Source organism: Rhizobium binae, from assembly GCF_017357225.1.
GTDB classification, from domain to species: Bacteria; Pseudomonadota; Alphaproteobacteria; order Rhizobiales; family Rhizobiaceae; genus Rhizobium; species Rhizobium binae.
Genome location: NZ_CP071604.1, coordinates 3,796,874 through 4,027,559 on the forward strand (window position 1 = coordinate 3,796,874; position 230,686 = coordinate 4,027,559).

The 230,686-nt window shown below is 61.9% G+C and carries 206 protein-coding genes, 1 tRNA gene and 5 pseudogenes (1 of these 212 only partly in view); 107 read left to right on the forward strand and 105 right to left on the reverse strand.

Annotated elements, in window-relative coordinates; all coding sequences use genetic code 11:
* Positions 1-85 precede the first annotated feature (85 nt).
* The 4 genes from J2J99_RS18595 (at position 86) to J2J99_RS18610 (ending at position 3,271) form a co-directional block, all read left to right on the forward strand.
* Positions 86-1,078 carry a Bug family tripartite tricarboxylate transporter substrate binding protein gene (locus J2J99_RS18595; RefSeq protein ID WP_168296070.1) on the forward strand — a complete coding sequence of 331 codons (993 nt, stop codon included), beginning with the start codon at positions 86-88 and terminating at the stop codon, positions 1,076-1,078.
* Positions 1,079-1,236: 158 nt separating this feature from the next.
* Entirely contained in the window at positions 1,237-1,425 is a 189-nt protein-coding gene (locus J2J99_RS18600) for a YegP family protein (protein ID WP_064694384.1), read from the forward strand.
* Between the two features lie 249 nt (positions 1,426-1,674).
* Positions 1,675-2,013: a YciI family protein gene (locus J2J99_RS18605; protein WP_168296069.1), complete on the forward strand. Its 339-nt coding sequence runs from the start codon at positions 1,675-1,677 to the stop codon at positions 2,011-2,013.
* A 7-nt stretch (positions 2,014-2,020) separates the two neighbouring features.
* The gene (locus J2J99_RS18610) at positions 2,021-3,271 is read left to right on the forward strand and encodes an RNA polymerase sigma factor (protein WP_168296068.1); all 1,251 of its coding nucleotides are present in this window, start codon (positions 2,021-2,023) and stop codon (positions 3,269-3,271) included.
* Here J2J99_RS18610 and J2J99_RS18615 read toward each other — a convergent pair whose 3' ends face one another.
* The 12 genes from J2J99_RS18615 to J2J99_RS18670 all read right to left on the reverse strand — a co-directional run bounded on the left by J2J99_RS18615 (position 3,272) and on the right by J2J99_RS18670 (position 16,274).
* Positions 3,272-4,303 carry a peptidoglycan -binding protein gene (locus J2J99_RS18615; RefSeq protein ID WP_168296067.1) on the reverse strand — a complete coding sequence of 344 codons (1,032 nt, stop codon included), beginning with the start codon at positions 4,301-4,303 and terminating at the stop codon, positions 3,272-3,274.
* A 3-nt stretch (positions 4,304-4,306) separates the two neighbouring features.
* Positions 4,307-5,410 (reverse strand): MotA/TolQ/ExbB proton channel family protein, encoded by a 1,104-nt coding sequence (locus tag J2J99_RS18620; RefSeq protein ID WP_168296066.1) that lies wholly within the window; start codon positions 5,408-5,410, stop codon positions 4,307-4,309.
* 112 nt (positions 5,411-5,522) lie between these two features.
* Complete coding sequence (locus J2J99_RS18625) at positions 5,523-6,323, reverse strand: inositol monophosphatase family protein (protein ID WP_012485142.1); 801 nt, start codon at positions 6,321-6,323, stop codon at positions 5,523-5,525.
* A 201-nt stretch (positions 6,324-6,524) separates the two neighbouring features.
* Positions 6,525-7,622 carry a protein-glutamate methylesterase/protein-glutamine glutaminase gene (locus J2J99_RS18630; protein ID WP_168296065.1) on the reverse strand — a complete coding sequence of 366 codons (1,098 nt, stop codon included), beginning with the start codon at positions 7,620-7,622 and terminating at the stop codon, positions 6,525-6,527.
* Positions 7,623-7,755: 133 nt separating this feature from the next.
* Positions 7,756-8,613, reverse strand: a complete 858-nt coding sequence (locus tag J2J99_RS18635; protein WP_168296064.1) for a CheR family methyltransferase — start codon at positions 8,611-8,613, stop codon at positions 7,756-7,758.
* Positions 8,614-8,642: 29 nt separating this feature from the next.
* On the reverse strand, positions 8,643-9,119 hold the full coding sequence (locus J2J99_RS18640; RefSeq protein ID WP_168296063.1) for a chemotaxis protein CheW: 477 nt from the start codon (positions 9,117-9,119) through the stop codon (positions 8,643-8,645).
* 2 nt (positions 9,120-9,121) lie between these two features.
* Positions 9,122-11,044 (reverse strand): HAMP domain-containing methyl-accepting chemotaxis protein, encoded by a 1,923-nt coding sequence (locus tag J2J99_RS18645; protein ID WP_168296062.1) that lies wholly within the window; start codon positions 11,042-11,044, stop codon positions 9,122-9,124.
* 266 nt (positions 11,045-11,310) lie between these two features.
* A complete protein-coding gene (locus J2J99_RS18650) occupies positions 11,311-13,017 on the reverse strand; it encodes a methyl-accepting chemotaxis protein (RefSeq protein ID WP_168296061.1) in 1,707 nt (568 codons plus the stop codon).
* Between the two features lie 32 nt (positions 13,018-13,049).
* Entirely contained in the window at positions 13,050-13,562 is a 513-nt protein-coding gene (locus J2J99_RS18655) for a chemotaxis protein CheW (RefSeq protein ID WP_168296060.1), read from the reverse strand.
* Positions 13,559-15,583: a chemotaxis protein CheA gene (locus J2J99_RS18660; protein WP_168296059.1), complete on the reverse strand. Its 2,025-nt coding sequence runs from the start codon at positions 15,581-15,583 to the stop codon at positions 13,559-13,561. The genes J2J99_RS18655 and J2J99_RS18660 overlap by 4 nt, the downstream gene beginning before the upstream one ends.
* Complete coding sequence (locus tag J2J99_RS18665) at positions 15,580-15,948, reverse strand: response regulator (protein ID WP_168296058.1); 369 nt, start codon at positions 15,946-15,948, stop codon at positions 15,580-15,582. The genes J2J99_RS18660 and J2J99_RS18665 overlap by 4 nt, the downstream gene beginning before the upstream one ends.
* On the reverse strand, positions 15,945-16,274 hold the full coding sequence (locus J2J99_RS18670) for an STAS domain-containing protein (protein WP_168296057.1): 330 nt from the start codon (positions 16,272-16,274) through the stop codon (positions 15,945-15,947). The genes J2J99_RS18665 and J2J99_RS18670 overlap by 4 nt, the downstream gene beginning before the upstream one ends.
* A 343-nt stretch (positions 16,275-16,617) precedes the next feature.
* Between J2J99_RS18670 and J2J99_RS18675 the strand changes: the two genes are divergently transcribed.
* Positions 16,618-18,366: a chemotaxis protein gene (locus J2J99_RS18675; protein WP_205918751.1), complete on the forward strand. Its 1,749-nt coding sequence runs from the start codon at positions 16,618-16,620 to the stop codon at positions 18,364-18,366.
* Positions 18,367-18,400: 34 nt separating this feature from the next.
* Here J2J99_RS18675 and J2J99_RS18680 read toward each other — a convergent pair whose 3' ends face one another.
* Positions 18,401-19,486: a tetratricopeptide repeat protein gene (locus J2J99_RS18680; protein WP_168296055.1), complete on the reverse strand. Its 1,086-nt coding sequence runs from the start codon at positions 19,484-19,486 to the stop codon at positions 18,401-18,403.
* Between the two features lie 10 nt (positions 19,487-19,496).
* Positions 19,497-20,150, reverse strand: a complete 654-nt coding sequence (locus J2J99_RS18685; RefSeq protein WP_168296054.1) for a thiamine phosphate synthase — start codon at positions 20,148-20,150, stop codon at positions 19,497-19,499.
* Positions 20,151-20,258: 108 nt separating this feature from the next.
* Here J2J99_RS18685 and J2J99_RS18690 point away from each other — a divergent pair, with 108 nt between their 5' ends.
* Positions 20,259-21,023: a sulfite exporter TauE/SafE family protein gene (locus tag J2J99_RS18690; protein ID WP_168296053.1), complete on the forward strand. Its 765-nt coding sequence runs from the start codon at positions 20,259-20,261 to the stop codon at positions 21,021-21,023.
* Between the two features lie 164 nt (positions 21,024-21,187).
* Complete coding sequence (locus J2J99_RS18695) at positions 21,188-21,448, forward strand: ArsR/SmtB family transcription factor (protein ID WP_003552646.1); 261 nt, start codon at positions 21,188-21,190, stop codon at positions 21,446-21,448.
* Positions 21,449-21,739: 291 nt separating this feature from the next.
* Here the strand turns inward: J2J99_RS18695 and J2J99_RS18700 are convergent, their stop codons facing one another.
* On the reverse strand, positions 21,740-21,913 hold the full coding sequence (locus J2J99_RS18700) for a YdcH family protein (protein WP_008533139.1): 174 nt from the start codon (positions 21,911-21,913) through the stop codon (positions 21,740-21,742).
* Between the two features lie 228 nt (positions 21,914-22,141).
* Here J2J99_RS18700 and J2J99_RS18705 point away from each other — a divergent pair, with 228 nt between their 5' ends.
* The 6 genes from J2J99_RS18705 (at position 22,142) to J2J99_RS18730 (ending at position 26,132) form a co-directional block, all read left to right on the forward strand.
* Positions 22,142-22,345: a YdcH family protein gene (locus tag J2J99_RS18705; RefSeq protein WP_010028538.1), complete on the forward strand. Its 204-nt coding sequence runs from the start codon at positions 22,142-22,144 to the stop codon at positions 22,343-22,345.
* Positions 22,346-22,375: 30 nt separating this feature from the next.
* Complete coding sequence (gene purE, locus J2J99_RS18710; RefSeq protein WP_004679370.1) at positions 22,376-22,870, forward strand: 5-(carboxyamino)imidazole ribonucleotide mutase; 495 nt, start codon at positions 22,376-22,378, stop codon at positions 22,868-22,870.
* Complete coding sequence (locus J2J99_RS18715; protein WP_168296052.1) at positions 22,867-23,943, forward strand: 5-(carboxyamino)imidazole ribonucleotide synthase; 1,077 nt, start codon at positions 22,867-22,869, stop codon at positions 23,941-23,943. The genes purE and J2J99_RS18715 overlap by 4 nt, the downstream gene beginning before the upstream one ends.
* Positions 23,944-24,107: 164 nt before the next feature.
* Complete coding sequence (gene ykgO / locus J2J99_RS18720; protein ID WP_003582204.1) at positions 24,108-24,233, forward strand: type B 50S ribosomal protein L36; 126 nt, start codon at positions 24,108-24,110, stop codon at positions 24,231-24,233.
* Positions 24,234-24,342: 109 nt separating this feature from the next.
* Positions 24,343-24,957 (forward strand): tetratricopeptide repeat protein, encoded by a 615-nt coding sequence (locus J2J99_RS18725; RefSeq protein ID WP_168296051.1) that lies wholly within the window; start codon positions 24,343-24,345, stop codon positions 24,955-24,957.
* A gap of 119 nt (positions 24,958-25,076) precedes the next feature.
* The gene (locus tag J2J99_RS18730) at positions 25,077-26,132 is read left to right on the forward strand and encodes an alpha/beta fold hydrolase (protein WP_168296050.1); all 1,056 of its coding nucleotides are present in this window, start codon (positions 25,077-25,079) and stop codon (positions 26,130-26,132) included.
* 55 nt (positions 26,133-26,187) lie between these two features.
* On the opposite strand, the gene J2J99_RS18735 is transcribed toward J2J99_RS18730, so the two are convergent.
* The gene (locus J2J99_RS18735; protein WP_168296049.1) at positions 26,188-26,904 is read right to left on the reverse strand and encodes an SDR family oxidoreductase; all 717 of its coding nucleotides are present in this window, start codon (positions 26,902-26,904) and stop codon (positions 26,188-26,190) included.
* A gap of 115 nt (positions 26,905-27,019) precedes the next feature.
* Here J2J99_RS18735 and J2J99_RS18740 point away from each other — a divergent pair, with 115 nt between their 5' ends.
* From J2J99_RS18740 to J2J99_RS18750, 3 genes are all read left to right on the forward strand, one after another.
* Positions 27,020-27,874: a helix-turn-helix transcriptional regulator gene (locus tag J2J99_RS18740; protein ID WP_205918750.1), complete on the forward strand. Its 855-nt coding sequence runs from the start codon at positions 27,020-27,022 to the stop codon at positions 27,872-27,874.
* Positions 27,875-27,948: 74 nt separating this feature from the next.
* A complete protein-coding gene (gene ggt / locus J2J99_RS18745) occupies positions 27,949-29,685 on the forward strand; it encodes a gamma-glutamyltransferase (RefSeq protein ID WP_168296047.1) in 1,737 nt (578 codons plus the stop codon).
* A gap of 120 nt (positions 29,686-29,805) precedes the next feature.
* The gene (locus J2J99_RS18750; protein ID WP_168296046.1) at positions 29,806-30,780 is read left to right on the forward strand and encodes a threonine ammonia-lyase; all 975 of its coding nucleotides are present in this window, start codon (positions 29,806-29,808) and stop codon (positions 30,778-30,780) included.
* Positions 30,781-30,785: 5 nt separating this feature from the next.
* Here J2J99_RS18750 and J2J99_RS18755 read toward each other — a convergent pair whose 3' ends face one another.
* Complete coding sequence (locus tag J2J99_RS18755) at positions 30,786-31,679, reverse strand: LysR substrate-binding domain-containing protein (RefSeq protein WP_168296045.1); 894 nt, start codon at positions 31,677-31,679, stop codon at positions 30,786-30,788.
* A gap of 117 nt (positions 31,680-31,796) precedes the next feature.
* Between J2J99_RS18755 and J2J99_RS18760 the strand changes: the two genes are divergently transcribed.
* The 3 genes from J2J99_RS18760 to J2J99_RS18770 are packed head-to-tail and all read left to right on the forward strand — an operon-like array spanning position 31,797 to position 33,165.
* Positions 31,797-32,216 (forward strand): tautomerase family protein, encoded by a 420-nt coding sequence (locus tag J2J99_RS18760; RefSeq protein WP_168296044.1) that lies wholly within the window; start codon positions 31,797-31,799, stop codon positions 32,214-32,216.
* On the forward strand, positions 32,213-32,617 hold the full coding sequence (locus J2J99_RS18765; protein WP_168296043.1) for a cupin domain-containing protein: 405 nt from the start codon (positions 32,213-32,215) through the stop codon (positions 32,615-32,617). Before J2J99_RS18760 ends, J2J99_RS18765 begins: the two co-directional genes overlap by 4 nt.
* The gene (locus J2J99_RS18770) at positions 32,614-33,165 is read left to right on the forward strand and encodes a DUF4865 family protein (protein ID WP_168296042.1); all 552 of its coding nucleotides are present in this window, start codon (positions 32,614-32,616) and stop codon (positions 33,163-33,165) included. Before J2J99_RS18765 ends, J2J99_RS18770 begins: the two co-directional genes overlap by 4 nt.
* Positions 33,166-33,172: 7 nt before the next feature.
* Here J2J99_RS18770 and J2J99_RS18775 read toward each other — a convergent pair whose 3' ends face one another.
* From J2J99_RS18775 to J2J99_RS18785, 3 genes are all read right to left on the reverse strand, one after another.
* Entirely contained in the window at positions 33,173-33,808 is a 636-nt protein-coding gene (locus tag J2J99_RS18775) for a LysE family translocator (protein ID WP_168296041.1), read from the reverse strand.
* Between the two features lie 124 nt (positions 33,809-33,932).
* The gene (pyk, locus tag J2J99_RS18780; RefSeq protein ID WP_168296040.1) at positions 33,933-35,372 is read right to left on the reverse strand and encodes a pyruvate kinase; all 1,440 of its coding nucleotides are present in this window, start codon (positions 35,370-35,372) and stop codon (positions 33,933-33,935) included.
* The gene (locus tag J2J99_RS18785; RefSeq protein WP_168296039.1) at positions 35,372-35,857 is read right to left on the reverse strand and encodes a DUF1036 domain-containing protein; all 486 of its coding nucleotides are present in this window, start codon (positions 35,855-35,857) and stop codon (positions 35,372-35,374) included. The genes pyk and J2J99_RS18785 overlap by 1 nt, the downstream gene beginning before the upstream one ends.
* A 200-nt stretch (positions 35,858-36,057) precedes the next feature.
* Here J2J99_RS18785 and J2J99_RS18790 point away from each other — a divergent pair, with 200 nt between their 5' ends.
* The 3 genes from J2J99_RS18790 to J2J99_RS18800 all read left to right on the forward strand — a co-directional run bounded on the left by J2J99_RS18790 (position 36,058) and on the right by J2J99_RS18800 (position 37,519).
* Positions 36,058-36,846: an N-formylglutamate amidohydrolase gene (locus tag J2J99_RS18790; RefSeq protein ID WP_168296038.1), complete on the forward strand. Its 789-nt coding sequence runs from the start codon at positions 36,058-36,060 to the stop codon at positions 36,844-36,846.
* Between the two features lie 15 nt (positions 36,847-36,861).
* On the forward strand, positions 36,862-37,167 hold the full coding sequence (locus J2J99_RS18795; RefSeq protein WP_010030106.1) for a DUF1244 domain-containing protein: 306 nt from the start codon (positions 36,862-36,864) through the stop codon (positions 37,165-37,167).
* A gap of 88 nt (positions 37,168-37,255) precedes the next feature.
* Positions 37,256-37,519, forward strand: a complete 264-nt coding sequence (locus J2J99_RS18800; RefSeq protein ID WP_003585771.1) for a DUF2312 domain-containing protein — start codon at positions 37,256-37,258, stop codon at positions 37,517-37,519.
* A 163-nt stretch (positions 37,520-37,682) separates the two neighbouring features.
* Here J2J99_RS18800 and J2J99_RS18805 read toward each other — a convergent pair whose 3' ends face one another.
* Both J2J99_RS18805 and J2J99_RS18810 read right to left on the reverse strand, forming a co-directional pair.
* Positions 37,683-39,527: a peptidoglycan L,D-endopeptidase MepK gene (locus tag J2J99_RS18805; protein WP_168296037.1), complete on the reverse strand. Its 1,845-nt coding sequence runs from the start codon at positions 39,525-39,527 to the stop codon at positions 37,683-37,685.
* Between the two features lie 178 nt (positions 39,528-39,705).
* Positions 39,706-41,253 carry a sigma-54-dependent transcriptional regulator gene (locus J2J99_RS18810; protein WP_168296036.1) on the reverse strand — a complete coding sequence of 516 codons (1,548 nt, stop codon included), beginning with the start codon at positions 41,251-41,253 and terminating at the stop codon, positions 39,706-39,708.
* A gap of 207 nt (positions 41,254-41,460) precedes the next feature.
* Between J2J99_RS18810 and J2J99_RS18815 the strand changes: the two genes are divergently transcribed.
* From J2J99_RS18815 to J2J99_RS18865, 12 genes and pseudogenes are all read left to right on the forward strand, one after another.
* Positions 41,461-43,314 (forward strand): M3 family oligoendopeptidase, encoded by a 1,854-nt coding sequence (locus J2J99_RS18815; protein WP_168296035.1) that lies wholly within the window; start codon positions 41,461-41,463, stop codon positions 43,312-43,314.
* 264 nt (positions 43,315-43,578) lie between these two features.
* Positions 43,579-44,685 (forward strand): aminodeoxychorismate synthase component I, encoded by a 1,107-nt coding sequence (locus J2J99_RS18820; RefSeq protein WP_205918748.1) that lies wholly within the window; start codon positions 43,579-43,581, stop codon positions 44,683-44,685.
* On the forward strand, positions 44,682-45,311 hold the full coding sequence (locus tag J2J99_RS18825) for an aminotransferase class IV family protein (RefSeq protein ID WP_168296033.1): 630 nt from the start codon (positions 44,682-44,684) through the stop codon (positions 45,309-45,311). The genes J2J99_RS18820 and J2J99_RS18825 overlap by 4 nt, the downstream gene beginning before the upstream one ends.
* A gap of 2 nt (positions 45,312-45,313) precedes the next feature.
* Complete coding sequence (locus J2J99_RS18830) at positions 45,314-45,598, forward strand: YciI family protein (RefSeq protein ID WP_168296032.1); 285 nt, start codon at positions 45,314-45,316, stop codon at positions 45,596-45,598.
* Between the two features lie 190 nt (positions 45,599-45,788).
* Entirely contained in the window at positions 45,789-47,240 is a 1,452-nt protein-coding gene (locus tag J2J99_RS18835; protein WP_168296031.1) for a homospermidine synthase, read from the forward strand.
* A 97-nt stretch (positions 47,241-47,337) separates the two neighbouring features.
* Positions 47,338-48,708 (forward strand): IS1182 family transposase, encoded by a 1,371-nt coding sequence (locus J2J99_RS18840; protein WP_168302470.1) that lies wholly within the window; start codon positions 47,338-47,340, stop codon positions 48,706-48,708.
* 254 nt (positions 48,709-48,962) lie between these two features.
* Positions 48,963-49,334 carry an outer membrane lipoprotein Omp10 gene (gene omp10 / locus J2J99_RS18845; protein WP_168302444.1) on the forward strand — a complete coding sequence of 124 codons (372 nt, stop codon included), beginning with the start codon at positions 48,963-48,965 and terminating at the stop codon, positions 49,332-49,334.
* Between the two features lie 34 nt (positions 49,335-49,368).
* A pseudogene (locus J2J99_RS34060) lies at positions 49,369-49,663 on the forward strand (hypothetical protein).
* A gap of 166 nt (positions 49,664-49,829) precedes the next feature.
* Complete coding sequence (locus tag J2J99_RS18850; RefSeq protein ID WP_207600934.1) at positions 49,830-51,779, forward strand: bifunctional metallophosphatase/5'-nucleotidase; 1,950 nt, start codon at positions 49,830-49,832, stop codon at positions 51,777-51,779.
* Positions 51,780-51,902: 123 nt separating this feature from the next.
* Positions 51,903-52,937: a ferrochelatase gene (gene hemH / locus J2J99_RS18855; RefSeq protein ID WP_168298126.1), complete on the forward strand. Its 1,035-nt coding sequence runs from the start codon at positions 51,903-51,905 to the stop codon at positions 52,935-52,937.
* 175 nt (positions 52,938-53,112) lie between these two features.
* The gene (locus J2J99_RS18860; RefSeq protein WP_168298128.1) at positions 53,113-54,141 is read left to right on the forward strand and encodes an SPFH domain-containing protein; all 1,029 of its coding nucleotides are present in this window, start codon (positions 53,113-53,115) and stop codon (positions 54,139-54,141) included.
* Between the two features lie 3 nt (positions 54,142-54,144).
* Positions 54,145-54,600: an NfeD family protein gene (locus J2J99_RS18865; protein WP_168298130.1), complete on the forward strand. Its 456-nt coding sequence runs from the start codon at positions 54,145-54,147 to the stop codon at positions 54,598-54,600.
* 14 nt (positions 54,601-54,614) lie between these two features.
* On the opposite strand, the gene J2J99_RS18870 is transcribed toward J2J99_RS18865, so the two are convergent.
* On the reverse strand, positions 54,615-55,610 hold the full coding sequence (locus J2J99_RS18870; protein WP_168298132.1) for a KpsF/GutQ family sugar-phosphate isomerase: 996 nt from the start codon (positions 55,608-55,610) through the stop codon (positions 54,615-54,617).
* A 142-nt stretch (positions 55,611-55,752) separates the two neighbouring features.
* Between J2J99_RS18870 and J2J99_RS18875 the strand changes: the two genes are divergently transcribed.
* Positions 55,753-57,273, forward strand: coding sequence for an outer membrane beta-barrel protein (locus J2J99_RS18875; protein ID WP_168298134.1), 1,521 nt, complete (start codon positions 55,753-55,755; stop codon positions 57,271-57,273).
* 56 nt (positions 57,274-57,329) lie between these two features.
* Here the strand turns inward: J2J99_RS18875 and galU are convergent, their stop codons facing one another.
* The gene (gene galU, locus J2J99_RS18880) at positions 57,330-58,217 is read right to left on the reverse strand and encodes a UTP--glucose-1-phosphate uridylyltransferase GalU (protein WP_168298136.1); all 888 of its coding nucleotides are present in this window, start codon (positions 58,215-58,217) and stop codon (positions 57,330-57,332) included.
* Between the two features lie 201 nt (positions 58,218-58,418).
* Between galU and J2J99_RS18885 the strand changes: the two genes are divergently transcribed.
* Complete coding sequence (locus tag J2J99_RS18885; protein ID WP_168298138.1) at positions 58,419-59,642, forward strand: lytic murein transglycosylase; 1,224 nt, start codon at positions 58,419-58,421, stop codon at positions 59,640-59,642.
* A 91-nt stretch (positions 59,643-59,733) separates the two neighbouring features.
* Complete coding sequence (locus J2J99_RS18890) at positions 59,734-60,972, forward strand: SGNH/GDSL hydrolase family protein (RefSeq protein WP_168298140.1); 1,239 nt, start codon at positions 59,734-59,736, stop codon at positions 60,970-60,972.
* Between the two features lie 85 nt (positions 60,973-61,057).
* Here J2J99_RS18890 and J2J99_RS18895 read toward each other — a convergent pair whose 3' ends face one another.
* The 3 genes from J2J99_RS18895 to gltB form a co-directional block, all read right to left on the reverse strand.
* Positions 61,058-61,690, reverse strand: coding sequence for a hypothetical protein (locus J2J99_RS18895; protein WP_168298142.1), 633 nt, complete (start codon positions 61,688-61,690; stop codon positions 61,058-61,060).
* Between the two features lie 337 nt (positions 61,691-62,027).
* The gene (locus J2J99_RS18900; protein WP_168298296.1) at positions 62,028-63,482 is read right to left on the reverse strand and encodes a glutamate synthase subunit beta; all 1,455 of its coding nucleotides are present in this window, start codon (positions 63,480-63,482) and stop codon (positions 62,028-62,030) included.
* A 226-nt stretch (positions 63,483-63,708) separates the two neighbouring features.
* Positions 63,709-68,433 (reverse strand): glutamate synthase large subunit, encoded by a 4,725-nt coding sequence (gene gltB, locus J2J99_RS18905; protein ID WP_205918993.1) that lies wholly within the window; start codon positions 68,431-68,433, stop codon positions 63,709-63,711.
* A 538-nt stretch (positions 68,434-68,971) separates the two neighbouring features.
* Here gltB and J2J99_RS18910 point away from each other — a divergent pair.
* Positions 68,972-70,024, forward strand: coding sequence for a threonine aldolase family protein (locus tag J2J99_RS18910; RefSeq protein WP_168298144.1), 1,053 nt, complete (start codon positions 68,972-68,974; stop codon positions 70,022-70,024).
* A 46-nt stretch (positions 70,025-70,070) separates the two neighbouring features.
* On the opposite strand, the pseudogene J2J99_RS18915 reads toward J2J99_RS18910, so the two are convergent.
* Positions 70,071-70,926: pseudogene (locus J2J99_RS18915) on the reverse strand (LysR substrate-binding domain-containing protein).
* Between the two features lie 94 nt (positions 70,927-71,020).
* Here J2J99_RS18915 and J2J99_RS18920 point away from each other — a divergent pair.
* Positions 71,021-72,025 (forward strand): bile acid:sodium symporter family protein, encoded by a 1,005-nt coding sequence (locus J2J99_RS18920; RefSeq protein WP_168298146.1) that lies wholly within the window; start codon positions 71,021-71,023, stop codon positions 72,023-72,025.
* A 76-nt stretch (positions 72,026-72,101) separates the two neighbouring features.
* Here the strand turns inward: J2J99_RS18920 and J2J99_RS18925 are convergent, their stop codons facing one another.
* Positions 72,102-72,572 carry an Hsp20 family protein gene (locus J2J99_RS18925; protein WP_168298148.1) on the reverse strand — a complete coding sequence of 157 codons (471 nt, stop codon included), beginning with the start codon at positions 72,570-72,572 and terminating at the stop codon, positions 72,102-72,104.
* Positions 72,573-72,995: 423 nt separating this feature from the next.
* Between J2J99_RS18925 and J2J99_RS18930 the strand changes: the two genes are divergently transcribed.
* Complete coding sequence (locus J2J99_RS18930; protein WP_168298150.1) at positions 72,996-73,970, forward strand: alpha/beta fold hydrolase; 975 nt, start codon at positions 72,996-72,998, stop codon at positions 73,968-73,970.
* A gap of 70 nt (positions 73,971-74,040) precedes the next feature.
* Here J2J99_RS18930 and hisN read toward each other — a convergent pair whose 3' ends face one another.
* Positions 74,041-74,814: a histidinol-phosphatase gene (gene hisN / locus J2J99_RS18935; protein ID WP_168298152.1), complete on the reverse strand. Its 774-nt coding sequence runs from the start codon at positions 74,812-74,814 to the stop codon at positions 74,041-74,043.
* 284 nt (positions 74,815-75,098) lie between these two features.
* The gene (locus J2J99_RS18940) at positions 75,099-75,980 is read right to left on the reverse strand and encodes an N-formylglutamate amidohydrolase (RefSeq protein ID WP_168298153.1); all 882 of its coding nucleotides are present in this window, start codon (positions 75,978-75,980) and stop codon (positions 75,099-75,101) included.
* 188 nt (positions 75,981-76,168) lie between these two features.
* Here J2J99_RS18940 and cpdR1 point away from each other — a divergent pair, with 188 nt between their 5' ends.
* The 5 genes from cpdR1 (at position 76,169) to J2J99_RS18965 (ending at position 77,943) form a co-directional block, all read left to right on the forward strand.
* The gene (cpdR1, locus tag J2J99_RS18945) at positions 76,169-76,531 is read left to right on the forward strand and encodes a response regulator CpdR1 (RefSeq protein WP_003542883.1); all 363 of its coding nucleotides are present in this window, start codon (positions 76,169-76,171) and stop codon (positions 76,529-76,531) included.
* Between the two features lie 84 nt (positions 76,532-76,615).
* Positions 76,616-76,690: transfer RNA gene (locus J2J99_RS18950), tRNA-Val, on the forward strand.
* Between the two features lie 100 nt (positions 76,691-76,790).
* Positions 76,791-77,072, forward strand: a complete 282-nt coding sequence (locus J2J99_RS18955; protein WP_205919000.1) for a hypothetical protein — start codon at positions 76,791-76,793, stop codon at positions 77,070-77,072.
* A 4-nt stretch (positions 77,073-77,076) separates the two neighbouring features.
* Positions 77,077-77,319 carry a hypothetical protein gene (locus J2J99_RS18960; RefSeq protein ID WP_168298156.1) on the forward strand — a complete coding sequence of 81 codons (243 nt, stop codon included), beginning with the start codon at positions 77,077-77,079 and terminating at the stop codon, positions 77,317-77,319.
* Positions 77,320-77,448: 129 nt separating this feature from the next.
* The gene (locus J2J99_RS18965; protein WP_205919001.1) at positions 77,449-77,943 is read left to right on the forward strand and encodes a hypothetical protein; all 495 of its coding nucleotides are present in this window, start codon (positions 77,449-77,451) and stop codon (positions 77,941-77,943) included.
* 6 nt (positions 77,944-77,949) lie between these two features.
* Here the strand turns inward: J2J99_RS18965 and J2J99_RS18970 are convergent, their stop codons facing one another.
* From J2J99_RS18970 to J2J99_RS18985, 4 genes are all read right to left on the reverse strand, one after another.
* Positions 77,950-78,666, reverse strand: a complete 717-nt coding sequence (locus J2J99_RS18970) for a hypothetical protein (protein ID WP_168298160.1) — start codon at positions 78,664-78,666, stop codon at positions 77,950-77,952.
* 25 nt (positions 78,667-78,691) lie between these two features.
* Positions 78,692-78,934, reverse strand: a complete 243-nt coding sequence (locus J2J99_RS18975; RefSeq protein WP_168298162.1) for a hypothetical protein — start codon at positions 78,932-78,934, stop codon at positions 78,692-78,694.
* Between the two features lie 37 nt (positions 78,935-78,971).
* Positions 78,972-79,151: a hypothetical protein gene (locus tag J2J99_RS18980; RefSeq protein ID WP_168298164.1), complete on the reverse strand. Its 180-nt coding sequence runs from the start codon at positions 79,149-79,151 to the stop codon at positions 78,972-78,974.
* A gap of 62 nt (positions 79,152-79,213) precedes the next feature.
* Positions 79,214-79,444 (reverse strand): hypothetical protein, encoded by a 231-nt coding sequence (locus tag J2J99_RS18985; RefSeq protein WP_205919002.1) that lies wholly within the window; start codon positions 79,442-79,444, stop codon positions 79,214-79,216.
* Positions 79,445-79,790: 346 nt separating this feature from the next.
* Between J2J99_RS18985 and J2J99_RS18990 the strand changes: the two genes are divergently transcribed.
* The gene (locus tag J2J99_RS18990; protein WP_168298166.1) at positions 79,791-80,879 is read left to right on the forward strand and encodes a DUF475 domain-containing protein; all 1,089 of its coding nucleotides are present in this window, start codon (positions 79,791-79,793) and stop codon (positions 80,877-80,879) included.
* A gap of 68 nt (positions 80,880-80,947) precedes the next feature.
* Here the strand turns inward: J2J99_RS18990 and J2J99_RS18995 are convergent, their stop codons facing one another.
* The 5 genes from J2J99_RS18995 to J2J99_RS19015 form a co-directional block, all read right to left on the reverse strand.
* Entirely contained in the window at positions 80,948-81,118 is a 171-nt protein-coding gene (locus J2J99_RS18995) for a hypothetical protein (protein ID WP_168298168.1), read from the reverse strand.
* 151 nt (positions 81,119-81,269) lie between these two features.
* Positions 81,270-82,787 (reverse strand): tripartite tricarboxylate transporter permease, encoded by a 1,518-nt coding sequence (locus J2J99_RS19000; RefSeq protein WP_168298170.1) that lies wholly within the window; start codon positions 82,785-82,787, stop codon positions 81,270-81,272.
* An 86-nt stretch (positions 82,788-82,873) separates the two neighbouring features.
* Complete coding sequence (locus J2J99_RS19005) at positions 82,874-83,365, reverse strand: tripartite tricarboxylate transporter TctB family protein (RefSeq protein ID WP_168298172.1); 492 nt, start codon at positions 83,363-83,365, stop codon at positions 82,874-82,876.
* On the reverse strand, positions 83,362-84,306 hold the full coding sequence (locus tag J2J99_RS19010) for a Bug family tripartite tricarboxylate transporter substrate binding protein (protein WP_168298174.1): 945 nt from the start codon (positions 84,304-84,306) through the stop codon (positions 83,362-83,364). Before J2J99_RS19010 ends, J2J99_RS19005 begins: the two co-directional genes overlap by 4 nt.
* 285 nt (positions 84,307-84,591) lie before the next feature.
* Positions 84,592-85,638 carry an ABC transporter substrate-binding protein gene (locus J2J99_RS19015; protein ID WP_168298176.1) on the reverse strand — a complete coding sequence of 349 codons (1,047 nt, stop codon included), beginning with the start codon at positions 85,636-85,638 and terminating at the stop codon, positions 84,592-84,594.
* A gap of 369 nt (positions 85,639-86,007) precedes the next feature.
* Here J2J99_RS19015 and J2J99_RS19020 point away from each other — a divergent pair, with 369 nt between their 5' ends.
* The 14 genes from J2J99_RS19020 to J2J99_RS19085 all read left to right on the forward strand — a co-directional run bounded on the left by J2J99_RS19020 (position 86,008) and on the right by J2J99_RS19085 (position 109,887).
* Positions 86,008-87,876, forward strand: a complete 1,869-nt coding sequence (locus J2J99_RS19020; protein WP_168298178.1) for an adenylate/guanylate cyclase domain-containing protein — start codon at positions 86,008-86,010, stop codon at positions 87,874-87,876.
* A gap of 95 nt (positions 87,877-87,971) precedes the next feature.
* The gene (locus J2J99_RS19025) at positions 87,972-88,649 is read left to right on the forward strand and encodes a response regulator (RefSeq protein WP_168298180.1); all 678 of its coding nucleotides are present in this window, start codon (positions 87,972-87,974) and stop codon (positions 88,647-88,649) included.
* Positions 88,646-90,028, forward strand: a complete 1,383-nt coding sequence (locus J2J99_RS19030) for a sensor histidine kinase (protein ID WP_168298182.1) — start codon at positions 88,646-88,648, stop codon at positions 90,026-90,028. Before J2J99_RS19025 ends, J2J99_RS19030 begins: the two co-directional genes overlap by 4 nt.
* Positions 90,029-90,139: 111 nt before the next feature.
* Positions 90,140-93,466, forward strand: a complete 3,327-nt coding sequence (locus J2J99_RS19035) for a transglutaminase family protein (protein WP_168298184.1) — start codon at positions 90,140-90,142, stop codon at positions 93,464-93,466.
* Between the two features lie 47 nt (positions 93,467-93,513).
* Positions 93,514-95,931 carry a circularly permuted type 2 ATP-grasp protein gene (locus J2J99_RS19040; RefSeq protein ID WP_168298186.1) on the forward strand — a complete coding sequence of 806 codons (2,418 nt, stop codon included), beginning with the start codon at positions 93,514-93,516 and terminating at the stop codon, positions 95,929-95,931.
* Entirely contained in the window at positions 95,928-96,815 is an 888-nt protein-coding gene (locus tag J2J99_RS19045; protein ID WP_168298188.1) for a transglutaminase family protein, read from the forward strand. The genes J2J99_RS19040 and J2J99_RS19045 overlap by 4 nt, the downstream gene beginning before the upstream one ends.
* A gap of 119 nt (positions 96,816-96,934) precedes the next feature.
* Positions 96,935-98,167 (forward strand): TadE/TadG family type IV pilus assembly protein, encoded by a 1,233-nt coding sequence (locus J2J99_RS19050; RefSeq protein ID WP_168298303.1) that lies wholly within the window; start codon positions 96,935-96,937, stop codon positions 98,165-98,167.
* Positions 98,168-98,437: 270 nt separating this feature from the next.
* Complete coding sequence (locus J2J99_RS19055) at positions 98,438-100,900, forward strand: glycogen/starch/alpha-glucan phosphorylase (protein WP_168298190.1); 2,463 nt, start codon at positions 98,438-98,440, stop codon at positions 100,898-100,900.
* A complete protein-coding gene (gene glgB, locus J2J99_RS19060) occupies positions 100,897-103,095 on the forward strand; it encodes a 1,4-alpha-glucan branching protein GlgB (RefSeq protein WP_425526054.1) in 2,199 nt (732 codons plus the stop codon). The genes J2J99_RS19055 and glgB overlap by 4 nt, the downstream gene beginning before the upstream one ends.
* Positions 103,007-104,230 carry a glucose-1-phosphate adenylyltransferase gene (glgC, locus tag J2J99_RS19065; RefSeq protein ID WP_425526055.1) on the forward strand — a complete coding sequence of 408 codons (1,224 nt, stop codon included), beginning with the start codon at positions 103,007-103,009 and terminating at the stop codon, positions 104,228-104,230. Before glgB ends, glgC begins: the two co-directional genes overlap by 89 nt.
* Before the next feature lie 3 nt (positions 104,231-104,233).
* Positions 104,234-105,676: a glycogen synthase GlgA gene (glgA, locus tag J2J99_RS19070; RefSeq protein ID WP_168298193.1), complete on the forward strand. Its 1,443-nt coding sequence runs from the start codon at positions 104,234-104,236 to the stop codon at positions 105,674-105,676.
* Positions 105,677-105,682: 6 nt separating this feature from the next.
* Entirely contained in the window at positions 105,683-107,314 is a 1,632-nt protein-coding gene (locus J2J99_RS19075; RefSeq protein ID WP_168298195.1) for an alpha-D-glucose phosphate-specific phosphoglucomutase, read from the forward strand.
* Between the two features lie 12 nt (positions 107,315-107,326).
* Positions 107,327-109,306 carry a glycogen debranching protein GlgX gene (gene glgX, locus J2J99_RS19080; protein ID WP_168298197.1) on the forward strand — a complete coding sequence of 660 codons (1,980 nt, stop codon included), beginning with the start codon at positions 107,327-107,329 and terminating at the stop codon, positions 109,304-109,306.
* A gap of 92 nt (positions 109,307-109,398) precedes the next feature.
* The gene (locus J2J99_RS19085; RefSeq protein ID WP_168298199.1) at positions 109,399-109,887 is read left to right on the forward strand and encodes a MaoC family dehydratase; all 489 of its coding nucleotides are present in this window, start codon (positions 109,399-109,401) and stop codon (positions 109,885-109,887) included.
* 11 nt (positions 109,888-109,898) lie between these two features.
* Here the strand turns inward: J2J99_RS19085 and J2J99_RS19090 are convergent.
* The 5 genes and pseudogenes from J2J99_RS19090 to J2J99_RS19110 all read right to left on the reverse strand — a co-directional run bounded on the left by J2J99_RS19090 (position 109,899) and on the right by J2J99_RS19110 (position 115,575).
* Positions 109,899-110,290, reverse strand: a pseudogene (locus J2J99_RS19090) (VOC family protein).
* A gap of 49 nt (positions 110,291-110,339) precedes the next feature.
* The gene (locus tag J2J99_RS19095) at positions 110,340-110,888 is read right to left on the reverse strand and encodes a sarcosine oxidase subunit gamma (RefSeq protein ID WP_168298202.1); all 549 of its coding nucleotides are present in this window, start codon (positions 110,886-110,888) and stop codon (positions 110,340-110,342) included.
* Positions 110,881-113,874 carry a sarcosine oxidase subunit alpha gene (locus J2J99_RS19100; RefSeq protein WP_168298204.1) on the reverse strand — a complete coding sequence of 998 codons (2,994 nt, stop codon included), beginning with the start codon at positions 113,872-113,874 and terminating at the stop codon, positions 110,881-110,883. The genes J2J99_RS19095 and J2J99_RS19100 overlap by 8 nt, the downstream gene beginning before the upstream one ends.
* Positions 113,871-114,212 (reverse strand): sarcosine oxidase subunit delta, encoded by a 342-nt coding sequence (locus tag J2J99_RS19105; protein ID WP_168298206.1) that lies wholly within the window; start codon positions 114,210-114,212, stop codon positions 113,871-113,873. The genes J2J99_RS19100 and J2J99_RS19105 overlap by 4 nt, the downstream gene beginning before the upstream one ends.
* A 109-nt stretch (positions 114,213-114,321) precedes the next feature.
* Positions 114,322-115,575 (reverse strand): sarcosine oxidase subunit beta family protein, encoded by a 1,254-nt coding sequence (locus J2J99_RS19110; RefSeq protein ID WP_004668351.1) that lies wholly within the window; start codon positions 115,573-115,575, stop codon positions 114,322-114,324.
* A 292-nt stretch (positions 115,576-115,867) separates the two neighbouring features.
* On the opposite strand from J2J99_RS19110, the gene J2J99_RS19115 reads away from it, so the two are divergent.
* On the forward strand, positions 115,868-116,881 hold the full coding sequence (locus J2J99_RS19115) for a FecR family protein (protein WP_168298306.1): 1,014 nt from the start codon (positions 115,868-115,870) through the stop codon (positions 116,879-116,881).
* 6 nt (positions 116,882-116,887) lie between these two features.
* Here J2J99_RS19115 and J2J99_RS19120 read toward each other — a convergent pair whose 3' ends face one another.
* Positions 116,888-119,059, reverse strand: coding sequence for a CHASE2 domain-containing protein (locus J2J99_RS19120; RefSeq protein WP_168298207.1), 2,172 nt, complete (start codon positions 119,057-119,059; stop codon positions 116,888-116,890).
* 316 nt (positions 119,060-119,375) lie between these two features.
* Here J2J99_RS19120 and J2J99_RS19125 point away from each other — a divergent pair, with 316 nt between their 5' ends.
* The 5 genes from J2J99_RS19125 (at position 119,376) to J2J99_RS19145 (ending at position 124,965) form a co-directional block, all read left to right on the forward strand.
* Complete coding sequence (locus J2J99_RS19125) at positions 119,376-120,905, forward strand: adenylate/guanylate cyclase domain-containing protein (RefSeq protein ID WP_246735393.1); 1,530 nt, start codon at positions 119,376-119,378, stop codon at positions 120,903-120,905.
* A 175-nt stretch (positions 120,906-121,080) separates the two neighbouring features.
* On the forward strand, positions 121,081-121,293 hold the full coding sequence (gene rpsU / locus J2J99_RS19130) for a 30S ribosomal protein S21 (RefSeq protein WP_003585885.1): 213 nt from the start codon (positions 121,081-121,083) through the stop codon (positions 121,291-121,293).
* 134 nt (positions 121,294-121,427) lie between these two features.
* Positions 121,428-122,294, forward strand: coding sequence for a tetratricopeptide repeat protein (locus J2J99_RS19135; RefSeq protein WP_168298210.1), 867 nt, complete (start codon positions 121,428-121,430; stop codon positions 122,292-122,294).
* A gap of 385 nt (positions 122,295-122,679) precedes the next feature.
* The gene (locus tag J2J99_RS19140) at positions 122,680-124,332 is read left to right on the forward strand and encodes a sensor histidine kinase (protein ID WP_168298212.1); all 1,653 of its coding nucleotides are present in this window, start codon (positions 122,680-122,682) and stop codon (positions 124,330-124,332) included.
* Positions 124,333-124,482: 150 nt separating this feature from the next.
* Positions 124,483-124,965, forward strand: coding sequence for a DUF992 domain-containing protein (locus tag J2J99_RS19145; RefSeq protein WP_168298214.1), 483 nt, complete (start codon positions 124,483-124,485; stop codon positions 124,963-124,965).
* 94 nt (positions 124,966-125,059) lie between these two features.
* Here J2J99_RS19145 and J2J99_RS19150 read toward each other — a convergent pair whose 3' ends face one another.
* From J2J99_RS19150 to J2J99_RS19175, 6 genes are all read right to left on the reverse strand, one after another.
* Positions 125,060-126,454, reverse strand: coding sequence for an NAD(P)(+) transhydrogenase (Re/Si-specific) subunit beta (locus tag J2J99_RS19150; RefSeq protein ID WP_168298216.1), 1,395 nt, complete (start codon positions 126,452-126,454; stop codon positions 125,060-125,062).
* A gap of 7 nt (positions 126,455-126,461) precedes the next feature.
* Positions 126,462-126,860 carry a proton-translocating transhydrogenase family protein gene (locus J2J99_RS19155; protein ID WP_004668336.1) on the reverse strand — a complete coding sequence of 133 codons (399 nt, stop codon included), beginning with the start codon at positions 126,858-126,860 and terminating at the stop codon, positions 126,462-126,464.
* Positions 126,850-128,007, reverse strand: a complete 1,158-nt coding sequence (locus J2J99_RS19160) for a Re/Si-specific NAD(P)(+) transhydrogenase subunit alpha (protein ID WP_168298218.1) — start codon at positions 128,005-128,007, stop codon at positions 126,850-126,852. Before J2J99_RS19160 ends, J2J99_RS19155 begins: the two co-directional genes overlap by 11 nt.
* Positions 128,008-128,208: 201 nt before the next feature.
* Entirely contained in the window at positions 128,209-128,433 is a 225-nt protein-coding gene (locus tag J2J99_RS19165; RefSeq protein ID WP_168298220.1) for an aa3-type cytochrome c oxidase subunit IV, read from the reverse strand.
* Between the two features lie 330 nt (positions 128,434-128,763).
* The gene (locus tag J2J99_RS19170; protein ID WP_168298222.1) at positions 128,764-129,516 is read right to left on the reverse strand and encodes an N-acyl amino acid synthase FeeM domain-containing protein; all 753 of its coding nucleotides are present in this window, start codon (positions 129,514-129,516) and stop codon (positions 128,764-128,766) included.
* Between the two features lie 144 nt (positions 129,517-129,660).
* The gene (locus J2J99_RS19175; RefSeq protein WP_168298224.1) at positions 129,661-131,964 is read right to left on the reverse strand and encodes a putative bifunctional diguanylate cyclase/phosphodiesterase; all 2,304 of its coding nucleotides are present in this window, start codon (positions 131,962-131,964) and stop codon (positions 129,661-129,663) included.
* A gap of 399 nt (positions 131,965-132,363) precedes the next feature.
* On the opposite strand from J2J99_RS19175, the gene J2J99_RS19180 reads away from it, so the two are divergent.
* Together J2J99_RS19180 and J2J99_RS19185 are read left to right on the forward strand one after the other, a co-directional pair.
* Positions 132,364-132,903 (forward strand): TRAP transporter small permease subunit, encoded by a 540-nt coding sequence (locus J2J99_RS19180; RefSeq protein ID WP_168298226.1) that lies wholly within the window; start codon positions 132,364-132,366, stop codon positions 132,901-132,903.
* Between the two features lie 21 nt (positions 132,904-132,924).
* Positions 132,925-134,415 carry a TRAP transporter large permease gene (locus tag J2J99_RS19185; protein ID WP_168298228.1) on the forward strand — a complete coding sequence of 497 codons (1,491 nt, stop codon included), beginning with the start codon at positions 132,925-132,927 and terminating at the stop codon, positions 134,413-134,415.
* 70 nt (positions 134,416-134,485) lie between these two features.
* On the opposite strand, the gene J2J99_RS19190 is transcribed toward J2J99_RS19185, so the two are convergent.
* Both J2J99_RS19190 and J2J99_RS19195 read right to left on the reverse strand, forming a co-directional pair.
* Positions 134,486-135,592, reverse strand: a complete 1,107-nt coding sequence (locus J2J99_RS19190) for a TRAP transporter substrate-binding protein (protein WP_168298230.1) — start codon at positions 135,590-135,592, stop codon at positions 134,486-134,488.
* Between the two features lie 104 nt (positions 135,593-135,696).
* Complete coding sequence (locus tag J2J99_RS19195; protein WP_168298232.1) at positions 135,697-135,906, reverse strand: hypothetical protein; 210 nt, start codon at positions 135,904-135,906, stop codon at positions 135,697-135,699.
* On the opposite strand from J2J99_RS19195, the gene J2J99_RS19200 reads away from it, so the two are divergent.
* On the forward strand, positions 135,884-136,663 hold the full coding sequence (locus J2J99_RS19200; RefSeq protein WP_168298234.1) for a gamma-glutamyl-gamma-aminobutyrate hydrolase family protein: 780 nt from the start codon (positions 135,884-135,886) through the stop codon (positions 136,661-136,663). The two genes, J2J99_RS19195 and J2J99_RS19200, sit on opposite strands and share 23 nt — an antisense overlap.
* 116 nt (positions 136,664-136,779) lie before the next feature.
* Here J2J99_RS19200 and J2J99_RS19205 read toward each other — a convergent pair whose 3' ends face one another.
* The 3 genes from J2J99_RS19205 to J2J99_RS19215 form a co-directional block, all read right to left on the reverse strand.
* Entirely contained in the window at positions 136,780-137,745 is a 966-nt protein-coding gene (locus tag J2J99_RS19205; protein ID WP_168298236.1) for a 2-hydroxyacid dehydrogenase, read from the reverse strand.
* A gap of 28 nt (positions 137,746-137,773) precedes the next feature.
* On the reverse strand, positions 137,774-138,796 hold the full coding sequence (locus J2J99_RS19210) for a LacI family DNA-binding transcriptional regulator (protein ID WP_029532233.1): 1,023 nt from the start codon (positions 138,794-138,796) through the stop codon (positions 137,774-137,776).
* 120 nt (positions 138,797-138,916) lie between these two features.
* Positions 138,917-139,429: a MarR family winged helix-turn-helix transcriptional regulator gene (locus tag J2J99_RS19215; protein ID WP_168298238.1), complete on the reverse strand. Its 513-nt coding sequence runs from the start codon at positions 139,427-139,429 to the stop codon at positions 138,917-138,919.
* Between the two features lie 85 nt (positions 139,430-139,514).
* Between J2J99_RS19215 and J2J99_RS19220 the strand changes: the two genes are divergently transcribed.
* From J2J99_RS19220 to cysE, 5 genes are all read left to right on the forward strand, one after another.
* Positions 139,515-140,291, forward strand: a complete 777-nt coding sequence (locus J2J99_RS19220; RefSeq protein ID WP_168298240.1) for a creatininase family protein — start codon at positions 139,515-139,517, stop codon at positions 140,289-140,291.
* A 147-nt stretch (positions 140,292-140,438) separates the two neighbouring features.
* Positions 140,439-141,512, forward strand: a complete 1,074-nt coding sequence (locus J2J99_RS19225) for a CobW family GTP-binding protein (protein ID WP_168298242.1) — start codon at positions 140,439-140,441, stop codon at positions 141,510-141,512.
* Positions 141,512-142,501 (forward strand): WD40 repeat domain-containing protein, encoded by a 990-nt coding sequence (locus J2J99_RS19230; RefSeq protein ID WP_168298244.1) that lies wholly within the window; start codon positions 141,512-141,514, stop codon positions 142,499-142,501. Before J2J99_RS19225 ends, J2J99_RS19230 begins: the two co-directional genes overlap by 1 nt.
* A gap of 16 nt (positions 142,502-142,517) precedes the next feature.
* On the forward strand, positions 142,518-143,018 hold the full coding sequence (locus J2J99_RS19235; protein WP_168298308.1) for a GNAT family N-acetyltransferase: 501 nt from the start codon (positions 142,518-142,520) through the stop codon (positions 143,016-143,018).
* An 87-nt stretch (positions 143,019-143,105) separates the two neighbouring features.
* Positions 143,106-143,924, forward strand: a complete 819-nt coding sequence (cysE, locus tag J2J99_RS19240) for a serine O-acetyltransferase (protein WP_168298310.1) — start codon at positions 143,106-143,108, stop codon at positions 143,922-143,924.
* A 135-nt stretch (positions 143,925-144,059) separates the two neighbouring features.
* Here cysE and J2J99_RS19245 read toward each other — a convergent pair whose 3' ends face one another.
* On the reverse strand, positions 144,060-144,650 hold the full coding sequence (locus tag J2J99_RS19245; RefSeq protein ID WP_168298246.1) for a GNAT family N-acetyltransferase: 591 nt from the start codon (positions 144,648-144,650) through the stop codon (positions 144,060-144,062).
* A gap of 94 nt (positions 144,651-144,744) precedes the next feature.
* Positions 144,745-145,878 carry an ornithine/lysine decarboxylase gene (gene odc2, locus J2J99_RS19250; RefSeq protein ID WP_168298248.1) on the reverse strand — a complete coding sequence of 378 codons (1,134 nt, stop codon included), beginning with the start codon at positions 145,876-145,878 and terminating at the stop codon, positions 144,745-144,747.
* A gap of 528 nt (positions 145,879-146,406) precedes the next feature.
* Between odc2 and J2J99_RS19255 the strand changes: the two genes are divergently transcribed.
* From J2J99_RS19255 to J2J99_RS19265, 3 genes are all read left to right on the forward strand, one after another.
* Positions 146,407-147,300, forward strand: a complete 894-nt coding sequence (locus J2J99_RS19255) for a LysR family transcriptional regulator (RefSeq protein WP_168298250.1) — start codon at positions 146,407-146,409, stop codon at positions 147,298-147,300.
* 128 nt (positions 147,301-147,428) lie between these two features.
* A complete protein-coding gene (locus J2J99_RS19260) occupies positions 147,429-148,070 on the forward strand; it encodes a DUF1007 family protein (RefSeq protein ID WP_168298252.1) in 642 nt (213 codons plus the stop codon).
* Positions 148,064-149,137: a nickel/cobalt transporter gene (locus tag J2J99_RS19265; RefSeq protein ID WP_168298254.1), complete on the forward strand. Its 1,074-nt coding sequence runs from the start codon at positions 148,064-148,066 to the stop codon at positions 149,135-149,137. The genes J2J99_RS19260 and J2J99_RS19265 overlap by 7 nt, the downstream gene beginning before the upstream one ends.
* Position 149,138: 1 nt before the next feature.
* On the opposite strand, the gene J2J99_RS19270 is transcribed toward J2J99_RS19265, so the two are convergent.
* The 4 genes from J2J99_RS19270 to J2J99_RS19285 all read right to left on the reverse strand — a co-directional run bounded on the left by J2J99_RS19270 (position 149,139) and on the right by J2J99_RS19285 (position 151,575).
* Positions 149,139-149,345, reverse strand: coding sequence for a hypothetical protein (locus J2J99_RS19270; RefSeq protein ID WP_168298256.1), 207 nt, complete (start codon positions 149,343-149,345; stop codon positions 149,139-149,141).
* Complete coding sequence (locus tag J2J99_RS19275) at positions 149,342-150,037, reverse strand: GNAT family N-acetyltransferase (protein ID WP_168298258.1); 696 nt, start codon at positions 150,035-150,037, stop codon at positions 149,342-149,344. Before J2J99_RS19275 ends, J2J99_RS19270 begins: the two co-directional genes overlap by 4 nt.
* Positions 150,038-150,105: 68 nt before the next feature.
* Entirely contained in the window at positions 150,106-150,825 is a 720-nt protein-coding gene (locus J2J99_RS19280) for a tellurite resistance TerB family protein (RefSeq protein WP_168298261.1), read from the reverse strand.
* A gap of 111 nt (positions 150,826-150,936) precedes the next feature.
* A complete protein-coding gene (locus J2J99_RS19285) occupies positions 150,937-151,575 on the reverse strand; it encodes a 2-dehydro-3-deoxy-phosphogluconate aldolase (RefSeq protein ID WP_168298263.1) in 639 nt (212 codons plus the stop codon).
* Between the two features lie 154 nt (positions 151,576-151,729).
* On the opposite strand from J2J99_RS19285, the gene J2J99_RS19290 reads away from it, so the two are divergent.
* From J2J99_RS19290 to trhO, 3 genes are all read left to right on the forward strand, one after another.
* Positions 151,730-152,218, forward strand: a complete 489-nt coding sequence (locus J2J99_RS19290) for a CYTH domain-containing protein (protein ID WP_168298265.1) — start codon at positions 151,730-151,732, stop codon at positions 152,216-152,218.
* Positions 152,196-153,104, forward strand: coding sequence for a CHAD domain-containing protein (locus tag J2J99_RS19295; RefSeq protein WP_168298312.1), 909 nt, complete (start codon positions 152,196-152,198; stop codon positions 153,102-153,104). Before J2J99_RS19290 ends, J2J99_RS19295 begins: the two co-directional genes overlap by 23 nt.
* Positions 153,105-153,165: 61 nt before the next feature.
* A complete protein-coding gene (gene trhO / locus J2J99_RS19300; protein ID WP_168298267.1) occupies positions 153,166-154,095 on the forward strand; it encodes an oxygen-dependent tRNA uridine(34) hydroxylase TrhO in 930 nt (309 codons plus the stop codon).
* A 41-nt stretch (positions 154,096-154,136) separates the two neighbouring features.
* On the opposite strand, the gene J2J99_RS19305 is transcribed toward trhO, so the two are convergent.
* Both J2J99_RS19305 and J2J99_RS19310 read right to left on the reverse strand, forming a co-directional pair.
* Positions 154,137-156,350, reverse strand: a complete 2,214-nt coding sequence (locus J2J99_RS19305; RefSeq protein WP_168298269.1) for a putative bifunctional diguanylate cyclase/phosphodiesterase — start codon at positions 156,348-156,350, stop codon at positions 154,137-154,139.
* Between the two features lie 103 nt (positions 156,351-156,453).
* The gene (locus J2J99_RS19310) at positions 156,454-157,833 is read right to left on the reverse strand and encodes a GH1 family beta-glucosidase (RefSeq protein ID WP_168298271.1); all 1,380 of its coding nucleotides are present in this window, start codon (positions 157,831-157,833) and stop codon (positions 156,454-156,456) included.
* A gap of 263 nt (positions 157,834-158,096) precedes the next feature.
* Between J2J99_RS19310 and J2J99_RS19315 the strand changes: the two are divergent.
* Positions 158,097-158,497 (forward strand): annotated as a pseudogene (locus J2J99_RS19315) (DoxX family protein).
* 85 nt (positions 158,498-158,582) lie between these two features.
* On the opposite strand, the gene J2J99_RS19320 reads toward J2J99_RS19315, so the two are convergent.
* From J2J99_RS19320 to J2J99_RS19340, 5 genes are all read right to left on the reverse strand, one after another.
* Positions 158,583-159,770, reverse strand: coding sequence for a Gfo/Idh/MocA family protein (locus J2J99_RS19320; RefSeq protein ID WP_168298273.1), 1,188 nt, complete (start codon positions 159,768-159,770; stop codon positions 158,583-158,585).
* Positions 159,771-160,003: 233 nt separating this feature from the next.
* A complete protein-coding gene (locus J2J99_RS19325; RefSeq protein WP_168298275.1) occupies positions 160,004-161,056 on the reverse strand; it encodes a sugar phosphate isomerase/epimerase family protein in 1,053 nt (350 codons plus the stop codon).
* A 244-nt stretch (positions 161,057-161,300) separates the two neighbouring features.
* Positions 161,301-162,248: a substrate-binding domain-containing protein gene (locus J2J99_RS19330; protein ID WP_168298277.1), complete on the reverse strand. Its 948-nt coding sequence runs from the start codon at positions 162,246-162,248 to the stop codon at positions 161,301-161,303.
* 86 nt (positions 162,249-162,334) lie between these two features.
* The gene (locus J2J99_RS19335) at positions 162,335-163,339 is read right to left on the reverse strand and encodes an ABC transporter permease (RefSeq protein ID WP_168298279.1); all 1,005 of its coding nucleotides are present in this window, start codon (positions 163,337-163,339) and stop codon (positions 162,335-162,337) included.
* A gap of 137 nt (positions 163,340-163,476) precedes the next feature.
* Entirely contained in the window at positions 163,477-165,003 is a 1,527-nt protein-coding gene (locus J2J99_RS19340) for a sugar ABC transporter ATP-binding protein (protein ID WP_168298314.1), read from the reverse strand.
* Positions 165,004-165,275: 272 nt separating this feature from the next.
* On the opposite strand from J2J99_RS19340, the gene J2J99_RS19345 reads away from it, so the two are divergent.
* Positions 165,276-166,307, forward strand: coding sequence for a LacI family DNA-binding transcriptional regulator (locus tag J2J99_RS19345; protein ID WP_168298280.1), 1,032 nt, complete (start codon positions 165,276-165,278; stop codon positions 166,305-166,307).
* Positions 166,308-166,370: 63 nt separating this feature from the next.
* Here J2J99_RS19345 and xylA read toward each other — a convergent pair whose 3' ends face one another.
* The 5 genes from xylA to J2J99_RS19370 form a co-directional block, all read right to left on the reverse strand.
* On the reverse strand, positions 166,371-167,681 hold the full coding sequence (gene xylA, locus J2J99_RS19350) for a xylose isomerase (protein ID WP_168298282.1): 1,311 nt from the start codon (positions 167,679-167,681) through the stop codon (positions 166,371-166,373).
* A gap of 178 nt (positions 167,682-167,859) precedes the next feature.
* Positions 167,860-169,314: a xylulokinase gene (gene xylB / locus J2J99_RS19355; RefSeq protein WP_168298284.1), complete on the reverse strand. Its 1,455-nt coding sequence runs from the start codon at positions 169,312-169,314 to the stop codon at positions 167,860-167,862.
* Positions 169,315-169,332: 18 nt separating this feature from the next.
* Positions 169,333-170,358: a LacI family DNA-binding transcriptional regulator gene (locus tag J2J99_RS19360; protein ID WP_168298286.1), complete on the reverse strand. Its 1,026-nt coding sequence runs from the start codon at positions 170,356-170,358 to the stop codon at positions 169,333-169,335.
* A 208-nt stretch (positions 170,359-170,566) separates the two neighbouring features.
* Positions 170,567-172,165, reverse strand: a complete 1,599-nt coding sequence (locus J2J99_RS19365) for a DHA2 family efflux MFS transporter permease subunit (RefSeq protein WP_168298288.1) — start codon at positions 172,163-172,165, stop codon at positions 170,567-170,569.
* 27 nt (positions 172,166-172,192) lie between these two features.
* Positions 172,193-173,407 (reverse strand): HlyD family secretion protein, encoded by a 1,215-nt coding sequence (locus J2J99_RS19370; protein ID WP_168298290.1) that lies wholly within the window; start codon positions 173,405-173,407, stop codon positions 172,193-172,195.
* Positions 173,408-173,558: 151 nt separating this feature from the next.
* Between J2J99_RS19370 and J2J99_RS19375 the strand changes: the two genes are divergently transcribed.
* The 5 genes from J2J99_RS19375 (at position 173,559) to lysS (ending at position 179,379) form a co-directional block, all read left to right on the forward strand.
* A complete protein-coding gene (locus J2J99_RS19375) occupies positions 173,559-174,239 on the forward strand; it encodes a TetR/AcrR family transcriptional regulator (protein WP_168298292.1) in 681 nt (226 codons plus the stop codon).
* A 105-nt stretch (positions 174,240-174,344) separates the two neighbouring features.
* Positions 174,345-175,184 carry an AraC family transcriptional regulator gene (locus J2J99_RS19380; RefSeq protein ID WP_207600935.1) on the forward strand — a complete coding sequence of 280 codons (840 nt, stop codon included), beginning with the start codon at positions 174,345-174,347 and terminating at the stop codon, positions 175,182-175,184.
* A 216-nt stretch (positions 175,185-175,400) separates the two neighbouring features.
* Complete coding sequence (locus J2J99_RS19385; RefSeq protein ID WP_168301240.1) at positions 175,401-176,150, forward strand: TerC family protein; 750 nt, start codon at positions 175,401-175,403, stop codon at positions 176,148-176,150.
* A 243-nt stretch (positions 176,151-176,393) separates the two neighbouring features.
* The gene (gene gltX, locus J2J99_RS19390) at positions 176,394-177,860 is read left to right on the forward strand and encodes a glutamate--tRNA ligase (RefSeq protein ID WP_168301241.1); all 1,467 of its coding nucleotides are present in this window, start codon (positions 176,394-176,396) and stop codon (positions 177,858-177,860) included.
* Positions 177,861-177,882: 22 nt separating this feature from the next.
* Positions 177,883-179,379, forward strand: coding sequence for a lysine--tRNA ligase (lysS, locus tag J2J99_RS19395; protein WP_168301242.1), 1,497 nt, complete (start codon positions 177,883-177,885; stop codon positions 179,377-179,379).
* Between the two features lie 64 nt (positions 179,380-179,443).
* On the opposite strand, the gene J2J99_RS19400 is transcribed toward lysS, so the two are convergent.
* A complete protein-coding gene (locus J2J99_RS19400; protein ID WP_168301243.1) occupies positions 179,444-180,187 on the reverse strand; it encodes a hypothetical protein in 744 nt (247 codons plus the stop codon).
* Positions 180,188-180,365: 178 nt separating this feature from the next.
* Here J2J99_RS19400 and J2J99_RS19405 point away from each other — a divergent pair, with 178 nt between their 5' ends.
* From J2J99_RS19405 to J2J99_RS19435, 7 genes are all read left to right on the forward strand, one after another.
* Positions 180,366-181,274, forward strand: a complete 909-nt coding sequence (locus J2J99_RS19405; protein WP_038691418.1) for a LysR family transcriptional regulator — start codon at positions 180,366-180,368, stop codon at positions 181,272-181,274.
* A 120-nt stretch (positions 181,275-181,394) separates the two neighbouring features.
* Positions 181,395-182,555, forward strand: a complete 1,161-nt coding sequence (locus J2J99_RS19410) for an ABC transporter substrate-binding protein (protein WP_168301284.1) — start codon at positions 181,395-181,397, stop codon at positions 182,553-182,555.
* 232 nt (positions 182,556-182,787) lie between these two features.
* Positions 182,788-183,774: an ABC transporter ATP-binding protein gene (locus J2J99_RS19415; protein ID WP_168301244.1), complete on the forward strand. Its 987-nt coding sequence runs from the start codon at positions 182,788-182,790 to the stop codon at positions 183,772-183,774.
* The gene (locus tag J2J99_RS19420) at positions 183,771-184,733 is read left to right on the forward strand and encodes an ABC transporter permease (protein ID WP_168301245.1); all 963 of its coding nucleotides are present in this window, start codon (positions 183,771-183,773) and stop codon (positions 184,731-184,733) included. Before J2J99_RS19415 ends, J2J99_RS19420 begins: the two co-directional genes overlap by 4 nt.
* A complete protein-coding gene (locus tag J2J99_RS19425) occupies positions 184,723-185,535 on the forward strand; it encodes an ABC transporter permease (RefSeq protein ID WP_168301246.1) in 813 nt (270 codons plus the stop codon). The genes J2J99_RS19420 and J2J99_RS19425 overlap by 11 nt, the downstream gene beginning before the upstream one ends.
* A 13-nt stretch (positions 185,536-185,548) precedes the next feature.
* Positions 185,549-186,976 carry a gamma-aminobutyraldehyde dehydrogenase gene (locus J2J99_RS19430; RefSeq protein ID WP_168301247.1) on the forward strand — a complete coding sequence of 476 codons (1,428 nt, stop codon included), beginning with the start codon at positions 185,549-185,551 and terminating at the stop codon, positions 186,974-186,976.
* 190 nt (positions 186,977-187,166) lie between these two features.
* On the forward strand, positions 187,167-187,340 hold the full coding sequence (locus J2J99_RS19435) for a DUF1328 domain-containing protein (protein WP_004678026.1): 174 nt from the start codon (positions 187,167-187,169) through the stop codon (positions 187,338-187,340).
* A gap of 67 nt (positions 187,341-187,407) precedes the next feature.
* On the opposite strand, the gene J2J99_RS19440 is transcribed toward J2J99_RS19435, so the two are convergent.
* The 3 genes from J2J99_RS19440 to J2J99_RS19450 all read right to left on the reverse strand — a co-directional run bounded on the left by J2J99_RS19440 (position 187,408) and on the right by J2J99_RS19450 (position 189,373).
* Positions 187,408-187,851 carry a DoxX family protein gene (locus J2J99_RS19440; protein WP_168301248.1) on the reverse strand — a complete coding sequence of 148 codons (444 nt, stop codon included), beginning with the start codon at positions 187,849-187,851 and terminating at the stop codon, positions 187,408-187,410.
* A 62-nt stretch (positions 187,852-187,913) separates the two neighbouring features.
* Positions 187,914-188,378 (reverse strand): tetratricopeptide repeat protein, encoded by a 465-nt coding sequence (locus J2J99_RS19445; RefSeq protein WP_205919159.1) that lies wholly within the window; start codon positions 188,376-188,378, stop codon positions 187,914-187,916.
* Positions 188,379-188,398: 20 nt separating this feature from the next.
* Positions 188,399-189,373, reverse strand: coding sequence for an MBL fold metallo-hydrolase (locus J2J99_RS19450; RefSeq protein WP_168301249.1), 975 nt, complete (start codon positions 189,371-189,373; stop codon positions 188,399-188,401).
* A gap of 299 nt (positions 189,374-189,672) precedes the next feature.
* On the opposite strand from J2J99_RS19450, the gene J2J99_RS19455 reads away from it, so the two are divergent.
* Both J2J99_RS19455 and J2J99_RS19460 read left to right on the forward strand, forming a co-directional pair.
* Positions 189,673-190,410: a sigma-70 family RNA polymerase sigma factor gene (locus J2J99_RS19455; RefSeq protein ID WP_168301250.1), complete on the forward strand. Its 738-nt coding sequence runs from the start codon at positions 189,673-189,675 to the stop codon at positions 190,408-190,410.
* Entirely contained in the window at positions 190,407-191,207 is an 801-nt protein-coding gene (locus J2J99_RS19460) for an anti-sigma factor family protein (protein WP_168301251.1), read from the forward strand. The genes J2J99_RS19455 and J2J99_RS19460 overlap by 4 nt, the downstream gene beginning before the upstream one ends.
* Here the strand turns inward: J2J99_RS19460 and J2J99_RS19465 are convergent.
* Both J2J99_RS19465 and tal read right to left on the reverse strand, forming a co-directional pair.
* Entirely contained in the window at positions 191,204-191,872 is a 669-nt protein-coding gene (locus tag J2J99_RS19465) for a DUF1345 domain-containing protein (RefSeq protein WP_168301252.1), read from the reverse strand. The genes J2J99_RS19460 and J2J99_RS19465 overlap by 4 nt on opposite strands.
* A gap of 92 nt (positions 191,873-191,964) precedes the next feature.
* Positions 191,965-192,930, reverse strand: coding sequence for a transaldolase (gene tal / locus J2J99_RS19470; protein ID WP_168301253.1), 966 nt, complete (start codon positions 192,928-192,930; stop codon positions 191,965-191,967).
* A gap of 416 nt (positions 192,931-193,346) precedes the next feature.
* On the opposite strand from tal, the gene J2J99_RS19475 reads away from it, so the two are divergent.
* The gene (locus tag J2J99_RS19475; protein ID WP_168301254.1) at positions 193,347-194,327 is read left to right on the forward strand and encodes a sugar-binding transcriptional regulator; all 981 of its coding nucleotides are present in this window, start codon (positions 193,347-193,349) and stop codon (positions 194,325-194,327) included.
* A 27-nt stretch (positions 194,328-194,354) separates the two neighbouring features.
* Here J2J99_RS19475 and J2J99_RS19480 read toward each other — a convergent pair whose 3' ends face one another.
* Together J2J99_RS19480 and J2J99_RS19485 are read right to left on the reverse strand one after the other, a co-directional pair.
* Complete coding sequence (locus tag J2J99_RS19480) at positions 194,355-195,227, reverse strand: methylated-DNA--[protein]-cysteine S-methyltransferase (protein ID WP_168301255.1); 873 nt, start codon at positions 195,225-195,227, stop codon at positions 194,355-194,357.
* Between the two features lie 80 nt (positions 195,228-195,307).
* The gene (locus tag J2J99_RS19485; RefSeq protein ID WP_168301286.1) at positions 195,308-195,805 is read right to left on the reverse strand and encodes a DUF2244 domain-containing protein; all 498 of its coding nucleotides are present in this window, start codon (positions 195,803-195,805) and stop codon (positions 195,308-195,310) included.
* Here J2J99_RS19485 and nth point away from each other — a divergent pair.
* Positions 195,804-196,610: an endonuclease III gene (nth, locus tag J2J99_RS19490; protein ID WP_205919161.1), complete on the forward strand. Its 807-nt coding sequence runs from the start codon at positions 195,804-195,806 to the stop codon at positions 196,608-196,610. The two genes, J2J99_RS19485 and nth, sit on opposite strands and share 2 nt — an antisense overlap.
* Here the strand turns inward: nth and J2J99_RS19495 are convergent.
* Entirely contained in the window at positions 196,575-197,153 is a 579-nt protein-coding gene (locus J2J99_RS19495) for a TetR/AcrR family transcriptional regulator (protein ID WP_205919163.1), read from the reverse strand. The two genes, nth and J2J99_RS19495, sit on opposite strands and share 36 nt — an antisense overlap.
* Before the next feature lie 82 nt (positions 197,154-197,235).
* Here J2J99_RS19495 and J2J99_RS19500 point away from each other — a divergent pair, with 82 nt between their 5' ends.
* Positions 197,236-197,661, forward strand: coding sequence for a VOC family protein (locus tag J2J99_RS19500; protein WP_168301257.1), 426 nt, complete (start codon positions 197,236-197,238; stop codon positions 197,659-197,661).
* A gap of 3 nt (positions 197,662-197,664) precedes the next feature.
* Here the strand turns inward: J2J99_RS19500 and J2J99_RS19505 are convergent, their stop codons facing one another.
* Positions 197,665-198,378 (reverse strand): sulfate transporter family protein, encoded by a 714-nt coding sequence (locus tag J2J99_RS19505; protein ID WP_168301258.1) that lies wholly within the window; start codon positions 198,376-198,378, stop codon positions 197,665-197,667.
* A 235-nt stretch (positions 198,379-198,613) separates the two neighbouring features.
* Between J2J99_RS19505 and J2J99_RS19510 the strand changes: the two genes are divergently transcribed.
* Positions 198,614-199,468 (forward strand): MurR/RpiR family transcriptional regulator, encoded by an 855-nt coding sequence (locus J2J99_RS19510; protein ID WP_168301259.1) that lies wholly within the window; start codon positions 198,614-198,616, stop codon positions 199,466-199,468.
* 27 nt (positions 199,469-199,495) lie between these two features.
* On the opposite strand, the gene J2J99_RS19515 is transcribed toward J2J99_RS19510, so the two are convergent.
* The 9 genes from J2J99_RS19515 to J2J99_RS19555 form a co-directional block, all read right to left on the reverse strand.
* On the reverse strand, positions 199,496-201,079 hold the full coding sequence (locus J2J99_RS19515) for an FGGY-family carbohydrate kinase (protein ID WP_168301260.1): 1,584 nt from the start codon (positions 201,077-201,079) through the stop codon (positions 199,496-199,498).
* Positions 201,079-201,768 carry an HAD family hydrolase gene (locus tag J2J99_RS19520; protein ID WP_168301261.1) on the reverse strand — a complete coding sequence of 230 codons (690 nt, stop codon included), beginning with the start codon at positions 201,766-201,768 and terminating at the stop codon, positions 201,079-201,081. The genes J2J99_RS19515 and J2J99_RS19520 overlap by 1 nt, the downstream gene beginning before the upstream one ends.
* A gap of 89 nt (positions 201,769-201,857) precedes the next feature.
* Positions 201,858-203,339, reverse strand: a complete 1,482-nt coding sequence (locus J2J99_RS19525) for a mannitol dehydrogenase family protein (RefSeq protein ID WP_168301262.1) — start codon at positions 203,337-203,339, stop codon at positions 201,858-201,860.
* A gap of 82 nt (positions 203,340-203,421) precedes the next feature.
* The gene (locus J2J99_RS19530) at positions 203,422-204,420 is read right to left on the reverse strand and encodes an ABC transporter ATP-binding protein (protein ID WP_168301263.1); all 999 of its coding nucleotides are present in this window, start codon (positions 204,418-204,420) and stop codon (positions 203,422-203,424) included.
* A 16-nt stretch (positions 204,421-204,436) separates the two neighbouring features.
* Entirely contained in the window at positions 204,437-205,267 is an 831-nt protein-coding gene (locus J2J99_RS19535) for a carbohydrate ABC transporter permease (protein ID WP_168301264.1), read from the reverse strand.
* Between the two features lies 1 nt (position 205,268).
* The gene (locus tag J2J99_RS19540) at positions 205,269-206,141 is read right to left on the reverse strand and encodes a carbohydrate ABC transporter permease (protein ID WP_004668735.1); all 873 of its coding nucleotides are present in this window, start codon (positions 206,139-206,141) and stop codon (positions 205,269-205,271) included.
* Between the two features lie 136 nt (positions 206,142-206,277).
* A complete protein-coding gene (locus J2J99_RS19545) occupies positions 206,278-207,588 on the reverse strand; it encodes an ABC transporter substrate-binding protein (protein WP_168301265.1) in 1,311 nt (436 codons plus the stop codon).
* 145 nt (positions 207,589-207,733) lie between these two features.
* On the reverse strand, positions 207,734-208,687 hold the full coding sequence (locus J2J99_RS19550) for a sugar-binding transcriptional regulator (RefSeq protein WP_168301266.1): 954 nt from the start codon (positions 208,685-208,687) through the stop codon (positions 207,734-207,736).
* Between the two features lie 137 nt (positions 208,688-208,824).
* A complete protein-coding gene (locus J2J99_RS19555) occupies positions 208,825-209,403 on the reverse strand; it encodes an exopolysaccharide biosynthesis protein (protein ID WP_205919169.1) in 579 nt (192 codons plus the stop codon).
* A gap of 259 nt (positions 209,404-209,662) precedes the next feature.
* Between J2J99_RS19555 and J2J99_RS19560 the strand changes: the two genes are divergently transcribed.
* Positions 209,663-210,580 carry an ROK family protein gene (locus tag J2J99_RS19560; protein WP_168301268.1) on the forward strand — a complete coding sequence of 306 codons (918 nt, stop codon included), beginning with the start codon at positions 209,663-209,665 and terminating at the stop codon, positions 210,578-210,580.
* On the opposite strand, the pseudogene J2J99_RS19565 reads toward J2J99_RS19560, so the two are convergent.
* From J2J99_RS19565 to J2J99_RS19610, 10 genes and pseudogenes are all read right to left on the reverse strand, one after another.
* Positions 210,577-211,433: pseudogene (locus J2J99_RS19565) on the reverse strand (family 20 glycosylhydrolase). The gene J2J99_RS19560 and the pseudogene J2J99_RS19565 overlap by 4 nt on opposite strands.
* A 204-nt stretch (positions 211,434-211,637) precedes the next feature.
* Positions 211,638-214,784 carry an efflux RND transporter permease subunit gene (locus J2J99_RS19570; protein WP_168301269.1) on the reverse strand — a complete coding sequence of 1,049 codons (3,147 nt, stop codon included), beginning with the start codon at positions 214,782-214,784 and terminating at the stop codon, positions 211,638-211,640.
* A 24-nt stretch (positions 214,785-214,808) separates the two neighbouring features.
* Entirely contained in the window at positions 214,809-215,948 is a 1,140-nt protein-coding gene (locus J2J99_RS19575) for an efflux RND transporter periplasmic adaptor subunit (protein WP_168301270.1), read from the reverse strand.
* A gap of 50 nt (positions 215,949-215,998) precedes the next feature.
* Positions 215,999-216,607, reverse strand: a complete 609-nt coding sequence (locus J2J99_RS19580) for a TetR/AcrR family transcriptional regulator (protein WP_168301271.1) — start codon at positions 216,605-216,607, stop codon at positions 215,999-216,001.
* A 196-nt stretch (positions 216,608-216,803) separates the two neighbouring features.
* The gene (locus tag J2J99_RS19585; RefSeq protein ID WP_168301272.1) at positions 216,804-217,235 is read right to left on the reverse strand and encodes an OsmC family protein; all 432 of its coding nucleotides are present in this window, start codon (positions 217,233-217,235) and stop codon (positions 216,804-216,806) included.
* Positions 217,236-217,381: 146 nt separating this feature from the next.
* The gene (locus J2J99_RS19590; protein WP_168301288.1) at positions 217,382-218,161 is read right to left on the reverse strand and encodes an SDR family oxidoreductase; all 780 of its coding nucleotides are present in this window, start codon (positions 218,159-218,161) and stop codon (positions 217,382-217,384) included.
* Complete coding sequence (locus J2J99_RS19595; protein WP_168301273.1) at positions 218,161-219,051, reverse strand: aldose 1-epimerase; 891 nt, start codon at positions 219,049-219,051, stop codon at positions 218,161-218,163. The genes J2J99_RS19590 and J2J99_RS19595 overlap by 1 nt, the downstream gene beginning before the upstream one ends.
* Entirely contained in the window at positions 219,048-219,998 is a 951-nt protein-coding gene (gene araH, locus J2J99_RS19600; protein ID WP_168301274.1) for an L-arabinose ABC transporter permease AraH, read from the reverse strand. The genes J2J99_RS19595 and araH overlap by 4 nt, the downstream gene beginning before the upstream one ends.
* A 17-nt stretch (positions 219,999-220,015) precedes the next feature.
* Complete coding sequence (gene araG / locus J2J99_RS19605) at positions 220,016-221,521, reverse strand: L-arabinose ABC transporter ATP-binding protein AraG (protein WP_168301275.1); 1,506 nt, start codon at positions 221,519-221,521, stop codon at positions 220,016-220,018.
* Positions 221,522-221,589: 68 nt separating this feature from the next.
* A complete protein-coding gene (locus J2J99_RS19610; RefSeq protein WP_168301276.1) occupies positions 221,590-222,573 on the reverse strand; it encodes an arabinose ABC transporter substrate-binding protein in 984 nt (327 codons plus the stop codon).
* A gap of 164 nt (positions 222,574-222,737) precedes the next feature.
* On the opposite strand from J2J99_RS19610, the gene J2J99_RS19615 reads away from it, so the two are divergent.
* The 4 genes from J2J99_RS19615 to J2J99_RS19630 all read left to right on the forward strand — a co-directional run bounded on the left by J2J99_RS19615 (position 222,738) and on the right by J2J99_RS19630 (position 226,104).
* Positions 222,738-223,538 (forward strand): FadR/GntR family transcriptional regulator, encoded by an 801-nt coding sequence (locus J2J99_RS19615; protein WP_246735436.1) that lies wholly within the window; start codon positions 222,738-222,740, stop codon positions 223,536-223,538.
* 65 nt (positions 223,539-223,603) lie between these two features.
* Positions 223,604-224,752, forward strand: coding sequence for a galactonate dehydratase (gene dgoD, locus J2J99_RS19620; protein ID WP_168301277.1), 1,149 nt, complete (start codon positions 223,604-223,606; stop codon positions 224,750-224,752).
* A 98-nt stretch (positions 224,753-224,850) separates the two neighbouring features.
* Complete coding sequence (locus J2J99_RS19625) at positions 224,851-225,246, forward strand: DoxX family protein (protein WP_168301278.1); 396 nt, start codon at positions 224,851-224,853, stop codon at positions 225,244-225,246.
* 78 nt (positions 225,247-225,324) lie between these two features.
* Positions 225,325-226,104 carry an SDR family oxidoreductase gene (locus J2J99_RS19630; RefSeq protein WP_168301279.1) on the forward strand — a complete coding sequence of 260 codons (780 nt, stop codon included), beginning with the start codon at positions 225,325-225,327 and terminating at the stop codon, positions 226,102-226,104.
* A 12-nt stretch (positions 226,105-226,116) separates the two neighbouring features.
* Here J2J99_RS19630 and J2J99_RS19635 read toward each other — a convergent pair whose 3' ends face one another.
* On the reverse strand, positions 226,117-227,334 hold the full coding sequence (locus J2J99_RS19635; RefSeq protein ID WP_168301280.1) for an adenylate/guanylate cyclase domain-containing protein: 1,218 nt from the start codon (positions 227,332-227,334) through the stop codon (positions 226,117-226,119).
* A 561-nt stretch (positions 227,335-227,895) separates the two neighbouring features.
* Between J2J99_RS19635 and J2J99_RS19640 the strand changes: the two genes are divergently transcribed.
* Positions 227,896-228,804 carry an SMP-30/gluconolactonase/LRE family protein gene (locus tag J2J99_RS19640; RefSeq protein WP_168301281.1) on the forward strand — a complete coding sequence of 303 codons (909 nt, stop codon included), beginning with the start codon at positions 227,896-227,898 and terminating at the stop codon, positions 228,802-228,804.
* Between the two features lie 251 nt (positions 228,805-229,055).
* Positions 229,056-230,686: the 5' portion of a glycoside hydrolase family 2 protein gene (locus J2J99_RS19645; RefSeq protein WP_168301282.1), read on the forward strand. The gene runs 616 nt beyond the window's last position; 1,631 of the gene's 2,247 nt are visible here — the first part of the coding sequence; it begins with the start codon at positions 229,056-229,058; its stop codon lies off the right edge, out of view.

Here is a 230,686-nt window from a genome sequence, read left to right on the forward strand (position 1 = left end):
TGCGGTTGTCTTTCGCATCTTCCGCCCTACCCTCTTCATGCCCTGGGTAGGGGATGACTGTTGAAATCCTTGGGAGGAGATAGGAATGGCGCTTTCCAACATGAAGCGACGGACGAGCCTTGCGCTCGGCTTCGGCGTGCTTGCGGCTCTTGCGCTCGGCGCGTCTGCCGGCGCTGCGGATTTTCCCGATCGTGCGATCACCATGGTCGTGCCCTTCGCGGCCGGCGGCTCGACCGATGTCGTCGCCCGTATCGTCGCGCAGAAGATGTCGGAAGATCTCGGCCAGCAGGTGATCGTCCAGAACGTCGCCGGAGCCGGCGGCAATCTCGGCGCCGGCAACGTCGCCCGGGCCGACCCCGATGGTTACACCATCCTGATGGGCACCGTCGCGACCCACGCGCTCAATCCGCTGATCCTCAAATCGACACCCTATGATCCCGAGAAGGATTTCGCGCCGGTTTCGCTGCTCGTCATCGTGCCGAACGTGCTCGTCGTCAATCCGGAACTGCCGGCAAAGACCGTGGCGGAACTGATCGCGCTGCTGAAGGCCGAACCCGATAAATACAGCTACGCCTCGTCGGGCAATGGCACGCCGCTGCATCTTTCCGGTGAACTGTTCAAGAGCATGGCCGGGGTCAGCATGCAGCACATCCCCTACAAGGGCGCCGGCCCGGCCTTGAACGACGTCATCGGCAATCAGGTGCCGATCATGTTCGACAACCTGCCCTCGTCGTCCAGCCACATCAAGGCGGGCACGCTGCGGGCGCTGGCGGTGACGACGGCTGCGCGCGCACCCTCCTTCCCCGACATTCCGACGATCGCGGAGTCGGGAATTCCGGGTTATGAGACCTACACCTGGAATGCTCTCTTCGCTCCGGCCAAAACGCCGAACGAGGTGGTCTTGCGCCTCAACGCCTCGGCCAAGAAGGCGCTCGCCGACCCCGCCGTCGCCGAACGCATGAAGGAATTCAGTGCCACCATTGTCGGCTCGACGCCCGAAGAACTCGCCGCCCATGTGAAGGCCGAGCTCGCCAAATGGGGGCCAGTCGTCAAGGGCGCGAACATCCAGATGGAATGACGCCTGGACGTGTGTCCGGATATCTCTTGGGCCTGCATTCGGCGAACCACAATCCAGCGCCGGGCAGCCCGATTCTCATTAAGGTAGTGGAAAAGCTTGCCATTTTGATCTAGCCTCCTCGATGCTGATGGTGCAATTCAGCGTTTCGGGAGACATCCATGTACAAATTCGAAGTCTACAAGGATAAATCAGGCGAGTTCCGTTTCCGCTTCAAGGCATCAAACGGGGAAACCATGTTCAGTTCCGAAGGCTACAAGGCGAAGGCGTCGGCCCTGAATGCCATCGAATCCATCAAGAAGAATACCTCCGGCGCCGAAATCGTCGACCAGACTAAGGCCGAAGCCTGAGCGGTACGGCATGGGCGGCGTCAAGCCGCCCTGCTTTTCTGCGCCTTTGAGCGGCGCCGGTGTCTTTGAGGCCCGCCTCACCTGCTTTGAATGTCCGCCGCGGTTTTTCCTTTCAATTATTTTTTCAAAGCATGTCGAAACGAGCGGCGATCGCGCCTCATTGTCCTGGACGGCTGAGCCGCTCCACCAGGCTAGACGGCTTTCTTCGGTCGCCTGGAGCAAAGCCAACAACGAGATCAGGAGTTTCCCATGCAATATGCTCTCATTATTCGCGAAGCCGCCGAGGATTTCGCCCGCCGCAGCGACCCGGCTTATCGGGATGGCTGGGTCGCCTACAGCAAGGCGCTAGCCCAGGCCGGGATCATGACCGGCGGCGCCGGTCTGACGGCCCCTGAAACCGGCACGATCGTGCGCCGAAAGGGCGAGGATCACGATGTCCAGGACGGTCCCTATCCGGAAGGCAAGGAACAGCTCGGGGGCTTCTATCTGATCGAGGTCGCGGACATGGACACCGCGCTCGAATGGGCGACCCGTGTTCCAATCTCCGACAAGGGTTCGGTCGAGGTGCGCCCGCGGCTGCAAATGTGAGGCATTGATGCCGCCCGACGCCGGACGCGCCGCCGAGCAGGTGGCGCGTCAGTCCTATGGCAAGCTGATCGCCTTTCTCGCGGCCCGCTCGCGGGACGTGCCGGCGGCGGAAGACGCATTGTCGGAGGCGCTGGCTTCGGCCCTGCGCGTCTGGCCGGAGCGCGGCATTCCCGATAAGCCAGAGGCCTGGCTGCTGGTGGCGGCGCGCCGCAACCTCATGCAGGCGGCCCGCCACCGGACCGTCGAGGCCAACGCACAAACGACGATATCGCTCGCCCTCGAAGAAGTGGAGGAGCGCATGAACGAGGCCGGCAATTCCGTTTTTCCCGATGAGCGGCTGAAGCTGCTGTTTGCCTGTACCCACCCTGCCATCGACAGCTCCGTGCATACGGCGCTGATGCTGCAGACGGTTCTCGGCATCGAGGCAAGAACCATCGCACGGGCCTTCGTCGTTTCGCCGCAAGCCATAAGCCAGCGGCTGGTGCGGGCCAAGGTGAAGATCCGGGATGCCGGTATTCCCTTCACTGTTCCGCCTCGCGCCACCCTGCCGGAGCGGCTGGCCGCCGTACTGTCGGCGATCTATGCCGCCTACGGCCTCGGTTGGGATGGGCTTGACGGCGAGGAGGCGCACCAGTCGCTCGCCGCCGAAGCGATCTGGCTCGGCCGGGCGCTTCTGACGGTGCTGCCGGACGAACCGGAGGCGATGGGCCTCCTCTCGCTGATGCTTCACTGCGAAGCCCGCCACAATGCCCGACGCAGCCGCGAGGATCGATATGTGCCGCTGGACGAGCAGGATACGGCAACCTGGAACGCTATCATGATCGCCGAGGCAGACGCGCTGCTGCGCAAGGCCGGGGCCCTGGAGCGTTTCGGCCCCTTTCAGTGTCAGGCGGCAATTCAATCCGTGCATGCGGCGCGCCGCCTTTCCGGAACGACCGACTGGCAGGCGCTGACGACGCTCTATGCCGCGCTGCTGGTGATGAAGCCGACGCTCGGCGCACGCGTCGCCGAAGCGGCGGTGATCGGCAGGGCATCAAGCGCCGCCGAAGGCCTCGTCCGGCTCAACAGGATCGATCCACGCGCCATCGCGGCCTATCAACCCTACTGGGCCGTGCGTGCCTTTCTTCTGGCACGGGCCGGCGACAATACCGCCGCGGCTGACGCTTATGTAACGGCGATCGGCCTCAGCGACAGTCCCGCCGTTCGCGCCTTTCTCGCCGACAGGCTCGAGGAGTCGCGGAGGACACTATCAAGCTGATTATTTTTCGGTCAGCTTCAGCTCGATGCGACGGTTGGTAGCGCGCGCATCCGGCGCATCGCCGGGTGCGATCGGCTGGAACTCGCCGAAGCCGGCGGCAACGAGCCGGTCGGCCGGCACGCCTTGACTGATCAGGAACTTGACGACCGATGTCGCGCGCGCCGAGGAAAGCTCCCAGTTGTCGCGATAGCGGCCCGTTCCGGCAAGCGGCACATTGTCGGTATGACCGTCGACACGCAGCACCCAGTTGATCTCAGGCGGAATTTCCTTGGCGAGGTCGAGCAGAGCGGCGGCAAGCTTCGCCATCTCCGTCTGGCCCTCCGGGTTGAGATCGGCGCCGCCCGAGGGAAACAGCACCTCCGACTGGAAAACGAAGCGGTCGCCGACGATGCGGATATTCTCGCGGTCCGAAAGGATCTCGCGCAAGCGGCCGAAGAAGTCGGAGCGGTAACGGTTCAGCTCCTGCACGCGGGCGGCGAGCGCAACGTTGAGACGGCTGCCGAGATCGGCGATCTTGGTCTGCGAGACCCGATCCTTATCCTCCGAGGCCTGAAGGGCTGCTTCGACGGCGGCGATCTGGCTGCGAAGCGCTGCGATCTGCTGGTTCAACAGTTCGACCTGGCTGAGGGCCCGTTGGCTCACCTGCTTCTGCTCGTCGAGCTCCTGCGTCATCGCGCCGATCCGCTTTTGAGCGGCATCCTGGCCGCCCGACCCGGCGTTCAGCAGCGCCTGCAGCCGCGAGCGCTCGCCTTCGGCATTGGCAAGCGAAGCCTGCAAATTGGCGACCGAGTCCTGCAGATCCTGGTTGCTGCCCTTTTCGAGCGCCAGAAGCTGCGTGAGCTCGTTGATCTGGCTGTTGAGGCGATTGAGCACCTCGTCTCGCCCGGTGATCTCGCGGCTGAGAATGAACTGCCCGACGACGAAGACCGTCAGCACGAACATGATCGAGATGAGCAGCGTCGACAGGGCATCGACGAAACCCGGCCAATAGTCGACCGTGCGTTCGCGGCGGCGGTTGCGGGCAAGAGCCATGGCTTACTTGCCCTCGCTCTTCTCTGTGTGGCTTGCGCGTTCGCGGTGGCGTTCGGCTTTCTCACCGGCCCGCTCCTGCTGGCCGATGCGTTCGGCCAGCCGGTCGAGCGTGCGGCGCATTGCCTTGGCCTCATCCTGCTGCGCCTCGATCCAGTCGCGCAGCATCTGCTGCTCGTTGCGCATGTTCTTGACGAGTCCCTGGATGCCTTCGGCAAGGCTCGCCATGGCGGCGACCGAGCGCTGGCTGCCGACACCGCCCTCTTCGGAGGCCTTGCGCAGATATTCGGAAAGCGCACGCATGTCCTCCGAGGACGAGCCGGATACGGCATCGAGCGCCGGCGCAAGATCGGAACCGACATCGGTAACGGAGGAGAGCCAATTCTCCAGCTCCATGTAGAAGCGGTTCTGCGCGCGGCCAGCCTGCAGGTCGAGGAAGCCGAGAATGAGCGAACCGGAAAGGCCGAGCAGTGAGGACGAGAAGGCCTGCCCCATGCCCGAAAGCGGCGTGGACAGCCCCTCCTTCAGTGCCGAAAGCACGTCCCCCGTGCCGTTCGAGCCAGCATCGAGCGACTGGATGACACCGCTGATTGAACCGATCGTGCCGATGAGGCCCCAGAACGTGCCGAGCAGGCCGAGGAAGACCAGGAGGCCAATCAGGTAGCGCGAGACGTCGCGCGATTCGTCGAGGCGGGTCGCGATCGAATCCAGGATCGAACGCAGCGCCGTCGTCGATAGCGCCAACGAGGTCTTGCGATTGCCGATCAGTGCCCGCATCGGAGCCAAAAGCCGCGGATTGCGGTTGACCTTGTCGGCGCTGCCGGCGGCACGGAAGGAGTTGAACCAGCGCACTTCGGGGCGAAGCGCCAGCACGTGATTGAATACAAGGATGATGCCGACCGCGAGAACACCGACGATCAGGCCGTTGAGGCCGGGATTGTGCATGAAGGCGGTCTGCGCCTGCCGGAAGAGGATGGCAGCAATGAACCCGACGATGACGAGGAAAAGCAGCATCGTCCAGAGGAAGGGCATTGGGCTCGAAAGCCGGTAGGCATAACCGCCGGGCTTCTTTTCGGTGGAGCCGATCTCCGCCACATTTACATTTTCCATAGGTTCAGCAGCCTCCGAACTCATTGCTGGCGGAGACTAGAGCAACATTGTGCCGAATTGAAGTATCCGGAGGCGAAAACCGTGACTTTACAACAGCCGCGTTTTCCCTCGCCTACTTGGCAGGAATCGGTCGTTTGATGACCTCGATCAGCGCCTTGTGAATGTGTTCGTTGCCGGCGACGATCGCGCCACCCTCCAGAATGGCCGCTCCGCCGTCCCAATCGCTGGCAAAGCCACCGGCTTCGCGGATGAGCAGGATACCCGCCGCCATGTCCCAGGGTGCAAGCTCAGCTTCCCAGAAACCATCGAAACGTCCGGCGGCGACATAGGCGAGATCAAGCGTCGGCGAGCCCAGACGGCGAATGCCCGCCACTTCGCCCATCACGTGACGAAGCTCGACCAGGAATTTGCCGTGATTGCGCTTGCCGAGCGCCGGCACGCCGCAGCCGATGACGCAATCTGATAGCACGCGGCGCGCAGCGACGCGCAGGCGCCGGTCGTTGAGGAAGGCGCCGCCGCCGCGCTCGGCAGTATAGAGTTCGTCGGTCGCCGGATTGAACACGACGGCCGCGACGATCTCGCCGTTGCGTTCGAGCGCGATCGAAACGGCGAAGGCCGGGATACCGTGCAGGAAGTTGGTGGTGCCGTCGAGCGGATCGACGATCCAGCGATGCGCGCCGTCGGTGCCCTTGATCTCCTCACTCTCCTCACCGAGGAAACCATAAGTCGGGCGCGCCTTGAGCAGTTCTTCCCGAACGATCTTTTCGGCCTTGCGGTCGGCGGCGGAAACGAAGTCGCCCGGTCCCTTCACCGAAACCTGCAGGTTTTGCACTTCGCCGAAATCACGCCCCAGCGATTTTCCTGCCTTGAGGGCAGCCTGAACCATGACATTGAGAAGAGCTGAACGGGCCATCGGCGCATTTCCTTGGGACTGATACGGGACGCGCGCTGCCAGGGGCGGGAAATGTCCCTGAACATGCATGACAGGCAGCGCTGCAAAGATTGGCGGCCTCAAGACCACAAAACCACGGAAATTTCAAGAGGAGGGGCGCAAGGCAGCCTGCGGGCCTGGAGACCAGGCATATATTCAGGCCGGATCGCCTCAAAACGGGTCTCAGAATTTCTGCTGCGTCAACATCACTTCGCGAGCGATCTGATCGAGCGGCAAGACGCGGTCGACGCCGCCTTTGGCGATCGCCTCCTTCGGCATCCCGAAAACAATCGAGCTCGCCTCGTCCTGCGCCACCGTGTAGGCGCCGGCCTGATGCATTTCCAGCATGCCGCGCGCGCCGTCGTCGCCCATGCCGGTCATGATGATCCCCATGGCATTCGAGCCGGCGCACCGCGCCGCCGAGCGAAAGAGCACGTCGACGGAAGGCCGGTGGCGCGACACCAGCGGCCCGGTCTTGACGCTGACATGATAGCGCGCGCCCTGGCGTTCAAGCAGCGTGTGCTTGTCGCCAGGCGCGATCAGCACATGCCCGCGCAGCACCGGGTCGCCGTCGACCGCCTCCTTGACCTCGACCTCGCAGAGTCCGTTCAGCCGCTTGGCAAAGGCGTCGGTGAATTTTTCCGGCATGTGCTGGACGATCACCATGCCCGGCGCATTGGCCGGCAATTCCTCCAGAAATTCACGCAGCGCCTCCGTGCCGCCGGTGGAGGCGCCGACGCAGACGACCATCTCGGTCGTCTTCGCCATCGCCCGTCCTGTCGGCGGCGGCAGCATCGCATCCGCAGTCAGCTTCTTGGCCGGTCCGTTGGCCGAAGCCGAGCGCACGGTTCCGGCGGCGCGGCGGACGGTGGGAAGCCGTGCATGCGAGGCGCTCTTGACGATTTCGCGAATGCGTATCGCATCATCGGAAAGGCTGTCGGCGGCGCCGATCTTCGATTTCAGAATGACGTCGACGGCACCGGCCTCCAGCGCCTGGATCAGCGTTTGCGAACCCGCTTCCGTCAGCGACGAGCACATCACGACAGGGATTGGCCGCTGCGCCATCAGCTTGCGCAGGAAAGTGATGCCGTCCATGCGCGGCATCTCAACGTCGAGCGTGATGACGTCGGGAACCTCCTCCTGCAGCTTGCGCGCCGCCACGAACGGATCGGAGGCAACCGCCATGATCTCGATATCGGGATCCTGCTCCAGCACATGCGTCAGCGTCTGACGGATGCTGGCGGAGTCGTCGATGATGAGAACGCGGATTTTCTTACGCATGAATGCTCCTCAAGCAATTCCGGGCAACAGTGCGTGAGCGGTTTTGCCGGAAAAGCGCCGACGCTTTCCCTGGGAATTGCGTGCAGACACAGAGATAGGGCATTTTCGTGATTCTGTGAAAATCGGACATTCTCTAGATACGCTGGAACACCGTATTCGACACCTGTTTTAGCGGCAGATCGAAGCCGGTGATCGACTCGGAGTGGCCGATGAACATATAGCCGCCCTTCGCCAGGCAATCACAGAGGCGGTTGAGGACACCGGCCTGGGTCTGCTTGTCGAAGTAGATCAGTACGTTGCGGCAGAAGATAATGTTCATCAGGTCGCCGACCGGATATTTCTCGTCCATCAGGTTCATCCGGGCAAAGCCCACCCTGCTGCGCAGTTTCGGCGTGATGCGCACTTCCCTGCGGCCTAGTTGCTTGGCGACCAGCACATATTTGCGCTGCAGATCGCGCGGCACGGGCGCGATCAGGTCTTCCGGATAAATGCCCCGGCGCGCCGTCTGCAGCACGTCGGTGGAAAGGTCGGTGGCCAGCACGCTGTAGGAGACGTCGTTGCGACCTTCCGCGAATTCCGCCAGCACCATCGCCATCGTATAGGGTTCGGCCCCCGTCGAGCAGGCCGAGCTCCAGGTGCGGATCGTGCGGACGCCGCTATTGGCGATTGCCGGCAGCGCCACCGTCTGCATGTAATCGAAATGCTTGGCTTCCCGGAAGAAGTCGGTTTTGTTGGTCGTCACCACGTCGATGAGGTAGACGGTTTCCTGGGCAAGGCCATCTTGGTTGAACAGGAAGTCGCAATAATCGTCGAAGGTGGCATGATTGGTTGCCCGAAGCCGGCGCCTCAGCCGCCCCTCGAGCATCGTCAGTTTGGTCGGCGGCATCTTGATGCCGCTATACTCGTAGATGAACCGGGCAAGCCTGTCGAAATTGCGCTTGCTGATCCGGTCGCCCGGCAATTGGCTTTCCACCGCTGCTACCATGCTCATAAGACGCAGTACTCCGGGTTGACGCGCGGTCAGGCCGCTGATTGCAGTGCAGTGGCATCCTCGCGCGACAGCAGCCGCGCGAGATCGATGATGACGACAAAGCCGTTTTCACGGCGTACGACGCCGGCAATATAGTCCGAACGCCAGCGCACGCCGATATCGGGCGCCGCCTCGATCTGGTCACGGCGAAACGGCGTGACCTCGAAGACGCGGTCGGCAACGAGACCGAGAGTGAGAAGCCGATTTTCCATCGGCACGTCGAGGACGAGCACCCGCGTATGCGGGGTCGGCTCGGTCTTCGTCATGCCGAGCTTCAATCGAAGATCGATGGTCGGCACGCCCTGCCCGCGCACATCGCGCAGGCCGAGCAGATAGTCGGGACCATTCGGAATCCTAAAAGCTTCCGCATAGTCGAGGATTTCACGGACGACTTCGACCGGCACGGCGAAAATCTCCTCGCCGAGGCTGAAGGTCACGAACTGCGCTTCCAGAGATGTTGGAGCCATGATCAGGCGCTTTCCTTGAATTCGACGTCCCCATCATCGGGACCGCCCATGGACAGATCGAGAGCAAAACCCCTCGCCCGCGCCTGCTGGCCGGCGACCGTATTGGCCGACGCCTTGGCGCCCGTTTTGCGCGGTGCGGCCTGGACCTGGCTGCGAGCAGTGCCGTTTGCGGCCGGCGCGCGCTCGCGCTGCCCAGCCATCGTATCGACCTTGAAAAAGGCGATCGACGTCTGCAGTTCCTCCGCCTGGCTCGCGAGCTCTTCCGAGGTCGCAGACATCTGTTCGGAGGCGCCGGCATTCTGCTGCGTCACCTTATCGAGCTGCTGGATCGCTTCATTGATCTGGGCAGCTCCGATATCCTGCTCGCGGCAGGCCGCACTGATCTCGGAAACCAGCTCGGCCGTCTTGCGGATATCGGGTACCAGCCGGCCAAGCATTTCGCCGGCATCGGCTGCAGCCTTGACCGTGTCGCTCGACATCGCGCTGATTTCGGCGGCGGCCGACTGGCTGCGTTCGGCAAGCTTGCGCACTTCCGAAGCGACGACCGCAAACCCCTTGCCGTGTTCGCCGGCACGCGCCGCTTCGACCGCGGCATTGAGCGCCAGCAGGTCGGTCTGACGGGCGATCTCCTGGACGATGCCGATCTTCTGAGCGATCGTGCGCATGGCGTCGACGGCACGCGTCACCGCCTCGCCGCTCGCTTCCGCATCCTTGGCCGACTGCCGGGCGATCTTTTCGGTCTGGGCGGCATTGTCGGCGTTCTGCTTGATGTTGGCGGCCATCTCCTCCATCGAGGCGGAGGCCTCTTCGGCCGAAGCCGCCTGTTCGCTGGCACCCTGCGATACCTGCTCCGAACTTGCCGAAAGCTGCTGGCTGCCGGAAGAGACGTTGTCGGCGGCCGACAAGGCGTCGGCGACGACACCGCGCAGGCGGTCAACCATCTGCTCCAGAGCAAGGCCCAAGGCATCCTTATCGGAGAGTGGCTTCGGGGACACCGTCAGATCGCCGTTGGCGATTTGATTGGCGATACGGGCGGTGGTCCTTAGGTTGGCGATCATGCTCTGCATCGCGATGCCAAGCATATCCTTGTCGGAGAGCGGCTTGGCATCGGTCGTCAGGTCACCCATGGCAATCTGGTCGGCTAGCGCCGCCGTAGAGCGCAGGTTGGCGGTCATGCCATTGACCGTATTAATCAAATCCTTGATCTCGTCATTGGTTCTGACATCGACCGTCTGATTGAGATCGCCGACTGCTACGGCGTTCGCGACGGTCGTGATCTTGCGCAGACCGTTGGTGATTCCGAGGGTGATCCACAATGCAGCACCAAATGCGATAAGCACTGCGATGCCGGATGCGGAGGCGAGAATAAGCCTGGTCGAGTCATAGAGCTCGTCATTGGCGTGGTTGGTCGCCTGCATACCCTTGCGCTGGATCTCGGTCAGGGCAGCGATAGCACCGCCCATATCGTCGGTCATTGTCTTGAGGTCGCCGAGTGAAAGCGCCATCGCACCTGATTTGTCGCCTCTGGCTTCGAGCTGTTGCAGTTCGGCGGATTTTTCACGGAATTTCTCGCCGACCGTCCGCAGCTTCTCCCAGTGCGGCTTGCCTTCCGCGCTGGCGATGGCAAGGCCGGCATCAACGGCGTCGAGCATGGCCTGCATGTTCTGGTCGGCTTCCTTGTAGAAGCCGTCGGCAGTCTCGGCATCGGTGGAAAGCAGCGCGTTCTTCTGCGCGCGGATAGCGTTGACTTCGGCAATATTGGTGTTCAGCGCCAGTTCCAGGCGCCGCACCGGGCCGTCGATCATATTGCCGCTTGCCTCGTCCAAAGTGCCGAGGCTGAGGGTCCCATAGACTGCGATGCCGATCAGCAGCAGCGTCATGATTCCGAACGCCAGGCCTAGTTTGAGTTTGATGGTGAAACGCATGTGATACCCCGTTCTATGCGCCAAAACGATTAGATAGAGACGTTCCCGTCCACGGAACGTCGAACTTCAAAGCGATGTGTCTGAAAGGGGGAAAGCGATTACATTCACTTCCCGGCAGCCGGACATCTATCGGTCGCAGCGCCAACGCCTACACGCGTTGGGGATAGTCCGCCGCGGGCCACGGAGCGGCCCGAAGGATCACATGGGGGGCGAAGACGCCTGGGCGCCTTGCCCGAAGCGCCTATGCGCTCTCACCAGGGGAGCGCCTATGCGCTCTCCCTGAAATCGTCGTCGCCGGCGTCCGGGCCGCCCATCGACATGTCGAGAGCAAAGCCTTTGAGGCGCTGCTGCTGAGCCGCAACCGTCTGGCCGCGGCCCTGGTTGCGGGCCTGCGGGGCGGGCTTGCGGGCGACCGCCGAGACCTTGATCCCCCGCGCCGATGCGTTCGGCTGCGCCCTGTGGACGTCGGGCCGGGCGCCGGCCGTATCGACCTTGAAAAAGGCGATCGACGTCTGCAGTTCCTCCGCCTGGCTCGCGAGCTCTTCCGAGGTCGCAGACATCTGTTCGGAGGCGCCGGCATTCTGCTGCGTCACCTTATCGAGCTGCTGGATCGCTTCATTGATCTGGGCAGCTCCGATATCCTGCTCGCGGCAGGCCGCACTGATCTCGGAAACCAGCTCGGCCGTCTTGCGGATATCGGGTACCAGCCGGCCAAGCATTTCGCCGGCATCGGCTGCAGCCTTGACCGTGTCGCTCGACATCGCGCTGATTTCGGCGGCGGCCGACTGGCTGCGTTCGGCAAGCTTGCGCACTTCCGAAGCGACGACCGCAAACCCCTTGCCGTGTTCGCCGGCACGCGCCGCTTCGACCGCGGCATTGAGCGCCAGCAGGTCGGTCTGACGGGCGATCTCCTGGACGATGCCGATCTTCTGAGCGATCGTGCGCATGGCGTCGACGGCACGCGTCACCGCCTCGCCGCTCGCTTCCGCATCCTTGGCCGACTGCCGGGCGATCTTTTCGGTCTGGGCGGCATTGTCGGCGTTCTGCTTGATGTTGGCGGCCATCTCCTCCATCGAGGCGGAGGCCTCTTCGGCCGAAGCCGCCTGTTCGCTGGCACCCTGCGATACCTGCTCCGAACTTGCCGAAAGCTGCTGGCTGCCGGAAGAGACGTTGTCGGCGGCCGACAAGGCGTCGGCGACGACACCGCGCAGGCGTTCGATCATCGTGTTGACGTTGCCGAGAAGTTCGCCGATTTCATCATGGCTGGTGATATCGGCCATTTTGGTCAGATCACCTTCCGATACTTCGCGAACCACGATGTTGGCGCGCTTGAGGCCCTTGCTGATCGTGTTGGCGATCCAGAAGGCGGTAAGAGCCGCAGTCAGGAGGGCAACAACGGCGACCGCGACCATCATTGTGCGCGTCGTCAGATACTGCGCCTGGGCACCGTCGTCGGCCGCTTTCATGCGCTGCTTTTCAAGTGTCAGGATTTCGCCGAGCGTCGCGTCGATGTCATTGGCAGCGGACCGTGCCGTGGTGATGGAGATGCTGTTTGCGCCTTCGGCATTGCCGGATTTGACATATTCGCGGATCTGATCGTCGGCTGCACTGAAGGTCTTGGATAGTTCGGCAATGCGTGCCCAGCGCACCTTGCCTTCTTCCGTTGCCAGTGCCAGCACCTGGCTGAAGGCGTCGGCGAAGTCTTTGCGAGCCTGATTGCCCTTGGCGATCGAAGCGGCCGTCTCATCCGCCGTGCGCGCGGTGAGCAAGTTCTTCTGCTGGCGAATGGATTCGAGTTGGGCAATGCTGATTTGCTGCGCCAGATCGAGGCGGGCTGCCGGGCCGGAGAGAATCTTGTCGATCGTGTCGTTCAGCGATCCAAGGCTGAGAACACCATAGGCGGCGGTGCCGACCAGCATCAGAATGATGAAGGTGAACGCCGTCACCAGTTTCGTCTTTATTGTCAAGCGCATCGTCAAACCCCCAAGTTTGAATTCATCCGACGTCAGCTGGCGGCCCCTGCCGCCTTGTGCCTCGATGAAAAAATCGCCCGTAGATTCGGGAGGATGATGAACTCCACGCCCCTCTTCACCAGGCAGTTGATGTAGTCGGCGCGCCAGCGCATGCCGACGCTTGGCGGCGCCTCGCTCGCGGATTTCGCAAGCGTCGTAACCTCGTTCACCTTGTCGGTTCTGAGCCCGACGAGCGTCTGCTCGCCCTGCAGATCGATTTCGATGACGATGATACGGCTGTCGATCGTGGCCTCCGCCGCCTCCATCCCGAAGGCAAGGCGCAGATCGGCCAGCGGAATGACCTTGCCGCGAAAATTGATGACGCTGGCGACGAAGGGCTGGCTTCCCGGCACCGCGGTCTCCGGAAGCAGGTCCAGGATTTCCTGGACGATGACCGCCTCCAGCGCGAAGGTCTCGCCGTTGAGATCGAAGGTCAGGACCTCGACCTCTTCGGCATAGTTCCAGTGTTTGTCGAATCGTTCGGCCGTCGCTGCTGTTGCACTCATCCTGCTACCCGCAATTGCGCCTCCTGCTGCTGACCCGCGACAACCAGGTGCCCGACGTCGAGAATGAGGGCGACGCTGCCGTCGCCGAGAATGGTCGCGCCCGAAAAGGTCGCGACGTCGTTATGCAGTTTCGACATCGACTTGATGACCGTCTGGTGGTCGCCGATGATCTGGTCGACGACGAGGCCGACGCGTTCCGTGCCGGTCGAGATGACGACGACCTTCTGGTGCATGTCGGGTTTCGTGCCGGTGCGGAAGAGGTCTCGCAGGCGCAGGAACGGCACCAGGCTGTCGCGCAGCGAGATGAAGCTGCGGCCGCGCGAGCGGAGGTCTTCCTCAAGCGACAGTTCGAGGCATTCCTCGACTGCCGAGAGCGGGATGACGTAGCGGCCGGAACCGACACGCACCAGCAGGCCGTCGATGATGGCAAGGGTCAGCGGGATGCGCAGCGACACTTCCGAACCCTGTCCCGGCACGCTGACGATGTCGATCGCGCCGCGAAGCGCTTCGACCGTCTTCTTGACCACGTCCATGCCGACGCCGCGGCCGGACAGATTGGTGATCGCCGCTGCCGTCGAGAACCCGGGAGCGAAGATGAGCTGCAGCAGCTCGGAATCGGAGAGAGGCTGCCCGGGATGGATAATGCCGGAGGATTCCGCCTTGGCACGAACCCGTTCGCGATTGATGCCGCGGCCATCGTCCTTGATTGAGATAATCACCTCACCGCCGGCTTGGCGCGCCGAAAGGATCACCGTGCCGGCTTCGGTCTTGCCGGCGGCACGGCGATCGGCAGGCATCTCGAGGCCATGATCGATCGAATTGCGCACCAGATGCACCAGCGGATCGGCCAGCCGCTCGATGACCGTCTTGTCGACTTCGGTTGTCTCGCCCTCCATCACCAGCTCGATCACCTTGCCGGTCTCGCGGGCGAGATCGTGGACGAGGCGGCGGAAGCGGGAGAACAGCGTTGCGACCGGCACCATGCGCAGCACCATCATCGTGTCGCGCAATTCACCGGACAGGCGTTCGATTTCTTCGGAGACGGAGCGCAGCGCAATATCGGCGCTAGCGCTGGCGAGCTGGCTGAGACGCGATTGCGCGATGACGAGCTCGCCGACCCGGTCCATCAGCTCGTCGAGACGCTCGGCCGGAACGCGGACATTCTCAGCCGTCTTCGCCTGGCTGGCGGGCGCGGGCGCCTCGCGCCGCACCGGAACCGCCTCGACCGGTCGAAACTCCGGAACGGCAGCCGGTAGAACGGCCGTCGGTACTGTGGCGACCGGTGCAGATGCGGCAGTGGTTGCCGCGCCGTCGATCTCCTCGACACTGAGTTCCATATCGTCGAGCACGAAGATGAAGACGTCGTCGATCGCCGAGCGATCCTGCTCGCTGGTCAGCAGCACGTCCCAGGAAATGTGGAGTTCCGTCGGTGTGAGCTCGTCGAGGGGCGGAATGGCCGAGGTATTGGCGCGCACCGTGCATTCACCGAGATCGCGCAGCTCGTCCAAGAGGCCGAGCGGGTTGGTACCGTTGACCATCGAATTGGCAGGCAGACTGAAGCGGATACGCCAGCTGTTTTTCTTCTTTGCCGACACCTCACGCACGACCGCAGGCGCAGCAGCAGCGCCCGGTGCGGCCGCAGCCGGCTTGCCGCCGACGGCGGCCTGCAACTGCGCCAGAAGCTTGCTGCCGGTATCACCGTGATCGGCGTCCGGCCGGTCGACGAGGGCGCGCATATGGTCCTGGGCGGCCAGGACGGCGGCGACGAGTTCGCTGGTCGCTCCGACCTCGCCCTTGCGGACGCGGTCGAAGGCGGTTTCGCAATGATGGGTGAAAGCGGCAAGCGCCTCGAAACCAAACATCGCGCCGGAGCCCTTGAGCGTGTGAAGCCCGCGGAATACGGCGTCGACGAGATCCTTGTTGTCGAGTTGGTGGGTCAGGTCGAGAAGACCGGCCTCGATCGCCTCAAGGCATTCGGCAGCCTCCATGCGGAACACGGCAACGGGATCGAGCGTGCTCATCGTCCGAGAACCTTCTTCACGATCTTCACGAGATTTTCCGGATCGAACGGCTTGGTCAGCCAACCCGTGGCGCCGGCGGCCTTGGCGCGCGCCTTGAGATCGGCATCCGATTCCGTCGTCAGGAAGATGATCGGAACGCCGGCCTGTCCAGGCAGCTTCCTGAGTTCCTCGATCATCGTCAGGCCGTCCATGACCGGCATGTTGAGATCGGTCACGATCAGATCGAAGCGGCTGCTCTTGGCCGTCGCGAGGCCCTCGGCCCCATTTACGGCCTCGGTGACGCTGTAGCCGGCATTGGTCAGCGTGACCTTGGTGGTTAGGCGGATGCTGGCGGAATCGTCGACAGTGAGGATATTCGCGCTCATAACGTAACCTCTTTGTGCAACCAGAACCTAGTATCTTCTTGATCGAAGGATTCAATGAGACCTGCGCGTTCAAGTACCTTCAGGACCGAGCCGCGAGCGGGTGTAGAAAGCTTGAGTGTCTTTCCATCAGCTTTTGCTTGGCGGCGCGATGACTCTATGAGTTGAATGAAAATCAGATCCACGTCCGCATTTTCGGGAATGCTGATCACGATCGTATCGCGACCCTGAAATTCATCAGCAAACTTTGTATATAGTTCGGACGCAGAACGAATACCCAGCGTCTCCGGCAGATTTATTGATTCGCAATATTGTTTAGAAGTGTCCAACGCAGCCTCCTCGGCCCGAGAAATACTTGACGACCCTAAGAGGACTCTCACGCCAACGTTAACGCAGGGTAAACAGCGGTTGTATGAAACCGTCGTATAACGATTCCCGGGACACCCAATTTCTCATCCGGGATAAGTTGTACGCTCCTCTCAAAACTTTGAACAAAATTGAATAAAAACAATATATTAAGCAATAACAACCAGCCACGAGGCTCTAGCTCCGCGCCCTCCACATCTTTCGTTAATCACAACGCTGACGAGTCCGGCGCGTTTACCGGACGTTTCCATCCTTCCCGTAGAAATAGAGTCAGATAAGCTGTGTTTTAACGAAAAGGTATAAATGTTGGCACACGCCCTGGTATCGCCGACCGCTGCAGCCTACACCTCCGGGCGGGACATTGGTCGGACCCTGGAAGCCGCCCGCAGCCGTGTCGAGGAACGTTTTCTCGAAGGCGGCACCGTGCTGCTGTCAGTGATGGATGTTCTCAACCGCTTGTTGAATTCCCTTGAGGGTGTCGCGGCGGCGCTCGACAATGGTGAGTCGAGCGACACCGGCGCCGATCTCCGTGCCACAGTGGAGAGACTGACGGCGCTCCCGCTCACCGAAGAAAACCGTCAGCAGGCGCTGGTCTCACTGGCGCAGACCGGCAGGGACTTGCGCAAATACGTCTCCGACATGCAGGAGACGATGCGCTATCTCAGAACTTTCGCCGTGACCGCGAAGATAACCGGCGCCGGCCTTGCCGAATTTGCCGGCTTCGCACAGGAGATTCTGGAGCGAATCTATTCCGGCACTGATGAAGTCAACCGTTTCGCCGCGCATCTCGACAGCCTCGACAAAGAGGTTAAACTCGCCGCCGCCTTCGGCGCCAGTGTCTCCAAGGGCTACGCCGATACCGTGCCGGCCGTTGCCGCCGCCCTGCGCGACGACGCCGCGAAGATCGTCCAACACCGCAAACAGTTGGGCGTCGTCGCCCGCGAGGTCGGCGCGATTGCACGCGGCGTCCAAAGCAAGGTCGCCTCGACGCTCTCCGCCTTGCAGATCGGCGACATCACCCGTCAGCGCATCGAGCATGTGAAGGCCACCCTTTCGCTGCTTGAGGAATTCTTTGCCGGCGAGGAGAGCGCGAAGCTCGACGCCGGCGCACGCAAGCGTCTTCAGAACGTTATTCACCATCTGACCGCAGCGCAGATGAGCGACATGTGCGTAAATTTCCAGCGGGAATCGGAAAACGTCGTCACGACGATCGCCAGTTTCGACCACGACATGCGGGAGATCCTCAAGCTGCGCGACCAGATGAGCGGCGCGAGCGGCGAAGCCAGCGGCAATTTCATGCGCTCGCTGGAATCAAGCGTTTCGGCCGCCCATGAAATCGTCCGGCACGTCGACACGGCAAGCCGCCAAGCCGACCAGGTCAGCCAGTCGACGATCGGCACCGCCGCCAAGCTCTCCGAAGCGATTGCCAACATTCGCGCCGTCAAGACCGACATCCATTATATGGCCTTGAACACCAACCTTCGCTGCAGCCGTCTCGGCGAGGAAGGCAAGTCGATCAACGTCGTCACGGCCGAATTGCGCATTTTCGCCGGCAAACTCGACGAATCCGCCGATGCCATCGTCACCGGCCTGCCGGCGCTCGAAGCCGCGGCCGGGCGCGTCACTCCGGCCACGGATGCCGGGGCGGGCGGCCTGGGAGATCGCCTGACGTCGGCCGTCGGCAACATCCGCTCCGCAGCCGATGTGATGGACAAAGAGCTGAAGGTGCTCGCCGAAAATGGCCGGGAGGTCGCCGCCAAGATCGGTCTGCTGATCGGAAAGCTCGATTTCCAGCGTGACCTCGGTGAGGTCTTTGCCCGCTGCGCCGATGTGCTTGATGAGGCCGCCGGCACCGAGATCGCCGATATCTCCGACCTCGCGGAGGCGATCGCGCCGCTCGATCGCAAGATCTTCAAGCAGTATACGATGGTTCAGGAGCGCAACATTCATCGCCACATCATTCCGGCACGCGAAGACAGCGCGCCTGCCGCGGCTCCCGCCGAGGCTGCCAAAATCGAAAGCGATGAGGATCTCTTCGCCGACGCGCTGTTTTAAAGTCGCCCCGGCTTGGGAGGCGCGGCGCCTCTGTCTATCGCCGCCGGAATTTGTTGGCGGCATCGATCGCCGCCTTCTGCTGGTCGTCCTCGATGCCCAGATAAAAATCCTCGAGCGCCGGATCGGCAAGGCCGGCGCGGCGCGATAACACGTACCACTTCGCCGCCTCGACCGGATTGGGCGCCGTGCCGATGGCATTGACATAGAGGTGGGCGAGCTTGTTTTGCGCCGCGATATTGCCGCCATTGGCGGCAAGTTTCAGCCATTCGAAACCTTTGACATAATCCTTCGGGCCGCCGACACCGTTGACGAGCCAGATGCCGAGATCGAGTTGAGCCGTATCGAAGCCGGCACGCGCTGCACGCGCCATCCACTCGCGGGCGAGTCGCTTCTTTTCCTCCGGCAGGTCTTTCAGCGTCGCGTAAAGCTGCGCCACCGCATATTGCGAATCGGCGATGCCCTGCTCGGCGGATTTCTCATAGAACGGCAACGCCAGCTTCAGCCCCTTCTCGCCGGGATTGTCGGCCACGAGGATCTGCGCCCAGTTGAACTCCGCCGAAGGGTTTCCGGCCTCGGCTGCCTTGCGCATATACTCGTCGGCCTTGACCTTGTCGCGCGGCACGCCTTCGCCTTCCATCAGCATCAGCGCATATTTGAACATGGCCGCCGCATCGCCGCCTTCGGCCGCCTTGCCATACCAGAAGGCGGCGTTCTTCACGTCCTTCTTGACGCCGAGACCCTGGGAGAGGATTTCGCCGATCAGCGTCTGCGCCGCCGGATCGCCGAGCTGGGCGCGCGGCAGCGCCTTATCCATTGCGGTCAGGTAGTAGCCGCGCTGATAGGCGCCGTAAGCCTCGTCGATCGGCCCCTTGTAGTCCTTCTCCGGCGGCAGGTCGGGCAGCTTCGCACCCATCCGGTCGAACACGCCGACGCCATCGGAGGGCTTTACGTCGTCCTCGCCGGTCAGCCGATCGGTGCGGAAGGTCGAAGCCGGCGCCGTGCCCGGCTGGCTGATGACGCTGTCGGGCGCCTGCGCCAGCGCAATATCGGGCCTGGCCGCAGCGAGGACGGCCATGCCTGCAAGAAAATATTTCAAAAGGCGGGCGGGCGGGATCGGCATGAGCGCGATTTCAATCCTCAAACCGTGGCGCTTTTTCGTCAAGCAACGCGTTGATCTCGGCAATGATTGATGGCGCCCGGGCGGGATCGTCGAAGACCGCCAACCGCAGCGCCACGAACTCCGCTCCTGTCTCGGCAACGGCGAGCGCCGAGGTCGGGTCGCTGCCGCCCATGACGATGCAGGGAATTTCGATCATCGAAGCCCACCATTCGCCAAGCGCAAGATTCTTCGGATGCGCCTCCGGCTTGATGTCGCCATCGAGCTTGCCGAAGAAGATATAGTCCGGCCTCACTTCGCCGATCTCCAGTGCCGTGTGCCGGTCGGCCGCATTGCCTCCGCCGACGATCATTTTCGGGGCGTGCTTGTCGATCGCCTCCGAGAGCACCTCGGCATTGCCGGAAAGATGCAGGCCATCGGCCTTCGCCCGTCCCGCCACGCGGCTATCGCCCGCAATCAGCGCCGCGGCGCCGGCATCCTGAATGACAGGCACCAGCTTTTCGGCATGTTTCTGGAAGGTGCCGTCGTCGAGCCCGTATTGCGGCACGATCACCGAGGCGACATCGCCGCCCTTCAGCGCATCGGCGACGATCCTTGCCTGTTCATCGGCGTTGGCGATATCAGGGGCGATGAGCACCAGGCGGCAGCGGTTTTCGGGTTCGGTCATGAGGTCTTTCCGTTTCCTGCGAATTCCCTCTTCGAAAGGACGGATCCGCACTCGTTTTGTGTGAGTAGTTCCGTTAGAGGAGGCTTGCAAGAGGAGGACGCCGAAAGCATGCCGCAGGATTTGTCATTCTACTACGCCGCCGTGCCCGCCGTTCTCTTGGTCGGCCTCGCAAAAGGCGGCATGGGCGACGCTTTGTCGCTGATCGGCTTGCCCTTTCTCGCCTTGGTCGTTTCGCCGGTCGAGGCGGCTGCGATCCTTCTGCCGATCCTCGTCTTCATGGATATGATCTCGCTGGTCGTCTGGCGCAAGCACGGCGACTGGACGACGCTGAAGATCATGTTGCCCGGCGCGATCTTCGGCATCGGCCTCGGCTGGGCGACCTCGGCGCTCGTTCCGGGCAACATCCTGCGCATCGTCATCGGCGCGGTGACCATCCTCTTCTGCCTGCGCTATTTCTGGAACAATTTCGGCCCGGGCGCCGACAGGGTGATCCCGCCGCGCGGCCAGCGGCCGATCGCTGCTGGTTTCTGGGGCGCGTTCTCGGGTTACGGCAGCTTCGTCGCCCATGCCGGCGGCGCCCCTTTCCAGGTCTATGCGCTGCCGCTCGAGCTGCAGCCGCGCGAATATACCGGCACGAGCGTGCGCTTCTTCGCGATCCTCAATGCCATCAAGCTCATCCCCTATTTCGCGCTCGGCCAGCTCGACACGCAGAATCTCGCGACCTCGGCGACGTTGCTGCCTTTCGCCCCGCTTGCCACGCTTGCCGGCGCCTGGTGCGTGCGCCGCATGAAGCCGGAGATTTTCTATCCCTTCATGTATGCGATGGCCTTCATCGCCGCCTTGCTGATCGTGCGCGAGGGCCTTGGAGGGTAAGGGCGGTCCTGCCGTGTCCTTAATTGAAATCGACTTCACTAATTATGCAGCAATTCGAAGTGGAGTAGCGTCCCGAGCGCGCCTGAAAAGACGCGCAGCGCTCTCCTACGCTGCAACGCACAATTTTCTTGCCGCCGCGGCCGGTTTGACGTAGCGTTCCCGCCATGTCGAACACGGACCCCTTCTCTGCAATTGCCGATCCGAACCGGCGGTTTCTGCTGGAGGAATTGCGGCGTGCGCCCCGGACAGTCAATGAGCTTGCCGAGGGCCTGCCGATCAGCCGCCCCGCTGTTTCGCAACACCTGAAGGCGCTGCTCGACAGCAACCTCGTCTCGGTGACGTCGGAAGGAACGAAACGCATCTACGCGGTCAATAACCGCGGCTTCGACAAGCTCAATCTGTGGCTGGATCAGTTCTGGGCCTGATCGCCCTCCCCTAAACGTGTCGCGATCTTTCAGATGCGCTTCGCACGCTTTAGGTCTTTGTTTCCACGCATGTCTTTATCGCAATACCGCTGCACACTTTTGCGAGACATGCTCTCAGACCGCCGGGCCCAATCATGCGAGCGCGATCTACCGCGCCAGATGCAAAAGCGCCAGCCGCGAGCATCGGGCTGGCGCAATTCTGGTGTTAAATCACCGGGTCTTGCAAATTTTAGGCGGAATGGATGGTTTACCTCTTACGCAAGATGATCGTCCGGCGACCCTTGGGAAGATCTAATGGACGGATGACTTGAGACGCTGAATCTCGTCCTTGATGCGCAGCTTGCGGCGCTTGCATTCGGCAATTTCCGTATCGGAGATAGAGGGAGCTGTTCTAAGTGCATGCAGCTCCTCCTCGAGAGCGACATGCTTTTTCTGGAGTGATTCAAGATGAGCTTCAACTGTCATTTGACCCTTCCTTCCTCTTACCCTCCCCGGCCATCATCGTCGGGGATCAAGGTGTCAACGCGCCGGACTGTGACATATTTTTGAAGGCTTGTCGAAGGCGAAAAGATGAAGATGAGATGGCAAATTCATGATCAAGACTAACTAGCCGTTACCCGTATTTGGTGATAGGAGCTTGCGGAAATCATCGGCAGATCGGACAAGATCCGAAGACGATAACGGGGAATACATATGGCCGATCAGGAACAGGCGGAAATCAGGCTCATGGTGGCGCGTCTGCGTCAGGAGCACGAGGATTTCGACGCCGCGATCAACGCCATGATCGAGACCGGATGCGACGCTTTGCGAATTCAGCGCATGAAAAAGAAGAAGCTCGTTATCAAGGACAAGCTCTCCAAGCTGGAAGATCAGATCGTCCCTGATATCATCGCCTGATCGTATCGCTTGAAAGGAACAGCGGCAACGATGACAGACAGACCACCCGTCGCCATTATCATGGGCAGCCAATCCGATTGGGAAACCATGAAGAACGCGGCCGATACGCTGGAAGCCCTCGAAATCCCGTATGATGCGCGCATCATCTCGGCGCACCGCACGCCCGACCGCATGGCGAATTTCGCCAAGGGCGCGCGCGCCGAGGGTTTCAAGGTCATCATCGCCGGCGCCGGCGGCGCCGCCCATCTGCCGGGCATGACCGCATCGATGACGCCGTTGCCGGTCTTCGGCGTGCCGGTCCAGTCGAAAACCATGTCCGGCCAGGACAGTCTTCTGTCCATCGTCCAGATGCCGGCCGGCATTCCTGTGGGAACCCTCGCCATCGGCAAGGCGGGCGCCGTCAACGCCGCCCTTCTCGCCGCCGCAGTGCTTGCGCTTTCCGACGAAGAAATCGCCGAGCGGCTCGACGAATGGCGCGAACGTCAGAGTGCCAGCATCGCCGAATACCCGATGGACGACCAATGACCGTAAGAACGATCGGCATTGTCGGCGGCGGCCAGCTCGGCCGCATGCTGGCGATTGCCGCCGCCAGGCTGAATTTCCGCACGATCATTCTCGAGCCGCAGGCGGACTGCCCGGCCGCGCAGCTCGCCAATCGGCAGATCACCGCCGCCTATGACGATCCGGCGGCGCTGGCCGAACTTGCCGCCGCCTGCGATGTCGTCACCTACGAATTCGAGAACGTGCCCGTCGCAGCCGCAGAAACGCTTTCGGCAAGCATTCCCGTCTATCCGCCACCGAAGGCGCTGGAAGCCGCCCAGGACCGCCTGGTCGAAAAGCGCTTCCTCAACGATTGCGGCATCACCACCGCCCGCTTTCACGCAATCGACAGCCAGGCCGATCTCGAGGCGGCGCTTAAGGATTTCGTCGGCCAGGGCGTATTGAAGACCCGCCGTCTCGGTTATGACGGTAAGGGGCAGAAGGTTTTCCGTTCGGTGGCCGACAGCCCGGACGACGCCTATGCCGCGCTCGGCGCCGTGCCGCTGATCCTCGAAAGCTTCGTCGCCTTCGAACGCGAGGTTTCGATCATCGCCGCGCGAACCGCGGACGGCACAGTGGTCTGCTTCGATCCCGCCGAAAATGTACACCGCAACGGCATCCTCCATACCTCGACCGTTCCCGCCGCGATCCCCGAGACGACGGGCAAAGCCGCACGTCGGGCGGCGGAAAAAATTCTTGCGGCATTGGACTATGTCGGCGTCATCGGCATAGAATTCTTCGTGCTTGCCGACGGCAGCCTGATCGCCAACGAGATGGCTCCGCGGGTCCACAATTCCGGACACTGGACGGAGGCGGCCTGCGCCGTCAGCCAGTTCGAGCAGCATATCCGCGCCGTCGCCGGCCTGCCGCTCGGCAATGGCGAGCGTCATTCCGACTGCGTCATGCAGAACCTGATCGGCGACGATATCCTTGCAGTTCCCGAGTGGCTGCGACGTCCCGATACGCTGGTCCATCTCTACGGCAAGACCGAATGGCGCCCGGGCCGCAAGATGGGCCATGTCACCACATTGGCGCCGAAATCGCCGCTTTCCCGGTGAGAAAACACCCTCTCACCTTGGGAAAAACACCGTCACGTGGTTGACACGGAAAAGGCGACGGGGTATCTGCTCCCCCACCTAAAGAGCGCGCCCCGACGGCGCGCTTTTGATTGTTAAAGATACGGGCGAATGTGAATTCCCCATAGAGATCGCGGATCAGAAAAATGAAGATCAAGAATTCGCTCAAGTCGCTCAAGGCTCGCCACCGTGACAACCGTCTGGTTCGCCGCAAGGGCCGCATCTACATCATCAACAAGCTGAACCCGCGCTACAAGGCTCGTCAGGGCTGATTGCCCGCATCCGGATTACTGCGCCGCGCAGATTGCGCCGGCGGATATCCGGAGGGTCGCTGTGGTGATCACGTCTAATTTGTTTGATCTTCGGCGCTGGCGGGCTAATATGTCCGCCATGCGCCTTTTTGCTTTGATGCCAGCGGCCTTGCCGCTCTTTCTCGTCCTCTCCGCCTCTCCGCTTCCGGCCATCGCGGCGGAAAAGGATGTCATCGTTGAGCAGAGCAACGTCAATAATTCGCCGAAGCAGCGCCTCGACCAGCTCTTCAGCCAGCTGAAGCGCGAGCGCGACCCCGACAAGGCCAGCAGCATCGCCAACGAAATTCGCCTGGAATGGAATGATTCCGGCAGCGCGACCGTCAATCTGCTGATGCAGTGGGCCGACGAGGCGATTGAGGAAAAGCGCAATCCCGCCGCTCTCGATTTCCTCGACGAGGCGATAGCGCTGAAGCCTGATTACGCCGAAAGCTGGAATCGGCGCGCCACACTGAATTTCGTCATGGGCAATTACCGCAAGTCGATGTCCGACATCGAGCACGTGCTCAATCTCGAGCCGCGCCATTTCGGCGCCCTTTCCGGCATGGCCGCGATCCTCAGCAATGCAGGCAACGATGAGCTGACGTTGAAAGCCTGGGAGCGGTTCCTCGACATCTATCCCGCCGAGCGCACCGCGCAGGAACAGGTCAATACGCTGTCGGAAAAACTTGCCGGCAACCGCACTTGATCTCGCTCACCCGATCTTGAAGCCCGGCCGGACCGCACAATTTTAGTATTGTCGAGGGGGCCACGTGGCGCTTCGCCCACCCTTCTCGAGAACCGCCGCAACCACCGCCCGTAACGATCATGCTCGCAGAAGTTTCCGCTCTTCTCGCTCCCCTCGCCGCTGCCATCGGCTACTCGTCTTACAAGGCGCGGCGATTAGAACAGACCTATCCCAATATCGGTGAACTGACGGATGTCGGCGGCTACCGCATGAATGCCGTCCATCTCAAGCGTCCGGAACATGCCGATCTGCCCCCTCTCGTCTTCATTCATGGCGCCAGCGGCAATCTGCTCGACCAGGTCGTCGCCTTCCGCACTGCACTCGAGGGCCGGGCCGAAATGCTCTTCGTCGATCGTCCCGGTCACGGCTATTCCGAACGCGGTGGCCCTGAAAATGCGGTGCCGTCCGGCCAGGCGGATGCGATCGCCCGGCTGATGGAGGCACGCGGCATCGACAGGGCGATCATCGTCGGTCATTCTTTCGGCGGCGCGATCACCGCAACTTTCGGCCTGCGCCATCCTGAAAAGACAGCCGGCCTGCTCTTTCTGGCACCCGCCACCCATCCTTGGCCGGGCGGCATCGACTGGTATTATCATGTCGCGACGGCGCCGCTCGTCGGCTGGCTGTTCAACCACGCCATCGTCGTGCCGCTGGGGCTCAGCCGGCTCGAGCGCGGCACGCTGAATGTCTTCCGCCCCAATCCGCGCCCGCTCGATTACATCGAAAAGACCGGCCCATCACTGGTGCTGCGGCCCCGCACCTTCCGCAACAACGCCGCCGATTTCAAAAGGCTGCTCGCCTATCTGAAGGAGCACTCGCCGCTCTATTCGCAGATCACCGCGCCGACCGTCATCATAACAGGCGACAGCGACGAGATCGTCTGGGAACACCTGCATTCACGCGGCCTTGCCCGCGATATAGCAGCCTCCGAACTCATCACCGTCCGCGGCGTCGGCCACAAGCCGGATTATCTTGCAACCGATGTCGCCATCGCCGCCATCGAGAAGATCGCCGGCATGCCGCGCGACCTTCAGGCGATCGCCCGTCGGGCAGAAGAGAGGCTCGCCGCCGCATCAAGCAATAGGACGCATGCAGCCGCGCCCTCGTTGAGACCAGACGCCCTTCACGGCGCATGACCTTTGCGGCTCGAGCTCGCCGAAGAGACCATCGGCAGTATCACCGAAACCTGCATCAGGCGCCGAGACGCACACCGCCGTCGCAGGTGATCACGTGGCCACTCATGAAGCCGTTTCCGATCAGGAAGGCGATTGCCTCCGCGATATCCTCCGGCCTGCCGACGCGACCGACCGGCGTGCGGCTGGCGAAGTCCGCAAAGACGCTGCCCCGCTGCTCCGACGGCAGGATACTCCACCACGGCGTATCGACGACCCCCGGCGAAACGCCGTTAACGCGCAACGGTTTCAATTCGGCGGCCAGCACCGGCACCATCGCCTCGATGCCGGCATTGACGGCAGCAAGCCCAGCCGTACCGGGCATCGCGGCCTGCGCACTGACCGCCGAAACGAAAGTGATGCTGCCGCCTGGCTGCAGCAGCGGCAATGCTGCCTGAGCTGCTGCGGCATGCGGAATGAGCTTGGTCTGGAACCCGGCAAGTAGATCGGCCATGTCGAGTGTAGCAAAAGGCCCGGCGCCATGGCCGCTGCTCATGGCCAGCACCAGATGACCGAACGCGCCGATCTCGGCAAAAACCTCCCCGAGTGCCGATAGCTTCGCTGCATCGAGCACGAGGCTGCGCAGATCACCGTCGATCGATGCTTTTGCCGCGGCAAGCTTCTCGCCGTCACGGCCCGCGATTGTGACCGTATATCCCTGTTTCAAAAGTAATTTCGCCGTAGCAAAGCCGATGCCGGAAGACCCGCCGATGACGACGACATGCTGTAAAGACATGATGCTGCTCCTTGATTATTCGAGCCACAGGCGCTTCAATCACCCGCGACGCCTGCATCATGCGCCGCCCGGAAACGTCAAACAGTTCCATTTTTATCCTGGTATCGATACTGATATGATCCCCGGCATGGACCAGAGAGCCGACACATTCGAAGCCCGCCGCCGTGAATTCGCAGCCTTCCTGCGTTCGCGTCGCGAGCGGCTGGCGCCGTCCGAAGTCGGCTTGCCGGAGGGTTTTCGCCGGCGCACACCAGGGCTGAGGCGCGAGGAACTCGCGATGCTGGCCGGCGTCGGCACCACCTGGTACACATGGTTGGAACAGGGCCGCGACGTCCGGCCCTCGGCACAGGTGCTCAATGCCCTTGCCGATGCGCTGCGTCTCGACGAGGCCGAGCGCCAGCATCTCTTCACCCTCAACGACCGCCAGATGGCGCAGACAGTATCCAGCGCGCCCGAATGTGTCGACGAACCGCTGCAGCGCATGCTCGCCAACCTCACCCACCAACCGGCCTATGTGCTTGGCCGTCGGTGGGATGTGCTGGCTTGGAACCGCGCCGCTGAAGTGCTCTTCGGCGGTTACGTCACGCTCGAACGTGACGAGCGCAACACCATGCATCGCCTCTTCGCCGACCCGGCGCATCGCCGGCTGCTCGTCGATTGGGAGGCGGTTGCCCGCGTCTCGCTGGCGATGTTTCGCGCCGACAGCGCGCGTTATGCCGGTGATCCGGATTTCGAGCGACTGATCGCCCTGCTGAAACAGGCAAGCCCTGAATTTCGTGACTGGTGGCAGCGCCACGAGGTCGTCAGCCCGCTGTCGGGTATCAAACGCATCGACCATCCGGTTAAGGGCCGAATGTGCTTCGAGCATACGGGGCTGACTTTGACGAGCCGGCCGGAGATGAAGCTCGTCGTCTATACGCCGCTGGATGATGAGGACACCAACCGGAAACTCGCCGAGCTTCTTGCCTAAAGCCAAACCCTTGCATTGCCTCGGGCCGTCGCAGCCCCATATGTTTTCCATCATTGTCCATAGGAGGGGAAATCATGGGCCGCCTGTATATCGGGACGATCTCCGTCATATCGGCATTGTCGCTCTGCCTGACCTCGGCTTTCGCGGCCTCGCCCGCACCGGTTGAAGCAGAACACGGCATGGTCGTCACCGCTCAGCATTTGGCGACCGATGTCGGCGTCGAGGTGTTGAAGAGCGGCGGCAATGCCGTCGATGCGGCCGTCGCCGTCGGTTACACGCTCGCGGTGGTCTATCCCTCGGCCGGCAATCTCGGCGGCGGCGGCTTCATGACCATCCGCCTGAAAGACGGCACGAAAACCTTCCTCGATTTCCGCGAACGCGCGCCGCTCGCCGCGACGAAGACCATGTATCTCGATGCCAAGGGCGATATCGTGCCGCGTGCCAGCCTCGACGGTTATCTCGCCGTCGGCGTTCCCGGCTCGGTCATGGGCTTTGAAACGGCCCGCGAGAAATACGGCACCCGCTCACGCCAGGATCTGATCGCGCCGGCGCTCCGCTTCGCCAAGGAGGGCTTCACCCTGGAACAGGGTGATGCGGCCATTCTTGCCGGCAGCGCCAAACGCCTCGCCAAAGATGAGACAGCGGCGAAAATCTTTCTGAAACCGGATGGCAGGCCTTATGCATCGGGCGAAAAACTTGAGCAGCCGGACCTCGCCGCGGTCCTGGCCGCCATCTCCGAAAAAGGCTCAGACGCCTTCTACAAGGCCGCGCCCGCCGAGGCGATCGTCAAGGCGAGCCAAGCCAAGGGCGGCATTCTCGCCATGCAGGATTTCGAACAATATGCCGTGCGGGAGCTGAAGCCGATCGAGTGCAATTACCGCGGCTATGACATCATCTCCTCGCCGCCGCCCTCTTCCGGCGGCGTCATCATCTGCGAAATCCTCAACGTCCTCGAAGGTTATCCGCTCTCCTACCTCGGCTACGCCTCGGCCGAAACCGTGCATGTGATGGTCGAGGCGATGCGCTACGCCTATGTCGACCGTAACGCGGCGCTCGGCGATCCCGATTTCGTCGAGAACCCGGTCGAAAAACTGCTCGACAAGAATTACGCCAAGGAGACCGCAGCGAAGATCGATCCCTACAAGGCCGGCACGTCGGCGAATTTGAAGCCGCTCGGCGGCAAGGAAAGCAACGAGACGACGCACTATTCGATCATTGACGACGAGGGTAATGCGGTCGCCGTCACCTACACGCTGAACGGCTCCTTCGGCGCCGCCGTCGTAGCTCCCGGCACCGGCATCCTGCTGAACAACGAGATGGACGATTTCACGTCCAAGCCCGGGGTGCCGAACCTCTACGGTCTGGTGCAGGGCGAGGCGAACGCCATCGCCCCGAAAAAGACGCCGCTCTCCTCGATGAGCCCGACGATCATCACCCGCGACGGCAAGCCCTTCATGGTAATCGGCAGCCCCGGCGGTTCGCGCATCATCACCATCACGCTGGAGGCGTTCCTCAACGTCGTCGATTTCGGCATGGATATCAGCCAGGCGGTCAATGCACCGCGTTTCCATCACCAATGGCAGCCGGATAAGGTCTTTCTCGAGCCCTATGCGCTTTCGCCGGATACGGAAAGAACGCTTGCCGCCATGGGCTATAGCTTCGACGGCGGCAATGACGCGCCGCTCTGGGGCCAGGCTGCCGGCATCCTGGTCGGCGGCAAGAGCCTCGCCGCCATCGCAAAGGGCGGCGGCGCCCGCTATAACGGCGCCATGGATGCTCGGGCGGCAGAAGGTTCGGCCGGCGGCTATTGATGGCGCCAAAATGGATTACGCGGCGGATATCCATTCATGTCACGGTGACAAAGTCGACGTTCACAAACGGCGTGCCGCGTCCTATGCATGTCAGAACTCTCCAAGCAGGACGATTCCCGAATGGCAAGCATTGAAATGATTGTCGCAGCCCGCGCCCGTCTGCGCGGCCATGCGCGCCGCACGCCCCTTCTTTCCTCCCCGTTCTTGAACGAGATCGCCGGTCGGCGCCTGTTCGTGAAGGCCGAATGTCTGCAGCATTCCGGTTCCTTCAAATTTCGCGGCGGCTGGTCTGCCGTCTCCGGCCTCGATCCGGCCGTGCGCGCCCGCGGCGTCATCGCCTTCTCCTCGGGCAATCATGCCCAGGGTGTGGCGCTGGCCGCCAAGTTGCACGGCGTGCCGGCCGTCATCATCATGCCGAGCGATGCTCCGAAGCTGAAGATCGCCAACACCCGCGCCTTCGGCGCCGAAGTGGTGCTCTACGACCGCGCCAACGGGGATCGCGACGCAATCGGCGCCCGGCTTTCGGCCGAGCGTGGCCTGACGCTGATCAAGCCTTTCGACGAACCGTTGGTGATCGCCGGCCAGGGCACGACCGGCCTGGAGATTTCCGAGCAGGTTGAAGAAGAAGGCGTGACATCAGCCGACGTTCTCGTGCCCTGTGGCGGCGGCGGACTGACCTCCGGCATCGCCCTTGCCCTCGAAGCCAGTGCTCCCGGCCTTCGCGTCCGCCCCTGCGAGCCCAGGGATTTCGACGACACCGCCCGCTCGCTCGCCTCTGGCAGGATCGAGCGCAACGCGTCGATATCCGGCTCGATCTGCGATGCGATCCTGACGCCGCAGCCGGGTAACATCACCTTCCCGATCCTCAAGCGCCTTGCCGGCGCCGGCATCGTCGTCACCGACGAAGAGTCGCTGCGCGCCATGGCGCTCGCATTCACCCGACTGAAGATTGTCGTCGAACCCGGCGGCGCCGTGGCCCTCGCCGCCGCCCTCTTCCATGGCGAGGTGCTGGAAAGCGACGCGGTCATCGCCGTCACCTCCGGCGGCAATGTCGATGCCGATCTCTTCGCTACGGCGCTTGAACGCTTCGGCTGAGATTTTTAGAGCCTTTCCTGCAGCGCGCCGTGCACGGACTGCAGCACGAGCTCGCCAAGCCGCGCGGCAGCCGGTTGCAACTCGGCTTCGGCCCGATGCAGAACCAGGCCAAGCTTCGGCAGGTCGGGCAGGCCGACCGCCTTCGGCGTCAGCGGCCGGAGCTTCGCGGGCAGGCCGATCGGGGTGCGGATGGTCAGGCCGAGACCGGCCGCCGTCGCCGCCCAGAGGCCGCCGAGACTGGCACTGACAAAGGCGAGCCGCCAGGAAATGCCGGCCGCATCAAGCGCCTTTGTCGCTGCACTGCGCAACAGGCACGGCGCCTCCAGCGAGGCAAGCGGCATCGGCTCGCCGCTTGCCGCATACCAGCCGATCGGCCCCTCGGCAGGCCCGATCCAGCACATCGGCACTTCGCCGATCCGCTCGCAATGCGCCGTCAGCGCGCCATCGCTCCAGGCGAGCGCCAGGTCGAGCTTGCCTGAGGTGACGCGCTCGAGCAGTTCGGCATTGCGTCCCACCCGCGCCTCGATGCGGACCTTCGGATGGGCGCGGGCGAAACGGCCGAGCACCTCGGGCAGCAAGGTCTCACCGAAATCCTCCTGCAACCCAAGCCGCACCCAGCCCTCCAGCTCGATGCTGTGCACGGCTGCGGCCGCCTCGTCGTTGAGCTCCAGGAGCCGCCGGGCATAGCCGAGCAACGTCTCGCCGGCGTCGGTTAGCGCCAGTCCACGCCCCGCCTTGCGGAAGATCGGCGTGCCCGCCTGCTCCTCCAGCTTCTTCAGCTGGGCGCTGACGGCCGAGGTCGAACGCCCGAGCCGTTCTGCCGCTTTGGCGAAATTGCCGAGCTCCATGCCGGTCGAAAAGGTTCGAAGCACATCAAGATCGAAGATCGTCCGCCGCACCACACAGTTCCAATTTTCGGGATCATACGTTCAAAAAATTCTGATTTTCAGCATTATCGTGGCGTGCGATGGTTTCCGTGTCAAGGCCGACGGGCGGCCTTTCTCATGGAGTTTTCTATGCCCTTCGTTCGCATTTCCCTTCGCAAAGGCAAGTCGCGGGACTATCTCGCGGCACTCGCCGACAGCATCCAACACGCCCTCGTCGAAACCTTCGACGTGCCCGAGAACGATCGCTTCCAGACCATCCATCAGCATGATGAACACGAGCTGATCTTCGACCGCAACTATCTCGCCGGCCCGCGCTCCGACGATTTCGTCTATATCTCGATCACGATCGGCCGCCCCCGCTCGGCCGAGATGAAGGCGACGCTCTATCGCCGGCTTGTCGATCTCCTGGCGCAGTCGCCGGGCCTGCGACCCGAGGACGTGATGATTGTCATCAGCACCAGCGCCCCGGAAGACTGGTCCTTCGGCAACGGCGTCGCCCAGATGACGGATCCCGACTGGCGGGTGCGGGCGCTCGGAGGCCGACAATGAGCGCTTCGAACCCGAGGGCGATGACCGTCAGCCGTCCCGGCAAGGTGGTGCGCTCGCCGGAGGGCGTCGCAACGGCGCCTTTCTGGGTCGAGATGCTGCTCGAAAGCAGCACTGACGGCGCAAACACCGCCATGCGCGCGACGCTCGATCCAGGCACCATCACGCACTGGCACACGCATCCCAGGGGCCAGTTGCTCTATGTGCTTTCCGGCCATGGGCTGGCGCAGAGCGAAGGTGGCGCCGTCGAGACGCTGCGTGCCGGCGATGCCGTCTGGTTTGCGCCCGGCCAGCGCCATTGGCATGGCGCCGCCGACGACAGTCCCTTCAGCTATCTCAGCATCCAGGCGACGGAAAACGGCCACATCGTCGAATGGCTGCAACCGGTGGAGGAACGCTCTTGATCGCCATGCAATATAGCGTCACCCTGCCCGCCGACTACGACATGTCGATCATCGACCGCCGCATTCGTGACAAGGGACCGCTGCTCGACGGCTTTCCCAATCTCGGTTTCAAGGCCTATGTCAGCGCCCGCAGGGGTGAATTCGCCAGCCGCGACAATCTCTATGCGCCCTTCTATCTCTGGCAGAAGCCGGAAGGGGCAAGCGACTTCCTCTGCAGTCCGGGCTTCGCAGCCCTCACCGGCGCCTTCGGCTGGCCACAGGTCAGAACCTGGATCGTCTGGCAGGCGGAGGCTTCACCTGAAATCGCCGCGGCCAGATTTGCGACGCGCGATATCCTGCCGACGGAGCCTTACGCGCCGCTCGCCGACATCCGACAGGCGGAAAGTGCTGCGGCTGGGGCCGACGTAGCGGCAGGCGGCGCGCTTGCCTCCGTCTGCGGCTTCGAACCGACGACATGGACGCGGGTGCGTTTCAGACTATGGCCGGAAATGCCCGCAATTGACGCGCGCACCCAGACCTATCGCATCGGTCACCTGTCCCTGCCCTGACGCCGACTCAAACGGTCGCCCGCCGATAGAGGGCGAGCGAGCCGGCGAGCGCCAGCAGTGCGCCGCCGCAGGCTCGCTCCAGCCACAGGGCGCCCGATGTTTTCAAGAGACGCACCGCCTGCGAACCGAAAAGGGCGTAGCCGAACATGATGAGAAAATCGAGCGCAGCAAAGGTGAGCGCGAGCAGCGCGTATTGCCCAGCCTGAGGCAGAGTCGGGTCGATGAATTGCGGCAGGAAGGCCGAGAAAAACAGATAGCCCTTCGGGTTCGTCGCGGCGACCATGAAACTCTTCAGGCCGATCGAAAAGGTCGATATCGCGCCAGTCGGCGCCCCTGGCTGGAGCGTCGCTTCGATCGTGCCCTTCGAGCGCAGCAGCATGATTCCGAGAAAGGCAAGATAGGCAGCCCCCGCCCATTTGAGCATCGAGAACCAGAATTCCGATGCCGCCAACAACGCACCGAGCCCGATTGCCACGGCGCCAATCAACACGAAATCGGAAAGCACCGCGCCGACCATACCCGCAACCGCCCTGCGCAGACCATGCCGCGAACCGTTTGTCAGAGCCAGCAGCACGGTCGGTCCCGGCGTCGCTATGCCGACAAAAGAAACGGCGGCAAAAGCCAAAAGCGTGACGATGTCCATGATGGTCCCTCCAAGCCCGAAGGGTGAAACTTGCACAGGCCGCAACCCTTGGCAATGCCTGAGCCATCAATGCAAAACCCGCCGCCCCTGTGAGGCAGCGGGTTCTTGTCGGGATGCGATCGGATCAGATGCCGCTCTGGCCGTCAGAACCGATATAGGCAATGCGGATCATGTTGGTGGCGCCGGGCGTGCCGAGCGGCACGCCGGCCGAGATGATGATGCGGTCGCCCGGCTTGCCGAAGCCTTCGTCCGCGACGATGCGGCAGGCGCGGTTGACCATGTCGTCGAGATCGGTGGCGTCATGGGTGACGACGCAATGCAGGCCCCAGACGATGGCGAGCCGGCGTGCCGTCTTGATGATCGGCGACAGTGCCAGGATCGGCACCTGTGGGCGCTCGCGCGAGGCGCGAAGGCCTGTCGTGCCCGAGGAGGTGTAACAAACGATCGCCGACAGTTTCAACGTCTCGGCGATCTGGCGGGCGGCAAGTGAGATCGCATCGGCGCCGGTCGCTTCCGGCTGGGCGCGCTGGGCATAGATAATGCCGGGATAATGCGGCTCGCGCTCGATGGCAGTGGCAATCGACGCCATGGTCGAGACGGCTTCGACCGGATAGTCGCCGGAGGCCGATTCGGCCGAGAGCATGACGGCATCGGCACCTTCGAAGACGGCGGTCGCGACATCCGACACTTCGGCGCGCGTAGGCACCGGGGCCGAAATCATCGATTCCAGCATCTGCGTGGCGACGACCACCGGCTTGCCCGAACGGCGGCAGGCGCGGATCAGTTGCTTTTGGATGCCGGGAACCGATTCGAGCGGCATTTCGACGCCGAGATCGCCGCGGGCGACCATCAGAGCATCGGACAGCTCTATGATCTCCTCGATACGCTCGAGAGCCTGCGGTTTTTCGATCTTCGACATCAGACCGACGCGGCCGCGGGCGATCTTGCGCACCTCGGCAAGGTCGTCGGGACGCTGGACGAAGGAAAGCGCTACCCAGTCGACATCGTCGGTGGCAAGCACGGCGTCGAGGTCGGCGCGGTCCTTATCCGTCAGTGCGCCGACTCCGAGCAGCGTGTCGGGAAGGCTGACGCCCTTGCGGTCGGAAATGCGGGTACCTGAAATAACCGTTGTGACGATGCTCTTGCCGTCGCATTTGTCGGCGCGCAGCGCGAGCTTGCCGTCGTCGATCAGCAGGCGATGGCCAGGCTGCACCGATTCCAGGATCTCCGGATGCGGCAGATAGACACGGGTCTGATCGCCGAGCGCTTCGTTGTTGTCGAGCGTGAAGGTCTGGCCTGGCTTCAGGTCGACCTTGCTGTCGACGAACTTGCCGACGCGCAGTTTCGGCCCCTGCAGGTCGGCGAGAATGCCGATCGGCCGGCCGGAGCGCGCCTCGACCGAGCGGATGCGCTGGATGAGCGTACGCATCAGGTCGTGGCTCGCATGGCTCATATTGATGCGGAAGACGTCGGCACCAGCCTGGTGCAGCTTCTCGATCACCGATTCCTCGGCGGAGGCGGGCCCGAGGGTGGCGAGGATTTTAATTTTGCGATTACGCTTCATCAATTCTGGCTTTCTTGCGTCCCTGGGGTGTCGGAGAGTTGGACCATCCAGCTGCCCTGGCGGCCCGTGTCATATTCCTTGAAACCCATCTTCTGGTAGCCGCGGGCATAACAATCCTGCACACCCGAGATCTTGAACTCGTTTTCCGCCACGCACATCTGCACGTCCCCCGTCCATCGTCCTCCCCGGGCGGCGTCCTCTGCGTAGAGGTAATAATAACGCGATTGCAATTCTCCCTCGATCAACACGGCGCAGGTTGTTGCCGGCACCTGCCACCAGCCTTCCGTCACCCAGCCATCTTTGGCCCGATACCCGATCGCGACGCCGACCAGATTCTGCGTTCCGTTGCAGACGCGAAAATCGGCGCGTGCGGCATCTGCGATGAAGAACGGCATAAAAGCTGCAAGAGCGAACAGAGCGAGTCGGACCAGCGGTCCGGACCGCGTGAGGAAACTTGGCGCGGCTTGAATCAACACGGCTCCCAAATAGCTCCACGGTTATTCATATCCGTGTCTTCTTGCGCCGCCGCCAAGCGAAAGTCAACGCGATGCTAATCGATTATATTTCCTTTCATAAACTGCACGTCAAGGGTCATTTCCGTTCCTGCCGCCTGTAGTGCTTGAACCGTCGGGAGCCCCATGCGATCACTGAGCCCGACCGCGCAATAACGAATGGCAATTCCTTCATGGACGACTTCCGATCCTTCGAAATCCTATCCGGCAAACATGACAAAGGCATGGTGATCCTCGCCGATCACGCGATGAACCGCCTTCCCGCGCGATATGGCCGGCTCGGCCTGCCCGATGCGGCCTTTGCCCGCCACATCGCCTATGACATCGGCATCGAGAGCCTGACGCGGCAGCTTTCGGCGAGACTTGGCGTACCTGCGGTGCTTGGTGGCTTCTCGCGCCTGCTGATCGACCCGAACCGCGGCGAGGATGACCCGACGCTGGTCATGAAGATTTCCGACGGCGCCGTAATCTCTGGCAATCATCCGATCACACCGCAGGAATGGGAGTATCGTATCGAGACCTTCCATCGCCCCTATCACCATGCGGTGGCGGCAACTATCGATAAGGTTGCGAACGCCACCGGCCGGGCGCCGCTGGTCCTGTCGCTGCATTCCTTCACGCCGGCGTGGAAAGGAATTCCCCGCCCATGGCATGCCGCAGTCCTCTGGGACAGCGACCGGCGCGCCGTCGGCCCGCTGCTCGACATGCTACGCGCCGATCCAGATCTCTTCGTTGGCGACAACGAACCCTATGACGGCGCCCTGAAGGGCGATACCATGTACCGGCACTGCATGATGACCGGCATCCCGCACGCACTGCTCGAAGTGCGGCAGGATCTGATCGCAGACGAGACCGGGATTGCTGCATGGGCCGAACGCCTGGCGCCGATCTTTGCGGCGATGAACGCCGATCCTGCCCTGCACGAATACGACGTCCATCTGTCGCGCACCGGTCCCTATTGAAGGAAGGAAAGCGAGATGACCGCGCTCAGCAAAGAACAACAGACCGAATTTGAAGCCGCCGCCTTCCGCCGCCTCGTCGCGCATCTTCGGGAGCGCAGCGACGTGCAGAACATCGATTTGATGAACCTGGCCGGTTTCTGCCGCAACTGCCTGTCGAACTGGTACCGCGAAGCGGCCGAAGCCGAGGGAGTCGCCGTGACCAAGGACGAATCGCGCGAAATGGTCTACGGCATGCCTTACGAGGACTGGAAAAATCTCCATCAGAACGAGGCCTCGCCTGTGCAAAAGGCCGCTTTTGAACTGAACAACCCCCACAAATAGCCCATCACGCGGCGAATAGGCTTGACCCTCGCGCCGCTTCGCGGCAGTCACGGGCATCCAAAATTATCGTCCCAATCAGGAGAACACGATGTCTGATGCACATGGCGTCGCCCGCGACCAGCTTCGCGCCTTCATCGAGCGCATTGAACGGCTGGAAGAAGAAAAGAAGACCATCGCCGACGACATCAAGGACGTCTACGGCGAAGCCAAGGGTATGGGCTTCGACACCAAGATCCTGAAGAAAGTCGTGGCGCTGCGCAAAAAGGACGAGCAGGAGCGCATGGAAGAGGAAGCGATCCTCGACACCTATTTGCACGCGCTCGGTATGATCGAGTCCCCGCCGGAAGGCTGATCCGACTGGCATCGCTGACGTCGATAAGCCGCTGGAGCGATCCGGCGGCTTTCTTTTGGAGAGAACGCGACCCCCCGAACACCGACAGTGTCAGATCGAAGCGGCCAAAAGAAAAACCGCCGGATCGCTCCAGCGGTTTTTGAAATTCCCAGGATCGGCATGCTCAGTTCGTATTGAACTTGCGCACTTCCATGAAGTTGACGGCCGTGCCGCTGAAGCGGGCAGGATCGACCGACGCAGTCTTGACGTTGAAACCTTCGGCATAGACGGCGGTCGGCTGGGCGCGCATCGTCTGGCTGACGAAGCGCGGCGCCTTGACCTGCTTGGAGGCCATCTCGAGGCGGGCATTGGTCAGCGCCCACTGCGAAATCATCTTCTGCGTCAGCTTCGGCTCGGTGCGCACCGTCGCGCGGCTGGCGTCGGCGGCGGCGGCCTCCTTCTGCGTCGGGCGCCCCCCCTTGGTGGGAACAGCCGGTGCGACGGCGTTTTCGGCGGCCGGTGTGTCGAAGGCGTCGCCGAAGTTTGCCGACTTCGTTACGGGCGCCAGGGCTGCGAGCTGAAGCGACGGCTTTTGGGCAGGCGGCTGTTGCGGCATCGCGGCGTTGATTGCCTCCTCCACCGTCATTTCCGGCGCATGCGCGGCGACCTGGTTTTCGCCAATCTTGTTCTGCTGGTCGAGCGCGTCGGCAACGGCAGGAGACAGTCCGCCGTCCTGATCGGCCTCGTCGGCCTCTGCTTCCGGATCGGCATCGGCCGCAGCGAGAAGCTTTTCGGCAAGGGCAGGACGTTCGACCGGCGTCGGAACCGGCATACCGCTCAGCATGGCGGGATCGGTCGACGCGACTTCGGCATCGCCGGGCGCACGGCGCTGGCCGAGAAGCGAAGGAATCGGGATGCTGTAGGCGCTAAGATCGGCGAACTGCTGCGGCTGGGCCTGATCGACTGGGAGCGCGGCCAGGGCCTGCTGCGCGGCATTACCCGAAGGCGGCGCCATCAGTGCGCTCGCAACTTCGCTACCGGCCGGCTGGTTGCTGAATGCCGGACGAACCTGCGGCACAGGTGCGTTCAGATTGGCAACTTCGGTCTGCTGCGGCGGCTCGGCCGGGGTCGGCTCGGCAGCCTTCGGCGGCGTCGCCTTGGCAGCAGCGACAGGAGCGGAATCGTCCGACTCATCCTCTTGCTCATCAGCCCCGCCGCCAAAAAGTGCTTCGAACAGCGTCTTGTGCTTCGGCGACGATTCGGACGCACTGGCGATCTCGATCTGCGTGCTGTTGACACGGCGCTTGTAGTCGGCCATCGCCTGCTGATAGCCGGGCAGCGGCTTGCCATCAGCCGGAATGTGAAGGGTATTGCCGTTCGGGAAAAGTCGAACGAGCTCGTCGCGGCTCATGCGCGGCCAGGCGCGAACACCGCCGACATCCATATGCACGAAGGGTGAACCGGATTTCGGATAGAAGCCGACGCCGCCGACCTGCATCTTCATGCCGATGCCGCGCAGGGTTGCGAGCTTGACATCAGGAATAAAGAAATCCATCGCCTTGCCGAGCATATGCTGGCTCTTTTCGGCGACGCCGGAATTGCGCGAGCGCCCGCGCAGCATCTCGTTGGTCGCCGGCGAGCGGAAGCCGCAGACAACATTGATGTAATCCCGTGAACCGCTCTGGCGATAGACTTCCCAGATCAGGTCGAACAGGCGCGGATCCATCTTCGTCGGCTGATTCTTGCGCCAGTCGCGGAGGAAGCGGTTCAGCTGCTCCAGACCCTTGGGGTCGAACTTGCCATTGCGCTTGTAGGTGATGACGGCCTTTTCGCCGGTATGGATGAAATAGAGCTTGAGGCTACGGGTTTCGCCCGCGGCCTCGGAACGCGTACTGACGAATACCGGCGAGGAAACTGCAAGCGCAAGAAGGGCGGCCGCCGCCGTCCTCACTGCCTTTCCGCAAATGTCGGCGCACAAAGAACGCCAGCTCAAGCGCGAAGGCTTGGAATTCCCATTCAGATTCGGCAACTCGATCCCCGTCAGACAGACAATGTCCCGTACTGTCTCAGATGACTGTCAAATGCGGTCACACGATGGCAAAAATGCCACACATGATCAACCTTTTCTTTACATAGTGAACGAGCCACTAACAAGTGGTTTATAATCAGTAACAGTTCGTGGTTGCCTGAGTCTTAATAAATAGGGCTTAAGCCGCATCTTTCTGGGGATTATCGGGGTCTATGCCGTAATCTTTGAGTTTGCGATAAAGTGTGGATCGTCCGATGCCAAGCTTGCGCGCCACTTGACTCATCTGTCCGCGATAGAATTTGAGTGCGAATCGGATGAGTTCCTCCTCGACATCGGCAAGCTTGCGCACGTCGCCCGAGGGATTGACGCTGGCGATTGCATTTTCGGAGGTCTCGGACAGGCGGTGGTGGTGCACCTCCGCTGGCGTCGGCGCCCGGTATTCCTCGCCATATGCCTCGTCCGGGTCGAGGCCGGAATTGTCGGCCACGAGCGCAAGGTGATCCACCACTTCATATTCCGGAAGCTGGGCCGCGATCTGCGGGAAGTCCGCCTCGGTCAACTCCGGCCCTTCGGCCAGAACGACAGCGCGGAAGATCGCGTTTTCGAGCTGGCGGATATTGCCCGGCCAGTCATAGGCGGTCAGCAGCGCCAGCGCGCCTGAGTTGACCGTCATGCGGCGGCCGTTCTTCTGCTCGCTGGAGAAGCGCTCGGCGAAGACGCGCACCAGGTGCGGAATGTCTTCCTTGCGCTTGCGCAGCGCTGGGATGGTGATCGGGAAGACGTTGAGGCGATAGTAGAGATCTTCGCGGAAGTGGCCGTTCTTGACTTCTTCGATCAGATCCTTGTTGGTCGCCGAGATCAGCCGGACATTCACCTTATGTGCGGTGCGCGCGCCGACGGTCTCGATCTCGCCCTGCTGCACCGCGCGCAGCAGCTTCACCTGCACTTCGAGCGGCAGGTCGCCGATCTCGTCGAGGAAGATGGTGCCGCCGTCGGCCTCCATGAATTTGCCGATGTGACGTTCGGTCGCCCCGGTGAAGGCGCCCTTCTCGTGGCCGAAGAGAATGCTTTCGACGAGGTTGTGCGGGATCGCTCCGCAATTGACGGTGACGAACGGCTTGTTCGAGCGTTCACCGCCGGACTGGATGGCGCGCGCCACCAGCTCCTTGCCGACGCCGGATTCACCTTCAAGCACGACGGGGATGTTGGATTGCGCCGCCCGCTGGGCAAGATCGATGACGCGGATCATCGCCGGGCTTGCCGATACGATGTCGTCGAAACCAACGGAGCCTGAGCGCGACCGGCGTCCGGCCCGTGCCTTCACCTCGCGCTGGTCGAGCTTCATCGCATTGGAGATCGACGTGGCGATGCGTTCGGGCGAAACCGGCTTGACGACGAAATCGAAGGCGCCGGCGCGCATCGCCTGCACGACGGTTTCGATGCCGCCCTGACCCGTCTGCACAATGACGGGGATCTGCGTGCCGAATTCGTGAAGTGCATCGAGGAATTCTAGGCCGGTCATCTCGGGCATCATCAGGTCGAGCACGATGACGTTGAAAAGGCCGCTGTCGCGTTTGACCATTTCAAGGCCGATCCGGCCGTTTTCCGCCTGGTGCACGACATGGCCGTGACGCTCGATTGCGTTTTTGAGCAGACGGCGCTGCACCGGGTCGTCCTCGACCACGAGGATTTGCCCTGCTCCCTTGAGCTCAGTGTAACCGGTCATTGTCGCCTCACTTCATGCGAAACCATGGTGGGCACTCTGGCAGAAAGGCTTGAACATCCAGTTTTGAGAAACAATTGCATTTTATTGATTGCGACAGCCGCTTTTCGTGCCGAAGCGAGGCCTTTGATGGGCCGAAAGGCCCTTGATGCGGCGCCTTCTCACGCTTATTCAAACAGACCTGTTATAAAGTGGAGAGGAATTGCGTTTATGAAAATCAAGCTCCCGCACGCCAGCCTTCGTTTGTCGCCTGCAGCGCCAGCGGGGCCTGCCGATCCGGCGCTCGGCGATCTGCCGGTCTGGAAGCTGCAGGATCTTTATCCCTCCGCCACGTCAACCGCCTTCGTCGCCGACATGGAGAAGGCCGGCAAGGCCGCGATCGCCTTCGAGCAAAGGTGGAAGGGCAAACTCGCCGACGCCGCGACGAAAACCGGCAGGCAGGGCATCGGCGCGGCGCTGAAGGAATATGAGGCGCTTGACGACATTATGGGCCGCCTCGGCTCCTTCGCCGGCCTCACCTATTTCTCCGACACCACCAACCCGACCAACGGCAAGCTCTACGGCGACGTCCAGGCCAAGATCACCGAATTCTCAGGCCATCTCCTGTTCTTCGCGCTGGAACTGAACCGCATCGACGACGCGGTCATCGACGCCTGCATCGCCAACGACCCCGATGCCGGTCATTATCGCCCCTGGCTGATCGACCTCAGGAAAGACAAGCCCTATCAGCTCGACGACAGGCTGGAGCAGCTCTTCCTCGAAAAGTCGATGACATCGGCGGCCGCCTTCAATCGCCTGTTTGACGAAACCATGGCGGAACTCCGCTACGAGATCGATGGCGAGAAAGTGCCGCTCGAAGTTGCCTTGAACATGTTGCAGGAAAAGGATTCGGAAGTGCGCCGCAAGGCCGCCATGGCGCTCGCCGAAACCTTCAAGGCCAATATCCGCATCTTCACACTGATCACCAACACGCTTGCCAAGGACAAGGATATCTCCGACCGCTGGCGCGGCTTCGAAGACATTGCCGACTCCAGGCACCTCGCAAACCGTGTCGAGCGCGAGGTCGTCGATGCGCTCGCCGCTGCCGTCCGGGAAGCCTATCCCCGTCTTTCGCACCGCTATTATAAGATGAAGGCGAAATGGCTCGGCATGGAGCAGATGAACTTCTGGGACCGCAACGCGCCGCTTCCGGAAACCTCCAGCGCTGTGATCTCCTGGTCGGAGGCAAAGGACACGGTGCTGTCGGCCTATGGAAATTTCGCCCCCGCGATGGCCGATATCGCTAGGCGCTTCTTCGACGAACAATGGATCGATGCCCCGGTCCGTCCCGGCAAGGCGCCCGGCGCCTTTGCCCATCCAACGGTTCCCTCGGCCCATCCCTATGTGCTCGTCAATTATATGGGCAAGCCGCGCGACGTGATGACGCTGGCCCACGAACTCGGGCACGGCGTGCACCAGGTTCTGGCCGGCGCGCAAGGGGCGCTGATGTGCCAGACGCCTTTGACGCTTGCCGAAACCGCCTCCGTCTTCGGCGAGATGCTGACCTTCCGCGCGCTTCTCGAAAAGACCACCGACAGGCGCGAGCGCAAGGCGATGCTCGCCCAGAAGGTCGAGGACATGATCAACACGGTCGTGCGCCAGATCGCCTTCTACGAATTCGAGCGCAAGCTGCACACCGCCCGGAAATCAGGTGAGCTCACCGCCGACGACATCGGCGAACTCTGGCTCTCCGTCCAGTCCGAAAGCCTCGGGCCGGCGATCAGCATTTCCGAGGGCTACGAGACCTATTGGGCCTATATCCCCCACTTCATCCACTCGCCCTTCTATGTCTACGCCTATGCTTTCGGCGATTGCCTGGTGAATTCGCTCTATGCCGTCTACCAGAAGGCCGAGAAGGGCTTCCAGGAGAAGTATTTCGAACTGCTGAAGGCCGGCGGCACCAAGCATCATTCGGAACTTTTGAAGCCTTTCGGCCTCGACGCCACCGATCCGTCGTTCTGGAGCCATGGCCTGTCGATGATCGAGGGGCTGATCGACGAATTGGAGGCTTTGGATAGGGGATGAGAGAGGCGAGTCCCTGCTCCCCTCGGGGAGAAGGTGCCGGCAGGCGGATGAGGGAACTGCACGGCAGCCCCTCTCCTTCGCATAGGCTCAGGACGTCGCTTCGCTCCACCCCCTCATCTTCGGGCATCTTCTCCCCGAAGGGAGAAGAGAGAAATTATCTAACGCTCTTGATCGCATCCAGGCAGTGAGGAGCAGAACAACCGAAAGCGTTGCGTGGCCGATCAACCTTATATTCTCTTCCGCGACGACACGACCGGCCAGGTGATGCTGTTCGCGGAACCGGCTGAGATGATCGTCGCGCGAACGCGCGCCGAGTTCTTTGCCGGCCTTGTCAGGATGGAAGAAGCCAAGGCCGCCGGCAAATGGCTTGCGGGTTACGTGGCCTACGAGGCCGGATATCTCTTCGAAGAAAAACTCGCTGCCTTCGCCGACGAAAACCGCGAAACGCCGCTTCTCCTTTTCGGCGTTTTCGATGCTCCCCAGCCGGACACACACCCGCTTGCCCGGCCGAAACAGCGTCTCGAAAACGAGGAATTCCTCACGGCTCCGAAAGCTGCCTGGGATTTCCCTGTATATAAAGCGCGTTTCGACCGGCTTCACGAGCACCTCAGGCTTGGCGACGCCTACCAGGCGAACCTCACCATACCGGTCGAGGCCCGCTGGAACGGCGATCCTCGCGCTGCCTTCTGGTCGCTGATCGAACGCCAACCGGTCAAATACGGCGCGCTGGTCGATCTCGGCGGCCCCGTCATCCTGTCGCGCTCGCCCGAATTGTTCTTCCGCACCGATGAGCAAGGCTGGATCGAGACCCATCCGATGAAAGGGACGGCCAAACGCGGCGCCACTGCCGCCGACGATGCCGAAATCATCGAGGCCATGCGCAATGATATCAAGACGCAGGCCGAAAACCGCATGATCGTCGATCTCCTGCGCAACGATATCTCCCGCATCACCGAGGTCGGCACGCTCGATGTCCCGAAGCTCTTCGACGTCGAAACCTATCCGACCGTCCACCAGATGGTCAGTCATGTGCAGGCGAGGCTGCGCCCCGGCCTTTCGATCCGCGACATCTTCTCCGCCCTCTTTCCCTGCGGCTCGATCACTGGCGCGCCGAAGATGCGAGCGATGGAAATTCTCCACGCGCTGGAGGATGCCCCCCGCGATGCCTATTGCGGCGCGATCGGCATGATCTCGCCGAGTGGCGCCATGCGTTTTTCCGTCGCGATCCGCACCATCACGCTTTTCGGCGCCGGCAGGGCCGTCTTCAATGTCGGCGGCGGCATCGTCTTCGATTCGACCGCCGAGGCCGAATATGAGGAATGTCTGCTCAAGGCCCGCTTCGCCGTCGGCGACCAGTGGATCGCGCGATGACCGATTTTTCGCTGATCGAGACGCTGCGCTGGCAGCCCGGCGACGGCTTCATCCGCCTGCGGCTGCATCTCGCCCGGCTTTCCCGTTCCGCCCGTCGCCTTGGCTTCCCGCAGCCGATCGAGGCGGCTGCAAAACTCGAGGACGTCGTGGCGGGCTCTGCCGGTCCGCTGCGCCTCCGACTGACCTTGGATCGGCAGGGTCGCATCGAGGTGACGAGCGCGGCCTTCGTGCCGCTGGCGCCGGAGACGGTCTGGACGGTGCGCATCGCTGAGACGCGTCTTGATTCCACCGACAGGCTGCTGCGCCACAAGACGACGCGCCGCGCCGTCTACGAGGCGGGACGCGCCGAATATACATCGGCCGAAGCCGATGAGGTCATCCTGTTGAACGAGCGCGGCGAGGTCTGCGAGGGCACCATCACCTCCGTCTTTCTTGATGACGGGACCGGTACGCTACGCACTCCACCGATCTCCTGCGGCCTGCTTGCCGGCGTCTTGCGCACCGAGTTGATTTGCGCGCGCAAGGCGCGTGTCGGCCGCCTCACACTTGCCGATCTCGACGCCGGCACGCTCTATATCGGCAACTCGCTGCGCGGCCTGATCCGCGCCAATCTCGTCAGGACCTGATCATGTTCATCCTCTCCCTTACCTATCTCAAATCCAATGGCGAAGCCGACAGGTACATGGAAGCGCATATGGCCTGGGTGAAGGACGGTTATGCCAGGGGCTGGTTCCTCGCCTCCGGCCGCAAAGTGCCGCGCACCGGCGGCGCAATCCTCGCAATCGGCGATCGCACCGCGATCGAGGCCTATGTCGCCGCCGATCCCTTTATCATCCATGGCGTCGCCGCATACGACATTACCGAGCTCGCCGTAACAACGACGGTCGAAGACCTGGAAATCCTGAAACGCTGATTTCAGAGGCGGGCCGGATGGTCCGCCGCCGCTTGCTGACCTCACCCGCCCGATATTTGACCTTTCCCGGTCAACGCTCTTTATTGTGACGCCGTTTTGTGGTTAGAGCCGGTCACCTCGCAATTTCTGCGGCAATTTCAAAAGAATTCTTCAGGCTGATCGCCTTCGTCCCCTTCCACAGGAGAAAAGAATGACGGAAAAGAACCACCCGGTATATGCCGAAATTACCGGTCCGATCGTGATGATCGGCTTTGGCTCCATCGGCCGCGGCACCCTGCCGCTGGTCGAGCGCCACTTCAAATTCGACAAGAGCCGGATGGTCGTCATCGACCCGCGCGACGAGCCCTCGGACATGGAGATACTGAAGAAGTACGGCGTGCTTCACATCAAGGAATATGTCACCAAGGACAATTACAAGGACCTGCTGAAGCCGCTCCTGACGAAAGGTGAAGGTCAGGGCTTCTGCGTCAACCTCTCGGTCGACACCTCCTCGCTCGACATCATCAAGCTCTGCCGCAAGCTCGACGTTCTCTATATCGATACCGTCGTCGAGCCTTGGCTCGGCTTCTATTTCGACAAGGGCATGAGCAATGCCGACCGCACCAACTATGCGCTGCGCGAAACCGTGCGCAAGGAAAAGGCGAAGAACCCGGGCGGCGCCACGGCCGTTTCCACCTGCGGCGCCAATCCCGGCATGGTCTCCTGGTTCGTCAAGCAGGCGCTCGTCAACCTCGCCAATGACACCGGCCTGAAGTTCGACGAACCGGATCAGCACGATCGTGAAGGCTGGGCCAAGCTGATGAAGAAGCTCGGCGTCAAGGGTGTCCATATCGCCGAGCGCGATACCCAGCGTACCAAGCATCCGAAGCCGCTCAACGTCTTCTGGAACACCTGGTCCGTCGAAGGCTTCATCTCCGAAGGCATGCAGCCGGCCGAACTCGGCTGGGGAACGCATGAACAGTGGATGCCGAAGAACGCCAAGAAGCACAAGAAGGGCAACAAGGCGGCGATTTACCTGGAGCAGCCCGGCGCCAACACCCGCGTGCGCACCTGGTGCCCGACGCCCGGCCCGCAATACGGCTTCCTTGTCACCCATAATGAGTCGATCTCGATCGCCGACTACTTTACCGTTCGCGACAAGGACGGCGAAGTGACCTTCCGCCCGACCTGCCACTATGCCTATCATCCGGCCAACGACGCCGTGCTCTCCCTGCATGAGATGTTCGGCAATGGCGGCACGCCTCAGCCGGTCCACCACGTTCTCGACGAGGACGAACTGGAGGATGGCATCGACGAACTCGGCGTCCTGCTCTACGGCCATGAGAAGAATGCCTACTGGTACGGCTCACGCCTGTCGCTGGAGGAAACCCGCCGCATCGCCCCTTACCAGAATGCCACCGGACTGCAGGTAACCTCCGCTGTTCTCGCCGGCATGGTCTGGGCGCTGGAAAACCCGACGGCCGGCATCGTCGAAGCCGACGAGATCGACTACAAGCGCTGCCTCGAAGTGCAGAGGCCCTATCTCGGTCCGGTCGAAGGCCATTACACCGACTGGACCCCGCTCGACGGTCGTCCCGGTCTCTTCCCCGAGGACATCGACACGAAGGATCCCTGGCAGTTCAGGAACATTCTTGTTCGCTGAACCCTCAGTGCGACTTTGAAGATGCCCGCCGCAAGGCGGGCATTCAGACTGCTGACAAACCCCTGGCGATGCCGGGGGTTTTGTGATTCATTGGGACATGTTGAAGAAACCCTCTGCCGAACAGACGGCGATCGAGATGGTGACGCTCGATAGCCTAGTGCCGAAGGATCACCTGCTTCGCAAGATTGATCAGGTGATCGACTTTTCCTTCATTCATGATCGTGTGGCTTTGCTTTACTGCCCGGACAACGGCCGGCCAGCGCTTGATCCGACCTTGATGTTCAAGGCCTTGTTCATCGGTTATTTGTTCGGCATCCGCTCCGAGCGTCAGCTGGTGCGCGAGATCGAGGTCAACGTCGCCTATCGCTGGTTCCTGCGGTTGAAGCTGGCAGATGGCGTGTTCGACGCCTCGACGCTGAGCCAGAACCGGCGTCGGCGCTTCAGCGACACATCGGTGGCCCAGGATATCTTCGACCATATCGTCGAACAGGCGATCGCCCACAAGCTGGTAGACGGCACGGTGCTTTATACCGACTCGACGCATCTGAAGGCCAATGCCAACAAGGGCAAGTACGATCTTGCCATGATCGAGAAGTCGCGTGCCGACTATTGGGCCGATCTCGACCGGGCGATCGAGGCTGAGCGGGCGCTGCATGGGCAGAAGCCGTTGACGGAGAAGGAGCGCGAGCCGCAGGTGAAGCAGACCAAGGTCAGCCGTACCGACCCCCAGGCCGGCTACATGGTGCGCGACGGCAAGCCGAAGGGCTTCTTCTATCTCGATCACCGCACGGTGGACGGCAAGCTCGCCATCATCACCGACACGCATGTGACGCCGGCCAATGTGCATGACAGTATCGTCTATCTCGATCGGCTGGACCGGCAGCGGCATCGCTTCGACTTCGATGTGAAGGCGGTCGGGCTCGATGCCGGCTATGCCACATCCGGCATCGCCAAGGGTCTTGAAGATCGCACTATTCTCGGCGTCACCGGCTACCGCAATCCGACGCCGCCCAAGGCCGGCATGATGCGCAAGTCGAAATTCGACTATGAGCCCGAGACAGACGGCTACCGCTGCCCCGAAGGTCAGCTCTTGACCTATGCCACCACCGACCGCAACGGCTACAAACACTACACATCCGATCCGGCCATCTGCTGTTCCTGCCCGTTGCTGGCGTCGTGCACCAGCAACAGCAAGGCCGTCCGCACCATCACCCGTCATGTCTGGCAAGACGCCCGGGAGCGCACCGACGCTCATCGCCTGACGCCCTGGGGCAAGGCGATCTACAAGCGCCGCAAGGAGACAGTCGAGCGCTCCTTCGCCGATGCCAAGCAGCTTCACGGGCACCGCTATGCGCGCTTTCGAAGTCTGACCCGCGTCGCTTGTCAGTGCCTGCTGGCCGCCGCAGCCCAAAACATCAAGAAGATCGCAATGGCGCTCACCAAAGCACCCAAACCAGCCATGGCATGAGGGCCACAGGCCGCCACCTCCGCTCCGCAGCCGCACCCAATTCGAAGCAGCCAACTCCAAAATAAAACCCGCCGAAAAATATCGACGGGTTTGTCAGCTGTCTGGATGCCCGCCGCAAGGCGGGCATTTTTGTAACGCCTGCTGTATAAATGCCGCCATCGGCGCTCCAAGGCTTGCCATCATGGCGGTCGCACGCCATGTTTTGCGCGAACTGCGGCGGGGTCTGCCCGCGCCGAATCGCCGGGAGAAGCCTTATGAAGATGAAAACTGGTCTCGTTCTTGTCGGTGCTGCAGCCGCGCTTGCCGCCTGCGTTTCATCAGGACCGCGCCCCCTGCCGGTTGCAACCGCACCTGCGCCCGCCGGCGTCGAAGGCGAGTGGACGGATGCCAATGGTTTGACGTCGACATTCTCGAGCGGCCAGTTTGTTACTCGCACAAGCGACGGAACAAATACTCAGATGGCATCGGGGACATACACGACCAGCCCTGATGGGATTATTCAGATAAATCTCTATTCAAATGTCAAACGAACAACATCTCTCGTCAATTGCGCGTTGATTGGTTCCAGCCAGCTGAACTGTACCACCGCAACCGGATCGCAATTTACGCTCTCCCGCCGCGTCTAGTCGGCGACATGAAGGGCTTGCAGGGATCGTCGCGATGCGAGCCTTCGCCGGCTATATGGTCTTACTGGTGGCGATGCCGCTCGCGACATTTGCCGTTGTCTTGCCGGCCAACGTCTATCGTGCCCAGGGTCATCGCGGCTCCCGATTGCGACGGGCCGCTGCAGGTGTTGATCTTCGCCCTGCCGACCTTGCTGATCTAGAGCTGGACGGCGCTTCCACCGCTTGTTTCGCTCCTCTGCCTGATCGTTGCGCTCACTGCAGCTCCGAATATCGCCGAGGCCGTGAACGAACTCTACAGAAACGCCGCCGGAGGCGATTGCCCCGCATAGCAGGCGTCTTTTTTGTCCTCTCCCCTTGGAAAGCCTGCCGCCTAGCCCAGCTTTCCCTTGCGGTTCTATGCCGTGTCATGGAACATCTGCACGCCGGGACACTGCCCCGGCGGACTGTGGAAGGGATCGGCGAGGGGGATCTTTCGCCTCAATCAGGAGAACAGGGATGACGAAGTCTTTCAGCTTCGGTCTTTTGACCGCGTCCATGCTGGCGCTGAGCGCGGGCGCCGCCTTTGCGGATTACGAACTCAATATTCTTCATATCAACGATTTCCATTCCCGCATCGAATCGATCAACAAGTTCGATTCCACCTGCTCGGCCGAGGAGGAAGGCAAGAAGGAATGCTTCGGGGGTGCTGCCCGCCTGAAGACCGCGATCGACCAGCGCCGCCAGGCGCTATCGGGCAAGAATGTCCTTCTGCTGAATGCCGGCGACAATTTCCAGGGCTCGCTCTTTTACACCACCTATAAGGGCGCGGCCGAAGCCGAATTCCTGAACATGATGAAGTTCGACGCCATGACCGTTGGCAATCATGAATTCGACGACAGCGAGGACGGACTTGCCACCTTCCTCGACAAGGTGCAATTCCCCGTGGTGACGGCGAACGTCAAGGCGACGGCTGCCTCCAAGCTCGGCGACCGCATCAAGCCGTCGCTGGTGCTTGATGTTGGCGGCCAGAAGATCGGCATCGTCGGCGCCGTCACCAATGACACGCCCGAATTGTCCTCGCCCGGCCCGAACGTCACGATCGGCGATGACGTCCAGTCGATCACGGCCGCGGTTCAGGATCTGAAGGGCCAGGGCGTCAACAAGATCATTGCCCTCACCCATGTCGGTTATCCCCGCGACCTCACTTTCATCGCCAAGATTCCGGATGTCGATGTCGTCGTCGGCGGCCATTCCCACAGCCTGCTGTCCAACACCGATCCGAAGGCTGAAGGCCCATATCCGACGATGGTCGACAACCCCGGCGGCTACAAGGTGCCGGTCGTCCAGGCCGCCTCCTACAGCAAATATCTCGGCGATATCGTCGTCAATTTCGACGATAACGGCGTCGTCAAGGATGCCAAGGGCGACCCGATCCTGATCGACACGTCCTTCACGCCCGATCCGGCTGTAGTCACCCGCGTCACCGAACTCGCCAAACCGATCGAGGATTTGCGCAAAAAGGTGATCGGCTCCGCCGAAGGCCCGATCGAGGGCGACCGCAAGGTCTGCCGCGTCAAGGAATGCTCGATGGGCAATCTGGTGGCCGACGCCATGCTCGACCGTACGAAGAACCAGGGCGTCTCCATCGCCGTTCAGAACGGCGGCGGCCTGCGTGCGTCGATCGACGGCGGCGACGTTACCCAGGGCGAGGTCATCACCGTGCTGCCTTTCCAAAACACCCTCGCCACGTTCGAGGCCACCGGTGCTGACATCGTCAAGGCGCTCGAAAATGGCGTCAGCCAGATTGATCAGGGCGCCGGCCGCTTTCCGCAGGTCGCCGGCCTGAAATTCTCGTTTGACCAGTCCAAGCCTGTCGGCAGCCGCATTAGCGATGTCCAGGTGAAGGAGGGTGACAATTTCACTTCGATCGATCAAACCAAGACCTACAAGCTCGCTACCAACAACTTCATGCGGGCCGGCGGCGACGGCTATTCGATCTTCAAGGAAGGCAAGAACGCCTATGATTTCGGCCCGGATCTCGCCGACGTGACCGCCGAATATCTGGCTGCCCATTCGCCCTATAAGCCCTATACTGACGGTCGCGTTAGCGAAATCGGCGCGACTGTGGCGCAAGCACCGGCTGCAGCACCGGCACCAACCGCCCAACCTGCCCCCGCCCCTGCGGCTCCGGCAACGCCGGCACCAACAGCCGAGCCCGCCCCAGCCACCGAGCCTGCACCGGCCGCACCCGCGCCCGCTGCGGAACCGATGCCGGCGCCGGCAGCGTCCGCGCCTGTGGCAACGACGCCCTCGACCCATGTGATCGCCAAGGGCGACACCTTCTGGGATCTCGCCGTGACCTTCTATGGCGACGGTACGCTGTGGCGGAAGCTATCCGAAGCCAACGGCAAGCCGAACCCGCATCACCTGATGGTCGGCAAGGAAATCCAGGTTCCCGCCAAGTAAGACGATTTGTCTCCATGTCATCGGCCGGCCCAGGGTTTCACGGGCCGGTTTTTCTTTCTATAGGGTGAACCATGATCTCGGCGTTGCGTATGAGCCGACGAGACAACGAGTGTTGGAACCAGAATGACAGCAGATATTTCACTCCGTCCGGTGCATCATCCGGCCGTCAAGTCAGGCAACATCGGCGTCCTGCTGGTAAATCTCGGCACGCCCGACGGAACCGACTACACCTCGATGCGCCGCTATCTCAGGGAGTTCCTGACCGATCGCCGCGTCATCGAATGGTCGCGCTGGAAGTGGTATCCGATCCTGTTCGGCATCGTACTCAACACGCGCCCACAGAAGGTCGGCAAGGCCTACGAACTGATCTGGAACAAGGAGAAGAACGAAAGTTTTCTGCGTACTTATACCCGCAATCAGTCGGAACTGATGGCCGAGCGGCTGAAGGATCTTGATAACGTCAAGGTCGACTGGGCGATGCGTTACGGCACGCCGTCGATCGGCTCGCGTATCGAGGTGCTGAAGCAAGAAGGCTGCGATCGTATTGTGCTCTTCCCGCTTTATCCGCAATATGCCGCGGCGACGACCGCGACCGTCAACGACAAGGCGTTCCATAAGCTGCTTTCGATGCGCTGGCAGCCGGCGCTGCGCACCGTGCCCGACTATCATGACGACGAAACCTACATCGACGCACTCGCCCGATCCGTCGAAACCCATCTTTCGTCGCTCGACTGGAAGCCGGACATGCTGATCGCCTCCTTCCACGGCATTCCGATGTCCTATTTCAAGCAGGGCGACCCCTATTACTGTCAGTGCCAGAAGACCGGCCGGCTGCTGCGCGAGCGCCTGGGCCTCAAGCAGGAAAACTTCATGGTCACCTTTCAGTCCCGCTTCGGGCCGGAGGAATGGCTGCAACCTTATACGGACAAGACGGTGGAGAAACTCGCCTGCGACGGCGTCAAGCGCGTCGCCGTCATCAACCCCGGCTTCGTCTCCGACTGTCTGGAAACGCTGGAGGAGATCGCCGAACAGGCCGCGCACTCCTTCCATGAAAACGGCGGCGAGAAGTTTGCGCATATCCCCTGCCTCAACGACAGTGAAGACGGCATGAAAGTGCTGGAAAAGGTCGTCCGCCGCGAATTGCAGGGCTGGGCGTGAGGAAAAGCAGCACCGTAGGCATAACCGGCGGCAGCCCACCGATCTCGACGAGAGGGAACCTGCTTTTCACCTAGGGGTGGAGGTGTGGCATCCGCGTGGCATTTCTTCCTCGCAAAGAACATGCTAATTCCCCACATCAGTGTGTGGGCGCATGCGCCGATGGGAGGGTTTTTTCATGCTGTTGGGCGGTTTCGATGTCGTCGTGATCGTGCTGGTCATCTTCGTCATCCTGGTCCTCTTTGCCGGGATCAAGACGGTGCCGCAGGGCTACCGCTACACCATCGAGCGCTTCGGCCGTTATACCCGCACGCTGGAGCCGGGCCTCAACCTCATCACCCCATTCATCGAGCGCGTCGGCGCCCGGTTGAACGTGATGGAGCAGGTGCTGAACGTGCCGACTCAGGAAGTGATCACCAAGGATAACGCCTCGGTTTCGGCCGATGCCGTCGCCTTTTATCAGGTGCTGAACGCAGCCCAGTCCGCCTATCAGGTCTCCAACCTCGAAAACGCCATCCTCAACCTCACAATGACCAATATCCGCTCGGTCATGGGCTCGATGGACCTCGACGAACTGCTTTCCAACCGCGATGCGATCAACGACCGGCTGCTGCGCGTCGTCGACGAGGCCGTGCAACCCTGGGGCATCAAGGTCACCCGCGTTGAAATCAAGGACATTCAGCCGCCGCGTGACCTCGTCGATGCCATGGCCCGCCAGATGAAGGCCGAGCGTGAAAAGCGCGCGCAGGTGTTGGAAGCCGAAGGCGCGCGCAATGCCCAGATCCTGAGAGCCGAGGGCGCCAAGCAATCCGCCATCCTGCAGGCCGAGGGCCAGCGCGAAGCCGCCTTCCGCAACGCCGAAGCCCGCGAGCGCCTTGCCGAGGCCGAAGCCAAGGCGACGAGGATGGTCTCCGAGGCGATTGCCGCCGGCGACGTGCAGGCGATCAACTATTTCGTCGCGCAGAAATACACCGAGGCGCTCGCCTCGGTCGGCTCGGCGCCCAACTCCAAGATCGTGCTGATGCCGATGGAAGCCTCGTCTATCCTCAGCTCCCTCGGCGGCATCGGCGCCATTGCCCGCGAGGTATTTGGCGACACCGGCAACCCGCCGCCTCCGCCGCCGCGTCCGCGCCCCGCGCCGGTCCGCTCGACGCCGCCGATCAATCCGCCGAACCCCAACCCCTTCAACCCCGATCCGGAGCGCTGAGCCATGCTGGCGAAGATCATCGCCGAACTCGGTCCGTGGAGCTGGTGGGTTGTTGGCCTGGTTCTGCTCGCCGCGGAAATGATCGTGCCGGGCTTCTTCCTCGTGTGGATCGGCCTCGCCGCCTTGATAGTCGGCGCACTGTCACTGCTCTTCTGGGACAGCGCCTTCTGGCTCTGGGAGTTGCAGGCGATCCTATTTGCCCTGCTTGCTGTCGCCACGACCTTAGCCGGCCGTCGGCTGATGCTGCGCAATGCCGCCACTGACGAGCCCTTCCTCAATCAACGCGGCGCAAGCCTCGTCGGCCGTACCGCGACGCTGCACGAGCCGATCCGCGAAGGCCGCGGCCGCATCCGTCTCGATGATACGCTGTGGCAGGTTATGGGGCCTGATCTGCCCGTGGGCACGCAGGTCAAGGTGGTTGCGAGCAACGGCCGCGACCTCAAGGTCGAACCCGTCTAGTCAAACAGTGCTGATCAGGCGACGCCGATCCGCAGCAGGTCGTGGAAATGCACCAGTCCGAGCGGCCGTCTGTCGTCGTCGATGACGATCAGCGCGCCGATGCTGTGCTGATTGAGCAGCGCGAGGGCAGCAGTCGCCAGCATCGTCGGCTTCACCGTCTTCGGCGTCCTCGTCATGATGTCGTCGACGGCAAGTTCGGCGAGATTGCGGGTCAGGTTGCGCGCCATATCGCCCTCGGTGACGATGCCGCAGAGCCGTCCGTCCTCGTCGAGCACGCCGACGCAACCGAAATGCTTGCGCGACAGCACGGTGATCGCCTCCGGCATTGGCGTGCCCTTGGCGACGAGCGGCAACCGCTCACCGGTATGCATGATGTCGACGACATGCGTCAGGCTGGCGCCGAGCTTGCCGCCGGGATGGAAGACATGGAAATCGGTGGCGGTAAAGCCGCGCGCCTCCAGGAGCGCCACCGCCAAGGCATCGCCAAGCGCAAGCTGCATCAGGGTCGAGGTCGTCGGCGCCAGCCCGTTGGGGCAGGCTTCCTGCTCGTTCGGCACCAGAAGCACGATATCGGCTGCGGTGGCAAGCGACGAGCTTTTGCCACAGGTGAGCGCGATCAGCGGTATGGAAAAGCGCCGCGTGTAGGAAATGATGCTCTTGAGCTCGGCGCTCTCGCCGCCCTTGGAAATCGCCAGCACGACATCGTCGCGCGCGATCATACCGAGATCACCGTGATTGGCTTCGGCCGCATGCACGAAGAAGGCGGGCGTCCCGGTCGACGCGAAAGTCGCCGCCAGCTTGGCGCCGATATGGCCGCTCTTGCCGACGCCGGTGACGATCACCCGGCCGGAGATATCGCCGATGACTTCGATCGCGCGGGTGAACGGGCCGGCCAATCCATTGTCCAACGCCTGTTCGAGCGCTTCAAGACCGCGTCTTTCGATTGCAATCGTGCGTTTTGCCGATTCGAGCACGCTGTTTTCGACCAGTTTTATCGCTCTTCTGTTCATGGACTTGCGTTAGACCTTTTCACTTTCCAAGTCCACCCCGGCATCTTTCCGAATTGTGAATGGCGCCCGCCGACGGCAACGAATGATTAACCACAAGGCTTTACCTTTGGGTAAGAAGCGAAGCATGTCAGGCGCGAATTGCATGGGCCACCCAAATCAGACGAGCAGTGTGACGCCGCTCCGCGCCATAAGCCGTGCCGTCTCTTTTGCTGCATTCGGCTGCCTGCTTCTCGGCCAGCCCCCCGCCTTCGCGCAGTCCGCCTCCCAGCAACAGGCGAGCACGACGAACAACCGCACCACAAACAATGCAGCCGCCGGTTTCGATGACGAAACCGATGTCTCCACCACACCTGCGGCAAACGGCACGGCCGCGACTGTGGATGAAACCCAGCAGCGGCCCGCCATAGCCGACGCGCAACCCGGAGACGAGATTACCGGCTCCATCCTCGACGAGGACATGCGCCGGCTAAACACCCGTGAAGCGCGGGTCGATGAGACTCTGCCGGGGCGCCGGGCCGCCGAAAGCGCCTCGACCGCGGAAACGCCGGGCATTCCGCTTGGCACCTTCGTGCTCCGTCCGAGCGTCACCCAGAGCATCAACACCGAGACCACCAAGGATGGCGACACCAGGCAGCGGCGCGCCTTCCTCGAGACCGATGCGGCGGCGACGCTGACCTCCGACTGGGGTCGCCACCAGTTGAGCGTCACCTCGGAAGGCGCCTGGCAGAAGAATATCAGCGGCGAAGGCGAGGAGCAGCCGTCCTTCAAGATCAACGGCGACCTCAGGCTGGATCTCCCCCAGGATACGGTCGCCCACCTCACCGCCGGGTATAATTTCTACCGCGAAGATACGGACGACCCCGACGCGATCGCCAATGCGACGCAGCAATCCGATGTGCAGGAGTTTTCGGCCGGCGCCTCCGTCCAACGCGATTTCGGCATCCTGCGCGGCACGACGGCGCTGGCGCTCACCCGTTCGATCTATTCCGACGCGACGCTGGCAAGCGGCGCAACCGTCACGCTCAGCGATCGCAATCAGACGACAGGCACGTTGCGCGGCCGCGTCGGCTACGAGCTGTCACCCGCGCTCATCCCCTTCATCGAGGCCACGATCGGCCGCACGATCTATGACGAAACGCGCGACTCCGCCGGTTACGAACGTTCGGGCCACAGCTATGGCGCCAAGGCCGGCGTCGAAGTCGATCTCGGCGAAAAACTCAAGGGTGAGGTCGGTGCCGGCTACGCGATGGCCGACTTTGAAGACGGCCGTCTGTCTTCGATCGATACCGCGACACTCGATGCGAGCCTGCTCTGGTCGCCGATCCGCGGCACCGACGTCAATTTCGACCTGGAGACGAGCATCCAGCCCTCGACGACGGCGGGCGAGAGCGGCTACGTCTCGCACGCCTTGACCACGACGGTCACCCACCAGCTGCGCGACAATCTGGTGGGCACGATGATCGGTGGCGTCATATGGCGCGATTATCCCACTGACAGCACCATCAACGACGAGCTCGTCTATACCGCGGCGACCGGGCTGACCTGGAACATCAACCGTTATCTCGATCTGACCAGCACGCTCGGCTACGAGCTGACGACGCGCAAGGACGGCGACGACTCGCAGCAATTCCGCGCCGGCGTCGGCCTGAAGCTGAAAAGATAAACGCCGCGCATCCGATGGGAGGCGCGGCGCTGCTCACTGATAGATTGGACGGAACCTTACCTCAGGCCGGCAAGTAATTCCTTGAAGCCGCCTTCGACGGATGGACGGATGTCAGCACGTTCGAGGGCGTAGGCGACGTTCGCCAGGATGAAGCCGTCCTTGGCGCCGCAGTCATAGGTCGTGCCGCGGAAATGGTAACCGGCGAAATCCTGTTCCTTCAAGAGCTTCAGCATGCCGTCGGTGAGCTGGATCTCGTTGCCGGCGCCGCGCTCCTGGGTTTCGAGGATCCGGAATATCTCCGGCTGCAGGATGTAACGGCCGTTGATGAAGAAGTTGGAAGGCGCCGTTCCCTTGACGGGCTTTTCCACCATGCCGGTGATTCGGAAGCCCTCGCCGATCGCCTCGCCAACGCCGACGATGCCGTATTTATGCGCCTGGTCGGGCGCGCATTCCTCAACGGCGATGATATTGCCGCCGCTCTGGCCGTAAAGGTCGATCATCCCCTTCATGCAGCCCTTGTCGCCCTTCATGATCATGTCGGGCAATAGCAGAGCGAAAGGTTCGTCACCGACGATTTCGCGGGCGCACCAGACCGCATGACCGAGGCCGAGCGGCTCCTGCTGGCGGGTGAAGCTCACCGTGCCGGCCTTCGGCAATTGCTGGGCGAGAAGGGTGATTTCCGCCTTCTTCGCGCGCTCGCGCAGCGTCTGCTCCAGCTCGAAATGAATGTCGAAATAATCTTCGATGACGTGCTTGTTGCGCCCGGTGACGAAAACGAGATGTTCGATCCCGGCCTCGATCGCCTCATCGACGACATATTGAATGATCGGCTTGTCGACGACGGTCAACATTTCCTTCGGAACAGCCTTTGTCGCCGGCAGGAATCGCGTCCCCAACCCGGCCACCGGAAATACTGCTTTACGAACTTTGTTGTGCTGAGCCACACCGGCCTCCTGCTTCGCCATATCGCTTTGGAATAGAGCCCTTTCGCTCTACCTAGTATAGAATTGCTACTGTTTTGCAATGGTGACCGGAGCGCACCGCCATGGTAAAGAATTTGTTGACTCCGTTCCTGTAGTCTCGGGTCTGGGCGGACATGACGCCTCTGCTGTACCGAAAACTGAAGATGACGGATACGACTGTCGATGATCCAGAATCACAAAAACTCCCTTCGTGGTCTTGCTCTCGCCCTCGTTGTCGCCGCCCAGGTGGGCCTGGTCCCCGACAACGCGAAAGCCGATTCCCGGTTCCAGAAATGGATCGCGGATTTTTACCAAACAGCCGCACAGAGTGGCATCAGTAAGGCAACCTACCAAAAGGCTTTTTCGGGGGTAAGCGAGCCCGACCCGACGGTGCTCGAAAAAGCCGCCAATCAGCCGGAATTTGCCTCGAAAGTCTGGGACTACATCGATTCGCGCGTCAATCCTTATACGGTCAAGATCGGCCGCGAGATGGCCGTCAAGCATGCCCGGACGCTTAACGCGATCGAGCAGCGCTTCGGCGTCGACAAGACCATTCTGCTCGCCATATGGTCGATGGAATCCAATTACGGAGCGATTCTCGACAAGGATGACAGGCTGCACTACGTGCCGCGCGCGCTGGCGACACTGGCCTATGCCGATCCGAGCCGCGCCAAATTCGCCAAGAAGCAGCTGGTTGCCGCGCTGAAGATCCTGCAGAACGGCGACGTGCCCGCACGCGACATGACCGGCTCCTGGGCAGGCGCCATGGGCCACACGCAGTTCATCCCGACGAGCTATCTGCTTTACGCCGTCGACGCCGACGGCAACGGCCATCGCGACATCTGGAATTCGGTGCCGGATGCGCTGGCAACCTCGGCCAATCTCTTGATGAAGAACGGCTGGGATACCGGCAAGACCTGGGGCTACGAGGTCGTCGTTCCCGCCGCCGCCGCCAAACAGGTGGGCAAGACCCATACGCTCGCCCAATGGGCGGAGCTCGGCCTGAAGCGCCCGAGCGGCAAGGGCTTCCGCGAGGGCGGCGCCAAGGCGGTGCTGAAGATGCCGGCCGGGCCGAGCGGCCCGGGCTTCCTGATGACCGCCAACTTCTTCACCATCAAGAACTACAACGCCTCGGACAGCTACGCGCTTGCCGTCGGCCTGCTGGCCGATCAGATCGCCGGTTACGGCGGCATGCAGCAGCGCTGGCCGCGCCCGGATGGCGCCCTTGATATCACCGAGAAATTCGAGCTGCAGACCCGCCTCAAGACCCTCGGCTATTACAATGGCGAGGTCGACGGCAATTTCGGCTCGGGTTCGAAAGCGGCGATATCGGCGGTGCAGGAGCGCATCGGCATGCAGCCGGACGGCGAGCCGTCGCTGCCGCTTCTGAACGCCCTTCGCCGATAGCTCATGCCGAAAAGCAAGCGCCGATTGGAAGCCGTTGAACCGTGACCTACATGAATAGCGGGAGTGGACGCTGAGCCACCCTGCATGCAAGATGCCGGCAGATGCGGAACTGCCCATGATGAAGAAAATTGATCGACCCCCAATCCGTTGGCTGGTGCTCGCCTTGACGGCAGCTTCGCTATGCATCGGCGCGCTTGCGCCGGTGAATGTCGCCGAAGCCCAAGAGCAGCGCTATCAGCGCCGGTCGATCCTCGATATCCTTCTTGGTCGGCGCTATCTCGATGAGAGTCCGCAGGTCCCTGATGCCCCGCAGCCGAGACGCCAGCAGCAGCGCAAGCGCCCGCCGCCGCAGAAGGCGGTGATCAATACCCGCACCGCGCCGCCGGTGCGGCCGCCGGTCCAGGAAGAGCCGGTCGTGCAGAAGCTCGGCGACGCCAAGAAGATTCTGATTGTCGGCGATTTCCTCGCCAGCGGCCTCGGCGACGGCCTGACTGCCGCCTTCGAGACTTCACCCGGCGTCGTCGTCGAGGCCCGCGGCAACGTCTCCTCAGGCCTTGTCCGCGACGATTATTACGACTGGCCGGAACAGCTGCCGAAGATGATCGACGAGCTGAAGCCGGTCATCGTCGTCGTCATGATCGGCGCCAACGACCGCCAGCAGATGGTGACTGACACCGCCAAGGAAAGATTCCGCACCGACGGCTGGCTTGCCGAATATCGCCGCCGTGTTCTTTCCTTCGGCAAGGAGGTCACCGACCGGAAGATCCCGCTGCTCTGGGTCGGGCTGCCCGCCTTCGAATCCGACCAGATGACGGCCGACGCCGCTCAGATGAACCAGCTCTATCGCAACCAGGTCGAAAGCATCGGCGGCGAATTCGTCGATATCTGGGATGGCTTCGTCGACGAAAACAGCAACTTCATCGTCACCGGTTCGGATGTGAACGGCCAGCAGGTGCGCCTGCGCACCTCCGACGGCATCAACCTCACGCAGGCTGGCCGTCGCAAACTTGCCTTCTATGTGGAAAAGCCGGCGCGCCGCATTCTCGGCACCCAGGCAAGCCCGGATCTGGTGCGGCTGGACGAAAGTGCCCTGCCCGGTCTCGGCCTTCCCACCAATCCGGTCGAACACACCGTGCCGATCAGTCTCTCCGATCCCAATCTCGACGGCGGCACCGAGCTTCTCGGCGCAAGGCCGCCGCCGGTGACGCTGACGAAATCGCCGCGCGATCTCCTCGTCGAACAGGGTGAGATGACGCCGGCCCCTGTCGGGCGCGTCGACGATTATCGCATGCCGGCGGCCAAGACGCCGGCCGAAGTCTCGGTGAAATGAGAAAGGCCGCACGCGCATGATGCCGAAACGTGTCGGGCGGCTTCGGACCACATCATGCTCCTGTTCCAGCCGGCCTTCATAGCCTTCACTTTGCCGCCGCCTGCGGCCAGCTCAGATAATAATAGTTCGAACCCACCAGGCCGAAGAAGGCATTGCTGTCCGTCGTCTGGTCGACATAGCTGCCGTTTTCCTTGACGAAGGTGCCGTCGGAACCACGCTCCAGATGTGCGTTCAGGAATTCGCTCCAGCCGCTCACGTCGATCGCCTTGCCGGCCTTGCTTTCCGTGTCTGCCTCATCGGGATCGTCGACGTCCCAGGCGACGACCGACACACCTTGCGTCGGATCGGAGATGGTGAGCGTGCCTGCTTCCAGCGCAGCCAGCAAATCATGAGCCTTGCCGCTCTCGCCTTCCGCGGCGGCGGCTTCCTGCAGCTGCTGCTTCAGCATCGACATGAAGGAGGCGCTGGTGATATCCGCCCTGTCGCCCGTCGCATCGGTCTCTTCAGTCGTGTCGCTTTGCGATGAAAGCGTGTCGAGCAGGCCCGACAGCGCCTGATTGGAAAGAAGCGATGCGGAGCTCGAATCGAGCCCGTAGCTGCTCAGGATACTGGCCACTGACGAACTTTGCGGATCCTGCGACTCGTCTTGGGAATTGCGGAGGTTCTTCAGGGCATATTGGGCCGAAACCATCCGTGTGCTGTCAAGCGCGGAAACCATTTTAAAAATCCTTGTCGATCGTTCGCGGCAGTCAATGTCCCTGGCGCCGCGGCCGATGGTGAAATGTCCTGGCCGAAACGGCGGGGTACCTCCGCTCCGGTCGCCGCCGGCTCCTCCTGAGCCCGCGTCCGCCGCAACCTTCAGGCGCCGGCATTGCTCGAGGCTTGCGGGGAAGACCGGCGCGTCAAGCGGTCGCACCGGCAGTAAGCGCCCTTCTGGACGCGCGCTCCATAAAAAAACTCTGCCTGTAAACAGCTCCCCGAAGGTTGGACAACAACCTTCGGGGAGCAGTTCACAGGCGGAGTTCGTCTCTTCCTGAGCCTGCGCGAGCCGACCGTCAGTTCGGCAGCACGCTCGAGCCCATCAAAGCCTCGTCGATGGCGCGAGCAGCCTGGCGGCCTTCGCGGATCGCCCAGACCACCAGCGATTGGCCGCGGCGCACGTCGCCAGCCGTCCAGAGCCTGTCGATCGAGGTCTTGTAATCCCGGTCGTTGGCGACGACGTTGGTCGAGCCGCGCTTATCGGTGTTGAGCGTCAGCTTGCCCTCGAGCTCCTTCAGCACGCTTGTCGTGAACGGGCCGCGGAAACCGATGGCGATGAAGGCGAGATCGGCGCGGATGACGAATTCCGTACCCGCAACCGGCCGCCGGCGCTCATCGACCTCACAGCATTTGACGCCGGTCAGCACGCCGTCTTCGCCGATGAATTCGAGCGTCGCCACCTGGAATTCGCGCACGGCGCCCTCGGCCTGCGAAGAGGAGGTGCGCATCTTTGTCGCCCAGAAAGGCCAGACAGCGAGCTTGTCTTCCTTCTCCGGCGGCTGCGGCCGGATGTCGAGCTGGGTGACCTTCACGGCGCCCTGGCGGAACGCCGTGCCAACACAGTCCGATGCCGTATCGCCGCCACCGACGACGACGACATGCTTGGCGCCGGCAAGGATCGGATCCGACGGCCAGCCGACGCTGTCGATGTTCTCGCGCCCGACGCGGCGGTTCTGCTGCACCAGATAGGGCATGGCATCATGCACGCCGGCAAGGTCAATGCCCGGAATGCCCGCCTCGCGCGGCGTCTCCGAGCCGCCGCAGTAAAGAACGGCGTCGTGATCGGCGAGCAGCTGCTCGACCTTGACGTCGACGCCGACATTGACGCCGCAATGGAAGGCGACGCCCTCGCCCTTCATCTGCTCGACGCGGCGGTCGATGAAGTTCTTCTCCATCTTGAAATCGGGAATGCCGTAGCGCAGCAGGCCGCCCGGCTTGGTCTCACGCTCATAGACATGCACCTCGTGGCCGGCGCGGCCGAGCTGCTGGGCAGCCGCCATGCCGGCAGGACCGGAACCGATGACGGCGACCTTCTTGCCGGTATGGACGGTCGCCGGCTGCGGCCGGATGAAGCCGAGCTCATAGGCCTTATCGGCAATCGCCTGTTCGACCGTCTTGATGGCAACAGGCGCATCTTCGAGGTTCAGCGTGCAGGCTTCCTCGCAAGGCGCCGGGCAGACGCGGCCGGTGAACTCCGGGAAGTTATTGGTCGAATGCAGGTTCTGGATCGCCGCTTCCCAGTTGTTGTTGTAGACGAGGTCGTTCCAGTCAGGAATCTGGTTGTGCACCGGGCAGCCGGTGGGACCATGGCAATAGGGAATGCCACAGTCCATGCAGCGCGCGGCCTGTTTCTGCACTTCCGGATCCGACATCGGGATCGTGAATTCGCGGAAATGGCGGATACGATCCGACGCCGGCTGGTACTTCGCCACCTGCCGGTCGATTTCCAGAAACCCTGTTACCTTACCCATCTCTTCGTCCCTTACCCTCATGACCGCCTCATCCGCGGCCAATTGTCTGTCGTCAGTCCCGGCATTCCGGGCGGGTTGCTTCTCTTGACCGTCATTGGAACATATCCCCTGAAACTTCCGGGCGATCTCGACGGCCATCGGCCGTCGGCATGATCGTCACGGATCATCGAGACGTTTCCGATATTCGCCACCTGCAATCAGCCCGTGGCGAATATCCCGGTGCAAATCACTCGGCGGCGATGCCCATCCGGCTGCGCTCCATTTCCTCAAGCGCACGGCGGTATTCGACCGGCATGACCTTGCGGAACTTCGGACGGTAGTCGGCCCAGTGATCGAGGATCTGCTTGGCACGGGACGAGCCCGTATAGTGCAGATGGTTGGAGATCAGCTGGTAAAGGCGCTCCTCGTCATGGCGCGTCATGTCGCCCGACACGTCGACGCGTCCCTTGTGCATGAGATCGCCGCCGTGATGATGCAGCTTCTCCAGCATGTCGTCTTCCTCGGGGACCGGCTCGAGTTCGACCATCGCCATGTTGCAGCGGCTGGCAAAATCGCCGGCTTCATCGAGCACATAGGCGACACCGCCGGACATGCCGGCCGCGAAATTGCGCCCCGTAACGCCGAGCACGACGACGACACCGCCGGTCATATATTCGCAGCCATGGTCGCCGACACCTTCGACAATCGCGATCGCACCGGAATTGCGCACGGCGAAACGTTCGCCCGCTACCCCGCGGAAGTAGCATTCGCCCTCGGTCGCGCCGTAAAGCACGGTGTTGCCGACGATGATCGAGTTCTCGGCGACGATCCTGGAGTTTTCCGGCGGCCGGATGATGATCTTGCCGCCCGAAAGTCCCTTGCCAACATAGTCGTTGCCGTCGCCGATCAGGTTGAAGGTAACGCCGCGCGCCAGGAAGGCGCCGAAGCTCTGGCCCGCCGTGCCGCGAAGCGTCACGTTGATCGTGTCTTCCTTCAGCCCGCGATGGCGGAAGCGCTTGGCGACCTCGCCGGACAGCATCGCTCCGGCCGAACGGTCGACGTTCTTGATGTCGACCTCGAAGGCAACGGGCGTCTTGTCGGTCAGCGCCGGCTGCGCCTGCTCGATCAGCACGCGGTCGAGAATGTCGTCGATCGGGTGCTGCTGCCGGCTCGTCCAGAAGGTCTCTTCCTTGGCGGCATCGACCTTGTGGAAGATGCGGCTGAAGTCGAGACCCTTCGCCTTCCAGTGCGCCAGCATCTCGTCCTTCTCCAGGAGCTCCGAAGCGCCGATGATCTCGTCGAGCCGGGTAAAGCCGAGCGAGGCGAGGATTTCGCGCACTTCGTTGGCGACGAAGAAGAAGTAGTTGATGACGTGCTCCGGCGTGCCCTTGAAGCGCTTGCGCAGCACCGGATCCTGCGTTGCCACGCCGACCGGACAGGTGTTGAGATGGCACTTGCGCATCATTATGCAGCCGGCCGCGATCAGCGGCGCGGTGGCGAAGCCGAACTCGTCGGCGCCGAGCAATGCCCCGATGATGACGTCGCGGCCGGTCTTCAGACCGCCGTCCACCTGCAGGGCGACACGCGAACGCAGGCCGTTCAGCACCAGCGTCTGCTGGGTTTCGGCAAGGCCGATTTCCCACGGGCTGCCGGCATGCTTGAGCGAGGTCAGCGGCGACGCACCGGTGCCGCCGTCGAAGCCGGCGACCGTGATATGGTCGGCGCGCGCCTTGGCGACGCCGGCGGCAACCGTGCCGACGCCGACTTCGGAGACGAGCTTGACCGAGACATCGGAGGTCGGGTTGACGTTCTTCAGATCGTAGATCAGCTGCGCCAGATCCTCGATCGAATAGATGTCGTGGTGCGGCGGCGGCGAGATGAGGCCGACACCCGGCGTCGAGTGGCGGGTCTTGGCGACCGTCGCATCGACCTTGTGACCGGGCAGCTGGCCGCCTTCGCCGGGCTTGGCGCCCTGCGCCACCTTGATCTGCAGCACATCGGCATTGACCAGATATTCGGTCGTGACGCCGAAGCGGCCCGACGCGATCTGCTTGATCGCCGAACGTTCCGGATTGCTCGACCCGTCGGAGAGCGGCATGTAGCGATCGGATTCCTCACCGCCCTCGCCGGTGTTCGACTTGCCGCCGATCCGGTTCATGGCGATCGCCAGCGTCGTATGCGCCTCGCGGGATATCGAGCCGAAGGACATCGCTCCCGTCGAGAAGCGCTTGACGATATCGGCCGCCGGCTCGACCTCGTCGATCGAGACCGGCTTGCGGCCGAGCGCCTCGGCGCTCTTGATATTGAACAGGCCTCGGATCGTGTTCATGCGCAGCGCCGAATTGTTCACCATCTCGGCGAATTCGCGGTAGCGATCCTCGGCATTGCCGCGCACGGCATGCTGAAGAGCTGCGACCGCATCCGGCGTCCAGGCATGGCTTTCGCCGCGCATGCGGTAGGCGTATTCGCCGCCGATATCGAGCGTCGTCGCAAGCAGCGGATCTTTGCCGAAGGCGGCGTTATGGCGGGCGACGGTCTCTTCGGCGATCGCTTCGAGACCGATGCCTTCGATCATCGTCGCGGTGCCGAAGAAGTACTTGTCGACCAGCTCCGACGACAGGCCGATCGCATCGAAGATCTGCGCGCCGCAATAGGACTGATAGGTCGAGATGCCCATCTTCGACATGACCTTGAGGATGCCTTTGCCGACCGCCTTGATATAGCGGTAGACGACTTCCGAAGCGTCCACTTCCTTGGGGAATTCGCCCTTGGCATGCATATCGAGCAGCGTGTCGAAGGCGAGATAGGGATTGATCGCCTCGGCGCCGTAGCCGGCGAGCAGGCAGAAATGATGCACTTCGCGCGGCTCACCGGTCTCGACGACGAGACCGACCGAGGTGCGAAGCCCCTTGCGGATAAGGTGATGGTGCACGGCAGCCGTCGCCAGCAGCGCCGGAATGGCGATCCGGTCCGGGCCGATCTGCCGGTCGGAGAGCACGATGATGTTGTAACCGCCCTTGACGGCCGCTTCCGCGCGTTCGCAAAGCCGGTCGAGCATCTCGGGCATGCCGGCGGCGCCACGCTCGATATCATAGGTGAAGTCGAGCGTCTTGGTATCGAAGCGGTCCTCCGTATGGCCGATCGAGCGAATCTTCTCGAGATCGCCATTGGTCAGGATCGGCTGACGCACCTCGAGGCGCTTGGCGTTGGCCATGCCTTCGTGGTCGAGAATGTTCGGACGCGGGCCGATAAAGGAGACGAGGCTCATGACGAGTTCTTCTCGGATCGGGTCGATCGGCGGGTTCGTCACCTGCGCGAAATTCTGCTTGAAATAAGTGTAAAGCAGCTTCGGCTTTTCCGACATCGCCGAGATCGGCGTATCCGTGCCCATCGAGCCGATCGCTTCCTGCCCCGTCGTCGCCATCGGCGACATTAGGATGCGGGTGTCCTCGAGCGTATATCCGAAGGCCTGCTGGCGGTCGAGCAGCGACACGTCGCGGCGTAGCGCCCGCGGCTCCACCGGTTTCAGCTCTTCGAGGATCAACTGGGTCCGGTCAAGCCAGCTGCGATAGGGATGTGCGGTGGCCAGTTGCGACTTCACCTCGTCATCGGAGATGATCCGGCCTTCTTCCATATCGATCAGCAGCATCTTGCCCGGCTGCAAGCGCCACTTCTGGATGATCTTTTCCTGCGGAACCGGCAGCACCCCGGCCTCGGAAGCCATGATGACGCGGTCGTCATCGGTCACGAGGTAACGCGCCGGCCGCAGGCCGTTGCGGTCGAGCGTTGCACCGATCTGCTTGCCGTCGGTGAAGGCAACGGCAGCCGGCCCGTCCCAAGGCTCCATCAGCGCGGCATGATATTCGTAGAAGGCCTTGCGTTCGGCTGCCATCGACTGGTTGCCGGCCCAGGCTTCCGGGATCAGCATCATCACCGCATGCGCCAGCGAATAGCCGCCGCGCACCAGGAATTCGAGCGCATTGTCGAAGCAGGCCGTGTCCGACTGCCCCTCGTAGGAGATCGGCCAGAGCTTAGAAATGTCTTCGCCGAACAGCGGCGAGGAAACCGAAGCCTGGCGCGCCGCCATCCAGTTGACGTTGCCGCGCAACGTGTTGATCTCGCCGTTGTGGGCGACCATGCGATAGGGATGGGCAAGCTTCCACGACGGGAAGGTGTTGGTCGAGAATCGCTGATGCACCAGCGCCACCGCGCTTTCGAAACGGGGGTCCGACAGGTCCTTATAATAGGCGCCGACCTGATAGGCCAGGAACATCCCCTTGTAGACCACCGTCGCCGACGACAGCGACACCGGATAGAAATTGCTCTCCTCGCCGTCGAACTCGTCATAGATGCGGTTGGAGATCACCTTGCGCAGCGTAAACAGCCGGCGCTCGAACTCGTCATTGTTCTCGGCATCCTCGCCGGCACCGATGAAGACCTGCACGTGATGCGGCTCAGTGGCGGCAATTGCCGGCGCCTTGGACAGCGAGGAATTATCAACCGGCACGTCGCGAAAGCCGATCAGGACCTGGCCCTCTTCTTCAATGACGTCCTTGATCACCTTCTTGAAGTGCTCGATCTGCTTTTCATCGCGCGGCATGAAGATATGACCGACGCCATATTCGCCGGCCGGCGGCAGGGTGATCCCCTGCGCGGCCATCTCCTCGCGGAAGAAACGGTCGGGGATCTGCACCAGGATGCCGGCGCCGTCACCCATCAGCGGATCTGCGCCGACGGCGCCGCGGTGCGTCAGGTTCTCAAGAATGAACAAGCCGTCCTTGACGATCTGGTGCGACTTCTCACCCTTCATATGCGCGACAAATCCGACGCCGCAGGCATCATGCTCGTTGCGCGGATCGTAGAGGCCCTGCTTCTTCGGCAGGCCGGAGGCTGATTTGGACATATTGGCCGTCGCGCGCATCTCGGCAGCAGCAAACTGGTCAAATTCCATGGATGGCGTCTTCGTCATCATCTTTCCTCCTGTCGAAACCCGCGCGCCGCGGGCGGCTCTTCGTCCCGCGCCGCAACCCGAAGATAGGTTCGGCGCATGACAGCGCTGTTGCATTGTGAAGATCGCCGAGACATCTGCTTCTAGAGAAAGCAAACCGTCGCGTTCCGCGCCTGCCATTCGCCTCCGCGCGTCGCCCGTCCTGGGGCTTGGTGCTCGGAAGAACTATAGCGTGAAAGCCCGCCTGTTCCAGGGCTTTTGGCGCCTCTTCGGCCGCAAAGGCCAAAATAGGACAGCAACACTGTCCTAATTCATCTGTTCTATGCCAGAAAGGATTTGGCTTCGCAAGAGCGCTGCGCCAAAAATCGTCATTTTGCGAAGGAAGATTACCGAATCGGTCGCAATCACGAAAGAATATTACGTGAAACTGGGTAATTTTATTTATTGATTGCGCCGTTCAATTTTCGTGATGGATTATGGGCAATGGCCTTGATCCAGTAAAGGATTGACGTAATGTCCGCTGCGAACCTCCCGACCTGTTTCACTCCCCACGGTCTCCGCTATGTTCTTTGCATCCGACAATTGGGCCGGCGCCCACACATCCATTGCCGAACGCCTGCTGGCGGAATCGGCCGGTTTTGCCCCGGCCTATGGCGCCGGCGACCTCGACAAAAAGATCGAGGCCCGCTTCTGCGAGATCTTCGAACGTGAGGTTTCCGTCTTCTTCGTCGCCACCGGCACGGCCGCCAATTCCCTGTCGCTGGCAAGCGTCCAGCGCCCCGGTGGCATTACCTTCTGCCATTCGGAGGCGCATGTGATCGAGGATGAATGCGGCGCGCCGGAATTTTTCTCCGGCTCCGCCCGGCTTGTCGCCATCGACGGCGAGGCCGGCAAGATCGATCCCGCCAAGCTTTCGGCGAAGATCGCAAACTTTCCCGAGGACGCCCTCCGTCACGGCCGTGCCAGCGCCGTCACCATCACCCAGGCAACCGAGATCGGCACCGTCTATTCCCTGCCGGAGATCGGCGAGATCGCCGCCATATCAAGAAGGCGCAACCTGCCGCTCCACATGGACGGCGCCCGCTTCGCCAATGCCCTGATTGCGCTCGGCGCAACCCCGGCCGAAATGACCTGGAAACGCGGCGTCGACATGCTCTCCTTCGGCGGCACCAAGAACGGCTGCTGGTGCGCTGAGGCGATCGTCTTTTTCGATCCAGAGCGGGCGCGCGAAATGCCCTTCATCCGCAAGCGTGCCGCCCAGCTCTTTTCCAAGTCGCGTTTCATCGCGGCCCAGTTCGATGCCTATTTCGAAAATGGCCTCTGGCTCGACCTCGCCCGCCATTCCAACGCCATGGCCGACCGGCTGCGCGCCGGCATTGGCTCCAGCGGCGCCGCACGGCTCGCCTGGCCGACCGCGTCAAACGAAGTCTTTGCCGTCGTCAGCAGGAGTGCGGCCAAAACCGCGGAGGAAAGGGGGGCAAAATTCTACGAATGGCCTGTGCCTGCGGCCAGGCCCGAACTCGTTTCCAAAAGCGAAACCCTGATCCGCCTCGTCACGAGCTTTGCGACGACGGAAGCGGATGTGGATGGTTTCCTGAAGTGCCTCGCCGCCTGATCGACCGAGCCCACCTGCCGGGCAGGTTCCCGGTGCCGATGACGGCTCACGCCGACCTCAGCCCCCTCACCTTTTGCAGAATATCGTCGGAAAGTGCTGCGACAAGGGCTTCATCCGCGCCCTTGCGCCGGCACCAAGACGAACTCCACGTCCTCCAGCATAGGCAGGTTTCCCGCAGCGATCTCTTTCAGCCCCGACGGAGCCATGCTGCGCGGCTGCACCAGCACGCCCATTCCGGCCCGCGCTGCCGCCGTAAGCCCGCTGAGACTGCCGCAGGTACAGACGATCCGCCACGGCACGCCGTTGCGCCCAAGCGCTTCGAGAGCGATTGCCCTTGTCACGCTCGGCGGCGGAAAGGCGATCAGCGGTAGCGGCCCGGAGGCAAGCACTCGCTCGGGATCGCGCGCCAACCAGACGAGCGGCTCGCGATAGACGAGCTTTCCGCGGGCATCGCCGAGCCGGCGCTTGGCAAGCACCAGATCGATATCGCCATTGTCCTGCATCTCGTAGAGGACGCCAGAGAGCGCCACGGTCAATTCCAGGTCGACGGACGGATGCGACCGAACGAAATCCTCCAGCGCCGCCGGCAGCTGGCTGGTGACGAAATCCTCCGAGACGCCGAGCCGCAGGCTGCCGCGCAGACTGTTGCTCTTGAACAGCGACTGCACCTGCCCCTCGATCGAGAGCATGGCGCGCGCATGCGTCAGCAGCGCTTCGCCATCGCCGGTCAGCATGACCTTGTGCGTATCGCGCGCCAGAAGCTTGCGACCGAGCGTCGCCTCCAGCCGCTGAATATGCTGACTGACCGTCGATTGCCCGAGACCCAGCCTTTCTGCGGCTAGCGTGAAACTGCCCATCTGTTCGACGGCGACGAAACTGCGCAACTGCGAAAGGTCCAGCAATGAAATCCGGTCTCTTGATAACTGTTATTTCTTGCATCCTGGATCATAATGGAAGAGAGAACAATTACCAATCTTGTTTTGCCGCGAGACCGTCATGCGCCGCTTTCTGCCCGATACATTCACGATCTTGCTTGTTTGCACCGTCATCCTCGCCTCGCTGTTTCCGGCGAGTGGCACCTTCGCGGATTATTTCGGCATCGCCACCGATCTCGCCATCGCGGCCCTGTTCTTCCTCCATGGCGCTCGCCTCTCGCGTGACGTCGTTATAGCGGGCATGCTGCACTGGCGCCTGCATCTCGTCATCCTGCTGACGACCTTCGGCATCTTCCCGCTGCTTGGATTGGCGCTCGGTTTCATCCCGGATACGATCCTGCCGCAGCCGCTTTATCTCGGCATCCTCTTCCTCTGCGTGCTGCCGTCGACGGTGCAGTCATCTATCGCCTTCACCTCGATGGCGGGCGGCAACGTGCCGGCCGCCATCTGCTCGGCCTCCGCCTCGAATATTTTCGGCATGTTTCTGACGCCACTGCTCGTCGGCCTGCTCTTTTCCGTCGGCGGCCATGGCGGCTTCTCCCTCGACGCGCTTCAGCAGATCCTGCTGCAACTGCTTGCCCCCTTCATCGTCGGCCAAATCCTGCAGCCCTGGATCGGCGACTGGATTCGCGCAAGAAAGAGGATTCTGATGCCCGTCGACCGCGGCTCGATCCTGATGGTTGTCTACCTCGCCTTCTCGACGGCAGTCGTCGAGGGTCTCTGGCATACTTTCTCGATCGCCGATATCGCCGTCGTCATCGTCGCCGACACCGTCCTTCTGGGGATAGTACTGGTGCTCACAATGTTCGGTAGCCGCTGGCTCGGCTTCGGCAAGGCCGACGAGATCACCATTACCTTCTGTGGTTCCAAGAAAAGTCTCGCAAGTGGCGTACCGATGGCAAACGTCATTTTTGCCGGCCAATCGATCGGCGCGATCGTGCTTCCGCTGATGCTCTTCCACCAGATCCAGCTGATGGTCTGCGCCGTCATCGCCCAGAAATACGCCGCAGCAGCGGCCCGCCGCGCAACCGAACAGCAGATCAAGGACGCCGCCAGCCCGGCCTGAACAGCAACAAAGCGGGCGAGAATAAAAAACGGCGCCCCAAGCGGAGCGCCGTCCATCGGTCCAAGAGTGATGATGATCAGCTGTTGACGACCTGCGCCTCGATGGCCTTTGGCGCCTCGACCGGCTCTGCGGCAATCGCGATCTTGCGGGGCTTCATGGCCTCAGGAATATTGCGCAGAAGGTCGATGTGCAGCAGGCCGTTCTTCAGCGAAGCGGCGGCCACCTCGACATGGTCGGCGAGCTGGAAGCGGCGCTCGAAAGCGCGCTTGGCAATGCCGCGATAGAGGAATTCGCCGCCTTCGGCGGTGTCCTCGTTCTTTTCACCCTTCACGGACAGCACATGGGCATGGGCTTCGATCGAAAGTTCGGTCTCGTCGAAACCAGCAACCGCCATGGTGATGCGATAGGTGTTTTCACCGGTGCGCTCGATATTATAGGGCGGATAGGTCTGCGCCTGCTCCGGCTGGGCAAGGCTGTCGAGCATGGTGAACAGCCGGTCGAAACCGACCGTCGAGCGATAAAGGGGAGAGAAGTCTACGTGACGCATGATGTCCTCCTGTGGAAGCGACGTGTTGCGATAAATTGTCCCTGAAACCCCATGTTCGGCGACCTCGGGACGATTGCGCGGGCCCTTCTTGGCACCCGCAGCAAGGAGATGGTGATGGGATTTGCGGAGTTCAAGACCTTTTCGAAATCGCCTTGAACGGCCCCGTGAACCCCGCATGAACGGCTGGTTCGGAACGCATTCAGACACATGCGCCTAGAGATCGCAGCGTCGGGTAAATCTGGTCCCGACGGCTGAAGTGCATCGTCCCTTCTTCTTCAGCCTCAACTTAGGCCGGCTGCGGGCACCCTCATGCTCCTGCCGGCCCTTTTCCCCGCCGCTTCGCGGAGGCCGCCGCTTTCCAAGCCGGGAGCCATGCGCTATCCCTGATAGCGAAGCAGTCAGCAGCGGCGCAGTGGCAAAGTCATGGATCAGGTTCTCTATTCGACGCCCGACAACCCCGCCCCGGAAAACCGCACGGAAGGGTATTTTGAAACCCATGACGGCCACCGGCTGCGTTACGCCGTCTTCCGCTCCGGCGCTCCGGTCGCCAAGGGCACGGTGGTCATTCTCCATGGCCGCAACGAATATATCGAGAAATACTTCGAGACGATCCGCGACCTGACCGCGAAAGGCCTCTGGGTCGCCACCTTCGATCTGCGCGGCCAGGGCGGTTCGTCGCGACTGATGAAGCGCCGCAATCACGGTCACATCCGCCGCTTTGCCGATTACGAGCGCGATCTCGACATCTTCCTCGAAAAGGTGGTGCTGCCGGATACGCGCCTGCCTTTTTACCTGCTTGCCCATTCCACCGGTGGGCTGATCGCGCTGTCGGCCGCCCCCTATCTGACCACCCGCATCGACCGCATGGTACTGTCTGCTCCCTTCATCGGCCTGACCGGCCAGGCAGCCTCGCCGCGTGTCATCCGCGCCCTTGCCGGGACCCTGACTGCTCTCGGCCTTGGTTTCCTGCCATTGACCTCGAAATTGAAGGAGCCTGATTTCAGCGACAATCCGCTGACCTCGGACGAACTCCGCTTCGAGCGCAATGTCGCGATGATGAAGGCGCATCCGGAGCTGACGCTCGGTCCGCCGACGGCCCGTTGGCTCACCGAGGCGTTCCGCACCATGGATCGGGTCACCTCCCCCAACCATCTCTTTTCGATCACCATCCCGACCATCGTCATCGCCCCGACGCGTGACGGCGTCGTGCCCTATACCGCGCAGGAGCGGCTCTCGCGCTATTTCCGCGCCGGTCAGCTGGTGCCGATCAACGGCGCCCGCCACGAAATCTTTCAGGAACGGGATATCTACCGCGCCGCCGCGTTGGCGGCCTTCCATGCCTTCATTCCTGGCAGCGATGCCGAGGAAAACCAGGATGTCGCTGCCCTTGGCACGTGAGGCGGATCAGCCAAGCTGACCGCGGGATCAGCGAATCTGACCGGAAGATTACCCCGGTCAACTCAGGGGATCAGCGTTGCAGCACGGCCATCGCCTGCTCATAGACCGCCCGGCTGCCGGCGGCGATGATCGAGCCGCCATTTTCCGGCCGACCGCCGTCCCAGGTGGTGATAATGCCGCCCGCCCCCTCGATGACGGGAATGATGCCGCCGACATCATAGGGCTTGAGGCCGTTCTCGATGACGAGATCGATATGGCCGGCAGCGAGCAGCGCGTAGGCATAGCAGTCGCAGCCGTAACGGAAGAGCCGCACCTGACTCTCGATCTCCCGGTATTTTTCCATCTCCGCGCCGGCGAAGAGATGCGGCGAGGTGGTGAACAGGATAGCGTTCGAAAGCGTATCGCACTGGCGCGTCACAAGCCGCCGTTCGCCTTCCGGCCCGCTATAGATCGAACCGTTTTCGTCGGCGAAATAACGCTCGCCGGTAAAAGGCTGTTCGATCATGCCCATGATCGCCCGGCCCTTCTTCTGCAGGCCGATCAGCGTTCCCCAGACCGGCACGCCGGCGATGAAGGCGCGGGTTCCGTCGATCGGATCGATCACCCAGACATGGTCCCGGTCAAGCCCGACATTGCCGTGCTCCTCGCCGAGAATGCCGTGATCGGGAAAATTTTCCTCGATCAGCGCCCGGATGGCGAACTCGGCGGCCCGGTCGCCCTCCGTCACCGGATCGAACCCCGAGGAGAGCTTGTTGGTGACATCGAGGCCGGAGCGGAAGCGCGGCAGCGTCTCGGCGCGGGCGGCCTCCGCCAGACGATTGAAGAACGAACGGTCAGGAAGCATGGTGGCACCATTTGGCTGGCGGGAACGGGGCTTTCATAGCGAAACTTGACTGGAATGCAAAGGCAGCGGGCAATTTCGGACGAACTGCCCAAAGATATCGCAGCGCAATATATTGCTTGACATTTGTGCAATGCAATAGTAGCGTCGTCGGTACAGTCTTCTGACTGTAAATACCCTCCTTGGGTGTTTCCTCCCTAGACTTAGCCGCGCTCACAAGCGCGGTTCTTTTTTGGCCTTTGCGGAAGACGGCGGCCATACAAATATCGCCAAATTGATAGAGAAGCTTACTCGGCGGCCAGCGCCCGGTCGCCGGCGAACTTTTCGACATAGTCCGCCATCTGTTGCATGAAGGCCGTCACGGCGTCGGCAACCGCGGCAAAATCTTCGCGCTTCTCCAGCGTCACCTCGTCGACATAGATCGCCCGGTTCACTTCGATCTGCAATGCATGCAGGCCGCGCGAGGGGCGGCCGTAATGTTCGGTGATGAAACCACCGGCATAGGGCTTGTTGCGGATCGCCGCGAAGCCCATTTCCTCGAGGATGGCGATGGCGGCGCGCGAAAGTTCGGCCGACGCGCTGGTGCCGTAGCGATCGCCGATGATAAAATCGGGCCGTCCGGTGCAGCCGGCGACGCGCACATTGCCGGGCATCGAGTGGCAATCGATCAGCACGCCGAAGCCGAACTGCACATGGGTGCGGGCGATCAGCCGTCGCAGCGCCGCATGGTAAGGCTTATAGACGGCCTCGACCCGATCGAGGCCTTCCTGCACCGGTAAGCGCCTCGCATAGATCTCCATGTTCTCGGCGACGATGCGCGGAATGGTGCCGAGCCCGCCGGCGACCCTGAGCGAATTGACATTGGCGTAGGGCGGCAGCATCCCGTCGAACATCCTGGGATCAAGCTCGTAGGGCTCGCGGTTGACGTCGAGATAGGCGCGCGGAAAATTGGCGGCGAGAAGCGGTGCGCCGAGGGTGACGGCCGAACCGAAGAGCTCATCGACATAATGGTCCTCGGAACGGCGGATGGCGATGCCTTCTAGCCTCGACTGGGCGATGAATTCCGGTGGATAAATGCGGCCGCTATGGGGGGAGTTGTAGACGAAGGGAATGGTCTGCGACACGGGCTCATGAACCTCAAAAAGCTCGTATTCGCGGATTTCCGGCACTTTCGGCCCTCTTTACCATGTCATGAACTGACTGCTTCGGCCATGTTGCCAGTTGCCCGGCCTCAAGTCCATACTATGTAAAAGGGATGGCAATCACGCACAGGCAATTCACCGGTTGTTTACCGGGCAAAGACTAGTGTAAACGGCGGGCAGCCCACCCAAAACCTATTGATCAGCGGTCTGGATTGATGACTCAAAAGATACTTCTCGCCGAAGACGACAACGACATGCGCCGCTTCCTGGTGAAAGCGCTGGAAAAGGCCGGTTACAAGGTCCTTTCTTATGATAACGGCGCCAGCGCCTATGACCGGCTGCGCGAGGAACCGTTTTCCCTGCTGCTGACCGATATCGTCATGCCCGAGATGGACGGCATCGAACTGGCGCGCCGCGCCACCGAACTCGATCCCGACCTGAAGGTGATGTTCATTACCGGTTTTGCCGCCGTGGCGCTGAACCCTGATTCGAAAGCGCCGAAGGATGCCAAGGTCCTTTCCAAGCCCTTCCACCTGCGCGACCTCGTCGACGAGGTCAACAAAATGCTTGCCGCATAAGGCTTGTCGGGCGGCGCGTCACAAAACTGAAAAAAGCCTATTGACGGCTCCAAAGGTTTTGTGATCTATGCGCCGCCATCGGATGGGCGTGTAGCTCAGCGGGAGAGCACTACGTTGACATCGTAGGGGTCACAGGTTCAATCCCTGTCACGCCCACCATCCAGATTGCTTGACCTAGAAGGCCTTTCGAGAAATCGAGAGGCCTTTTTACATCGCGGCTTGCGGGTGTAATCCACCTGCCCCAGTAGGAGTTTCAAACTTGGCCCAGGTCATCAAACGACGCAAAACTCTTGTGGTTTCCAACGACAAGATTTCCCTGGCAAAAGGTGTCAGCCTTCCTCAGGGACGCTACCCCGTCACTGCCGAGTACATCGTCTCCCATATGCGCGGCAGACCGGTCGAGCAGGCCGGCCGGGTCATGCTTCACCTGACGCGTCAGAACCTGCTGGACTACGGTATCGACCTGACCGGCAGCGCGATGTTGGGCAGCGACATCGATGTGAGTGGCAATGTTGCCCGCAAGGAAGCCATCCTGGAGTGAATTCTTGAGCACGGGTGTTCCCCACCACGTCACGAAGGAATTCAGGCCGAGCACGCCGCCCAATCAAGTCGCAGAACGATGCGAATACCTGACCTTCTTGCGCACGGCCGGTACGCCGGCGCTTACAGAAGGCAGGAGATTTTTCGCACCGACAACCCTGCTGTCGATCGCTGACAGCGACGCCATTGCCGAGTCTCCCGGACAGCAAGCCCAGCGGGCTTTTCACCCATTTGCCGTCGGTCGCTGATCACCCGCAGCCGGTGAAAATCTTATGCCGCGGAGATAGCGGAACCAAATTCGGACACAGAACCATGCCATGGCGAACCGAGGATGAGGCAGTGATTCGCCTCGCCAGCACATGGGGTTTGAAATCGAAATGAACTTATCCGCGCTTGCCGCTGCCGCATTTTTTTCCGCCGCCCTTGCTCTGCCGGCCACCGCCGCGCCGGCCTCCCCCGCCGAAACTTTTCCCGGCGCAGCCGGCGTCATTACCCTATCCGGCAAATGCGCCAAGCTCGTCGTCGCCAAGTTGGACGCCACCAAGGGCTGCAAGGACGAGCTGGCCAGCGTTACGCTGGCCAATGGCTCGGTGACGTTCATCTTCACGTCGGACGGCAAGGCGCTCGGCTTCCAGGGCGACGGCGCCGGGATCAAGCCCGCCTCCAATGGCAATGCCCGTCTGCCTCTCAGCCTCGTCACCACGGGCGTCGGCAACAAGATGACCGGTCAGGTCAAGGTCGCCGGCTTCTGCACCTTCGGCAATCCTTACGCCGGCAAGCCGATCGCGATCGAATGCACGGCCGAAAGCAAGGATTCCTCCTTCACCGGCAGCTTCCGCACTGGCGGCAAACTGGTGAAAAAGGGCAAGTAGCGAATATCAGGCGCACCAGGCGCCGCCCGCTCCTGGCTTGCGCGCTAGCCCCTCGTTGATCAGCTGCGCTCCGAACGAGCGCCCATCACGCGAAACGACACGAGGGGCGCCGGAAGTATCGGTCTTGCCCGCCGCATTCATGGTGAAGGGCCCGGCGTTCAGAAGTGTCAGCAGGCGCGACTTGGCGGCAAAGGCGATCCTCCGCTCGTCATCGCAGCGCGCCCGGTCGACGATCGGACTTGCCATATCGGCGATGACGATCTTCTCGCCCTTGTACCAGAAGACGCCGCCGTCGCCGACACAGTTGATGTGCGCGCCTTGGCCGCAATAGCCGAAGGCAGCCGTTCCCGTTTCCGCAGCCCCGGGAGAGATCGCGGCCGGAACCGCCTTGACCGGCTGGACGGCCGGCGTCGGGACGGCGGCCGGCGGTAGCGGCTGCGCGGTAACCGGTCCAGCTTTCGGCGTCGGCGCGGCAAGCGCCACCTGCTTCGGCGGAACATCCCTTCTGGCAACAGGCCTCGGCTCCGCCGTTTCCCGAGTGGCCGTCGCCGATCGGCTCGCAAGCAGTGTCTGAATGCTCTTCCAATGGTCGTGAGCTACAATGCCGCCGATCGCGGCAATACCGATCACCGCCCAGGGCAGCAATCCGCCGCCGCTGCTGCGCGCTTTGCTCTTTCCTCTCGCCGGCGCCTTGCGGCGGCCGCGTGTCGCTGTCTTGGCCATCTGTCCGATTCCCGTGAGGCCGGGATTATCGCCGCCCAATCCTTTCCGAAAGGTTGGCACGGCGATCGATGATGCTTGCGTGGCCGATCTTTCCAAGGATGGAATCGACACGCCGGGCGTCGTGCGGCAGGGTCTGCGCGGAAGCCGCAATCGCCACGAAGGAAAAAGCCAAACGAATTCTGAAGCCATAAATTAGCCAGCGAAGGAATAGCGGCGCGAAGCGTGCCGATCGGATTGAAACACCGACAGAAAGAAAAACGCCCGGCACGATGCCGGGCGCCGTCTCGGCATGATGGGTCTACCGCTCATTCGGCGCGTACGGCCGAAGGATCGCTTTTCCCGACCAATGCTGAGCCTTGAATGGACGAAGCAGTTGACGTTTGACGTTTGCCGATATCGATGCGCTCATCCACCGCCTCGCGTATAGCCTGCCATTCGTTTTCATGCCGGATGGCGATGTCGCGGGGCACAAAGTTGATCTTCATGTGTTCCTCATCGTGTTTTAGACATCTGCTGGCGGGCGTTAAAGGGGCCGCCGGAATAGCCGTTATTTCTTTGTGTCCGCGTGACCCTTCAGATCAGGGCCACCTCTGGAAAGATCAGCGCCTGAAACATGCGCCGGCACGTGGATGTCATGAATGACGCCGGGGGTCAGCGTCAGGTCGACATGATGCGGCGGCAGCACCTGCGCCTTCTGCATGCGGTTCGGCTTCGCCCGCTTCATGCGGTCGGACGCCTCCGTGCGTCTGTCGGGAACATGGGTCGAAGTGTGCATCATCGGCCTCCTTTTCAGCTCAACCAAGGTCTAACGAACGAGCGCCGGGATGGTTCCCAAAAAATCGGCCGATCTCCTTGCGACGACGGCCTTGACTGTGCCGGGAAGTTGATTACCTAGAGCCTGTCCGCGGCCTTCCAGACATCGGCTGCGGGCGACATTTGGTGCCGGGCCCCTCTGGCGAGAGTTTTTACGGCGCTCTCGTGATGTCGGTACCGCCTGCAGCTTAGCCGGCGGATTTTTCATCGATGAAAATGCTCACCATGCCTTGCCAGCATGCCCGTTGTGGCATGCCGCGTTTTTCGCTCTCCAGCCTCTCGAAAAAGATTTGCGGCCGTGAGGTGCGGCCATGAATCAAACTGCAACTCCTAAATCCTCGCTCGGCTATTTCCGCTGGGCTTTCATCGTCACCGCGCTCGGCCTTATTCTCGGCGCCGTGCTCGGCTGGCAGACGACCGGCACCATCGGTGGCATGGCGACGGTCTTCTTCATCTGCACCGTGCTTGCGGTGCTCGAGATCTCGCTCTCCTTCGACAATGCCATCGTCAATGCCAACAAGCTGAAGGAGATGACGCCGCTCTGGCAGAAACGCTTCCTCACCTGGGGCATCATCATTGCCGTCTTCGGCATGCGCATCGTCTTTCCGCTGGCGATCGTCGCGATCGCGGCGCGGATCGGCCCCTGGGACGCGCTGATGCTGGCTGCCCGCGAACCCGAAGAATATGCCCGCATCATGAACGATGCGCATCTGCCGATCGCCGCCTTCGGCGGCACCTTCCTGATGATGGTCGGCCTCAGCTATTTCTTCGACCACGAGAAGACAATCCATTGGCTTCGCGGCCTGGAAAAGGTGATGGCGCGCTCGGCGACCATCAGGGGCATCGAGATCGCCTTCGTGCTGGCGCTGATGCTTGTTTTCTCCTGGCTGATCGGCGGCGAGGAAGCCAGCATCTTCGTCCATTGCGCCATCTACGGCCTGCTCACCTTCCTGGCGGTCGAGGTCGTCGGCGAGCTGCTCGACGCTTCGCAGCAGGCGATGAGCGCGGCCGCCAAAGGCGGCCTCGGCGCCTTCATCTATCTGGAGGTGCTGGATGCCAGCTTCTCCTTCGACGGCGTCATCGGCGCCTTCGCCTTGACGCAGAATCTCTTCGTCATCGCGATCGGCCTCGGCATCGGCGCCATGTACGTGCGCTCGATGACGATCATGCTGGTGGAGAAGGGAACACTTGCCGAATACCGCTATCTCGAGCATGGCGCCTTCTACGCCATCCTGATCCTCGCGGTGATCATGTATGCGCAGACCCTGGTGCACATCCCCGAGGTGATCACCGGCCTCGGCGGCGCGGCCCTGATCGGCCTGTCGCTCTGGTCTTCCATCCGCCACAACAGGCGCGAGCGGGAAGACCACGCCCCCCGGCAGGAGGAACTTCACGCCTGACGACATCAAAAATAAAGCCCGCGACCATCCGGTTGCGGGCTGTTTCATTCATCTATGCCTTGAAGATATCAGCGGCTGACCTGATCGAAGGAAGCCGGATCGATGCCGAGCTCCCTGAGGTCGCGGGCGCGTGGCCGGCGGCCGGCTTCGACAGCAGCGCTGACCGCATTTGCGGCGCCGATCACGGCAAATGCACGACCAAGGAAACCGGTGCGGATTGAACTGCGGATAGCGGACATTGTTTTTTACTCTCGTTCTACGATTGGCCACCTGTAAGTGGGGTCGCCTATTCCCCGGGACAATGCACGGAAAATCACCTCAGCCATGCAAAAAGAAGAGGCCGGCGCATGTCTCCATGGCCGGCCTCGAGGGAGGGGTAAGATCGTCTTTTTAGTCTTCGTTTGCTGCCAGCTGCGCGAGCACCTGTCCCCGGCCACGCAGCCGCAGGATCAACGGGATGAGGAAGGCGGCGGCGGCGACGACGAGCAGGCCGGCAGCGATCGGCGACATGACCAGCGTCGTGATGTCGCCCTGGCTGATCGCCAGCGCCCGGCGCAGCTGCTGTTCGGCAAGCGGCCCGAGGATCAGGCCGACGACCGTCGGCGCAATCGGATAGCCGAAGAGCCGCATCACGTAACCGAGCAGGCCGAAAGCCAGCAGCATGCCGAGTTCGAACACCGACGGGTTGGCGCCAATCGTCCCGAGCGTTGCAAACAGCAGAATGCCCGCATAAAGCCACGGCTTCGGGATGGTCAGCAGCCGCACCCAGAGGCCAATCATCGGCAGGTTCAGGACCAACAGCATCGCATTGGCGATGAGCAGGCTGGCGATCAGACCCCAGACGAGCTGCGGATTTGTGGCAAACAGCAGCGGCCCGGGCTGCAGCCCGTATTGCTGGAAGCCGGCAAGCATGATCGCCGCCGTTGCCGTCGTCGGCAGGCCGAGGGTCAGCAGCGGCACCAGCGTCCCGGCCGCAGACGCGTTGTTCGCCGCCTCCGGGCCGGCCACGCCTTCGATCGCGCCATGGCCGAACTCCTCGGGGTTCTTGGCCAGCCGCTTTTCTGTCGCATAGGACAGGAACGTGCCGATCTCGGCGCCGCCGGCCGGCATGGCGCCGATCGGAAAGCCGATCAGCGTGCCGCGCAGCCAGGCTTTCCACGAGCGCGCCCAGTCCTGCGCATTCATCCACAGCGAGCCCTTGACGGCTTCGACCTTATCCTCGATCCGGTTGCCCTGTGCGGCGATATAAAGCGTCTCGCCGATCGCGAACATCGCCACTGCGAGCGTCGTCACCTCGATGCCGTCGAGCAGGTCGGGTATGCCGAAGGAAAGCCGCGCCTGCCCCGTCTGCTGGTCGATGCCGACCATGGCAAGGGCAAAGCCGATGAACAGCGAGGTCAGCCCCCGCAGCGCAGAATCGCCGAAGGCCGAGGAGACGGTGACGAAGGCGAGCACCATCAGTGCGAAATATTCACGCGGTCCGAAGACCAACGCCAGTTTGACGATATAGGGGGCGATGAAGGCGAGCCCGAGTGTGGCGATCAGGCCGGCGACGAAGGAACCGATCGCCGCCGTCGCCAGCGCCGGTCCGCCGCGCCCGGCTCGCGCCATCTTGTTGCCCTCGAGCGCTGTGACGATCGAGGCACTTTCGCCCGGCGTGTTCAACAGGATCGAGGTCGTCGAACCCCCATACATGCCGCCGTAATAAATGCCGGCGAACATGATCAGCGAACCGCCGGGGTCGAGCTTGTAGGTGGCGGGCAACAGCAACGCCACGGTGAGTGCGGGTCCGATGCCGGGCAGCACGCCGACGGCAGTGCCGAGCGTCACGCCGACCAGCGCATAAACCAGGTTCATCGGCTGCATCGCAACCAGGATTCCCTGCCATAGGAATTCGAATGTACTCATCTTGCTATCCCAAGCGCGTTCCCGGCCGTGCGTTACCCGATCCGGCGCTGCGCAAAATCAAAAGTGCCGACAGCGCGTCCGCGCTGTCAGAAGAACAGGCGTTCGAGCGGGCCGGCCGGCAGCGTCAGCTGCAGCAGCTGCGAGAAGATCACCCAGACGGTGAAGCTGAAGACGATGCCGAACGGCAGCGAGATCCACAGCTTGCGTTTACCGAAGCCGCGCGCCGTCAGCGCAAACAGCAGCCCGGTGGCGATCGAGAAGCCGGCGGGGCGCAGAAGCAGCATCTGCCCGACAAGACCGGCGACGATCCAGATGACGGGCGCCACTTCCTGCCGGTCGCGTTCCGGAAATTCGCCGCGCCAGGCTTCGGCGAGTGTCCAGATCCCAAGACAGAAGAGGCCGAAGGCCACCACTTCGGGCACCGTTGCCGGGCCGATACGATCATACTGCGCGATGGTTTTCAGATGCGATGCATCCCAGGCCATCACGCCGGCGACGACAAAGAGGAAAAGGGCAATGGTGAACGCCGCCCAATCAGGGCGGCGCGTGGTTGCCGAGGAGGTGTTATCCTCGCTCATTGAACAAGTCCGATCTCTTTGAGAATGGCTTCCGTGGCGGAAACGTCCTTTTCGAGCTGCGCCTTGAAGGCGTCGCCGGACAGATAGGTGTCGGCCCAGCCCTTGGTCTTCAGGATTTCCTGCCAGGTGGCGGAGCCGTGCAGCTTCTCGAAATCGGCGGTGATGGCCGCGACTTGCTCGGCCGAAAGGCCGGGGGCAGCGGCGACCATGCGCCAGTTCTGGATGCTGACATCAGTACCGGCTTCCTTCAGCGTCGGGGCATCAACGCCGTCGATGCGCTTGTCGCCGGATACGGCGAGAAGGCGGAGCGTGCCCGATTTCACTTGCGATTCGAACTCGCCATAGCCCGAGACGCCGGCCGTGACCTGACCGCCGAGGATTGCGGCGAGCGCCTCGCCACCGCCCGAAAAGGCGACATAGTTGATCTTGGTCGGATCGACGCCTGCAGCCTTGGCGATTAGGCCGACGGTGATGTGATCGGTACCGCCGGCCGAGCCGCCGCCCCAGGAAACGGCGCCCGGATCCTTCTTCAGCGCCGCGACCAGATCGGCCATCGTTTTGATATCGGACGAGGCGGGAACGACGACGGCCTCATATTCGCCAGTCAGGCGAGCGATCGGCGTGACGTCCTTGAGTGTTACCGGTGACTTGTTGGTGAGGATGGCGCCGACCATGACATAGCCGCCGACGATCAGCGAGTTCGGGTTGCCGGCAGCCTGGCTGCTGAACTGCGCCAGCCCGATGGTGCCGCCGGCGCCGGGGACGTTCTGGACTTGGACGTTGCCGGAAATCTTCTCCTGCTGCAGCGCGGTCTGCAGCGAACGGGCGGTCTGGTCCCAGCCGCCGCCGGGCGCGGCCGGCGCGATGATGGTATAGTCGGCTGCATAGGCCGGCAGCGCGATCGCCGCTGCGAGAATTGTTGCAATGAACGTATGCTTCACGATGTGTCCTCCGTCGGCGGCTGAGCGCACCGCCTGTTATTCTCCAGGGAATCGGGAGGGTAGCCGACCGGCGGACACAGTTGTCCTGAATGACGAGCGGAATGCCTCCCAAGACTTCAGTTCTCCGCCTCCACGGAGAAGAAGTAGCCAAAGCCACCACAACAAGCTGTCATCTAGCTGACATCGGCCAGATATCCAGGAGGAACGGACACTTTTTTGCCGTAATTCGCAGCTCCCGAACTAGATCAAGTTAGCAGGAGCGAGCCGGACGAGGGCTGATCCTCCTCACTGCGCTCGCAGGACCTCGTTCCAGTGCGCGATCAGCCGCGCCCGCTTCACCTGGTCGAGATAGACCATCAGCCCGGGGCTGACAGGCACTGGCCGAAGCTGGGCGCCGAGCAGCTCCTGCAGGGTATTGGCGGTGTTTTCCCCGGCCACCTCGGGGCTGACGGCCGGAATCTGCAGCTCGCGCGCCATGATCGTCTGGCCTTCCTTCGACATGAAAAAGGCAAGATAACGGCGCCCAAGCTCGGGCTCGGCAGCCGCCTGCGGCACCAGCCCGATCCGCGACATCACCACCGTATAGTCCTTCGGCAGTACGATCCCGACATCGGGATGCCGCGAAGCCCAGTCGGCGGCGTAGGAGCCGAGGATATTGTAGCCGAGCACGAAGCGCCCGTCGGCGACGCGTTCGAGGATTGCCGAGCTCGTCGAGTAAAGCTTGACGCCGGCCGCGCCCATCGCCCCGATCACCGACCAGATGTCGCCGAACTGCTCCTGATCCCGCGCCATGAACAGAAAGCCGACACCGGACCGCTCGATATCGTAGGTGCTGATCCGGCCATAGACCGCATTGCCCTTGCGCTTCAGATAGTCGACGAACTCCGCCCGTGAACTTGGCACCGGCTCATGTGCGAAGCTCGGCTTGTGATAGACGAAGACCGCCGGTTCGAAGGTCAGCGCATAGGCGGTGTTGCGCCAGTTCGCCCATTTCGGCCACGCAGCGCTCATCGGCAGATTGCTGACCTGTGCATAGCCGTCATTCGAGAGCTTCACCTGCAGGTCCATCGCCGAGGAGAAGGCAAAATCCGCAGTCTTGCCGCCGGCATCCGTTTCCTCGACGATCCGGTCGTAGATTTCACCGGTCAGCATGTCCTCATATCTGACCGCAACATCGGGATTGGCCTGCTGAAAACCACGGATCATCGGCTGCGCCAACGGCTCGTCGAGCGAAGAATAAACAGTCAGCACCGGCGCCTCGGCCTTGCCCGATTTCGCCGGATAAAAGGTCTGATCAGCCAGCGCAAAACCAGGCCAGAACGCCAACAGCAAAATGGAAATTCTCCTCATGCCGCAACAATGCCCGAGCATGCGGAAGGGGGCAAGGGCGCGCCGGAGCGAGCCCCTCTATCAGGCCAGCGCAAGTCGATCGCTGATCGTTTTCGGCGTTGACCGGGCAAGCTTAGAGCGAGCCGTCTATTTCGCCTCTCTCAACAAGAACCCCTTTTTCACCACAATGGATTAGCAATCAAAGCTGTCCTTCACCCCTTTAGAGTATTGATGAAGACCCGTGACGATATATGGTCGCGCTACCGCGTCAAAACGTCGGGGCCGCTCGAATTTTGTTTTTGGGCGACGACGGTTCGCGACAAAAACTCTGAAAATAGCTAGGTTATTCCGGGAAGATCCATGGGAGGGGTCATGGAACGACGACTGAGCGCTATTCTCGCTGCGGATGTCGTCGGCTACAGCCGACTGATGGGCATCGATGAGTCTGGCACGCTGCAGGCGCTGAACCGCCACCGCTGCGAGCTGGTCGATGTCAGGATTTCGGATTACAAGGGCCGGATCGTCAAACTCACCGGCGACGGCATCCTTGCCGAATTCCAGAGCGTGGTGAATGCGGTTGCCTGCGCCGCCGAAATCCAGCGCAGCATGTCGGCCCGCAATGAAAATGTGCCGAAGGATGAGCGCGTCGAATTCCGCATGGGCATCAATCTCGGCGACGTCGTCGTCGAAAACGGCGACATCTTCGGCGACGGCGTCAATCTTGCCGCCAGACTCGAGCGTATCGCCGCGCCCGGCGGCATCGCCGTGTCGGCTTCGGTCCGCGATCAGGTCGGCTCGCGCCTCAACCTTGGCTTCGAATTTATCGGCGAACACATGCTGAAGAACATCCGGCAGCCGGTGCAGGTCTATACCGTCACCCTCACGCCGCCCTCTTCCGCCAGGCTCGTAGCGCAGAACCGCAATACCTGCTTCATCGCGGTGTTGCCTTTCACCAATATGAGCGGCGACGCCGACCAGGATTATTTCTCCGACGGCATAACCGAAGACATCATCACCGATCTCTCCAAGATTTCCAGCCTGCACGTCGTGCCGCGCAATACGATCTTTACCTACAAGGGCATATCGGTGAAGCTGAAGCGGCTCGCACAGGAACTTGGCGTCCGTTACGTGCTTGAAGGCAGCGTGCGCATCTTCGGCAAGCGCGTGCGCATCTCCGGCCAGTTGATCGACACCGCCAATGGCGATCATCTCTGGGCCGAGCGCTACGACCGCGACCTCACCGACATCTTCGCCATCCAGGACGAGATCACCCATGCGATCGTCGCCCAGCTGAAGGTGCGCCTGCTGCCGGAGGAGAAGAAGGCGATCGCCAGCGAGCCGACCGCCAATGTCGAGGCCTATACCTATTATCTCCGAGGCCGCCAGCTTTCCCACACCTGGACGAAATCCTACCTGCAGCTCGCCAGGCGCATGTTCTGCAAGGCAGTCGAGCTCGATCCGGACTATGCCCGCGCCTATGCCGGCATCGCCGATTGCGACGCCGCGATCCGCGACTGGGCGCCCGACGATGTGCCCCTCAGACGCATCCTCGACATGAGCGCCCGCGCACTCGCGCTCGATCCCGATCTTCCGGAGGCCCATGCCTCGCACGGTTTGGCCCTGCATCAGAGCGGTTACGATGATCGGGCGGCAGCAGCCTTCGAACGTGCCCTGACGCTCGACCCGAACCTCTTCGAGGCAAATTTCCACTATGCGCGGTTCTTCTTCATGCACGGAAATTTCGCCGAATCCGTTCATTACTTCACCCGCGCCGCCGAAATCCGCCCTGACGACTACGTCTCGCCGATCCATCTGATGGCCGCCTACCATTCGCTCGGCCGTCGGATGGACAGGGAAAATTGGGCGCGTCTGGGCTTGCTGCGCGCCGAACGCGCACTGAATCTCAATCCGGAAAATTCCGGCCCGGCCCATCGGGGTGCGCTGGCGCTTGCCCATCTCGGCGATGTCAAGCGCGCACGCGACTGGGCGGCGCGGGCGATCGCCATCGATCCCGACGACATTGTCGCCCAGTATAATCTCGCCTGCGTCTATTCTGTCCTCGGCGACGTCGATCAGGCGATCGACCTCTTGGAGAAGCTGCTGCCGCACAGCTCCGTCTACCATATCCAATGGTTCAACAATGACTCCGACCTCGACAATATCCGCGGCGACCCGCGCTTCCAGAAGCTGCTCGCCGCCGCGATGACGCAGCGCCAGGAGATAGAGCGGACGGGCAGCTGAGATCGATCTTATCCGACCCGTTCACCAATCTCCAAAATCGCTGTGACAACCCGCCTTCGCCCCTGTAACGTCGCTCGAAAAACAGGGGAACATCCGTGCGCATCCTGCTCACCGAAGACAATGTCGCGCTGGCCGATGGGCTCTCGGCGATCTTGCGCGGCACAGGCCATGCCGTCGACGTCGTCCATGACGGGGCCTCCGCCGATGCCGTCATCGCAGCGGAAAATTTTGATCTTGTCATTCTCGACCTCAACCTGCCCGAGATGGACGGGCTCGACGTACTGCGCGCCATGCGCGCCCGGCAGAACCAGGCCGCCGTCCTCATCCTGACGGCGCGCGGCGCGCCGGAGGAGCGGGTGAAAGGCCTTGATCTCGGTGCAGACGATTATTTGATCAAGCCCTTCGACATCGCCGAATTCGAGGCCCGCGTGCGCGTCCTGTTGCGCCGCCAGGCCGGGCTGCGTTCGGCGACCGTCGGCTTCGGCGGCATTTCTTTCGACCTCAATTCCCGCACCTTCTCCGCCGGTTCCACCCCTCTTGATATTCCCGCCCGCGAACTTGGGCTGCTCGAAATCCTCTTCATGCGGGCCGGCAAGGTCGTCGCCAAGGAGGCGATCATCCAGTCGCTGACCGCCTTCGACGACGACATTTCCGCAAACGCCATCGAACAATATGTCAGCCGGCTGAGAAAGCGCCTTTCGCCGCACGGCCTGACGGTCAAGACCGCTCGCGGCATCGGCTATTATCTCGACAAGCTGCCCGAGGCCTCATGAAAGCCGCCTATTCCCTCAGGCGCCGGCTGCTCTTCTGGCTGCTCGTCTCCACAGCCGTCATCGGCATGGTGGCGCTTGCCGACACCTATCGCGAGGCTGTGCAGACCTCCAACATTGTCGCCGACCGTGTTCTCGCCGGCTCGGCGCTTGCCATCGCCGAACGCGTCGTCGTCGCCGAGGACGGCACGCTACAGGTCGATATCCCCTATGTCGCGCTCGAAATGCTGACCTCGGCCGCGCAGGACCGCGTCTTCTACCGCGTCGACGGCCCGCCGGGCCAATTCATCACCGGCTACCAGGCCCTACCGGTCCTACCGAAGACGCCGAGCGGCGCGGCCGCCTTCGCCAACGACAACTTTCGCGGCGAGCCGATCCGCATCGCCACGCTCGAACGTTCCGCCTCGACCGGCATCCGCTCGGTGCCCTTCGTCGTGACGGTCGCCGAAACCACGGTTGCCCGCCGGCAATTGACCCAGGCGATCCTCGTGCGCTCGGCATTGCGCCTCGCCGTCATGATCGCCGGAGCGGCGGTTATCGTCTGGATCTCGGTCACGATAGCGCTCCGGCCGCTCTACAAGCTCGGCGACGCCATCGGCGAGCGCAGTCCTGATGATCTACACCCGATCGAGCAGACCGTGCCGAGCGAGGTCGAGCCGCTGGTCGATACCGTCAATTCCTTCATGGTCCGCCTGGAGTCGGCCCTCGATGCGTTGCGCCATTTCACCGGCAATGCCAGCCACCAGCTGCGCACGCCGCTGGCGATCATCCGCACTCAGCTTGCTCTTTCGGCTCGGGCCCGCTCGCTTGACGAAGCCCAGGCGGCGGCGCTGAAGGGCGACCAGGCCGTCGCGCATGCCGAGCGCATCCTTGCCCAGCTTCTGTTGATGGCGAAGATCGACGCAGCCACGGCCAAGGAGGCGCTGACCGCCTCCGCCATCGATCTCGCCGCCCTCGCCCAGGAAATCACCGGCGAACAGATCCCGGCCGCCGCCGTCGCCGGCATCGATCTCGGCTTCGAGGGCGAGAGCCCGGCGATGGTCCGCGCCGAGCCGCTGCTGATCGGCGAAATGCTGCGCAATCTTGCCGGCAATGCCATCGCCTATGCTGGCAAGGGGGCCGAAGTCACCGTCCGCGTGCTTGCCGCCGCCGAGACGATCCGCCTGGAAGTCGAGGACAACGGCCGCGGCATCCCGCGCGAGAAACTGGAGGCGGTGCGCCGCCGTTTTTCGCGCGGCAATGAATCAGCGGCGCCCGGCGCCGGCCTCGGCCTTCCCATCGTCGAGGAAATCGCCAATCTTTTCAATGCCGTCATGACATTGGAGCCCGGAACGGGCGGCCGAGGGCTGAAGGTGGCCGTTACTTTTGCCAGGGCATCGTAAAAGCCGTCGCTGCCCCGGCCTTTCCACCTTGCTTTCTTTCGCTGCATTGCACACACTGGCTTCGGGAACAGCAAGCCGCACAAACGATGCGAGCCGGATAAAAAGAGAAATATGTCGATCAAAGCCAGCATCTATCACCTGACGCATTATACCTATGACAAGCCGGTCCGCCTCGGCCCACAGATCATCCGGTTGAAACCGGCCTCGCATTCGAAGACGCGGGTGCTCAGTCACTCGCTAAAGGTCACGCCCGCCAACCATTTCGTCAATCTGCAGCAGGATCCCTACGGCAATTATCTCGCCCGCTACGTCTTCCCGGACCCGGTGACGGAGTTCAAGATCGAGGTCGACCTCGTCGCCGACATGACGGTCTACAACCCGTTCGACTTCTTCGTCGAAGAAGAAGCGACCAAATGGCCCTTCGATTATCCGGAAACGATCCGCGAGGATCTGTCGATGTACATGACGCCCGAGCCGGCCGGCCCGCGCCTGAAGGCGCTGCTGCCGACGCTCGACTGGTCGCTGGGCCAGGCGACGATCGATATGGTCGTCGGGTTGAACGCCCGCCTGCAGCGCCAGATCGGCTATGTCATCCGCATGGAAGCCGGCGTGCAGACGCCGGAGGAGACGCTGGAAAGCGCCAGGGGCTCCTGCCGTGACACCAGCTGGCTGCTCGTCCAGATCCTCCGCCATCTGGGACTCGCCGCCCGTTTCGTCTCCGGCTACCTCATCCAGCTGACGCCCGATCTGAAGGCGCTTGACGGCCCCTCCGGCACCGAGGTCGACTTCACCGACCTGCACGCCTGGGCGGAAGTCTACCTGCCCGGCGCCGGCTGGGTCGGTCTCGACCCCACGTCGGGCCTGCTGACCGGCGAAAGCCACATCCCGCTGGCCGCCACACCGCACTACCGCAACGCCGCGCCGATCTCTGGCGGTTACTTCGGCGAAGCCGAGACCGAATTCGCCTTCGACATGAGGGTCTCGCGCGTCGCCGAACACCCGCGCATCACCAAACCCTTCTCCGATGAAAGCTGGAACGAGCTCAACGAGCTCGGCCAGAAGATCGACCGTGTCCTTGAAGCCGAGGACGTTCAGCTGACGATGGGCGGTGAGCCGACCTTCGTCTCGATCGACGATTTCCAGTCGGCCGAATGGAATACCGAAGCCGTCGGCCCGACCAAGCGCGAGAAAGCAGACAACCTGATCCGCAGGCTGCACGAACGCTTCGCCCCCGGGGGTTTCCTCCACTACGGCCAGGGCAAGTGGTATCCGGGTGAAAGCCTGCCGCGCTGGACCTTCTCACTCTATTGGCGCCGCGACGGCAAGCCGGTCTGGCGAAACCTCGATCTGGTCGCCGCCGAAGGCAAGGATACCGGCGTTGCGGCAGAGGATGCCGAGAAGCTCCTGACGATGATCGCAAAGGAACTGGCGATCAAACGTGAGATGGTGCAGCCGGCCTATGAGGATCCGGCCGACTGGATCATCAAGGAAGGCAATCTTCCCGACAACGTCGATCCGGCGAATTCGAAGCTCAAGGATCCCGAGGAGCGTAACCGCATCGCCCGTGTCTTCGACCGTGGCCTCACCGTACCCACGGGTTACATCCTTCCGGTCCAGGCATGGAACGCCAGGGCAGCTCAAAGCCGTGTCTGGGTCAGCGAGAAATGGCGCACCCGCCGCGGCAAGATCTTCCTCGTGCCGGGCGACAGCCCTATCGGTTACCGCTTGCCGCTCGGCACGCTGCCCTACGTTCCGCCGGCGCGTTACCCCTATATCCACCCGGCCGATCCGACGATCCCGCGCCAACCGCTGCCCGACGTTTTCGTGCCGGCCGGCCGCGCCATGCCGGAAGCCTCCTTCCATGCCGACGAGAGCAATCGGGGAAGGATCGAACAGACGCTCGGCGAAAGTGGCGGCGCTGTGCGCACCGCCATGTCGGTCGAGCCGCGCGACGGCAGGCTCTGCGTCTTCATGCCGCCGGTCGAACGGATCGAAGATTACCTCGAACTGATCGCCGCTGCCGAAAACGCCGCCGCCGAACTCGAGCTTCCCGTCCACATCGAAGGTTACCCGCCGCCGCAGGACGAGCGCATCAACGTCATCCGCGTTGCCCCGGATCCCGGCGTCATCGAGGTCAACATCCATCCGGCTTCGAACTGGCAGGAATGCGTCGATATTACCACGGCGATCTACGAGGAGGCGCGCGCCACCCGGCTCGGCGCCGACAAGTTCATGATCGACGGCCGCCACACCGGCACCGGCGGCGGCAACCACGTCGTTGTCGGCAGCGCCAATCCGAACAACAGCCCTTTCCTGCGCCGTCCCGATCTCTTAAAGAGCGTCGTCCTCCACTGGCAGCGCCACCCTTCGCTCTCCTATCTCTTCTCCGGCATGTTCATCGGCCCGACCAGCCAGGCGCCGCGCATCGATGAGGCCCGTCATGACAGCCTCTACGAGCTGGAGATCGCCATGGCGCAGATCGCCGCCCCCGGCCGCGGTCAGCAGCCGCTGCCCTGGCTTGTCGATCGCCTGTTCCGCAACCTTTTGACCGACGTCAGCGGCAACACCCACCGCGCCGAGATATGCATCGACAAGCTGTTTTCGCCCGAGGGGCCGACCGGGCGGCTCGGCCTCATCGAGTTCCGCGGCTTCGAGATGCCGCCGAACGCGCGCATGTCCCTTGCCCAGCAACTGCTGGTGCGCGCACTGATCGCCCGCTTCTGGGTCAACCCCGTCGACGGCAAATTCGTCCGCTGGGGCACGACCCTGCATGACCGTTTCATGCTGCCGCATTTCGTCTGGACCGATTTCCTCGACGTGCTCGCCGACCTTCGCGAAAACGGCTTCCACTTCAGCCCGGAATGGTTCAAGGCCCAGCTCGAATTCCGCTTCCCCTTCTGCGGCGAAGTCGAATATGAGGGCTCGAAGCTGGAACTGCGCCAGGCGCTGGAGCCGTGGCATGTCATGGGCGAGGAAGGCGCGCCGGGCGGCACCGTCCGCTATGTCGACTCGTCCGTCGAACGCCTCCAGGTGCGATTCGAAACCAGCAATACCGCGCGCTACACCGTCACCTGCAACGGCCGCATCCTGCCGCTGACGCCGACCGGCACCTCCGGCATATCGGTCGCCGGCGTTCGCTACAAGGCCTGGCAGCCGGCCTCGGGTCTGCATCCCGTCCTGCCGGTCAACACACCTTTGACTTTTGACATTTATGATACATGGTCGAAGCGTTCGATCGGCGGCTGCATCTATCATGTTGCCCATCCGGGCGGCCGGACCTATGACACCTTCCCGGTCAACGGCAACGAGGCGGAAGCAAGGCGGCTCGCCCGGTTCGAGCCGTGGGGACATACGGCGGGCGGGTATATTCCGCGCGCCGAGACGGGTTGGCCGGAATTCCCGCTGACGCTGGATCTGAGGCGGCCCGCCGGAATTTGAGGCGGGTCGAAGCCGACGGCTGAGGCCGGGTTGGGATATTGGTTTTGATGGGTAAAAGGCCCGCAGTGGAGCGCAGGGGAGAGGCAGAGAACCGCATCGGCAAGGATGCGGCCTTCGACTATGCGCCGCTTCCCGGCACCGCCGACGAGATGGTCGACAATCATGGCGTCGTCCGCCCCGTCTGGCAGCGCTTCCTCTCGCATCTGAGCGCGATGCCGGAAAAGGATCTCGCCGAGCGTTTCGCCCGCGCCGATCGCTATCTCAGGGATGCCGGCGTCTTCTACCGCGCCTATGGCAGCAAGGGCACCGGCGAACGCGCCTGGCCGATTTCGCATATCCCGGTGCTGATCGACGAGCGCGAATGGCAGGCGCTGTCGGCGGGCCTGGTCCAGCGCGCCGATCTTCTGGAAGCGATCGTCGCCGATATCTATGGCGACAACCGGCTGGTGGAGGAAGGGGTCTTGCCGCCGGCACTGATCGCCGCCAATCCCGAATTCCAGCGTCCTCTCTGCGGCATCAGACCGGCATCCGGCCACTATCTGCATTTCTGCGCCTTCGAGATCGGCCGCGGGCCTGACGGCAACTGGTGGGTTCTCGCCGACCGGACGCAGGCGCCGTCGGGTGCCGGTTTCGCGCTGGAAAACCGCGTCGCCACCACCCGGGCCTTCTCGGATATCTACGCCGAAACCCCGGTCCACCGCCTCGCCTCCTTCTTCGGCGCCTTCCGTGACGCATTGCAGGACATGAAGCATTCCGGCGACGACCGCATCGCCGTGCTGACGCCGGGCCCGGCCAACGAGACCTATTACGAGCACGCCTACATCGCCCGTTATCTCGGCTTCATGCTCCTCGAGGGCGAGGACCTCACCGTCGTCAAGGGCCGAGTCATGGTGCGCACCGTCGCCGGCCTGAAGCCGATCGGCGTGCTCTGGCGCCGTCTCGATTCCGCCTTCGCCGACCCGCTGGAGTTGAACCAGAATTCGCATATCGGCACGCCTGGCCTCGTCGAAGCCCTGCGCACCGAAAGCGTCACCATCGTCAATGCGCTCGGCACCGGCATTCTCGAAACCCGGGCGCTTCTGGCCTTCATGCCGACCATCTGCCGCCGTGTCTTGGGGCAGGATCTGCGGCTGCCCTCGATTGCAACCTGGTGGTGTGGCCAGGAGGAAGAGCGCGAGCACGTCGCCAAAAATATCGAGAAGATGGTGATCGGCCCGGCCTATTCCCGGGCGCCCTTCTTCGACGACGACGGCCAATCCGTGCTGGGCTCGTCGCTGCGGGCGACCGCCAGGGATTCCATCACCGACTGGCTGAGTTCCGACGGCCCGAAACTGGTCGGCCAGGAGGTCGTCACACTCTCGACGACGCCCGCCTGGGTGGACGGCAAATTGGTGCCGCGGCCGATGTCGCTGCGCGTCTTCGCCGCCCGCACCGCCAGCGGCTGGCAGATCATGCCCGGCGGTTTTGCCCGCATCGGCTCCGGCGCCGATGTCGCGGCGATCGCCATGCAGTCGGGCGGCGCGGCCGCCGATGTCTGGATCGTCAGCGACAAACCGGTCGAGCGCCACACGCTGCTGCCGGCCGAAGGCAGCTTCACCCGCAACATGCCGGGCAGCCTGCCGAGCCGGGCGGCCGACAACCTGTTCTGGCTCGGCCGCTACATCGAACGCGCGGAAGGGGCGTTGCGCATCCTGCGCGCCTGGCATGCGCGTTATGCGGAGGCCGCCGATCCGAGCCAGCCGCTGCTCGCCGACGTCTCGGCCTATCTCGCCGCCGTCGATATCGATACCGCTGAAGCTGTTCCCGAAACGCTGCTGCGCAACATCGACAGCGCCGTTTACTCCGCCAGCAACATCCGCGATCGTTTCTCGCCGGACGGCTGGCTGGCGCTCAACGATCTCGCCAAGACCGCCCGCCGCTTCCATGTCACCGTCGCTGCCGGCGACGACGCCAGCCATGCGATGACGATCCTTCTGCGCAAGCTTGCCGGCTTTGCCGGCCTCGTGCACGAGAACATGTACCGCTTCATGGGCTGGCGTTTCCTCTCGCTCGGCCGCTATATCGAGCGCGGCCTGCACATGACCCGCCTGCTCGGCCACATGTCCGGTCCGGAAGCGCCCGACGGCGCGCTCGACATGCTACTGGAGATCGGCGACAGCGTCATGACCCACCGCCGCCGCTACAACGTCAACACGGCGCGGCTGACCGTCACCGACCTGCTGGCGCTCGATCCCCTCAACCCGCGTTCGGTCCTCTTCCAGGTGAACGAGATCCATCACGAGGTCGAGCAGTTGCCGAATGCCCTGATCAACGGCCAGATGTCGCCCTTCTACCGCGAGGCGATGCGGCTTCATTCCGGCCTGGCGGTGATGACGCCGGAGGGCATGGGGGTCGAGGTTTATCAGCGCCTCGAACGCGAATTGGAGCAGCTTTCGGACCTGCTCGCGCAGACCTATCTCGGGTGACGGCGGTGCTTTACGACCTCTGGCTCCGCATGGGTTACAGCTACGACGTGCCGGCCTCCGGCGCGCGCCACGTCTTGCGCCTGATGCCGCTGTCGCTGCCCAACCGGCAACGCCTGGTCGCCGGCTCGATCACGATTTCGCCGATGCCGGACGAGCAGTCGCATTTCGTCGATTTCTTTCAACACCCCGCCACCTCCTTCATGCTGCGCGCGCCGCACGAGGCGCTTGATATTCGCATCCAGGCCCGCGTGCAGGTTGAAAGCCAGCCGATCGCCGCCGATTTCTCGCCGCTGCTTGCCGACCTGCCCGACGAGATAGCAGGCGTCTGGTCGCTGGCGCCAGATTCGCCGCACCACTTCCTCGCTGACAGCCCGCGCCTGACGCAAACGCGTGAGATTGCCGACTATGCACGAAGCTGCGCCAAGCCCGATCTGACGGCGATGCAGATCGCCCATGCGCTCTGCACCCGCATCAACAAGGATTTCACGTACGATCCCGACGCGACGACGGTCGACACCACGCCGCTCGAGGCTTTCAAGCTGAGGCGCGGCGTCTGCCAGGATTTTACCCACATCATGATCCTGGCGCTCAGAAGCCTCGGCATTCCGGCGGGTTACGTCTCCGGTTTCCTGCGCACCATTCCGCCTCCCGGCAAGGAACGGCTGGAAGGGGCGGATGCTATGCATGCCTGGGTCAGGATCTGGTGCGGCGAGACCATCGGCTGGATCGAACTCGACCCGACCAATGACATCCCGGCCGGCATGGATCACATCGTCGTCGCCTATGGCCGCGACTATTCCGACGTCGTCCCTGTCATCGGCGTGTTGAAAAGCTATGGTGGCCAGCGCGCCGTCCAGGCGGTTGACGTGATCCCGCTGAAATAAGCCAATCCCAAAACTGGAAAAAACCGTCGATTCGGTAAATTTCTATTGGCGCCGTAAGGACGACGTAAAGAACCAGCATGCGTTAATCACCTGACAGGGTTTCCAGTTGGGTGAACATGATGAGCACCTTCTCTTTGCATCCCTGCCTGCGTCGCATGCTCAGCGACCGAGGCGGTAATTTCGGTATCATGACGGCGATTCTGGCCCCGGTTCTTCTCGGCGCTGCCGGGATGGCGATCCAGGTCGGCGATATGCTGATCTCCAAGCAGCAACTGCAGGAAGCGGCCGATTCGGCGGCGCTGGCCACCGCCACCGCGCTGGCGAATGGCACCATCCAAACCTCTCAGGCCGAGGCCTTCGCGCGTAATTTCGTCGCAGGGCAAATGGCGAATTATCTGCAAAGCGGCGTCGATATCAAAAGCGCGACGGGCGTCAGCGTGCACACGAACACATCGGGAAATTCGACATCCTATCAGGTGACGGTTTCGCCAAGCTATGACCTGACGGTCAATCCGCTGATGCAAGCGGTCGGCTTTACGACGCAGCACCTTTCGACATCCGGCACGACGGTCGGCGGCCATTCGCAGACTCAGGGCTCGATCTCAATGTTCCTCGCGCTCGATAAGTCAGGATCGATGGGAGAGGATACGGCGACCGTCAATGAGGAATACCCCACGGAATCATATACCTACGCCTGCAATCCCCACTATAACAGGAAAGGTAAGGAAGTCTGGGACACCTGCACCGGCAGCCGCACGAATTACTACACGAAAATAGAAGCGCTGAAGATGGCCGCCGGCAATCTCTTTGGTCAGTTAAGCAGTGCCGATCCGAACGCCCAATACGTCCGCACCGGCGCAGTATCTTACGATATCGTCCAATATACGCCCAGCGCTCTTGCCTGGGGAACGTCTGGCGTTTCGAGCTACGTCAATGCGCTTCAGGCGAATGGCGGCACGAATTCAAGCGGCGCGATGAGCACGGCCTATACGTCCCTGACGGCAAAGAATGCTGCGGGGAACGATGCCGAAGACGCCGCTCACAAGCTGAAGACCGGGCAGACACCCCAAAAGTACATCGTCTTCATGACGGACGGCGACAATAACGACGATAGCAGCGGCGGCCGTTCATATGATACCCTGACCAAGGCAACATGTGACACCGCCAAGTCCAAGGGCATCGAGATCTATACGATCGCCTTCATGGCGCCCGAAGGCGGACAGGCGCTGCTGCATTATTGCGCTTCCGACGACTCGCATTATTTCCAGGCGGAGAAAATGGAAGACCTCCTCGCCGCCTTCAAGGCAATCGGAGCGAAGGCCTCTTCCCAACTGACGCGCCTGACGAACTGATAGAACGCTCGACAGATAACAAACGAAAAGCCGCGCCGGAACAGACCGACGCGGCTTTTCGTAATCGTACCCGCCATCAGATCGATAAAATCCATTGAAATCAATCCTCTTGAGCGAGGTGCCCACGAAGGTTTCGCAATTTTTTCGTTTGCCCAAATCCTTTGTTGCAAGTGCTTCCTAACGATGCATAAACTGTGGCCAGCGCAAGCGACAATCGATTAAATCAGGCATAACGCCCTGAAACCAAATTAAAATTGGCGAGATCTGACCATGAATACCGTTTCCAAGCCGGTTATCCCTTCTCCCGCTCCCCGCAGTTCAAGGCCGGAAATTCTCGCTGAAGAAATCATTGAACGTCTGACTTACCGCATCGGCAAAGACGCCAAGGTGGCAAAGCCGCATGACTGGCTGACGGCGACAATTCTTGTCGTGCGCGACCGCATTATCGACAAGTGGATGGCCTCCACCCGCGAGGTCTATGCGACGGGCGCCAAGCGCGTCTATTATCTTTCCCTCGAATTCCTGATCGGCCGCCTGATGCGCGATGCCGTCTCGAACCTCGGCCTGATGGAAGAGGTGCGCGATGCGCTCGCCTCGCTCGGCGTCGATGTCAATGTCATTGCCGGGCTGGAGCCGGATGCCGCCCTCGGCAATGGCGGCCTCGGGCGTCTCGCCGCTTGCTTCATGGAGAGCATGGCGACGGTCAACGTCCCGGCCTATGGGTACGGTATCCGCTATGTCCATGGCCTGTTTCGCCAGCAGCTGGCCGACGGCTGGCAGGTGGAACTGCCTGAAAACTGGCTCGCCCACGGCAATCCCTGGGAGTTCGAGCGCCGCGAGAGCTCCTACGAAATTGGCTTCGGCGGTTCCGTCGAATTCATCACCACCCATGACGACCAGCCGCGCTACGTCTGGAAACCGGCCGAGCGCGTCATCGCCGCCGCCTTCGACACGCCGGCCGTCGGCTGGCGCGGCAAACGCGTCAACACCCTGCGCCTCTGGTCGGCGCAGCCGATCGATCCGATCCTGCTCGATGCCTTCAACGCCGGCGACCACATCGGCGCGCTGCGCGAAAGCAACAAGGCCGAAAGTCTGACCCGGGTTCTCTATCCAGCCGACGCCACCCCCGCCGGTCAGGAATTGCGTCTGCGTCAGGAATTCTTCTTCTCATCCGCCTCGCTGCAGGACATCCTGCGCCGCCACCTGCAGCAATATGATGATTTCACCTCGCTGCCGGACAAGGTGGCAATCCAGCTGAACGACACCCATCCGGCCGTCTCGGTCGCCGAACTCGTGCGACTGCTCTGCGACGTACACGGCATGGATTTCGAGCAGGCCTGGGAGATCACCCGCCACACGTTTTCCTATACAAATCATACGCTTCTGCCCGAAGCGCTGGAAAGCTGGCCGGTGCCGCTGTTCGAGCGCCTGCTGCCGCGCCACATGCAGATCGTCTATGCGATCAACGCCAAGATCCTGCTCGAAGCCCGCAAGACCAAGAACTTTTCCGACAGCGAAATCCGCTCGATCTCGCTGATCGAGGAAAGCGGCGACCGCCGCGTGCGCATGGGCAACCTCGCCTTCATCGGCTCGCATTCGATCAACGGCGTCTCGGCGCTGCACACCGATCTGATGAAGGTCACGGTCTTTGCCGACCTGCACAAGCTCTATCCCGACCGCATCAACAACAAGACCAACGGCATCACGCCGCGCCGCTGGCTGCAGCAGTGCAATCCCAGCCTCACCGGCCTTATCCGCGAGGCGATCGGCGACGAGTTCCTCGATGATGCTGAAAAGCTCCGCCCGCTCGAGGCCCATGCTTCCGATCCGAGCTTCCAGCAGAAATTCGCCGCTGTGAAGCGGGCCAACAAGGTGGCGCTCTCCAATCTCGTCGCCAGCCGCATGGGCGTGAAGCTCGATCCGTCGGCGATGTTCGATATCCAGATCAAGCGCATCCACGAATACAAGCGCCAGCTGCTGAACATCATCGAAGCCGTCGCCCTCTACGACCAGATCCGCTCGCATCCGGAGCTGGACTGGGTGCCGCGCGTCAAACTCTTCGCCGGCAAGGCGGCGCCGAGTTACTACAACGCCAAGCTCATCATCAAGCTGATCAACGACGTCGCCCGCACCATCAACAACGACCCGTCAGTGCGCGGCCTCTTAAAGGTCGTCTTCGTGCCGAACTACAACGTCTCGCTCGCCGAGGTCATGGTTCCGGCCGCCGACCTCTCCGAGCAGATCTCGACTGCCGGCATGGAGGCATCCGGCACCGGCAACATGAAGTTCGGCCTCAACGGGGCGCTGACGATCGGCACCCTCGACGGCGCCAACGTCGAAATGCGCGACAATGTCGGCGAAGACAACATCGTTATCTTCGGCCTCCGAGCCGACGAGGTTGCCAAGGTCCGCAGCGACGGCCACAATCCCCGCGCCATCATCGAGGGCTCGCGTGAACTCTCGCAGGCGCTCTCGGCTATCGGCTCCGGCGTCTTCTCGCCCGATGACCGCAACCGCTACACGGCGCTGATCGACGGCATCTATTCGCACGACTGGTTCATGGTCGCTGCCGATTTCGACGCCTATGCCCAGGCTCAGCGCGACGTCGACCAGATCTGGATCAACCAGTCCGACTGGTACACCAAGACGATCAACAACACGGCGCGGATGGGCTGGTTCTCTTCCGACCGCACGATCAGGCAATATGCAAACGAAATCTGGAGAGCCGGATGAAAACGCCGAAAGCAGTCCCTGAAGTAAAGCTTTCCTGGGAAATTTCGGCAGAAGAAATCACGGCGATCCTTGCCGGCTCGCATTCCAATCCCTTTGCCGTCCTGGGCGTGCACCAGGCCGGCGACGCTTTCGTCGCCCGCTGCTTCATCCCGGGCGCCGAAGAAGTGACCGCCATGACGCTCGACGGCGGCGTCATCGGCGAACTGAAGCAGTTGCATGCCGACGGCTTTTTCGCCGGCCCGGTTTCGTTGACCAGGCTGCAGCCGGTGCGCTATCGCGCCCGGCGCAGCGATGCCGAATGGGCCGTCACCGACCCCTACAGCTTCGGGCCGGTGCTCGGACCGATGGACGATTATTTCGCGCGCGAGGGCTCGCATCTGCGCCTGTTCGACAAGATGGGCGCCCACCTCATCAAGCATGACGGCGCCCAGGGCATCCACTTCGCCGTCTGGGCCCCGAATGCGCAACGCGTCTCGGTCGTCGGCGATTTCAACAATTGGGACGGACGCCGCCACGTCATGCGGCTGCGCGCCGATAGCGGCATCTGGGAGATCTTCGCGCCTGATGTTCCGCTTGGGGTTGCCTATAAATTCGAGATCCGCGGCCATGACGGCGTGCTGCTGCCGCTGAAGGCCGATCCCTTCGCCCGCCGCAGCGAATTGAGGCCGAAGACCGCCTCGGTCGTTGCCGCCGAGCTGGAGCAGGTCTGGGAGGATGACACCCATCTGAAGCATTGGCGAGAGACTGACAAGCGCCGCCAACCGATCTCCATCTATGAGGTGCATGCCGGCTCCTGGCAGCGCCGGCAGGACGGCACAATGCTGTCCTGGGACGAGCTCGCCTCCAGCCTCATTCCCTATTGCGTCGACATGGGCTTTACCCATATCGAATTCCTGCCGATCACCGAGCACCCCTACGATCCTTCCTGGGGCTACCAGACGACCGGCCTCTACGCGCCGACCGCCCGCTTCGGCGAGCCGGAAGGTTTTGCTCGTTTCGTCAACGGCTGTCACAAGGTCGGCATCGGCGTCATCCTCGATTGGGTGCCGGCGCATTTCCCGACCGACGAACACGGCCTCGGCTGGTTTGACGGCACGGCGCTCTACGAGCACGAAGACCCGCGCAAGGGCTTCCATCCCGACTGGAACACGGCGATCTACAATTTCGGCCGCACCGAAGTGGTTTCCTATCTCGTCAACAATGCCCTCTACTGGGCCGAGAAGTTCCACCTCGACGGCCTGCGCGTCGATGCCGTCGCCTCGATGCTCTATCTCGATTATTCCCGCAAGCACGGCGAATGGATCCCGAACGAGTATGGCGGCAACGAGAACCTTGAAGCCGTCCGCTTCCTGCAGGACCTTAACATCCGCATCTACGGCCAGCATCCCAACGTCATGACCATCGCCGAGGAATCGACCTCCTGGCCGAAAGTCTCGCAACCCGTGCACGAAGGTGGCCTTGGCTTCGGCTTCAAATGGAACATGGGCTTCATGCACGACACGCTGAGCTACATGAAGCGCGACCCGGTCCACCGCAAGCACCATCACAACGAGCTCACCTTCGGCCTGCTCTATGCCTATTCGGAAAATTTCGTCCTGCCGCTGTCGCATGACGAGGTCGTCCACGGAAAGGGCTCGTTGATCGCCAAGATGCCGGGTGACGATTGGCAGAAATTCGCCAATCTGCGTGCCTACTACGCCTATATGTGGGGCTATCCCGGCAAGAAGCTGTTGTTCATGGGGCAGGAGTTCGCCCAGTGGAGCGAGTGGAGCGAGGCGAAGTCGCTTGACTGGAACCTGTTGCAATACCGCATGCACGAGGGTATGCGCCGCCTGGTGCGTGATCTCAACTTCACCTACCGCAGCAAGCCGGCACTGCATGAACGTGACTGCGAGGGCGACGGCTTCGAATGGCTGGTCGCCGACGACGGCGAGAATTCCGTATTCGCATGGCTGCGCAAGGCGCCGGGCCAGAAGCCGGTCGCCGTCATCACCAACTTCACACCCGTCTATCGCGAGAACTATTCAATCCGCCTGCCGTTGGCCGGCCGCTGGCGGGAAATTCTGAATACCGATGCCGACATCTACGGCGGCAGCGGCAAGGGCAATGGCCTATGTTCTGGCAGGCGGCAGGGGGAGCCGTCTCAAGGAACTCACCGACCGGCGTGCCAAGCCCGCCGTCTATTTCGGGGGTAAAGCCCGCATCATCGATTTTGCTCTGTCGAACGCGCTGAATTCCGGCATTCGCCGCATAGGCGTCGCGACGCAATACAAGGCGCATTCGCTGATCCGCCACATGCAGCGCGGCTGGAATTTCTTCCGTCCCGAACGCAACGAGAGCTTCGATATTCTGCCGGCCAGCCAACGCGTTTCCGAGACACAATGGTATGAAGGCACGGCCGACGCCGTTTATCAGAACATCGATATCATTGAAGATTACGGCGTAGAATACATGGTCATTCTCGCAGGCGACCACGTCTACAAGATGGACTATGAATGGATGCTGCAGCAGCACGTCGATTCCGGCGCTGACGTCACCATCGGCTGCCTGGAGGTGCCGCGGATGGAGGCGACCGGCTTTGGCGTCATGCACGTCAACGACAAGGACGAGATTCTCGCCTTCGTCGAAAAACCGGCCCATCCGCCTGGTATCCCCGACAAGCCGGATTTCGCTCTCGCCTCGATGGGCATCTATGTCTTCCACACCAAGTTCCTGCTCGATGCGCTGCGCCGCGACGCCGCCGACCCGAATTCGAGCCGTGACTTCGGCAAGGACATCATCCCCTATATCGTCCAGAACGGTAAGGCGGTCGCCCACCGCTTTGCGAAGTCCTGCGTCCGATCGGATTTCGAGCACGAGCCGTATTGGCGCGACGTCGGCACGATCGACGCCTATTGGCAGGCCAATATCGACCTGACGGCGATTGTTCCCGAACTCGACATCTACGACAAGTCCTGGCCGATCTGGACTTACGCCGAGATCACCCCGCCGGCGAAGTTCGTTCATGACGACGAGGACCGCCGCGGCTCGGCCACGTCTTCCGTCGTCTCGGGCGATTGCATCATCTCCGGCGCCAGCCTCAACAAGAGCCTGCTCTTCACCGGTGTCAGGGCCAACTCCTTCTCCAAGCTTGAAGGGGCGGTCATCCTGCCGAATGTGAAGATCGGGCGGCGCGCGCAGCTCAAGAATGTGGTGATCGACCATGGTGTCGTCATTCCGGAAGGTCTTGTTGTCGGCGAGGATCCAGACCTCGACGCCAAGCGCTTCCGGCGGACGGAAAGCGGCATCTGCCTGATCACGCAACCGATGATCGACAAGCTGGATATCTGACTTATGAAAGTTCTTTCGGTTTCGTCCGAAGTCTTCCCTCTGATCAAGACAGGGGGCCTGGCCGATGTGTCCGGCGCCCTGCCAATCGCTCTCAAAGCCTTCGGGGTCGAGACCAAGACCCTCCTGCCCGGCTATCCCGCCGTCATGAAGGTCATTCGCGACCCGGTCGTCAGGCTCGAATTCGAGGACCTGCTCGGAGAAAAGGCAACCGTGCTCGAAGTCCAGCACGAGGGCCTCGACCTCCTCGTCCTCCATGCCCCGGCCTATTACGACAGGCCGGGCGGCCCCTATCTCGATCCGCTCGGAAAGGACTACCCCGACAATTGGCGCCGTTTCGCCGCCCTGTCGCTTGCCGCCTCCGAAATCGCCGCCGGCCTGCTGCCCGGCTGGCGGCCGGATCTTGTGCACACACACGACTGGCAGGCGGCACTGACCTCGGTCTACATGCGCTATTATCCGAGCCCGGAACTGCCGAGCGTATTGACGATCCACAACATCGCCTTCCAAGGCCAGTTCGGTTCTGAAATCTTTCCCGGCCTGCGCCTGCCCGGTCATGCCTTCGCCATAGACGGCGTCGAATATTACGGCACGATCGGCTTTCTCAAGGGCGGTCTGCAAACCGCGCATGCGATCACCACCGTCAGTCCCACCTATGCCGATGAAATCCTGACACCGGAATTCGGCATGGGGCTCGAAGGCGTCATTGCGACCCGCATCGACAATCTGCACGGCATCGTCAACGGCATCGACACCGATATCTGGAATCCGGCAACCGATCCCGTCGTTCACACCCATTACGGCCCGACGACGCTGAAGAACCGCGACGAGAACCGCCGCTCGATCGCCGAGTTTTTCCATCTCGACAATGACGATGCCCCGATCTTCTGCGTCATCAGCCGTCTCACCTGGCAGAAGGGCATGGATCTCGTCGCCAACGTTGCCGACGAGATCGTCGGCATGGGCGGCAAGCTCGTCGTCCTTGGTTCCGGCGAAGCCGCGCTCGAAGGCGCGCTGCTTGCTTCCGCCAGCCGCCATCCCGGCCGCATCGGCGTCTCGATCGGCTACAACGAGCCGATGTCGCATCTGATGCAGGCCGGCTGCGACGCAATCATCATCCCCTCGCGCTTCGAGCCCTGCGGCCTGACCCAGCTTTACGGTCTGCGCTATGGCTGCGTGCCGATCGTCGCCCGCACCGGCGGACTGAATGACACGGTAATCGATGCCAATCACGCCGCACTTGCGGCGAAAGTGGCAACCGGCATACAATTCTCGCCTGTGACGGAAACGGGCCTGCTGCAGGCAATCCGCCGTGCAATGCATTTTTATACGGACCGAAAACTCTGGACCCAATTGCAAAAGCAGGGCATGAAATCGGATGTCTCCTGGGAGAAGAGCGCCGAACGCTACGCTGCCCTCTATTCAAGCCTCGTCTCGAAAGGCATGTGACCTAAAATGATCAAGTCCGTACCCACCACGCCCTATCTCGACCAGAAGCCAGGCACATCCGGCCTGCGCAAGAAAGTTCCGGTCTTCCAGCAGCCGAATTATGCGGAGAACTTCATCCAATCGATCTTCGATTCGCTGGAAGGCTACCAGGGCAAGTGCCTCGTCATTGGCGGCGACGGACGCTATTACAATCGCGAAGTCATTCAGAAGGCGGTCAAGATGGCCGCAGCCAACGGCTTCGGCAAGGTGATGGTCGGCAAGGGCGGCATCCTGTCGACGCCGGCCGCCTCCCACATCATCCGCAAATACAAGGCTTTCGGCGGCATCATTCTGTCTGCCAGCCACAATCCCGGCGGCCCGACCGAAGATTTCGGCATCAAATACAACATCAACAATGGCGGTCCGGCGCCGGAAAAGATCACCGATGCGATCTACGCCCGCTCCAAGACCATCGACAGCTACAAGATCGCCGATTTCGCCGACGTCAATCTCGACCGTATCGGCAAGGAAGAGCTTCCCGGGGGCATGATCCTTTCGGTCATCGACCCGGTCGAGGACTATGCCGCGCTGATGGAAGAACTGTTCGATTTCGGTGCCATCCGCAATCTGATCAGCCTCGGCTTCCGTATTGCCTTCGATGGCATGAGCGCCGTCACCGGTCCTTACGCCAAGGAAATCTTCGAAAATCGCCTTGGCGCCCCCTCGGGCTCCGTGCGCAATTTCATGCCGCTGCCGGATTTCGGCGGTCATCATCCGGATCCGAACCCGGTTCATTGCAAGGAACTCTTCGATGAGATGATGGGTGAGGACGCGCCTGATTTCGGCGCCGCTTCCGATGGCGACGGCGACCGCAATCTGATCATCGGCCGCGGCATCTTCGTCACTCCCTCCGACAGTCTGGCGATCCTCGCTGCCAACGCCAATCTCGCTCCCGGTTATTCCGGTGGTCTTGCTGGCATCGCCCGCTCGATGCCGACCTCGGGCGCGGCCGACCGCGTCGCCGAAAAACGCGGCATCGGCATGTATGAAACTCCGACCGGCTGGAAGTTCTTCGGCAACCTGCTCGACGCCGGGATGGCGACGATTTGCGGCGAAGAAAGCTCCGGCACCGGATCCAGCCACGTCCGCGAAAAAGATGGCCTCTGGGCGGTGCTGCTGTGGTTGAATATTCTTGCCGTGCGCGGCGAGAGCGTCGCCGATATCGTCACCCAGCACTGGCAGACGTACGGCCGCAACTATTATTCGCGCCACGATTACGAAGGCCTCGACACCGATGCTGCGAACGGGCTGATGGACAATCTCCGCAGCCAGCTTTCCACCCTGCCCGGCAAGAGTTTCGGCAGCCTGAAGGTCGAGAAGGCGGACGATTTCGCTTATCACGATCCGATCGACAAGTCGGTGAGCGAGCATCAGGGCATCCGCCTCCTCTTCGAGGGCGGCTCCCGCGTCGTCTTCCGTCTCTCCGGCACCGGCACGTCTGGCGCAACCTTGCGTGTCTATATCGAGCGCTACGAGCCGGATTCGACTCGCCACAACATCGAAACGCAGGAAGCGCTCGCCGATCTCATTACGGCCGCCGACAGCGTTGCCAGCATTCGGGAACGCACGGGACGCGACGCGCCAACCGTGATCACCTGATCCGGGGGGAAAATGCGCGGGAACAATGCGGCGCAGGCCGGCGCGATCGTCTTCGATACCGGCGTCGAATTTGCCGCGTGGTCGCATCATGCCGCACAGCTCGAACTCTGCCTCTTCGAAGAGGACGGCAACCGGGAAGTCGCGCGCCTGCCGATGGCGCGCGACGGCAATTACACCCATCGCCTCTTCGTTGACGGGCTGAAGGCAGGCGCGCGCTACGGCTATCGCGCCGACGGCATCTACGCACCTGACAACGGCCTCTGGTTCGATCCTTCCAAATTGCTGATCGACCCCTACGCCAAGGAGATCGACCGGCCGTTCCGCTATGATCCCCGTCTCGGCGTCTACGGCGAAGACAGCCAGGATCTGATGCCGAAGGCAATCGTCACCTCGGATACGCGCGCCGCTACCGCCAAGCCGCTCTTCAAACCGGGCGGCTTCATCTACGAAGTGGCGGTCCGGCCCTTTACCATCCTCCATCCCGACATACCGGAACACCACCGCGGCACCATCGCCGCCCTTGCCCATCCCTCCGTCATCGCCCACCTGAAGCGGATCGGCGTCGACGCCGTCGAACTGATGCCGATCACCGCCTGGATCGACGAACGCCACCTGCCGCCGCTCGGCCTCACCAACGGCTGGGGCTACAATCCGGTTGCCTTCATGGCGCTCGATCCGCGGCTCGCCCCCGGCGGCGTGGCGGAACTGCGCGAAACCGTCGCGGCCCTGCACGCGGAAGGCATCGCCGTCATCCTCGACCTCGTCTTCAACCATACCGGCGAGAGCGATCGTTACGGCACGACGCTGTCGCTGCGCGGCCTCGACAACCTGCATTATTTCCGACATGTCCAGAATTGCCCGGGTGAACTGGTCAACGATACGGGAACCGGCAACACGCTCGCCTGCGACCATCCCGAGGTCCGCCGTCTCGTCATCGACAGCCTGCGCCATTTCGTTCTCAATGCCGGCGTCGACGGTTTTCGCTTCGATCTCGCGCCCGTCCTTGGCCGCACTGCGACGGGCTTCGAGCGCGACGGCGGAACACTTGCCGCGATTCTGGCCGATAATGTGCTTGCCGACCGGATCATGATCGCCGAGCCTTGGGACATCGGTCCCGGCGGTTACCATCTCGGCAATTTCCCGCAGCCCTTCCTCGAATGGAACGACCGGGTTCGCGACGATTTGCGCTGCTTTTGGCGCGGCGACCAGTGGAAGACCGGCGCGCTGGCAACCGCGCTTGCCGGCTCGTCCGACATCTTCTCCCGCAACGACGGCAAAGGCACGCGCAGCGTCAATTTCCTTGCCGCCCATGACGGCTTCACGCTGATCGATCTCGTCTCCTATGCCGGAAAGCACAATCACGCCAATGGCGAGCACAATCGCGATGGCCACAATGAAAACCACTCGTGGAACAACGGGATCGAAGGCGAAACGCTCTACCCCTCGATCCGCAAGCGCCGGAAAAACGATGTGATGGCGTTGCTATCAACGCTCTTTGCCACCCGCGGCAGCATCATGCTGACGGCGGGCGACGAAGGCGGACGCAGCCAGCGCGGCAACAACAACGCCTATTGCCAGGACAATGCAATCACCTGGGTCGACTGGAAGGCGTTGGATGAGGATCTCATCGCCCATACCGCATTCGTCGCCGGACTGCGCCGCCGCTTCACTGTCTTCTCCGAGACGGATTTCCTGTCGGGAAATGGCGACGTCGAATGGATCTCGGTTTCGGGCGAACCGATGACGGTTGCCGAATGGGAGACGCCGGGGCTGCCGACCCTCGGCATGCTTCTGGCAACCGACGACCGCGCCTCAAAAGGCAAGCGGACGCGGCTTGCAGTGCTCTTCAATCGTTCCGAAAGCCGTCAGCTCTTTACGCTTCCGTCGGAAGGCGAAGCTTCCTGGCGTCAACTGACGCCGGCGGGCGCGAAGAAAGTTGGCGCCCGAGTCACCGTCGAGCCACGCTCCGTCGGCTTTTTCATAGAAAAATGACCGGTGCCTCCCATTGGCGCAAATCCTTGTCGCAATCGTCATAAATGCACGATAAGGCTTTGGCGCGGCGAGCTTATCTGACGAGGAAATGCATGGGCACGGAAATTTCACTCTCCGACGTGCGGGGATTGATCGGCATGGAAACGGGCCTGTCGGATTGGATCACCGTCGACCAGACGATGATTGACGCCTTTGCAGGGGCAACGGATGACCATCAGTTCATTCATGTCGATCCGGAGCGCGCCGCCGCTGAGAGCCCTTTCGGCGGCACCATCGCCCATGGCTTCCTGACACTGTCTCTGCTCTCGGCGATGAATTACAATTGCCTGCCGAAAGTGCGCGAGCAGACCATGGGCATCAATTACGGCTTCGACCGCGTCCGCTTCATGACGCCGGTCAAAAGCGGCGCCCGCGTGCGCGGCCGCTTCCTGCTCTCCGACGCCCGCTTCCGCGGTGGCGGCATGCTGATGACCACCTACGACGTCACGATCGAAATCGAAAACGAGAAGAAGCCGGCCCTGACCGCCAAGTGGATCACCATCATCCAGTTCGACCCGAAGGATCGTCCCGAGGAAGTCTAAGCCGGATGCGGCTATGATTTCGCGGAATTGAAGACAGCTTAAAGAGCGGGCCGTCCGGATCGATAATGAAGGCGGCGTAATAGTGCTCGCCGTAATGGGGCCGGAGGCCGGGAGCGCCACTGTCATGGCCGCCATGCGCGATTGCCGCGGCATGAAACGCATTGACCGCCTCACGGCTCAGCGCGCCGAAGGCCAGATGAAACCCCCGGCCGGCCGGACGCTGGCCTTCTGGCCGGTGTTTGATCGCCAGCTTGTCGCCGCCGCCGGGAAGGCCATAGCCGACTGCTTGCGCCGTCTGTCCAGGCCTGATGTCATCCCAGACCCTGACATAGCCGAGGGCGGCATCGTAACATGCCGCCGACCTCTCTATATCGGAAACACCGAGGGAGGCATGATGCAGCATTCTTCCTCCTTCGAATGGGGCGCCCTATGCAGACAGGACTAATCCGAGCTCAATGGCCGGCATCATGAGCCGCCTCGTTGAGCAGCCCGAAGACGAAGTCGGAAAACGACCGCCAGCATTCGACCCGGAACGTCTCTTCATCCGTGCGCAGAAGCACGATTTCCGCCTTGCCGAAGATCGTCCGGGACGCAGCCCCGACCGGAAAGGAAGAACGCGACAGATCCTGCGGGCAGCCGGCGGCAAGAGTCTTTTCCGCGCCGGGTCCCGAGACGATGATTGCGACATTGCGGTGAGAAACGTCGGTCGCCGAATGCATGGCGCGGACGCCGGAAAACACCGCCATCAGATCGGCGCCATCCTCGTCGATCATCAGCCATTCGTCCGGCCCGATCCACAGCGCTGCGCGCGCGCCGGCCCGACTGGATGTTTTCGGAGCGTTCGGCAGGGTGAAACCGAGCGCCTTGGAAAGCGCGGCAAGCGATTCCGCCGGCGCGCGCAGCGCCACCCGGCTCGCTGCCGGTGCCACCGTCAGCCGTACCGTTGCGGAGCCGCCTTGACGGCCGGCAAGCACCGGCTTACGAATTGCGACATCAACCATGGATGCGGCCTCCTTCCTTGTCAAAGAACACCAGATCCGTCACTTCGACGGCGATCGTCCGGTCCGGCATCGGCACGTAGAGCGTCTCGCCCATCCGCGCCCGGCCGCCGGCGACCAGCGCGAAGGCGATCGACCGGCCGCAGTTTTCCGACCAGTAGGCCGAGGTGACGTGGCCGAGCATTGTCATCGGCTTCGGCTCGTTCGGGTTTGCGACGACCTGCGCGCCTTCTTCGAGCACCAGCTTCGGATCCTTTGTGACAAGTCCGACAAGCTGCTTGCGCCCCTCCTTGACGAGGTCCGGCCGCTGCAGGCCGCGAATGCCGACAAAGTCCTTCTTCTTCTTCGAAACGGCCCAGGCAACGCCCGCGTCATCAGGGGTAACCGTCCCGTCAGTATCCTGGCCGACGATGATGTAGCCCTTCTCGGCGCGCAGAACGTGCATCGTCTCGGTACCGTAGACGCAGGCGCCGAGCGGCTCGGCATTGGCCCAGACGGCTTCGAGCACCGACTGGCCATAATCGGCCGGCACGTTGATTTCGAATCCGATTTCGCCGGTGAAGGAGACGCGGAAGAGCCGGGCCGGTACGCCGCAGACAGTGCATTCGGCAACGCTCATATGCGGGAAGGCCTCGTTTGAGAGGTCGACCCCTTCGACCAGCGGCTCGACGATTGCGCGCGCCTTCGGTCCCTGTACGGCAATGACGGCCCATTGCTCAGTGACCGAGGTCAGCCAGACTTTCAGGTCCGGGAATTCCGTCTGCAGGTAATCTTCCATGTGGTGAAGAACGCGCGGCGCTCCGCCGGTCGTCGTCGTGACATGGAAACGGTCCTCGGCCAGTCGCCCGACGACGCCGTCGTCATAAACGAAGCCGTCTTCGCGCGTCATGATGCCGTAACGGGCCTTGCCCGGCTTCAGCGTATCCCAGGCATTGGTGTAGATGAGGTTGAGGAACTTCGCCGCATCCGGCCCCACTACCTCGATCTTGCCAAGCGTCGAAGCGTCGAAGATGCCGGCCGATTCTCGGGCTGTGCGGCATTCGCGCGCGACTGCCTGATGCATGGTCTCGCCGGCGCGCGGATAGAACCAGGCGCGTTTCCAGTTGCCGACATCTTCGAAAACGGCACCATGGGCCTCTTCCCAGCCATGCAGCGGCGTCTTGCGCGTCGGATCGAACAACTCTCCGCGCGAATGGCCGATCAGCGTGCCGTAGGTGACCGGCGTGTAGGGCGCGCGGAAGGTGGTGAGGCCGACCTGCGGGATTTCCTTGCCGAGCATTTCGGCGGCGATCGCCAGGCCATGCATGTTGGAAAGCTTGCCCTGGTCCGAGGCCATGCCGTTCGTCGTAAAGCGCTTGATATGCTCGATCGAATGCATGCCCTCGCGCACGGCAAGGCGGATATCCTTGGCGCAGACGTCGTGCTGGAAGTCGATGAACGCCTTGGCGTTGGTTTTCGGTCCGGCGCCCTCGGCGGCACCGATCATGCCGCCTGTCCATTCAAAGGCCTGCTCGGCGGAAATTGCGATCTTGTCGCCGCTGCTTCCGCCGGTGGCCTGCGCCATCAGCTCGCCGGCGGCAAGCGATTCCTCGATCGTCCGCTGCAGGTCATCGGTGCCGTTGCAGGCGCCGACCGACAGGCAGTCCTGCGCGTAGGAGCCGGGCAGGAAACGCTGGCTTTCAGCGTCGAAGGCCACTTTGCCGCGCGACTGCGAGAACAGATGCACGGACGGCGTCCAGCCGGCCGAAACCAGCAGCGCATCGACGGCGATCTTGCGCGGCGAACCGCCGCCGTTCCGCACCACCGTCATGGACGAGATACGCAGCCGCCCCGCGGTATTGATGACGGACTGGCCGGCCAGGACGTCGATACCGAGCGCGCGCGCCTCCGCCAGCACCGCCGCACCCGGCGCCTGCCTGACATCGACGATGGCAGCGATCGAAACGCCCGCGCGCTTCAGATCGAAGGCCGCCTCATAGGCCGAATCGTGAGCCGTATAGACGCCGACATTCTTGCCGACGGTGACGCCGTAGTGGTTCAGATAGGTCCGCGCCGCCGAGGCCAGCATGATGCCCGGCCGGTCGTTGTTCGGAAATACCATGTGCCGTTCGATCGCGCCGTTGGCGAGGATCACCCGCTTGGCCCGGACCTGCCAGAGCCGCTCGCGCGGCAGATCATGAGCGGGATTGGCAAGATGGTCGGTGACGCGCTCGGCAAGGCCGACGAAATTGTGGTTGTAGTAGCCGAAGGCAGTCGTGCGCAGCAGCACTTCGACATTTTCCATCGCCTTCAACTGCGCCACGGTCTTCTGCGCCCAGGTGAAACCGTCCTGCCCGTCGATCCTGGCGCCGGCATCATAACGCAGCGCACCGCCCGCTTCCGGCTGCTCGTCGCAGAGGATCACCCTGACGCCGGTCCGGGCCGCGGCCAGCGCCGCTGAAAGCCCGGCAACGCCGGCGCCGACCACCAGCACGTCGCAATGGGCGTAACGGCTGGCATAATGGTCCGGATCGCCCTCCTTCGGCGCAACACCGAGGCCGGCGGCGCGACGGATAAGCGGTTCATAGATGTGCTTCCAGGCGGTGCGCGGCCACATGAAGGTCTTGTAGTAGAAGCCGGCGGCGAAGAACGGCGACATCAGATTGTTGATGGCTCCGACGTCGCGGGCAAGTGACGGCCAGCGATTCTGCGAGCTGACGATCATGCCATCGAAGATTTCCTGCACGGTGGCGCGCACGTTCGGCTGCTTGCGTGCTGCATCGCGAGCGACGTCAATCAGCGCGTTCGGCTCCTCGGCGCCGGCCGAAAGAATGCCGCGCGGCCGATGATACTTGAACGAACGGCCGACAAGATGCACGTCGTGGGCGATCAGCGCCGAGGCGACGCTGTCGCCTTCGAGCGCCGTGTAGCTCTTGCCGTCGAAGCTGAAGCGCGCGGTTTTGGCCGGTGTCAGGCGCCCCTTGCCGGCGATACGGTTGACGCCGCTCATTGCGCCTCTCCTTCCAGGGCTTCATATGTCTCGACAGGCGCATGCTTTTCGGCCGCAGCCCCGAGGTCGGGCTTCGGCTCGCCTGCCTTGTAGGTCATGATGAACTTGTCGCTCACTGTGTCGCGGACTGCATTGAAGAAGCGCCCGCAGCCGTGAATATGCCGCCAGCGTTCAAAGATCAGCCCCTTCGGATTGTCGCGCAGAAAGAAATAGGCCTCGAATTCCTCATCCGAGATCGAGGCCATGTCGGTGGGCCGCGCGATATGCGCGTCGCCCGCGCCACGGAATTCGAGCTCTGAGCGCTCTTCCTGGCAGTAAGGGCAATGGATCAGCAGCATGTAGGATTTCCTTCTCCTCCGCTTCTCCCCAGCCGGGAGAAGGTGCCTGAAAGACGGATGAGGGGGTGAGCAATGATAGGAGCGGGCGTTAGCACGAAAGCACCCATCGTCAGTGCGCCACCGCCGCCGCCGCAGCCTCGTCGATCAGCCGGCCGCTGCGGAAACGTTCCAGCGTCAGGCCGGCGTTGAACTTGTGCGGTTCGTCGCGGGCGATCAGATGGGCGAAGAGATTGGCCGAGCCCGGCGTCGCCTTGAAGCCGCCGGTCCCCCAGCCGCAGTTGACGTAAAGCCCGGGAACCGGCGTCTTCGACTGGATCGCCGAACGATCCGGGGTGTTGTCGACGATGCCGCCCCATTGGCGCATCATCTTGACGCGCCGGAACATCGGGAAGAGCTCGCAGATGGCATCCAGCGTATGGGTGATGATCTGCAGCCCACCGGTCTGTGAATAGGAATTGTACTGGTCGGTACCGGCGCCGATCACCAGCTCTCCCTTGTCGGACTGGGAGATATAGGCATGCACGGTGTTCGACATGACAACACAGGGGAAGATCGGCTTCAGCGGCTCGGAAACCAGCGCCTGTAGCGGGCTCGACTGCAGCGGCACCCGCACATCGGCCATCTTCATGATGGTTGTCGTATGGCCGGCCGCCGACACGCCGATCTTTCTGGCGCCGATGAAACCGCGCGTGGTCTCGACGCCGGTCACGCGCCCATCGGGCGCACGGCGAATGCCGGTTACTTCGCAGTTCTGGATGATATGGACGCCGCGATCCGACGCTGCACGCGCATATCCCCAGGCGACCGCGTCGTGACGCGCGGTACCGCCGCGCCGCTGCAGGGCCGCACCGTTGATCGGGTAGCGCGCACTGGCCGAAATATCGAGCGGCGGGCAGTAGGCCTTGGCCTGCTCGGGCGTCAGCCATTCATTGTCGATGCCGTAGAGCCGGTTGGCGTGGATATGACGCTTGAAGGACTGCTGGTCGTGAATATTGTGCGAGAGCATCATCACGCCGCGCGGCGAATACATCACATTGTAGTTGAGCTCCTGCGAAAGCCCCTCCCAGAGCTTCATCGAATGCTCGTAAATGTGCATGCTCTCTTCATAGAGATAGTTCGAGCGGATGATGGTGGTGTTGCGGCCGGTATTGCCGCCGCCGAGCCAGCCCTTCTCGATCACCGCCACATTGGTGATGCCATGCTCCTTGGCGAGATAATAGGCGGCGCCCAGGCCGTGTCCGCCCGCGCCGATGATAACGACGTCGTATTCGGCGCGCGGTTCCGGCGACGTCCACTGCTTCTCCCAACCCCGATGACCGCGCAGGGCCTCCCGCGCCACGGCAAAAACCGAATATTTCCGCATCCGCCTTCTTCTCCTTCGGGCAAGGCCATTCTCCGTGCCCATACAAATCGCAAATCCAAATGCGGCACAACGGCTGTTTTGCGACGCGCGAGAGCTTTGGTTTTGACACTGAGCGACATGATGTCGAAAAGCGCGCGGTTTTCGGGCGACATCGTGCGCTGCTTCCGAAAGCCGTCCGGCAGGAGGAAGCAACCAACCTTTCCTGGCCTCGGCCCGCCTTAGCCCAACTGGGCGAGAAGACAAGCAGTTACTAAAATGTTAATCCACCCTATGTTCCCGGGGTTCCTGTATGATGTGGGGTCGGCGTTCATTACTCCAGGCGCTCTGTGTCGTGATCGCCGGTGCGCAAGCGGCAGTTGCCGCCGAGCCGGTCGGCCAGGCCGTCGTCATCAAGACCGAGGTGACGGGAGAGAGCGGCCCGATCGCGGTCGACGCCAGCGTTCATCGCAACGAGCGGATCAAGACATCCCCGTCGGGGCTCGGCCAGTTCCTGTTTCGTGACGGCACCAAACTCGCGGTGGGCTGGGGTTCGTCAGTCGTCATCGACAAATACGTCTTCGACGATTCGCAATCGGTCAAGAAACTCACCATCAGAGCGGCGAAGGGAACCTTCCGCTGGGTGAGCGGCAATTCCAACTCCTCGGCCTACCAGATCCTCACGCCCGCCGGCACGATCGGCGTGCGCGGCACCGCCTTCGATTTCTATGTCGGCCCGGATGGCACGACCGCCGTCGTCCTGTTGAACGGCGCGGCCCGGTTTTGCGGTCCGGGCGGCTGCCGGCAGTTGCAGCAGCGCTGCGATTGCGTGGTGGCCAAGCCGAACGGCAATATGTCGGCAGCACGCCGAGTTGATCCCAGCATTCTCGATACGCTCGGAAATTCCCGCGCCCTCCCCTTTCTCTCCGGCAGCCAGCGGCTTGCAGGCGGCATCGGCATGATTGGCGGCTGCAACATGGCGTCAGCCGCGCCGGAGAGAAAAGACAGACAGCGGCCTCCGCCGGCAGTTGCGCCTGTCCCGCAAAGACAGGATCCGCCACAGAGACAGGCCGAGCCGCAAAAGGAGCGGCCGAACAGGCCGGACCCGCCGCACCATGACAAACCGCACCATGACGGGCCACATCATCATGACAAACCGGATAGGCCTGACAAGCACGAGGGCCACGGCCGGCATGACGACGACGGCAAACCGGGAAACCACGGCGAGGATCATCGTGACCACGACCGCGACCATCATGGACATCGCGATCGTGATCATGACAACGATCGCAACCACGACAGAGGCCGGAATTTCAATCGCGGCCGCTGAGGCCCGTCAGTCTGCGGCGCTTTTTTCGACCCTTTCGGGCACTTCCCGGAAATGATCGGTCCTGCCGGATATGCGCTTATAGAATTCCGCTAGGCCGACGGTCACCTGCACCGCCCTCAGCTTGGCCGTACCCATGAGCTTCCGGCTGTTCCTGGAATGCGATTGCAAGGCCTGCATCAACTGCTGGTGGACGACGACAAGGGTTGAAAATTCGGCGGATGCTGCAACGCGTTCGTCGCCGACGACGGCAAGGATCTGTGTCCGGTTGGTTTTCCCCTTGAGCGGAAGCGCGCCGGCTTCGATCAGCGCCATTCCCTGCACCGACCGCGCCGTGCTGTCGGAAATGAGGATATCGAAGCCGACCTCCTTGCAGGACGATTCGATACGGGCCGCGACGTTGACCGCGTCTCCGACGGCCGAATAGTTGAAGCGGGTCTTGGCGCCCATATTGCCGACGCAGGCAAGGCCGGTATGGATGCCGATGCCGATCTCGACCTCCTGATCGGGCCCGAAGCCGAAGGCGTCGCCGGCGTTCAGTTCGGCGAGCGTCTCGCGCATGGCAAGTGCCGTGCGAACTGCCTTTGTTTGGTGATCCGCCACATCGACGGGCGCATTCCAGAACGCCATGATCGAATCGCCGATGAACTTGTCGAGCGTGCCTTCATTGGCGACGACATGACGGCTCAGCGCATCGAGCAGCGTATTCAGGAAGGCCACTACATCCGTCGGCGCCAGTCTCTCGCTCATCTCGGTGAAGTTCCTGACATCGACGAACATGACCGTCAGCTCGCGGTCATCTCCGCCGAGACGCAATGCATCGCGGTTATGCTCGATGCGGTGGAGCAGCGACGGTGAAAGATAATGCCCGAAGGCGCGCCGCACTTCGCGCCGCTCTCGGTCGATCACCAGGATCTTGAACGAGGTCGCGGCGAAGTGAATAATCGACCCACTGATGATCGGCGCCAGCGGATCGAGAAGAAGCCCGGCATAAAGAAAGGAAAGCCACGACGCCACCAGCGCCATTGCCGTGATCAACAGGCCGCAAACCAGCGCGACGGCGGGGCTGACAAAGGTCGTCACCACGACAAGCAGGCATCCGAGCACGGCAATGACAAGGATTTCGAGGCCATCCGCCCAGTCGGGCCGGGACAGGAACTGGCCGGAAAGGATTTGCTCGACGGCTTGCGCATGCAGCGAAACGCCGGGAACGTTCTCGCCGAGCGCGGTGACGCGGATGTCCTGCAAGCCGGCCGCCGATGTGCCGACGAAGACGATGCTGCCTTCGATAGCGGCTGCCGTCTCCGCGGAGGCTCCGTCAGGCGCTAGCACCTGCCGGGCGGAGATATACCGCTCGGCACGATCGGGAGTGACATAGAGCCAGAGTTCGCCCGCCGCGGTCAGCGGCACGATGAAATCCCCGATCTTTGCCGATGTCATGATTCCGGCGCGGTCGGGTGCGCCCGATAGAACATAGGTTGAGGCTCCCTGCGCGACACGCAACGCTTCGACGGCGAGATTCGGGTAGAGCTGTACTCCGTCGGTCAGGAACAGCGGGACCGCCCGCACCACCGGCGAAGGATTTCCGGGGTTGAGGCTGATGTGTCCGAGCCCCCCCGCATTTGCCTCCAGTTGAGGCCTGAGCGGCGTCGAGGCGCCAAGATAGGGTGGAGCCGAGACGGGGCTTTCGCCCGTGAACGCGAAGCCCGCCTTGACGGGCGGCCGGTAATTGCCCTCGTTGGAAAGGCCGAAGCCGAGCACGACGGGCTTTTCTGCAATCGAGCGGGCGAATATCTCGTCATTGTCGGGCAGTTTTTCGGCCAGCGAAGGGTCGATCCCGCCCGCCTCGCGCACGACATTGCGCGGCGACAACCGGTCCGGTTCGGAGAAGAGAACGTCGAAGGCGATGGCCGCAGCACCCATCTGCGAAAGCCGGTCCACCAGGAGAGCCAGCCGGTCCCGCGGCCAGGGCCATTGGCCGAATTCGCGCAATGAGGCCTCATCGATGTCGATGACGCGGACCGGCATCGGCTTGAAGGTCCTCGGAACCAGCCGCTGATACTCATCGAACGTTACGCCGCGGATCAGCTTGAAAAGCCCGGGATCGCCTGCCCGCAGGATCGTGAGCAGAGCCACGATCGCCAGGCCGATAACGACACCGATTTGCTGCACGCGCGTCATGATCTCACCGGTGTCCCCTGCCGGCAAACAGGCTACGCCGCTTTCGCGCCAAATGCCATTCGCCCATGCAATCCCGGCCTCTCTTTTCGGCTTCTCCCGGTCCGTCTTCCGTCATGCGCCCCGGCGGTGCCTTCGATGCGGTCACGCCACCCGTTCTGGCCGGACGGCAAGGCTTCGATCTTGCCGGGCAGGCAGCGAAATGTTCTTGTAGCGATCGAAAATCGAATGCCTTTCCAGAGAAGAATGAGGGACGCCCGTGATTTCCGAAACCGCCGCACGCAGGAGCGGCTACTGGCTGATTGTCGTGGTGCTGGCAATGCTTGCGGGGCTGCCGCTTGCCGTCTGGCTCGATATCAGCGATCTCTCGGGCAATACCCTGCGGCATCAGGCTCACGACATGAGCTCGCTGATCTCAAGCATCCGCTCCTATTATTCCGCCAATGTCGTGGGCCGCGTTCTGGCTGCCCATGCCAGCGGCGCGACCGAAGGCACCGTTGTCTCTCACAACTACGCCAATATACCGGGTGCCATCCCGCTGCCGGCCACGCTGTCCCTGGAGCTCGGCGACGTCATCAAGGAGCAGCAGGCCAATATCACCTACCGTTTCGTCTCCGACCTGCCTTTCAAGAGCCGCGCATCCCACGACCTCGACCGGTTCGAGACGAAAGCGCTTGCCGCCTTGCGCGCCGATCCGCAGCAGACGCTGACCGACCTCACGCGTGTCGGATTGACCGATACTTTGCGCTTCATCACCCCGGTGGTCATGGGCCAGGCCTGCGTTGCCTGCCACAACAGCCATCCCGAAAGCCCGAAGACAGATTGGAAGGTGGGCGACGTGCGCGGCATTCAGGAGGTCATCATCCGGCAGCCCTATGCCGGCAACGTCTTCGCCTTCAAATATCTGCTCTGTTATTTTCTGTTCGTCGCCGTTATCGGCATCAGCTTCATTCTGCTCCAGCGCCAGCAGGCGCGCGCTATCCACAGCGCCAATGTGGATTTGGAAGCGGCAAACGAATTCCTCGCCAGCGTTTCCCTGAAGATTTCGCGTTATCTCTCGCCGCAGATCTACAAAAGCATCTTCTCCGGACAGAAGGACGTCGTCGTCCATACCGAGCGCAAACGCCTGACGATCTTCTTCTCCGACATCAAGGATTTCACCGCGACGACCGAGCGCCTGCAGCCGGAAGCCCTGACGGAGATGCTCAACGAATATCTGACCGAAATGTCGAACATTGCGCTCGCCCATGGCGGCACGGTGGACAAGTTCATCGGCGACGCCATGCTGGTCTTTTTCGGCGATCCGGAAACGAAGGGGCCGGAGGAGGATGCGAAAGCCTGCCTGCGCATGGCCGTCGACATGCAGCGCCGTCTCGGCGAACTCAAAGACAGATGGCGCAGAAACGGCACCGAAGAGCCCTTCGTCGTCCGCATGGGCATCAACAGCGGCTATTGCAACGTCGGCAATTTCGGCAGCAGCGATCGCATGGACTATACGATCATCGGGGCCGAGGCCAACCTCGCAGCCCGGTTGCAATCGATCGCCCAGGGCGGTGAAATCGTCATCAGCTACGAAACCTACGCGCTGGTCAGTGAAATCGTCGATGCCCATTCCCTGCCGCCGATCACGATGAAGGGCATACAACGCGAGATCGTGCCCTATGCGGTGGATGGGCTGACGCTCGGTGCGGATCATAAGAGCCGCGTCCTCAGCGAGCACCTCGCGGGTCTCGACCTGCATCTAGACATGAGCCGGCTGGAGCCCGCCGATCGCCTCCGGGTCAGGACCGCCCTTAAGGACGCAATCGCCGCACTGGACGAAGCTGCGCCCGAGGTCGCCGGATCGTGACCGGATAGGGCAAGCGTGATTTTTCCGCCTGTCTCCCATATCCGTCTGGACTTCCCCTACTCGATCTGCTATCCCGCATCACCAATCGCAAGGCTGCGGCCGCGCGAACGTTATTTTTTTGCCCCTGGCGCTGCGCCGCCTCAGGCATCAACCAAACCAAAGGAACGTGATTCTCGTGCAGGTACTTGTCCGCGATAACAATGTCGATCAGGCTCTCCGCGCTCTCAAGAAGAAGATGCAGCGCGAAGGCATTTTCCGCGAAATGAAGATGCGCGACTACTACGAGAAGCCGTCGCAGAAGCGTGCTCGCGAAAAGGCCGAGGCTGTTCGCCGCGTTCGCAAGCTGGCCCGTAAGCGCGCCCAGCGCGAAGGCCTTGTCGCACGCTAAGCGTTGCCGTCGTTTTTTCGACGTTTTCAGATGCATTGTGGCGGGGGCGATTGGTTCGCCGCCGCCTTTTTAGTTTGCCGCTGAAGATCGCATATCCCAATCTCGGATATGCCGCATGGGGAAAGCGAGCCCGAATGGCTGTTACCACCTTCAATCCGTCCCGCGCCTGGCGCCTGCAGAAGACCGCATTGCTGCCCGCTATGGTGTTGGCCGCCATGGTCGGCCTCGCCGGCTGCGAAACGACCAATACCACTGACGCCGTGATCCGCATCGACAAGGCGCAGGGTTCGGAAGAGAATATTGCGTCGCTGACGGCGGTTATCAACGCCAATCCCAAGGATCCCGAAGGATACAATGTCCGCGGCTCCGCCTACGGCCGCGGCGGCCAATTTCGCCAGGCGTTGAACGATTTCAACACGGCTCTGCAGATCAATCCGCGCTTTTTCCAAGCCTATGCCAACCGCGCCCTGGTCTATCGCAACATGGGTCAGCAGGCCCAGGCGATCGCCGACTACAACGCCGCGCTGCAGATCAACCCGAGCTATGACGTCGCCTATATCGGCCGCGGCAATGTCTATCGCATGGCTGGTCAGGACGACCAGGCCTTCAACGATTTCAACCGGGCGATCCAACTCGGCACCACCGACGGCCGCGCCTATCACAATCGCGGCCTGATTTACCAGAAACGCAATCAGCAGGACAAGGCGATCGACGATTTCTCGAAAGCGATCTCGCTCGCACCGAATTCGCCCGAGCCCTATAACGGCCGCGGCATTTCCTACATCGCGCTGAACGACGACGATAACGCCTTTGCCGATTTCAACCATGCAATCGAGCTCAACGGCAACATCGCCGAATCCTGGGCCAACCAGGCGCTCGTCTACGAGCGCCGCGGCGACAAGGCGAAGGCTGCCCGCTCCTATCGCCATGCAGTCGGGCTTGATCCGAAATACCAGCCGGCCCGCGATGGTCTCGCCCGGGTTGGCGGTTCAGCCGGCTAAAGATATGAATTGGCGCGGCCGCCGAGGACAGCCAAGCTGTCATGGTGTCGGTGGCATGGCCTTGAAAAGAGAGGCGGAGAAAACATCCGTCCTCGTCGATGGCATTTCATCCGATGTTGCAACCGGCTCATGCTCCCCCTAACATGTCGCTGCTTCGATAGCCCGCTATCGGGCGTTGGAAAAGTGTTGAGGGCGTTTTGCGAGAAATGCGGATCTTTGCCTTCCTGACCGCGAGCGAAAACTGTTGCGGGCAGCGCCCGCCTCGATGCCGCGCATCGTCCGAGCGACGCCAGGGATGGAGCCATGTTTTCTGCCCCGCGATTTCATCCTTCGCTCGATCGGACCCGATGGATCGTCCGATGGTACAGCCGGCACGGCGCACTCAATGAAGATCGTTGCGCTATTCTTCCCAAAGGCTTCAATTGGCACCTACCTCGTCGCCATGGCGGTGGCGATCGCGCTGCCGATTTTCGCCTTCGTGGCGCTGCTTCTGCTGCAGTTGGAGGACAACCAGCGTTCGACGCTGAAGCGCGAGACGGCGCAGGACGCGCTTGCCCTTTCGCGCATCATCGACCGCCAGCTTCAGGACATGGCGACGACGCTGCGTCTGTTGTCGAGTTCGCCGGAGCTTGAAAACGGCGATCTCGCTTCCTTCCACGAGCGCACGGAAACAGCGCTGCGCAACAATTCGCTTTACGTCCTCGCCGTCGATCGCACCGGTAACCAACTGCTGAATACACGCCGGCCCTTCGGGACGCCGCTCGGACAGATGGCAAACATCGCCTCCCTCGATGCCGCCATGAAATCCGGTCGCATCGAGGCTTCGGACGTTTTTCGCGGCAGAACCAGCGGTGATTGGGTCTATAATGTTACCCTCCCGCGGGCGGATGATCCGGTCGCCGCCCTCATCATCACGCAGGATGCGGGGGATCTCGGAAAGCTGGTGACGACTCAGGGCCTTGCTCCCGGCTGGTCGGCCGCCGTCATCGATCAAAGCGGTCACGTGGTCGTTGCCGCCGGCCCGGCAGCGCTGGAACCCGGCACTCCCTTCGATCCGCGTATCCTGCCGGCGCTTAGCTTCTCCCGAGGTGTCTTCGAAGATAAGACGATCCTGCCCCACATGCTTCTCGGTTATGCCCAAATTCCCGGCTGGTCATGGAAAACTGTGATCTGGGGGCCGGTGGCGCAGGCTTCGATCCTCAGCACCTGGCGCTTCCTGATCATCGGTGGCGTGGCGCTTGTGCTGGTCGCAGTGCTCGCCGCCTATGCTGTCGCAAGGCAGGTGCGCACCACCATCCGCGATATCGCCGACATGGCAAAGCGCATGGGCGACGGCCACATTGTCTCGCCGGTCGAGACCAGCGTCATCGAGGCGAACCAGGTGGCGATCGCCCTGTCGAATGCGTCCTTCGACCGCAGCCAGACCGAGGACCGGCTGCGTTTCGTCATGCACGAACTCGTGCACCGCACGAAAAATCTTCTGACGCTAGCCCAGGCAATGATGCGCCAGCTCGCCAAGCAGGCCGACAGCGTCGAGACCTTCCAAGCTGCCGTTGCAGACCGCCTCGAGGGGCTGGGGCGTTCGATCGAGCTCCTGACCAGCGAGCAATGGGGAGGCGTGTCGCTTCGGCGGGTCGTCGATATCCATCTGCAGGCCTTCCCGCAATCGCGCGAACAGATCGAAATCACCGGTGAGGATTTCGTTCTGAAGCCGGATGCGGTGCAGAATCTCGGACTGGCGCTGCATGAGCTGGTCACCAATTCGGTAAAATACGGTGCACTTTCCGTTCCGCAAGGCCGTGTTCGCTTCGAATGGCGCGATGTCAGGGAGGAAGACAAGCCGGATGCCCTGCTCCGCTTCACCTGGGAGGAGCGCGGCGGCCCGCCAGTGATAGAGCCATCACGCACGGGCTTCGGCACGACAGTTATCAAAGCCCATGCGGCCGCCGCCTTCCGCGGCACGGTTGAGATCGATTTCCGGCCCGAAGGCCTTCTATGGGTGTTGACTGCGCAACGCAACACGCTGGAGCGGGACTGACGCATGTCGCCCGGAAGGGCGGAGCGGGTCCGGGAAAATCAAAGCGCAAGCGCCCATCCATCTATCACGTTTGTTGCGGCGGGCTTCGGTCTCCCGGAACAATCGCCACCTGCACCCGTTTCGAACAGGTCGTATCCAAGGAGAAAGACCATGTTCAAACAAACCATGATCGCAGCCGCGGCTCTGACGGCCACGGCGTGGGCAAGCCCGGCGGGCGCGGAAAACTACGTCACGCTTGGGCGCCTGGTCTGCGGATCGGATGGCGGCCAGGGTCTGATCATCACGTCGCAGAAGCACCTGATCTGCACCTACACGCCGGCATCCGGCGGCGCCAAGGCGGTCTACGCCGGCAAAATCGAGAAGTTCGGCCTCGACATCGGTCAGACCGGCAAGAGCGTGATGATTTGGCAGGTGCTTGCGAAAACTGGCACGGATATGCCGCAATACGCCCTGGCCGGAGAGTATTACGGGGTCGGCGCGGATGCGAGCATCGGTGCAGGGGCCGGCGCCAAGGTGATCGCCGGCGGCACCAACAAGGCCTTCATGCTGCAGCCGTTGAACGTCCAGGCTCAGGAAGGACTGAACCTGGCGATCGGGGTCGAGAAGATGACACTCGTACCGGGCGAGGTATGACGGAAGAGCGTTATTTCCGGTAACCGAGCCACCGTAACACAGGTCGGCCGGAATGAACTATCAGCCGCCCGATGAGCGGCTGCATTTCACTCGATCAATGCGAAATCGCCTTGTTGATATCTTCAGTCATTTTCTTCGCGTCGCCGAGCAGCATCATCGTGCCGTCCTTATAGAACAGCGTATTGTCAATGCCGGCATAACCGGAGCCGAGCGAACGCTTGACGAACAGGCAGGTCTTCGCCCGATCGACGTCAAGGATCGGCATGCCGTAGATCGGCGAGGTCTTGTCGTCGCGCGCAGCAGGATTGGTGACGTCATTGGCGCCGATGACATAGGCGACATCGGCCTGGGCGAATTCCGAATTGATATCCTCCAGCTCGAAGACCTCGTCATAGGGAACGTTGGCTTCGGCGAGCAGCACGTTCATGTGCCCAGGCATGCGGCCCGCGACCGGATGAATGGCATATTTCACTTCGACGCCATTCTTCTTCAGATTGTCGGCGAGTTCACGCAATGCATGCTGGGCCTGGGCAACCGCCATGCCGTATCCCGGCACGATGATGACCTTCGAGGCATTGGCCATCAGATAGGCCGCATCCTCGGCCGAGCCGAGCTTGACTGTCCGGTCTGTGGTGTCAGGTCCGCCGGACGCCGTCTCGCCGCCGAAACCGCCGAGGATGACGGAGACGAAGGAACGGTTCATGCCTTTGCACATGATGTAGGAGAGGATCGCGCCGGAGGAGCCGACGAGCGCTCCGGTGACGATCAGCGCCAGATTGCCGAGCGTGAAGCCGATGCCGGCCGCGGCCCATCCCGAATAGGAATTCAACATCGAGACGACGACGGGCATATCGGCGCCGCCGATCGGCACGATCAAGAGAACGCCGAGCGCCAGCGACAGCGCCACGACGGCCCAGAAATCGAAATGGCTTTCGGTGGCGGCAAGCCCGATGATGAAGAGGATGATCAACGCCAGCAGCGCCGCATTGATCACATGCCGGTAGGGCAGCAGGATAGGCTTGCCGGACATGCGTCCATCGAGCTTCAGGAAGGCGATGATCGAACCGGTGAAGGTGAGCGCTCCGATCGCCACGCCGAGCGCCATCTCGACGCGCGCCTCGGTGTGGATATGACCGATCTCGCCGATGCCGAACGAGGCCGGCGTATAGAGCGCCGAGGCAGCGACCAAGACGGCTGCAAGGCCGACCAGCGAATGGAAACCGGCGACCAGTTGCGGCATCGAGGTCATGGCAATGGTGCGGGCGACATAGGCGCCGACACTGCCGCCGATGGCTAGGCCGAGGATGATCAGCACGAAGCCGCCGAAATTGGGCGTCGCCAGCACGAGCGTCGTCAGAATCGCGATCGCCATGCCGACCATGCCGTAGAGATTGCCTTTACGGCTGGTGGCAGGGTGCGACAGGCCGCGTAGCGCCAGGATGAATAGAACACCGGAGACGAGGTAGAGGAAGGCTGCAATACTGTTCATCGGTCTCTCACCGGTCTTTCTTGCGGTACATCGCAAGCATTCGCTGCGTGACGAGGAAGCCGCCGAAGATGTTCACCGAAACCAGCACGAGGGCCACGAAGCCGAAGCCGGTCGCAAGCCCGCTCGTCGAGATGCCGACCGCCAGAAGCGCGCCGACGACGATGACGGAGGAGATCGCATTGGTGACGGCCATCAGCGGCGTATGCAGCGCCGGCGTCACCGACCACACGACGTAATAACCGACGAAGATCGACAAGACGAAGATTGCGAATTGAAAGACGAAGGGATCGATCGCCCCGCCGGTGGCGGCGCTTGCCGCTTCCGGCGCCTGGGCCGCCGCCGTGACGACGGCGGTCACTGCCTGGTCGAGCTGTTCCAGCGCTTTGTCCATTGCTTCACTGGCCATCAGTTGTCCCCCTTTTCGCGCCGCCGAAGGCGGGATGAACCACGTCGCCGGCATAGGTCAGCATCGTCGCCTTGACCAGCTCGTCGTCGAGGTTGACGACGACGCTCCCGGTTTCCTTGTTGACCATGGTCTCGAGGAAGGTGACGAGGTTCTTGGCGTAGAGTACCGAGGCGCTGGCCGCAACCCGGCCCGGCATATTGGCAAATCCGATGACACTCACGCCTTCGACATCGGCGATCTCGCCGGCAACGACGCCCTCGATATTGCCGCCGCGCTCGACGGCAAGGTCGACGGCCACCGCACCCGGCTTCATCGAGGCGAGCATGGCGCGTGAAACGAGACGCGGCGCAGGGCGACCGGGGATCAGCGCCGTGGTGATGACGATATCCTGCCTGGCAATATGTTCGGCCACGAGTGCGGCCTGCTTGCCCTGATAGTCGGCCGACATTTCCTTGGCATAGCCGCCGGCCGTTTCCGCCGCCTTGAACTCCTCGTCCTCGACGGCGATAAACTTGGCGCCGAGTGAGGCAACCTGTTCCTTGGCGGCCGGCCGCACGTCGGTGGCCGAGACCGCAGCACCCAGGCGCCGCGCCGTGGCGATCGCCTGAAGACCGGCGACGCCGGCGCCCATGACGAAGACCTTGGCGGCCGGCACGGTGCCGGCTGCCGTCATCATCATCGGCATGGCGCGGTCATAAACCGCCGCCGCTTCGATGACGGCCTGGTAACCGGCGAGATTAGCCTGGGACGACAGCACGTCCATCGATTGGGCGCGGGTAATGCGCGGCATCAGTTCCATCGCAAAAGCCGAAAGCTCGGCGCTGGCGAGAGCCGCGATCGCTTCGTCATTGCCATAGGGGTCCATGATGGCGATCACCACGGCGCCGCTTTTATAGGATGAGATTTCCTGTTCGCTCGGACGGCGCACCTTGAGCACGACGTCGGCCGAAGCGGCATCCGCGGAACTGCCGATCCTGGCGCCTACTGCCTCGAACTCTCCATCCGGAATACGTGACGCCGCCCCGGCGCCGGCCTCGACGACGACGTCGAATCCGAAACTCTTCATTTTCTTCACGGTCTCGGCGGAGGCCGCGACACGCGTCTCCCCGCCGGCATTTTCCTTTGCAACAAAAACGATATTGCCCAACTGCCCCCTCCTCCGGGTCAGCCAGACCGCCGCAGGCTTCCCTGCGCAGGCCAAGCACCTAAACATGTCGCGCAAAACCGTACGGCGGTTCTGCGATAGCGACGTGCGAGAAAATAAGACGTGCGCGAGGAGCGAATCTGAACGATCGCGTCGCGCATCAGTCACAAAGCTGCGGAAAGCCTCCTTCTCCCCCTACCGCGATCAGCGGACGAGGAAGATGCCGGCGGCAAGAAGTATGATGAATACGAAGAGGCCACCGAGAAGGCCGGCGCCGCCGAAGAAACCGGCGGTCATCGCAAGCAGCAGGACGATGAGAAGCATCGAGCCGTATTTCGCGCCGGCGATGAACATGTCGTAGGTTTTTTCATGTTCCCGGTAATCCATCGGCGCGCCGGTCTCGACCGGTCCGGTATGATGTTCGGCCATAAATATCGTCTCCCTCAAATGCCTCTGCGCTGCCTGATTCCCCCGCTTATGCCGAGGGGAATCCCTGCTTGCAGGAATTACACAATGACAGGCGAAAGCGCAATGCATGAGAATGCAGCAGCCAACGCATGTCGCGCGGGAGTGTGCAGCAGTTCCGCGACAACGGCGTGCTTGGGAGCAAAGGGCTGAAGCGCGTCGCAGGAATCCAATATGATGCGACGCGCTTTAGGCTGCAAACCGCCTGTTCCCGGCGGAGCATGAGGGCGACGACTGCGGTAATGTCGTCTCACCCCTGTTCTCACTCGGATGCTCTCTTCGCGAGAAAAGAAATCAGAGCGGCAGGTCGGTGCCGAGTTCGCCTTGCGGCACGAAACGCGCCGTCGGGATAATGGTGAGCGGCGGCAACGTGTCATTCGGATTGCGCGAAAACATCATGCGCTGCTCGCTGGCGCTGGAGATGAAGAAGGGATAACGCGTCAGAAGCTTGCGCCCGACCTCGATGACGTTTGTTGCCATCAGCGTCACGTCAACCCCGTAACTCTCCGCCAGCCGGCCGGGCACAATGGTATCGGCATAGAATACCCGTTTGTAGAAAGCGGCATGCGGGGGCCGAACCGACTGAATTACACGGTCCGCCCGGAAATACGCAGCCGCAACGATGGCGGGTCTCAGCGTCAGATAGGGAACCCACGGCATGTTGGCGGTGAGTTCCGGATCGGCCGCGAAACGCGCCGGGTCGATCAAGGTCAGCCCTGCATCCAAAAGCTCATCCATCGCCTCGGGAAAGGCTTCTCCGGACCGGCTGACACGATGCTCGGGTGTCACATAATGAATTCGGATCGTACTGATCAGTTCACCATAATAGTACAGTCCGAAGATATAGGCATGGCTGTCGAAATCGACCTCGTCCAATAGGCCTTCCGGCGCAAGCGACAGCGCGCCGTGGGCCTTGTAAGCCTTGTAGCGCAGGCGTTCCACCTCCTCCATGTCTTCGCTGCTTTCAACGCGGCGATATTCGACATGGTCCAAAATTTCCAGGATTTTGCTGCTGAAATCACTACGCGTGAAAAGTATGTCTGACATTCTCTCGATCCGTCGTTAACGGATCATTAATCATATGCCGGTGAAATTTAGGCAAGGACATCCCATAATTCGAGCCGGTATATAAACTATTAAGGTTAACGGCGGAGAGTATTGTCGGGAGAAAGGGCGGCCGCTGCGGCGCGCTCAGGCGACCTTGTTGCGCCGGCGCTGGACGGGGCGGCGGCCGATGCCCTGCTGCAACAGCGGGATGTTCTGGGAAGGCACCGGCTGAGAGAAAACATAGCCCTGGACGAGATCGGTGCTGCGGTGCTTGTTGAGCAGCGCGAGCTGCTCCTCGGTCTCGACGCCCTCGATGACGATTTTCAGGCCGAGCTCGCGGGCGAGATTGACCGTGCCGCGCAACAGCTTGAGACGGCGGGTATCCTCGACAATGTTGCGCACGAAGGAACGGTCGATCTTGACGATATCGAGCGGCAGCGTGTCGAGATAGCTGAGGCTGGAGAAACCGGTGCCGAAATCGTCGATGGCGATGGTGATGCCGCGGGCCCTCAGTTCCGCCAGGATGGCGCGCACGGCCTGCGGCTCGTCGATCAGGCAGCTTTCGGTGACTTCGAGATGCAGCCGCGCCGCATCGAGACCGGAATGAGCGAGCGCATCGGCAACCACGGAAAGGATATCGGCATCGCGCAGATCGCGCGCCGAGAGGTTGACCGAAACGGCGATATGATCCGGCCAGGTCATGCACTCGCTGCAGGCCTTGAACAGGACGAAACGGGTGATGTCGGAGATAATGCCCATCTCTTCGGCAAGCCGGATGAACACGTCGGGCGGGATCGAGCCCTTCTCCGGATGCACCCAGCGGGCCAGCGCCTCGGCGCATTCTATCCGTGTGCCATCCGCCCGGAACATCGGCTGGAAAACGAGATGCAGCGCCTGCGCCGAAACCGCTTCGCGCAGGTCAGCCTTCAGCTTCTGCTGCTCGATATAGCGCCCGTCCATCTCCCGCTCGAAACCGGATATGCCGCCCTTGAGCCGGGACTTGCTTTCGAAGAGCGCAAGATCCGCCTTGACGCTCCATTCGTCCATGGCAAAGGCCGAGCTTTCGAGGATCGCGTAGCCGGCGCTGAGCGAAACGAGGAAGGTGAGCTCGTCGACCTCGTAATGGCCTTGGATCGCGGCGTGCACGCGGCGAATCGAGAGCTCGAGCGCGGTGGGCTCCTTTGCATGCGGGAAGAACAGGATGAACTGATCGCCCATCAACCGGCCGAGGATGGCATTGCCGCAAGCCTGCTTGATGCGGGCGGCGATGGCGCAGAGAAGATGGTCGCCGGTAACGTGACCACGCATGTCGTTGACGTGTTTGAACTCGTCGATATCGAGAACCATGAAGCCGAGCGGTCCGGACTTGCGTGGGTGCCTGGAGAGATACTCCTGCACCAGCTGACCAAAATATTCACGGTTCGGCAGGCCGGTCAGCGCATCGAAGCGGACCATGTGCATGATCTTCTGTTCCGCCTTCACCCGGCTCGACACGTCTTCGAAGATCAGAACGGCGCCGCCGTCGGCCCTCCGGCTGGCAGAGAATTCAAGCGACAGGTCCTCAGGGAAATGAATGAGTGTGCGCGACAGGTTGCCGTCGGCGACCTGGGTGAGCTGGCGCAGGATGAGCTCCGGCTGCGAGGCATCCATGAAGCTGTAGCGGGCGCCGTAACGCAGCACGGCGCCGAGATCGCGGTCCTTCAGCCGCTCAGGCGCACCGATCTTCAGAAGCTCGCACGCCTTGCGGTTGATGACCTGCACGCGGTTTTCGGCATCGACCATGACGAGACCATGCGGCATGTTGTTGAGCGCGGTATCGAAACGGTCGGCAATGATCGTGATTTCCCGGCGCGCGATGACATTCTCGTAAAGAAAGTCGCGCACGCCGTTTGCCATCGCCCGCGTCGTCAGCCAGAAAGGGATGAGGAAGATCGACAGCACGCCCCGGTAGAAATCCATCGCCAGCAGGCTGCAGACGATCATCGGCAGACAGCAGAAGAACGTCTGGAGGTCGACTGCGAAGCGCGAGCCGTAGTTGCGACCGACGACGGAAACCATCGTCGCCATGGTGACCGAAATGCAGGCAAGCTCGGCAAAGGAATCATGGACAACGAAGATGGCGTAGCCGCTGGCAAAGCCAAGCAGGGCGGTGGTGCAGGCCCCGCTGGCAACGAGAACCCGCTCCCAACGTTCGATATCCGCGTGCGACAATCTCTCCTTGTCGACACGATCGAACCGCCGGAAGATGGCCATGCGGGCGCTGAAAACCAGAAGAAAGGCAACCGACAGCGGAATATAGACCGAAGATTGCGTTTTAGCGGCCACGGCAAGGCATGTCGCAACATGCACAATCACGCCAACGAGAAGCGTCATGCGATTCCCGGAAAGGGAGCTCACAAACGATAGATACACGTCTAAAGGGACCCTGTTCGGGCTATCTGGCTTCATCCACACTTTCCCTGTGCGCGGGAATTCTAATGGCAACCCTTTAAAAATTGATTTCAATCGAATCAAACATTTGGTCAAATTTTCTAAAACCCCAGGGCGAGCCGCACAGCCTGAGCGTGATAATGCAGCCTTGTCGCGAGATCGTTGAAATAATCATCCACGCCTGGGTTGTTAAAATATTTGCCGGCCATGCGGACCGGCCATATTAATTTCGCCTCAGCCGCCGAAAATCGGAATCGTTTTCGGAAAAATCCGAAGGGCAAGAAAGGACGAGACGGCGCTGTACGACTATACGCCTATGCGCGGCATTTATCCTTCCAATTTCAAGGGCTGTGGTCTAAACCGATTCCAAAGAGGGAAAGCTGCCGAATAACGGCAGGACAAGAATAAGGGAAACGAATGTCGGGACTTCTGGCGGCAAGCCGACTGATCGATTCGCTCAGTCGGATGATGGGCAAACTTTCCGAATATATGGTACTGTTCTGTTGTCTGATCAGCGCCGGAAATGCCATCGTTCGCTATGCCTTCAACTATAGTTCGAACGGCTGGCTGGAGATTCAGTGGTATCTCTTCGCCTTTGTCGTCATGCTCGGCGCCTCGCATGCACTGCGTAACAATGAGCATGTCCGCGTCGACCTGATCTACGGCGCCGTGTCCGACAAGGCGAAGATCTGGATCGATATCGTCGGCCTCATCCTGTTCCTCATCCCCGTCTGCATCTTCCTCACCTGGCTCTGCTGGCCCTTCTTTGCACTGTCTTACAGACAGGGGGAAATATCGGGCAATGCCGGCGGACTGATCCGCTGGCCCGTCAAGCTGATCCTGGTCGCCGGTTTCGGACTTTTGTCTCTTCAAGGCCTTTCCGAACTGATCAAGCGGATCGCCGCCCTCACCGGCCATATCAGCATCGACACGAAATACGAAAAGCCGCTGCAATAGCGCCCCCGGGGAGGAACGGATTTGTTTGATTTCGGCATCATTCCGCCGGCCATGTTCCTTGGCATGGTCATCTTCATGCTCTACGGCTTTCCGGTGGCCTTTTCGCTCGCCGCCGTCGGCTTGTTCTTCGGCATCATCGGTATCGCCACCGGCCATTTCAGCGAAGCCTTTCTGCAGGCGCTGCCGCTGCGCTTTTTCGGCATCGTCTCCAACGACCTCCTGCTCGCCATTCCCTTCTTCACCTTCATGGGTGCGGTGCTGGAACGCTGCGGCCTTGCCGAGGATCTGCTCGAAGGCACCGGCAAGCTCTTTGGTGGCATTCCCGGCGGCCTCGCCTATGCCGTCATCCTGGTCGGCGCCGTGCTCGGCGCCATCACCGGCACGGTGGCCGCCTCCGTCATCACCATGGGCGTGATCTCGCTTCCGATCATGCTGCGCTACGGTTACAGCCCGCGCCTTGCCACCGGCGTTATCGCCGCCTCCGGCACCATCACCCAGGTGATTCCGCCCTCGCTCGTGCTCGTCGTCCTCGCCGACCAGCTCGGCAGGTCGGTCGGCGATATGTATCTCGGCGCAATCGGTCCCTCGATCCTGCAGGTGGGGATCTTCGTGCTCTTCATCCTTGTCATGTCGATCATCCAGCCGAAATCGATGCCGCCGCTGCCGAAAGAGGTCCGCGGCGATCTCAACTGGGCGCTGCTCGCCAAAGTGCTGATGGGCATGGTGCCATCGATCGTGCTGATCTTCCTCGTTCTCGGCACGATCTTCATGGGGCTTGCGACGCCGACGGAAGCCGGCGCGCTCGGCGTCGTCGGCGCCATGCTGCTCGCCGCCATGAATCGCCGCCTCACTTGGCCGTTGATCCGTGAGGCGATGACGTCGACCACCCACATCACCTCGATGGTGGTGATGATCCTGATCGGTTCCACCTGTTTCAGCCTGGTCTTCCAGGGCATGGACGGTTCGCGCTGGATCGAGCACATGTTGTTGGGCATCCCAGGCGGCCCGGTCGGCTTCCTGATCTTCGCCAACATCTTCATCTTCGTGCTCGCCTTCTTCCTCGATTTCTTCGAGATCGCCTTTATCGTCATTCCGATGCTCGCCCCCGTCGCTTCCAGCCTCGGCATCGACCTGATCTGGTTCGGCGTGCTGATCTGCGTCAACATGCAGACGAGCTTCATGCATCCGCCCTTCGGTTTCGCACTCTTCTATCTGCGCTCGATTGCCAGCAAGGACGTCAAGACATCCGATATCTATATGGGCGCGCTTCCCTGGGTCGGCATGCAGATCATCCTGGTGGCAATCGTAATCTTCTGGCCGCAGTCGGTCACCTACTGGTTGGACCATGGCCCGAAGGTCGATCCGAATTCGATCAAGATCGAGGTGCCGGGCTTCGGCGGCCAGCTCGGTCTGCCGCCAGTGGGCGGTGGCGGCAATGGCGCGCCGCAGATCCCCGGCTTGAACCTGCCGCCGCTCGGCTTGCCGGGAGCCCCGCCGCCACCCGCGAAATAACAGAGCCAAAAGAAAACCCCGGACCAGGCGTCCGGGGTTTTCGATGTGCTGGATGTGCCGTTGGAAGCGCTTAAAGCTTGCCGGCCCGCTGCTGGATCATCATGAACGTATCAAACGTGTATTCCGACAGCTGCATCCACAGATAGGCGTCGCGCTTGAAGGCGGTCTGGTCCTCGTAGATCTTTTTGAAATACTGGTTGTTGGCCGAGATTTCGCCGTAGATGCCCATGGCCGCCTGGAAGCAGGCTTCCATGATTTCCTGGCTGAACGGGCGCAGTGTCGCCCCTTCGGCGACGAGCTGCTTGAGCGCCGTCGGGTTCTTCGTGTCGTATTTCGCCAGCATGTTGGTGTTGGCGAAGGCGCAAGCGTCGGTGAGCGCTGCCTGATAATGCTTCGGCAGGTTGCTCCATTTATCCAGATTGAAGAACGCATGCACCGTCGGGCCGCCTTCCCACCAGCCCGGATAATAGTAATACTTCGCCACCTTGTGGAAGCCGAGCTTCAGATCGTCATAGGGGCCGACGAATTCCGCCGCATCGATCGTGCCCTTTTCGAGCGCCGGGTAGATGTCGCCGCCGGCGATCTGCTGCGGGATGACGCCGACCTTTTCCATGACCCGGCCGGCCAGACCGGCGATGCGCATCTTGACGCCCTTCAGGTCATCGAGCGTATTGATTTCCTTGCGGAACCAGCCGCCCATCTGTGCGCCGGTATTGCCGGCCGGCAGGGCATACATGCCCTGCGTGGCGTAGAACTCGTTCATCAGCGTATTGCCATTGCCTTCGTAGAACCAGGCATTGGTCAGGCGGCTGTTCAATCCAAACGGGATGGCTGTTCCGAAGGCGTAGGCCGGATCCTTACCGACGAAATAATAGGAGGTGGTGTGGGCTGCCTCGACGGTCCCTGCGGCCACCGCATCGACGGCCTGCAGGCCCGGCACGACTTCACCGGCCGCGAAAGGCTGGATGGTGAAATTGCCGTCGGTCGCGGCGGCAACGTGCTTGGCGATGTCTTCGGCACCGCCATAGATCGTATCCAAGCTCTTCGGAAACGACGACGTCATGCGCCACGCGATCTTCGGATTCTCTTGCGCGATCGCAGGTGCTGCCAATGCCGTTGCGGCGACCGCGCCGGCCCCGGCGGTTCCCGCCTTCTTGAAAAACGAACGACGATCCATCAAAAACCTCCCGTATAGATGGCACTGCGCGGCCGATCTTCACCCCTACCCGCAGCGAGGGCAGAGCTAAGCATGGCGAGGGCCGCGATTCAAGCTTTAGTCTATTAGCCTTTGGCATCAAGACGGTAATAAGGCAACACGCAGGCACCCATCAAAATCAGCGGGTTAGCTGCGAGGACAGAAGCAACGACGAGGCGCTGGCGGAAATTGGCCGCCAGCCGCAGCCAAACGTTGACTTCGCCGCCATTCTGGCGGCAGAAACGACAAGCAGAAGATTTCACCGGGGCAAACATGACGAAACCGATCGTTGCCATTCCTGCCGATATCCGCAGCTTCGACGGCGCGAGCTGGCACGCCGTGCAGCATCAATATCTCAGTGCCGCATTGAATGCGGCCGGCGTCATGGCTTTTATCATCCCGGCTTTCGAGGCGGGCTACGACACCGACGCAATCCTCGACCGCGTCGATGGTCTGCTGGTATCGGGCTCGGCCAGCAATGTGCATCCTTCGCTTTACGGCGCTGAGGCGAGTGACAAGGACGGTCCCTTCGATCCCGCCCGTGACGCGACAAGCCTGCCGCTCATCCGCCGCGCCATCGATCGCGCCATCCCGCTGCTCGCCATCTGCCGCGGCATTCAGGAGTTGAATGTCGCTCTCGGCGGCTCGCTGGCAAGCGAGATCCACGAGCAGCCCGGCATCTGGGACCATCGCCGGCCGGAAGGCGTCGACCGTGACGGCATGTACGCCATCCGCCAGACAGTCCACGTCAGGGAAGGTTCCTGCATTGCCGGCATCCTTGGCCCGGGCGATATCCGCGTCAATTCGCTGCATCGCCAGGCGATCGCCAGGACCGCGCCGCGCCTGCAGGTGGAAGCCACTGCCGAGGACGGCACCGTGGAGGCCGTTTCCGTCATCGATGCCAAGGCCTTCGCCGTCGGCGTGCAATGGCATCCGGAATATTGGGCCGAAACCGACAAGACGTCGAACCGGCTGTTTGCCGCCTTCGGCGATGCCGTCCGCGACTACGCTGTCGCCAAACCGCCAGTGACCGCGGCGCCGGCAATCGCCTGAAGAGGCCAAAAGAGCGTCGGATCAAATTGATTCATGCGAGCCGCTTCAGCCCTTTGTTTTGATGCCTGTCGTTGTCCCGGAACGGCTGCACGCTTCCGGGCGACAGGCATAGGAACTCAGTTTCGCTCGGCCTTTTGCGGCGTCTCCGGCACCGGCGTCAGCGCCGCCCCCCTTTCGAACCAGGCGATCAGATTGTCGGCGACGAGATGGGCCATGGCGTTGCGTGTGGGCTCGGAGGCTGAGGCGACGTGCGGCAGCAGCACGGCATTCGCCGCTTCCATGAGCGTCGCCGGCACGGTCGGCTCGTCATAGAAGACGTCCAGACCAGCCCCACCGAGCGCACCCGATGCAAGGGCGGCACTCAGCGCCTCTTCATCCACCGTCCAGCCGCGGCCGACATTGATGAGGATGCCGTTCGGACCGAGCGCGGCGAGGATATCGCCATCGATCGTCTTATGCGTCTGCGGGGTCTTCGGAACGATGGCGATCAATGTGTCCACCGCCTCCGCCAGTCCCTTCAACGTCGGGTAATAGTCATAGGGCGCATCGGCGTGACGCGAGCGCGTGTGATAACTGATCTTCACCTTGAACGGCTCCAGCCGTCTGGCAATCTCGAGCCCGATGCGGCCGAGGCCGTAGAGCCCGACATGACGGCCCTTGAGCGAGAAACGCGACAACGGATAGGCCGTGCCCGACTTCCAGTTGCCCGCACGCAGCCAGGCTTCGGCCCGCGGCAATTCGCGGATCGTGTTCAGGAGCAGGCCAATCGCCGTGTCGGCAACCTCGTCGTTCAGAACGTCTGGCGTATTGGTGACCACGATGCCCTTTTCGGCTGCCCGTTTCACATCCATGCCGTCATAACCGACGCCAAAACTGGCGATCACTTCGACGCCCGGCAACTGATCCATCCAGCGGCCGGGGAAGGCGCCGGAGACGGCGACGCCGCGGATGTGCCTGGCGGTCTCGCCGTCGAGCGCCAGCTTTTCCTCGCGGGCGACGGCAATGATCTCAAAACGATCCTTCAGTCTTTCGAGAACACGCTCGTGTATCTTCCCAGGAACGAGAATGGCGATGCGGGACATGGCATTTCCTCTTGGACGGGGGTCTGGTTCAGGCGCGGGGCCGATGGGGACTGGTCGACTGGCGGATGCGCATTTCCGGCTTGATCAGATGCATGCCGTCAGGTTCGTGGCTGCCGGCGAGACGATCGAGAAGCGCGCGCGCAGCCAGGCGGCCGACTTCGGTCTGGCCGTTCCAGACGGTTGTCAGCGCCGGCGTGGCGATCGAGGCCTCCTCGAGATCGTCATAACCGGTGACGGAAATGTCGCGCCCCGGCACCAGGCCGGCACGGGCAATGCCGTTCATCAGGCCGATTGCGACAAGATCGTTCCAGCAGACGGCCGCCGTCGGCTGCTGCGGCAGCGAGAGGAAGTGCACCGCCGCCTCGAAACCGCCCTGCTTCGAGCGAGGGCCGGGAATGCGCAGGTTCGGATCGACTTCGATGCCCGCCTTGCGCAGCGCATTGACATAACCCTGGTAGCGGTCGCGGCCGGTGGACGTCTGGTCCGTGCCGCCGATCATCGCGATCGAGCGGTGACCTAGGCCGATCAGGTGGTTGGTGGCCAGCGAAATGCCGTAGCTGTCGTCACCGCGATAGGTCGGCAGCTCCAGACCGTCCATCGAGCGGGCGACGAGGATTGCCGGCATGCCGTTTTCCTCCGCCAGCTGCAGATCTTCCGGCGGCGTGCCGATCGCCGGCGACATGATGACGCCGTCGCCGCCGAGCTGCAGCAGCGTCTCGATGAAGGTGCGCTGCTTTTCGACGTTGTCGTAATGATTGGAAAGGATGAAGGTGTGGCGGCTGCGATCGAGCTCGCTTTCGATCGCCTTCAGGATCTCGCCGTAGAACGGGTTCATGATGTCGTGAACGACGACGCCGATGATGCCGGAGCGCGAGGTGCGAAGGCTGGCGGCGCGGCGATTATAAATATAGCCGAGCGCGCGCGCCTGTTCCTTGATCTTTTCCCGGGTATTGCCGGCGACGAGCGGACTGTCGCGCAAGGCAAGCGAGACCGTCGCGGTTGAAATGCCGAGCGTCTCGGCGATTGTCGAAAGCTTGATCTTCTGGACCACGTGTCCTCCTCCAGGCAGCACGCACGACAGCAGGGCCGCGTGGGAAAACCGGCACGGCCCCTTAAAATGTTTAATTAAAAGATTTAACAGGCGGAGGCAATTCGTCTTTTCGACGAAGTTTTAGTCTTCGTCGGGCTCTTCTAAGACAAGCGCTTCTGCCTGCAGATTGGCGTCGATCGCCTTCAGCAGGCGAACGAGATTGCGGATTTCCTTATCTGAGAATTCTTGAGTCGCCAGCCTGTCGCAGGCCGAGGCCGCCATCTCGATCGCCCGCACGCTGTCGCGGCCAAGCGCAGTGAGATAGACCTTGGTCAAGCGCGCATCCTCGGCGTCGGGCCTGCGCTCGAGGAAGCCCTGCGCTTCCATGCGTCCGATCGTCCGCGTCATCGTCGGCGCCTTGACGCCGAGCTTTTGGGCAAGACCGCCGGCCGTCATGCCGTCGCTCTCGGCAAGCGAAAGAATGACGCCGTCCTGGCCGGCATAGAGGCCGCTCTCGAAAAGGTTGCGCGATAGCACCGTCCGCATGGAACGAGCCGCCTGGGTCAGCGCCGGCGAGAGATCGACGAGCGTATACTCCGTCTGGTCCTTCTTCTTGGACTTGCTCTTCTTGCCGTCCTTATGCTTCTTTCCCATAGCCATCCCTTTGATCTTTAAGCCCCGACGCCGCTGCGATATGACATTGCCCATGATCTCGTCATAAACAAGAGGCAACGACCGGATGATGACGCCTTCACCCCGCTTCGAGGAGAGAGCCCCCGGCCGGAGCAGCCCGATCGCCATACTGCCGCTTGGTGCACATGAGCAGCATGGCCCTCACCTGCCTTTCGAAACCGACACGCTGATTGCCGAAGGTATTGCCGGACGGTTGAAGATGGCGTTGCCCGCCGACCTGCCGGTCACCTTCCTGCCCGCCGAGACGGTCGGCTACTCCGTAGAGCACATGGATGTTGAAGGAACGAAGACGCTCACCTTCGACGGGGCGGTCAACCGCTGGCTCGGCATCGCTGAAGGTCTGGCGAAGAAGGGAATCCACAAATTCGTCATGCTGAACGCTCATGGCGGCAATTCGCCCCTGATGACCATCGTCGCGACTGAGGCCAGGGTCCGCTTCGCGATGTTGGCGGTGGCGACGAGCTGGACCCGCTTCGGGTTACCCGATGGCGTGATCCTGCCGGAGGAAAAGGCAATTGGCATTCATGGCGGCGATATCGAGACCTCGGTCATGCTGGCGCTTCATCCGGATAAAGTCGACATGGCGAAGGCGGCGGATTTCCCCTCCCGCCAGAGTGAATTTGCCGGGCGCTTCAAACATCTGCGCGCCTACGGGCCGCACGCTTTCGGCTGGAAGATGCCGGATCTAAATCTGCAAGGCGCGGCGGGCAACGCGGCGGCGGCGACGGCTGAAAAGGGCGAAGCGCTGCTTGCCCATGCGGTGAGGGGCCTGGTCGAATTGCTGGAGGATGTCGACGCCTTCGACGTCAGCGAGTTCCGGTGACGACGACGGATCGCACCGGCAGATGACGTGATCTTATAACATTATAAAACCCTTTGAACTGCCGCGCCCATGCCATTATATGAGACCAACCGTTTGAAGCCGCCGATGTGAAGCCGCTCGGCCGCACGCCTAATCCTAGAGGTTCTCATGACCGACGCGACAGCCACCCAGAAGCCCATTCCCGTCACCGTGCTCACCGGTTATCTCGGCGCCGGCAAGACGACGTTGCTCAACCGTATCCTGTCGGAAAATCACGGCAAGAAATATGCGGTCATCGTCAACGAGTTCGGCGAAATCGGCATCGACAACGACCTGATCGTCGAGTCGGACGAAGAAATCTACGAAATGAACAATGGCTGCGTCTGTTGCACGGTGCGTGGCGACCTGATCCGCGTCGTCGAAGGCCTGATGCGCCGGCCCGGCCGCTTCGATGGCATCATCGTCGAAACGACCGGCCTTGCCGATCCGGTGCCGGTTGCCCAGACCTTCTTCATGGATGACGACGTGCGCGCCAAGACCGAGCTCGACGCCGTTGTCGCTCTCGTCGACGCCAAGCACCTGCCGCTGCGCCTGAAGGACAGCCGCGAGGCCGAGGATCAGATCGCCTTCGCCGACGTCATCGTCATTAACAAGAGCGACCTGGTGACCGCGGAAGAACTTGATGTGATCGAAGACATCGTCCGCGCCATCAACCCGGCCGCCCGTGTCTACAAGACCAGCCGTTCCGGCGTCGACCTCGCCCGCGTGCTCGATCAGGGCGCCTTCAACCTGGAGCGCGCGCTCGAAAACGATCCGCATTTCCTGGAACACGGCCATGACGACCACGTCTGCGGCCCGGATTGCGAGCATGATCACGACCACCACCATCACGACCATGATCACGACCATCACCATCATGGTGCGATGTCGGCGATCCATGATGTGACGGTGCAGTCGGTGTCGCTGCGCGGCGGCGAGATGAAGCCCGAACGCTTCTTTCCGTGGATTCAGAAAGTCACCCAGGTGCAGGGCCCTAACATTCTTCGCCTCAAGGGCATCATCGCCTTCAAGGACGATCCGGAGCGTTATGTCGTCCAGGGCGTGCACATGATCATCGAGGGCGATCACCAGCGTCCGTGGAAGGATGGCGAGAAGCATGAAAGCCGTCTCGTCTTCATCGGCCGCGATCTCGACCGAGAAAAACTCGAGGCTTCGTTCAAAGCCTGCGAGGCCGCCGCCTGATGCCGACTGTTGCACCGCTTGATCTCGACGGCCACGTTCTGGCCGTCGAATTTTTAGGTGACATCCCCTTCTTCGCAAACGCAAACGGCACGTTTCACCGGCTGGACGGCGGCGAGAGGGTTTGCGAAGCCCATCAGGGCATGCTCACCGCGATCCGCGATCCCTATAGCGAAAGCCTGATCTCCGGCGGCGAGGACGGCAAGGTCCTGCGCATCGCCGCCGACGGCAGCCTCAGCGAACTCGCGACCGCACCGCGCAAATGGATTTCGCAGGTCGCGGCCGGCCCGCAAGGCGCGGTCGCCTATTCTTACGGCAAGAGTTCGCTCGTCCGCCTTGCCGACGGCACGACCAAGGAATTCCCGGAGGAGCGCACCGTCGAAGGCATCGCCTTCGCGCCGAAGGGGCTGCGCATCGCCGCTGCCCGTTATAACGGCGTGTCGCTCCACTGGGTCGGCACGAGCGCCAAACCGGTCGATCTCGAATGGAAGGGCGCCCATACCGGTGTCACCTTCTCGCCGGATGGCAATTTCCTCGTCACCTCGATGCAGGAAAATGCCCTGCACGGCTGGAAGCTCGACAGCAAGCCTGGCGCCGAGGCCCGGCACATGCGCATGACCGGCTATCCCGCCAAGGTGAAATCGCTTTCCTGGTCGGTCAAAGGCAAATGGCTCGCCTCGTCAGGCGCACCCGCCGCCATCGTCTGGCCCTTCCAGGGCAAGGACGGGCCGATGGGTAAGGCACCGCTCGAACTCGGCACCCGCGCCAATATCATGGCGACCTCGGTGAAATTCCATCCGCTGGAGGACATCCTTGCCATCGGCTTCATCGACGGCATGATTCTGGCCGTGCGCATCGCCGACAGCAAGGAAGCGTTGCTGCGGCGCCCCGGCAAGGGCGCGATCACGGCGATGAGTTGGAGCGCAAACGGCAAGTTGCTCGCCTTCGCCTCCGAAGCCGGCGATTGCGGCGTCATCGACATTTCGGCTTGAGGCCGTGTTGCCGGCGATGGATGGCGCTCTGGAACCAGAGATCGTGACGCTCGGCGCCGAACACATGCAGGTGGCGGCAGGGATCCGGCGCGTGGCGCTGTGGCAGCGCCTGCCCTGGCTGCCGGATCTACATACTCCTGAGGAAGAAGAGCGGTATTGGCGCATGCATCTGCTGCCGAACTGCACGATTCTCGGCGCCGCCGTGGGAAACAAGCTCGTCGGCGTCATCGCCTATGGCGACGACTGGATAGAGCAGCTTTACGTTCTCCCGGATTTCCAGGGCATCGGCATCGGCTCCCTGCTTCTCGGCTGCGCCAAACAGGAGATGGACGAGATCAGGCTCTGGACGTTCCAGCGCAATAGGGGCGCGCGCGCCTTCTACGAGCGGCAGGGCTTTACCGCGCAGGAGGAGACCGACGGCGCCGATAATGAAGAAAGAGAGCCTGACGTGCTCTATCATTGGCGCCGGCTTCCGAAGCTGATGCCTGGCCTGCGGCCGTCTGATCCGGGGCCGTAGAACATCGGCCTGACCAAATGCCTTGGCCAGGTGAAAATGACCGGCGCGCAGGAAGTGGCCGCGCTGTCGCTGACAGAGGAGACGGGAATGCCGAAATCGACCGGCCTCGGTTTGGCCGAACAACAGCCACCGTCCCTGGACAATGCCTCCGTCTGGGCGGTGATCCGCGCCGAGGCGGCCAAACTTGCCGTGGGCGAGCCGATCTTGCGACGGCTGCTCGCCACAGAGGTAACCGACGCCACCGGCGACAACGAGATCATCGCCCGAGTACTGGCCGCACGACTTTCCGTCACGCAGGTAGAAACGGGCAATCTGCTCGATCTTATCCTCGCCACCCTCACCGACGATATCATGCGGAAAGTCGAGGCCGATCTCGCAGCCGTGCGCGAGCGCGACCCGGCCTGCACGACGTTCCTGCACGCGCTCCTGAACCTCAAGGGTTTTCATGCGCTGCAGACGCATCGCATCGCCCATGCACTCTGGAACGCCGGCCGCCCTGAGATCGCCACCTGGCTCGCCAATCTCGCCTCGCGGGTCTTCGGTCCGGATATCCATCCGGCCGCCCGGATCGGCGCTTCCATCATGCTCGATCATGGCTCGGGCATCGTCATCGGCGAAACGGCGCTGATCGAGCATGAAGTATCGATCCTGCAGAATGTGACGCTCGGCGGTACCGGCAAAGAAACCGGCGACCGGCACCCGAAGATCCGTCGCGGCGTGATGATCGGCGCCGGCGCCAAGATCCTCGGCAATATCGAAATCGGCGCCTTCAGCAAGATCGCCGCCGGCAGCGTCGTGCTGAAAGCGGTTCCTGAACATTGCACGGTCGCCGGCGTACCGGCCACCGTCGTGCGCATCCACCGCGCCGACGAAATCCCGGCCGAGACGATGGATCAGAATATTTAGAAGAATTCCAGCGGAGCGATTGTGCCGGGAAGGACAATCCGCGCCGCGACCACGGCAGGCCCGCCTGCCTGCGTGGTCAAGCGTCGCGGACATTGCCAGGCGGAGGAAGGATTTCCACCCCGGCCAGCCAACGGGTTAGGCGGCGCGGCGAACCGGCGCGCCGGCCAGCATGCGTCCGCACGGGACGATCATGCCGGCCGCGCCGTCAAGCCAGCCTTCCGTGAGCTCGAGCGCAAGAAAGCGCGAGCGTTCGAACGGACCCGGCATGACAAGATGACGAGCCTTTTCGGCGAAGAAGCCGAAACGCTCGTAATAGGCGGCGTCGCCGACCAGCAGGACAGCGCCATGGCCGCGGTTTTTCGCTTCGAGGATCGCCGCGCGCATCAGCGCCGCGCCGATGCCCTTGCCGCCGTGACGGGAATCGACGGCGAGCGGACCGAGCAGCAGCGCATTGATCGGCGTGCCTTCATCATTGACGCCGGCCTCGATGTTCCAGAGCCGCACCGAGCCAATGACATGACCATCTCGATCGCGCGCGACGAGCGCGAGACCCTCGGCCGGAACACGGTTGCGGCGGATCTTCTCCGACGACTTCTTGCGCCGATCCGGCCCCATGACGCGGTCGAGCAGGTTTTCACGGGCAACGACATCCGAGGGATTTTCGGCGTCGATGGCGAAGGTGGTGGGCGCAAAGAATGCGCGGACAGAATCAAGAACAGCGGCCATCTTGGCCTCCCGTACCCAATACCGTTATCAGCGGCGATGAAGGAAAATTGTGAAGTTGCCGCCCCGGCTGGTTACGGGGCCGGCGGAAACGACCTTAGATGACGTAGGCCTGCAGCGGCTCGAAACCGTTGAAAGCGACCGCCGAATAGGTCGTCGTATAGGCGCCGGTGCCTTCGATCAGAACCTCGTCGCCGATCGAAAGGGAAATCGGCAGCGGATAAAGGTTCTTCTCGTAGAGCACGTCGGCCGAATCGCAGGTCGGACCGGCAATGACGCAGGGCTCCATCTCGTCGCCATCGTGCTCCGTGCGGATCGGATAGCGGATGGCTTCGTCCATCGTCTCGGCGAGGCCGCCGAACTTGCCGATGTCGAGGAAGACCCAGCGGGCGTCGTCATTGTCCGACTTCTTCGAAATCAGAACGACTTCCGCCTTGATGACTCCGGCATTGCCGACCATGCCGCGGCCCGGCTCGATGATCGTCTGCGGGATCTGGTTGCCGAAATGCGTGCGCAGCGCCTGGTAGATCGACTTGCCGTAAGCTTCTGCCGACGGAACGTCGCGCAGATACTTGGTCGGAAAGCCGCCGCCCATGTTGACCATCTGCAGGTGGATGCCCTGCTTGGCAAGCGAGACGAAGACACGCTTGGCATCGGCGAGCGCGGAATCCCAGGCATCGACCTTGGTCATCTGCGAACCGACATGGAACGAGACGCCGTAGGACTGCAGGCCGAGCTGATGGGCATAGACGAGAACGTCGACGGCCATCTGCGGAACGCAGCCGAACTTGCGCGACAGCGGCCATTCCGCGCCTTCGCCATCGGTGAGCACGCGGCAGAAGACACGGGCGCCGGGAGCGGCGCGCGAGATCTTCTCGACTTCCTCGTGGCTGTCGACGGCAAAGAGGCTGACGCCGAGCGCATGGGCGCGGGCAACGTCGCGTTCCTTCTTGATCGTGTTGCCGAAGGAGATGCGGGCAGCGGTCGCACCGGCTTCGAGCGCCATTTCGATTTCGGCAACGGATGCGCAATCGAAATTGGAACCGAGGCCTGCGAGCAGCTTCAGCACCTCAGGGGCCGGGTTGGCCTTGACGGCGTAGTAGATGGCGCTGTCCGGCATGGCGTGACGGAAGGCGTGGAAATTGTCGCGAACGACGTCGAGGTCAACCACGAGGCAGGGACCTTCGGGACGTCGGGTTGCGAGAAAGTCGCGGATGCGCTGGGTGGTCATATCGATTCCCTCTTCCAGTTCCAGCTCCGGCATAAACCGGAGGACAAAGGGCATACGAGAACTCGCATTGGAACCAGCCGGTGGAGACCCCGGAACCATAGCAAGCGCTTGATGCGCGGATAGTGAACCAACGCCGCGGACGCGGTGTAAGTTCGGCTTTGTCTGCCATGGATTGGAGGGAGAATCCCAACCGCACTTCCGGCAATGATGGTGTGCCTCTTCAGTAACCCCCGCTGATGGAAAGCAGGGAGAGAACAAAAAGGCCCGCACCGTCGTTGCTTCAGGCGTCCTCGCATTTTCCGGTTGGCCGGAATAGCGACTGGAGGGGTTAATTCCAGGTACCTTACCGATTTCCTCACCAATTCGAGGGTTCGGCGGACACCCATGGGCACGTGCGACTTTGGGCTGAGCTGGAAATAAGAATATTCGCCTTCACAATCAAGCGTTTTTTTGATCTGGAGGTCAAAAAAATAATTGAACAGGTCGAGCCAATTTGTTCAATGTTTCGCAACAGATTGGGGAAGCGCCATGGACACTCTGACCCGCATACGCGCCTTCATCGATGTCGTCGAGGCCGAAGGCTTTTCCGCCGCGGCACGGCGCACCGGCCGCTCGAAGGCGCTGCTTTCCAAATATGTGCGCGAACTGGAAGACGAACTCGGCGCACTGCTGCTCAACCGCACCACACGGCAGTTCTCCATGACCGAAGCCGGCCACACCTATTACCGCAGCGCTTCCGATATTCTGAAGGAGATCGACAACCTTGCCGATCTCGTGCGCGAAAACAATGCCCAGTTGAAGGGACGGCTGCGCATCTCCGTCCCCCGCACCTTCGTCGACGCCGACGTCGGCCAGTCGCTGATCGATTTTGCCGCCGAAAACCCTGACCTTTCGCTGGAGATCGCCGCCGATGACCGATTCGTCGACCTGATCGAGGAAGGCTTCGACGTGGCGATTCGGATTTCCAAACTCGAAGATTCCGGCATGATCGCCCGCAAGATCTCCGATTTCCGCGTCCATCTCTGCGCCACCCCGGATTTTATCAAGCGTCATCCCGACCTTGAGCATCCGAGCGCCATTTCCAATGTCCCCTTCATCGTCGATACCAATTCGCGCACCCAGGGGAGCATTCGCTTCTACAACCCTGATAGCACCACCTTCGCCGTCGCCGTATCCGGGCCGATAGAGGTCAACAGTCCGCATGCGACATTGCGCGCAGCCCTCGCAGGCATCGGCATCGCCCTCATCCCCGATTTCATCGCTCGCAAGCCGATCGAGAGCGGGGAACTGCTGACGCTATTTAACGATTACATCCCGACCGACCGCGGCATCTATGCCGTCTACCCGCACCGGCGCTACCTGCCCGCCAAGGTGAGGATCTTCGTCGACTACCTGCACAACTGGTTCAAGAAGCATCCGTGAGGCTGCGCCGAAAGAAGCGCCCGACTGGGCGATCGGACGTCGACGATCGGCATCGGCCGCAAGCCGGTCCCAATTCCGTCCCAATTTCTGGCAAGAACTCGGGTCGAGCGAATAAGGCAGCGGGACGCATGAAAAAATCCATACCACTGATAGCCGCGCTTCTTTCGCTGGCGCCGGCCGCCGCCCTTGCGCATCCGCATATCTTCGTGGAGGCGCGGCTTGAAGTCGTCGCCGGTGCCGACGGCAGTATCGAGGAATTGCGCAATGTCTGGCGCTTCGACGAGGTCTTCTCCTCCTCGGTCGTCATGGATTTCGACAAGAACACCGATCTGAAGCTCGATCCGAACGAACTTGCGCAGGTCGGGAAAACGGTGAAGCAGTCGCTTGCCGACTACGACTACTACATGAACCTGACGGTCAACGGGAAGAACGTCACCGTCCAGCAGCCCGACATCATCCATGTCGACTACAAGAACGGCCAGCTGTTGATGTTCTTCGCGGTCAAGCCGGCGGAGAAGATGCCGCTCAAGGGCAGGCTCACTTTCGGCGTCTACGACCCGACGCTCTACACCTCGATCGACTTTCCGACCGACAACGAACTCGCAACGGTCGGCGACAGCTTCAACGCCTGCAAACACCAGGTGGTGAGACCGGACGCCGACGAGGTAATCTCACAAAACAAGCAGTCGCTGACGGACGCCTTCTTCAACGATCCGACCGGCACCAATATGTCCAAGCTCTTCGCCACCCGGCTGGAGATTACATGCTGATGAAACGCCCCCTCATCCTTTCTGCAGCACTTCTTGCGCTCATGACGGTGGCAAGCCTTGCCCATGCGCAATCGCCGCTCGGAATTGGCACGGCCGAACCGAGTTTTCAACCGACCGGTGGGCCGTTCGCACCGCTTTTGCTCTATGTGAACTATGAGCAGCAGGCCTTCTACCGGGCGCTGACGGATGCCTTGAAGGGCATGCGCGAGGATCCATGGCAGCTGACATCGCTGATCGGTCTTTCTTTCGCCTACGGCGTCTTCCATGCCGCCGGCCCCGGCCACGGCAAGGCGGTCATCTCCTCCTACATGATCGCCAACGAGCTCGAGCTGAAGCGCGGCGTGGTGATTTCTTTCATTTCGGCTTTCATCCAGGGGGTCGTTGCCGTCGCCCTGGTCGGCGGCGCCTGGTTGGTGCTGCGCGGCAGCGGCATCACGCTGACGGCCGCGACTCACGCGATGGAAATTGCCAGTTTCATCATGGTCATCCTCTTCGGCGGCTGGCTGCTGTTTCGCAAACTGCGCTCGATGGCGGACAATTTGCCGCGACGCCGGCTGATGGCCACGTCCGCCGGTCCGGTCGGCATGATGCTCGATTGGAAGGACAACGCCGCCGCACGCCAGGCCTATGCCTTCAATGGCAAGGCGCAGGCCGTGGACGCCGGCCATACCTTCGTTCCGGGCATGGTCTGCGAGACCTGCGGCAATGCGCATGTGCCGGATCCGGCCCTGCTCGCCGGCGACAGGTTCAGCCTCGGCGAAGCCTGGTCGGCGATCGTGGCCGTCGGCCTCCGCCCGTGCTCCGGTGCGCTTCTGGTCATGACCTTTTCGCTGCTGAACGGGCTCTATCTCGGGGGCATGCTGTCGGTCGCCGCCATGTCGTTCGGCACTGCGATCACCGTTTCCATCCTTGCTACCCTCGCCGTCACCGCCAAGAGTGCCGCCGTCCGCCTGTCCGGGCGCGGCTCGACCGCCTCCATCTGGATCGGCAACGCTATCGAAATCCTCGGCGCCCTGCTCGTCATTCTGATGGGGGCCCTGCTGCTCGGGGGCTCCCTGCAGGGGTAGACTATTTTCCTCGGCCGCGCTGGTAGCGCGCCCTGAGCCAGAAGACCGCGAAAAACGCCATGATCAGGCAGACGCCGACGGCGATCCCCAACACCGGCGAGAAATTGCCGATCCATAAGACGATGGTCGGCAGAAAATAGATGACGAGGCCGGCGCCGAGCAGAATGATGGCGGCGGCGATCGCCTGCGAGCGGCTCTCCTGATTCACGCGAGCCGTTCCTTTTCCAGATCGGCGCGAATATCCTGCAACCGCCGGATCTGGTTACCGGCGGCGTCGAAATTCTCCGGCGAAAGCCAAGCCTCGAAGGCATCGTTGATCAGCGGCCATTCGGCATCGATCATCGAGAACCAGGCAGTGTCGCGGTTGCGGTGCTTGGAGATCATGTGCTGGCGGAACACCCCTTCGAAGCTGAAGCCGTAGCGGGCGGCCGTCGTCTTGCTCGCCTCGTTCTTATTGTCACATTTCCATTCGTAGCGGCGATAGCCGAGATCCTCGAAGACGTGCTTGGCCATCAGGTAATGCGCCTCGGTGGAAAGCGGCGAACGCTTCATCCCGGGGCCATGCGCCACGCCGCCGATCTCGACCACGCCGTTTGCCGGGTCGGCGCGCATATAGTTCGCCATGCCGACAATCTTGCCGGTGGCGTTGTCGCGGAAGATATGGGTGAGCCAGCCGGACTTGGTGTAGACGGCTTCCAGCCAGTTGGCGAAATCTTCGATGCCGGAAAAATCGTCCTGCGCGAAATAAAGCAGCAGCGGGTTGATCCCCATGCCTCCAAGCCCGTCCCATAGCGCCTCGAGATGCTCCGCGCGCCGATAGGGCTCGACGGTGACGAAACGGCCCTTCAGCGTGACCGGCTTCGGCGCCGGGCAGCCCTTGAAATTTGCAAGATCGCGCATGTTCGCTCACTCCCCTTATTGGAAGAGTGGATAGGCCAGCCGCCCGACAAAGGCAACCGGCCGAGATGTTACTGTGACAAGGTCGTCTTGGCGGAGGAGACCGTCGCCTCGATATGATCGACCAGCTGATCGGCAAGGCCGAGCCGGCCGGCGAGCAGATCGAGATAACCGCGCTCGGCGCGCGAATCCGGATCGATGGTCAGCCGCGAGGCGGTATAGAGCTCGACACGCTGCTCTTCCGTCACCGCCGCGGCGACGAGCGCATCGATATCGGTCGGCGAGGCGAGTTCGCGCTCGATGAAGGCGGCAGCTTCGCCGCTGACATCGGCGGCTTTGATCTTGTCCATGATCAGGGCGCGCTCGGCATCGTCGATATGACCGTCGGCCTTGGCGGCGGCGATCATCGCGCGGATCAGCACCAGCACGAATTCGTTGCTGCCGGCTGGCGATGCGGGCCCGAAACCGGATTCGGCCGGCGGCGGCAGCAGAACCGGATTGTTTGCCGACGGCGCATCCGAGGGAGCTGCGGGCGCCTGCCCCGCCTGGTAATTCTTATAGGCCTGGTAACCGAGGCCGGCGATGGCGGCGAGACCGCCGATCGCCAGTGCGTTGCCGGCAATACCGCGGCCGGTCTTGGTGCCGAGCAGCACGGCCGCGATCGCGCCGGTCGCCAGCGGATTGTTCCTCGCCGTCTGCACGGCTTCACCCGCCCGGTCGCGGACCGAACCGCCGAGACCCGGCACCTGCGAGCCCAAGAACTGGTCGAGAAGCTTCTTTGCGTCGATCATTCCTCGTCATCTCCCTGTTAAAGCCCGAGGAGAACATAGGTTTGCGACGACCGAAATACAAATTGGAAGCGGGATCGTGCCACGAGGCCCGACCCCGCCTAATGCCGAAACTCAAGCCTCGAGTGCTGCTGCTTCTGCCGCAAGCTTGGTGATCCCCGCCCAGTCGCCAGCAGCGACCATTTCCTTCGGCGCCACCCAGGAACCGCCGACGCAGATGACGTTCGGCAGCGACAGATAGTCATTGGCGTTCTTCAGTGAAATGCCGCCGGTCGGGCAGAATAGCGTGCCGGCAAGCGGTGAGGAAAGCGCCTTGAGGAAGGCGGCGCCGCCGGCCTGCTCAGCAGGAAAGAACTTCAGCACCTGATAACCTTCTTCGCGCAATGCCATGACTTCGCTGGCGGTCGCGGCTCCAGGAAGCAGCGGCACGTCGGAATCGGCGGCGGCATCGAGCAGTTCCTGCGTCGTGCCGGGGCTGACGATGAACTTGGAACCGGCCCCGACGGCGGCTTCCCAATGCGCGGCGTTCAGGATCGTGCCGGCGCCGACTTCGGCGCCTTCGACCTCTGCGGCGACGGCGCGCACGGCATCCAGTGCGGCCGGCGTGCGCATGGTGATCTCGATTGCCTTCAGGCCGCCTGCGACGAGCGCACGGGCCAGCGGGACCGCCGACTTGGCATCATCGACGATCAAGACCGGGACTACCGGCTGGAGTTTCAGGATGGAAAGGAGTTTCTCTGTTTTCTCGCCCATGGTCGCGCGACCTCCTTGAAACGATTGAAATTGCATCCCGAATAGCGCCACCGCCGGACCTTGTCGAGATAAAACCAAGCCACATGCGAAGATGGGTAGGAAATGCGCCGAAATTGGTCTACCGTGCAGCAATCGTCACAAAAGGTTCACCGATATGGCGAAAGAGATCGAGCGGAAGTTTCTCGTACGCACCGATGGATGGCGATCCGCCGTTGCGGCCAAGTCGATGCTCAGACAGGGCTACATCGCCTCGATGGATGATCGTTCGGTCCGGGTGCGCATTCTCGACGGCAAGAAGGCCAGATTGACGATCAAGATCGGCCGCAGTGCCATCACCCGTGACGAATTCGAATACGACATCCCCGTTGCCGATGCCGAAGAGCTGCTGCAGAACGCGATCGGCATCGTCATCGAGAAGACGCGCTACCGCGTCCCGCATGAGGACTTCGTCTGGGAGGTCGACGTCTTTGCCGGCGAGCACCGCGGATTGGTGATCGCCGAGGTGGAAATGACCGCGGAAACTGACAGTCCGGCGCTGCCCGCCTGGCTTGGCCGCGAAGTGACCGGCGATTTCCGCTATTCCAACCAGGCCCTCGCCACAGAATACGAGCATGACAGGCATGGCCTATCGAATACGGCCTGAGGCCGATTTCACCGACGAGTTCCGCAGCGTTGCGACGGAACAGCTGGATCATGCCATAAGGGTTCTCGAAGAGCGGCCGGATGGCGCCCATGAGGCAATCCATTCCTTCCGCAAGAATCTGAAGCGGCTACGCTCGCTCTACCGGCTCGTGCGCCGGGAAGTGTCCGATTTCCAGGCCCATGAAAATACGAGACTGCGCGATGTCGCAGCATCGCTTTCCGCGATCCGTGACGCCAATGCCCTTATCGGCACCGCGCAATATCTCCAGAAGACCGCTCGCGGCAAGGAGGAGAGCGAGGCGCTCGGCCGCATCGTCACCATTCTCGAAGGACGCCGCGACTGGATGTCGGAAGCCGAAAGCGGCCTGGAGCAGCGGCTGGTGGAAACCTCCGGCGCGTTGAAGGAGGCGACCGCCGCCTTGGATGAGGTTTCATTCGATAGCAGCCACCGCAAGAATGCCCGCATGCTGGCGAAGAGTTGGCGCCGCACCGCGCGGAAGGCGACGGCCGCGCTTGCGGCCTGCCATGGCCAGGCATCGGCCGACGATTTCCACGAGCTGCGCAAGCGCACCTATGATTACCGGCTCTATCACGCCCTCCTGCGCGACGTGTGGCCGGGTGCGATGAAGACCAAGCGCGACGCGGCCGAGGACCTCGTGGAAGATCTCGGTCATGTCCACGATCTGGCGGTCCTTTCCGAATTGGTCGAGGCCGAACCGCAGCTCTTCACCCGCAATGACGACCTGACCCATCTGCTCGACGCGATCATCTTCCGTCAGCAGGAGGAGCGGCGCCGAGCACTCGTCAAAGCCGAAGCCGTCTTCGCCGACGATCCCGACGAGGAAGCGGAGCGCATCGAGCTTCTCTGGCTGGCGGCGCGGAACTGAGAGGCGGCCGTCATTTGCGAATGCAATTGCGTCTCCGGCCGATTTTCTGTATTTCCCGACCATGACCGACAGCCTGACGCACACCGGCCCGTTCCTCGTAGCGGCGCTCTACCATTTCGTTTCAGTGCCGCGCTTTGCGAGCATGCAGGCGCCGTTGCAAGCGCTTTGCGAAGAAAACGGCGTCAAGGGAACGCTGCTTCTGGCGCATGAGGGTATCAACGGCACGATCGCGGGACCGGATTCCGGCATCGGCACCGTGCTCGCCTTCCTGCGTGCCCAGCCGGAATTTGCGAGCCTGGAGCACAAGGAAAGCCGCGCGTCGAAAATGCCTTTCCTGCGCCTGAAGGTGAAGTTGAAGAAGGAAATCGTCACCATGGGTGTCGAAGACATCGACCCCAACAAGGTGGTCGGCACCTATGTGGCGCCTCAGGACTGGAACGCGTTGATTTCCGACCCTGATACGATCGTCATCGACACCCGCAACGACTATGAAACGGCGATCGGCACGTTTCGCGGCGCGCTCGACCCGAAGACGAAGACGTTCCGCGAATTTCCAGATTGGGTGCGCCAGAATACCGGTCTGCACAACAAGCCGAAGATCGCCATGTACTGCACCGGCGGCATACGCTGCGAGAAGGCCACGGCCTTCATGAAGGCTGAGGGCTTCGATGAGGTCTATCATCTCAAGGGCGGCATCCTCAAATATCTGGAGGACGTCCCGCAGGAGGAAAGCCTCTGGGATGGCGCCTGCTTCGTGTTCGACGAACGTGTTTCGGTCGAGCATGGGCTGAAGGAGGGCGAACACAAGCTTTGCCACGCCTGCCGCAATCCGATCACCGCCGAGGAAATCACCTCGCCGCTCTACGAGGAAGGCGTTTCCTGCAGCCACTGTTATCACGCGCGCACCGAGGAAGACCGGCTGCGCTACCGTCAGCGGCAGCATCAGATCGCGCTGGCAAGAAAGCGCGGCCAGCGCCATATCGGCAGCTAAGCTGTCCGGGTGGACGGGGTTGCTGCCTGCGAGTTTCGCCGTCAGGCCGCGCCGAGACGGCGCAGGCTCGACGGCTCCGCAGCACGAAGCTCGTTGAGCATGTCAGTAATTCGCTCGGCCACCATCGGCTTTCCGAACAAGTAGCCTTGCAGGCAGTCGCAACCGAACAGGCGCATGGCGACGGCCTGTCCCTCGGTCTCGATGCCTTCAGCCGTCACCGGGATGTCGAGCGAGCGGGCGAGCGCCACCGTTGCCTGCAGCATTTCGCGCTGGCGCTTGTCCTCGTTGACGCCCATCACCAACGAGCGGTCGATCTTGATGCGGTCGAAGCCGAACTGCCTGAGATAACCGATCGAGGAGAAGCCGGAGCCGAAGTCGTCGAGCGCCACTTTCACTCCCAGCCCCTTCAGCCGTTCGATCGACTGGCGAGTGCGCTGCGGATTCTGGATCATGTAGCCTTCGGTGATCTCCAGCGTGATGCGGCTGGCCTCGATCTCCGTCTGCTTCAAGACATAGCGCACATAGTCGGTGAAGGCGGGATTGCGGAACTGGCCGGGCGAGACGTTGACCGAAACGTTGAGTTCCGGCCATTGTTTGGCCGTCTCGCAGGCTTTGCGCAGCACGAACAGGCCGAGCGATTCGATCAGGCCGCTGGTCTCGGCGATCGGAATGAATACTTCGGGCGAAACAGGGCCATGGCCCGGGCGGTTCCAGCGCACGAGCGCCTCGACGCCGGTCAGCGCCTGCGTGGTTGCATCGACCAGTGGCTGATAGGCAAGCGTCAGGTCGCCGCTTTCGATGGCGTTTCTGAGATCGAGCTCCAGCGCATTGCGCTGCTCGCGGTCCGCATCCATCGACGGATCGTAGAGCGTCATGCGCGCGCGGCCGGCCTCCTTCGCCTTGTACATGGCAAGATCGGAGCGGCGTACCAGTTCCTCGCGCTCGATCGTACCGGCAGGCGACATGGCGATGCCGATGCTGGCCCCGACGACAACAACGCGGCGACCAATCTCCAGGGGGTCGACCAGAAAATCGAGGATTTGCTCGGAAAGCTGCAGCGCGGCGGCATTCTCGCCGTCGGAGAGAAAGGCGATTGCGAACTCGTCGCCGCCGATGCGCGCGAGCACCGCGCCTTGCGGAATCAATACTTTGAGCCCGGCCGCAACCGCCCGGATCAATTGGTCGCCGGTGCCGTGTCCATAGCTGTCATTGACTTCCTTGAAACCGTCGAGGTCGAGATAGAGGAGCAGAACATTGCGCTTGCTCTGACGGGCTTCGGCGACAAAACGGTCGACGGCGAGCCCCAGGCCGTCGCGATTGGACAGCCCGCTCAGCCTGTCGCGCAGTGCCTCCTCGCGAGCCATGTTTTCCTCCGCCTTCAGGCGGCGGCCGGCGAACCAGCCGATCGCGAGCAGCACCACGAAGAACATGCCGACCAGACCGAGAGCCTCGATGACCATCGGCCGCACCTGGGCATAGGCCACATTCCCCGGTGAACGCGAGGTCCAGACGAGTTTGCCGAGCGTCGCCCCCATCGGATCGACGATGGGCACGAGATAATCGGCTTTGAACGTCGCCGGCGCCAACCTTAACCCGCCGATGACGTAGGTCTGACCGAGCGCGCTCACCCTCTCGTCATCGAGATGACGGGCGAAAATGAGATAGCGATGTAGACCGGCAGGCACATCGAGCGCCCCGGATTTTTGCCGTACCAGCGCCACGCCGGCAGCGGCAATCCCCCGTTTGGTGCTGACGAAACCGACGGCCTGAGGTATGTCCGCGGGGCCGGCCGCTTTGACCGTATCGAGCAGCTTCCAGAGAGAAGGCGCGAAGAAATCCGTGAGCGCCTCCTCCATCGGCTTGCCGTCGCGATAGGCGATGATCGAATTCTTCGCGTCATCGATGACGACCGCCATATCAAAAAGCGAACTGTTGACCGACATCTCGCCATAGTTGCTGACCGTCCACGCCATTCCATCAGGCGCGTAAACATTGGCGGCCGCATCGTCCCAGGCGGCATAATCGTCGAGCGTCGCCCCGAGTTGATCTTCGAAGGTCTTCAACGCGCCGATGGTCGTTTCACGCGAGCGCTGGTCATCTAGGACATTGGCATTTTCAGCCACGCGTTCAATTGCCGTCAACACCATGATAGTTGCGACCGCGACGATGACAGCAAAGGAGAACAGGACGACCGTGACGGTGATGTGACGGCCTATTCCCGATCTCTTGCCCTGCGATTTTCCGAGTATCTGCATTACCACTCCCTGACCAAAGGACTTTGCCAGCCAAGGGTTCAGAAACGTTTAAGCAACCGCCTGTTGCAGATATCGTCGCGCTATTTTTTGACAGGATTCGCGTTCAGATCTCACCCGGCCTGTGATTGCCTTTGGGAAATTGTGCCGCGAGGTCGCGATACCATTTGCCGCTCTTCTTCACCGTCCGCAGCTGTGTCTCATAATCGACATGCACGAGGCCGAAGCGCATGCGGTAGCCTTCCGCCCATTCGAAATTGTCCATGAGGCTCCAGGCGAAATAGCCGCGCATGGGGTAGCCGTCCTTGATGAGGCCGGCCACGACATCGAGATGGTCGCCAAGATAGTCGAGGCGCATCGTGTCATCGACCTCGCCATCGGCGACAGCTGTGTTGTCGCAGGCACCGTTCTCGGTGATGTAGCATTCCGGCAGATCGTAGCGGCGGTAGAGATCCTCGGCCAGGAGCCTCAGGCCCGGCGCATAGATTTCCCAGCCGATGTCGGTCTTGACGTCGCTAGCCGGCCGCGCTTTCACGGTCCAGGGAAAATCGCTCCTGCGATCGGTATCGTCGGCGACGCGCTCGGGCGTGTAATAATTCAGACCCCACCAGTCGAGCTTCTGGCTGATCAGCTTCAGGTCACCGTCCTCGATGACAGGCATGCGGTCACCGAGCGCCTCGACGAATGCCTTGGGATATTCGCCCTTGAAGACTGGGTCGAAGAAGGCGCCGTTGTGGAACTGATGCGCGCGCTCGGCGGCGGCGAGGTCGGCAGGGCTGCTGGATCCGGGAATGATCGAGGCGGCGTTGAGCACAAGCCCGACCGGAACGGTCGGGGACTCCGAACGGATCGCTTCGACGCCGAGGCCGTGCGCAAGGTTCATATAGTGCATGGCGTGAAGGGCGGCCTGCATGTTGCGCTCGCCCGGCGCATGGAATCCGTAGAGGTGGCTGAGCCAGACGATGCACCAGGGTTCGTTGAAGGTCGCGACGGCATCGAGGCGGTCACCAAGCCGGTTCATCACCGTCTTGGCGTAGCGCTGATAGGCGTAGGCGGTCGAACGCGCCGTCCAGCCGCCGTCACCGGCTAGCAGCAGCGGCAGATCCCAATGGTAGAGCGTTGCGAAGGTCTTGATCCCGCGCGCCTTGCAGCCGTCGACGAGCCGATCGTAGAAATCGAGACCGGCCTCATTCACCGGACCCGTGCCGTCCGGGACGATGCGCGGCCAGGCGATCGAGAAGCGATAGGCCTCGACGCCCATCTCCTTGATGAGATCGAGATCCTGCTCCAGCCGGTTATAGTGATCGCAGGCAACGTCGCCATTATCGCGATTGTGGACGCGCCCGGGCATGTTGCAGAAAGCGTCCCAGATGGATGGCTTGCGCCCGTCGGCCTTGCTCGCACCTTCGATCTGGAAGGCGGCGGTGGCGACGCCAAAGGTGAAATCGCCAGGAAAGCGGTCTGCAAGCGTCTTCGCATCGATCATCTGTAAATTCCGGTCTCTTAGCGTTTGAATGGATCGTTTAGGCTCGGATTTAGCCAAGGCGGAAAACAAAGTACAGGTCCGGCAGCCGAAAACTGCAACGTTACAGCAAGCCGTGAAGCGGTGGAGTCTGCAGCATTTCGTCGCGCTCATCCGCCGCGATCTCCGACGCTGACGCTCTCATAATGTGAACGTCAGAACTCGTGACTTGCCGCCGCGCGCGATCACCGACACAGCCAAGACATCGCAAACATGAAAGGAAGCCGCTGCTGTCTTCGACCAATCTGCGGCAGCCGCACCTGCTGAGCCTCCTGCGGATCATCTCGTCGCTCGTGTTGTTCAGCCACGGCAGGCAGAAGATCCTGCATTTTCCGGCCGCGGCAAGCGTGCCGCCGATCGGCTCGCTCTCCTGGATTGCCGGGCTGATCGAACTCACCCTCGGCTTCCTGGTCCTGGTCGGATTCCAGACCCGCATCGCAGCCTTCGTACTCTCGGGGCTGATGGCCTTCGCCTATTTCATCGGCCACGCGAGAAGAGCCTTTATCCCGTGCAGAACTGCGGCGTTGCGGCGATGCTGTTCTGCTTCGTATTTCTCTATCTGGCGGCGGCGGGCGCCGGGCCGCTCAGCGTCGACAGCCTGATGAAGCGCAACCGCGCTGCGGCCTGACGAATGACGGACAGACCAAGGCGGCCAATGGCCGCCTCGGCGTTTTCACGGGGTCCACCCGATTCCAGGCGCGGATCGCCAAGCCTCAGAGCTTCACCCAGGCGCCGTTTTTCCTGGACGAGGCAACACAGGCCTCCACGAAGGCCACACCCTTCACGCCGTCGTCGACGGTCGGATAGACCACCCCCTTGTCAACCGCTGTGCCCTTCTTGCGGGCGTTGATCGCATGTGCGGCTTCCGTATAGATCGTCGCGAAGGCCTCGAGATAACCCTCCGGATGGCCTGAGGGTACGCGTGTAACACGGCCGGCGGCCGCACCGGCGCCGGCCCCGCCACGGGTGATCAGCCGCTTCGGCTCGCCGAAAGGCGTGTACCAGAGGTAATTCGGATCCTTCTGCGTCCATTCCAGACCACCCCTGCTGCCGTAGATGCGGACCATCAGGCCGTTTTCATGGCCGGGCGCGACCTGGCTGCACCAGAGCATGCCCTTAGCCGGCTTCTCCGAGCCCTTAGCCTTGAAGCGCAACATCACATGGGCATTGTCATCCAGCCGGCGTCCGGGCACGAAACTGTCGAGATCGGCCGCCAGACTGTCGAGTTCCAGGCCTGATATGAAGGAGGCCAGGTTATAGGCGTGCGTGCCGATATCGCCGGTGGAGCCACCGACGCCGGACTGGGCGGGATCCGTGCGCCAGGCGGCCTGTTTCTGGCCGGTCTGCTCGACCGCTTCCGTCAGCCAGTCCTGCGGGTATTCAGCCTGGACGACCCTGATGTCACCGAGTTCGCCGTTGGCGATCATCTCGCGCGCCTGGCGGACCATCGGATAACCGGTGTAATTGTGCGTCAGCACGAAGAGCGCGCCGCTTTCGTCGGCGACCTTTTTCAGCTTCTTCGCATCGACAAGGTTCGATGTCAGCGGCTTGTCGCAGATGACATGGATGCCGCGCTTCAGAAATTCCTTGGCCGCGTCGTAATGCACATGGTTCGGCGTAACGATCGCCACCGCCTCGATGCCGTTCTTCAGCTTCGCCTCGCGGATCGCCATTTCGCGATAGCTGGAATAGGTTCGCGACGGATCGAGGCCGAGGTCGCGGCCGGACTGCACGGCCTTTTCAGGCGTCGACGACAGCGCCCCGGCGATGAGGTCGTACTGATCGTCGATCCGCGCCGCGATCCGGTGCACCGCGCCGATGAACGCGCCCGCGCCGCCGCCTACCATGCCAAGCCGAATGCGCGGCTCGCGAGTCTGTTCGGATGATGCTTCGATTGCCATTATTGTCCTCCTGAATCTTTCTTCCCTTCTCCCCTCGGGGGTCGAAGGACTGGTCGAGACCTGTCGTTTGACGGTCGGTGGCCCAGAGGGTCGGATGTGGGGGCGGATGAGAGGGCTTCACGACCAACATCGCCTTTCGCTTGCCGCTCAAGGCATTCGTCGCAATCGCTCCTTATCCCCTCATCTGCCCTGACGGGCATCTTCTCCCCGCTGGGGAGAAGGGAAATGAAAAATCAAAGCCCCAACATCCGCCGGTTCGCGGCCTGGTCGGTGCCGCTGCCGGCGAAGTCGTCGAAGGCTTTTTCAGTGACGCGGATAATATGGGCGGCGACGAACTCGGCCCCTTCGCGGGCGCCGTCCTCAGGATGCTTCAGCGCGCACTCCCATTCGACGACGGCCCAGCCGTCGAAATTATTGGCCGTCATCTTCGAGAAGACCGCACCGAAATCGACCTGGCCGTCGCCGAGCGAGCGGAAGCGGCCGGCGCGCTCCACCCAACCCTGATAGCCGCCATAGACGCCCTGGCGCCCGGTCGGATTGAACTCCGCATCCTTGACGTGGAACATCTTGATGCGGTCCTTATAGATGTCGATATTGTCGAGATAATCGAGGCACTGCAGGACATAGTGCGAGGGATCATAGAGCATGTTGGCGCGCGGATGGTTCTTCACCCGCTCCAGGAACATCTCGAAAGTGATGCCGTCATGCAGGTCTTCGCCGGGATGGATCTCGTAGCAGACGTCGATGCCGTTTTCCTCGGCATGATTGAGGATCGGCGTCCAGCGGCGGGCAAGCTCGTCGAAGGCGGTCTCGACCAGACCGGCAGGACGCTGCGGCCAGGGATAGATAAACGGCCAGGCAAGCGCGCCGGAAAAGGTCGCATGCGCCTTGAGACCAAGGTTTTTCGATGCCGTCAGCGCCATCTTGACCTGCTCGACCGCCCATTCCTGGCGGGCCTTGGGATTGCCGCGCACTTCAGGAGCAGCAAATCCGTCGAAGGCTTCGTCATAGGCCGGGTGGACGGCGACGAGCTGGCCCTGCAGATGGGTGGAGAGTTCGGTGATCTCGATGCCGTTTTCGCGGGCCTTGCCGGCGAATTCGTCGCAGTAATCCTTGGAGGTCGCGGCCTTCTTCAAATCGATCAGCTGGCTCGCCCAGCTCGGCACCTGGACGCCTTTGTAGCCGATATCGGCTGCCCACTTGGTGATGGCATCCCATGAGTTGAAAGGCGCGGCATCACCTGCGAACTGGCCAAGGAATAGGCCGGGGCCCTTGATCGTCTTCATGTCAGATTCCTCCCTGAATATCGACCGTAAACGTTTCTGGAAACTTTGTAGCACGCAAATCGGCGAGTGCAAGGCGCCTCTTCGCTTGCTCTGTGAGCTGGCGTGAGCCCGGATGCGATTTGGCTGCGACCTAATCATGATGGGCTTTGACCGGCAAGAGGTACGTGCAGCATATTCGGCTGCATGCCGATGGAAGAATGAAAAGCGCCCATTCTTTCGAATGGGCGCATAGCTCCGATCGCGATCAGAACGGCGAATCGGGGAAGTAATAGTTCTTTGCATTCTCCTTGGTGACGAGCGTCGCATCGAGGATGTAGTTGCCATGAACCGGGACCTGGTCGTAGAGCGCGGCCGCCGTCAGTTCCATCGCCGTGCCGACCATTGCCGGCGGATAGAGAACATCGACCGGAATCAGTTTGTCGCCATCCATCACCTTCTTGACCATGTCCTTGGAGCCGGCGCCGGCAACGACATACTGGATGTCGGTGCGCTTGGCCTGCTCGATCGCCTGCAGAACGCCGACGGCCATATCGTCGTCCTGACACCATACGACGTCGATCTTGGGGTACTTGGTCAGATAGTCCTGCATGACCTTGAAGGCGTCATCGCGGTTCCAGTTGCCGTACTGGCGGTCAAGAACCTTGACCTTGGAGCCGGCAATACCCTTGTCGAAACCGTCCTGACGCTGCTGGTCGATCGGGATCGGCAGGCCGCGGATGACGACGACTTCAGCCTCCGGCGTCTTTTCAGCAATATATTTGCCGGCGACTTCGCCGAGCGCCGGATTGTTGCCGGCGACATAGAGGTCGCGAACGGAGTTGTCGTTGTTCGACGGCGCACGGTCGACAAGCGCGACGAACTTGCCCTTGTCCTTGACCTCCTTGATGGCGTTGACGAGCGGATCCGGATCCGACGGCAGGATGACGAGCGCGTCGATGCCCTGCGTATCGAGGTCCTGCACGGCATTGGCCTGCGTCGCAGCATCCGGCGAGGTTTTGACGATGACGTTCAGGCCCGGATGTTCGGCCATCAGTTTCTTGGCAATACGCTCGGCATGGAACACGACGCCAGAGGTCCAGCCGTGATCGGCGGCCGGAATGGACACACCGATGGTGTAGTTCTTGTCCTGGGCGTAGGCTGCGCCGGCAAAAGCCACCCCCGCAACGGCCAGACCCAACATGAGCTTGCGCATGCTTATTTCCTCCCAAAAATATCAGGGACTTGTCCAATCCGAGCCGGGTGCCCTGTGAAGCCCGACCGATCCGAGAACCGTCTGCCTTATGATTTGCGCACCAGCGACCGCTGCACCAGCATGGCGATGATGATGATCGCCCCCTGGATCGCGCCGATCAGATACTCGCTGATGAAGTTCGAAAGCAGCATGATGTTGCCGACGAGTTCGAGAATGAAGGCGCCGCAAATGGTGCCCCAGACACGGCCGGCGCCACCCTTGAGTGCCGTGCCGCCGACGACGACGGCAGTAATCGCCTGCAACTCCCACAGGATGCCGGTGGTTGCCGAGGTGGAACCGAGACGCGGCACATAGAGCAGCACGGCGATCGCCACGCAGAGGCCCTGGATGACGAAGGCAATGGTGCGCACGCGATTGACCGCGATGCCGGAATAGCGCGCCACGTCGCTGTTCGAGCCGACAGCCACGACATGGCGGCCGTAACGCGTGCGGTAGAGGATAAAGGCCGCGATCGCGGTCACGACGAGGATCACCACGATCGGAACCGGAAGACCGAGGATATTGCCGAAATAGGCCGGCCGGTAGAGCGTCTGGATGTCGCTCGAGCGCAACGTGATCGCGCCACCTTGCGACAGCCAGGTGGTCAGGCCGCGAAAAATGCCCATGGTGCCGAGCGTCGCGATGAAAGGTTCGATTTTGCCGACGGTGGTGATGAGACCATTGGCGAGACCGCAGAGAGCCCCCGCAATCACCGTGAAGACCACAGCCGCTGTCAGCATCAGCACCGGATCGGCAATGACGCCCGAATTGATCAGCAGTATCATCAGGCTGGCGACAAAGGCCACCATCGAGCCAACGGAAAGGTCGAGGTCTCCGGCCGAGATCACGAAGGTCGCGCCGACAGCGATAATGGCGATGAAAGCGCAGCGTGTTGCGACGTTGGCAAGATTGGTGATGCCGATGAAATTCGGATTGACCAGTGCGCCGACAATGAGAAGCAAGGCCAAAGCGGCAAAGGGTGCAACTGCGCGCAGATCGACGTCACGCCAGGACCTGCGCCGGATTTCCCTGGTCTCCTCGTTCACACTCATGTCCAAAACCAACCTCCCGTCCCAGACTGCCTGGGCATGTTATCTGTTGTCCGCGTCGGCAAAGTCCCGCCCGCTCAGGTCCTTGTTTTACGCATGTCATGGTCCCGAGACCGCGGCACGCTGTTGGGCCCCATGCATCAGGCCGCCGCCTTCTTTTTGAGCCCGGCGGCGTAGCGCATGATCTCCTGCTCGGAAATCTCGTCGCCCTCGAGCACGCCGACGATATGTCCCTCGCGCATCACCACGACCCGCGTGCACAGGCCGATGACCTCGGGCATCTCCGAGGAAACCACGATGATCGACCGGCCGTCGCGGGCCAGTGCCGAGATGAAATGATAGATCTGCTGCTTGGTGCCGACGTCGATGCCGCGCGTCGGCTCGTCGATGATGATGATGTCCGGCTCGGTCTCCATGACCTTCGCCAAGAGCAGCTTCTGCTGGTTCCCGCCAGACATGCGGCCGGCAATGATATTGCCGTCGCGAACCCTGATGTCGAAGCGACGCTTGGCCTTCGCCAGCGCGGCCGCTTCACTGCCGGGGCTGAGATAACCGTGGCGAGAATGCCTTCCGAGCGATTGCAGCGTCAGATTGGTCATCATGCCGGAGCGCAGCAGCAAGCCCTTCGACTTGCGGTCCTTGGTCATGTAGGCAAGCCCGCAGCGATTGGCCGCATGCACATCGCCGGAGGGAATGTTTTGGCCCTTGATGACCACTTCACCCTCGAGGCGGCTTCGCAGGCCGGCGATCGCCTCCATCAATTCGGTGCGGCCGGAGCCGATCATCCCGGAGAAGCCGATAATCTCGCCCTTGCGCACCTCAAAGCTCGCATCCCTGACATAACCAGTCGACACCGAGGAAACGCTCAAGACGACCTCCTCGTCGACATCGGGCTCGACTTTGGCGGGATAGAGGCTGGAAAGTTCCCGGCCAACCATCAACTGCGCGATCGATTCCCCGTCGAGAATTGATGTCGGCGACGTCTTGATCCATTGGCCGTCGCGCAGCACCGTCACCCGATCGGTCAGCTCCATCACCTCGTCGAGCTTATGGGAAACGAAGACGAAGCTGGTGCCCTGGTCGCGCAGCTTGCGGACCTGCTTGAAGAGCATATTGGTCTCTTCCCGCGACAGGACGGCCGTCGGCTCGTCCATGAAAACGACGCGCGCATCGCGGCTGATTGCCTTGGCGATCTCGACCATCTGCTTGTCAGCGATGGAAAGCGTGCTGATCAACGCATTCTCGTCGACATGCGAACCGAGCACGTCGAGCACCTTGCGCGTCTGGGCGCGCATGTATTTGCGATCGAGCACACCGAAACGCGTCACCTCACGCCCGAGAAAAAGGCTCTCCGTCACGGTCAGGTGGTCGGCGAGATTGAATTCCTGGTGAATGATGACGATGCCGAGTGCTTCCGCCGCGCCATTGGGCGGCAGCACGACAGGCTTGCCGTCAAGCAGGATTTCGCCGGAACTCGGCTGTTCGAAGCCCGACAACACCTTGACGAGCGTAGACTTGCCGGCGCCGTTTTCACCCATCAGCGCATGGATTTCACCGGCACGGAGATCGAAATTGACGCTGAAGAGGACCTGCACGCCGCTGAAGGATTTGCATATACGCCTTGCGGACAGCACCACAGGCGCGGTGTCGGCGATCTCCACGGTCATCATGCCTCCCCCAGAAGCGCCTTGCATCCGGCAGCACAGACCGGCAACGCTCCATCACCTTGAACTAGCGCAGATTTTGCTTCTGAAAACCGGTCCCGCTTTTCGGGCACATGCGCTTGCGGCTCCCGTCCGCTTCGGACTTTATGTAAACCTTTACATCCGTCATGTAAAGGTTTACATCGTGGATTTAAGCAGATCCGTCGAAGCCTGCCTTTGACCTCTCGACAAGTCTGTGTAGTGTCGCGGCGAAGACAGCCCCAAGGCAGAGCCCAGTGTCGAATTCCACGCCCGCAACAATCGAAGACGTCGCCCGGATCGCCGAAGTCTCCATCGCAACGGTTTCGCGGGCGATCCACACGCCGGAGAAGGTTGCCAACTCCACGCGGCTCAAAGTCAACCAGGCGATCGCCGTCACCGGCTACACCACCAACGCCATGGCCCGCAGCCTGAGGCTCGGCCGCTCCAACATGATTCTCGTGGTGGCGCCAGACATCGGCGACCCCAATTTCTCCAATATTCTCGTCGGCCTGGAGAACGAGGCGCGCGCCCACGGCTATGGCGTCCTGATCGGCCACACGCAGAACGATGCCCAGCGCGGCCTGGAATATTTGAAATTCTTCAACTCCAACCAGGCGGCCGGGCTGATCCTTTTCACCGGCATCCTGCCTTTCGGTCATCAGACGATGACCGCGCGTCTGCCGCCGAGCGTCGGCGTTTTCGAGCCGGTCTTCAACGGCGGCATTCCCTATGTCGGCGTCGACGATACCGAGGGCGCGCGAAAGGCGGTGGATCTGCTGCTGGCCGAAGGCCATCGCAAGATCGCCTTCATCGGCGATTCGCGCACCCGGCTTGCCTATGTTAGACGCCGCATGGGTTACGATGCCGGCCTCGATGCCGCCGGCGTCCCGCCGGATCTCAGGATCGTGCTCGAAGGCGACGGCACGATCGAAAGCGGCCGGCATGCGGTTGAACAGCTTTTCATGCGCGACACGCTTCCGACCGCCTTCATGTGCGTGAACGATCAGACGGCGATCGGCGTCATGGTGGGGCTCGGGGCGCGCGGCTACGACATTCCAAGGGATTTCTCGGTGACCGGCTTCGACGACGTGCCGCAGGCGGTCTTCATCTCCCCGTCGCTGACAACGATCCGCCAGCCGCGAACGGCGATCGGCAAACAGGCGATGGCGCTGCTGTTGGAGCTCTTGTCCGATGGCCGTCCGGCCGAGACGGAAATCCTGCTGCGGCCGGACCTGGTGGTCCGCAACTCCGTCTCCGCACCGTCGCGCCAATGGTTGAAGCGCTGAAGACGCGATAACAGCCGGCTACAAAGAGCTGCGCCGGCGACCGCTGGCCGCCGGCGCGCTTTATCAGACGTAACGGTTGACGACGTTCTCGAGCAGTTCCTGCTTGCCGGACTTCGGCTGCGGGTTCACGTCTTTGGCCTCGACCCAGTTGGTGATTTCCTCCAGCGAATATTCGCCGCGGAACAGTTTCTGCGCCTCGGCCGATTCCCAGCCGGCGTAACGATCGGCAAGCGGCTGCGACAGAGCCTTGTCCTCGATCATCCTGGCCGCCGCCTTCAGACCGCGGGCGCAGCAATCCATGCCGCCGATATGGCCGATCAGCAGGTCTGCCGGATCGAGCGACTGACGGCGCAGCTTGGCGTCGAAGTTGGTGCCGCCGGTCTTGAAGCCGCCGCCTGCCAGAACGTGGTAATAGGCAAGCGCCATTTCCGGAACATTGTTGGGGAACTGGTCGGTGTCCCAACCGGACTGGTAGTCGTTGCGATTCATGTCGATCGAGCCGAAGATGCCGAGCGCATTGGCAAGCGCCAGTTCGTGCTCGAAGGAGTGGCCGGCCAGGATTGCATGGCCCTGTTCGATGTTGACCTTCACCTCGTTTTCAAGGCCGTGCTTCTTGAGGAAGCCGTAAACGGTCGCGACATCGTAATCATACTGGTGCTTGGTCGGCTCCTGCGGCTTCGGCTCGATCAGAATCGTGCCCTTGAAGCCGATCTTGTGTTTGTATTCGACGACGAGGTTGAGGAAGCGGCCGAGCTGGTCCAACTCGCGCTTGAGATCGGTATTGAGCAGCGTCTCGTAACCTTCACGGCCGCCCCAGAGCACATAGTTCTCGCCGCCGAGCTTCTGCGTGGCGTCGATGCAGGTCTTCACCGTGGCGGCGGCGAAAGCGAAGACGTCGGGATCCGGGTTGGTCGCCGCACCCGACATGTAGCGGCGGTTGGAGAAGAGATTGGCCGTGCCCCAGAGCAGCTTGGTGCCTGTCGCCGCCTGCTTCTCGGCGAAGTAGTCGACGATCTCGTTGAGGTTTTTGGTGTTCTCGGCAAAGTTCTTGCCCTCGGGACGTACGTCGGCGTCATGGAAGCAGTAATAGGGCGCGCCGAGCAGCGAGAAGAATTCGAAAGCGACGTCGGCCTTGAGCTTGGCAGCCTTCATCGTATCTTCGAACCAGGGACGCAGGAAGGTCTCGCCACCGAAGGGATCGCCGCCCGGCCAAGTGAAGGTGTGCCAATAGGCCACCGCAAAACGCAGATGGTCTTCCATGCGCTTGCCGAGAACGATCTCGTCCGGCTGGTAATGGCGGAAGGCCAGCGGATTGGTGCTGTCGGGGCCTTCATATTTGATTTTCTGGATATCGCCGAAAAATCCGGTGCTCATGTCAGGTCTCCTTGGGTTCTCGTAGTTCAGTTTGATCGTTCGTGCCGTTCAGCCCCCACATCCGACCCTCCGGGCCACCTTCTCCGCCAGGGGAGACGATTTGAGGCGCCGCTGCGAGTCTCTTCTCCGCTGCGGGGAGAAGGTGCCGGCAGGCGGATGAGGGCCACAGGCTCCAGTTTCAATGCGCCAGCGATTTGATCGCCGGATAGAGTGCGCGGTAACGCGTATAGGCATCCTCATAAGCGCCGCTCAGCGCCGACACCGGTTCGATCGTGCCTGATGTCACCGGCGGCGTGCACACCGCAATCGGATCGGCACCTGTCGCGGCGATCAGGCCGAGGCGGGCGGCACCGAAGGCCGCGCCGAAATCGCCGTCGGCGGGAAGGTCGACCGGAACACCGAGGGCAGTGGCGATCGCCGCCAGCCAGTAATGCGAGCGCGAACCGCCGCCGATTGCCGTGACGCGAGATATGCCCGTACCGGCCGACCGCAGCGCCTCGAGATTGTCGCGAATGGCGAAGGCGACACCTTCGAGCACGGCCTGGGTCAGCACGGCGCGGCTGCTTTCATGTTCCAGCCCGATGAAGGCGCCGCGGACGACCGCATCGTTGTGCGGCGTGCGTTCGCCGGAAAGATAAGGCAGGAAGGTCACGCCGGTCGGCGCCTTCAGGTTCTCGCCGAGTTCGCCTGTGAGATCGCCGGCCGATTTGCCGGTCACGCCGGAATGCCAGTTGAGCGCATCGGTGGCCGACAGGATGACGCCCATCTGATGCCAAGTATTCGGCAGCGCGTGACAGAAGGCATGCACGGCGCTTTCCGGCTTCGGCAGATAGGAACCGTTGGCGGCAAAAAGCACGCCCGAGGTGCCGAGCGAGACGAAGGCAGCGCCATCGCTGACGGTTCCCATGCCGCAGGCCGAGGCCGCATTGTCGCCCGCGCCGCCGGCAACGACGACATCCCCTGATATGCCCCATTGTGCCGCCAGTTCGCAGCGTAGTCTGCCGGCCTGTGCCGTGCCTTCGACAAGCGCCGGCATCTGCTCTTCCGAAAGATCGGTAGCGGCGAGCAATTCGGACGACCAGGCGCGCTTGCCGGTGTCGAGCCAGGAAGTGCCGGCCGAATCGGACATTTCGGAAATATATTCGCCGGTCAGCCAAAGACGCAGATAGTCCTTCGGCAGCAGCACCTTGGCGATCTTGGAGAAAACGTCCGGCTCATGCTTCCTGACCCAGGCGATTTTCGGTGCCGTAAAGCCGGGGAAGACGATATTGCCGGTCAGCGCGCGGAAACGCGGATCGGCGTCGAGCGCGGCGGCCTCGACATAGCTGCGCGTATCGTTCCAGAGGATGCACGGGCGCAGCACCTTGTCGGCGGCATCGATCAGCGTCGCGCCGTGCATCTGTCCGGAAAGGCCGATACCGCTCACCGCGGCAAGCTCTTTCGGATGTTTCGCCTTGAGACCGGCGACGGCCTCTTGCGCGGCGCGCACCCAATGGGCCGGATCCTGTTCCGACCAGCCGGAATGTGGACGCGATACGTCGAGCGAACCGTTGGCCGAGCCGACGATCGTCTGATCGCCGTCGATCAGCATCGCCTTGACGCCGGAGGTTCCGAGATCGAGACCGAGATACATGGGGTTGCTCCTTTGCCTTTACGGCAGATTGTCCTTCAGGAATATGTCGAGACGGATGCGCTCCTGCGCGTCGATGACCGGGAGCCCGTCCGCCTTGGCTTTCAGCACGCGGATCGCGCTGCGCACTTCATGGCCGGCGTCCTGATTGAGGATCGCATCGATCGTATTGTCGGTGAGCGCCGCCCGCGTATGGGTGGTCAGTTCATGGGCGATGACAGTGAGCGTCCGGTCGACGGCCTTCTCCTTCAGAGCCCGGATGAGGCCGCGATTGCCGGCGCCGAGGCTGTAGACACCGACAATGCCGGCATTTCGGGCAAGCGCGTCGGCCACGAGCATATGGGCGATCTCCGGATCGTCACGGCCTTCGAGAACCGGGAGGATCGCCAGATCGGGAAATTCCTCGGCCATGACGGCGGTGAAGCCCTCCAGCCGCTCGCGATGGTCGCGCACCAGCATGGATCCGGCGAGCACGGCGATCTCGCCGTTTCGCGCGCCTAGAAAGCGGCCGAGCAGACGCGCCGCCGTGCGGCCGGCGGCGATATTGTCGACGCCGGCATAGTGGTGGCGCAGCGAGCCGGTGAGGTCGGACACAAGGGTGACGATGGGAAAGCCCGCATGTATCAGCCTGTCAACGGTGGCGCGCACCTCAGGCGCATCGGTGGCGACCATGGCAACGCCGCAAGGCTTTCCTTGAGAGAGTTCTTCGAGCACAACGACGAGAGCGGCCGGATCGAAGGCCGGCACCTCAATGGTGCGAATATCGGTGCGCTCGGCAGCCGAACGGAGGATCGCTTGCCGGATTTCGCCGTTGAGCCCGTGCATGAAGGAATTGTCGCTGGCCGGCAGGATGAAGACCAGCGGATAGGTGCGGCCCTTGGCAAGATTGGCCGCAGCCACGTCTCTGATATAACCGAGCTCGCGGATCGCGGTCTCGACCTTTTCCCGCGTGACATGGCGCACACCCGGACGCCGGTTGAGAACCCGATCGACGGTTGCAAGACTGACCCCGGCAGCGGCAGCGATATCGTGAACTGTTGGCCTCATCATTCCTCCCGACGAGACCATTAACGCCAATTTTGATGTACGTAAATCAAAAAATAAAGCGGGCCGACTCGCGCGTCGCTTTTCCCACATTGCCGCCGGCCGCGGGCCGGTAGGCAGGACGATTATTGGCTGATCGCATAGAGGCCGGAAAACTGCAAACAAAAAGGCCCTCCGGAGAGGACCTTTTCATGGGACGGCAGGCCGGAGGTCAGTGGCCGCCACCGCCTCCCCCGCCTTGCGGCGCGGGTTTCTGGATCATCGCGACCCCAAGGATCATTGCGACGAAAAGCGCGGTCAGGATCAGGAAGACATCGCTGAAGGAAAGGATGACCGCCTGCTTGGTGGCAAGGCCGACCATCTGTTTGATCGCTACCGAACTGCCGTCCATGCCATAGCTGTTGAAATTGGCGGCCATGTTGTTCATCTGGTCGATCGCCGCCGGATTGCCCCAGTCCATATTTTCCCGCAGCCGCTCATAGTGTACGTCCTGCCGGTTAGTCAGCACGGTGTTGATGACGGCAAGGCCGACGGCGCCGCCGAGGTTTCTGGTCAGGTTGAACAGGCCGGACGCGCCGCGGATGCGCGAGGGCGGCATGGTGCCGAGCGCGATATTGTTGATCGGCACCATGCACATCATCAGCCCGAAGCCGCGCAGGATTTGCGGGATGAAGAGCTCGTAAAAGTCCCAATCCGCCGTCAGATGGATCATGATATATGTGCCGGCGGCAAAACTGATGAAGCCGATTACCATCATCAGGCGCAGATCCATCTTGGTCGACAGCCGCCCGGCGATCGGCGCGGTGAAGAACATCGCCAGCCCGGAGACGAACATCGTCTCGCCGATCATCAGCGAATCATAACCGCGGATGCGGCCGAGATAGACCGGGTAGATATAGGTGAGGCCATAAAGGCCGATGCCCATGACGAAGGAGAAGACCGAGCCGAAGGAGAAATTCCGGTTGGCAAAGGCCTTGAGGTCGACGACGGGAAAATCCACCGTGAAAGCGCGGTAGAAGAAGACGACGGCGGCAACGCCCGAGGCGACGGCGGCGATCGCGATGGAACTGTCGTTGAACCAGTCGTTCGAATTGCCCTCTTCGAGCACATATTCCAGCGTGCCGAGGAAGACGCCCATCGAGATCAGCCCCCACCAGTCGAACTTCTTGAAGAGCGACAGTTCCGGCTTGTCGAAATCGATGAAGTTCCAGGTGACCAGCGTGACGATGATGCCGGGAACGATATTGACGAGGAACAGCCAGTGCCAGGAGAAGGCGTGGCTGAGATAGCCGCCGACCGTCGGGCCGATGGTCGGCGCCAGCGTCGCGATCAGGCCGATGATCGGCGAGACGATGCTGCGCTTCGACGGCGGGAAGATGGTGAAGGCGGCGGCAAACACCGACGGGATCATGCCGCCGCCGATGAACCCCTGGATGGCGCGGTAGACGATCATCTGGTCGATATTCGTCGCCGTCGCAGCCAGCGCGCTCGCCATGGTGAAACCCGCGGCCGAGATCGCGAAGAGATAACGCGTCGAAATGATGCGCGCCAGCGTGCCCGATAGCGGGATCATGATCACTTCGGCGATCAGATAGGCGGTCTGCACCCAGCCGATCTCGTCCGAGCCGGCCGAAAGGCCGGCCTGGATTTCGGCAAGCGAGGCCGAGACGATCTGGATGTCGAGGATCGACATGAACATGCCGAGCACCATCGCGAAGAAGGCGATGAGCTTTTTCGGATCCATGCGCTCGTCGGCATGGGTAGGTGCTGCCGGAATCGTCCCCGCTGTTGCTGTCGCGCTTCCGGCCATCAGACCACCTCCGCCTTGTCTAAAGGCCTACTTGCTCGGCGCCGTGCGGGTATCGACGTCGACGACGACGCTGAGGCCCGCGCGCAGACGACCGCTGTCGAGCGCATCCTGCGGCAGCGCGATGCGCACCGGCACGCGCTGGATCACCTTGGTGAAGTTGCCGGTCGCATTTTCCGGCGGCAGCAGGGAGAAGACTGAGCCGGACGCCGGCGAGATCGATTCGACGGTGCCGACGATGGGATGGTCGCTATAGGCGTCGACATGGATGTTGACCTTCGAGCCGGCAACGAGATGCTGGATCTGCGTTTCCTTGAAGTTGGCGTCGATATAGAGCTCATGCACCGGAACGAGCGCCATCAGCCGCTGGCCGGGCGAGACGAGATCGCCTTCCTGGACCGAACGATTACCGACGATGCCGTCATAAGGCGCCTTGAGCACGGTGAAGGAGAGATCGCGGGCGGCCTTGTCGCGCGAGATTTCCAGCGCCCGGACCGAGCCTTCGGCTTCCTTGCGCTGGGCCTGAAGAATCGTGATATTGGCCTGCGCAGCGGTGATGTTGGCGCTGCCGCCGGCAAGATTGGCCTTGGCCTGGTCGAGGGCGATATTGGCATTGTCGAGATCGGCTGCGGTGCCGACCGACTTCGCCTGAAGGTCGCTCTGGCGCTTCTGGGTGATCTCGGCGCCGCGAACGGCCGCTTCGAGTGCCACCTTCTGCGCCTGCGCCTGTGCGAGGCTTGCATTGGCGCCTTCGATCTGCGCGTCGATGCGCTGCAGCGAAAGTTTTTCGGTGGCGATCTGGGCCTGCGCCTGATCGAGGGCGTTCTGATAATCGCCACTATCAAGCGTGGCAAGCACGTCGCCCGCTTTGACTTCCTGGTTGGCGACCACATTCACCTTCGCGACGTAGCCAGTGACCTTTGGCGAAATCGTTGCAATATCGCCCTCGATATAGGCGTCATCCGTCGACACCATGAAGCGGCCGTTCGTCCACCATTCGTAACCATACCAGCCGCCGCCCGCCAGAAGAGCAAGCACGACGATCGGCAGCACCGGGCTGCGGCGCTTTTTGGCGGCCGCGGGTGCGGCGACCGAAGCCGGCGCCGACTGCGCAGGGGCAGACGGTTTTTCCAAGGCTTCCGCCGTCGGAGCCTCAACAACGGTCACGCCTTGGGCCTTGACCTCTTCGGACTCGGCCTTTTCGCTGACGATACGCGCGACGTTGCTTTTCTGATTGCTCGACATGGCCACTTTACCGATCTTGGAGTGAATAATCGAACTGAACGGTTCGGTTCAGTTGACTTAAACCTGTTTTGCCGCCATATCAAGATGTATAGAACCAATCGGTTCGATTTCTTTAAAGAAAATACGAAACCGTGAACACGGTTAAGGAAAAATGACCCTGAAACCCGACCATGCCGCCGTCTTTCACCCTCCCGTTGGCGGAGGCCGGTTTGCTGCAGGCGAAGATCCGGCAAAGCGCCAGCAGATCCTCGCCGGCGCCAAACGTGTCTTCATGAAGATGGGTTTCGACGCCGCCAGCATGAATGACGTGACACGTGAGGCCGGCGTCTCCAAGGGAACGCTCTACGTTTATTTCACCAACAAGGAAGAACTGTTTTCGGCAATGATCGAAGCCGAGCGCGCCGCTTTCGTGGATGCGGTGCGCACTGCGCTTGCCGAGCATGACGATCCCGAAGCCGGCCTGTACGAATTCGGGATAAGCTTCGTCACCCACATGACCGACGAAAAAGTCATCAAGGCAATGCGCACCGTTCTTGGCGTTCGCGACCGCATGCCGGTGCTCTGTCAGCGCTTCTTCAAGGGGCCGGTGAACCTGCGTACGATCATGCGCGATTTCCTCGAACGGCACGTCGCCGAAGGCACGCTTAAGATCGACGACATCGATCTGGCCGCCGGCCAGTTCCTCGATCTCGCCAGCGGCAGTTTCTTCAAGCTCCGCCTGTTCGGAAGCATGGAAGAGCCGCCGTCCCGCGAGGAAATCGACCGCGTCATCTGCGGCGCGATCCGGGTGTTCATGGCCGCCTACGGCGCCCGCCGGCACGAAGCCGGCTGACGCCATTCTTGACTGCCGCCCTGCATCGGCCGAAATTCCGCAACGACGATCAAACCCGGCTGCCGGTAGTTCTTTAAGAGACAGGTCGCAGCCAGGGAGTAAGGGATGAGCGCCATCGCACGGGCGATCTGGTTCATCGAGAGCCATTTCGACAGCGATCTATCGCTGGAACAGATATCGGAGGCAGCCGGATTGTCGCGCTGTCATCTGTCGCGCGTCTTCGGGCTCGTTACCGGCCATTCGATCAGCGGCTATATCAGAGGGCGTCGCCTCAGCCGTGCGGTGCCCGCGCTCGTCGGCGCTTCAACCACCATTCTCGAGGTTGCGCTTTGCGCGGGCTACAGCTCGCACGAGGCTTTCACCCGTGCCTTCCGCGACCAGTTCGGCCTGACCCCGGATGCGGTGCGCCGGCAGGGGCACGCCCGTAACCTTGTCTTGCTGGAGCCGATCAGAATGGACCCCGCCCACCCCAACGACCTCGAACCGCCCCGCTTCGAAACCCTGCAGCCGATGCTCCTCGCCGGTCTGCAGGAGATCTATCCGTATGGCGGCAATGCCGCCATCCCGTCTCTCTGGCAGAAGTTCAATGCCCATTTCGGCCATATCACCGGCCAGAAGGCGAATGTCGCCTACGGCGTCTGTACCCATATCGACGGCGAGGCGGAAAAATTCCGCTATATGGCCGCGGTCGAAGTCTCCGACGCCGGCGATCTGCCGGCCGATTTTGGGACGCTCAAGCTTCCGGGCCAGCGTTATGTTATCTTCACCCATCGCGGTCATGTCTCCGGTATTCCCGCGACTATGCACCGGATTTTCGGCACATGGTGGCCGATCTCCGGCCTCGAACACGGCGACACACCCGATATGTTCGAGCGCTATGACGAACGCTTCGACCCCTATACCGGCATGGGCGTCACCGAAATCTGGTTGCCGATCAGAGCATGATGCCGAAAAGTGTGAGCGGCTTTCGGACGACATCATGCTCTCACTCTTTAATTCGGAACAGGATTCAAATTTCAGGCCGACCCGGCGTTAAATCATCCTGTTTCGGGGAATAGAAGTCACATCGATTCCGTATACCCCCTTGCGGCGCTTGCGTAGCAGGCCGCCGACATTACATTGCGCGCCATTCGTTTATGTGACGCAAAGGGGTATATGCTGATGCAGGACATCATGACGCTCATTCAGGATCCGGCCGCCTGGGTGGCGCTCATCACGCTGGTGGTGATGGAAGTCGTTCTCGGGATCGACAACCTGATCTTCATTTCCATTTTGACCAACAAACTGCCGCCCGAACACCGGGAAAAGGCCCGCAAGATCGGCATCGGCCTTGCGCTGATCATGCGTCTTGCCTTGCTCGGCACGGTCGCCTGGATCGTCCAGTTGACCGAACCGCTGTTCGAAGCCTTCGGACACGGCTTCTCCTGGAAGGATCTGATCCTCATCGCCGGCGGCCTGTTTCTCGTCTGGAAGGCCACCAAGGAAATTCACCACAGCGTCGATCCGGTCGACCATCAGGAGGATTTCATCGCGACATCGGCCACAACAGGCTTTGCATCGGCGATCGGCCAGATCCTGCTGCTCGACCTCGTCTTCTCCGTCGACAGCATCATCACCGCCGTCGGCATGACGCCGCATTTGCCGATCATGGTGATCGCCGTCATCGCCGCCGTCACCGTCATGCTGGTCGCCGCCACCCCGCTTGCCAACTTCATCGAGCGGAACCCGACGATCGTCATGCTGGCGCTCGCCTTCCTGCTGATGATCGGCACGACGCTGATCGCCGAAGGCATGGGTTTCCACGTGCCGAAGGGTTACGTCTATGCCGCCATGGCCTTCTCGGCGCTGGTCGAGGTGCTGAACATTTTCGCGCGCAATGCCCGCAAGCGCAAACGCGAAGGCGCTCTCTGAGACAGAAGCAAGGGGCGCGTCGCAAACCGGCGCGCCCTGCCCCGGCGTCGACGGGCCCTTGCCGGCGCGGTTTTTCTTGACGCGCCGGATTGAATATGGCCTAAGGCCAGCCGAACGGACGATCGGCGGATGGTGCGGGCGCATGCCCTTTTTCCGGCCGATTTGCCGAAGATATCTGCATCCTTCCGGCCGAACGTCGCTTTCCCGCGAAAACCGTCCGGCATTCATTGACGGGCACACACAATGACAGTTTCCGGCACAGCTACCGGCGTTCGCGTCCGCATCGCTCCCTCGCCGACGGGCGAGCCGCATGTCGGCACCGCTTATATCGCTCTCTTCAACTATCTCTTCGCCAAGAAGCATGGCGGCGAATTCATCCTGCGCATCGAAGATACCGATGCGGCGCGCTCGACCCCTGAATTCGAGACGAAGGTGCTGGACGCGCTGAAATGGTGCGGGCTGGAATGGAAGGAAGGCCCCGATATCGGCGGCCCCTACGGCCCCTACCGCCAGTCCGACCGCAAGCCGATGTACCAGCCCTATGCACAGGAACTGCTGGACAAGGGCCATGCCTTCCGCTGTTTCTGCACGCCCGAGCGACTGGAGCAGATGCGCGAGGCGCAGCGCGCCGCCGGCAAGCCGCCGAAATATGATGGCCGTTGCCTGGGCCTTACCGCTGAGGAGGTCACTTCGCGCATGGCCGCCGGCGAAACGACCGTCATCCGCATGAAGATCCCGGCCGAAGGCTCGTGCGACTTCACGGACGGCGTCTACGGCGATGTGTCGATCCCGTGGGATTCCGTCGACATGCAGGTGCTGATCAAGGCCGACGGCATGCCGACCTATCACATGGCGAATGTCATCGACGACCATCTGATGAAGATTACCCATGTGGCGCGCGGCGAGGAATGGCTGGCGTCGGTGCCGAAGCACATCCTGCTTTATCGCTATTTCGGCTGGGACCAGCCGGTCTTCATGCATCTGTCGCTGATGCGTAATGCCGACAAGTCGAAGCTGTCGAAGCGCAAGAACCCGACCTCGATCTCCTATTATTCCGCGCTCGGCTATATCCCCGAAGCGCTGATGAACTTCCTCGGCCTGTTCTTCATTCAGATCGCCGAAGGCGAAGAGCTGTTGACGATAGACGAACTCTCCGAGAAGTTCGACCCCGAGAACCTCTCCAAGGCCGGCGCAATCTTCGATATCCAGAAGCTCGACTGGCTGAACGGCCGCTGGATCCGCGAGAAGCTCTCCGAAGAGGAATTCCAGGCGCGCGTGCTGACCTGGGCGATGGAAAACGACCGACTGAAGGCGGGTCTGCGCCTATCGCAGACCCGCATTTCCAAGCTCGGCGAGCTGCCCGATCTCGCCGGCTTCCTGCTGAAGTCCGATCTCGGCCTGCAGCCGTCCGACTTCGCCAAGATCAAGTCGCCGCCGGAAGAAGTTCTGGAGATCCTCAACACCGTTCAGCCGGATCTCGAAAAGATCCTGGAATGGAACGTCGAGACGATCGAGGCGGAACTGCGCGCGATCTCCGACCGCATGGGCAAGAAGCTGAAGGTCGTGGTCTCGCCGCTCTTCGTCGCCGTCTCCGGCTCATCGCGCTCGCTGCCGCTCTTCGATTCCATGGCGATCCTCGGCCGCTCGGTCGTGCGCCAGCGCCTGAAGCTCGCCGCGCAGGCGGTCGCCGCCCTGGTCGGCTCGAAGTAAGAACAGTCAGAGGATTTCGACAGTGGCTGACAACAAGACCGAAAACACTCTTTCCTCCGACGCGACTGAGGTGCGCGCCCAGAAGCTGAAGCTGCTGCGCGAGCAGATCGGCGACGTCTATCCGGCGCATTTCCACCGGACGATGACCAATGCCGAGCTCGGCGCCAAATACGAATCCCTGGAACCGGATGTCGAGACGCAGGATGTCGTCACCGTCGCCGGCCGCGTCTATTCCTCGCGCAACTCCGGCATGTTCATGGATATCCATGACGCCTCGGGCAAGATCCAGATCTTCTCGCATAAGGACGTCACCGGCGAGGAAGCCCGCGCCCTGCTGCCGATGATCGATATCGGCGATATCATCGGCGTCACCGGCATCGTGCGCCGCACCAAGCGCGGTGAGCTGACGATCAACGCCCAGAAGATCGAGATGCTGACCAAGTCGCTGCTGCCGATGCCGGAGAAGTGGCACGGCCTCTCCGACATCGAGCTGCGTTATCGCAAGCGCCATCTCGATATCATGACCAACGAGGATTCGAAGCTGCGTTTCCAGCAACGCTCCAAGATCGTCTCCGGCATCCGCCGTTTCATGGAAAATGACGGCTTCATGGAAGTCGAGACGCCGATGCTGCAATCGATCTATGGCGGCGCCACCGCCGAGCCGTTCAAGACGCATCACAACACGCTGAAGCTCGACATGTATCTGCGCATCGCGCCGGAACTGTTCCTGAAGCGCACGCTGGTCTCGGGCCTCACCGACAAGGTCTTCGAAATCAACCGCAACTTCCGTAATGAAGGCGTATCCACCCGGCACAATCCTGAATTCACGATGATGGAGTGCTATTGGGCCTATGCCGACTACGAGGACATGATGGATCTCGTCGAGCGGCTGTTCGAGACCCTGGCGCTCTCCATTCACGGCACGACCGAATTCGACTTCGGCGACAAGCGGTTGTCCTTCAAGGGACCGTTCAAGCGCGTGCCGATGCCCGATGCCGTGAAGGAAGCGACCGGCATCGATTTCCTGGCGATCAAGACCGATGAGGAAGCCCGCGCCGCCGCCCAGGCTGCCGGCTTCGCGGTCGAGAAGGATTGGACCTGGGGCGAATGCCTTGCCTTCATCTTCGAGGAGAAGGTCGAAGCCACGCTGATCCAGCCGTCCCACGTCACGCATTTCCCGAAGGACATCTCGCCCTTCGCTAAGGAAGTGCCGGGCGAGCCGCGCCTGGTCGAGCGCTTCGAAACCTATTGCAACGCCTGGGAACTCGGCAACGCCTTCTCGGAACTCAACGATCCCGAAGAGCAGCGCCGCCGCATGGTCGAGCAGCTGGAACAGGCCCATGCCCGCGGCGAAAAGGAAAAGCAGTTGGACGAGGAATTCCTCGATGCGATCGACCAGGGCATGCCGCCCGCCGGCGGTCTCGGCATCGGCGTCGACCGTCTGATCATGCTTCTGACCAACGCGCCGTCGATCCGCGACGTGATCCTTTTCCCGGCCCGCCGCAACAAGGCCGACTGACGGGAAGAGACATTGGGATGACGAAGCGGGGCGCCTCCGGCGCTCCGTTTTTTATGCTCTCTGGTCAGTGTGTCTTCGCGGGCGCGGTTTCCGGCGGCTCTTGGGCGGGTGCCTCCGCCACGACATCGGCGCTGGCGCCCTCGGGGGCCGGCGCCGCTTCGCTTTCGGGCGCCGATGCTGCGCCATGCGCGCCGCCTGCGGCCTTCCTGCCCTTTTCTTCGCTTTTGGTCGAGCCGACGGCGACCGGGTCGACGCAATCCTCGGGATCCTTGAAGCCGGCGCTGATCATGGCGATCTCATCCGCCGGCAAGTCGATCCGCTCGCCGAAGAACAGCCCGTTTTCGCTGGCCTTGCCGTCATAGTAGCGCGCCGTATAGGGCTTGTCGTCGAGACCGGGAACCGTCTTGTCGGGATGCGGGATGAAGACGACATCGGCGCCGATCGCCCGGCCGCGAATGTCGGCGCGCAGCGTCGGCCCGTTCTCGTCGAGCACCACAACCTGCACCAGATCCGGTTTTTGCGCGGCATAGACGGCCTGGGCGACACGCAGCGCGGTCCTGACCCGCGTCATTCCGTCGGTCGGTTCAGTCTTGATGTATTTCCGCACCCAGACGTGATCCTGCTTCTTGATCGTCACCAGATTGACGTCGGAGCATTCGAGTCCGTAGCCGCTGCCCGAGACACCGATCAGCCTGTCCTTGCCGACATAAAGCGCCGCACCACCGGAAACGCCCGCCAGAAGCGCGACGCCACCGATGATGATTGCCAATTTCCGGGAAGGCCGGAATATGCGCAGTAAGGCCTTCACGCCAACTGCTCCGCCATCTCAAACTCCAACGCAGGACAGGTGCTGAGATGCTAGAGAAATGACGTTTCCGAAAGTTTAAGTGAGTATGCCAGGCCTGCTCCATTTTGAAAAAAGACCAAAAAAGGTCCGCCTTTTTCAACCGCTTGCCACGACACATTCCGCCATGCTCTAAACGCCCATGGCCTTCACGCTTCGCCAGATCCAATATTTTGTCGCCGTCGCCGAACAAGGTTCGGTAACACGCGCCGCGCAGAACCTTTCGATCTCGCAATCCTCGGTGACGGAGGCGCTGAAGGAGCTCGAAACCGACCTCGGCGTCGAGCTCTTCGAGCGCCATCCGCGCGGCCTGACGATCACCCACAACGGACACCAGTTCCTCCGTCACGCGACCAAGATCCTCGCCTCCGTCTCCGATGCGCGCACCAGCTTCTCCGGTCGGCAGAGCGCCCTTTCCGGCACGTTGAACATCGGCGTCACCTCGCTGGTCGCCGGCTACGTGCTCTCCGACTTGCTGGCGCGATACCGGCGCGCCTGTCCAGGAGTCGAGGTCAGTGCGATCGAGGACAATGGCGGCTATCTCGAGCATCTCCTGGTGGGCGGCGAACTCGATGTCGCCGTCATGGTGATCTCAAACCTGCGCGACCGCATGGCGCTGCAGGCGGAAATCCTCGAAACCTCGCCCTATCGCCTATGGCTGCCGATGGGCCATCCGCTGGTCTCGGCCGATATCATCTCGGTCGCCGATATCGCCCGCGAACCGCTGATCATGCTGACGGTCGACGAAATCGAGGAAAATACCGGCAAGCTGCTGTCGGCACTCGGCGCCCGCCCGCATGTCGCCTTCCGCACCCGCTCGGTGGAGGCGGTGCGCAGCCTGGTTGCAACGGGCGCCGGCGTCGCGCTGCTTCCCGATCTCGTCTACCGCCCGTGGTCGCTGGAAGGCGACCGCATCGAGAGCCGCGACGTCTCCGGCTCGCTGCCGGTCGTGCAGGTCGGCATGGTCTGGCGCAAGGGTTCCAGCCTGCCGCAGGCGGCGCGCGATTTCGTCGGGATCGCCGAAAGCATGCGCTCCGGCCGCATGCGTTGATATCGGAATTTCCGATATCGCCTTTCTGATAAATGAATTTGCGAAAGCGGCTTTTTCGGCTCACCTTCATAACCGGGAACGAACGGCCACGAAAAGTGGCACCAAACCGGGAGACGGATGATGACGAATCTCTTGAAATCCTGCACGGCGGGACTCGCCTGCCTGAGCTTCGCGACGCAGGTGATCGCCGCCGAACCGCTGAAGGCGCTCGGCAAGGGCGAAGGTGCGGTCAGCATCGTCGCCTGGGCCGGCTATATCGAACGCGGCGAAACCGACAAGAATTATGACTGGGTCACCGGCTTCGAAAAGGAGACCGGCTGCACGGTCTCCGTCAAGACCGCCGCGACCTCGGATGAAATGGTGTCGCTGATGAACGAGGGCGGCTTCGATCTCGTCACCGCATCGGGCGACGCGTCGCTCCGCCTCATCGCCGGCAAGCGTGTGCAGCCGATCAATACCGACCTGATTCCGAGCTTCAAGAATGTCGACGAGCGCCTGCAGAACGGCGCCTGGTATACGGTCGGCGGCGTGCATTACGGCGTGCCCTATCTCTGGGGGCCGAATGTGCTGATGTATAATACCGATGCCTTCAAGGATAAGGCGCCGACCAGTTGGAACGTCGTCTTCGAGGAGCAGACGCTGCCCGACGGCAAATCGAACAAGGGCCGCGTCCAGGCCTATGACGGCGCGATCTACATTGCCGACGCGGCTATCTATCTGATGGCCCACAAGCCGGATCTCGGCATCAAGGACCCTTACGACCTGACCGAGGATCAGTACAAGGCCGCCCTCGACCTGCTGCGCGGCCAGCGCAAACTGGTCTCCCGCTATTGGCACGACGCGATGATCCAGATCGACGACTTCAAGAACGAAGGCGTCGTCGCCTCCGGCTCCTGGCCCTTCCAGGTGAACCTGCTGCAGGCCGACAAACAGAAGATCGCCTCCACCTTCCCGGAGGAAGGCGTCACCGGCTGGGCCGACACCACCATGCTGCACGCCGACAGCGAACACCCGAACTGCGCCTATATGTGGATGGAACATTCGCTGCAGGCCAAGGTCCAGGGCGACGCCGCCGCCTGGTTCGGCGCCGTCCCCTCCGTTCCCGCCGCCTGCAAGGGCAATGAACTGATGGGCGATACCGGCTGCGCCACCAACGGCTTCGATCACTTCGACAAGATCAAGTTCTGGAAGACCCCGGTCGCCAAATGCGCGACGCAGAGCGAATGCGTGCCGTACCATCGCTGGGTGTCCGATTATATCGGCGTGATCGGCGGGCGGTGAGCTAATTCCCCTTCTCCCCGGCGGGGAGAAGATGTCCGAGGGACAGATGAGGGGTGAGCGACGAGGGAGCCAACGACCGAGCCAAGCGAGATCGTGCATGTCTCACCGTCCCCTCTCATCCGACCCTTCGGGTGTCACCTTCTCCCCGCCGGGGAGAAGAGGGAGCCCAGCGCTTCCACGGTGTTCAGCTCTCCAATCAGGGAGAAGCCAGATGACAATATCCGGAGCTCCAATGACGTCCGCCGTCCGTTTCCAGCAGGTATCGCGCCATTTCGGCCAGGTTCGCGCCGTAGACGGCGTCGATCTCGAGATCGCGCCGGGCGAATTCTTCGCCATGCTCGGCCCCTCCGGCTCCGGCAAGACGACCTGCCTGAGACTGATCGCCGGCTTCGAGCAGCCGACCGCCGGCCACATCCAGATCTTCGGCGAGACGGCCGACGGCGTTCCGCCCTATCGCCGCAACGTCAACACCGTGTTCCAGGACTATGCGCTCTTCCCGCATCTCAACATTCTCGACAATGTCGCTTACGGGCTGATGGTCAGGGGCGTTGCCAAGGCGGAGCGGATGAAGGCCGCGGCCGATGCCCTGGAGCTCGTCAAACTGCCGGGCTACGGCGCCCGCCGCCCCGGTCAATTGTCCGGCGGCCAGCGGCAGCGTGTGGCGCTTGCCCGCGCGCTCGTCAATAAGCCGAAAGTGCTGCTGCTCGACGAGCCGCTCGGCGCGCTTGACCTGAAGCTGCGCGAGCAGATGCAGGAGGAATTGAAGAGCCTGCAGCGCGCGCTCGGCATCACCTTCGTCTTCGTCACGCATGACCAGGGCGAAGCATTGTCCATGGCCGATCGTGTCGCCGTCTTCAACAATGGCAACATCGTCCAGGAAGGCACGCCGCAAGATATCTACCGCCGCCCGAGGACCCGCTTCGTCGCCGATTTCGTCGGCTCCTCGAATGTGATTGCGCCGGATCTGATGGCCGCGCTCGGCGGCCAGAAACGCTGGGCGAGCCTGCGGCCAGAAGCGATCCGCCTGGCAGGCGACGGCATCGAGGCCACGGTCGAACATGCAAGCTTCCTCGGCGCCGCCACCCGTCTCGGCGTCGATCTCCGCGGCAGCCGGCTGCATGTGATGCTGCCGGCCGGCGCGCCCGTACCTGATGTCGGCGCCGGTATCCGCCTCGCCTGGCAGCCGGCCGATATCCACTATATGGACGATGCGGCATGACGGCGCTCACCCTCTCCAGCGCCAAGACATCGATCCTGCCGGGACGCAGCGGGCTCTTCGGCCGGATGTCGGACGTCTTCTGGCGGCACCCGAAGCTCCTACTCTTCCTGATGCTGACGCCGCCGCTGCTCTGGCTCGGCATCATCTATATCGGCTCGCTGATCGCCCTGCTCTTGCAGAGCTTCTTTTCGATCGACGATTTTTCCGGCCTGGTGAATTACGAATTCACCCTTGCGACCTACGCCCAGCTTCTGAGCCCGACGAATTTCGACATCATCATCCGCACTGTCGTGATGGCCGCTCTCGTCACCATTGTTGCCGCACTGATCGCCTTTCCGATCGCCTATTACGCGGCCCGCTATGCGCAGGGCAAATGGAAGGCACTCTTTTACCTCGGCGTCATGCTGCCGCTGTGGTCAAGCTATCTCGTCAAGGTCTACGCCTGGAAGCTGATCCTCGCCAAGGAAGGCATCCTCACCTGGATCTTCGAGAAGCTCCATCTCGCCTGGCTGCTCGACGGCATCCTCAATCTGCCCGTGGTCGGCGGCAATTCGCTCTCCGTAAGCTACCTCGGCACCTTCATCGTCTTCGTCTATATCTGGCTGCCTTATATGATCCTGCCGACCCAGGCGGCCCTCGAGCGCGTTCCCGGCAATCTGATCGAGGCCTCGGCGGATCTCGGCGCCACGCCGCGCCAGACCTTCCGCACCGTGCTTCTGCCTCTGGCGCTGCCCGGCATCGTCGCCGGTTCGATCTTCACCTTCTCGCTGACATTGGGCGATTACATCATCCCGCAGATCATCGGCTCGTCCAGGCTGTTCATCGGCCAGGCCGTATACGCCCAGCAGGGAACGGCCGGCAACGTGCCGCTCGCTGCCGCCTTCTCCGTCGTGCCGATCGTCATCATGGCGCTTTATCTGTCGCTCGCCAAAAAGCTGGGGGCTTTCGATGCGCTCTGACTTCAAGACATCGCCGCTGGCCTTGAAGATCGCCGCCGCCGGCGGGTTGCTCTTCCTGCACCTGCCGATCCTGCTGATCTTCGTTTATGCCTTCACGACGGAGGAAAAGAGCTATCAATGGCCGCCGCCCGGCCTGACGCTGCAATGGTTCGCCGTCGCCTGGAACCGGCCGGACGTCTGGTCAGCGCTTGGCCTTTCCGTGCAGGTCGCCGTCATCGCCACCGCGATCGCGCTCATTCTCGGCACGCTCTGCGCGGCAGCCGTCAGCCAGACGAAATTCTTCGGCAGAGAGGCGATCTCGCTGCTGGTCATCCTGCCGATCGCGCTTCCCGGCATCATCACCGGCATTGCGCTGCGCTCCGCCTTCAGCCTGTTCGACATCCCCTTTTCGGTCTGGACCATCGTGCTCGGCCACGCCACCTTCTGCGTGGTCGTCGTCTATAACAATGCGGTCGCCCGCTTCCGCCGCACCTCGGGTTCGCTGATCGAGGCCTCGATGGATCTCGGCGCCGACGGCTTCCAGACGTTCCGCCATGTCGTCCTGCCGAATATCGGCACCGCCCTTCTGGCCGGCGGCATGCTGGCTTTCGCGCTTTCCTTTGACGAGGTCATCGTCACCACCTTCACCGGCGGCCAGCAATCGACCTTGCCGATCTGGATGCTCGAAGAACTCATTCGCCCGCGCCAGCGCCCGGTCACCAATGTGGTCGCCATGGTCGTCGTGCTGGTCACCTTCCTGCCGATCCTGGCAGCCTATTACCTCACCCGCGACGGCGACCAGATCGCCGGCGCCGGCAAATAACAGGGAGAACATCATGGATACCCAGATGCTGATCGGTTCGCGCTTCGAAAAAGGCACGGAGACGGAAGAGCACATTCTGAATCCGAAGACCGGCGAGACAGTGATCGATCTTCCCGAAGCCTCGCTGTCTCAGATCGACGACGCCGTTAATGCCGCCGAAAAGGCCTTCGCCGGCTGGTCGCAGACAACGCCGGGTGAGCGTTCCGGTTATCTTCTGAAGATCGCCGACGCCATCGAGAAGGATGCCGCAGCCTTCGCTGCGCTGGAGGCGTTGAATTGCGGCAAGCCGATCAAATCGGTGCTGAACGACGAAATCCCGGCGATCATCGATTGTTATCGCTTCTTCGCGGGCGCCGTGCGCAACCTGCACGCACCGGCCGCCGGCGAATATCTGCCCGGCCACACCTCGATGATCCGCCGCGATCCGATCGGCATTGTCGGCTCGATCGCGCCGTGGAATTATCCGCTGATGATGATGGCCTGGAAGCTGGCGCCGGCGATCGCCGGCGGCAATACCGTCGTCTTCAAGCCTTCCGAGCAGACGCCGCTGACGGCGCTGAAAATGGCCAAGCTGCTCTCCGAAATCCTGCCCGAAGGCGTCGTCAATGTCATCCTCGGCCGAGGCGAAAGCGTCGGCAACGCGCTGATCAATCATGCCAAGATCGGCATGATCTCGATTACAGGCGATATCGCCACGGGCAAAAAGGTGCTGCAGGCGGCCGCCAAAACGGTCAAGCGCACCCATCTGGAACTGGGCGGCAAAGCCCCGGTCATCGTCTTCGACGATGCCGATATCGATGCCGTCGTCTCAGGCATCCGCACCTTCGGCTATTACAATGCCGGCCAGGACTGCACCGCCGCCTGCCGCGTCTATGCCGATGCCAGGGTCTACGACAATTTTGTCGCCGATCTCTCCTCGGCCGTCTCCAGCATCCGCTTCAACCAGACCGACGACACCCTAAACGAGATCGGCCCGCTGATCTCCAGGCGCCAGCGCGACCGTGTCGAAAGCTTCGTCGCCCGCGCTTCCGAACACAAGCATATGGAGATCACCACCGGCGGCAAGGTCTCCGGCGACAAGGGTTTCTTCTTCACGCCGACAGTCATCGCCGGCGCGCTGCAGGACGATGAGATCGTCCGCCGCGAGGTCTTCGGCCCGGTCGTCTCGGTCACCCGCTTTTCCGATGCCGATGATGCGGTCGCCTGGGCAAACGACAGCGATTACGGCCTGGCCTCCTCGGTGTGGACCAAGGATGTCGGCCGCGGCATGAAGACGGCCGCCCGGCTGCAATATGGCTGCACCTGGATCAACACGCATTTCATGCTGGTCAACGAGATGCCGCATGGCGGCCTCAAACAGTCGGGCTATGGCAAGGACCTGTCGACCTATGCTCTAGAGGACTACACCGCGGTGCGCCATGTGATGATCAATCACGGCTGACGGCGTAAGGAAGGATCTGGGGAGGCTCGGGCGGTCTGGCTGTAAGCGCCCGTAACTGCCGATCGCTGCGCAAGCTATTGTCCGGCGATATCGAGACCTCCACCAGCATCATCCGGCCGATCGCCTGCCGACGGTATGGAACAATTTCCCGGCTGCCGCGTCTTCTGAGGCAAAAGCAAAGGATGACGCTATGCTGAAATGGGCTCTGATATTCTTCGTGATTTCGATCATCGCCGGTTTCTTCGGTTTTTCCGGTGTTTCCGCAGCCACGGCGACCATCGCCCGCGTGCTCTTCGGCATCGCGCTGGTGATCTTCCTGATCTTCCTGGTTCTCGCGCTCATGGCCGGTCAGGCGGTCTTGTAGACCTCCACATCGCGATAGTCTTGGCGCGGCTATTTTCGAGACAGCACTCACGTTCGCAATGAGTTCGCTACATCGCCGCCCTTAGCCAAGCAGGCATGCCGGCTGTCCGCTGTTTCAGCAGATTGTCGATGGATATCGACCCCGCGCCGCAAGCTGCCAGGACGAACATCCCGCCGGCAATCGCCAGATCCTTCTCGAAATGCAGGAGCTCGTTCTGGCTGGCAAAATTCGTGTGAAACAGTAAGGCGGTCGCCAGGCAGAAAAATGCCAGTGCAAGTGCACCAAGCCGGCTGAGGAAACCCGCCGCCACGGAAAGGCCGGCGCCGAGCTGAAGTGCAATGACAGCAAATGCAACCGGCGCGGCAAGCCCTAGTTTTGCGAAAGTGTCGACGGTCGCGCTGATATCTGATGCGAGCACCGAACCTTCATGCAGGAAGATCAGCGACAGGAGCAGCCTGCCCAGGAGAAGAATGAAATCGGCCGGTTGAAACCGGCTTGAGGCGCTATGCATCACACCCTCCGATTTGCGGAGAACAGGCGGCTTGGCCGCCCGTGCTCGCGTTCATGTACTCGTCACTTGCCACCTTTGGCAGCGATGGCCTTTTGCAGGTCTTCGAGTTCTTCGCAGCCGCTTGGGCAAAGTTGCTTCAGCGATGCTACCTGCTCCTTCGCCTTCGCCATCTCGTCTGTTTCGACATAGAGCTCGCCGAGATATTCACGCGCCGCCTTGTGATCGGGTCGAAGCTCAAGTGCTTTGGTGTAGTAAGTCAGCGACGTTCTGTAGTCGCCGGTCTTGCGCAGCGTATACCCCATGAGATTATAGATATCTGCCTGTTGGTTGTCTTCGGCAAGACCGCGAAGCTCCGCCAGGGCGCCGGCATAATCCTTGGCATCGATCTTGGCGCGCACCGACGTCAAATCGGGAGCGTCCGTCGATTCCATATTATCGACAGCAAAAGCGGGAAGCGCCGTGACGGCGGAGAAACCGGCGGACGTGGCGCAGAGCCAGATGAATCCGAGAATTAGATATTTCATCATGATGATCTCCATTCGGCCTTTCAGGCCTGAACTGTCGGCATAAAGCCGTAGGCGCTTCCATCCTTGACGAAGGTGCCCGAGCCGGGAAAGGGGAAATGCGAGCCGCAAATGGCGATATTGTCGGCAATGATGCGGTCGATGAGACGGCGGCGCGTGTCGATAGCCGCCGGCCCATCCTGATCATAACTGCCCTGCCAGGCGGGGTGCGGCGCGAGCAGCGCTGGCACATACATGATATCGGCCGAGACAAGCAGTTGCTTGTTGCCGGAGGCGACAAGATAGGTCGAATGACCCGGCGTGTGTCCGGGAGCGGCAAGAAGCCGAACCCCCGGCGAAACCTCGGCCCCGTCATCCACCAGTTTCCAGTTCTTCCATTTCGGGAAGACCTCGGCGATGCGCTTGCCGGCTGGCCTGCGGCTTTCCGCAAGTTTCTCGACCCGACCAGGTTCCATCCACCAATTGTATTCGATGGCATTAACGATGAGTTCGGCGTTCGGAAAGACGGGATCGTTGGTTCCCTTTTCCATCAATCCCCAGACGTGATCCGGGTGAAAATGCGAGAGCATGATCGTGTCGATCCTCTTATAATCGATGCCGGCGGCTGCCATATTCGCCGGCAGATGTGTGGCATTTGCCTGCCATTGACCGACGCCCGAGCCGGCATCCATCATGATCAGCCGGTTGCCGAGTTTCAGGACGACCACCGTGAGCGGGATCGGCATGAATTCGGTGGTAAGCCCTGCCTTGGAAAGCGCCTCCTTAGTATCCTCGATCGAGGCATTCTTGATGAAGGTCGGGTCATGCGGTTTTTTCCAGATTCCGTCGTAGACCGCAGTGACCTCGACATCGCCGAGCTGATATTTGTAGAAGCCGACGGTCGGCTCCAGCGTTGTTGCGGCGAGCGCCGGCCCGACGAATTCGAGCTTCGACGACAGCCCGAATGCAGCGGCCGCGGCAGCCGATCCAAGGATGGCGCGACGTGACATGGTAAACATGGAATGCCTCCTCTTACCGATGAGATTTCAGCTGGCGAGGACCGCAATTGTTCGGATGCCCTCGCTGACGAACTAGATCGCCAGCCGGACGCGCTTATTCCCGATCTCTAGCGTCATTTATTCAAGCGATTGAAAAGACATCGTCATTTCTATCGTCCGCGGCCGACTATCCGGCCGCATGCAAATAAATTGGCTTCGGTTGGAATAAAACTGCGTGCCGGTCGGTCTAGATGGCAAGGGACCGCACTCCATGCCTGCGGAGTTTACCCTCAATTTCGGCTACTGTTGAGGCGGGGAGGATGATGACAGACGCCCGGATCACCTATTCCATCGCAAGCGAGTGGTTGCCACTGGCGTGGCACCATCGGAAGGACCGTATTCAGCCATCGCCACTGATCATGCTTCTCGACAGCGCGGCCCGATTGTTTCACCTGATGGTCTCGGACAAGGCGAGCGACAAGCGGGGCGTCTCGGCGGCCGACGCGACGGCACAGCATGAACTCATGCACCGCTTTCAGAGCGTGATCATTCCGCATCTTGACGCAGCCTATAATTTTGCCCGGTTCCTCAGTCGCGACGCGGATGCCGCGCAGGATATCGTCCAGGATGCGTTCCTGCGTGCCTTTCGCAACTTCGAGAGCTATCGCGGGGGCGATCCGCGCGCCTGGCTCTTTGCCATCGTGAGGAATTGCTGCCACGTCTGGCGCCAGCAGGATCGCCGCAAGGCTCGGTTCGAGCAGCATCTGAGCGATGGCGGCGACAACGAATCAGAAGAGTGCGAGATTGCCACGGAGGAAGATTCACCGGAGACGGCAACGATCCGGCGGAGCGAGCAGCAGGGTGTGCGCACGGTTATCAGCAAGCTTCCCGAGGCGATCCGAGAAATCCTTGTCTTGCGCGAGCTTGAGGATCTCTCCTACCGGCAGATCGCCGAGGTCATCGACGCGCCGATTGGTACGGTCATGTCGCGGCTTGCCAGGGCGCGCCACGAGTTTGGCGAGGCCTGGGACGCATATCAAAAGCGAGGCGGCAGATGAGTGAGGCCCCTCGGAAAGGCTGCTCGGAATGGCGCGTCATGCTGCATGGCTTTGTCGACGGCGAGCTCGATTCCGTCCACGCGGCACAGCTCGAAGATCACCTTGCCACCTGTGCAGATTGCCGGGCGGAGATGGAAAAGGTCCAAGCCGTGAGAGAGATCATCCATCAGAACGGCGTCAGATGGCGCCCGCCCGAAGCGCTGCGTTCGCATGTTCTGTCAATGCTGTCGTTTGAACAGGCTGTCGTGGCATCCAGCCTCCCGCAGACGCGTCAGGGCCCCGTATGGCGCAGCACCCTGGATTTCATCCGGCAATGGAGCTTCATTCCTTCGCTGGCGGTATTGGCGGCCAGCGCCTTCCTGTTCGTCAACGCGCCATCACAGACCGCGCTTCTGCAAGACCAGATCCTTTCCAGCCATATCAGGTCGATGATGGCTGACCATCTGACCGACGTGCTGACCTCGGATCAGCATACAGTAAAGCCATGGTTCAACGGCAAGCTCGATTTCTCGCCGCCGGTCAGCGACCTCTCTAAGGACGGCTTTCCGCTGATCGGCGGGCGTGTCGACTATATCGGCGGCCGTACCGTTGCCGCCATCGTTTATCGGCGTCACGGTCATATCATCAACCTGTTCGTTTGGCCTGCGGCATCGACCGCAGAGACCACGACGGTGCATGACGGCTACAACGTGACCCAATGGTCGGATGGCGGGCTTGCATTCTCGGCGATTTCTGATGTCGCCGCGAGCGATCTGGTCGAATTTGAGGTCCTGTTCAGAACAGCAGCGAGAGGCTAGAGCAGGCTCGCTCCGACATTGATCGCCAGCGCCACGATCGTCGTGTTGAACAGGAACGATAACACGGCATGCAGCAACGTGAGCTTGCGCATGCCGGTCGAGCTCACCGCAACATCTGCGGTCTGCGCGGCAACACCGATGGTGAACGAGAAATAGAGGAAGTCCCAATAGCCGGGCTCTTCGATTCCGTCGGGAAATTTGAGGCCACTCTCCGTGTCCGCGCCGCCGTAGAAATAATGGGCGTAGTGGATCGTGAAAAGCGTATGCAGAAACATCCAGGAGATCAGGATCGTCAGCACCGCAGCACCCGCTCGTGTCAGGACGACGTCGGGTGCCGCCTCCTTGATCGAATGGAGCTCGATGCCGATGCCGGCAATGCTGGCAATCGCAGCACCGATCGAAAGAGCCAGCAAGACGGTGTCGGAAAAGTCGAGATCCGCTGAGCGTTTCCGGATGCCCTCGACCGTCGCCCGCAGCATCTTGCGCCAGCTGAGTGCGACGAAAACGCCGGCGCTGACATTCCAGCCGAAAAGGATGTTGCCGGCGCTGATTTCCCGCGAGGTCACAGCCAAGTAGACTACCACCCCGGCGACAATGGCGATGATGAAGCTCGCATGCTTATAGGCAAGTGTCGCAAGCGAATTTGCCCGTTCCTCATCCGCCATATCGGCCTCCGACGGCATATGCCCTTGATAGCAGCGCGAAAAAGGCGCGCCTGCCAGCGGGCAGCCGCGCCTCCGATTGTTTGCCAGCGCGATCAGGCGGCGGCGAGCTGCAGTTCCTTCTGCACCATGGTGCGCAGCGTCGTCAGATCCTTGGCGAAGGCACGGATGCCTTCGGCGAGCTTTTCGGTCGCCATCGCGTCTTCGTTCATCATCCAGCGGAAGGTCTTCTCGTCGACCGAAACCTTGGCGTCGGGCTTGCGGCTCTCTGGCGAGAGCTTGCGCTCCAGCTTGCCTTCATCCTTGGAAAGTTCGTCGAGCAGGGCCGGGCTGATGGTCAGCCGGTCGCAGCCGGCAAGGGCTTCGATTTCGCCGGCATTGCGGAAGGAGGCGCCCATGACGATGGTCTTGATGTCGTTCGCCTTGTAATAGTTGTAGATGTCACGAACGGAAACGACGCCCGGATCTTCCTCGGCGGTGTAGTCCTTGCCGGTCGACTTCTTGTACCAGTCGAGAATGCGGCCGACGAAGGGCGAGATCAGGAACACCTTGGCATCGGCGCAAGCGATCGCCTGGGCCTTGCTGAAGAGAAGCGTCAGGTTGCAGTCGATGCCTTCCTTCTGCAGCACTTCGGCGGCGCGGATGCCCTCCCAGGTGGAAGCGAGCTTGATGAGAATGCGGTCCCGTTCGATGCCGCGATCCTTATAGGCGGCAATGATCGAGCGCGCCTTGGCGAGTGAAGCCTCGGTGTCGAAAGACAGGTCGGCGTCGACCTCGGTCGAGACGCGGCCGGGGACGAGCTTCACCAGTGCAGCGCCGACCGAGATGGCGAGGCGATCGGCGACGGCGGAGGAGACGGCTTCAGGATTGCCGCCCTGGGTCTTGCCCCAGGCGACGGCTTCCTTGATGGCGTCGGCAAACATCGGCGTGCCGAGCGCCTTCAGCACGATGCTCGGGTTCGTCGTGCAATCGACCGGCTTCAGGCGAGCGACAGCCTCGATGTCGCCGGTATCGGCAACGACGGTGGTAATCTCGCGGAGTTGGTCAAGCTTGGATGTCATGGTCAATAATCCTTGTTGAACTGCGACCGGCGCGAAATCCGCCCGGCAAAGGTGATCTACCGACAGGTTGTCTGCCTGCTGCAGGCGAAATGCGCACATCCGTCACGGATGTTTCATAAACGTGAAGGACAGTGGCCATGTTCCCGCGGGCAAACCGCACGCCGAACGCCAGCGATGCCGCCTGCGGCTCGAAGGCCGGTCGTGACTCTCGGCATGCCCGCACCATGTCCTCCTCGGACGGACAGAACGACTTCGTATCGCCCGGACTATCGCCATTCGCCCGAGGAAAAGTCAAGGACATTTGTGCATATCAATTGACATAAGTGTCACACCCGTCATTATCCCGGCAACAAACGCGCCGTAACAGCCGTTCATCCCAAAAAGGGATTTAGGGCAGAAATTCGGCTGGAGGAGACGTGGTCAAGCTCAAACGCGGCACGCACACCGCCTATTCCGAGGCATCCTCGCTGCGGCTGCGAGCCGCATGGCTCTATTACAACGAGGGCCTGACCCAGAAGGATGTCGCCGAGCAGCTCGGCATCAGTCGCACCACCGTCATCCGCCTGCTCGACGAGGCGATGAAACGCAGCGAAGTCCAGATCTGGATCAACGATTCGATCGGCGACTGCGTCGAGCTCGCGGTGAAGCTGGAGCGCGCCTACCGTCTCGACGAGGCGATCGTCGTGCCGTCACCGGTCCATGGCGATGTCGATACGCTGGCAAAGAATGTCGGCTTGGCGCTTGGCCAGTTCCTTTCCGAGGCCATTCCAGATGACTATACGATCGGCGTCGGCTGGGGCCGCACGATGACCGCCTCGCTGTCGAGTTTCCGGCCGCCTCGCCGGGCCAATTGTAAGGTCGTCTCACTGCTTGGCGGCATCGTCGCCGTCCACCAGACGAACCCGATCGACTATACATGGCGGCTGGCAAATCAGCTCGGCGCCGAATGCTACATGTTCCTGGCACCGCTTCTCGTCGATTCCATCGAGACCAAGCGCAATCTGATCGAAAAATGCGGGCTGGACACGATCTATCGTCTCGCCGAGAATCTCGATCTGGCGATCGTCAGCTGCGGCGATATCGGCCCGCATTCGACCTCGCTGTCGGAAGGCTGGATATCGAAGGCCGAACTGCGGGAACTGATCGACGCCGGCTGCGTCTGCGACACGATGTTCAACTTCCTCGACAAGGACGGCAATTCGGTCGACCACTCGATCAATCGTCGGGTGATGTCCGTCGATCTTGACACGCTGAAGGAGGCCAAGCACATCGTGCTTTCCTCCGGCGGCGCCCACCGCGCCATCGCCATCCGCGCGACGATCAAGCGCATCGGCTGCAACACGCTGATCACCGACGAGGGCGCCGCACGGGCGCTGCTGGAACTGGCGGAGCGATAGACGACGACCGACCCGTTGCCCGCCCGCTCAGGCGTGCGCCGATTCCCAGCCGAGCATCGCCCGCTTGCGGGTGAGGCCCCAATGGTAGCCCGTCAGTGCGCCGTTCTTGCCGAGCGCCCGGTGGCAGGGCACCACGAACGAGATCGGATTTGCGCCGACCGCCGCCCCCACGGCCCGCTGCGCCGTCGGCCGCCCGATATCGTTGGCGATATCGGAATAGGTGACAGCCTTGCCGAACGGGATTTTCAGCAGGCTCTCCCAGACGCGCACCTGGAAATCCGTGCCGATCAGCACGACGCGCAGCGGCTGATCGGAAGACCATTTGCCGGGCTCGAAGATACGGGCGGCGTACGGAACCGTCGCCTGCAGGTCCTCGATATAACAGGCGTTCGGCCAGCGGCACGTCATGTCTTCGAGGCAGGCTCGCTCGTCGCCGGAATCGCTGAAGGCAAGGCCAGCAAGGCCGCGATCGGTCACCATGATCAGCGCCACGCCGAAGGGGCAGATGTGGAAGCCGTAGCGGATCGTGAGACCTCCGCCCTTGGCTTTCCATTCGCCGGGCGACATCGCCTCATGGGTGACGAAGAGATCATGCAGGCGACTAGGCCCGGAGAGGCCGACCTCGATCGAGGTTTCCAGCAACGGCATGTCTTCCTTTCGCAACAGCCGCTTGGCGTGATCGAGCGTCACCGCCTGCAGGAAGCCCTTGGGCGAGAGACCGGCCCAGCGGGTGAATGTCTTCTGCAGCTGCGTCGGCGACTGATTGAGCCGCGCCGCGATCGCTTCCAGCGAAGGCTGGTCGCGGTAATCCTCGGTGATAAGTTCGATCACCCGGCGGACGATATCATAATCAGGGCCGTCAGGCGTGATGTCTGTGTGCAGGTTCGCAATCATATCCATCGTCTTTCTCCTTGTCACAAGGAGATAATCAATAGGCCTCGGCCAAACCACCCGATTCTTGCGGCACGCGCCTGCGCCGTTCAGATCCGCTGCTTGACAGTCGCGAGCGCCCCCTTGAAGGCCTTGGCGAAGCTTTCGCGATCATCGGGGTTGAGGAAGGAGCCGATATCCGTGCGCCGGCCCTCGCCGAAAATATGCATGGAGAGGATGCCGATCTCCTGATGCCGGCAGACGAGGAAGCGCGTCCAGAACGGGTTGAAATGATGCTCCACCATCCGCCCGGACGGCGCAAACTTGCGCACCGATACGTCGGTGCGCGAGACCGTGATCTCCTCGCGCGCCCGTCCGGAGCGGTAGTTCAGCCAGAAGGCGCCATAGAGCAGTGCGAAATCCAGGCCGAAGAAAAAGCCGATCGGCCAGGCGCCGGTGGCGATGAAGAACATCCCATAGAGAAAGCAGACGGCGCCGGACAGGATCAGCAGCACCTTAAAGCCTTGGCGGCCGAGCGAGCGGTGGGGAAAGAGCTCGGCGGCGAAAACAGGCTGCTCGTTGAAGCTGTTGGCGTTGCTTTCCGTCATGGGCGTTGAGTATAGATTCAACATGGCGAATCCGAAACTCAAATCCGTTACCAGACCATCGCAAAACTCGAATGTGATCGCCCCCCGCAAGCCGGCGGCGGCAGTGAAGACCGCCTATTCCCCGGCCGAGCGCGAGGAGATCTTCCGCCGGTTCTCGGTGCAGCGACCGGAGCCGAGGGGCGAGCTCGAGCATACCAATCCCTTCACCCTCGTCGTCGCTGTCGCGCTGTCGGCGCAGGCGACCGATGTCGGCGTCAACAAGGCGACACGCGCCCTCTTCAAGGTCGCCGACACGCCGGAAAAGATGCTCGATCTCGGCGAGGAGCGGCTGCGCGACTATATCAGGACGATCGGCCTCTATCGCAACAAGGCGAAAAACGTCATCGCGCTCTCGCAGATGCTGGTCGACGAATTCGGCGGCCAGGTGCCGGAGACGCGCGACGAGCTGGTGAAGCTGCCGGGCGTCGGCCGAAAGACGGCCAATGTCGTGCTGTCCATGGCCTTCGGCCAGGCGACGATGGCGGTCGACACGCACATTTTCCGCATCGCCAACCGCATCCGGCTTGCTCCCGGCAAGACGCCCGACGAGGTCGAGACGCGGCTGATGAAGGTGATCCCTGAACACTACCTCTACCACGCCCATCACTGGCTGATCCTGCACGGCCGCTATACCTGCAAGGCGCGCCGCCCCGAATGCGAGCGCTGTGTCATCGCCGATCTCTGCAAATCGCCGGAGAAGAGCTGGGATGTGCCGGCGCCGCTCGTCGAGCTACCTCCCCAGGTGATCGGCGAGGCCGTCGACTAAGGCCGCGATCGCCTTCTCGTAGTCCCGCCTCTCCCCACCCGCTTCGATCGCGATCGCCGCGCGGTCGAAGGCTGCCGACAGCAGCGTTGTCAGCGGGCCGAGCAGGCCGCCTGCCTCCGGCAGAAGCGCCGAAAGCCCTTCCCGCAAGCTCGCCTCCGCATGCTCCCCATCCAGTGCCGCGACCGCCGGCCGTCCGAGAACGGCTGGCGCCTCCATTAGCAGCAACCGTGTTCGCCCCGGCTGCGCCATTGCGGCAAAATAGGCCGAAGCGCCGGCGATCAGCGCCGCGCCCGGCCCATCTCCCGGCGCTGAAGACGCCTCGATTGACTTGGCCACCGCCTGCGCCTCGGACGCGATCACCGCCTGGAAAAGCGCCTTCTTGTCCTCGAAATGATGGTAAAGTGCGCCGCGCGTCACGCCCGCCGCCGCAACGATGTCCGGGGTCGCCGTTTCGGCATAACCCTTTTCGACGAAAAGGCCCCGTCCGGCGTCGATCAGCGCCCGCCTCGTCTGTTCCGTTCTCTCGCGATTGCTGCGGCTCATAAGATCTATTTACATACAAACAGTATGTATGTTAATAGCTAAAAACATACAGTCTGCATGTAAATCAGACAGGGAGGGAGAGATGAAATCGACCAGTTATTATCCGGTGATCATGACGGACGATGTCCCCGGCACCGCTGCCTTTTACAGCAGCCACTTCGGTTTTAGGGCTCTATTCGAAACCGACTGGTACGTTCACCTGCAATCGACCGAGACGGAGCACGTCGCGCTCGCCATCCTCGACAGTCACCACGAGACCATTCCTGCCGCCGCCCGCGCCGGCGTTCGCGGACTGCTGCTCAATTTCGAGGTCGAGGATGTCGATCACGCCTACGAAACCTGCCTGAAAGGCGGCCTGCCGATTTTAAGGGAGATCCGCGACGAGGAGTTCGGCCAGCGGCATTTCATCACCGCCGATCCGAACGGCGTGCTGATCGACGTGATCAAGCCGATTCCCCCGAGCGCGGAATTCGCCGCGATGTACGACGCCTCGGCGCTGCCTGGCTGAGCCTCAGGCGCGCGACCCGGTGTCGCGCGCGGAAATCAGCTTGTGCAGATGCACCATCATGCCGGCAGCAAAAAGCGGCGTCAGAAGATTGACGATGGGAATCATCAGAAACAGCGCGATCACCAGCCCGCCGAGAAAGACGGTCGGTGCATGCTTGGCCCGGAAGAGACGCGCCTCCTGCGGCGGACGAAAGCGCATGGCGGCGAACTCGAAGAATTCCCGTCCAAGCAGGTAGCCGTTCACCAGAAAGAAGGCGACCAGATTGACGCCGGGGATAAACAGCAGCAGCAAGGCCACGATATTGCCGAGGATCACCACGCCGAGGAACTTGATCGAGCTTGCCATGGCAGGACCGAGCGGCATGGCGGCGCCCGGCACGTCCTTGGGATAATCGCGTTTCTCGATGATATCGGCGACGTCATCGAGAAACAGGCCGGCGATCAGGGCCGTTACCGGCGACAAGAGCAGCGCCAGCATGAGCGCAAGTCCGATACCGGCAAGGATCGCGAAGATCAGCGCGAGCCACCCCGCCCAATCCGGCATATCCGGAACGAAGCTTGTCAGCCAGGGAAAGAGGACGGCCATAAAGGCTCCGCGCAATGCGAGCCACAGGCCAACCAGCACCAGAATCGTCAGGCCGAGCACTTTCCAGAACACCGAACGCGTTTCGGGCGCGAACAGGTTGGCGAGCGATAGGCGAACGGCGTCAAGGATCATTTCTTCAGCGTCTCCGGTTGCGCAGAAGATGTAGGAAAGGCGAATGCGACCGGCAAGAGAGAATAAAATTGCAGGCTGTAATAGAAACTTGTCGCAATATAAGTGCTAATATAATATTATGGCCAATAGAAATAAGCTTGGGCCTGAGAAGCAGCTTCCGACAATAGTTGCAAAGACAAAGGATCGCCATAGCGGATCCACGGAACGCCTCTGAGGGAAGACGGGGGAGGCCGACGTGGAAGACTTTGTGCACAAACTCAGGCAATACGTCAAAAGCGGCACGCCGGCCGAACGTCGTATTGCAAAATATTTCTCCGAACATCTGAATGACCTCCCGTTCGAGACGGCGGCGTCGGTTGCCGATCGGCTGGATCTGTCGCCGATGACCGTCGGCCGCTTCCTGCGCGCGCTCGGTTATCAGGGCCTGGACAGCGTCAAGGTGGAGATCCGCGAGACCGTGACGACATCGCCGGCGCAGTTGCAGAGCGCCATGAGTGAGTTGCAGGCGGATGCCGCGGAAGGCAAACCGCTCGCCGTGCTGGTCGCCGAACAGATCCAGGCGCTTCACCATATCTATCATCTGACGGCGCAGCCGCACTGGTCGGAAGCCGTCAGCCTGATCAGCACCGCCCGCGAAGTATCGATCGCCACCCACGCGCGGCTTGCAAGCCTCGCCAATCATTTCTGCCAGCGGCTGACACAGGCCCGCGACGGCGTGCGCGCGCTCGACAGCGCCGACAACCGTTTCGCCGACCTTTTTGCCCGGCCGGCGGTTGACGACGCGCTGCTCGTCATCATCGACTGTCGCCGCTTTGCCAAGGCGCGCCTGCTTGCCAGAACCGCGCGGCGCTACGGCTACAAGGTCGTCCTCATTTCACCCCAGCAGGCCGATTGGATGGCGGATCAGTCGAACGTCATGCTGCCCCTGCCGCCCGCCCGCGCCCCCGATCTCGACAATCTTCCGCCGCTGATCGCGTTGCTCGACTGCCTGGCGGAGTCGGTCATCCTCGAAGTCGGGGAAGAGGCCGCGCTTCGCCGCCGCCGCATGCTGGAATTCGCAACCGTCCTCGGCGAGACGGCCAACCACTGAATATATTCAAGCTGCTGCTTTCGGCGGCTACCGCATCGCTTCCAGCTCGGCGCGATGTCGATACATCGCCAGAAGACGGCGATAATCACGGTCGTAGAAAGCCTGCTTCGACTTGTCGGGCAGCCGTTCCTCGCCGCCCGGATACATCGCCTCGCCGGCCGCCGCCAAATCCTGGTGCAGGCCGCAGGCGACCGATGCCGCGATCGCCGTGCCGAGCAGCACCGCCTCGTTCATCTTCGGTACCACGACCTTGCAGCCGGTGGCATCGCTATAGAGTTCCATCAGCACCGGGTTTTTCACATGCCCGCCGGCGACATGCAGCGTATCCGGCACGTAGCCATATCCCTTCATCTTCTCGAGGATGTGGCGAATGCCGAGCGCAATGGCCACTGCAGAGCGCCAATAGAGTGCGCACAGCCCATCGAAGGAGGTATCGAGCGTCAGCCCGCTGATGGCGCCGACCGCGTGCGGATCGGCGCGTGGTGAACGGTTGCCGTGAAAATCCGGCAGCACGAAGATGCGCTCCCCGAAAGCATCGCCTTCCTCGGCCCGCAATTCGGCAATGCGCGCGACGATCCTCTGATGCAGCGCCGCCGTCGGCTGGCCGCCGGCCGCATGCATGCGGACCATATGGTCGAGCAGCGCTCCGGTCGCCGATTGCCCGGCCTCCACCAGCCAGGATTGCGGGAACACCACTTCGTAATAGGGACCCCACATGCCGTGGCTCGGTTTGCGCTCCTGCGAAAAGGCGACGATGCAGCTCGACGTGCCGGCGATCAGCGCCAGTTGGTGCTCGCGCTTGATGGGATCGGCGGCATAACCGCCGAGTGCGCCGAGCGCGCCGGCATAGGCGTCGATCATCCCGGCCGAGACATGGCAATCGGTGGTCAGCCCAAGGGCTGCCGCCGCCTCGGGCGTCAGCCGGCCGACGCTGCCGCCGACCGGCGTCGTCTCATCGGGCAGGCAACCGCGCGCCTGAAGGTCTTCGAGACCGATGCGCTGCAGGAAATCCAGCTGCCAGCCCTTTTCGAGATGGGCGAGATAATTCCATTTTGCCGTCAGCGTGCACCGCGAGCGGGCGGGCGATCCGGTCGATTTCCATGTCATGAAATCGGCGAGATCGAAGAAGTAACCGGCTTTTTCCCATGTGGCGGGAAGCTTCTTCTTCAGCCACATCAGCTTCGGCATTTCCATTTCCGGCGACATCACGTGGCCGGAATGCTCGAGCACACTGTGCTCCGTCGCCGTGCAGAAATCGGCTTCCTTCAGCGCCCGGTGGTCGAGCCAAACGATCGTATCGAAACGCTGCTCGCCACCGGTGGAAACGCTGATCTGCCGACCCTCGACGTCACGCACAACAAGCGAACAGGTGGCGTCGAAACCAATCGCGCCGACCGAGGCGGCGGCAATACCGGATTGCTCCATCGCCCCGCGCACCGCCGTGCAGGCGGCCGACCAGATGTCTTCGGAATCGTGCTCGGCGTGGTTTTCGCGCTGCCGGTTCATTGCGATCGGGTGTTCGGCCTTGGCGAGCAGACGGCCAGCGGCATCGAAGACGCCGGCGCGCGCACTGCCGGTGCCGACATCGACCGCAACCACATGATCACGCATCAAATCTTGGTCCCGTCCAGCTTATGGTTGCGGACAAGGTGTATCAAATCCGGCATGGCGTCAAACACGACTTCCGGCGAAAGCCGGTCGAGTTCGGCACGATATCCGGCGAAATTCGCATGCGATCCGCCGGTGAAGGCAAAGACCGTCATGCCCGCCGCCTTGGCGGCGGCAATACCGGCCGGACTGTCCTCGACGACGACGCAGGATCGGGGTTCGACTTGCATCTGCCGGGCCGCATGCAGGAAGAGATCGGGCGCCGGTTTGCCGCGCTTGACCATCGTTGCGCTGAAAATGTCGGGCAACCTATCGAGAAGGCCGGTGACGGAAAGCGACAGCCGGATTCGCTCCATCTGGCTGGACGAGGCGACGCAGCACGGAATACCGAGCCGGTCGATTGTCGCGGCGATTCCGTCGATCGGCTTCAATTCGGTGCGGAAGCGAGCGTAGAGATCGGTGCGGATGCGTTCGAGGAATTCCTCGCTGGCATGGATGTTGAATTCGGTTTCCAGCGTATCGATGAGCGTCGACAGGCTGCGGCCGAGAAAGCGCTCATAGGCCTGATCTTCGCTGATCGAGACGCCGAGATCGTTCATCGCGCCGACGAGGACGCTGATCGAGATCGGCTCGCTATCAACGAGCACACCGTCGCAATCGAAGATGACCAGCCGTGGTTCAGCATCAGCCATGGAAGACCCAACCTGAGTTCAATTCGCCCGCACGTCCGCGCCGCTCGCGAGGCCGGATGGATGGCGGCGCGAATGCCGCCATCCGGTCCTTACACCGCGAGCTTGCCGTCAAGATAGAGCTGCAGCGTCGCCCGGGTGCCTTTTTCCCACAGCGTTTTGAGGGCATGGGCGAAACGCTTGCGGAAGAGTTCGGATTTTGCCACCTCACCGAAAATATCGTCGAAGGCGAGGAAGGCGAACGGATCGTCCTGTGCCTTCAGCGCCGCCGCATGCAGGCGCTCGGCGCTGGCGTCATTGAAGACGATATCCTTGCCGCTGTCGGTCTTACCGGCGAAATAACGGCACCACAGCGCCGAGACCAGCGCCAGGCCGACGACGTCCCTGTTCTGGCGGAGATTGTCGAGCGTCGACGGCAGGATGAATTTCGGTTGGCGGTTCGAACCGTCCTGGGCCAGGCGTGGAATGGTGTCGGCAATCTTCGGATTGAGCAGGCGATGTTCGATCAGGGCGAAATAATCCGTCAGAGACGTGTTCGGCACCGGCGGTACGATCGGAATGATCTCGTCGTTTTCGAGTTTGGCGAGGAAGGCGCGGATGAGCGGATCTTCCATGGAGTCGTGAACGAAGTGAAGGTCCATCAGCGCCGCCGGATAGGCGATCGCTGCATGGCCGCCGTTGAGAATGCGGATCTTCATGTGCTCATAAGGCGTGACATCAGGCACGAAGGTCACGCCGACCTTTTCAAGTGCCGGCCGGCCGGCAGTGAACTTATCTTCGAGCACCCATTGCTTGAATTCTTCGCAATAGACCGGCCAGTTGTCTTCGATGTCGAAATTGTCGCGGAGGAAATCGATCTCCCGCTGGCCGGTCGCCGGCGTGATACGGTCGACCATAGCGTTCGGGAAGGCGACATTGACCCGGATCCAGTCGGCAAGGGCTGCGTCGGAAAGCGCCGCCGTGCCGATCACGGCATTGGCGGTAACCACGCCGTTATGGGGAATGTTGTCGCAGGACATGACGGTGAAGGGCACGAGGCCTTGATCCTTGCGCGCCTTCAGGCCGGCGACGATCAGCCCGAAGACGGTCTTCGGCGCATCCGGATTTTGTCCGTCGGCGGCAATCGCCGGGTGCGCCGGATTGAACGTGCCGGACGCGTCGATGAAATAACCGCCTTCAGTGATCGTCAGCGAGACGATGCGGATCTCGGGATCGGCGAGCTTGGCGATGATCGCGGCGGGATCGCCGATCGGCAGGATGTCGATCATCGGCGCGGTCACGCGCGCCGCCGTCTTGTTGTTGTCCTGCTCCACCACAGTCGTCAGGAAATCCTGCGCCGCGAGCTTTTCGCGCATGGCGGCATCGGATGGCAGCACGCCGGCGCCGACGATCGCCCAGTCATGATCGGCGCCCTGGTTGAAGAGATCGTCGAGATAGATCGCCTGGTGGGCGCGGTGGAAGTTGCCGACGCCAAAGTGCACGATGCCGGCTTTCAGCGACGCCCTGTCATATCCCGGGGTGGTAGCGGTACGCGCCGCGTCCGGAAGCGTTGCCAGCGATAATTTGCACGTCATGTTCCAGTCCTCTTGAAGGTCTTGCCGAAACGGCCGGGGCCATCGCCCGGCTCGCATGCCTGCCCCCAGCCGGCCGCCTGCATCAGATGGCAAGGCCGCCCTCGTTGAATTTGTGAATGCGCGACCTGTCCGGCGTCAGGTAAACCGTATCGCCCGCCTTGGCGGCAAAATCGCCGCTGCCGCGGGCCGTCACCATGCCGATGCCGTCGATATCGATATGCAGGAAGGTGTCGGAGCCGAGATGCTCGGCGACCACGACCCTGCCCTTCCAGTCACCGCTCTCCATCGACAACAGCATATGTTCTGGACGGATGCCGATCGTATGGGCGCCGAACTCGGCCGCGTTCTGGCCCTTGATGAAGTTCATCTTCGGCGAGCCGATAAAGCCGGCAACGAATAGGTTGCGCGGGCGGCTGTAGAGTTCCAGCGGCGAGCCGACCTGCTCGATATTGCCCCTGTTCAAGACGACGATCTTGTCAGCCATGGTCATGGCCTCGACCTGGTCGTGGGTGACGTAGACCATCGTCGTCTTCAGCTGCTGATGCAGTTCGCTGATTTCGAGGCGCATGTTGACGCGCAGCGCTGCGTCGAGGTTAGACAGCGGCTCGTCGAAGAGGAAGGCCGAAGGCTGGCGCACGATGGCGCGGCCGATCGCGACGCGCTGGCGCTGGCCGCCGGAAAGCTGGCGCGGCTTGCGCTCCAGATAGTCGGTGAGATTGAGCACCCGGGCGGCATCCGTCACCTTGCGGTCGATCTCAGCCTTGTCGACGCCCGCCATTTTCAGCGGGAAGGCGATGTTGTTGCGCACGCTCATATGCGGATAGAGCGCGTAGGACTGGAACACCATGGCAAGGCCGCGTTCCGACGGCGCCTTTTCAGTGGCGTCCCTGCCGTCGATGACGATCTTGCCGCCGGAGACGTCCTCCAGACCGGCGATCAATCTCAACAGGGTGGACTTGCCGCAGCCCGATGGGCCGACGAAGACGACGAACTCGCCGTCCCTGATGTCGAGATCGATCGAAGGGATGACCTTGGCTTCGCCGAAGACCTTGGAAACCTTCTGAAGGGTAATGCTGCCCATGTTTGTCTCCCTTTTCTTATTTCACTGCGCCGAAGGTCAGGCCGCGGACGAGTTGTTTCTGGCTGAACCAGCCGAGGATCAGGATCGGCGCGATCGCCATGGTCGAAGCCGCCGAGAGCTTGGCGTAGAACAGGCCTTCCGGGCTGGAATAGGAGGCGATGAAGGCGGTCAGCGGCGCCGCCTTGGAGGCGGTGAGGTTGAGCGTCCAGAAAGCCTCGTTCCAGGCGAGGATGATGTTCAGAAGCAGTGTCGAGGCGATGCCGGGCACCGCCATCGGCGTCAGTACGTAGACGATCTCCTTTACCAGCGACGCCCCGTCCATGCGCGCCGCCTCGAGGATCTCGCCGGGGATTTCCTTGAAATAGGTGTAGAGCATCCAGACGATGATCGGCAGATTAATCAGCGTCAGCACGATCACCAGCCCGATACGTGTGTCGAGCAGGCCGGAATTGCGGAACATCAGATAGATCGGAATCAGCGCGCCGACCGGCGGCATCATCTTGGTCGAGAGCATCCACATCAGCACGTCCTTGGTCCGCTTGGTCGGCGAAAACGCCATCGCCCAGGCGGCCGGGATTGCGATGATCAGGCCGATGAGCGTCGAGCCGAAGGAGATGATCACCGAGTTCGTGAAGTGGCTGAGATAGTTCGACCGGCTCTGCACCTCAGCGTAGTTCTCCGTCGTCCAGTGGAAGAACAGGAACTGCGGCGGCGAGGCGATGGCGTCGGCTTCCGACTTGAAGCTCGTCAGGAAGGTCCAAAGGATCGGGAAGAAGATCAGGATGCCGAGCGTCCAGGCGATCGCGGTGACGATGAGCTTGTGCTGCGTTGTGACTTTTCTGGCCATCTCAAGCCTCCAGATTCTTGCCGACGAGGCGCACGAGGAAGATCGCGACGATATTAGCCAGCACGACCGCGACGATGCCGCCCGCCGAAGCGCCGCCGATATCGAACTGCAAGAGCGCCTGCGCATAGACGAGATAGGTGAGGTTGGTGCTGTCTGTGCCCGGCCCGCCATTGGTGGTGACGAGGATTTCGGCGAAGACCGACAGCAGGAAGATCGTCTGGATCAGGATCACCACGGTGATGGCACGGGCCATATGCGGCAGGATGATATAGATGAATTTCGAGATCGCCCCGGCGCCGTCCATCTCGGCCGCCTCCTTCTGCTCCTCGTCCAGCGACTGCAGCGCCGTCAGCATGATGAGGGTGGCGAAGGGCAGCCATTGCCAGGCGACGATGAGAATGACGGAAAACAGCGGCGCATTCGCCAGCCAGTCGATCGGCTGCAGGCCGAGCGCCTTGGCAAGATGGGCGAAGAGGCCGTTGACCGGGTTCATGAACATATTCTTCCAGACCAGTGCCGCCACCGTCGGCATGACGAAGAACGGCGCAATGACAAGGATGCGCACGATGCCTTGTCCATACATCGGCTGGTCGAGCAGCAGCGCGAAAGCGATGCCGCCGATAACGGTGATGACAAGAACGCCGGCGACGAGCAGCAGCGTATTGAGCAGCGCCGCGATAAAGGCCGGATCGGACAGGAAATATTCGTAGTTGAGCAGACCGACGAAGCTCTCCATGCCGGGGCTGAGCAGATTGTAGTTCAGCGTCGAGAAATAGATCGTCATCGCAAGCGGAACGATCATCCACGCAAAGAGGAGCAGCACGGAGGGCGCAATCATCAGGCGCGCTGCGGAGCGAGTGTGCAAGGTTGCCATGGCAATCACCGATCTGGTCTGACGCGGGGAGCGGCCGCAGGAAAGTTCTGTCTGGAAAAGAGGCCGCCGATGCGGTTCGGGCGATCGGCGGCCCAGAGGGGCGGATTGTCAAGGATCCGCCTCTTCTCAGGAGGTTTTACTTAATGTAGCCGGCCTTGGTCATTTCCCGGGTTGCCAATTGCTGTGCGCTCTTCAACGCCTGATCGACCGAAATCTGGCCGGCAAGCGCTGCCGAGAACTGCTGGCCCACCGCCGTGCCGATGCCCTGGAATTCCGGGATCGCCACGAACTGAACGCCGACATAGGGGACCGGCTTGACGGTCGGCTTGGTCGGATCGGCCGAGTTGATCGAGTCGAGCGTCATCTTGGCGAACGAAGCCGCCTTCTGGTAGTCCGCATTCGCATAGAGCGACTTGCGGGTGCCCGGAGGTGCATTCAGCCAGCCTTCTTTCTCGGCGACGAGGTTGCTGTATTCCTTGCTCGTCGCCCAGGCGACAAACTTCTCGGCAGCTTCCGCTTTCTGCGTACCTGCCGGGACGGCGAGGCTCCAGGCCCAGAGCCAGTTGCCACGCTTGCCGAGGCCCTTGTCCGGGGCGAGCGCAAAGCCGACCTTGTCGGCGACCTGCGACTGCTTCGGATCGGCGACGAAGGAAGCGGCAACCGTTGCGTCGATCCACATGCCGCACTTACCAGTCTGGAAGAGTGCCAGGTTTTCGTTGAAACCGTTGGAGGAAGCGCCCGGAGGGCCGGCGTCCTTCATCAGCTTGACGTAAAAATCGAGCGTATCCTTCCACTCCGGCTGATCGAACTGCGGCTTCCACTTCTCGTCGAACCAGCGCGCGCCGAAGGAGTTGGACATGGCTGTCAGGAAGGCCATGTTCTCGCCCCAGCCGGCCTTGCCACGCAGGCAGATGCCGTAGATTTCCTTGTCCTTGTTGGTGACCTTGCGGGCTGCGTCCGCGATGAAGTCCCAGGTCGGGGCATCGGGCATCTTCAGCCCGGCGGCGTCGAACAGGTCCTTGCGGTACATCACCATCGAGCTTTCGCCGTAGAATGGCGCCGCATAGAGCTTGCCGTCCACGGTCAGGCCGCTTCGGATCGCCGGCAGCAGGTCGTCGACGTCGTAATCGGCGCCGAGATTGTCGAGCGGCAGCAGCCAGCCCTGCTTTGCCCAGATCGGAACCTCATAGGTGCCGATCGTCAGAACGTCGTACTGACCGCCCTTGGTCGCGATGTCGGTCGTGACCTTCTGGCGCAGCACGTTTTCTTCGAGGGTTACCCATTCGAGGTCGATGCCGGGATTCTTCGCCTTGAAGTCATCCGTCAGCTTCTGCATCCGGATCATGTCGCCGTTGTTGACGGTCGCGATTGTCAGCGTCTCGGCCGAAGCCATGCCGGCAAACGCCAGTGCCGAGCAGGCGCCCAGCAGAATAGTTCTCAATGTCATATCTTCCTCCCAGAAGACGAGGTGTGAGCATTCGCTTTGCTCATGGGCAATTACTCAGCAAACGGCATAAAATGTCAATCGACAATCGTTGCTGCGGTGCCGAACATCCTATCTATCCATCTGATTCAGAAGAAGAATTTTTTGCTCAGTTCTTGAGCAAAAACTCAGCGGTCTCTTCGTCGGTGATCAATCCATTGATTTGATGGCCCACAACAGCCGCCCTGATCGCCTTGAATTTGCGTTTTCCCTTGGCGAGCCCGATGACCATCGATGCCTCGCGCGACGGGATCGGCGCGGACGCGACGCGCTCGTTGATCGGGTTGTCAAGCAACCTGCCGTCGGCATCGAAGATCCAGCCGCAGATCTCGCCGACCGCGCCGCCACGCATCAGCTCCATCATCTCGTCCTTCTCGAGGAAACCGTCGACGCAAAGCGGACCGTCGATGCCGAGCTCGCCGATGCCGACGAAGGTGACGTCGGCCTGGGCGCTCATGTCGAGCGTCGAGCGCACCAGTTGCTGGCCGTGCAGCAGTTCCCGCTCCTCGGCCGAGGAAACGAGCACCGGCAGCGGCATCGGATAATGCCTCGCCTTCACCGCATCCGCCATGCTGAAGATGACGTTGTAATAGGCGGCCGAACCGTCCGGCGCGATATTGCCGGTCAGCGAGACGATGCGGTGATTGGGACATTCGATCGCCGGGAGCTGGTCGACCGCCGCCTTCAGCGTGCGGCCGGTGCCGACCGCAAGCACGATCGGCTCCGTCCGCTTCAGCCAGCGCTCGATCTCGGCCGCCGCCGCCTCGGCAATGCCGATGGTGGTCGAGGAGGAGCCGGGGTCGCTCGGCACCACCTCCACATGTTTCAGCCCGAATTTCCGCCGCAGCTGACTGCCGAGTTCAAGACAGGCGGCGATCGGATGATCGAGCCGCACCTTGATCAGGCGCTCGGCGACCGCAAGAGACACTAGCCGCTGCGCCGATTGTCGCGAGATCCCCATCGCGGCGGCGATTTCGTCCTGCGTGCGCCCGGCGACGTAATAAAGCCAGCCGGCACGCGCCGCATCGTCGAGCCGTGCAGGGGTCTCGGATCTTTTTGCCATCTACTGCCTACCACGCAAAGTGCGCCGGCTTGCCGCCGCCGAATATGATGTCGAGTCTGTACCGCGCCAGATCAAAACAAAAATCCTGAAAATGTCGAGCCTGTTGACAGAGGCCCTGCCCGAATAACCGCTTCTATTCAGGCAAACCACTGCATGACGAGATAGATCCCCGCCTTGACGAGGCCGTAGATCACGCTGCCGGCGACGGCGAGCGACACCGCCGTCATGATGAAGCCGATGAGCGCGAAGAGTCCGTCGCGGCCCATGATGCCGAAGGCGAAGACCGAGATCGTGACCGCCGGCAGGATGTTGCCGAGCGGAACCGGCAGCACCAGCACGATCGACAGCAGCAAGCATGCGAGACCGGCGAAATACTCTGCCGGCGGTTCGGCGAAGATGGCAAGCCTCGGCTTCAGCATGCGTTCGGCCCAGGCGAGCCAGCCATGGATGCGGATGACGATGCTTTCGAAATTCTCCCGCCGCACCGAACGGTCGGCGATCGCCTTCGGCAGCCAGGGTCTCAGCCCGAAGGTCAGCTGCGCCGCCAGGAACACCAGCGGCGCACCAAGCAGCGCCGAGGTGCCGGGCGGCGTCGGAAAGGCATTCGGCAAGGCAAAGATCAGCATCAGCGCGCTGATCGCCCTGTCGCCCATCGTCTGGAACAGATCCCCGATCGAAATCCGCTCCCGGCTGCGGTCGGCGGCCAGCTGCCGCAGGATGGCTGAGAGGCGCCGGCCTTTGGGACGTGGCGGACGTGGTCTTCTGCGTCTTTGGGAATTGGCGTTTTCGATGGTCATGATACCGGTGAATGATGCAAGTGCAGGCTTCGATTTTGGTCGCGCAATATGCCAAATGAATGACTTATGCGGTCAGAAATTGCGGCACGACCCTGAACCCGATGCGGGAAGGAAGGCTTGTAATTCCCCGCCAACAGTGCGAGCAGACGGCATAGACCAGGAAAGCGGCAGAGCAAAAATGATCATTTCGTTCGACATCGGCGGCTCCGCAATCAAGGGCGGCATCGCCCGCTCCGAGACAGATATCGTTCCCCTCGGACGCCGGCCGACGCCGAAGGACGACTTCGCCGCGTTCGTCGACACCCTTCGCGCCATCATCACCGAAACCGGGCAACAGCCGAGCCGCATTGCGCTGTCCATCGCCGGCGTCGTCGATCCCGACACGCAGCGGCTGATCTGCGCCAACATTCCCTGCATCCATGGCCGCACGCTGGCCGCCGATCTCGAAGCCGAACTCGGTCTGCCGGCACTGATCGCCAACGACGCCGACTGTTTTGCAATGGCGGAAGCCGGCCTCGGCGCCGGCCTTGGCCACCGCATCGTTTTCGGCGCCATTCTCGGCACCGGCGTCGGCGGCGGATTGGTTGCCGATGGGCGACTCGTCAACGAAACCGGCGGCTTTGCCGGCGAATGGGGACATGGTCCGATCATCGCCGCCGCAGCCGGCAATCCGCCTGTCGCGATTCCCGCCTATACCTGCGGCTGCGGCCAGAAAGGCTGCGTCGATACCGTCGGCGGCGCCCGCGGCCTGGAGCGCCTGCACAAGACGCTGCACGATCTCGACTTTTCCAGCGAAGAGATCATCGGCCAATGGCGGCAGGGCGAGGAAAAGGCGACACGCACCATCGACGTCTATGTCGATCTCGTCGCCTCGCCCTTGGCGCTAACGGTCAACATCACCGGCGCGACCATCGTGCCGGTCGGCGGCGGTCTGTCCAACGTCGAGCCCTTGCTCGCCGAACTCGATCGCGCCGTGCGTGCCCGGATCCTGCGCAAATTCGACCGCCCGCTGGTAGTGCCCAGCCAATGCCGTATCGAACCCGGTCTGATCGGCGCTGCATTGTTGGGGCTGAAAGCAGAGGCAGCCGCTCTTTAAAGAGTTGGCCACATCCGCACGATCGCTGCGAACCGATCCCAGTCCTTGCGTGTCAACGGCGTCCACGCCGCTTCGGCGATTGCCGGGAGGCGCGGAAAAACCAGCCGGTTGAACGTGGCCCGCGAAGCGACGTTGCCGCTCCAGATGCAGGCCTGGATGCCACGTATCTTGTCGCTCAAGGCCTCGGGCAGCTCCGCCTCGGCCTCATAGGCATAGGTGCGTTCCGGTGGCGTGACATCAGCCCAACTCGCCCCGCCCCAGGCCTCAGCCTGGGCCATGTCGAGATAGTAGGCCTGTCCCGGCGTCACCACCACGTCGTAGCCGTCTTCAGCGCCTTGATCGCATCCGGCCGGGTCTCTTCAGCGGCATAAAGGATGGCAGCCAGATCTCCCGCCTTCAGCCCGAGCGACAGTGGCCGGGGCAACAGCGCATAGGGTTGTTCGACCCTGCCCCGCGGCAGCAGCGGCGGCGCCGCACCGCCATCCCGGCCTTCGAGCATGAGACCGCCGAAACCGACCGCGACGCGACGGCCGTCGCCGAGCGTCAGCCAGGCCGATCTGATGCCGTCGGTCCGATGTTTTGGTTCGTCGGCCAGCCCATCGACGGTGAACCGCCAGCGTCCGCCCGCAGGAATGCTCAGCCCCTCGGGCGGCAGGAATTCGTGGAAGCTCGCGACCTGCCGCGTTAGGCTGGCACCGTCGCAGACATGGGCGTCGGCAATTCGCGTCTGCGACCGATAGGCAAGCGAGAAGCCGGAAAGCGGCTCGGACGAAGGATTGAAGAGCGTCAGGGTCAGGCGTCCGGCACCCCCTTCGACCGGGTTCCAGCTCGCTTCCAGATGGTAATCGGCCATGATCGTGCCTCCCCGCCCATTGATCCGCGGCTATGCATGCCCGGATCGCTGCGAGTCGCTCGGCATGTTTTCGCAAGCTTAGCTTTTTCGAGACGGCAATGGAATCGGCTGCCGGAGTTCAAGGCGGAACGACCTCAGCAGATTTGCGGGAATTACAGCGCAACCCCCGCAAAGGAAAACGGCGCGGCTTTCGCCGCGCCGTCCTCACTCGGCTGCCAACGCCGGCGGATGTCTGTCATCCGCCTCTTCCTGGATGGCGTCGGCATCTCGGCCTGGCTCGTCCTTTGCCTTCGGCTCCCGGCCGAAGAAAAGGGCGTAACCGGCGGGCAGAACCAGAATGGTGAGCACTGTCGCAACCAGGATGCCGCCCATCATCGCGTAGGCGAGCGGCCCCCAGAAGACGCCGCGCGAGATCGGGATCAGCGCCAAGACGGCGGTCAGCGCCGTCAGCATGATCGGCCGGAAACGCCGCACGGCAGCACCAACGATCGCCTCCTGCCGGTGCATGCCGGCCTTGATATCCTGGTCGATCTGATCGACCAGGATGATCGAGTTGCGCATGATGATGCCGAGCAGCGCGATGACGCCGAGGATCGCCACGAAGCCGAAAGGCGCGCCGCTGATCAGCAAGGCGGCCGCAGCACCTATGATGCCGAGCGGACCGGTGGCGAGCACCAGCATCGCCTTGCCGAAATGCTGCAGCTGCACCATCAGCAGCACGATAATGACGGCAAGCATGATCGGCGCCTTGGCGGCGATCGACATCTGGCTTTCCGCCGCATCCTCGGCACCGCCCTGGATCTCGACCTTGTAGCCGGTCGGCAGGCTGTCGCGCAGGTCCTTCATGTCGGCATACATTTTCATCACCACGTCGTTCGGCTGCACGCCATCGGGCAGCGTCGCACGGATGGTGATGGTCGGCAGCCTGTTGCGCCGCCATTCGATGCCCTGCTCCATGACAGGCACGACCTTGGCAACCTGCGAGACCGGCACGAAGCCGCCGAAATCCGTCGGGACATAGACCGAATTGACCGCCGATAGCAGTGAGCGGCTGGCATCCGGCTCACGGGCGACGATCGAGACTGTCTCCTCGCCGTCGCGGAAATCGTCGAGCGGGGCGCCGGACATGGCGGTCTGCAGCATCTGCCGTACCCGCTGCGAGGTGACGCCGAGCGCCCGGGCGCGATCCTGGTCGATCACCAGCTTCATCGCCGGCACCTGTTCCAGCCAGTCGTCGTGGATGGCTCCAAGCATCGGGTTGGCTGCAAAGCGAGCCTTCACCTGGTCGGCGATTTCACGGACTTCCTGACGGTCAGGGCCCATGACGCGCATCTGCACCGGCCAACCTGTGGGCGGGCCAAGGAACAGGCGGTCGACCTTGCCGCGGATCGAGGGGAAATCTTCCGCAAGAATCGTGCGCAGCTTGAGGATCAGCCGTTCGCGCGCCGGCTCGTCCTTCGCCATGACCAGAAGCTGGGCGAAGTTCGGGTTGCGCAGCTGCTGGTCGAGCGGCAGGAAGAAGCGCGGCGCGCCTTCGCCGATATAGGTGGCGATGAACCGCTTGTCGGGATCATCCATCATCTTCGCTTCCAGCGCCTTGGCCTGAACCTCGACCTCCTTGATGCTGGTGCCCTCGGGCAGCCAGAGATCGACGAGGATTTCCGGTCGCGAGGATTGCGGGAAGAAATTCTGCGGAATGAACTGGAAGGCCCAGAGGCTGGTGACGAAGGTGCCGAGCGTCAAGAGCAACACGATGACCCGGTGGCGAACCGCCCAGCCCACCGTGTCGCGCAGCCGGCGATAGAAACGCGTGTCGAAGGCGTCGCGATGCTCGCCTGCGTGATGGCGCTGCTTGAGGATCATATAGCCGAGCCACGGCGTGAAATAGACCGCGACGAACCACGAGGTCACCAGCGCGATGCCGACGACGTAAAACAGCGAACGCACATATTCGCCGGCCGTCGACGCCGCGAAGCCGACGGGAATGAAGCCGGCCGTGGTGATCAGCGTGCCCGTCAGCATCGGGAAGGCGGTCGAGGAATAGGCGAAGCTTGCCGCCTCGATCTTTACGAGCCCCTCCTCCAGCTTCCGCTCCATCATCTCGACGACGATCATCGCATCGTCGACGAGCAGGCCGAGCGCGATGATCAGCGCCCCGAGCGAGATGCGCTGCAGGTCGATGCCGAGTTCGTTCATCAGCGCGAAAGTGGCGGCGAGCACCAGGGGAATGGCGATGGCGATGACAAGGCCCGAGCGCCAGCCGATCGACAAGAAGGAGACGACAAGCACAATGGCAAGCGCTTCGCCGAGCGCATGCATGAACTCGCTGATCGCATCGGTCACCACGTCGGGCTGGTTAGCGATCTGGTCGACGGCCACACCGTAAGGCAGCGCTTCCTCGAAGCGCTGATAGGTCGCCTCGACGTCCTTGCCGACATCGGTCACGTTGAAGCCCTTGGCCATGACGACGCCGACCTGAACGCTATCATGACCATTGAAACGGTACTTGCGTTGATAGGGGTCCTCCAGGCCGGAGCTGACGGTGGCGATATCGCCGAGGCGCGTCACCTGGCCGCCGGCGCGAAGGCGCAGCTCACGGATATCGGCCGCCTTTTTCACGTCGCCTTCGACGGAGATTCGCACCGAGCGCAGGCCGGTATCGACGGAGCCGGCCGGATCGACATTGTTCTGGCCCTTGACGGCGTTCTGCAGGTCGAGAATCGTCAGACCCCGCTCGGCGAGCGCCTTGGACGAGACGTCGATATAGATCTTCTCCGGCTGGTCGCCGATGATGACGGCCTTCTCGACGCCCGGCGTCGTCAGCAGCATGTCGCGTGCCTGAATGGCGAATTTCTTCAGTTCCGGATAGGAATAGCCGTCGCCGCTGATCGAATGCAGCGTGATGAAGGTATCGCCGAATTCGTCGTTGAAATAAGGGCCGAGCAAACCCTGCGGCAGTTCGCTGGAGATGTCGCCGACCTTCTTGCGCACCTGATAGAAGGCATCCGCCACGTCCTTCGAATTCGTGTCGCCCTTGACCTGCAGGGTGATGATCGCGCTGCCCGCCCGCGTATAGGACTTGACCCAGTCGATATGCGGGGTTTCTTGCAGCTTTCGTTCGATCTTGTTGACGACCTGGTCTTCCATCTCCTGGATGGAAGCGCCCGGCCAGATCGCCTGGACGACCATGACGCGGAAGGTGAATTCTGGATCCTCGCGCTGGCCCATGCGCATCAGGCCGAGCACACCGGTAATGATGATCAGGCCGAAGAGGAAGCGGGCGATGCTCGGATGGCCGATCGCCCAGCGCGACAGATTGAAGGGCCGCTTTTCAGTGGTGGTGGCATCCATCGTTTTCTTCCCTTTGCGACGCGATCAGCGGACCGCCTGGTCCGTGGCGGCCAGGGCCGATTGCTGGTCCGGCACCTTCACCTTCAGATTTTCGCTCATGAACTGCGTACCGGCGGCAACGACGAGATCGCCGGTATCGAGGCCTTCGGTTACATGCACACCGTCGCCGGTGAAATCGGCGACCTTGATGTCGCGGCCATGCACGGTCGCCGTGTCGCGGTCGACGGTCCAGACCATCTTCTTGCCGTCCTTTTCAGCCAGCGCGCTGAGCGGGATCGAGACATAGCTGTTGCCATTGCTGATATCGGCCTCGATCGTCGCCGTCATGCCGAGAAGCACGCGCGGATCGTTCGGCAGGCTCACCCGAACCGCAAAGGTGCGCGACTGCTGGTCGGCGCTGCCGGAAACCTCGCGCACCTTGCCGTCGAGCACCAGCTTGTCGTCGGCCCAGAAGCTTGCCTTGACCGTCTTGCCCGGCTTGAATTCGGCGATGTCGTTTTCCGGGACCGCAATCTGCACTTCCTTCTCGCCATCGACGGCAACGGTGACGACGGGGGTGCCGGAGCCGACGACCTGGCCGATATCGGCGTTGATCGCCGTGACGATGCCGTTCTGGCCAGCCTTGAGTTCGGTATAGCTCACCTGGTTCTTCGCCTGGTCGAGCGCCGAGAGCGCGGCATCGCGCTGCGAAATCGCCTGGTCATGGCTAAGGGCTGCCTGTTCGAGCTGCGACTTGGGGGCGACGCTCTTGTCGAAGAGCTGCTCGGCGCGTTTGTTGGCGAGATCGGCGGTTTCGACCCCACGTTCGGCCGCCGCGAGATTGGCCTCCGCCGTCTTGACCGCCAGTTGGTAATCCGTGGCATCGATGCGGGCGAGCGTGTCTCCCGACGTTACCCGATCGCCGATATCGACGAGGCGTTCGGTAATCTTGCCGGCGACGCGGAATCCGAGATTCATCTCCGTGCGTGCCTTGACCGAACCGGAATAGTCGAGCTTGCGTGTGTCGCCGGCCCTGGCGATCTCGACGACCTTCACCGGCCGGATGACCTCTTTCACCTCGGCCTTCTCCTCCGAGCAGGCGGAAAGGCCGATGCCGACCACGCTGACGAGCGCCAGGCTCAGAGCGGACGGCATGCGATGGCTGAGGGTCTTGAGCGAAAACATCGTCCGCACTCCTGGATCGTTTCGGGGGTATCGACGGCGGCTGCCGTCGGCTATTTCTTGAGCGCCCTGATGACGTAGTCGATCAGTTCGTCGACGGCAGCACGGTTGGTTTTCGCAAGACATTGCGCCACCATCTGCGGGTGGCAGAGGTTGACCGTCGCCGCGCCGAAGCAGCGCGAGGCGACCACCGGATCCTGCTCAGCGAACTCGCCGGCGGCGATGCCTTCGGCGATGATTTCGGCAATCAGATCATGGACGCGATCGATATGTTTCTCGATGACATGCCAGTCGCGCTCGATCGCGACCACGATCATCTCGTGCACCTTCATCTCGTCGAGCATCGTATCCATCGTCCATTGATACTGAGTCTCGACATAGAGGCGCAGCCGTTCGCTGGCGCTGAGCGGCTGGTGGCGGACGTCATAGGCGAGCTGATAGCAGGTGGCGAGCATGCGCCCGCAAAGTGCCTGATGGATCTCCACCTTCGAAGCGAAGAACCGATAGATATTGGCGGGAGACATGCCAAGATCGCGGGCGATATCGGCAACTGTCGTCTTGCTGTAGCCGTAGTGACGGAACAGCCGCTCGGCCGCGTCAAGAATGCGCGTGACATTCTCCTGCCGCGTGACATCGAGCGTATTTTCCGCGATGTCGTTCATGAGTTTCAAAGCCTCGACTTACGACTGACGATTTTTGAATTTCGTCAGTCGTAAAACATCAGGAATCTCTTGTCAATGCACCTACTGACCCTGACGGCTTGAGCATGATCAATTTCGAAGCGAGGTGGCTACGAACGTCAACACAACGAAAAGTGCCGCGACGTCAGACGCGCGGCACGTCGTCGACGCAAATAAATCAAGCGAGCTTGACGTCCAGCGTGATCGGAACGGCTGCGAGCGCCTTGGAAATCGGGCAGCCGGCCTTGGCCTTGTTGGCCAGTTCGGTGAAGGTCGCCTCATCGGCACCGGGGATGCGGCCGGACAGCGAAAGATGGATGGCGGTGACGGCAAAGCCGCCCTCGACGCTTTCGAGCGTCACCTTGGCCGAGGTTTCCATATGTTCGGCCGTGAAGCCGGCTTCCCCGAGGATCAAGGACAGCGCCATGGTGAAGCAGCCGGCATGGGCGGCACCGATAAGTTCTTCCGGATTGGTGCCGGGAATGCCTTCGAAGCGGCTGGCAAAGCCGTAGGGATAGTCCGTCAGCGCGCCGCTCTGCGTCGAGATCAAGCCTTTGCCGTCCTTGAGTCCGCCGGCCCAATGAGCCGAAGCCGTACGATTGATCTGCATGCCGTCCTCCTGTTTTCGATTGTGCTTTCAGGAAGCGGCAGGGCGCCGCTCCGTGCCTGCGGGAGATCAGATTGCCCGCGATGGGCAATATAACGCTCTATCTTCGGAAGACGACAGGCTTGTAAAAGTCGACGTGCCTGAAGTGTTCAGACGGAATGCTGCAGGACGCTGAGGCCACCATCGATCGTCAGGCAGGTGGCGTTCATGAACGGGCATTCGTCGGAGATCATGAAGACGGCCGCCATGGCGATCTCCTCCGGCGCAGCAATACGCCCGCCCGGATGCAGTTTCATCGTCTCGGCCTTGGCGGCCTCCGGATCGGGGAAGCTGTTCCAGTAATCGATCACCTTCTGCGTCGAGACATAACCCGGCGCCAGCGCGTTCACGCGGATATTGCGGGCCGCATATTCGAGCCCGAGAGATTTCGTCATTCCCAGCAAGGCGTGTTTTGCGAGAGGATAGGGAAATGTGTGCGGGATGATGGTGAAGGCATGCGTCGAGGCGATGTTGAGGATGACGCCGCCGCCCTGTTCGATCAGGCCCGGCAGCACCGCCTTGCAGCAATTCCACGCGCCCTTGAGGTTGATGTCGAAACAGCGGTTCCATTCGTCGTCGCTCGTCGCAAGCGGCTCGGCGAAAACATTGACGCCGGCATTGTTGACGAGCGCGTTCAGCTGTCCGATTTCTTCCTTCGCCTCGGCAACCACCCGCGTGATCGTTCCGGCATCGGTTATATCGGCCGGCAGATAACCCACCCGGGCGCTGGTGCTCGCGAGATCTGCCGCCGCCCGAGCCAGCAGCGCCGCATCGCGGTCCACGAGATAGACGGCCGCATCCTCGCTGATAAACGCCTTCGCGATCGCAAGGCCGATACCCTGCGCAGCGCCCGTTATCAGGATGTTCTTGCCGTGCAGGCGGTTGCTCATCATCTTCCCTCCGGTTGAACCGGCAGCGCCGACAGATCGATCGTCACCTTGCCGGAAAGTACCTCACCCCTCGCAAGCGGCATGAGGCCGCCGAATTCCGGCAGGTGATGGCCGTTCGGCAGATGGCTCATCGGCTCGAGACAGAAGAAATCCGTGCGGTCGATCCGCATATACAGCATGAACCGGCCGAGCGCGGCGTCGGCCTCCAGCGCCGCCTGAAATCCAAGTTCCGGCCAGGCGATGGCCGCTCGCCCGTCCCATCCCTCGAAGGCATTGTTCATCCACAGCCGCGGCAACGGCTTGCCGGAGCTGAAATCGAAATCATCAGGGACCGCACCGGGTTCTCCGGGGAGATGGTCGTGCCGCTCGTTCCAGAAGCGGTCGGCGGCAATCGTCAATCGCGTTTCCGGCGTCCTGACGAAGAAGGGATGCTGGCCCAGCCCGAAAGGCAGAGCCGCCTCACCTCGGTTCTCCACGGAGAGCGTCAGCGCCAGCCGATTGCCGGCAAGACGGATCTCCTGCCGGGTGAGATAGGCGTAGGGCGAAATGCTGTCGGCATCTTTGGAAAAGCTGAGTTGCACATGCTCGGGGCTCGATTCCTCCAGCCGCCAAAGGCTGATCCAGCCGTCGCCGTGCAGGTAGAGAGAATCGTGACAATTTCGCTGGAAGGCATAGTCGCGTCCACCGAAGGACATGGCATTGCCTCCCACCCGATTGCCGAACGGCACCATTGGAAAATTCGCGAAGATCCCGTCTGGGCCGCCGGCCGGAAGGAGAAAGGGCTTGCCCCGAAACGTTGCGGCGGTGACGGCAGCGCCCCAGAGGCTGACCCGGACCGAGAGGTCGCCGTGACTGAGCTCGATTTCATCTCCGCCATGTCCGTTGCTCATCCACGCCGTCCTACCGCCGAAGACCTCAGATTGTCGAGCAGCACCGCGATCAACAGGATCAGCCCGCGCACGACATACTGATAGAATGCCTGGATATTGAGGAGATTCATAACGTTTTCGGCAATGCCCATGATCAGCACGCCGACAATGACGCCGCTCATCGCCGCCCGGCCGCCGGCCAGCGACACCCCGCCGAGGACGCAGGCCGAAATGACCGACAGCTCGAGCCCCGTCGCCGCGTTCGGCTGGCCGGAGGTGATGCGTGAGGCGAGCAGGATGCCGGCAATGCCGCAGACGAGGCCCTGCAACGCAAATATCCAGATGCGCGTGTTGACGACATTGACCCCGGCAAGCCGGGAGGCCTCGGGATTGCCGCCGATCGCCAGCGTATTCTTGCCGAAAACGGTGCGATTGAGGACGAAACCGAAGACCACGAAGAGGATCAGCATGATCCAGATCGGTGTCGGCACGGTGAAGAAGCGCGACAGGGCAAGCTGATAGAAGGCGGGATCGTTGATGCCGACGGCGCGGCCATCCGAGGCGATTAGCGACAGCCCGCGCACGATCTGCATCGTCGCAAGCGTGGTGATCAGCGCATTGATGCGAAAGCGGGCAATGACGATCCCGTTGACGAAGCCGACGACGGCGCCGCACAGCAGGGCGGCGAGCAATCCGACTGGAATCGAGCCCGTCGCGTTCGAGACCATCACGGCAACCATCCCGGAGAAGGCGACGATCGAGCCGACCGAAAGATCGAAATCGCGCGATGCCAGGCAGTACATCATCGTGCAGGCGACGATGCCGATGGTAACGACCGACTGCAAGAGCCCCAGCATGTTTCGCTCGGTCAGGAAGTTCGGGACAAAGAGCGAGACGATCACGAAGGCGGCGGCGAAGATCACCACCAGCCCCTGTTCGCCGAGAAGGGTTTTTTTCAACGCATTCATTATCCGTATTCCTGATCTTAAATGGTGCCGGCGGCATTCTTGTCGGGCAGTGCCGCGGTCAGGATGCTGCGCTCGTCGAACGCCTGCCGGGCGACATTGGCCGCCACCCTGCCCTGGCACATCACCATGATGCGATCGCAGATGCCCATGACTTCCGGCAACTCGCTTGATATCACCACGATCGCCATGCCGGCGGCCGCCAGCTCATAGAGGATGTCGTAAATCTCCGACTTCGCCCCGACGTCGATACCGCGGGTCGGCTCGTCGATGACGAGGACCTTGATCCCCTGCTCGGAGAGCCAGCGCCCGAGAATGACCTTCTGCTGGTTGCCGCCCGAGAGATTGACGATGTCCTGCCGGCGCGACGGTGTGCGCACCCGAAGCTTGGCGATAAATTGGTCTGCCTGTGCTGCCTCCATCTTCGGCTTCAGGATGCCGAAGGGCGAAAAGTGCCGGCGGGATGAAATCGCGATATTCTCCTCGATCGACCGACCTTGGACGATGCCGTCGAACTTGCGATCCTCGGGGCAGAGCACCATGCCGGCCTTGATCGCCGCTTTCGGATTGTCGGGCGAGACGGCAACGCCGTCGATCGTCACCTCACCCTGATGCCTGGCATCGGCGCCGTAAAGCAGCCGCGCCATCTCGCTGCGGCCAGCCCCGATCAGCCCGAAGAAGCCGAGAATTTCACCCTGGCGCACTGAAAAACTGATCGGATTGCGCAGCTTTGGCCCGGAGACGCCCTTGACCTCCAATCGGATGTCACCGAAGGCGCGTTCGCGCCGTCCCCAGACATTGCTGATCTCGCGCCCCACCATTTCCGAAATGATCTGTTCGCGCGTCGTCTCGGCGATCTTCGGGTGATGGGCGGCAAGCTTGCCGTCGCGCAGCACCGTCAGGCTGTCGCAGAGCCGGAAAATCTCGTCGAGACGATGCGAAACGTAAAGGATGACGGCTCCCCTCGCCTTCAGCCTGCCGATCAGCGAAAACAGGATTTCACTTTCACGCGAGGAAAGCGAGGAGGTCGGCTCATCGAGCGCGATCACCCGCGCGTCGAGCATGACGGCCTTGGCGATCTCGATCATCTGCCGCGCGCCGATCGAAAGCGAGCTGACCTTGGCGGAAGGATCGGCGTCGATGCCGATCTCCTCGAGCTTCGCGCGCACCGTCTCGATCAGCGTCTTCGACTGGATGATGCCGCCCCTGGCCGGAAAGCGGCCGAGCCAGAGATTTTCGGCAACCGTCAGCTCCGGAACGAGTTGCAGTTCCTGGTGGATGACGACAATGCCGGCATGGAAGGCGTCGCGCACCGAGCCGTATTTCTGCTCCTCCCCATCGATGAAGATGTTACCATCATCGGCCGCCTGATCGCCGGAGAGGACGCGAATCAGCGTCGATTTGCCGGCGCCGTTTTCGCCCATGAGGCCGTGGACGGTGCCCTTCTCGACGGTGAAGGAAATATTCGCCAGCGCCTGCACGCCGGGATAGCCCTTGGAGATATTGTTGAATTCGAGGAAAGCCATCACTGCTCCGACGAGAAGGATCCGGCAGCACACTCGGGTGCCGCCGAATTGACATCATCCGGAGATGATCACTCGATGCCAAGATCCTTGCGGACCTTCTCGTAGTCGCCGCGCAGCGCCAGCGAGCCGGAGGTCAGGGTCAGCTTTGCCGGCTTCTTGCCGTTGGCGATCCAGTCGTACATGTTCATCGCCGTCTCGTAGCCATGACGCTTCGGCGAGATGATGACGGTGCCGAAGAAGCCTGTCGCCGACGGCTTCTTGAATTCGTTGATCGCCGATTCCGCGCCGCCGATGCCGACGCCGATGATGTTGGTTGCCGGGATGCCGACCGACTCGGAAGCACGGACGGCGCCGAGGACGGCTTCGTCGTTGAGGCCGAAGGCGACCCAGTATTTCACATCGGCATGTTTGTTGAGAACCGTGGTCGCGGCATTGAGCGCAGCCTCCGTATCGGTCTTCGCCTGCGGCGCGTCATAAATATTATCGGCCGAGAACCCGGCGGATTTCAGTACCGAGATAGCGCCCTCGACGCGGTCGACGGCGGTCGGCAGCTGATCGTAGGAAATCCGGATCGCGCCGACATTCTTCATGTCCCAGCCGCGTTTCTTGATCTCGTCGACGATCGCCTGGCCGACGGTCTCACCGATCTTGGTGGCCGAAATGCCCATATGCGGAACGTCTTCCAGCGGCTTGCCGTCGGCGCTGACGAGCCGGTCGTCGACCGTCATCAGCTTCAATTGGTTGGCTTCCGCTTTGGCGACAATGCCGGGCCCGAGCTTGACGTCCGGCGTGCAGACAATGAAGCCCTGCGCACCCTGGGCGCCGAGATTGTCGATCGCCGATTGAACCTTCTCGCCGTCTTCAGCGCCGATCTTGACGACAGTGAAGCCTTTTTCTTTTGCTGCCTGGTCGGCGAATTTCCATTCGTCCTGGAACCACGGCTCCTCCGGCTGCTTGACGATGAAGCCGATCTTCACATCCGCGGAAAATGCCGAGCCGGCTGTCAGGATGGCGAAAGCGCCAGCCACAATAGCTGCTTTGAACAAGCGCATGTCTCTCTCCCTAAACTCTGAAGTCGAGTAACTGCCTCCCCGGCAGTGTCCAATGAATTAAGTTAAATCATCATACCAGTCAATTGCCAATGTATGATGATTATAATAATAGGATAGCAATGGGAGTCCGGAGGGTCCGTCGCAAAGGCGATCGAATTCGGATAATGAGGTTCGGTTGCTTCCCAGGAGAAAGTTGTGGAGAGGTGAAGTTGGAATCTGAGGGACAGGGCCGAGCGGAAAGCTCCGACAGCAGTGGACGCCGGCCGCGCGTACGCCGTAACGTTACGGCGGCGATCGCTGAGGATATCTGTGCGGATCGCTATCCGTCGGGCTCGCCGCTGCCCCGCGAGAACGATCTCTGCGAGCTCTACGGCGTCAGCCGCACCGTCATTCGCGAATCGCTGAAAGTGCTGGAGTCCAAAGGGCTTGTCCGCGGCAAGCCGCGGGTCGGAACGACCGTTTGCGACAGGGACGAGTGGAATATCCTGGATGCCGAAGTGCTCGACTGGATGGGGCCCTACATCAAGGACTTCGACCTGTTGGGCTGCATTCTCGAGGCCCGGCGCACCATCGAACCGGCAGCCGCCGAGTATGCCGCCGAACGAGCCAGCGCCCAGGAGATTGCCGATCTCGACAAGGCATGGCGGCAAATGCGCGACAGCGCCGGCGAACCGGAAAGCTTTACCGATGCCGATGTGATGTTTCATACGGTGCTGCTGACGGCCAGCCACAACCAGGTCTTCCGCCGCCTGTCGAGCGCCATCCATGCGGCGCTGAAATATGCATTGCATGCCTCCAATATCGCCGTCGAAAACCGGGAGGATGCGGTACGCGTTCACGGCCAGCTGGTCGAGGCCTTGCGCATGCGCGACAAGGCGGGCGCCCGGGAATGCGCCAACCTCATGCTCGATCTTGCAGTGCGCGACCTTGCCGCCGCCGAAAAGGTGATCGGCAGGACCAAATGATGTTTCCCAAGGAATGAGCGGCGATGCCGCCGTTTGAAACATGAGAAAAGACTGAAAGAACCGCAATGAAGATCACCAAACTCACTACCTATATTGTTCCGCCGCGCTGGCTGTTTCTGAAGGTCGAGACCGACGAAGGCATTGTCGGCTGGGGTGAGCCGGTCGTCGAAGGCCGCGCGCTGACGGTCGAGGCCGCCGTCCACGAGCTCGAAGACTATCTGATCGGCAAGGATCCCTTCCTGATCGAGGACCACTGGACCGTGATGTATCGCGGCGGCTTCTATCGCGGCGGCGCTACCCATATGAGCGCCATCTCCGGCATCGACCAGGCGCTGTGGGACATCAAGGGCAAGGCCCTCGGCCAGCCGATCCATTCCCTGCTCGGCGGCCAGCTGCGCGACCGCATCAAGGTCTATTCCTGGATCGGCGGCGACCGTCCTGCCGACGTCGCCAACAATGCCAAGGAGGTGGTTGCCCGCGGCTTCCAGGCGATCAAGCTCAACGGCTGCGAGGAAATGCAGATCGTCGACACCAACGAGAAGGTCGAGAAGGCAGTCGAGACCATCGCCGCCATCCGCGAGGCGATCGGACCGCATATCGGCATCGGCGTCGATTTCCACGGCCGCGTCCACAAGCCGATGGCCAAGGTGCTCGCCAAGGAACTCGAACCCTACAAGCTGATGTTCATCGAGGAGCCGGTGCTTTCCGAAAACAAGGAAGCGCTGCGCGATATTGTCAACCATACCTCGACACCGATCGCGCTCGGCGAGCGGCTCTACTCGCGCTGGGACTTCAAACAGGTGCTTGCCGACGGCTACGTCGACATCATCCAGCCGGATCTTTCGCATGCCGGCGGCATCACCGAATGCCGCAAGATCGCGGCGATGGCGGAAGCCTATGACGTGGCGCTGGCGCCGCATTGCCCGCTCGGCCCGATCGCACTCGCCGCCTGCCTTCAGGTCGACGCCGTCAGCTATAATGCCTTCATTCAGGAGCAGAGCCTCGGCATCCACTACAACACCGGCAACGACATCCTCGACTACATCTCCAACAAGGAGGTGTTCAAATATGCCGATGGTTTCGTCTCGATCCCCCAGGACCCAGGTCTCGGCATCGAGGTCGACGAGGCCTATGTCATCGAACGCGCCAAGGAGGGTCACCGCTGGCGCAATCCGATCTGGCGCCATGCCGACGGCAGTTTCGCCGAGTGGTAAAAACTGCAGGGGGTCGCGCAAGCGGCCCTTTTTTGTTCGCGGTGTCGGATATCGCGCGTCTCATCCGTCATAGTGGAAACTCAAAGAGGAGATTGAGCATGGCCAAAGCAATCGCAATCATCGTCGCCCGCATCATCTTCAGCTTCATCTTCTTCATGGCCGCCGGCTTCAAGTTCGCCGATATCGGAGCGACGGCTGCCTATATCACCGCTGCTGGCTTTCCGATGGCGACATTCCTTGCCTGGGTCGCAGCCATCTTCGAGATCGCGCTGGCGCTCGCTTTCATATCCGGAGCCTTCTTCACCGAAGCCAGCCTGCTCGCAGGCGTCTACGTCATCTTCCTCGCCTTTGCCTTCCACGGACCATCCCATTGGCAGCAGAACCAGGCCGAATTCGGCTTCTTCGTCGATCACTTCACTTTCTTGGCCGGCCTGCTCTTCGCAGCCGTCCATGGGCCGGAGAAATGGACGCTTCGCCACAGCCTCGTCAAATAACGCATCGGTCCGATACCGTTCCGGAACCAAGAGCCGCTGCGATCATTGCTTCTCCACCAATTGGCAGAGGAGCGATTCATGGCATTCGAGGGAAAGAGCGCCTTGGTGACGGGGGCGGGTTCCGGCATTGGCAAAGCGACCGCATTGAAGCTTGCCGCCGGAGGGGCAAGGGTCGCGGTCCTCAGCCGCACGGAAAGCGAAGTGCAGCAAACCTGCTACGAGATCGTCGCCGCCGGCGGCCAGTCGATCGCGCTGACCGCCGACACAAGCGACGAAGCCCAGATGCGGGGGGCGATCGAAGGGGTGACGAAGGCCTTCGGCGGTATCGACATCGTCGTTGCAAATGCCGGCATCAACGGCGTCTGGGCGCCAATCGACGATCTGAAACCTGACGAGTGGGATCAGACGATGGCCGTGAACCTGCGCGGCACCTATCTGACGCTGCATCTGACCGTGCCCTGTCTGAAGGTTAACGGCGGCTCCATCGTCGTCGTCTCCTCGATCAACGGCACGCGCACTTTCACCACACCGGGCGCAACCGCCTATACCGCAACCAAAGCAGCCCAGGTTGCCATGGTCCAGCAGCTCGCGTTGGAGCTTGGAAAACATCGCATCCGCATCAATGCGGTCTGCCCGGGGGCGATCGAAACCGGCATTGCCGCCAACACCACCATGCGCCACCGCGAGGAGACCGAAGTGCCGGTTATCTGGCCGGAAGGCGAAATCCCGATCACCAACGGCAAGAAGGGTTCGAGCGACGATGTCGCCGAGATGATCCTTTTCCTCGTATCCGACCGCGCCCGCCACATCACTGGCACGCCCATCTGGATCGATGGCGGTCAAAGCCTTTTGCGATAAAGGTGCCGGAAATCAGCCGTTCAGTCGGGCACTGTCAAGCGTATACAGTTCTTGCGCGCGCTGGACGCCGCGCAACGCATAACGTCCGACACAGGCGAGCGCGGCGCGCTCTTCCTCGGGTATGGCCGCAGCGAAATCAGAAGAGATCAGCAGGTTGAGATCGACCGAACGACACATCGAGGCGATCCGGCTGACCTCGTTGACGGCGGGGCCGATGACGGTGAAGTCCAGCCGGTCCTGGCTGCCGATATTGCCGTAGAAGACATCGCCGATATGCAGGCCGATATAGACGTCGGTCGTCGCCCGGCCGTCGGCCGCGCGCGCGGCATTCAGCGCGGTGAGCTTTTCCCGCAGCAGCGATTCGGCGCTAAGCGCCGCACGGCATGTCTCAGCCGGCACCTCGCCCTTGAAGATCGCGAGCACACCGTCTCCGATCAGCTTCAGCACGTTGCCGCCCGCCTCGTGGATCGCCGAGATCGCCACCTCGCTGTAGTCGTTGAGCAGCGGAATGATTTCCTCAGGCGGCACACGGTCGGAAATCTTGGTGTAGTTCAACAGATCGGAAAACCAGAGTGCGGCGGAAATCCGCTCCGATTTGCCGCGGCTGATCTTGCCTTCCATCACCTGGCGCGCGGCGTCCTCGCCGAGATAGACTTCGGCAATGGTGCGGGCGATGCGCCCGAGCGCGATACATTTGATCGCCAGTCCGAGGACCGGCACGAGCTTCCGCAGGATGGCGAGATCGTGATCGGAAAACCCCTCGGGATGTTTCGTCGCGAAATGCGAGAAGAAGCAATCCATCTCACCGATCGTGCCAGCTTCGCTGAAACGATGCATCATCGCCACGAAATCCGTATGGCCGGCTTCGGCAATCTTGTCGAGCATCGTGAAATCGACCGGATCGCCGAAGCCCAGGCGTCGGCGTATCTCGCGCTCGTTGCCCGACCAGAGATGATAGAAAGCCGAACGCTGCCAGTTCGACGCCGCTTCACCGGAGCTCGTCGGGCCATATTCGAATTCGGTTTCGATCTCTTCCACGCTGTCCCAGCGGAAGGCGCGGCCCTCATGCACGGGGTGCAGCGTGTCCATCAGCGCCAGGCCGCGGTCGAGCGGCAGGCCGGCATTTCGGCAAGCCGCGCAGAAGCCGGTCATCAGCTCGGCTTCCGAAGCGCCCTTCAGTCCCTGCTCCGTAACCCAGGCCGCAATTGTGCTGACGTCGCTGTAATCCATGCCGCTTTACCTCGCTGATATCAAGCTTTAGCCTAAATTCGGCCTCGATGGAAAGCCGATTGCCTCAATCGCCGGCCGGCATGTTGTAGGGCGTGATGATTTCAACCGGTGAAAGCAGGCGGGAACCGTCTGCCGTGAGACTTCGCGGCTCATGATCGCCCTGAAGGGCGAACGCGCAGCGGTTCTGAGATCATGATGTAGCACGAAACCGATCCGGAGTGCCGCAAGCAGAGCCCGATTGCATCGAGAGCACGGGCGACGAAGTCGCGCACGGGACGGACGGCCGCCTCGAAGACTGCCGGCTCGGTTGCCGCCGCCGATCGAATAAACGGCATTGATCCCGGAATCGGCCGCAAGCGCTGCCGCCGCACGTGCTTCCTTCGCCGCATCGCTGCCGTGCAACGCGCTGGTCAAGCCGCTGCCTGGGTGTTTACGACGACCGCCGCATCCGGTCGCCGCCCTTTGGAAAAACTGGAGCCCGGCATTTCCCATCACCGGGCTCTGGCACCTCCTCCCGTTTGTCGCTAGGAAAAGGACGGCAGCATTCAGGGAGGAACCAGCTTGGCCGACAATCTGCTTTACGACATCCGCGATGAACGTTTCGGCGCCCTGGTCATCGGCAGCGCAGGCCTCGAGGAACTCTATTCCGGCTGCCGCTGGACGGAAGGCCCGGTCTGGTTTTCCGACCTCAACTGCCTGCTCTGGAGCGATATCCCGAACGAACGCATGATGCGCTGGACGCCCGACGGTACGGTCTCGGTCTTCCGCTCGCCCTCCAACTACGTCAACGGCAACACCCGCGACATGCAGGGCCGGCTGGTTTCCTGCGAACATGGCGGCCGCCGTGTCACCCGCACCGAACCGGACGGCAGCATCACCGTCCTGGCCGATAGCCACAAAGGCAAAAGGCTGAACTCACCGAACGACGTCGTCGTCCGCTCCGACGGTTCGATCTGGTTTACTGATCCGACCTACGGCATCCTGTCGGATTACGAAGGGCACAAGGCCGAGCCCGAGCAGCCCACGCACGTCTATCGGATCGACCCTTCAAGCGGCACGATCGAGGCCGTCGTCGAGGACTTCATCCAGCCGAACGGTCTTGCCTTCTCGCCCGACGAAACAAAGCTCTACATCGCCGATTCCGGCTCGGCAAAACATGAAGTGCCACGCCACATTAGAGTTTTCGACGTCGTCGACGGCAGAAGGCTTACGAACAGCCGCTATTTCTGCAGCCTCGATGTCGGCAATCCCGACGGCTTCCGCTTCGATGTCAACGGCAATCTCTGGACGAGCGCGGGGGACGGCGTGCACTGCTTCTCGCCCGACGGAACGCTGCTCGGCAAGGTCAAGGTGCCGCAGACGGTCTCCAACCTCACCTTCGGCGGCCCCAAGAAGAACCGGCTCTTCATCACCGCGACGCGCTCGGTCTATTCGATCTACACGAAGACCAACGGCGCGCAATTTCCGTGAGGTTCTGGACACCGCTCGAAGACCGTCATTCCGGGATGACGACTTGGACAAAAAAAGCTAAAGCGCGTCACACGAATGAGATTCGATCTGCGTGCTTCAAAGCATGATGCCGAAACCTGTGAGCGATTTTCGGACAACATCCTGTTCTGGCAACTCGCAAATTATTGCATCAAGAAGGAATACGCCGATGATCCGATTTTCACGCGCCGAAAGGTGCCGCACCGCTGCTGCGACGACCAGGAGAGCCTGAGATGCGGTCCGTCGTTTCCTTCAACGAAGGCTGGAGTTTCCACGAGGGCTTCGGCCAGCGTCTGCTCGAAAGCTTCGATGCCGCCAGGTCGGTCAGTCTGCCCCATACCGCTGTCGAACTGCCCTTCAACTATTTCGACGAGAAGAGCTATCAGCGCGCCTTCACCTATCAGAAAGTGCTGCGCTGGCTGCCGGAATTCGAGGGCCGCGAGGTGTCGCTCGTCTTCGACGCCGCCATGGCCGACAGCGTCGTCTATCTGAACGGCGAAGAAATCATCGCCCACAAGGACGGCTACACCCCCTTCGAAGCCCGCCTCACCGGCAAGCTCATCAAGGGCGAGAACCTCGTGACCGTCAAGGTCGACGGCAGCGAAAACCCCGCCATTCCGCCTTTCGGCGGACGCATCGATTATCTCACTTATGCCGGTATCTACCGCGACGTCTGGCTGAAAGTCACCGACCCGGTGTCGATCCGCAACCTGAAGATCGAAACCACAGACGTTCTCGCTCCGGAGAAGTCGGCAACCATCCGCGTCGATATCGCCAATCCCGAGGGCCGCAGCTTCTCGGCGACCGTCACCGCCACGCTGAAGCAGGCCGACGGCACGGTGATCGCCACCGCAGCAACCGAGACGATCGGCGATTGCACCAGGCTTTCCTTCGGCGGCCTTACCGGCATCGCGCTCTGGGACATTACCGATCCCACGCTCTACGACGTCACCGTCGAACTCCGGACCGAGCACGGGTCCGACCGTGTTTCGAACCGCTTCGGCTTCCGCACCGCCGAATTCACGCCGGAAGGTTTCTTCTTGAACGGCAGGCCGCTGAAGTTGCGCGGCCTCAACCGCCATCAGTCCTTCCCCTATGTCGGTTATGCCGCCGGCCGCTCCGCCCAGGAGCGCGACGCCGATATCATGAAGAGCGTGCTGAAGTGCAATATCGTCCGCACCTCGCATTATCCGCAGTCGAAATGGTTCCTCGACCGTTGCGACGCGATCGGCCTGCTGGTCTTCGAAGAGATCCCGGGCTGGCAGCATATCGGCGACGCCGACTGGCAGAAGGAATCGATCGAGAACGTCCGCCGCATGATCGAGCGCGACTGGAACCATCCCTCGATCATCATCTGGGGCGTACGCATCAACGAGTCCCAGGATAGTCACGATTTCTATGTCGAGACCAATCGCCTCGCCCGTGAACTCGACAGCACCCGCCAGACCGGCGGCGTGCGTTATATCACCGAGAGCGAATTGCTCGAGGACGTCTACACGATGAACGACTTCATCCTCGGCAATGAGGAATTGCCGGGCGCCAACCGTCCGCGCACCGTGCTGCGCGGCCAGCAGGAAAATACCGGCCTGTCCCGCAAGGTGCCGTACCTCATTACCGAGTTCAACGGTCACATGCACCCGACGAAGATCTATGACCAGGAACAGCGCCAGGCCGAGCACGTGCGCCGTCATCTCGAGGTGCTGAACGCCGCCTATGGCGATCCCGATATCTCGGGCGCCATTGGCTGGTGCATGTTCGACTACAACACCCACAAGGATTTCGGTTCCGGCGACCGCATCTGCTATCACGGCGTCATGGACATGTTCCGCGAGCCGAAATTTGCGGCCTATGCCTATATCAGCCA

Bases quoted from the DNA above. Each gene is read 5' to 3' on its own strand.
- J2J99_RS18595 (WP_168296070.1), top strand. From the start codon at position 86: ATGGCGCTTTCCAACATGAAGCGACGGACGAGCCTTGCGCTCGGCTTC.
- J2J99_RS18600 (WP_064694384.1), top strand. From the start codon at position 1,237: ATGTACAAATTCGAAGTCTACAAGGATAAATCAGGCGAGTTCCGTTTC.
- J2J99_RS18605 (WP_168296069.1), top strand. From the start codon at position 1,675: ATGCAATATGCTCTCATTATTCGCGAAGCCGCCGAGGATTTCGCCCGC.
- J2J99_RS18610 (WP_168296068.1), top strand. From the start codon at position 2,021: ATGCCGCCCGACGCCGGACGCGCCGCCGAGCAGGTGGCGCGTCAGTCC.
- J2J99_RS18615 (WP_168296067.1), bottom strand. From the start codon at position 4,303: ATGGCTCTTGCCCGCAACCGCCGCCGCGAACGCACGGTCGACTATTGG.
- J2J99_RS18620 (WP_168296066.1), bottom strand. From the start codon at position 5,410: ATGGAAAATGTAAATGTGGCGGAGATCGGCTCCACCGAAAAGAAGCCC.
- J2J99_RS18625 (WP_012485142.1), bottom strand. From the start codon at position 6,323: ATGGCCCGTTCAGCTCTTCTCAATGTCATGGTTCAGGCTGCCCTCAAG.
- J2J99_RS18630 (WP_168296065.1), bottom strand. From the start codon at position 7,622: ATGCGTAAGAAAATCCGCGTTCTCATCATCGACGACTCCGCCAGCATC.
- J2J99_RS18635 (WP_168296064.1), bottom strand. From the start codon at position 8,613: ATGAGCATGGTAGCAGCGGTGGAAAGCCAATTGCCGGGCGACCGGATC.
- J2J99_RS18640 (WP_168296063.1), bottom strand. From the start codon at position 9,119: ATGGCTCCAACATCTCTGGAAGCGCAGTTCGTGACCTTCAGCCTCGGC.
- J2J99_RS18645 (WP_168296062.1), bottom strand. From the start codon at position 11,044: ATGCGTTTCACCATCAAACTCAAACTAGGCCTGGCGTTCGGAATCATG.
- J2J99_RS18650 (WP_168296061.1), bottom strand. From the start codon at position 13,017: ATGCGCTTGACAATAAAGACGAAACTGGTGACGGCGTTCACCTTCATC.
- J2J99_RS18655 (WP_168296060.1), bottom strand. From the start codon at position 13,562: ATGAGTGCAACAGCAGCGACGGCCGAACGATTCGACAAACACTGGAAC.
- J2J99_RS18660 (WP_168296059.1), bottom strand. From the start codon at position 15,583: ATGAGCACGCTCGATCCCGTTGCCGTGTTCCGCATGGAGGCTGCCGAA.
- J2J99_RS18665 (WP_168296058.1), bottom strand. From the start codon at position 15,948: ATGAGCGCGAATATCCTCACTGTCGACGATTCCGCCAGCATCCGCCTA.
- J2J99_RS18680 (WP_168296055.1), bottom strand. From the start codon at position 19,486: ATGCCGATCCCGCCCGCCCGCCTTTTGAAATATTTTCTTGCAGGCATG.
- J2J99_RS18685 (WP_168296054.1), bottom strand. From the start codon at position 20,150: ATGACCGAACCCGAAAACCGCTGCCGCCTGGTGCTCATCGCCCCTGAT.
- J2J99_RS18690 (WP_168296053.1), top strand. From the start codon at position 20,259: ATGCCGCAGGATTTGTCATTCTACTACGCCGCCGTGCCCGCCGTTCTC.
- J2J99_RS18695 (WP_003552646.1), top strand. From the start codon at position 21,188: ATGTCGAACACGGACCCCTTCTCTGCAATTGCCGATCCGAACCGGCGG.
- J2J99_RS18700 (WP_008533139.1), bottom strand. From the start codon at position 21,913: ATGACAGTTGAAGCTCATCTTGAATCACTCCAGAAAAAGCATGTCGCT.
- J2J99_RS18705 (WP_010028538.1), top strand. From the start codon at position 22,142: ATGGCCGATCAGGAACAGGCGGAAATCAGGCTCATGGTGGCGCGTCTG.
- purE (WP_004679370.1), top strand. From the start codon at position 22,376: ATGACAGACAGACCACCCGTCGCCATTATCATGGGCAGCCAATCCGAT.
- J2J99_RS18715 (WP_168296052.1), top strand. From the start codon at position 22,867: ATGACCGTAAGAACGATCGGCATTGTCGGCGGCGGCCAGCTCGGCCGC.
- ykgO (WP_003582204.1), top strand. From the start codon at position 24,108: ATGAAGATCAAGAATTCGCTCAAGTCGCTCAAGGCTCGCCACCGTGAC.
- J2J99_RS18725 (WP_168296051.1), top strand. From the start codon at position 24,343: ATGTCCGCCATGCGCCTTTTTGCTTTGATGCCAGCGGCCTTGCCGCTC.
- J2J99_RS18730 (WP_168296050.1), top strand. From the start codon at position 25,077: ATGCTCGCAGAAGTTTCCGCTCTTCTCGCTCCCCTCGCCGCTGCCATC.
- J2J99_RS18735 (WP_168296049.1), bottom strand. From the start codon at position 26,904: ATGTCTTTACAGCATGTCGTCGTCATCGGCGGGTCTTCCGGCATCGGC.
- J2J99_RS18740 (WP_205918750.1), top strand. From the start codon at position 27,020: ATGATCCCCGGCATGGACCAGAGAGCCGACACATTCGAAGCCCGCCGC.
- ggt (WP_168296047.1), top strand. From the start codon at position 27,949: ATGGGCCGCCTGTATATCGGGACGATCTCCGTCATATCGGCATTGTCG.
- J2J99_RS18750 (WP_168296046.1), top strand. From the start codon at position 29,806: ATGGCAAGCATTGAAATGATTGTCGCAGCCCGCGCCCGTCTGCGCGGC.
- J2J99_RS18760 (WP_168296044.1), top strand. From the start codon at position 31,797: ATGCCCTTCGTTCGCATTTCCCTTCGCAAAGGCAAGTCGCGGGACTAT.
- J2J99_RS18765 (WP_168296043.1), top strand. From the start codon at position 32,213: ATGAGCGCTTCGAACCCGAGGGCGATGACCGTCAGCCGTCCCGGCAAG.
- J2J99_RS18775 (WP_168296041.1), bottom strand. From the start codon at position 33,808: ATGGACATCGTCACGCTTTTGGCTTTTGCCGCCGTTTCTTTTGTCGGC.
- pyk (WP_168296040.1), bottom strand. From the start codon at position 35,372: ATGAAGCGTAATCGCAAAATTAAAATCCTCGCCACCCTCGGGCCCGCC.
- J2J99_RS18790 (WP_168296038.1), top strand. From the start codon at position 36,058: ATGGACGACTTCCGATCCTTCGAAATCCTATCCGGCAAACATGACAAA.
- J2J99_RS18795 (WP_010030106.1), top strand. From the start codon at position 36,862: ATGACCGCGCTCAGCAAAGAACAACAGACCGAATTTGAAGCCGCCGCC.
- J2J99_RS18800 (WP_003585771.1), top strand. From the start codon at position 37,256: ATGTCTGATGCACATGGCGTCGCCCGCGACCAGCTTCGCGCCTTCATC.
- J2J99_RS18810 (WP_168296036.1), bottom strand. From the start codon at position 41,253: ATGACCGGTTACACTGAGCTCAAGGGAGCAGGGCAAATCCTCGTGGTC.
- J2J99_RS18815 (WP_168296035.1), top strand. From the start codon at position 41,461: ATGAAAATCAAGCTCCCGCACGCCAGCCTTCGTTTGTCGCCTGCAGCG.
- J2J99_RS18820 (WP_205918748.1), top strand. From the start codon at position 43,579: ATGCTGTTCGCGGAACCGGCTGAGATGATCGTCGCGCGAACGCGCGCC.
- J2J99_RS18825 (WP_168296033.1), top strand. From the start codon at position 44,682: ATGACCGATTTTTCGCTGATCGAGACGCTGCGCTGGCAGCCCGGCGAC.
- J2J99_RS18830 (WP_168296032.1), top strand. From the start codon at position 45,314: ATGTTCATCCTCTCCCTTACCTATCTCAAATCCAATGGCGAAGCCGAC.
- J2J99_RS18835 (WP_168296031.1), top strand. From the start codon at position 45,789: ATGACGGAAAAGAACCACCCGGTATATGCCGAAATTACCGGTCCGATC.
- J2J99_RS18840 (WP_168302470.1), top strand. From the start codon at position 47,338: ATGTTGAAGAAACCCTCTGCCGAACAGACGGCGATCGAGATGGTGACG.
- omp10 (WP_168302444.1), top strand. From the start codon at position 48,963: ATGAAGATGAAAACTGGTCTCGTTCTTGTCGGTGCTGCAGCCGCGCTT.
- J2J99_RS18850 (WP_207600934.1), top strand. From the start codon at position 49,830: ATGACGAAGTCTTTCAGCTTCGGTCTTTTGACCGCGTCCATGCTGGCG.
- hemH (WP_168298126.1), top strand. From the start codon at position 51,903: ATGACAGCAGATATTTCACTCCGTCCGGTGCATCATCCGGCCGTCAAG.
- J2J99_RS18860 (WP_168298128.1), top strand. From the start codon at position 53,113: ATGCTGTTGGGCGGTTTCGATGTCGTCGTGATCGTGCTGGTCATCTTC.
- J2J99_RS18865 (WP_168298130.1), top strand. From the start codon at position 54,145: ATGCTGGCGAAGATCATCGCCGAACTCGGTCCGTGGAGCTGGTGGGTT.
- J2J99_RS18870 (WP_168298132.1), bottom strand. From the start codon at position 55,610: ATGAACAGAAGAGCGATAAAACTGGTCGAAAACAGCGTGCTCGAATCG.
- J2J99_RS18875 (WP_168298134.1), top strand. From the start codon at position 55,753: ATGGGCCACCCAAATCAGACGAGCAGTGTGACGCCGCTCCGCGCCATA.
- J2J99_RS18885 (WP_168298138.1), top strand. From the start codon at position 58,419: ATGATCCAGAATCACAAAAACTCCCTTCGTGGTCTTGCTCTCGCCCTC.
- J2J99_RS18890 (WP_168298140.1), top strand. From the start codon at position 59,734: ATGCCGGCAGATGCGGAACTGCCCATGATGAAGAAAATTGATCGACCC.
- J2J99_RS18895 (WP_168298142.1), bottom strand. From the start codon at position 61,690: ATGGTTTCCGCGCTTGACAGCACACGGATGGTTTCGGCCCAATATGCC.
- J2J99_RS18900 (WP_168298296.1), bottom strand. From the start codon at position 63,482: ATGGGTAAGGTAACAGGGTTTCTGGAAATCGACCGGCAGGTGGCGAAG.
- gltB (WP_205918993.1), bottom strand. From the start codon at position 68,433: ATGATGACGAAGACGCCATCCATGGAATTTGACCAGTTTGCTGCTGCC.
- J2J99_RS18910 (WP_168298144.1), top strand. From the start codon at position 68,972: ATGTTCTTTGCATCCGACAATTGGGCCGGCGCCCACACATCCATTGCC.
- J2J99_RS18920 (WP_168298146.1), top strand. From the start codon at position 71,021: ATGCGCCGCTTTCTGCCCGATACATTCACGATCTTGCTTGTTTGCACC.
- J2J99_RS18925 (WP_168298148.1), bottom strand. From the start codon at position 72,572: ATGCGTCACGTAGACTTCTCTCCCCTTTATCGCTCGACGGTCGGTTTC.
- J2J99_RS18930 (WP_168298150.1), top strand. From the start codon at position 72,996: ATGGATCAGGTTCTCTATTCGACGCCCGACAACCCCGCCCCGGAAAAC.
- hisN (WP_168298152.1), bottom strand. From the start codon at position 74,814: ATGCTTCCTGACCGTTCGTTCTTCAATCGTCTGGCGGAGGCCGCCCGC.
- cpdR1 (WP_003542883.1), top strand. From the start codon at position 76,169: ATGACTCAAAAGATACTTCTCGCCGAAGACGACAACGACATGCGCCGC.
- J2J99_RS18965 (WP_205919001.1), top strand. From the start codon at position 77,449: ATGAACTTATCCGCGCTTGCCGCTGCCGCATTTTTTTCCGCCGCCCTT.
- J2J99_RS18970 (WP_168298160.1), bottom strand. From the start codon at position 78,666: ATGGCCAAGACAGCGACACGCGGCCGCCGCAAGGCGCCGGCGAGAGGA.
- J2J99_RS18980 (WP_168298164.1), bottom strand. From the start codon at position 79,151: ATGAAGATCAACTTTGTGCCCCGCGACATCGCCATCCGGCATGAAAAC.
- J2J99_RS18985 (WP_205919002.1), bottom strand. From the start codon at position 79,444: ATGATGCACACTTCGACCCATGTTCCCGACAGACGCACGGAGGCGTCC.
- J2J99_RS18990 (WP_168298166.1), top strand. From the start codon at position 79,791: ATGAATCAAACTGCAACTCCTAAATCCTCGCTCGGCTATTTCCGCTGG.
- J2J99_RS18995 (WP_168298168.1), bottom strand. From the start codon at position 81,118: ATGTCCGCTATCCGCAGTTCAATCCGCACCGGTTTCCTTGGTCGTGCA.
- J2J99_RS19000 (WP_168298170.1), bottom strand. From the start codon at position 82,787: ATGAGTACATTCGAATTCCTATGGCAGGGAATCCTGGTTGCGATGCAG.
- J2J99_RS19005 (WP_168298172.1), bottom strand. From the start codon at position 83,365: ATGAGCGAGGATAACACCTCCTCGGCAACCACGCGCCGCCCTGATTGG.
- J2J99_RS19020 (WP_168298178.1), top strand. From the start codon at position 86,008: ATGGAACGACGACTGAGCGCTATTCTCGCTGCGGATGTCGTCGGCTAC.
- J2J99_RS19030 (WP_168298182.1), top strand. From the start codon at position 88,646: ATGAAAGCCGCCTATTCCCTCAGGCGCCGGCTGCTCTTCTGGCTGCTC.
- J2J99_RS19035 (WP_168298184.1), top strand. From the start codon at position 90,140: ATGTCGATCAAAGCCAGCATCTATCACCTGACGCATTATACCTATGAC.
- J2J99_RS19040 (WP_168298186.1), top strand. From the start codon at position 93,514: ATGGGTAAAAGGCCCGCAGTGGAGCGCAGGGGAGAGGCAGAGAACCGC.
- J2J99_RS19050 (WP_168298303.1), top strand. From the start codon at position 96,935: ATGAGCACCTTCTCTTTGCATCCCTGCCTGCGTCGCATGCTCAGCGAC.
- J2J99_RS19055 (WP_168298190.1), top strand. From the start codon at position 98,438: ATGAATACCGTTTCCAAGCCGGTTATCCCTTCTCCCGCTCCCCGCAGT.
- glgB (WP_425526054.1), top strand. From the start codon at position 100,897: ATGAAAACGCCGAAAGCAGTCCCTGAAGTAAAGCTTTCCTGGGAAATT.
- glgC (WP_425526055.1), top strand. From the start codon at position 103,007: ATGGCCTATGTTCTGGCAGGCGGCAGGGGGAGCCGTCTCAAGGAACTC.
- glgA (WP_168298193.1), top strand. From the start codon at position 104,234: ATGAAAGTTCTTTCGGTTTCGTCCGAAGTCTTCCCTCTGATCAAGACA.
- J2J99_RS19075 (WP_168298195.1), top strand. From the start codon at position 105,683: ATGATCAAGTCCGTACCCACCACGCCCTATCTCGACCAGAAGCCAGGC.
- glgX (WP_168298197.1), top strand. From the start codon at position 107,327: ATGCGCGGGAACAATGCGGCGCAGGCCGGCGCGATCGTCTTCGATACC.
- J2J99_RS19085 (WP_168298199.1), top strand. From the start codon at position 109,399: ATGGGCACGGAAATTTCACTCTCCGACGTGCGGGGATTGATCGGCATG.
- J2J99_RS19095 (WP_168298202.1), bottom strand. From the start codon at position 110,888: ATGGTTGATGTCGCAATTCGTAAGCCGGTGCTTGCCGGCCGTCAAGGC.
- J2J99_RS19100 (WP_168298204.1), bottom strand. From the start codon at position 113,874: ATGAGCGGCGTCAACCGTATCGCCGGCAAGGGGCGCCTGACACCGGCC.
- J2J99_RS19105 (WP_168298206.1), bottom strand. From the start codon at position 114,212: ATGCTGCTGATCCATTGCCCTTACTGCCAGGAAGAGCGCTCAGAGCTC.
- J2J99_RS19110 (WP_004668351.1), bottom strand. From the start codon at position 115,575: ATGCGGAAATATTCGGTTTTTGCCGTGGCGCGGGAGGCCCTGCGCGGT.
- J2J99_RS19115 (WP_168298306.1), top strand. From the start codon at position 115,868: ATGTGGGGTCGGCGTTCATTACTCCAGGCGCTCTGTGTCGTGATCGCC.
- J2J99_RS19120 (WP_168298207.1), bottom strand. From the start codon at position 119,059: ATGACGCGCGTGCAGCAAATCGGTGTCGTTATCGGCCTGGCGATCGTG.
- J2J99_RS19125 (WP_246735393.1), top strand. From the start codon at position 119,376: ATGCTTGCGGGGCTGCCGCTTGCCGTCTGGCTCGATATCAGCGATCTC.
- J2J99_RS19135 (WP_168298210.1), top strand. From the start codon at position 121,428: ATGGCTGTTACCACCTTCAATCCGTCCCGCGCCTGGCGCCTGCAGAAG.
- J2J99_RS19140 (WP_168298212.1), top strand. From the start codon at position 122,680: ATGAAGATCGTTGCGCTATTCTTCCCAAAGGCTTCAATTGGCACCTAC.
- J2J99_RS19145 (WP_168298214.1), top strand. From the start codon at position 124,483: ATGTTCAAACAAACCATGATCGCAGCCGCGGCTCTGACGGCCACGGCG.
- J2J99_RS19150 (WP_168298216.1), bottom strand. From the start codon at position 126,454: ATGAACAGTATTGCAGCCTTCCTCTACCTCGTCTCCGGTGTTCTATTC.
- J2J99_RS19155 (WP_004668336.1), bottom strand. From the start codon at position 126,860: ATGGCCAGTGAAGCAATGGACAAAGCGCTGGAACAGCTCGACCAGGCA.
- J2J99_RS19165 (WP_168298220.1), bottom strand. From the start codon at position 128,433: ATGGCCGAACATCATACCGGACCGGTCGAGACCGGCGCGCCGATGGAT.
- J2J99_RS19170 (WP_168298222.1), bottom strand. From the start codon at position 129,516: ATGTCAGACATACTTTTCACGCGTAGTGATTTCAGCAGCAAAATCCTG.
- J2J99_RS19175 (WP_168298224.1), bottom strand. From the start codon at position 131,964: ATGAAGCCAGATAGCCCGAACAGGGTCCCTTTAGACGTGTATCTATCG.
- J2J99_RS19180 (WP_168298226.1), top strand. From the start codon at position 132,364: ATGTCGGGACTTCTGGCGGCAAGCCGACTGATCGATTCGCTCAGTCGG.
- J2J99_RS19190 (WP_168298230.1), bottom strand. From the start codon at position 135,592: ATGGATCGTCGTTCGTTTTTCAAGAAGGCGGGAACCGCCGGGGCCGGC.
- J2J99_RS19200 (WP_168298234.1), top strand. From the start codon at position 135,884: ATGACGAAACCGATCGTTGCCATTCCTGCCGATATCCGCAGCTTCGAC.
- J2J99_RS19195 (WP_168298232.1), bottom strand. From the start codon at position 135,906: ATGGCAACGATCGGTTTCGTCATGTTTGCCCCGGTGAAATCTTCTGCT.
- J2J99_RS19205 (WP_168298236.1), bottom strand. From the start codon at position 137,745: ATGTCCCGCATCGCCATTCTCGTTCCTGGGAAGATACACGAGCGTGTT.
- J2J99_RS19215 (WP_168298238.1), bottom strand. From the start codon at position 139,429: ATGGGAAAGAAGCATAAGGACGGCAAGAAGAGCAAGTCCAAGAAGAAG.
- J2J99_RS19220 (WP_168298240.1), top strand. From the start codon at position 139,515: ATGATGACGCCTTCACCCCGCTTCGAGGAGAGAGCCCCCGGCCGGAGC.
- J2J99_RS19225 (WP_168298242.1), top strand. From the start codon at position 140,439: ATGACCGACGCGACAGCCACCCAGAAGCCCATTCCCGTCACCGTGCTC.
- J2J99_RS19230 (WP_168298244.1), top strand. From the start codon at position 141,512: ATGCCGACTGTTGCACCGCTTGATCTCGACGGCCACGTTCTGGCCGTC.
- J2J99_RS19235 (WP_168298308.1), top strand. From the start codon at position 142,518: ATGGATGGCGCTCTGGAACCAGAGATCGTGACGCTCGGCGCCGAACAC.
- cysE (WP_168298310.1), top strand. From the start codon at position 143,106: ATGCCGAAATCGACCGGCCTCGGTTTGGCCGAACAACAGCCACCGTCC.
- J2J99_RS19245 (WP_168298246.1), bottom strand. From the start codon at position 144,650: ATGGCCGCTGTTCTTGATTCTGTCCGCGCATTCTTTGCGCCCACCACC.
- odc2 (WP_168298248.1), bottom strand. From the start codon at position 145,878: ATGACCACCCAGCGCATCCGCGACTTTCTCGCAACCCGACGTCCCGAA.
- J2J99_RS19255 (WP_168298250.1), top strand. From the start codon at position 146,407: ATGGACACTCTGACCCGCATACGCGCCTTCATCGATGTCGTCGAGGCC.
- J2J99_RS19260 (WP_168298252.1), top strand. From the start codon at position 147,429: ATGAAAAAATCCATACCACTGATAGCCGCGCTTCTTTCGCTGGCGCCG.
- J2J99_RS19265 (WP_168298254.1), top strand. From the start codon at position 148,064: ATGCTGATGAAACGCCCCCTCATCCTTTCTGCAGCACTTCTTGCGCTC.
- J2J99_RS19275 (WP_168298258.1), bottom strand. From the start codon at position 150,037: ATGCGCGATCTTGCAAATTTCAAGGGCTGCCCGGCGCCGAAGCCGGTC.
- J2J99_RS19280 (WP_168298261.1), bottom strand. From the start codon at position 150,825: ATGATCGACGCAAAGAAGCTTCTCGACCAGTTCTTGGGCTCGCAGGTG.
- J2J99_RS19285 (WP_168298263.1), bottom strand. From the start codon at position 151,575: ATGGGCGAGAAAACAGAGAAACTCCTTTCCATCCTGAAACTCCAGCCG.
- J2J99_RS19290 (WP_168298265.1), top strand. From the start codon at position 151,730: ATGGCGAAAGAGATCGAGCGGAAGTTTCTCGTACGCACCGATGGATGG.
- J2J99_RS19295 (WP_168298312.1), top strand. From the start codon at position 152,196: ATGGCCTATCGAATACGGCCTGAGGCCGATTTCACCGACGAGTTCCGC.
- trhO (WP_168298267.1), top strand. From the start codon at position 153,166: ATGACCGACAGCCTGACGCACACCGGCCCGTTCCTCGTAGCGGCGCTC.
- J2J99_RS19305 (WP_168298269.1), bottom strand. From the start codon at position 156,350: ATGCAGATACTCGGAAAATCGCAGGGCAAGAGATCGGGAATAGGCCGT.
- J2J99_RS19310 (WP_168298271.1), bottom strand. From the start codon at position 157,833: ATGATCGATGCGAAGACGCTTGCAGACCGCTTTCCTGGCGATTTCACC.
- J2J99_RS19320 (WP_168298273.1), bottom strand. From the start codon at position 159,770: ATGGCAATCGAAGCATCATCCGAACAGACTCGCGAGCCGCGCATTCGG.
- J2J99_RS19325 (WP_168298275.1), bottom strand. From the start codon at position 161,056: ATGAAGACGATCAAGGGCCCCGGCCTATTCCTTGGCCAGTTCGCAGGT.
- J2J99_RS19330 (WP_168298277.1), bottom strand. From the start codon at position 162,248: ATGCGCAAGCTCATGTTGGGTCTGGCCGTTGCGGGGGTGGCTTTTGCC.
- J2J99_RS19335 (WP_168298279.1), bottom strand. From the start codon at position 163,339: ATGAGTGTGAACGAGGAGACCAGGGAAATCCGGCGCAGGTCCTGGCGT.
- J2J99_RS19340 (WP_168298314.1), bottom strand. From the start codon at position 165,003: ATGACCGTGGAGATCGCCGACACCGCGCCTGTGGTGCTGTCCGCAAGG.
- xylA (WP_168298282.1), bottom strand. From the start codon at position 167,681: ATGAGCACCGGATTTTTCGGCGATATCCAGAAAATCAAATATGAAGGC.
- xylB (WP_168298284.1), bottom strand. From the start codon at position 169,314: ATGTATCTCGGTCTCGATCTCGGAACCTCCGGCGTCAAGGCGATGCTG.
- J2J99_RS19360 (WP_168298286.1), bottom strand. From the start codon at position 170,358: ATGAGGCCAACAGTTCACGATATCGCTGCCGCTGCCGGGGTCAGTCTT.
- J2J99_RS19365 (WP_168298288.1), bottom strand. From the start codon at position 172,165: ATGGCCGGAAGCGCGACAGCAACAGCGGGGACGATTCCGGCAGCACCT.
- J2J99_RS19370 (WP_168298290.1), bottom strand. From the start codon at position 173,407: ATGTCGAGCAATCAGAAAAGCAACGTCGCGCGTATCGTCAGCGAAAAG.
- J2J99_RS19375 (WP_168298292.1), top strand. From the start codon at position 173,559: ATGACCCTGAAACCCGACCATGCCGCCGTCTTTCACCCTCCCGTTGGC.
- J2J99_RS19380 (WP_207600935.1), top strand. From the start codon at position 174,345: ATGAGCGCCATCGCACGGGCGATCTGGTTCATCGAGAGCCATTTCGAC.
- J2J99_RS19385 (WP_168301240.1), top strand. From the start codon at position 175,401: ATGCAGGACATCATGACGCTCATTCAGGATCCGGCCGCCTGGGTGGCG.
- gltX (WP_168301241.1), top strand. From the start codon at position 176,394: ATGACAGTTTCCGGCACAGCTACCGGCGTTCGCGTCCGCATCGCTCCC.
- J2J99_RS19405 (WP_038691418.1), top strand. From the start codon at position 180,366: ATGGCCTTCACGCTTCGCCAGATCCAATATTTTGTCGCCGTCGCCGAA.
- J2J99_RS19410 (WP_168301284.1), top strand. From the start codon at position 181,395: ATGACGAATCTCTTGAAATCCTGCACGGCGGGACTCGCCTGCCTGAGC.
- J2J99_RS19415 (WP_168301244.1), top strand. From the start codon at position 182,788: ATGACGTCCGCCGTCCGTTTCCAGCAGGTATCGCGCCATTTCGGCCAG.
- J2J99_RS19420 (WP_168301245.1), top strand. From the start codon at position 183,771: ATGACGGCGCTCACCCTCTCCAGCGCCAAGACATCGATCCTGCCGGGA.
- J2J99_RS19425 (WP_168301246.1), top strand. From the start codon at position 184,723: ATGCGCTCTGACTTCAAGACATCGCCGCTGGCCTTGAAGATCGCCGCC.
- J2J99_RS19430 (WP_168301247.1), top strand. From the start codon at position 185,549: ATGGATACCCAGATGCTGATCGGTTCGCGCTTCGAAAAAGGCACGGAG.
- J2J99_RS19435 (WP_004678026.1), top strand. From the start codon at position 187,167: ATGCTGAAATGGGCTCTGATATTCTTCGTGATTTCGATCATCGCCGGT.
- J2J99_RS19440 (WP_168301248.1), bottom strand. From the start codon at position 187,851: ATGCATAGCGCCTCAAGCCGGTTTCAACCGGCCGATTTCATTCTTCTC.
- J2J99_RS19445 (WP_205919159.1), bottom strand. From the start codon at position 188,378: ATGATGAAATATCTAATTCTCGGATTCATCTGGCTCTGCGCCACGTCC.
- J2J99_RS19450 (WP_168301249.1), bottom strand. From the start codon at position 189,373: ATGTTTACCATGTCACGTCGCGCCATCCTTGGATCGGCTGCCGCGGCC.
- J2J99_RS19455 (WP_168301250.1), top strand. From the start codon at position 189,673: ATGATGACAGACGCCCGGATCACCTATTCCATCGCAAGCGAGTGGTTG.
- J2J99_RS19460 (WP_168301251.1), top strand. From the start codon at position 190,407: ATGAGTGAGGCCCCTCGGAAAGGCTGCTCGGAATGGCGCGTCATGCTG.
- J2J99_RS19465 (WP_168301252.1), bottom strand. From the start codon at position 191,872: ATGGCGGATGAGGAACGGGCAAATTCGCTTGCGACACTTGCCTATAAG.
- tal (WP_168301253.1), bottom strand. From the start codon at position 192,930: ATGACATCCAAGCTTGACCAACTCCGCGAGATTACCACCGTCGTTGCC.
- J2J99_RS19480 (WP_168301255.1), bottom strand. From the start codon at position 195,227: ATGGATATGATTGCGAACCTGCACACAGACATCACGCCTGACGGCCCT.
- nth (WP_205919161.1), top strand. From the start codon at position 195,804: ATGGGCGTTGAGTATAGATTCAACATGGCGAATCCGAAACTCAAATCC.
- J2J99_RS19485 (WP_168301286.1), bottom strand. From the start codon at position 195,805: ATGACGGAAAGCAACGCCAACAGCTTCAACGAGCAGCCTGTTTTCGCC.
- J2J99_RS19495 (WP_205919163.1), bottom strand. From the start codon at position 197,153: ATGAGCCGCAGCAATCGCGAGAGAACGGAACAGACGAGGCGGGCGCTG.
- J2J99_RS19500 (WP_168301257.1), top strand. From the start codon at position 197,236: ATGAAATCGACCAGTTATTATCCGGTGATCATGACGGACGATGTCCCC.
- J2J99_RS19505 (WP_168301258.1), bottom strand. From the start codon at position 198,378: ATGATCCTTGACGCCGTTCGCCTATCGCTCGCCAACCTGTTCGCGCCC.
- J2J99_RS19515 (WP_168301260.1), bottom strand. From the start codon at position 201,079: ATGCGTGATCATGTGGTTGCGGTCGATGTCGGCACCGGCAGTGCGCGC.
- J2J99_RS19520 (WP_168301261.1), bottom strand. From the start codon at position 201,768: ATGGCTGATGCTGAACCACGGCTGGTCATCTTCGATTGCGACGGTGTG.
- J2J99_RS19525 (WP_168301262.1), bottom strand. From the start codon at position 203,339: ATGACGTGCAAATTATCGCTGGCAACGCTTCCGGACGCGGCGCGTACC.
- J2J99_RS19530 (WP_168301263.1), bottom strand. From the start codon at position 204,420: ATGGGCAGCATTACCCTTCAGAAGGTTTCCAAGGTCTTCGGCGAAGCC.
- J2J99_RS19535 (WP_168301264.1), bottom strand. From the start codon at position 205,267: ATGGCCAGAAAAGTCACAACGCAGCACAAGCTCATCGTCACCGCGATC.
- J2J99_RS19540 (WP_004668735.1), bottom strand. From the start codon at position 206,141: ATGGCAACCTTGCACACTCGCTCCGCAGCGCGCCTGATGATTGCGCCC.
- J2J99_RS19545 (WP_168301265.1), bottom strand. From the start codon at position 207,588: ATGACATTGAGAACTATTCTGCTGGGCGCCTGCTCGGCACTGGCGTTT.
- J2J99_RS19550 (WP_168301266.1), bottom strand. From the start codon at position 208,687: ATGGCAAAAAGATCCGAGACCCCTGCACGGCTCGACGATGCGGCGCGT.
- J2J99_RS19560 (WP_168301268.1), top strand. From the start codon at position 209,663: ATGATCATTTCGTTCGACATCGGCGGCTCCGCAATCAAGGGCGGCATC.
- J2J99_RS19570 (WP_168301269.1), bottom strand. From the start codon at position 214,784: ATGGATGCCACCACCACTGAAAAGCGGCCCTTCAATCTGTCGCGCTGG.
- J2J99_RS19575 (WP_168301270.1), bottom strand. From the start codon at position 215,948: ATGTTTTCGCTCAAGACCCTCAGCCATCGCATGCCGTCCGCTCTGAGC.
- J2J99_RS19580 (WP_168301271.1), bottom strand. From the start codon at position 216,607: ATGAACGACATCGCGGAAAATACGCTCGATGTCACGCGGCAGGAGAAT.
- J2J99_RS19585 (WP_168301272.1), bottom strand. From the start codon at position 217,235: ATGCAGATCAATCGTACGGCTTCGGCTCATTGGGCCGGCGGACTCAAG.
- J2J99_RS19590 (WP_168301288.1), bottom strand. From the start codon at position 218,161: ATGAGCAACCGCCTGCACGGCAAGAACATCCTGATAACGGGCGCTGCG.
- J2J99_RS19595 (WP_168301273.1), bottom strand. From the start codon at position 219,051: ATGAGCAACGGACATGGCGGAGATGAAATCGAGCTCAGTCACGGCGAC.
- araH (WP_168301274.1), bottom strand. From the start codon at position 219,998: ATGAATGCGTTGAAAAAAACCCTTCTCGGCGAACAGGGGCTGGTGGTG.
- araG (WP_168301275.1), bottom strand. From the start codon at position 221,521: ATGGCTTTCCTCGAATTCAACAATATCTCCAAGGGCTATCCCGGCGTG.
- J2J99_RS19610 (WP_168301276.1), bottom strand. From the start codon at position 222,573: ATGCGCTTGTTCAAAGCAGCTATTGTGGCTGGCGCTTTCGCCATCCTG.
- J2J99_RS19615 (WP_246735436.1), top strand. From the start codon at position 222,738: ATGAGGTTCGGTTGCTTCCCAGGAGAAAGTTGTGGAGAGGTGAAGTTG.
- dgoD (WP_168301277.1), top strand. From the start codon at position 223,604: ATGAAGATCACCAAACTCACTACCTATATTGTTCCGCCGCGCTGGCTG.
- J2J99_RS19625 (WP_168301278.1), top strand. From the start codon at position 224,851: ATGGCCAAAGCAATCGCAATCATCGTCGCCCGCATCATCTTCAGCTTC.
- J2J99_RS19630 (WP_168301279.1), top strand. From the start codon at position 225,325: ATGGCATTCGAGGGAAAGAGCGCCTTGGTGACGGGGGCGGGTTCCGGC.
- J2J99_RS19635 (WP_168301280.1), bottom strand. From the start codon at position 227,334: ATGGATTACAGCGACGTCAGCACAATTGCGGCCTGGGTTACGGAGCAG.